Raw genomic sequence first — 225734 nt, forward strand, 5'->3', positions numbered from 1 at the left:
GAAGAGGTGGGCGTACCAGCCGGGAGCGTCGACGCCCGCGCCGTATCCCGAGCGGCGGGCGAGCCTGCGGTGGGTCCAGGGGACCCAGGTCAGCTCGGTCCGCACCTTGGGCAGGCCCTTGAGCAGGGCCCGGTCGGCGGCGACGGTCGTCCGCAGGGTGAGGGCGGGGACGTGCCAGGCGCCGCAGACGACGGCGACGGCGTCGCCGAACTCCTTGCGGGCGGCCCGGAGGCGGAGCCGCATGTACGCCTCGCGGACGAGGTCGCGGGGGTGGCCGCCGTGCCCGTACGTCTCGCGGAGCGCGCCCATGGCCTCGGCGAGCGCCTCGAAGGGGGCGGTGGGATCGCCGTCGCCGCGCAGTTCGACGACGTCCTCCCACCAGCGCTCGGGGTCCTCGTACCCGGCGGTCGCGGCGAGTTCGGCGATCGGGTCGATGCGCGGGCCGTCGTCGGCCGCCCCGGCCGCGTGGTCGTCCCGGGTGGGGTCGGTGGTGGCGAGGGTGTGGGTGGCGGGCAGGTCGATGAAGCGGACGGCGGCGCCCCGGTCGAGGGCCCAGCGGATGGCGACCCACTCGGGGGAGAAGGCGGCCAGGGGCCAGAACGCGGCCCGTCCGGGGTCGTCCACGGCGTGGGCGAGGAGGGCGACCGGGGGGCGCATGGCGGGGTCCGCCGCGAGGGCCACGAGGGCGTCGGCCTCGGCGGGCCCTTCGACGAGGACGGCGGCCGGATTCCCCGCGTCCAGGGCGGCGCGCACCCCGCGCGCCGATCCGGGGCCGTGGTGCCGCACGCCGAGCAGGAGCGGTCCGGCGGCCGGGGCGGCCGGGCGCGGGCTCCGGCCGGGGGCGCGGGCGGCGGGCGCCGGGGCCGGGGGGGTCATGTGCTCACCTCGCGGCAGGCGCGGTAGAAGTCCTTCCAGTCGGCCCGCTCCCTGACGACCGTCTCCAGGTACTCCTGCCAGACGACCCGGTCGGCCGCCGGGTCGCGGACGACCGCGCCCAGGATGCCCGCGGCGACGTCGGCGGGGCGCAGGACCCCGTCGCCGAAGTGGGCGGCGAGGGCGAGCCCGCCCGTGACGACGGAGATGGCCTCGGCGGTGGAGAGCGTGCCCGAGGGGGACTTGAGCCTGGTGCGGCCGTCGGTGGTGACCCCGTCCCGCAGCTCGCGGAAGACGGTGACGACCCGTCGGATCTCGTCGGCCCCGGCCGGGACGGCGGGCAGGGCGAGGGCGCGTCCGAGCTGTTCGACACGGCGGGCGACGATCTCGACCTCGGCCTCGGAGGTCGCGGGCAGCGGCAGGACGACGGTGTTGAAGCGGCGGCGGAGCGCGCTGGAGAGCTCGTTGACGCCCCGGTCGCGGTCGTTGGCGGTGGCGATCAGGTTGAAGCCGGGGACGGCCTGGACCTCCTGGCCCAGTTCGGGCACGGGCAGGGTCTTCTCGGACAGGACGGTGATGAGGGTGTCCTGCACGTCGGCGGGCATACGGGTGAGTTCTTCGACGCGGGCGGTCATGCCGAGGGACATCGCGCGCATGACGGGGCTGGGCACGAGGGCTTCCCGGTCGGGGCCGTGGGCGAGGAGCCGGGCGTAGTTCCAGCCGTACCGGACGGCTTCCTCCGGGGTGCCCGCGGTGCCTTGCACGAGGAGGGTGGAGTCGCCGCTGACGGCGGCGGCGAGGTGCTCGGAGACCCAGGTCTTGGCGGTGCCGGGCACCCCGAGCAGCAGCAGGGCCCGGTCGGTGGCGAGGGTACTGACGGCGACCTCGACGATGCGGCGGGGTCCCACGTACTTGGGTGTGATCACCGTCCCGTCGGGGAGGGTGCCGCCCAGGAGGTAGGTGGCGACGGCCCACGGCGAGAGGCGCCAGCGGGCGGGTCGGGGCCGGTCGTCGGCGCAGGCGAGCGCGGCGAGTTCACCGGCGAAGGCGTGCTCGGCGTGCGGCCTGAGGACCTCGGCGGCGGCCTGCGGCCGCGCCGGTCCGGCGTCCGTCTCGACGCCGGAACCGGGCTGCGCGACGGTTTCGGGCACGGTCATGGATCCCCCTCCAGATCGTTCGACCTGCTGTGCGATCCACCGTGCACCATGCCACTGACAATCGGATGTCTCCGCTGTTCAGGGGCGCTTGGAGGGGTTCAGGGGTGCGGGAGGACCGGCAGGTGCGGGAGGGTCAGCCCACGAGGGGCGAGACGGCGACGCAGCCGCCCGCCATGGCCTGCTCGGCCTTGGCCTCCTTGAGGACCTTGCCCTGGTAGATGACCTTGCAGGTGAGGTCGGCGGGGCTCAGCGAGACCGGCATGACGGCGGGCGGCATGATGCCCGTCAGCTTCACGGTCTTCTTCCACGGCGTCGTGGGGTTCTTCTCGGACTCGATCTTCGGCTCCATCGCACTGCCGTCACCGGCGTGGTACTCGATGGTCTCGATGCCCTTGCCGGTGACCTCGTACGTGACTTCGTAGGTCTGCTTCACGGACTTGTCGACCTGCTCGACGGCCTTGTCCGTGACCGTGGAACAGGCGCCGAGGCCGAGGGCGAGACCGGTGACGGCGAAGGCCGTCGCGGCGGTGCGGGCGGTGCGCTTCATGGGGGTCCCCCTGGACGCGAGAGGTGGATCGGCTGGTCCGCGCAGGCAACCTTAAAGGAAGGGTAAAGTCAAATCGCCCCGAGCCCTTTTCCCGCCCCAACTCGCAGGCCAGAGCCGTTGTCAGTGGCGACCTCTACCGTCGGTGACATGAATGCCATGGGGGTGCGCCGGACAGCGGAGCAGGTGCTGGCACTGGCTCCTGACGACGCGTCGCGCGGGGCGGGAAGCAAGCTGGGCACGTCCGGATCATGGCCGGAATCGGGCCATGGCGGGGGCCTCGTCTGGGGCCTGTGCCGGGACGGCGGCGGCACGACCCACCGGACGGCCGTCGACACCACGGGACCCGCCTTCCACTGCGGGTGCCCGAGCCGGAGGTCCCCCTGCGAGCACGCGCTCGGGCTGCTGCTGCTCCATGCCTCGGACGGTACGGCGCCCGGGGAGTCCCCCGTCCCGGACTGGGCCGCGCGATGGCTCGAAACCCGTCGTGGGCGGGCGGCGGCCTCGGCCTCGGCCCGCCCGGCGGAGGACACGGCCGTCCGGCGCCCGGCGGACCCGGAGGCGGCGCGGCGCAGGGCCGCGCGCCGGGCGGCCCGGATCACCTCGGGCACCCGTGAACTGGAGCAGCGGCTCGCCGATCTGCTGCGCGGCGGCCTCGCCGCGGCCGGGCAGCCGGGGGGCGGGCAGTGGGAGGAGACGGCCGCCCGCATGGTCGACGCGCAGGCACCGGGCCTCGCGGGCCGGGTCCGGGAGCTGGGCGCGATACCGGGCTCGGGCCCCGGCTGGCCGGTGCGGCTCCTGGAGGAGTGCGCGCTGACCCATCTCCTGGACCGTGCCTGGCTCGGCGTCGACCGGCTGCCCGCGCCGTTCGCCACGACGGTACGGACCCGGGTGGGCCTCCCCTCCCCGGTCGAAGGGGCCCCGGTGCGCGACCATTGGCTGGTTCTCGCCCAGTACGACGCGGGGGACGCACGGCTGACCACCCGTCGCGTCTGGCTGTACGGCACGACCAGCGGGCGCACCGCGTTCCTCCTCTCCTACGGGGCGGCGGGCCGGGCCCCCGCGCTGGCCCTCCCGGTGGGCGCGGTGCTCGACGGCGAACTGACCCCGCACACGGGCTCCGGGCAGCTGAGGGCCGAGCCGGGCGAGCACTTCGTCCCCGTCACCGCCCCCGTGGGCCCGCCACCGGGCGGCCCGGTCGGGGCGGCGCTCGACGCGTACGGCGGGGCGCTGCGGGACGACCCGTGGCTGGACTCCTGGCCGGTGACCCTGAGCGGAGTCGTACCGACGCGCGCGGAGTACGGCTGGCAGCTCGCCGACGCGGACGGCCGCGAGGCGCTGCCCCTGACGTCCGCCGCCCAGTCCCGGCCCGGACTCTGGCGGCTGGTCGCCCTGTCGGGCGGCACACCGCTGACCGTCTTCGGGGAGTGCGGGCACCGGGGCTTCACCCCGCTCACCGCCTGGTCCCCGGAGGCCCCGGACGAGACGGTCCCCCTCGTATGACCCCCGCCGACCGGGCACCCCGCACGGGCCGCACCGCCCTCACCGACCGGAGGCACCGATGAAGACGGACACGACACCCCCGGCCACCGCCCGCGCGGCGCGCACGACGGCACCCGAGCAGCCGACGCCCGGCACGGCGAACGCGCCGACGCCCGGGGCCCGGCGGAGACCACCCCACGCACGGAACACCACGGACACCGGGACGACCCCACCCGCCGAAGAGGGGAGCGGACCGGGCGCGGAGGAAAGGGCTGCCGCACCCGGTGACGGGGTGGGCCGCACGGACACGGGTGAACGGACCGGCCGCGGGGACGCCGACGGGCCGGGCGGCACGGGCATCACGGCCCCGGGCGACGCGGCCCCGGACACCACGGGCCCGGGCATCACGCTTCCGGACACCACGGGCCCGGACACCGCGGTCCTCGGGGCCGGGAGTGCTTCGAGCGGCGAGGGGGCGGGGGGCGCGGACGCCGGGGGCCGGGCCTGGGAGGAGTTGGTGACCGCCGCGATGCTCGGCACGGACCGGCGCGCCCCCGGTGGGTTCGCCAGGGGCGACGGCGGGGATCTGCCGGGCGCGCTCCTCGACGCCGCCGCGGTGCACACCGTACGGCGCAGGGCGGGGCTGCGGCCCGGTCCCGCCGCGCCGCTGCCGGAGCCCGCGCCCGCCGACCCGCGCGGCCGACTGCCCGAGGCGGCCCGGCGGCGGCTGGACCAGCTGCTCGCGGGCCGGGCCGCGCCCTCGCCCGCCGGGCGGCGCGGGGCCGCTCCCGACCTCACCGAGCTGCTCCCCCAGTGGCTGACACTCGCCAACCGGCATGGTTTCAAGGCGCCTTCCGCCGCCCTGCCCGCCCTGCTCGACGCGGCACGTGCCCGCACGGACCTGAGGCCGCAGGCGCTCCGGCTGGCCGGGGCGCGCGGTCTGTGGCTGGCCCGCCAGAACCCCGAGTGGCGGTTCGCGCTGCGGGGTTCGGGCGCGGGCGGCTCCCTTCCGGACTCCGGGGACGAGAAAGGCGTACGGGCCCTGTGGGAGGAGGGCCTGTTCGCGGAGCGGGTCGCCCTGCTGGCCGCCGTACGCGCCGAGGACCCGGCGGCCGGGCTCGCCCTGCTCGCGGGCACCTGGTCCGTCGAGCGGGCGGAGGACCGGCTGATGTTCCTGGACTCGCTGCGGAGCGGACTCTCCGACGCGGACGAGGAGTTCCTGGAGGCGGCCCTCGGCGACCGCAGCCGCAACGTCCGCGCCACCGCCGCCGAACTGCTGTCCGCGCTTCCGCGCTCGGCGCTGGCCGGCCGGATGGCGGGCCGGGCCGTCTCGTGCGTGGGGCTCGACCGGACGGCGCGGACGCCCTCGGTCGTCGTCGAGGCCCCGCACGAGTGCGACGCGGCGATGCGGCGGGACGGTGTGGTGGCGACGCCCCCGGCGGGTCGGGGCGAGCGGTCCTGGTGGCTGGGCCAGTTGGTGGAGGCGGCCCCGCTGTCCTGCTGGCCGCCCCGGTTCGGCGGGCGCGGCCCGGAGGCGATCGTGGCGCTGCCGGTCGGCGACGACTGGCAGGCGGAGCTGCACGCGGGCTGGTGCAGGGCCGCCGTGCGGCAGCGGGACGCGGCCTGGTCGCGGGCGCTGCTCGGCGCGCCGTCGGCGCCTCCCGCGACGGGACCGGGCACGTCGTCGCTCGCGGAGCGGGCGCAGTTGCTGTCGACGCTGCCCCCGGCGGAGCGGGCGGACTGGGTGGCGTCGTTCATCGCCGCCCACGGGCTGTCGGAGGCGTTCCAACTGCTCGGCGTGTGCGAGGTGCCGTGGGCGGCACCGCTGGGCGGGGCGGTGGTCGACGCCCTCGACATCGCGCGGGAGGCGGGCAGCTACCCGTGGAGCTTCAGTGGGGTGATGGGGCTGGCGGAGCGTTGTCTCGCCCCGGAGTCGGCCCGGCACCTGGATTCCCTGACCGCCCGGCCGGACGAGACGGACGAGGTCTCCCCCGGCGCGGGCGGCTACTGGTCCGAGGCGTTCCAGCGCCTGGTCTCCACCCTCCGGCTGCGCGCGGCGATGCACGCCGAACTCGCGGAGCCACCGCCCGCGCCCGACCTTCCACCGGCACGGGACGCGGGGCCGGGGTACCGGCCGGTGCAGGGGTAGGGGCCGGTACCGGTGCCGAAGGGGCCGGGCCCGGGCCCCGCGCCCCGGCCCGCCGGAACTCCGGACGCGCCGAAGGGCCCTCCCCCTGGAATTCGCCCTGAGGGAAGGGCCCTTCGGAAGGGAGTGAGGAGCGAGTCACCCGGTACGGAAGGGACTCACGCGGCCACGCGGACGTTCGCGTTGACCCAGTCGACGATGGAGGCGGTCGTGGCGCCCGGCGTGAAGATCTCCGCCACGCCCTTCTCCTTCAGCGGCGGGATGTCCGCCTCCGGGATGATGCCGCCGCCGAAGACCTTGATGTCCTCCGCGTCACGGTCCTTGAGCAGCTCCAGGACCTTCGCGAAGAGGGTGTTGTGCGCGCCCGAGAGGATCGAGAGGCCGATCGCGTCGGCGTCCTCCTGGATCGCGGTGTCGACGATCTGTTCCGGCGTCTGGTGGAGCCCGGTGTAGATGACCTCCATACCGGCGTCGCGGAGTGCCCGCGCGATCACCTTGGCCCCGCGATCGTGGCCGTCGAGACCCGGCTTGGCCACCACCACGCGGATCGGACCGGTCACACCCATCACTGCCTCCACATGCGACCCCCGCGCCTGTTAGCCGGGGAGGTGAACGAACGTTATCCCCAGCATCCCGCACGCGGCAGTTTCGCGGCGGCGAGCGAGGGGGAAATCACACGTGGGACATGTTCGCTCCGCGTCGCACCCCGCTTTCGGGCCCTCCTCCTGGGCCCACCAGCCGCAAGCGGGGCGGGGCGCGAAGGGAGCCGCGACGAGGTCGCCGCGTCTCCGTGCCGTCGTCCGTGCGGCGCGGAGACGCGGCGCGCCGACGTGCCGTCCGGCCCCCACGCCGTTCGGGAGGCCGGCCATGGAGTTCGCCGAGGTCACCACCCTGATGAAGGCCACCGCCCTCGAACTCGCGATCCTCACCGGCCGTCTGGTCCTCTACCCCACGGGGATCGCGGCCGAGCGCCGCTCGTCCCCGGAGCCTCCGGCCCCACTCTCGCCCGCCCGGCGCCCGGTGGTGCTGCTGCACGGTTTCGTGGACAACCGCTCGGTGTTCCTCCTGCTGCGCCGCTCGTTGACGCGGCACGGCCGTGACCGCGTAGAGTCGCTCAACCACTCGCCGCTGACCTGTGACCTACGGGCCGCCGCCGTGCTGCTCGGCCGCCGGGTGGAGGAGATCGCCACCCGTACGGGAGCCGCCGAGGTCGACATCGTCGGACACAGCCTGGGCGGTCTGATCGCCCGGTACTACGTGCAGTGCCTCGGTGGTGACACCCGGGTGCGGACCCTGGTCACCCTGGGCACCCCGCACTCCGGCACCACCGTGGCCCCGCTGGCCGACGCGCATCCACTGGTCCGGCAGATGCGGCCGGGTTCCGGGGTGCTCCGGGAACTGGCGGGTCCGGCGCCGGACTGCCGGACCCGGTTCGTGAGCTTCTGGAGCGATCTGGACCAGATGATGTCACCGGTGGAGACGGCCCGCCTCGACCACCCCGACCTGCTCGCGCACAACGTACGGGTCAGCGGGATCGGGCACCTGGCACTGACCGTGCATCCGACGGTCGTCGCCGGGATCCTGGACGCCCTCGACGCGGACGCCCCTGGGACACCGGACGCCCGGACGGACGGGCCGGAGGGGCGGAGGGACAGATCGGAGGGGCGGAGGGACGGACCCGAAACGCGGAGGGACACGCCGGAGGCGCGGAAGGAAGGGCCGGGCGCCGCGTCCGTCGCCTGACGTGCGGGGACGACCGTCCGGATGCCCGTCGGCGTACGCGGAGATCACGGACACGCGGGACCCGTTCATCGAACGCTTCTCGAACACAAGGCCAAAGCTCGCCCCGTGAGCTGGCGAAACACAGCCGATTGCCCGTTTCCTAACGCAGCGGACCCATCTGAAGATTGTCGGTTGCACAGGCCGCCGGGTACAGTCGCGCCACTGCTTACCCCCGGGACACCCCTCGTCGGGCCCGCCCCGGACCGGTCCTGTTGCCGAGGCGAGAGAGACGTTGGTGAACGACCAGCACCCCCACGCCGGGTACGTCGGAGACGACGCCCACACCACCAACGGCTTCGGCGTCGATCCGCTCTTCGGCTCGTACGCCACGGGCCAGGCCGACCACAGCGGACAGTGGGACCTCGGCGCGTACGACACCACCGGGACGTACCCGACGACGGGTCAGTACGACACCGGCCAGCAGCAGACCACCGGCACGTACGACACCACCGGGCAGTGGGACACCACGGGCCAGTGGGACACCACCGGCACGTACGCGACGACGGGTCAGTACGGCACCGCCCAGCAGCAGACCACCGGCACGTACGACACCGCCTCGTACGACACCACCGGTCCGTGGGACGCCTCCGCCTGGACCGAGGCCCAGCACACCGGCCAGTACGAGAACGTCCACTCCGGCTCCTACGCCGCCCAGGGCACGTACGGCCACGAGGCCTACGACACCACCGGTCAGTGGGCCGCCCCCGCCTTCACGACCGACACCGGCGCCTACGACGCGACCGCGTGGAACACGGCCCCCGAGGCCGAACCGGTCGTCCCGCAGCAGTACACGCCGGGGCCCGAGCACACCGCCGAGTTCGCGTTCGACTACGCCGCCGAGGCGGCGGAGCGCACCGAGGCCCTCGCCCCCGCCGAAGACACCGGCTTCGAGGGCGGGAGCCGCGACGCCGAATACACCGAGTACACGGAGCACCCGGACGACCATGGGTTCGCCGAGGACACCGCCGCCCACCAGGCCGGTTCCGACGACGACGCCGACCACGAGCCGGACACCGGGGCCGACGCCGACCCCAACGGCACGCACGACGCCATGCCCGCCGCCGAGCTCCGCACCGGTTCCTCCGTCGCGGGCCGCCCCGCGCGCCGCCCCTCCGGAGGCAGCCGGGGCCGTCGCCGTACCCCCGCCAAGCGTTCCGCGCTCCTCACCGTCGCCGTCCCCTCCGCCTGTGTCATGGGCGTCGCGGGCATCGCCGCCGCCTCCGTCGGCAGTCTCACCGGGTCCGGCGCCGACGGCGGCAAGACGGAGAACACCACCGCGCTCGCCGCCTCCGACCCCGCCTCCGTCAAGCAGGTCGCCGCCAACAACGCGCTCGACACCCAGCTCGCCGCGCTCAGCGCCGACGCCCGCGACTTCGGCGACCGCGCCAGCCGCACCCAGGAGCGCATCGACCTCCGTCAGCGCCAGGAGGCCGACCGGAAGAAGCGCGAGGCCGAGGCCGCCCGCAAGGAGGCACTGCGCCCCAAGTTCGCGCTGCCGGTGAAGCTCCACCAGCTCAGCGCCCGCTTCGGGCAGTCGGGCGTCAACTGGATGTCCGTGCACACCGGCATCGACTTCCCCGTCCGCGAGGGCACGCCCGTGATGGCCGCGACCGACGGCACCGTCCGCACCCAGCTGAACAGCGCCTACGGCAACGTCGTCATCGTCACCGCCCCCGACGGCACCGAGACCTGGTACTGCCACCTCAGCAGCCCCAAGTTCCGCTCCGGTCAGGTCAAGGCCGGTGACGTCATCGCGTACTCCGGTGACACCGGCAACTCCACCGGCCCGCACCTCCACTTCGAGGTCCGGCCCGGCGGCGGCTACGCGGTCGACCCGCTGGCCTGGCTGCGCAGCCACGGCCTCGACCCGACCCGCTGACCACACCCCCTCCGTACCTCACCTGAGCGGGCCCCGCCTTCCGGCCGGAAGGCGGGGCCCGCTCAGGTGTCGTCGTCCGTCGTCAGTCGTCAGTCGTCAGAAGATCCGCTACAGCTTCTCGACCGGCGCGTACCTCAGCAGCAGCCGCTTCGGCTTCTCGTCGCCGAAGTCGATCGTCGCCTGGGCGTCCGCGCCCACACCGGTCACCGCCACCACCGTGCCCAGGCCGAACTGGTCGTGCGTGACCCGGTCACCGGTCTGGAGCGAGATCACCGGCTTCTCCCCGGCCCGCCGGGTGGCGAACCCCGAAGGACCGGAGCGCGTGCGCGAGGAGGACAGCGACGAGGTGATCCCCGAGGTCGGCCCGGCGGGCTTCACCATCGGCCCCGTCCGCTTCCACTCCAGATACGTCGCCGGGATCTCCTCAAGGAAACGCGAGGCCGGGTTGTACGAGGGCTGTCCCCAGGCGCTGCGCATCGACGAGCGGGTCAGGTAGAGCCGCTCACGGGCGCGCGTGATGCCCACGTACGCCAGTCGCCGCTCCTCCTCCAGCTCCTTCGCCTGACCGAGGGCGCGCATGTGCGGGAACACCCCGTCCTCCATGCCCGTCAGGAACACCACCGGGAATTCCAGGCCCTTGGCGGTGTGCAGCGTCATCAGCGTGATGACACCCCGGCCCTCCTCGTCCTCGTCCGGGATCTGGTCGGAGTCGGCGACGAGCGCGACCTTCTCCAGGAATTCGGCGAGCGTCGCGGGCTCTTCGCCGCGCTCCTGCTCGAACTCCAGCGCCACGGCGGCCAGTTCCTGGAGGTTCTCGATACGGGTCTCGTCCTGCGGGTCCGTCGACGCCTGGAGCTCGGCCAGATAGCCGGTGCGCTCCAGGACCGCCTCCAGGACGACCGCCGGGCCCGCACCGGACTCGACGACGGTACGCAGTTCGTCCATGAGCGCGTTGAACCGCTTCACCGCGTTCGCCGAGCGCGCGGCCATGCCGTAGGCCTCGTCGACCCGCTTGAGCGCCTGCGGGAACGTGATCTTCTCGCGCAGGGAGAGCGCGTCGACCATCGCCTCGGCGCGCTCGCCGATGCCCCGCTTGGGGACGTTGAGGATGCGGCGCAGCGGCACGTTGTCCTCGGGATTGGCGAGGACGCGCAGGTACGCGAGGACGTCCCGGACCTCCTTGCGCTCGTAGAAGCGCACACCGCCGACGACCTTGTAGGGCAGTCCGACCCGGATGAAGATCTCTTCGAAGACGCGGGACTGGGCGTTGGTCCGGTAGAAGACGGCGACGTCTCCCGCCTTGGCCTCGCCCGCGTCCGTGAGCCGGTCGATCTCGTCGGCGACGAACTGGGCCTCGTCGTGCTCGGTGTCGGCGACGTAGCCGGTGATCTGCGCTCCCGCGCCCGCGTTCGTCCACAGGTTCTTGGGACGGCGGGACTCGTTGCGCTCGATGACGGCGTTGGCCGCCGAGAGGATCGTCTGGGTGGAGCGGTAGTTCTGCTCCAGGAGGATCGTCGTCGCGTCCGGGTAGTCCTCCTCGAACTGGAGGATGTTGCGGATGGTGGCGCCGCGGAAGGCGTAGATGGACTGGTCGGCGTCGCCGACGACACACAGCTCGGCCGGGCCGAGGTCCTCGTCACCGGTGCCGACGAGCTCCCGCACCAGGGTGTACTGGGCGTGGTTGGTGTCCTGGTACTCGTCGACGAGTACGTGGCGGAAGCGGCGGCGGTAGTGCTCGGCCACGTCCGGGAACGCCTGGAGCAGATGGACCGTCGTCATGATGATGTCGTCGAAGTCCAGGGCGTTGGCCTCGCGCAGCCGCGCCTGGTACATCCGGTACGCCTCGGCGAGCGTCTTCTCGAAGCCGTCGACGGCCTGGTCGGCGAAGCTCTCCTCGTCGATCAGCTCGTTCTTGAGGTTCGAGATCTTGGCGCTGAACGACTTCGGCGGGAACTTCTTCGGGTCGAGGTCCAGGTCACGGCAGACCAGGGCCATCAGGCGCTTGGAGTCGGCGGCGTCGTAGATCGAGAAAGAGGAGGTGAAGCCGAGCCTCTTCGACTCGCGGCGCAGGATGCGGACGCAGGCGCTGTGGAAGGTCATCACCCACATCGCGTTCGCCCGTGGCCCGACGAGCTGCTCGACGCGCTCCTTCATCTCGCCCGCGGCCTTGTTGGTGAAGGTGATCGCCAGTATCTGGCCGGGGTGGACGTGCCGGCTGCCCAGGAGGTGGGCGATGCGGTGGGTGAGGACCCTGGTCTTGCCGGAGCCCGCGCCCGCCACGATGAGCAGCGGGGTGTCGGTGTGGACGACGGCGGCGCGCTGCTGCTCGTTCAGCCCGTCCAGGAGGGCAGCGGGGTCCACGACGGGCCGGGGATGCCCGTCCCGGTAGTACGCGTCCCGGGGCGGGGGCGCGTCGAAGTGCCCCCCGAAGAGGTCGTGCGGGACCTCCTCCGTGGCCGGAGCGCGGTGCTCGTCGTCCTCGGGGTGGGGCGGCGGCTCCTCCGAGGAGTGGTTCTGGAGGCCGGCCAGGAAGCTGTCGTCAAAGAGGCTGCTCATCGCCTCACGAGTCTAGGACGCCGCACTGACATCCGGGGCCCGCCCGCGGAACCAGGCCCCGGACCACTCGCGCGCGGGGCCCCGGACCCGGGCCCCGGAGGGAGACCGGGGTCAGACCCAGAGGGTCGCGATGAAGATGTTCGCCATGGTCAGCCCGCCGACGGCGGCGAAGAGGCCCTTGTCGACCTTCTCCTCGTCCCGCTTGACGTAGACCAGGCCGAGGATGACGACGAGGACCGCGAGCTTGATGCCGACCTTGAGGTTGTTCACGGTGTGGTCGTCCGCCTGGTTCAGGCCGACGAGGGCGATGCCCGTGATCAGCATGGTCAGCGCGCCGTGCAGCATCGCGGGGCTGAAGCGGGCCGTACCGGCCCCCATCGCCTTCATCTGGGTGAGGAAACCGCCCAGCAGAGAGGCGATACCGATGATGTGCAGGGCGACGAAGACATTGATGAGTACGTCCATGGGCGGAGCCTAACCGGGGCCTTAGCACCGTCCTCCGGCCGGGTCCACCCACTCCGGCGCTTCGGTCGGGCAGCCACCGGAATGTTCCCGGCCCGCCCTCGCGGGCGAAAGCGTTCAGCCCCCGATCCGACAACCGACGCCAATAGCGATCAATCCTCCGCGTCGGCACGGCCCCCGGATTAGCGTCCTCCAGCAGGTGGCCGGCTCCCCACCGCCGCCGGTCACCCGGCGGTTGTCGGCCGCCCCGCCGAGAAATCCGGCGGCGGACCGTCTCCCCTGTGGCGGCCCGCCGTCGGCCCGGTGGCCCCGTACCCGCAGACAGAGGATGTGACCGCCCTCGTGGCAGCGCACCGAAAGCCCCGGCGTTCCCTCCTCGGCGGCCACGCGGCCCGCACCGCCGTCACCCTCGCCCTGGCCTCCGCCGCGACCACCACCCTCTTCGAGGGCTCCGGGCACGCGGAGCCCCGGCCCACCACCGCCCAGGTCAAGGCGAAGGTCGACCGGCTCTACGAGGACGCCGGGGCCGCGACCGAGCGGTACAACGGCGCGAAGGAACGGGCCGACGCCGCCCGCGCCGCCTTCGACCGGCTGCGCGACGAGGCCGCCCGCAGGACCCAGCGCCTCAACGACGCACGCGACAGCCTCGGCGCCATGGCCGCCGCCCAGTACCGCACCGGCGGCCTCGACCCCGCCGTCCGGCTGGCCCTCACCTCCGACCCCGACCAGTACCTGGAGCGGGCCGCCCTCGCCGAGAAGGCGGGCGACCGGCAGACCGCCGCCGTCAGCGCCGTGCGCCGCGAACTGGACGCGATCCGGCAGCTCCGCGGCGAGTCCGCCCAGCACCTCACCGAGCTGCGCCGGAACGAGACGGAGCTCAGGCGCCAGAAGGCCGCCGTCCTCGGCAGACTGGCCGAGGCCCGTACCCTCCTCGACCGTCTGACCGCCGAGGAACGCGCCCGTTACGAAGCCGCCGAGGCCGGCTCCGGCACCACCACGGCCGTCGCCCACACCGGAACCGCCCGCGCCGACCGCTCCTCGACCGGCGACCGCGACCCGGTCGCAGCCCCCGACGGACGGACCGCCCAGGCCGTCTCCTTCGCCCGCGCCCAGCTCGGCAAACCGTACGTCTGGGGCGCTACGGGCCCCTCGGTCTTCGACTGCTCCGGCCTCACCCAGGCCGCCTGGCGCGCCGCCGGCGTCTCCCTGCCCCGCACCACGTACACCCAGATCAACGCCGGTCGCCGCGTCTCCCGCTCCGAACTCGCCCCCGGCGATCTGATCTTCTTCTACTCCGGCATCAGCCACGTCGGCCTCTACATCGGCGGCGGCCAGATGATCCACGCCCCCCGCCCCGGCGCCCCGGTCCGCGTCGCCCCCATCGACGAAATGCCCTTCGCCGGAGCGACCCGCGTGTCCTGACGACACCAACCCCGTCCGGCCCCGGCCCCCCCGGCCCCCGTCCCGACCGGAAGTCCCTTTGTCTCCCGGCGGGCACCGACGCGGACCGTCCGTCACCTGGGTCGCTACAACACAGCCCCTGGACCCCCGGGGGGCCTGTACCACGCCCCGGACAGGCCCGGGCGTGGGCGAGTGCGACCCCGTACTACCGAGGGGCTCGTACCAGGGCGAGTCGGGTCCGGCACATCCCGGGTCCGACTCGGCCCGGGTCCGACTCGGCTCAGGTCGGGTTCGGGTCCAGGTCGGGGCCGGGTCCGGCTCGGGTCACGTCCGGCGCACCCCGGGTCCGGCTCAGGTCGGGTCCGGGTTCGGCTCGGCCCGGGTCCGGCACAGGTCGGATCCGGCACAGGTCGGGTCTGCCCTGCCCTCGGGCCTGGCTCGGCCCAGGTCGGGTCCGGCCGGTCCCGGCCCACTTGGGCGGGCCCAGGGGCCCAGGGCCGCTCTCCGGCGCGTCAGACCAGGCGGCGGGCGGTCGCCCAGCGGGTCAGCTCGTGCCGGTTGGAGAGCTGGAGCTTGCGCAGTACCGCCGAGACATGCGACTCGACCGTCTTCACCGAGATGAAGAGCTGCTTGCCGATCTCCTTGTACGCGTACCCCCGGGCGATCAGTCGCAGCACCTCCCGCTCACGCTGGGTGAGCCGGTCGAGGTCCTCGTCCACCGGCGGCGCGTCCGTCGACGCGAAGGCGTCCAGGACGAAGCCCGCGAGCCGGGGCGAGAACACGGCGTCTCCCTCCTGCACCCGGAAGATCGAGTCGACCAGGTCCTTGCCGGTGATCGTCTTCGTGACATAGCCACGGGCACCGCCCCGGATCACCCCGATCACATCCTCCGCGGCGTCCGACACCGAAAGGGCCAGGAAACGCACCGGGTCCTCGGCCACCCCCATCAGGCTCGCGCAGCGCCGGAGCACCTCCACCCCGCCACCACCGGGCAGGTGCACATCGAGCAGCACGACCTCGGGACGGGTCGCCGTGATCACGGTGACCGCCTGGTCGACGTCAGCGGCCTCGCCCACCACCTCGACACCCGTGATGTCGGTGCGGCCGATCTCCGCCTGCACTCCGGTACGGAACATGCGGTGGTCGTCGACGAGCACCACCCGCACCCGGCGGTCCATGCCCTTCGCCCCCGCGTCGGCCCCGGCCTCTGGCCCGGTCTCTGGCCCGGTCTCGTCGCTCATCCGTCCGCCCTCTCCATCTCAAGCTCCACTTCGGTGCCCCCACCCGGCACCGATCTCAACCGTGCCGAGCCGCCGTTGCGCTGCATCCGGCCGATGATCGATTCTCGTACGCCCATCCTGTCCTCGGGGACCGCGTCCAGATCGAACCCGGGCCCCCGGTCCCGTACCGAGACGAAGACCGTGCGGCCCTCCACCTCGGCGTACACCTGGACGGCCCCACCCTCGCCACCGTACTTGGCGGCGTTCACCATCGCCTCGCGCGCGGCCTGTACCTGTGCCACCAGTCCGTCGTCGAGCGGGCAGTCACCCACGACGACGACCTCCAGCGGCACCCCGTGCTTGTCCTCGACCTCGGCCGCGGCTCTCTTCACCGCCTCGGCGAGGGTCTCGGGCTCCTCCTCCTTGCCGGTGCCCTCCGGCTTGTAGAGCCAGTTCCGCAGCTCCCGCTCCTGGGCGCGGGCCAGACGCCGCACCTCGCCCGCGTCCTCCGCGTTCCGCTGGATCAGAGTCAGGGTGTGCAGCACCGAGTCGTGGACGTGCGCCGCGACCTCGGCGCGCTCCTGGGCCCGAATGCGCATGGTCCGCTCCTCCGACAGGTCCTGGGACATCCGGACCAGCCAGGGCCCGGCAAGCAGGGCTATGCCGGTGAGGACCGCGACGGCGGCGGTGAGCGCCGTCCCGAGCTGGGCGACCGAGCCCCGCACCACCACGAAGACCGCGAGACCGGTGCCGACCAGGCCGACGCCGACGAGCCCCCGGGCGAGCTGGAAGGCACGGCTGCTGCGCCCGCCCTCCGTCCAGCTGGCCCGGCGCGCGTTGTCCGCCTGGCGCCAGACCACGGCGAGACCGACACCGACGAGGATCACCGGCCAGACGTACCGCCCGGACTCGCTGTCGACCTTGATGTTCCCGATGAGGGCCGCGCCGCCTATCGCGAGCGCTATCAGGGCGAAGATCTGCCCCCGCTCGGGCTTGCGGAGTCTGCGGCGCCCGTCCGGGGTGGTCTCGAAGACGGGGCGGGGAGCGGCCCGGCCACCCACGCCCAGCGGGACCACGATCCAGAAGGCCGCGTAGACCAGGAAGCCGAGGCCGTCCATGAAGGAGAGGAGCAGAAAGGCGATCCGCACCCAGACGACCGGAAGACCGAGGTGACCGGCGAGACCGCGCGCCACACCGCCGAGCCACCGCCCGTCGGCGCTGCGGTACAGCTTGCGCACGGGAGGTTCGTCGGTGTCGGTGACACGAGCGGTTGCGGACATGCACCGATCGTCACACGTTCGGCGTGCTCCGGACATCAGGGTCGGCCCTGAGATCGTCCCTGGTAAGACCTCAGGGACAACGCCCCTCCGAATATCAGGGTCGGGCCAGGGTCGTCCCCGGTGCCGCTGGACGTCACGGCCGTTCACCATGGAGTCATGACGAGTTCGATGCCTTCGCAGCACGAGGCCCCGCCACCGGCGGAGGCCGATTCCGCCCGCCCACTGCGGCGCTCGCGCGGCGGCAAGGTCGTGGGCGGTGTCTGTGGCGGTCTCGGCCGGTACTTCGACCTCGACCCGGTGGTCTTCCGCGTCGTGCTCGGAGTACTGGCCGTGCCCGGGGGCATCGGCCTGATCTTCTACGGCTTCGCCTGGCTGCTGATACCGCTCACGGGCGAGGAGGAGAACGAGGGCCGCAGGCTGCTGACGGGCCGGGTCTCCGGGACTTCGCTGACCGCCGTGCTGATGGCGCTGGTGGGCTGCGGGATCTTCCTGTCGATGCTGCACAGCGGCTCGATGCTGGGTTCCGCGCTTCTGCTGGCGTTCGTGGTGTGCGCGGCGGCGGTGTGGTCCCGGCACCGGCAGAGCGGAGTGATCGAGCCCGAGGGCCGGGTGGAGTCGGCCGCGGCCGCCCTCGCGGTCTCGGAGGCTCCCCCCGAGACCAAGGCGCCGCCGCTGACCGATTTCCCGTCCTGGTGGAAGGAGCCCGTCGTCAAGGACGGCTCGACGGGCAAGCTGGCCATCGGCTATCTGTGGGGCCCGCACGGCGTCCTGGACGACGAGGGCCGGGTGGACGGCAAGGTGCCGAAGCCCGGTGGTCAGTGGGGTTCCGACCGGTCGGGTCCCCAGCGTCCGCAGCCCTCGGTGCGCAGAAGCCCGCGGTCCATCGGCGGGATCGTGTATCTGCTGGCCTTGATCGCCGCGGTCGTCGGCACGGCGGCCACCTGGGAGACCGAGCCGCTCCGCACCAGTCTGCAGACCGGTCTGATCGCCGCCCTCACCGTGTTCGGCGTCGGCCTGGTCGTCAGCGGCTTCCTGGGCCGGACCGGGTTCGGCACGGTCTTCCACACCGTGGTCACGGCGTCCCTGCTGGCCCTGGCCACGGCGCTGCCCTCGGACATCAGCACCGAGTGGGTCCGCGACACCTGGAAGCCGACATCGGTGACGGCCGTGCAGCCGCACTATGAGGTCGGGACCGGGGTGGGCACACTGGATCTTTCGGGGCTCCCCGTCCCCTCGGGCACGACCGTCTCGACCTCGGTCGGTGTGGGCGCGGGGCAGGTCAAGGTGATCGTGCCGAAGGACACGGTGGTGAGGCTGCACGCGGAAGTGGCGCTCGGGGACCTGCGGCTGCCCGGCGAGCCCGCCGACGACATCGACATCGCGCCGGACCGCGATGTGACCCGCACACTCGAACCGCCTGCCGGGACGACTCCGGCGGGCACCCTGGACCTCTCTCTGGAGGTCGGCATCGGACAGGTGGAGGTGACCCGTGCTGCTTCATGAGTTCCGCCCCGGGCGGCTGCTGGCGGGCCTGAGCGCCCTGGCCCTGGCCGCCGTGTACGCGGGGGACGCGACGGGGTCCTGGAAGGTCCCCTGGTACGTGGCGTTCCCGGTGCTCGGGCTCGGCCTCGGAGCCGCCGGCCTCGTGACCTGGGTGGCCTATCGAATACGGCGGCGCACGGCGAGGAGCCGGTCCAGCGACAGCACGGACGCCCCGGCGAGCAGCAGCGGCAGCCAGGCCATCAAATAGGCGAGGTCGTTGCCGAGGTAGTAGGGCTGCACCTGCCAGCTCACGGTCAGCCAGAGGCTCAGCGAGATCAGCGCGCCCCCGAGGGCCGCCACTCGGGCGAAGAGGCCCACCAGGGTCCCGATCCCGACGGCGAGCTCTCCGAAGGCGATGGCGTAGCCGAATCCGGTGGGGTTCTTGAGGGCGAGGTCGACGAGGGCGGGAAGGGCCGAGGAGTCCCGGACACCTCGCATCATCTCGCCGATGGAACCGGTACCGGAGTCGCCGAAGAACGTGGGATCGGTGAGCTTGTCGAATCCGGCGTAGAGGAAGGTGATCCCGAGGAAGAGCCGCAGCGGAAGGAGCGCGTAGCGGGAGGCGAGCGCCTTCCACCCGTCGAGCCCACCGGACCCGCCAGGCCCACCAGACCCACCAGGCCCACCGAACGCCCCCGGTTCGCCGGGCCCTCCTGACGAACCCGGGCCACCGGCCCCTCGGGGCAGGTCTCGACGGCCGGACCTCCCGGGCGTTCCCGAATCACCGTACTCATCGAACGCCCTCAGGCCGTCGGACCCTTCCGATGAGCCCGGCCCACCGGCCTCTCGGGGCAGACCTCGCCCGCCGGACCCGTCGGCCAGACCGTCGTCACCGAGACGCCCGTTAGCCGGACCGCCGTCACCGAGACGCCCATCGTCCCGACCGCTGTCACCGAGACGCGCGTCAGCCGGACCGCCGTCACTGGGTCGTCCGCCATCCAGGCCACCGTCACCGTCCCGACCGTCGTCATCGGGTCGCCCGTCAGCCGGGCCGCCATCACCAGGTCGTCCGTGGCCCGGCGCGCTCGGGACGTCGTCGAGTCGTCGGTCGCCCGGATCGTCGTCATCGAGCTCCTGGGCACCCCGACCGGTGTCATCGGGCCCGGCGACGGCACCGGCCGCTCGTCCCGGGGGGCCGTCGAGGCCCGGGGGGTTCGGGCGGCCGGCCGGGCTCTCATCGGACCGCCGGTCCGGCGGCGCCGCGTGGTCGCCCCGGTCCGCCGGGTCCGCCGGGTCCTCGGGGTTCATCTGTCCCGTCATCGTCGGTCACCTCTCCACGCCCCGTACGACTGTTCGCGGATCGATTCTCCTCGCACGGGCGGGGTGGGGGCGCGGGGACGGGCCGGAGGGGCCAGACCCCCGAGCGGCGCCATGGCTCATCCTCACTGTCAGTCGACGACGTCGATCACGACCCGGTTCGTCTCGACGCCCGCCGCGGTGACGACCGAGACCTCCACTCGGCCCGGTTCCACGTCGGCGGGGAGGGGGACGGTGAGGGAGGCGTCGGTGGGATTGGCGAAACCGCCGGGTACCGGGACGAGGGGCACATGGGTGTGGACCGGGCCGATGCGGACCACCAGGCGGGTCAGCGGGTCGGGGGCTCCCGCGCCCGGCGGGACGAAGCCGCAGCCACGGATCTCGATGTCGTCTCCCGTACGGATCGGGGCGTCGAGGTCACCGGCCTCCCGGGACCGGACCACCGAGTGGATCGTGGGGCGGACGCCCTCGGTGCACTTGGCGGCGAGGTGCCAGGCGGCCGAGACGCCGAGGAGCACGACGAGGGACCAGGGCACCTCGGGGAGCCGGGACGGGTCACGGGCCAGGCCGACGGCGGTGAGGGTGAGGACGGAGACGGAGACGAGGAGGTACTGGACATCGGCGAGAGCGGCCCGGCCGCCGTCGTCACAGAGCAGGTCGGCGGCGCGGGGACGGTCGGCGCGGACCTTCTGGAGGCGGCCGGAGGCGGTCCCGGCCGAGACGACGAGACGGGCGGTCACGGTGACGGCCGCCACCAGGGCGAGGACGGACAGGAGGCCCGCGCCACGGGCCAGGGCGAAGGGGGTCTCGCCGGGTGACAGGAAGGTGAGGAAGACGAGGGTGTAGCCGAGGAGGAGGAGCCAGACGGCGGCGACGGCCTGGGGGGTGGAGAGGCGGTTGTCCTCACCGAGCAGGGGGGCGAGCAGACCTCCGCGGGAGCGGTGGGCGTGGGCGGCGGCGCTGAGGAGGAGGGCGAGGACCAGGGCCGTGCAGAGACCGGCCGTGCGGGCCCCGGTCCATCCCGTCCGGATCGCGGTGAGGGCCTGGCCGAGGAGAAGGGCGAGGACGGCTCCCCAGACGACGCCGAGGCCGCCGCGGTGCACCCGGTCGAGCCAGGCGAGTCCGGCCTCGCGGCCGTGGGCGCCGACCTCGCGGGCGGACTGGGCCAGTTCGTCGGAGACCCATTGGCGGGCGGCGACCGGGGAGTGGGCGACCGCGGCGGGGACGCCGTGGCCGGTGGCGAGTTCGTCGCGGCGGGCGAGGAAGGCCGCGACGGCGCGCCGGTGTCCGGCTTGCCCGCAGTGGGCGCAGCCCGTGCAGGCCGTCGCGTGTCCGCCGTACTGTCTCGCCTCTTGAACCGTCACGGTGCTCACTCCCGAGCTCACTTCACGACACGTGCCGGTGCGCCCCGAGCGGTCAACCAGCTTTTGATTTCACGGAATTGTGTCGTACCGGCGGCTCCCGCGGATGCTTCTTCGCGTCCGGCCGGAGAGTGATTGCCGCGACATCTCATTGACGTACAGAAAGGTGAAGCGATCGTGTCACGAGAGGAGTTCGGGCTCCGTCCGGCTGATCTTGCGCCAGAGCGGCTGGTAGTTGATCCAGGCGACGAGGTCGTTGCCGAGCTGTTCGCGGGTGGCGACGGCCTGGTGGTGGGCGATGAGGACCGGTTTGCCGGCCGCGCGGGCGGTCAGCTGGATCTGGGCGGCGCGTTCGAGGGAGAGGAACCACCAGGCGGCGGCGTCGACGGAGGTCCCGACGGTGAGGAGGCCGTGGTTGCGCAGGACGATCGCCTTGAAGGTGCCGAGGGCGACGGCGACGCGGCGGCTCTCTTCCGGGTCCACGGTGACTCCGGTGTAGGCGTCGTAGAGGGCGTGGTCCTGGTAGAAGGCGCAGGCCTCCTGGGTGATCGGGTCGAGGAGTTCGCCGAGCGCGGCCAGGGCCCGTCCGTGGAGGGAGTGGGTGTGGGCGACGGCGACGACGTCGGGCCGGGCCCGGTGGACCTGGGCGTGGACGGTGAACGCGGCCTGGTTCACGTGCCGCCCGCCCCGGAGGACCTGCCCGTCGCCGTTGACGAGGACGAGGTCGCTCGCGGTCACCTCGTCGAAGGGCGCGCCGAAGGGGTTCACCCAGTAGCAGTCGGGGTGCTCGGGGTCGCGGGCGCTGATGTGGCCGGAGACGCCCTCCTCGTACCCGAGGCGGGCGAAGAGCCGCAGCGCGCCCGCGATCCGCTGTCTGCGGTGGGTGCGTTCCTCCTCGGCCGTCGCGTGGACGGGCGGCATGGCGAAGTGGAGCCGTTCGAGGGGTACGGGGTCGGGTATCGCGCTCATGCGCGGGAAGGTAACGCCCGGCCCGCCAAGTCACCAGAGCCCGGACACGACGAAGCCGCCGGCTCGCGCGGCGGGCACGGGACGGCGGCTTCGTCGGCCTCAGGGAGCGGGGACGACTACTCCCACTCGATGGTGCCCGGCGGCTTGCTGGTGATGTCGAGGACGACGCGGTTGACGTCGGCGACCTCGTTGGTGATGCGGGTGGAGATCTTGGCCAGCACGTCGTACGGCAGGCGCGACCAGTCGGCCGTCATGGCGTCCTCGGAGGAGACCGGACGGAGCACGATGGGGTGGCCGTAGGTGCGTCCGTCGCCCTGGACGCCCACGGAGCGGACGTCGGCGAGCAGGACGACCGGGCACTGCCAGATCTCGCGGTCGAGACCGGCCGCGGTGAGCTCCTCGCGGGCGATGGCGTCGGCCTCGCGCAGCAGGTCCAAGCGCTCCTTGGTGACCTCGCCGACGATGCGGATGCCGAGGCCGGGGCCGGGGAAGGGCTGGCGCTGGACGATCTCCTCGGGCAGGCCGAGGTCCTGGCCGACCATGCGGACCTCGTCCTTGAAGAGCTGGCGCAGCGGCTCGACGAGCTCGAACTCCAGGTCCTCGGGGAGGCCGCCCACGTTGTGGTGGGACTTGATGTTGGCGGTGCCGGTGCCGCCGCCGGACTCGACGATGTCCGGGTAGAGGGTGCCCTGGACCAGGAAGGCGACCTCGGGGCCCTCCTCCTGGAGGATCTCCAGCTGCGCCTGCTCGAAGACGCGGATGAACTCGCGGCCGATGATCTTCCGCTTGGTCTCGGGGTCGGAGACGCCGGCGAGGGCGGTGAGGAAGCGCTCCTGCGCGTCGACGACGACCAGCTTGGCGCCGGTGGCGGCGACGAAGTCCTTCTCGACCTGCTCGGTCTCGTTCTTCCGCATCAGGCCGTGGTCGACGTAGACGCAGGTGAGCTGGGAGCCGATGGCCTTCTGGACGAGCGCGGCGGCCACCGCGGAGTCGACGCCGCCGGAGAGACCGCAGATGGCGCGCTTGTCGCCGACCTGGGCGCGGATGGCCGCGACCTGCTCCTCGATCACGTTGCCCGTGGTCCAGCTGGGCGCGATGCCCGCGCCGCGGTACAGGAAGTGCTCCAGGATCTGCTGGCCGTGCGTGGAGTGCAGCACCTCGGGGTGGTACTGGACGCCGTAGAGCTTCTTCTCATCGTTCTCGAAGGCGGCGACGGGCACGACGTCGGTGGACGCGGTGACGGTGAAGCCCTCGGGAGCGGCGGAGCAGGCGTCGCCGTGCGACATCCACACCGGCTGCTCGGCCGGGGTGCCCTCGAAGAGGGTGGAACCGGTCTTGGAGACGTGCAGCGGGGTGCGGCCGTACTCGCGGGCGCCGGTGTTGTCGACGGTGCCACCGAGGGTGGTGGCCATCAGCTGGAAGCCGTAGCACATGCCGAAGACGGGGACACCCGCCTCGAAGAGGGCGCGGTCGAGGCGGGGGGCGTTCTCCGCGTACACGGAGGACGGGCCGCCGGAGAGGATGATCGCCTTCGGGTTCTTGGCCAGCATCTCGGCCACCGGCATGGTGGACGGGACGATCTCACTGTAGACCCGGGCCTCACGGACGCGGCGGGCGATGAGCTGGGCGTACTGGGCGCCGAAGTCGACAACGAGGACTACGTCCGGGTTGGTGACGTCGGGCGCGGCAGCGGGGGTCGCTGATGACACTACGGCGGCCTTCCGGCGGTAGGAGGGGGTCCCCCGAAGGGGGGTGCTATCTGTCGATTCTACCGGCGCGCCGGTGACGCTTTTCGTCTCACCATCCGAACCCGGTGGGCTCCGGGGGCGCGGCAGGGGCCATACTGTCGGCATGCGCGAGCTCACGACCTTCGTCTTTACCTATGGCATCCGGCCCACCGGCTGCCATGGTCGTGCTGCTTGAGCAACTGACAAGCGACTTCCCAGGCGCCCCGGGCCGACAAGGCCCGGGGCGCTCTGTCGTTTCCGGGCCTGGTCGCTCCGGGGCGGCCCGGGTCCGGCACCGCCGGGCCCGCCCGACACCCCAGGAGCCCCACCATGACGCAGACCACCACGTCCGAGAAGACCGGCGCCCGTACGGACGAGGCGGCGGCGCTGATCGGCGACGCGCGCGAGCGGATCGACGCGCTCGACGACCGGATCATCGGCCTGATCCAGGAACGGGCGGCGGTCTCGGCCGTCATCCAGGAGGCCCGGATCTCCTCGGGCGGCCGTCGGGTGAACCTGGCGCGCGAGATGGAGGTCCTCGGTCACTACCGGGACGCGCTGGGCAAGCCGGGCACGGCGCTGGCGATGACGATGCTGGAGCTGTGCCGGGGCCGCATCTGAGGCGGCGACGGCGCCCCGCACCCGGGCCCGGTGCGCGCCGGGGCCTCCGGCGCGCACCGGGCGCACCGGAGGGCTCGGTCCGCGTGTGAGCGAGGGCCCGCATCTGAGTTCGGGCCCTCTCTCACCCGTACGGCGCGTGACCGGCCCGGAGCCGACTTCGTTGGTCCGGGTGTCCGTGCCAGCCAGGGGCGGGCCCGCAGGAAACCACGCGTGGCTTCGCTGGGGCGTGTGGCGTACCTCTGGTACGCCGTGGGACCTCGCACCAGCGCTCGTGACCGGGCAGCAGGGGACAGCGGCCCGGTCGCCCAAAAGGGCGGTCGGCCCCGAGGACGCTCGGGGCCGGCCGCAACCGGCTCGTCCGGCGACGGCCCCCACGACCGCCGGCACCGCACCGCACCACCGCACTGTACGAATCTCCGGCCCCGGGACACCCGGCCCCCCGGATCCGTCCCGTCCCCGTCTCCCCCCCTTCCGCCCCCCTTTCCCCTCACTCCTCCTCCCCTCCCGCACGGCGCACCCCCCGGCGCCGTGCCCGCTCGGCACCGCCGCCCCCCTGACGCCGGTACCGACGCCAAGGGCCCCGTGCCGCGACCGGAATCGCGGCACGGGGCCCTTGCTCGTACCCTCACACCCCCTGCCCCACGGGACGTGACGCGCGTCACATGGAGATTGTGGGCAACCGCTACAACCAATCCCGGCGGTCACGGGTCATCTATGCGGCACCACCAAGAACTGGAAGGGCGCTGCACTCGGAGGGGGGTGCAGCGCCCTTTCTGCCTTCCCGGGCGTCCCGGCCTCGCCCCGGCTTCCCCGGGCCTTCGACAAGACTCTCCTGGCTCTCTTGGCCCTCTCAGATCCACTCGGTCCACTCGGTCCACTCGGTCCACTCGGTCCACTCGGTCCACTCGGTCCACTCGGTCCACTCGGTCCACTCAGGACCTTTCCGGGCCCAGGGGCATCACGCCTTCTTCTTCGTCCTCGCGCTCTTCTTCGGCGGTACGGCCGGGATGCCGAGGAACGGCAGGCGCAGGGCGCCGAAGGCCTCGGCCGGGACCGCGGGAGACCGGGGTTCGACCGCCGTGAGCCGGACGTACGCCTCGCCCTGGCGCGGGCGGACGTCAGCCTCCCCCTTGTTCGGCCAGAAGGACATCGCGCGTTCGGCCTGCGCGGTGATGGTCAGGGACGGGTTGACGCCGAGGTTGGCGGAGACAGCGGCCCCGTCGACGACGGAGATCCCGGGATGGCCGTAGAGCCGGTGGTACGGGTCGATGACCCCGGAGTCGGTGTCGGCGCCGATCGGGCAGCCGCCGAGGAAGTGGGCGGTGAGCGGGGTCCCCATCAGCTCGCCGATGTTGGAGCCCGCGAAGCCGTTGATCTCCTCGGCGAGCAGGGTGGCGGCCCGGGTGGCCTCCGGTATCTGCACCGGGTTCGGCGCGCCGTGCCCCTGGCGGGCCGTGAGCAGGCCCTTTCCGAGCCCGCCGGGCTTGCGGTAGGTCGTCAGGGAGTTGTCGAGGGACTGCATGACCAGGCCGATGATGGTCCGCTCGGACCAGCGCCGGTTGGAGAGCGAGCGGGCGGCGAGGGTGGGGTGCCTGAGCATGTTGAGGAACCAGGCGCGGACCCGGTGGGCCCCGTAGGGGACCTGGAGGACGGTCAGGCCGCCCATCGAGTTGGAGCCCCGGCCGTACCGCACCGGCTCGATGTGGGTGTGGGCGTCGGGATGCACCGAGGAGGTGATGGCGACTCCCCGGGTGAAGTCGGCCTTCCTTCCGCCGTGCCGCTCGCGGTAGCGGCGCTCGGTGGTCTGGGCGCCGACCAGGCCCTCGGAGTTGGTGCGGGTCAGCTCGCCGAGCCGCCGGGAGATCCGGGGCAGCAGTCCGGTGTCCTTCATCCGGTGCAGCAGGGTCTGGGTGCCGTACGTGCCCGCCGCGATCACCACCCGGCGGGCGGTGAAGGTCCGGCCCCTGCCCTTGCGCCGCCGGTCGGTGGGGAGGGTCCGCACGGCGAAGCCGCCCCGGGAGTCCTCGGTGACGGTGACGACCGTGGTCATGGGGTGGACGGTCGCGCCCGCCTTCTCGGCGAGGTGGAGGTAGTTCTCGTTGAGGGTGTTCTTGGCGCCGTGGCGGCAGCCGGTCATGCATTCGCCGCACTCGGTGCAGGCGCGCCGGGTGGGGCCCGCGCCGCCGAAGTACGGGTCGGGGACCTCGTCGCCGGGCCTCGCCCTCGCCGTGCCGTCGGCGTCGGAGCCGTCGCCGAAGAAGACGCCGACCGGGGCCATGTGGAAGGTGTCGCCGATGCCCATGGCCTGGGCGGCGGCCTTCAGGTGCACGTCGGAGGGGGTCGTCGTCGGGTTGAGCCGGACGCCGAGCATCCGCTGTGCCTGGTCGTAGTAGGGCCGCAGCTCGTCCTGCCAGTCCGTGATGTCCCGCCACTGCGGGTCGTCGAAGAACGGCTTCGGCGGTACGTAGAGCGTGTTGGCGTAGTTGAGGGAGCCGCCGCCGACGCCCGCGCCCGCGAGGACCATGACGTTGCCGAGCAGATGGATGCGCTGGATGCCGTAGAGACCGAGGGCGGGGGCCCACAGGAAGTTCTTCACGTCCCAGGAGTTCTTCGGCAGGGTCGCGCGGGTGAAGCGGCGGCCCGCCTCCAGGACGCCGACCCGGTAGCCCTTCTCGGTGAGCCGCAGGGCGGTGACCGAACCGCCGAAGCCGGAGCCGACGACGAGGACGTCGTAGTCGTACCCGTCGTCCGGGCGGCTCGCTTCCTGATTCCGGGCAGGGGGTACCGCGGTCATGGCTCTCCTCGGACGAAAAAGGGCGGAACTCGTACGGAAGGAAACGGAAGGAAAAGGGCGTAACGCGTAGGGAAGGAGACGGGGCTCGTACGGAGAAGGGCGGACCCGTGAGGGACCGGGCCGGGTTCGTACGGGCGGGAGCGGAGTCCGTACGTCGGCGGGGGCGGCGGTCAGCGCAGGCGCAGGGCCTTCATCACCTTCAGGGACGTGGTCATGAACGCGGCGTACTTCTCGTCGTCCATGCCGAAGGAGGGCGCGAGCGGCAGCAGCCGCTGCTGGGCGACGGTCTGGGCCTCGGTGTACTTGAGGATGCCCTCGGAACCGTGGCGGCGGCCGAGCCCGGAGTCCTTCATGCCGCCCATCGGGGACTGCACGCTGCCGTAGGCGGGGGCGTACCCCTCGTTGATGTTGACGGTGCCGGTGCGCAGCCGGGCCGCGACGGCGTGACCCCGGCGGGAGTCCTTCGTCCAGACCGAGGAGTTCAGGCCGTACGGGGTGGCGTTGGCGAGGCGGACGGCCTCGTCCTCGTCGGTGAAGCGGTAGACCGAGACGACGGGGCCGAAGGTCTCCTCGGAGCAGACCGTCATCGGGGCTTCGACGCCGTCGAGGATGGTCGGCTCGTAGAAGAGGGGGCCGATGTCGGGGCGCGCGACGCCGCCCGCGACGAGCCGGGCGCCCTTGGCGACGGCCTCCTCGACGTGCTGGGTGACGGTCTCCAGCTGCCGGGTGCCGACGAGGGAGCCCATGTCGGCCCCGTACGCGAGGGAGTTGCCGAGCCGCATGGCCTTGGTGCGGGTGGCGAAGCGGTCGAGGAAGGCGTCCGCGACGGACTCGTGGACGTACAGGCGCTCGATGGAGATGCAGAGCTGGCCCGCGGAGGAGAAGCAGGCGCGGACGGCGCCGGCTGCGGCCTTCTCGATGTCGGCGTCCTCCAGGACGAGCATCGCGTTCTTGCCGCCGAGCTCCAGGGTGACGCCGACGAGGCGGGCGGCGGCGCCCTGGGCGACCTCGCGGCCGGTGCGGGTCGAGCCGGTGAAGGACACGTAGTCGGCGTGCTTGACGACCTCGGGGCCGACGACCGGGCCCTCGCCGAGGACGACCTGGAAGACCCCGGCGGGCAGCCCGGCCTCGATGAGCAGGTCACGGGCCCACAGCGCGGTGAGCGCGGTCTCCGTGTCGGGCTTCATGACGACGGCGTTGCCCGCGACGAAGGCGGGGAGCGCGTCGCCGACGGACAGCTCCAGGGGGTAGTTCCAGGGCGCGATCTGGCCGACGACACCGCGCGGCTGGCGCAGCTCGGTGACCTTGGTCAGGGTCGGGACGACGCCGGTGTGACGCTTGGGGCCGAGGTACCCGGGGGCCTTGCGGCCGTAGTGACGGGCGGCGACGGCCACCGCCTGCACCTCCTCGTGGGCGTGCAGGCGGGCCTTGCCCGTCTCCAGCTGGATGAGGTCGAGGACCTCGGACTGGCGCTGCAGGACGAGGTCGTGGAAGCGCAGGAGGACGGCGGCGCGGGCCCTGACCGGGACGGCGGCCCACACGGGCTGGGCCGCACGCGCGCGCGTGAAGGCCTCGGCGACGTCCTCGGGGGTGGACTCGGGCAGCTCCGCGAGCCGGTCCCCGGTGAAGGGGCTGTGGTTGGCGGTCCGTCCGGAGCCGACGACGCCACGGGTGAGCCGGGCGACCACCTCGGGCGTCACGACGTCGGCGGCGGTCCGCGCGCCTGCGGGCGCGGGCGCGACCGGGTTGGTCGCCCCGGCGGGCGCGGCGGCTCCGGTCCGCTGGGCGGAGGCGTCGGGAACCGAGGGGGCGGAGGGGGCCTGCGAGTCCGTCATGAGGGCGAGCGTAGGCCGCGTTCCGCTCTTTGGGTACCCGTCGGTAACGCGTTTTCGCCGGGCGCGCACATCACGCCAGCGATCACTGGCACATAAGCCCTGATCAGGGGGTTGTGGCCGGCGGAGGGGCGCGCCGGAGATTCTTCACCCGTTGGCGGGTACGCGTCGGGCGGGCCCGTTGGCGGGTACGCGTCGGGTGCACCCCGGCGCGTACCCGCGCGGCCGTTCAGTCGCCCGGGGCCCGCCAGTGCCGGAGGACCACGTCGAACTGCTCCCGGGTGGTCTCCCAGCTGGACTCGGGCGAGGACATGTAGATCGCGTACTCGGTGCCGTCGTCCGCGTAGTAGATCTGGTCGATGGCGTGCCGGGGCCCGGGGAAGTTCTTCTTCTCCGTCCAGGTGAACTCCCACAGGCAGGAACGCACCTGGTCGCGGTAGGCCGTCTGGACGAGCTTGACCCGGGTGTAGTCCATCCGCTGCTGCAGGGCGCGCTCCAGGTCGAGCGCGTGCATGTAGGGGTTCTCGTAGTCGGGGTTGGGGTCGATGCTGATCCGGATGCGGTGCCGCCCGTTGTCCGGGGTGTAGTCGATCTGGTCGCCCTCCATCTGCCGCTTCCAGCCGTCCGGGACGACGAGGCTGAAGCCCGCCGGGTCCTCGACGCGGTGCCAGCCGTCCGGCACCGCGTTCGCCTTCTCGCGGACGGCGGGGGCGCTGGACGGCGGAGGGGTCGTGGGGGCGGGCGCGCTGGTCGAGGTCCGGCCGCCCGCGCCGCCCCGGTCACCGCCCAGGTGGTTCATCGTGGCGAAGACTGCTCCGCCCGCGACGAGTCCGGCGACCACGGCGGCCAGGGCGACGGTCCGCCAGCGGCCCCGGCCGCCCCCGGCCTGGGGCGGCGGTGCGGCAGTGGGGTGCGAGGGGGGCCAGGAGCCCGCGCCGGAAGGAGAGGGCGAGAGGGGCTGCGGCGGCTGCGGCCACTGGCTCGTGGGGGCCGGGACGGTCGCGCCAGGGGCGTCCTTCGCACCGGAGGCCCCGGTCGTACCACTGGACCCGCTGGTCGCTTGGGTCCCGCTGGACCTGGTCGCCGCACGAGCCCCACCAGCCCCACCGGCCCTGCTGGTCTCGCGGAGCCCACCAGCCCCATCAGCCCCATCAGTCCCACCTGCCCTGTGAGTCCCACCAGCCCTGTGATTCCCGCCGTCCCTGCCGTCCCCGGCGTCCTCACCCAGTTCCACCAGGTCGGACGGGTCCAGCGAGCCCGCCGGGCCGTCGCCCCGGCCCCCGTCCCCGCCCCGGCCGTCGCCGGTCGGCTCCAGTTCCTCCCGGTTCACCCGCTGCGTCGGGACGAAGGCCTGTGCCGCCTCCGGCGTCCGGCCCTCCATCGCTTCGAGGAGCATCCGCTCGGCCTCGTCCGCGCGCGGACGCTGGTCGGGGTCCTTGCGCAGCAGGGCCACGATGACGGGGGCCAGCGGGCCCGCCTTCACCGGGCGCGACGGCTCCTCGCTGACCACCGCCTGCATGGTGCTGATCGGAGACGTACGACGGAACGGGGAGGTGCCCTCCACGGCCGCGTACAGGGTGGCGCCGAGGGACCACAGGTCCGAGGCGGGCCCCGGATCGCCGCCGCGTACCCGCTCGGGCGCCAGATAGTCGATCGAGCCGACGAGTTCACCCGTGCGGGTGATCGTCGAATCGCCCTCGATGGCCGCGATCCCGAAGTCGGTGATCAGGACGCGTCCGTCGCGGGCGAGGAGGACGTTGCCCGGCTTGACGTCCCGGTGCAGCACCCCCGCCTCGTGCGCGGCGCGCAGCGCGCCGACGACGTGCAGCCCGATCCTGGCCGCCTCGCGCGGCTCGATCGTGCCCGCCTCCTTGGCGGCGTCGGCGAGCGACGGCCCGTCGACGTACTGCATCACGATCCACGGCCGGTCGTCGTGTTCCAGCACGTCATGGACCGTGACGACGCCCGGGTGCGTGATCCGCGCGGCGGCTCTCGCCTCCTTCTGCGTCCGGGCGTGCAGCACCAGCCGGTCGGCCTCCGCCACGAACCGACCCGCCGTCAGTTCCTTCACGGCCACCACGCGGTGCAGCACCTCGTCGTGCGCGCGCCAGACCTTGCCCATGCCGCCGCGCCCGATGGCCTCGCCCAGTCGGTAGCGCCCGGCGAGCAGCAGTCCCTCGCCTGTGCTCTGAGAATGTTCCACTTGCCCCCGCCCGTTCCTTCGGATGCCAGGTTACGGAGGGGGGTACGGACGACGGAACCTCGGGGCGGTCATAGGAACAGCACTGTGACCGGGGGCCGATGGGAGTTCCGGGGCCCCCACGGAATCCGCGGCCGTCCCGGTGCTGCTCAGCGCCCCGGACGGAACGCCTTCGTGGCCTCGTCGAAGATCTCGGACACCTTGTCACTGTCGGCGTAGGGGCCGATGACCTGCACGACGTGGTACCGCCCGCCGTCGACCAGGGCCAGGTTGCGGACGAAGACCTGACGGCCCGTGCTGTCCAGCCACCAGTAACTTCCGGTGGCCGTCGCCGTCCTGCCGATGTCGACCCGGCGGGTCCTCTCCGCGCCCGACCAGCTCGACGCCCGCCACGGATCCAGCTCCCGCTCCCTGGTGTTCTGGTACTCCAGGGGGTCGGAGCCGTTCTCACTCACACTGTCCCGGCCAGGCACCACGATCATGGTGAAGTCCCGTCCGGTGTAGCGGACTTGCCCGGCGTCGTTGATCGGGCTGCGCCGCCAGCCGTTCGGCACCCCGATCCGGAAGCCCTCCGGATCCTTCCGCAGGGTGTATCCGGCGGCAAGCGCGGGCGCCGAGGGGTCCGCCGGGGGCGGGGTGGTGCGCGGGGCGGTCGGCCGGGCTGTCGTCGCCGAAGGGCCGCCGGTGGGCGGGGTGGTGCCGGGCTTCTGGGCCGTGCCGGACGGGGCGGGACCGGTGGCGGTGGGGTCGTTCGGCGTCTCCCCGTCACCGGGCATGACCAGGACGGCGTACGCGACCGCCCCGCCCAGCAGGAGGAAGACGAGGACCACGAGGGTCCGGCCGAGTGACTTCGGCGTGCCGGAGCCGGGGCGCCGGGCGCCCGAGGTCCGTGCGGTACGGGGCGCCCGGGGCGCGCGCTGCGGGATCTCCTCGTGGAAGTCCTGGGGGTGCCGGTCCCCGCCGAAGCCACCGAAGCCGCCGAACCGCCCGCGCCCGCCCTGACGCGGCTCCTCGTCGTAGTCGTCGTGGAACTCCTGCCGGGCCGGGGCGTGGCGGGGGCCGTCGTCGAACCCGTCGTGCGGGTCCTGGCGGGGAACCTCGTGGAAGTCCTGGCGCGTGTCCCCGGCACCGGCACCTAGACCGGACTCTTCACGGCCACCGCCCGGCCCGCGCCCGGCGTACCCGGATTCCCGCTGCTCGTAGCCGGATTCCGGCTGCTCGTACCCGGGGCCCGACTGCTCGTACCCGGTCGGTACGCGGTCGGTCCCGTACTCGGGCGGCTGTCCGGAGCCGTGCGGGGCGGGCGGGCGCGGCTCCTTGCCCCGCTTGTGGCGGTGGCGGCCCGCGCCCGCCGATCCGCGCCGACGGCGCACCAGCTCACCGCGTCTGCGCACGATCGGCAGCCGCGCCTCGTCGAAGGGCGGCGGCGGTACGGTTCCGGCGCCCGCCTCCGGTTCCGGGGCGGAGCGCACCAGGGACCGCAGCCAGCCCCGCAGCTCCTCGAAGTCGGGCCGCTCGGTCGGGTCCTGACGCAGCAGGGACTCCACGACCGGGCGCAGCGGACCGCACTCCTCCGCGAAGGCGGGCGGTTCGGCGCAGACCAGTTGGACCAGTTCCGCCGCGTTGTCCTCGGGGTAGGGCGCGTGGCCCTGGACGGCCCGGTAGAGGAGCGCGCCGAGGGCCCACAGGTCGGTGGCGGGGCCGATCGGCGGGGCGAGGCGCCAGTTCTCGTGGACGGGACCGGCCTGTTCGGGGGCCCAGCGCTCGGTGACCGCCCCGACGACCGCGATCCGGGTCTGCCGGGCCCGCTCGGCGGCGAGCCGGGTGCCGGGGCCCCGGTACGCCTCCGCCGGGGTCCCGGCGGGCGCGCTCTGCCGGGCGCCTACAGGGACCGGGAAGCGGTCGGGGTCGGGCAGCCGGTCGGGGTCCGGGGTCGCGGCCGTGTATCCGGCGGGCAGCGCGGGGCGGCCCGAGCCGGGCAGCACGGGGCCGGAACCGCCCGCGGAGATCGGTGCCGAGCCGTCCCGGGAGGTGTGCGGGCCGTCGCTCCAGTTGCCCGCCAGCATCACGCGGGGCGGCGGACCGGTGCGCGGACCGGCCGGGGGACCGGCCGGCCGGGCGCCGTCGTCGTACGGGTCGTCGCCGTCGTCGCCGTCGTCCTCCTCCGCCTCGTCCGCCACTCGCGCCCACCACTGCGGCTCGGGCGAGCCGACGGCCTGGGCGGTGGGCGGCGGGGGCGGGGCGGGCGGGTCCTGCGGCGCGGGGCGCTGGACGGGAAGCGCGCCGCTCTCGCCGATCGCGGCGGCGGCGCGCGCTCCGGCGCGGTAGGCCGCGATGGCCCCGGCCCTCGACGCCCGGACGTCCGCGGTGGGCGGCACGGGCGGGGACCCCTGCTCGACGGGAGCCCCGGCCGACCGCCCGTAGGGGTCGGAACCGTAGGACCCGGGGGCGGTGCCGTAGGGGGACGCGGAGCCGTCCCCGTCGTCGGGGTCGTGGAGGGTGTCGGCGCCATGGGGGGCTTCGTCGGCGTCACCGTGGGCGTCGGCCTCGGTGTACGCGTCGGCGTGGACCTGGACCCCGGACCCGGACCCGGCGGCCGTCCCGACACGCGTATCGGCGTCGGTGTACGGGTCGTCGTAGGAGTCGTAGGAGTCGTAGGAGTCGTAGGACCCGTCGTACGTGTCCGACGGGTCGCGGCCCGGGTCCGGGGTCCCGTAGCCCGAGGTCCCGTGGTCCGGGGTCACGTGGTCCGGGGTCCCGTAGGGGACGGGGGCGTGGGCGCCGGGGACCACGGGTGCCGGGACGGGCACGAGGCCCCCCGTCTCGTCCGCCCCGTACGGGACCGGCCCGCCGCCCTCCTCGTAGACCTCTGCCTCGTACGGCTCGGAGCCGTACAGCCCGGAGTCGTACTCCCCGGAGGGGTGACCGTCGGAGCCGTGGCTCCCGGCATCGTGGACACCGGAGGCGCCCGCCCCCCGACCGTGTCTCCCGGAGTCGTACTCCCCCGGCCCTTCGAAGCTGCCGGGCAGCTCGAAGCCGCCGGACTTCCCGAAGCGCCCGGCACCCTCGAATCCTCCGAGGCCCCCGGAGTCCCGGAGATCCCCGGAGTCCGGGTATGTCCCGGAGCCCTGGAAGTCCCCGGATTCCTGGAAGTCCCGGGAATCGTCATGGCCCTCGGAATCCTCGGGGTCGTACCCCTCCGGGTCGTGGGCGGTCGGCCGCCGGTCGCCGGGGTCGATCTCGGGGGTGTGCCAGCCCGGGGCGGACGGTTCCGGTTCCGTCTCGGGGACCGGCGCGTACCCGCAGAGGGCCTCTTCGGCGGCGCCCACCGCCAGGCCCGAGAGGACCACCCGGCCGTCGTCGCAGACCAGCACGGTCCGGGCGGTGATGTTCCGGTGCACCCAGCCGTGGGCGTGCAGCGCGCGCAGGGCGGTGAGGACGTCGGCGCCGATCTCGGCGGCGCGGTACGGATTGAGGGGCTGCTCGGCGAGGAGCGCGGCCAGCGGACGGGCCGCGACGCGCTCGCTCACTATCCACAGCGAACCGGCCTCCGCGAAGACGTCGAAGACCTGGTCGAGCAGGGGATGGTCGGGGATCTGCGCGGCGGCCTGGGCCGCCTCGATCGCCCGGCGCACGACGGGCTCGGCCGGACGGCGGGTCGCCCGCCCCGCGCCGCCCCGCGCCCCGGCGGGCCCGCCCTCGCCGTCGAGCACTTCGGCGTCCACGAACTCCGGCAGGGGCACCTGACGGACCAGGACCTCCTGCCCGCTGTAGGTGTCGAAGGCGCGCGTCTCGGCCAGTTCGTACGCGTCGGCGGGCGCGTCGGCGCCCCCCGGCGGCAGCGGCAGGCGGTAGCGGTCCGCCAGCACCCTTCCCGCGTAGTCGTCCACGACGCCTCCCCCGCACGCACGCTGTGTCCCCCGTGGCCCACCGGACCCCCGAGGTCGTGCGGGATCGGGCGGGTCCGTCGATTCCGGTCACGGACCGTGCGGTCGACGGCTCTGTTCGACTGCGTACGGTCCTCGGCTCTCACGATACGTGGGAGCGGTCAGTCCTTGGGGCTGAACGACCCGAACGCGGTCTCCCGCAGCGTCCGGCACTCCTCGGCGTCCCACTCCTCCGCCTCGCAGCTGACCATGATGGAGTAGCCGCGGTCGGCGTCCACCTTGAAGCCCCGGTTGAGCACATGGACCCGCGTGTCCTGCTGGGTCCGCTCGAACTCCCAGTCGGCGACGGTCGGATACCCCTTGTAGGACACCGTCCTGATGCCGATGTGCTCGTACCCCTTGCTGGTGGCGGCCACTCCGAGCTTGGCCAGCTCCCAGGCGGCCTCGGCGTCGTCCTTCGGGCTGCCGTTGAAGTCGACCTGGACACGCGGGAAACCGTCGCTCCCCCTGAAGATCGCGCCGCCGTCGTACCCCGGTATGGCGTGCGCCCGGAAGTCCGCGGGCATCGCCATGCTGAAGTGGAAACGGGCGTTGCTGACCAGGGCGTATCCGTCGGGCAGGCTCGTGCCGGTGCCCCCGTCGGTGTTCCCCGACGGGGTGACGCCGTCGCCGCTCGACCCTCCGGTGGTGCCGGTGCCGTCCGGCTGCGTGCCGCCCTGCTGGCCGGGGCCGCCGGGCTGCTGGCCCTTGCCGCCGTCGGAACCGTCCGAGCCGTCGCCGCCCGCCGAGGCGCCGGCCGACGCGGTGGCGCCGCCCTTGCCCTGGTCGCCCTTGTCGCCACCGCCGAGGGAGACGGCGAGGATCGTTCCGAGCAGGGCGAGCACCACGACGGCCACGATGATGATCAGCGTGCGGCGGGGGACGACGTCGGTGAGCGGGGCGCGCGCCGGGGCGGGACGGCCGGTGCCGTGCGCCTGCGCGGAGTTCACCGCCGTCCTGGGGTGCGGGACCGTCGCGGGCGCGCCCGTCGACGGCCGGTCGGCCTTCGAGGAGACCGCCGCGTTCCGCACGGACTTCAGGGCGCCCCGCATCCGGTCGGCCGTCGCGTCGGGCGCCTTGTCCCGGTCGGCCGCCGGACCACCCTCCGCGCCCGGCCTCCGCTCGGGGCCGGGCGGCAGCGGTACGACCCTGGTGACCTCGGGCGACACCTCGGGGGTCACGTCGGGCGCGTCGAGGACGGCCCGCAGCAGGACGCGCGCGCCGGCGTCGTCGAGTCGCTGGGCGGGGTCCTTGGCGAGCAGCCCGTAGATGACCTTCTCCAGGTCGGGGCCCGCGTTCTTCGGGGGGTCGACCGGTTCGGTCATCACCGCCGTGAGGGTGGCGATGGCGGAGCCCTTGTCGTACGGCGGGCTGCCCTCGACCGCCGCGTAGATCAGACCGCCGAGCGACCACATGTCGGCGGCGGGGCCCGGCTTGTGGCCCCGGGCGCGCTCCGGCGAGATGTACGAGGGCGCGCCGACCAGCATGCCCGTGGAGGTGATCGAGGGGTCGCCCTCCACCTGGGCGATGCCGAAGTCGGTGAGGACGGCCCGGCCGTCCTCGGCGATCAGTACGTTGGACGGCTTCACGTCGCGGTGCAGGATGCCCTCGCGGTGGGCCGACCGCAGCACGTCGAGGATGGCGAGGCCGACCTCGGCGGCGCGCCGGGGCGTGAGCGTGCCGTCCTCGCGCACGGCGTCCGCGAGGGACTTGCCCTCGATGAGCTCCATGACGATCCACGGGCGGTCGTCCTCGTCGACGACGTCGTACACGGTGACGGCGCCGTTGTTGCGGATACGGGCGATGGCCTTCGCCTCGCGCAGGGTCCGCGTGATGAGGCGGCGCTTCTCGTCCTCGTCGATGCTGGTGGGGAAGCGGAGTTCCTTGACGGCGACGGTACGGCCGAGGGTCTCGTCGACCGCGCGCCACACCGTGCCCATGCCGCCGCGTCCGAGGACCACGCCGAGGCGGTAGCGGCCCGCGAGGAGGCGGCCCTCGGTGACCGGGTCCTTGCGGGGCCGGGCGCCGCCGGTGGTGCGCGCGGTGCCCGCCGGGCGCCCCCGGTCGCTCTCGCCGTCGCCGTCACCCGCGCCGAACCCGGCGCGGCCGGTGGAGGGCTCGGTGCCGCGCAGCCGCCCGGAGACGGCGGCCTCCTGACCGTCCTTCACGTCCAGACCGGCGGAGGCGTCCGAGCGGCCCGAACCACTCGTGCCCTCCGAACCGCTCGTGCCCTCCGGCCCGGTCGCGGCCTCCGGCCCTGCCGTGCCCTCCGGTCCGGCCCCGGCGGCCCGCTCCGGGGAGTCGTCCTCCCCGCGCGGCTTCCGCTCGTCCCGCTCCGGTTCACGCGCGGCCGGAACCGCTCCTCGGTCGCCGTCGGTCGCGGCCCCTGCGGCGTCCCGCCCGGGGTCCTTCGCCGTGTCCCGCGACTGCTCCGCCTCCGACATGCGTCCCCTCTGCGATCCCTGATCTTCGCCGCGTCTGCCGCTTCCCGGGCGATGCGGTAACCCGCCCTGGAAGAGAGCTCATTGTCTCTCACCTCAGCACGGGCGACGCCCCCGGGTCCGAACTCCGGGATGACGACGCCCCTGGACACCCCCCGGGTTCCCGCTCGGAGCGGACGACCCGGACGTCCCGTCAGATCGGCACGATGTCCGGCGCTCCGAGCCGTGCGGCGTCCGCCGTCTGGTCGTCGGGCTGCCGCTGCGACTCCCGCTCCGCCTCCACCCGCTTCTCGTAGTGCTCGACCTCCTTCTCGATCTGGCGCTCGTCCCAGCCGAGGACCGGCGCCATCAGCTCGGCGCACTCACGGGCACTGCGGGTGCCCCGGTCGAAGGTCTCGATGGAGATCCTGGTACGCCGGGTGAGGACGTCGTCGAGGTGGCGCGCGCCCTCGTGGGAGGCGGCGTAGACGATCTCGGCGCGCAGGTAGTCGTCGGCCGCCGACAGCGGTTCGCCGAGCGAGGGGTCTCCGGCGATCAGGTCGAGGATCTGCTCCGTCAGGGAGCCGTAGCGGTTGAGGAGGTGCTCGACCCGGACGACATGGAGGCCGGTGCGCGCGGCGATCCTGGCCCGCGCGTTCCACAGGGCCCGGTAGCCCTCGGCGCCGAGCAGCGGGGTGTCCTCGGTGACACAGGGCGCGACGCGCTGGTCGAGGCCGTGCACCGCCTCGTCCACGGCGTCCTTCGCCATCACCCGGTACGTCGTGTACTTGCCGCCCGCCACGACGACGAGGCCCGGGACCGGGTGGGCGACGGTGTGCTCGCGCGAGAGCTTGCTCGTGGCGTCGGACTCGCCCGCGAGCAGGGGTCGCAGTCCCGCGTAGACGCCCTGGACGTCGTCCCGGGTGAGCGGGGTGGAGAGCACGCCGTTCACATGCTCCAGGAGGTAGTCGATGTCGGCGCTGGACGCGGCGGGATGGGCCTTGTCGAGGTCCCACCCGGTGTCCGTCGTGCCGACGATCCAGTGCCTGCCCCAGGGGATCACGAACAGCACGGACTTCTCGGTGCGCAGGATGAGCCCGGTGGTCGAGTGGATGCGGTCCTTGGGGACGACGAGGTGGATGCCCTTGGAGGCGCGGACGTGGAACTGGCCGCGCTCGCCGATGAGGGCCTGGGTGTCGTCGGTCCACACCCCGGTCGCGTTGACGATCTGCTTGGCCCTGATCTCGTACGCGACCCCCGCCTCGACGTCCTGGACGCGGGCGCCGACGACCCGCTCGCCCTCGCGCAGGAAGCCGGTGACACGGGCCCGGCTGGCGACCCTGGCGCCGTAGGACGCGGCGGTGCGCACGAGGGTGGTGACGAAGCGGGCGTCGTCCATCTGGGCGTCGTAGTACTGGAGGGCTCCGACGAGGGCGTCCTTGCGGAGGCAGGGGGCGACCCGCAGGGCGCCGCCCCGGGAGAGGTGCCGGTGGACCGGGAGGCCCCGGCCGTGGCCGGAGGAGAGCGACATGGCGTCGTACAGGGCGACGCCGGAGCCCGCGTAGAACCGCTCCCAGCCCTTGTGCTGGAGGGGGTAGAGGAAGGGCACCGGCTTCACCAGGTGCGGGGCGAGCCGCCCCAGGAGGAGCCCGCGCTCCTTCAGCGCCTCCCGTACGAGGGCGAAGTCCAGCATCTCCAGATAGCGCAGTCCGCCGTGGATGAGCTTGCTGGAGCGGCTGGACGTGCCGGAGGCCCAGTCCCTGGCCTCGACCAGGCCGGTGGAGAGCCCTCTGGTCACGGCGTCGAGGGCGGTCCCCGCGCCGACCACTCCCGCGCCGACGACCAGCACGTCCAGTTCGCGCTCGGCCATGGCCGCGAGCGCCTCGGTGCGCTCGGCGGGTCCCAGTGTCGCTGTCCTCACGGCTGCCGCCTTCCCGTTCTCCGGTTTCCCCCGTCGTTCCGGCACGAGAGCCGGGACCGTGCGGTCCGGCTCACAGCTCGATTCTGTCCCGACCCGGCGACTTCAGCCACCGTCTCGCCACCGGCCTGTGGATAACACTCGGCCTCTTCGGCTTCCCAATACGACATATCGGTCATATTTACGCCTAGTCTGACATTGCACTCGACCCGTTCTGTCCACCGGGCTTGCGCCCCGCGTCTCCTCCGGCTACTGGGAAGGACGGCCCACCCCCATGCCCGCAGACCTCGCCGTCATCGGCCTCGGCCACCACGGTCTCCCCCTCGCCCGAGCCGCCGCCGCCGCGGGCATCGACACCGTCGGCTACGACAGCGACCCCCGGCCCGTCGCCGAACTCGCCGCCGGCCGCTCCCCCGCCGACGGCCCCCTGACCGTCCCCGAGGTCCGCCGGATGCTCGCCGGAGGCTTCCGGCCGACCGCCGACCCCGCCGAACTCGGCCGGGTCCGCACCGCCGCCATCTGCGTCCCCACCCCGCTCGGCCCCGACCGCGCCCTCGACCTCGCCGCCGTCGTCGGCGCCGCCCGCGCGCTCGCCGCCCGGCTGCGCCCCCACACCACCGTCCTCCTGGAGTCCCCGGTCCCGCCGGGCACCACCGAGGGCCTGCTCCGCGACCTCCTCGAAGAGGGCTCCGGCCTCCGCGCCGGACGCGACTTCCACCTCGCGTACTCCCCCGGCCGGCTCGACCCCGGCAGCCGTACCCACGGCTTCGCCGGGACCCCCAAGGTCATCGGCGGTCTCACCCCCGCCTGCACCGAATCGGCCGCCGCCTTCTACGGACGGCTGACCGACAAGGTGGTACGCGCGCGTGGCCCGCGCGAGGCCGAGACCGTCAAGCTCCTGGAGACCAACTTCCGGCACGTCAACATCGCCCTCGTCAACGAGATGGCGGTGCTCTGCCACGAACTCGGCGTGGACCTGTGGGACGTCATCCGCTGCGCCGAGACCAAGCCCTTCGGCTTCCAGGCCTTCCGGCCCGGCCCCGGCGTCGGCGGCCACGGCGTCCCCGTCGACACCGTCGGCGCCCACCGCCCGCTCCGGCTCGTGGAACTCGCGGGCCAGGTCAACGAACGGATGCCGCGGTACGTCGTCCAGCGCGCCGCCACCCTCCTCAACGAGCACGGGAAGTCGGCCAGAGGAGCCCGCGTCCTCCTCCTCGGCATCACCTACAAGCCCGACCTCCCCGACCGTCAGGGCTCCCCCGCCGACGAGATCGCCCGCCGTCTAATGGACCTCGGCGCGGCCGTCAGCTACCACGACCCGCACGTCCCCGACTGGCGCGTCCGCGAGCTGCCCGTCCCCCGCGCGGACTCCCTCTACGAGGCCGCCGCCCACGCCGACCTGACGGTCCTGCTCCAACACCACCGCACGTACGACCTCCAGGGGCTCTCCGTGAAGGCCCAGCTGCTCCTCGACACCCGGGGCGCCACCCCCACCGGCGCGGCCCACCGGCTGTGAACGCCCGAGGGCCCCGCACCGGTCGGTGCGGGGCCCTCGGGGACGTACGGGGTCGGTCAGCGCTTGTGCTGGGCGTCCGCGACCGTGACCTCGACGCGCTGGAACTCCTTGAGCTCGCTGTAGCCCGTGGTGGCCATCGCGCGGCGCAGGGCGCCGAAGAAGTTCATCGAGCCGTCCGGGGTGTGCGACGGGCCCGCGAGGATCTCCTCGGTGGTGCCGACGATGCCCAGGTCGACCAGCTTGCCGCGCGGCACGTCCTCGTGGACGGCCTCCATGCCCCAGTGGTGGCCCTTGCCGGGCGCGTCCGTGGCACGGGCCAGCGGGGAACCGATCATGACCGCGTCGGCACCGCAGGCGATGGCCTTCGGCAGGTCGCCGGACCAGCCCACGCCGCCGTCGGCGATGACGTGCACGTACCGGCCGCCGGACTCGTCCATGTAGTCGCGGCGGGCCGCGGCCACGTCGGCGACCGCGGTCGCCATCGGGACCTGGATGCCCAGCACGTTGCGGGTGGTGTGCGCCGCCCCGCCGCCGAAGCCCACGAGGACGCCCGCCGCGCCGGTCCGCATCAGGTGCAGGGCCGCCGTGTACGTGGCACAGCCGCCGACGATCACCGGAACGTCCAGCTCGTAGATGAACTGCTTCAGGTTCAGCGGCTCGGACGCGCCGGACACGTGCTCGGCGGAGACCGTCGTACCCCGGATGACGAAAAGGTCCACGCCCGCGTCGACGACCGCCTTGGAGAACTGGGCGGTGCGCTGCGGGGAGAGCGCGGCGGCGGTGACGACACCGGCGTCGCGCACCTCCTTGATGCGCTGCCCGATCAGCTCCTCCTTGATCGGAGCCGCGTAGATCTCCTGCAGACGGCGGGTCGCGCTCGCCTCGTCCAGCCCGGCGATCTCGTCGAGCAGCGGCTGCGGGTCGTCGTACCGGGTCCAGAGACCCTCCAGGTTCAGCACGCCGACGCCGCCCAGCTCACCGATGCGGATGGCGGTCTGCGGCGAGACGACCGAGTCCATCGGGGCGGCCAGGAACGGCAGCTCGAACCGGTAGGCATCGATCTGCCAGGCGATCGAGACCTCCTTCGGGTCCCGGGTGCGCCGGCTCGGGACGACGGCGATGTCGTCGAACGCGTACGCCCTGCGGCCGCGCTTGCCGCGCCCGATCTCGATCTCAGTCACGATGTGTGGCCTTTCCCTCTACGTCTGCGCCTACCAGTATCCCCGACACACGCGCGAGGGGCGGTTCCGGGCACCTCCCGGAACCGCCCCCACGCTCGCGCTCTGTTACTTCCTGCTGTAGTTCGGTGCCTCGACCGTCATCTGGATGTCGTGCGGGTGGCTCTCCTTGAGGCCCGCGGACGTGATCCGGACGAACCGGCCGTTCGTCTGGAGCTCCGGCACCGTGCGGCCGCCGACGTAGAACATCGACTGGCGCAGTCCGCCGACCAGCTGGTGGACGACCGCCGAGAGCGGGCCCCGGTACGGCACCTGGCCCTCGATGCCCTCGGGCACCAGCTTCTCGTCGGAGGCGACGCCCTCCTGGAAGTAGCGGTCCTTCGAGAAGGAGCGCTGCTCGCCACGGGACTGCATCGCGCCGAGCGAACCCATGCCCCGGTACGACTTGAACTGCTTGCCGTTGATGAAGAGCAGCTCGCCGGGGGACTCCTCGCAGCCCGCGAGGAGCGAGCCCAGCATCACGGTGTCCGCGCCCGCCACGAGGGCCTTGGCGATGTCCCCGGAGTACTGCAGACCGCCGTCGCCGATGACCGGCACACCGGCCGCCTTGGCGGCGAGGGAGGCCTCGTAGATCGCGGTGACCTGCGGGACGCCGATGCCGGCGACGACCCGGGTGGTGCAGATGGAGCCGGGGCCGACACCGACCTTGATGCCGTCGACACCGGCGTCGATCAGCGCCTGGGCGCCGTCACGGGTGGCGATGTTGCCGCCGATGACATCGACGGACGAGTTCGACTTGATCTTGGCGACCATGTCGCCGACGAGCCGGGAGTGACCGTGGGCGGTGTCCACGACGATGAAGTCGACGCCCGCCTCGATCAGGGCCTGGGCCCGCTCGTACGCGTCACCGGCGACACCGACGGCCGCACCGACGAGCAGGCGGCCCCCCTTGTCCTTGGCCGCGTTCGGGTACTTCTCGGCCTTGACGAAGTCCTTGACCGTGATGAGGCCCTTGAGGAGGCCCGCCTCGTCGACCAGCGGCAGCTTCTCGATCTTGTGGCGGCGGAGCAGCTCCATCGCGTCCACGCCGGAGATGCCGACCTTGCCGGTGACCAGCGGCATCGGGGTCATGACCTCGCGCACCTGGCGGGCACGGTCCGACTCGAAGGCCATGTCACGGTTGGTGACGATGCCGAGCAGCCGGCCGGCCGGGTCGGTGACCGGGACGCCGCTGATGCGGAACTTGGCGCAGATCGCGTCCGCCTCGGCGAGCGTGGCGTCCGGATGCACCGTGATCGGGTCCGTGACCATGCCCGACTCGGAACGCTTCACCAGATCGACCTGGTTGGCCTGGTCGGCGATGGAGAGGTTGCGGTGCAGGACACCGACACCACCCTGCCGGGCCATGGCGATCGCCATGCGGGACTCGGTGACCTTGTCCATCGCGGCGGAGAGCAGCGGGATGTTCACCCGCACGTTCTTCGAGATGTACGAGGCGGTGTCGATCTGGTCGGGCGCCATGTCGGACGAGCCCGGCAGGAGCAGGACGTCGTCGTAGGTCAGCCCGAGTGTCGCGAATTTCTCGGGCACTCCGTCGACGTGTGCAGTCATGACACCTTCCCCAAACGGCCTTGATCGGTGCGGATGTCCATGCTAACGGCCCGAAGCGGTGTCTCATTCCACGATCAAGATCAGCCAGGGGCTTTGGACGTTCCCACGTGGACGAAAGGGCCGGATTCCATTGACGGTCCTTACGTACCGGCCACGGCTCCGGCCGTACGCCCGGTTACGGCTCCGCTACTGCTCCGCCAGCGCCCGCAGCCTGCTGAGGGCACGGTGCTGGGCGACCCGGACGGCCCCCGGGGACATGCCGAGCATCTGCCCGGTCTCCTCGGCGGTCAGCCCGACGGCGACCCTGAGCACCAGCAGTTCGCGCTGGTTCTCCGGAAGGTTGGCGAGCAGCTTCTTGGCCCACTCGGCGTCGTCGCTGAGGAGCGCGCGCTCCTCGGGGCCGAGGGAGTCGTCGGGGCGCTCGGGCATCTCGTCGGAGGGCACGGCCGTGGACCCCGGGTGCCGCATGGCGGCCCGCTGGAGGTCGGCGACCTTGTGTCCGGCGATGGCGAAGACGAACGCCTCGAAGGGCCTGCCGGTGTCCTTGTAGCGCGGCAGCGCCATCAGGACGGCGACGCAGACCTCCTGGGCCAGGTCCTCCACGAAGTGCCGGGCGTCACCCGGCAGCCGGTTGAGGCGGGTGCGGCAGTACCGCAGGGCGAGCGGATGCACGCGCGCGAGCAGGTCGTGCGTGGCCTGCGCGTCGCCTTCGACCGCGCGGCGGACGAGCGCGCCGATGTCCCCCTGCCCGGCAGGCACGGGGGAACCCACGGTGTCGTCGTCGCGCATCGCTCCATGGTGCCCCGACGCCTCCGCGTCCGTGGCACCGCGTCCGTAGTTGTGCACTGAAGCGTTATGAGCAGGTGCGCCGGAACTCATCTCCCGCGCCCTCCCCTCCCGCTCGATCGACTCGTCCCCGAGGAACTCCACATCTCAAGGATGCGGCATCCGGCGCGGAAGTGACACAAGCCCGCCCCGTCCACCCCACGAAGGAACCGGGTGAGGACGGGGACATGACGGGTGACCTGCGATTCAGCGGACCAGGCCCCAGCGGAATCCGAGGGCGACGGCGTGCGCGCGGTCCGAGGCGCCCAGCTTCTTGAAGAGGCGCCGGGCATGGGTCTTGACGGTGTCCTCGGAGAGGAAGAGCTCGCGTCCGATCTCCGCGTTGGACCGGCCGTGGCTCATGCCTTCGAGGACCTGGATCTCGCGCGCGGTGAGGGTGGGCGCGGCGCCCATCTCGGCCGAGCGGAGGCGGCGGGGGGCGAGCCGCCAGGTCGGGTCGGCCAGCGCCTGGGTGACGGTGGCCCGCAGCTCGGCGCGCGAGGCGTCCTTGTGCAGATATCCGCGGGCGCCCGCGGCGACCGCGAGGGCGACGCCGTCGAGGTCCTCCGCGACCGTGAGCATGATGATGCGGGCGCCGGGGTCCGCGGAGAGCAGCCGGCGGACGGTCTCCACGCCGCCCAGGCCGGGCATGCGCACATCCATCAGAATCAGGTCCGAGCGGTCCGCGCCCCAGCGGCGGAGGACTTCCTCGCCGTTGGCCGCGGTGGTCACGCGCTCGACGCCGGGCACGGTCGCGACCGCGCGGCGGAGCGCCTCTCGGGCAAGCGGGGAGTCGTCGCAGACGAGGACGGATGTCATGCCTGACCTCCGCGGCTCTCGCAGCTGTTGCGCGTCACCTTGAGCCTCCAGGGCTGTACGTAATCGTCACCTGTGCGATTGACGCCCTCGGACACCTGCCCGAGCGCTTGTTCCTTCAACCGCCTCCGCACTCTCAACGACGGTCACCCGAAAGAGTTACGGGTTGGACGGCACGCTTCGGCACTCTACGTGAGTGGGTGCGCACGGAGGAGAGCGACGCGGCCCTTTCATCCATTGACGCAAGCTATGCACCATTTAGCGGGTTTTCTTCCCTTTTCGCGGTGTCTGTGGCTAGATTCGCAATGAGTCATATTTACATCTACTTCGACAGTAGGTGTGCAGATTCGGACCCGTCGGGACACGAGGAGCCCGGCCATCGGCCATCCACCCGCCCACCTATCCGTTCGACACGGTTTCAAGGGGACAAGCGCAATGGCAGATTTCTCCCGCCTTCCCGGACCCAACGCCGATCTGTGGGACTGGCAACTCCTCGCGGCCTGCCGCGGGGTCGACAGCTCCCTGTTCTTCCACCCCGAGGGAGAGCGCGGCGCGGCACGGAGTGCGCGTGAGAACTCGGCGAAAGAGGTCTGCATGCGGTGCCCGGTCCGCGCGGAGTGCGCGGCACACGCACTCGCCGTGCGGGAGCCCTACGGCGTATGGGGCGGCCTCACCGAGGACGAACGCGAAGAGCTCATGGGACGCGCGCGCAATCGCCTGGTCGCGACGGCGTCGCCGACCGCTCCGGTCGCGCCCGGCGCGTCCGTGACCTCCCTGACATCCATGACGACATCGGCGTCGACATCGGGCCGACCGATCGTGGAGCGCATGTGAAGGAACGTTTCTTCGAACCGGACGGGCGGCCCTGACCGGGAACGGCCGGGCCACCGGACGCGGAACGGGGAAACCGAGACAGAGGGAGCACGCGGCCCGGCACGGAGGCGGCGGCACGCGCGCGCGTACCCGGGCCGAGCGGCGAACGACGGGTGACGCCCGGCGAGGAACGAGGCCGCGCGCACGCGTTCTGCGGGCGGCCCGGGCCCCGGCGCCCCCGCGTCCGGCCACGACACGGCCGCACGCGCGCCCGGTCCCGCGCCGGGTCGCGCGCGTGGCCGTGGCGCTGCGCCGGAGAGCGACCGCCTACGGCGCTGACCGGCGCCGCTCGGCCGGTCCGGACGGGGGCCGGTCCGGACGCCGTCCGGTGGATCATGGCCGGGGCCACCGGTGGATCGCGGGTTCGGAGTGCGACGGCAACGAGAGTCCCCCCGCTCCCACGGGGGCGAAGACGCCTCCGATCACCCGCACGGGACGACACCGCCGGGCCACGATCGGCGGGCGTAGGGCATCGCCTGGAATCGGCCGGCCGCCACCTCGGATGTCGGCGGCCAGGAGTCCCCCGCCCACGAAGGCGACACCGCCCCCACACCAGCTCGGACGCAAGAACGACTGACCTGACCCCCGCCGTCGGGAGGAGCCCGTCAGCGACCGCCGGGCAGGCGCTACCCGCGCGTGGCCGCGCGGGTCAGTTCTTCGAGGGTGGCCGCCACGGCCGGGACCTGTGCCAGGTCCGGCAGGGTGAGGGCCACGATCTCCCGCTCCACGGCGGGTTCCACGGTCACGGTGCGCGCCCCCTTGGGGCGTACGGACTCGATGGCCAGCTCCGGCAGGACGGCGACGCCCAGACCGGCGCCGACCAGGCCCACCACCGCCGGGTAGTCGTCGGTGGCGAAGTCGATGCGAGGGGTGAACCCCGCCTCCTCGCAGACGTCGACGAGCTGGCGGCGGCAGCGCGGACAGCCCGCGATCCACGACTCGTCCGCGAGTTCCGCGATGCCCACGGAACCGGCCCCGGCCAGCCGGTGCCCCTCGGGGACCAGACCCACGAGCCGGTCGGCGAGGATCGGCCGTACCACCAGGTCGTCCCACTCGGCCTGGCCCGTGCCGTACCGGAAGGCGAGGGCCACGTCGCAGTCGCCCTCCCTGAGCATCTCGACCGAGCGCGGGGGCTCGGCCTCGACCAGCGAGACGCGGGTGCCGGGGTGTGCGGCCCGCAGAGCGGCGAGGGCGGTGGGGACGAGCGTGGAGCTGCCGCTGGGGAAGGAGACCAGCCGGACCCGGCCCGCGCGGAGCCCGGCGATGGCGGCGACCTCCTCCTCGGCAGCGGTGAGCCCGGCGAGGATGCCCGAGGCGTGCCGGACGAGGACCTCGCCCGCCTGGGTGAGGCGCATCTCGCGGGCGGCGCGGATCAGCAGCGGGGTGCCCGCGGAGGCTTCGAGGGCCTTCATCTGCTGGCTCACGGCGGGCTGGGTGCAGCCCAGCTCGCGCGCGGCGGCCGAGAAGGAACCGGTGGCGGCGACAGCGCGCAGGACGCGGAGATGACGGGCCTCGATCATGCGTCCCAGCATAAGCGACTCTTGGGTGAAGTCGCGAATATTCGACTACTCCTTTGACACCTGTGCCCGTAGGGTTCCCCGCATGACCCTGCTGAGTGTGAACGTGGGCGGCGCCAAGGCCGTGGACTACACCGACGCCGCCTCCGGCCTGACCGGCATCGACAAGCGGCCCGTCGACGGGCCGGTCCGCATCGAGGCCCCCGGCGTGCCCGGGGTCGGGACCAGCGGGCTCGCCGGAGACACCGTCTGTGACCTGCGGTTCCACGGCGGCAACGACCGGGCCGCCTACGCCTTCGCCCGCGAGGACCTGGACAGCTGGGAGCGCGACCTGGGCCGTGAGTTCACCAACGGCTCCTTCGGCGAGAACCTCACCACCCGGGGCGTGGACGTCAACGGGGCCCTGATCGGCGAGCGGTGGCGGATCGGCGAGGAGGTCGTCCTCGAAGTCACCGGCGGCCGCATCCCCTGCCGTACGTTCGCGGGTTTCCTCCAGGAGAAGGGCTGGGTGCGGCGGTTCACGCTGTCCGGCGCCGGACCCGGCGCCCTGCTGCGGGTGATCGTGCCGGGAGAGATCCGCGCGGGCGACCCGATCACGGTGGTCCACCGGCCGGACCACGACATCACGGTCGCCCGGCTGCACCGGGCCGCGACCGTCGAACGGACCCTGCTGCCCGGCACGTTGGCCGCCGCCGAGTGGATGGAGTCGGGACTCCTGGCGCTGGCCCGCCAGTACACCGAGAAGTACGCACGCGCGTAGAACGGTTCCGGGCGGCGCCACGGCCGGGCACGGCCCCCGGAAGGGGCACTACCGTGCCGGTATGACGACTGCACTGATCACAGGCGCCACTGCGGGCATCGGGGCCGCCTTCGCACGGAGACTCGCGGCGGACGGCCATGACGTCGTGCTCGTGGCCCGGGACGTGAAGCGCCTCCGGGAGCAGGCGACCGAACTGCACGACCGGCACGGCGTCGAGGCCGAGGTGCTGGCGGCGGACCTCTCCGAGGAGAAGGGCATCGCCGCCGTCGAGGCGCGCCTCTCCGACCCGAAGCAGCCGGTCGACCTGCTCGTGAACAACGCAGGTTTCGGCAACAAGGGCCGCTTCCTGGACGTGTCCATGGCCGACGAACTGAAGATGCTCACGGTGCACTGCGAGGCGGTGCTGCGGCTGACCTCGGCCGCGGCCACGTCGATGAGGGACCGGCGCAGGGGCGCCGTCGTGAACGTCGCCTCGGTGGCCGCCTTCCTGCCCCGGGGCACGTACGGCGCCTCGAAGGCGTGGGTCGTGCAGTTCACCCAGGGCGCGGCGCGGGACCTGGCGGGCAGCGGGGTCCGGCTGATGGCGCTCTGCCCCGGCTTCGTACGGACGGAGTTCCACGAGCGGGCCGGGATGGGGACGGACAACATCCCGGGCTGGATGTGGCTCGACGCGGACAAGCTGGTGACGGCGGCCCTCGCCGATCTGGAGCGGGGCCGGACGCTGTCGATCCCCGACCCCCGGTACAAGGCCCTGATGGGAGTGGTGAAGCTGGCTCCGCGCGGTCTGCTGGGCGGGGTCTCCTCGAAGGCGGGACGCAAGTACGGCCCCGAGTGACGGGCCCGCCGGGCCGGTTCGCGCCGGGGCGTCGGGGTCCGGGTGGGCGGTGGTGCCGTCCTCCCGGCTCACGTCGAGGGCGTGGCCGGTGGCCCGGTCGGCGGCTCGCCCCTGCCGTCTCCTCGGGCCCGTCCGACGATTCCCGACGATTGCCGTCGTCGCCCGCAGGGCGGCCGCGCGGCAGGCGGGACTTTCGAAACACGCCCTAGACTGGAGGGGGCCGCACCGGGGGCGGGAGGCGTCATGACGTTCACCCAGATCATCGACTTCAGGACCAGCCGGATCGACGATATGAACCGGCTCGTGGACCGGTGGATCGAGCAGACCGCGGGCAGGCGGACCGCCACCCACAGCGTGCTCGGCGAGGACCGGGCCGACTCCTCGCACCTCGTGGAGATCGTCGAGTTCCCGTCGTACGACGTGGCCATGCGCAACTCCCAACTGCCCGAGACCGAGCGGATCTTCCGGGAGATGGTGGCGCTCTGCGACGGGATGCCCACCTTCACCGACCTCGACGTCGTCCGGGACGAGTCGCTGTACAAGGCGGCTTCCCGGCGGTTCCTGGCGATGGCGGCGGAGGAGCCCGAGCTGGCACGGCTCGACGAGGTGCTGGCCGAGGGCTACCACGGCCACGATCCGACGAACGGGCAGGACGTCATCGGCATGGACGCCGTCCGGCGCGAGATCGGACGGTGGCGGGACGGCTTCGACTTCGCGTTCACCGTCGAGGACCAGATCGCGGAGGGCGACCGGGTCTGCACCCGCTGGACCTGGCGGGGCTCCCACGTCGGGGACTTCCTGGGACTCCAGCCCACCGGCATGGACGTCTCGACGACCGGGACGCTCGTCCACCGCTTCCGGGACGACGGGAAGATCGTGGAGGGCTGGTGGCAGTACGACGCGCTGGGCCTGATGGCACAGCTGGGCGCGGTCGAGGGCTGAGCCCTCGGTGCGGGATCCGGGGAGGGGTCCCGGACGCGGGCACCATGGCGCGCGCGGCCCGCGCCGGGCCCTGACCCTGAGAACCCGTAAGGCCCGTAAGGCCCGTAAGGCCCGTAAGGGGCCTGGGTGGGCCCGTAAGGGGCCTGGGTGCCCTTAGAGGCCGTGAAACATCTGAGACCCCTGAGGCCGCGCCCCTGAGATCCCCGAGGTTCCTGAAACGCTGAGGCCCGGTGCTCCCTCGACGGGAGTACCGGGCCTCAGTGGTCAGTCAGGAAGGGCCTCAGTGCGAGTGGCCGTGTCCGCCGTGACCGTGGTCCGCGGGCTCCTCTTCCTTCTTCTCCACCACGAGGGTCTCAGTGGTGAGGAGGAGGGAGGCGATCGAGGCGGCGTTCTCCAGGGCGGAGCGCGTGACCTTCACCGGGTCGATGACGCCGGCCTTGACCAGGTCGCCGTACTCGCCGGTGGCGGCGTTGAAGCCCTGGCCCTTGTCGAGCTCAGCGACCTTCGAGGTGATGACGTAACCCTCGAGACCGGCGTTCTCGGCGATCCAGCGCAGCGGCTCGACGGCGGCGCGGCGGACGACCGCGACACCCGTGGCCTCGTCGCCGGTCTTGTCGAGGTTGCCCTCCAGGACCTTCACGGCGTGGACGAGCGCGGAGCCACCACCGGAGACGATGCCCTCCTCGACCGCAGCGCGGGTCGCGGAGATGGCGTCCTCGAGACGGTGCTTCTTCTCCTTCAGCTCCACCTCGGTGGCGGCGCCGACCTTGATCACGCACACGCCGCCGGCCAGCTTCGCGAGGCGCTCCTGGAGCTTCTCGCGGTCCCAGTCGGAGTCCGTGGACTCGATCTCGGCCTTGATCTGGTTGACCCGGCCCCGCACGTCCTCGGAGTTGCCGCCACCCTCGACGATGGTGGTGTCGTCCTTGGAGATGGTGACGCGGCGGGCGGTGCCGAGCACGTCCAGACCGGCCTGGTCGAGCTTGAGGCCGACCTCCTCGGCGATGACGGTGGCACCGGTGAGGGTGGCCATGTCGCCGAGCATCGCCTTGCGGCGGTCGCCGAAGCCGGGGGCCTTGACGGCCACGGCGTTGAAGGTGCCACGGATCTTGTTCACGACCAGGGTCGACAGGGCCTCGCCCTCGACGTCCTCGGCGATGATCAGGAGCGGCTTGCTGGCGCCGGCCTGGATGACCTTCTCCAGGATGGGCAGCAGGTCCTGGATCGAGGAGATCTTGCCCTGGTTGATCAGGATGTACGGGTCGTCGAGGACGGCCTCCATACGCTCCTGGTCGGTCACCATGTACGGGGACAGGTAGCCCTTGTCGAAGGCCATGCCCTCGGTGAACTCGAGCTCCAGGCCGAAGGTGTTGGACTCCTCGACGGTGATGACACCGTCCTTGCCGACCTTGTCCATGGCCTCGGCGATGAGCTCGCCGACCTGCTGGTCCTGCGCGGAGAGCGCGGCGACGGCGGCGATGTCGGACTTGTCCTCGATCGGGCGCGCGGTCGCGAGCAGCTCGTCGGAGACGGCCTTGACGGCGGCGTCGATGCCCTTCTTCAGGGCGGCCGGGGAAGCACCGGCGGCGACGTTGCGCAGACCCTCGCGGACCAGGGCCTGGGCGAGCACGGTGGCGGTGGTGGTGCCGTCACCCGCGATGTCGTTGGTCTTGGTCGCCACCTCCTTCACCAGCTGGGCGCCGAGGTTCTCGAACGGGTCCTCGATCTCGACCTCACGGGCGATCGTGACACCGTCGTTGGTGATGGTGGGAGCGCCGAACTTCTTGTCGATGACGACGTTGCGGCCACGGGGGCCGATCGTCACCTTCACCGTGTCGGCAAGCTTGTTGACGCCGCGCTCAAGGGCGCGACGGGCGTCCTCGTCGAACTTCAGGATCTTCGCCATGGAGCGGTTCAGCCCTCTCGAAAACTGGTGTGGAACGAACAGCGCCCCGGTGCCCGGTGAGGGCCCGGGGCGCAGCTCAAAGCATCTGCTTCGGGTGAATTACTTCTCGATGATCGCGAGCACGTCGCGAGCCGAGAGGACGAGGTACTCCTCGCCGTTGTACTTCACCTCGGTGCCGCCGTACTTGCTGTACAGCACGATGTCGCCGGTCTTGACGTCGAGCGGCAGGCGCTCGCCGTTCTCGAAACGGCCCGGGCCCACGGCCAGGACGACGCCCTCCTGGGGCTTCTCCTTGGCGGTGTCCGGAATGACCAGGCCAGAGGCGGTGGTCTGCTCGGCGTCGAGCGGCTGGACCACAATGCGGTCCTCGAGCGGCTTGATGGCAACCTTGGAGCTGGTGGTCGTCACGATCCGACCTCCCCCTTCGGAGATCTCGGGGTCAACTGTCTGAGGTGGCGACCAGGTGGATCCGTCGTCGCGGGTGCCGGACCTGCCCGTCGCTCTGTTGGCACTCTCCGGTGGGGAGTGCCAGAGCCGAGACTATGACCGCGATTAGCACTCGGTCAAGCGGAGTGCCAATTACTCACCCCGTGGCGGTTCCGTTCCGGGCTTCAGCGGACCTCGGCGACCCCCGTGGACCGGACGGCTCCGGCGGACGGAACGGCGGGGGTGGCCGGTGCGGGAACGGCCGATACGGGGGTGGCCGGTGCGGGGGCCACCTGCGCGGGGGCGGCCGGTGCGGGGGCCGTGGACGCGCGGGCCCCGGCGGCGGGGGCGTGCCGGGAGCCCATGCGTTCGGCGGCCTTGCGGCCGAGGCGTTCGATCGGGTCCACGGTGGAGGCGCAGCCGGTCAGCGCGAGGAGTGCGGCGGCGAGGAGCAGCCCGGCGAGCGGCCGCGCGGCCCCGCCCCGGCCCGGCGGACGGGCGGGGACGGTCCCCCGGGCGGGGAGGGCGAAACCGTACGCGGGGGCAGCGGAACCGTACGGGGGCACGGGCGCGAGGGGCCGGGAGCCGGGGACGGCCACGGAGGGGGACCCCGGAGCCGCCCCGGAGACGGACCCCGACGCGGACCCGGAGAGCGTCCCGGAGAGGGCTCCGCTCCCGGGCTCGGGTCCGCGCGCGGGGCGGCGGCCACGCGCGGAAGGGCGGTGGCGGCGGCGGTGCGTCACACGTAGTCCTCGAGTTTGGCGACGGCGTAGCCCTTCGCCGTGATCACGTTCATCACCTGGCGGATCATGTCCGGCATGGTGCCCTTCCAGTCCTCCTTGCCCCGGAAGTGGGTGAGCACGATGTCGCCGGAGTGCAGGTCCCGGTCCCACTCGCGCCACTCCATGTGGTCGGGGAAGGCCTCGGCGGCCCAGAGCGGCACCGCCTTGACGCCGCAGGTCGCGGCCGCGCGCAGGGTGTCCTCGTTGTAGTTGCCGTACGGCGGCCGGAAGAGCGGCGGGCGCTTGCCGAAGCGCTTCTCGATGACGTCCTGCATCCCGCAGATCTCGCGCTTCTGCTCGCTGTACGAGAGTCCGGGCAGGTAGCGGTGGTTGAGGGTGTGGTTGTGCAGGGAGACCCCGCCCTCCTGCGACTTCTGCATCCGGCCGAAGTAGCCGTAGTCCTCGCTGACGACGTAGTCGCTGAGGAAGGCGCTGTAGGGGATGCGGAGGTCGCTCATCATCCGCAGCAGTTCCGGGTCCTTCTCGGAGCCGTCGTCGATCGTCAGGAAGACGACCTTCTGCTGGGTGGGCACGGTGGTGAAGACCGGCGGGAGTCCCTCGCCATCGGTCTCGAAGCCCTTGCGGGTGGTGATCCTCGGCTTGACGGCGGGCGGGGCGGGCGCGTCCAGCGGGGTACGGGCCAGGCCCCATTTCCTGGCGGCGGCGACCCGGGCGGCCCGCTGGTCCCGGACCTTCTCGACGTACGAGTCGAGGGCCCCCGCCGCGCCCCGCCCCTGGGCCTGCTGTCCGGCGGCGGGGGCGGGTGCGCCACCGGCCGGCCCGGTGCCGCCGGAGCAGGCCGTGGCGGCGGAGGCGAGGGCGGCGACGACGAGCGCGGCCCCGAACACCCGAGCGGAACGATGCACACCTTTTGCCATCATCTGGTCCTTTTGTCGTACGAGTGTTGTGGCGCCGCATCCTGTCAGCGCGGACACGCGTACGAAGCCCACGACACCGCCGTACCGCCGCCGCCGTCCCCCGGGCGGCCGTCACTCCGTCCCCCGGGCGGCCCACCCTCCCCTCGGGCCACCGGGCCTCGCGCGGGGGCCGCTCCCGGCCACCGGCCGCCCGCCCAGGGCCCACAATGGGACGGGTGACCGATCTCGCCTCCTTCGCCCCGCTGCTCGGCCCCGAGGGCCAGACCCTGCTCGCCGCCCTGCGCGACCACGACCCGGCCCAGGAACTGGCGGTGGTCTCCCGGCTGCGCCGCGACCATCCCGCCGAGCTGGTCACGGCGGCCGTCGCCCAGGCGCGGCTGCGGCAGCGGGCGGTGGCGAAGTTCGGCGCGGAGGACGCGTACCGGATGTACTTCACCCCCCACGGCGTCGAGCAGTCGACGCGCGCGTCGGTCGGCGCCCACCGGGCGGCCCGGCTGAGGGCGCTGGGCGTCCGCAGCGTCGCGGACCTCTGCTCGGGGATCGGCGGCGACGCCGTCGCGCTCGCCCGCGCGGGGATCTCCGTGCTCGCCGTGGACCGCGACCCGCTGACCGCCGCGGCGGCCCGCGCCAACGCCGACGCGCTCGGCCTCGCGGAGCTGATCGAGGTGCGGTGCGCGGACGTCGCCGACATCGACACCGGCCCGTACGACGCCGTCTTCGTCGACCCCGCGCGCCGGGGCGGACGCGGCCGGATCTTCGACCCGGAGTCCTACTCCCCGCCGCTCTCCTGGGCCGTCGAAGCGGCCCGCAGGGCCCCGCACGCGGCCCTGAAGGTGGCTCCCGGCATTCCGCACGAGGCGGTTCCCGAGGACGCCGAGGCCGAGTGGATCTCCGACGGCGGGGACGTCAAGGAGGCCGTGATCTGGTTCGGCACCTCGCCCGGCGCCCGGCGCGCCACCCTGCTGCCCTCCGGAGCCGCGCTGACCGGCCGGGGCCTGCCCGACCCGGCGGTCCGTCCGGTCGGGCGCTATCTCTACGAGCCGGACGGCGCCGTCATCCGCGCGCACCTGGTCGCGGAGTTCGCCGAGGAGGTGGGCGGCGGTCTGATCGACGCGACGATCGCCTACGTGACGGCCGACGCGCTCGTACCGACGCCGTACGCCGCCGCGTACGAGATCACCGACGAACTCCCCTTCAACCTGAAGAAGCTGAAGGCCCTGCTGCGGGAGCGGGAGGTCGGCGTCCTGACGGTGAAGAAGCGCGGTTCGGCCGTGGAACCCGAGGAGATCCGCCGCAAGGTGAAGCCGAAGGGCCCGAACGCGGCGACCGTCCTGCTCACCCGGGTCGCGGGCGCCCCGACGATGCTGATCGGACAGCCGGCGAAGGTCGGACAGCCGACGAAGGGCGGACAGCCGGCGAAGGGCGGACAGCCGGCGAAGGGCTGAGGGGCGACCCGCCACCGCCGGACCGGCGACACCCCGTCAGAGGGCCCCGGGGGTATGCCGGACCCCGTCGGGGAGCATGCGGTACGCCGGGGCGGGGAGCGTGCGGTACGCCGGACACAGCGGGGCCCGCCACCGCCCGGTCAGGTCCTGCGGGGTGTCAGGCGGACCGCGAGGCGGTAGTGGCCGACGGCCTTCACCAGGCCGGTCAGCCCGGTGACCCAGAGGATCAGGGCGGCCCCCATGCCGTAGACGACCAGGCCGTAGCCGTCGTCGGGGCTCGCGGACGCCGGGACCGCGAAGCCCGCCCAGAGGCCGAGGCCGCACAGCGCGAAGGACAGCAGGAACCAGCAGGCGCCGAGGACGGGGGCGCGCAGCCGGGCGTCCGTGGGGCCGTGCCGGTCGAGGGCCGCCCACTGGGCGAGGCGCTCCCGGACGGTCCGGTCCCGGCGCAGGGCGCGGACCGTCAGCCACACCGCCGGGACGAGCACCCCGATGCCGAGCAGCGCGCTGAAGAGCGCGAGGAGCATCGTGATCGGGTCGGGCGCCGGGTGGCCGAGGGCGATGACCAGGAATCCGACCAGTGACCAGCCCAGTTCCAGCAGGAGGAGCCGGAGCAGGAACAGCGCGAGCGGTCCGCCGCCGAGCAGCCGCCCGCCCAGCTCGTCCAGTGCCAGCGCCCGGTCGGCGAGCCGGGCGTCCCGGTCGGGCCAGCTCCGCAGCTCGGCGGGCGGGGGCGGCGGCGGAAGCGGGGTGCGCGGGGACATGCCGAGCACCCTAAGGGTCCGCCGAGCCGCCCCGCAGGGGCCCGTCCGGCCGGGGAGCGTCCCCGCAGAGCCCCGCCCGGACCGGGAGCGTCCGCGTAGAGCCCCGCCCGGGCCGGGAAGCCTCCCCGTCCCGGAGGGGTCCCGGGCCTGGCCCCGGCCTCACCCCCAGGCGGCCCCGGGGTTCCCGGCCCTCTCCCTCAGCAGGGTCCGTTCGCTCTCGTTGCGGGTGAGGTCGGCCGCCCGTTCGAACTCGGCGCGGGCCTCCGCCGTCCGGCCGAGCCGGGCGAGCAGGTCGCCCCGGACGCTCGGGAGCAGGTGGTAGCGGGCCAGGGCCGGTTCGGCGGCGAGGGCGTCGACGAGCGGGAGGGCCTCCGCCGGGCCCCGGGCCATCGACACGGCGACCGCCCGGTTCAGCTCGACGACCGGGGAGGGCGCGAGGACGCCCAGCCTCCCGTAGAGCGCGGCGATGGTCTCCCAGTCGGTCTCGCCGTACGACGCGGCCCGCGCGTGACAGGCGGCGATCGCGGCCTGGAGGGCGTACGGCCCGTAGGAACGCCCGTCCCCGGCCCGCTCCAGGGCCGCGTACCCCCGCAGCACCATCAGCCGGTTCCAGCGGCTCCGGTCCTGCGCGGCCAGCAGCACCGGCCGGCCGTCGGGTCCGGTCCTGGCAGCGGTCCGGGAGGCCTGGAGCTCCAGGAGGGCGGCCAGCCCCTGTGCCTCGGACTCGCGGGGCACCAGGGCCGCGAGGCCCCGGGCGAGCCGCAGCGCGTCCTCGCAGAGTCCGGGCCGCAGCAGGTCGTCGCCCGCGGTCGCCGCGTACCCCTCGTTGAAGATCAGGTAGATCACTTCGAGGACGGAGCCGAGGCGGGCCGCCCGGTCCTCCCCGTACGGCACCGCGAACTCCACGCCCGCCCTCGCCAGGGCCCGCTTCGCCCGGGTGATCCGCGCGGCGACGGTCGGTTCGGGGACGAGGAAGGCGCGGGCGATCTCGTCGGTGCGGAGCCCGCCGACGAGCCGCAGGGTCAGGGCGGCGCGCGCCTCGGCGGAGAGCACCGGATGACAGGTGGTGAAGATCAGCCGCAGTACGTCGTCGTCGATGTCTCCGGGGCCCGCGGGCTCGGGGTCGTACGACTCCTCCGGGAGGGTCCGGCCCATCTCGGCGAGCTTCCGCGCGTACGTCTCGCGGCGCCGGACGAGGTCCACGGCGCGGTGCTTCGCGGTGGCCGTCAGCCAGGCACCGGGCCGGTCGGGAACCCCGGTCTCCGGCCACTGTTCGAGGGCGGCGACGAGGGCGTCCTGGGCGATCTCCTCGGCGATGCCGACGTCCCGGACGATCCGCGCCGCGGTGGCGACGATCCTCGGGGACTCCATCCGGAAGACCGTGTCGAGCGTGCTCTCCACCGGGCCGGTGCCGTGTGCCGTCACGTCTCCCATGACAGCACACGGCACCGACAGCGGCCCGGGGTCAGGCCCCCGGCATCTCCTCGACCTCCCGGACCTCCAGGCCCACGGTCCAGTGCGGCGGGTGGACCGCCAGGAAACGGCGGGACCACTCCATGGCCTCCGCCCTGTCCTTGCACTGGAGCAGCGCGTAGCCCCCGACGACCTCCTTGGTCTCCGTGAAGGGTCCGTCCGTGACCGAGACCTTGCCGTCCGACCAGGTCAGCCGGGAGGACTCGGCGGTCGGCCTGAGGCCCGCGGTGTCGAGCATGACGCCCGCCTTGGTGATCTCCTCGAACAGCGCGCCCATGCGTGCCTCGAAGCCGGGGTCGGCGTCCGCCATGTCGATGGTGTTCTCCTGGACGCGGACCAGGGACAGATAGCGGGGCATGGTGACTCCTCGTGGTGCGGTGGCGGGGCCGTTTCCCCGCCTCTCACTCATACGTCGAACGGGCCGCGCCCGCATCGACAGCTGCCCGCGAGGAGTTCTCAGACGTAGTCCTCCAGGCGCGCCACGGTGAATCCCTGCTCCTGGATGCGGCGGAGCATCGTCGCCGTCATCTCGGTCATCGTCCGGCCCTTGAGCTCGGACGGGCCCCGGAAGTGGGCGAGGACGATGTCGCCGGGGTGCAGCTTCCGGTCACCGCGCTGGTACTGCATGTTCGTGATCTGCATGGACTCGCGCCACAGCACGATCGCGTCGATGCCGCACTGCCCGGCGGCGGTGCGGGTGGCCTCGTTCCAGTTGCCGTACGGCGGGCGGAAGAGACGCGGGGCCGTGCCGTAGCGCCCGGTCAGCTTCGTCTGCTGGTCGCAGATCTCCCGGCGCTGCGCCTCCGGGGAGAGGGTGCGCAGGTTGGGGTGGGTGAGGGTGTGGTTGGCGAGGCCGTGGCCCTGGGCGACGAGCGGCCGGAAGTACGCGTAGTCGTTCCGGATGGCCGCGTCGGTGAGGAACATCGTGAACGGGACCTTGAGCTCCTTCATCATCGTCACGAAGGCGGGGTCCTTCTCCGCGCCGTCGTCGATGGTGAGGAAGACGATCCTGTCCTTGGTGGGAATGTCGCTGATGACGGGCACCGGGCCGCCCGGGGCGCGCCGTACCGGCTTGGCGGCGGGCGGGGCGGGCGCGGGGGCGAAGGGCTTGAGCCCCCACTTGCGGTACGCGGCGGCGGTGGCGGCGGCCGGGTCCTCGGGGGTGCCGGTGGTGGGCGCGGAGGACCGCGTCGGGGCGGTGTCGGCGGGGCGTTCCGCCGTGCAGCCGGTCACCAGGAGGGTGGCGGCGGTCAGCACCGCCCAGAGCGCGATCGTCTTCTTCACGTGGTGGGGGATGCCCACCACGATCGAAAGGTTGCTCGACTGTCGGCCGTGTGGCCGATTCGACGTTCGGCACGGGGACGGCTGCCGCCGGGCTGCGGTGGCGGTCCCGACGGTCGCGGCCGGGCTTCACCGTCCGCCGGAGCCGGGCTCCACCGTCCGCCGGACGGTCACCACCGGGCTCGACCGGCCATCTGCCCGAGGGTCACCACCAGGCTCGACCGACCGCCCGAGGGTCACCACCGGGCTCGACCGGCCGCCGCCCGACGGTCACCACCGGGCTCCGGCGGTTGCCGCCCGCTCGGACGGGCGGCCGGGCGGCAACCTCTAGTCGACCGCCTCGAAGCGCCAGCGGTGCACCGGCCGGGTGATGAGGGAGGCGTCCGGCTCGGGGAGTTCCGGGAGCTCCGCGTCCAGCGAGTCCGCCTCCCACCAGGTGAGCACGAGGACCCGGTCCTGCGGGGCGCGGAACATCTCACGGCGGCGCGGCTCGTGCGCCAGGACCTGGGCCCTGGCCCATTCGAGCAGTTCCGGGCCGTGCCCCCGCGCGGCCCGCGCCTCCCACATGAGGGTGATCCTCATGAGTACAGGTTCTCCTTGCTGACCTCGTGCACATGATCGTGGTCGTGGGAGTGGCCGTGCGCGGAGGCGCCCGGCACGTGCGGGTCGGTCACGGGCAGCGAGGAGTCCGCCGACAGCTCCAGGTCGGAGGGCGTCCGGTTGCGGGCGACCATCTCGGAGCCGAGGGCGGCGACCATCGCGCCGTTGTCCGTGCACAGACCGGGCCGGGGCACCCGCAGCCGGATGCCGGCGCGCTCGCAGCGCTCCTGGGCGAGGGCCCGGAGCCGCGAGTTCGCGGCGACCCCGCCGCCGATCATCAGATGGTCCACGCCCTCGTCCTTGCAGGCGCGGACGGCCTTGCGGGTGAGGACGTCGACGACCGCCTCCTGGAAGGACGCGGCCACGTCCCGTACCGGCACCTCCTCGCCCGCCGCGCGCTTGGCCTCGATCCAGCGGGCGACGGCCGTCTTGAGGCCGGAGAAGGAGAAGTCGTACGCCGGGTCCTTGGCGGTGCTGAGACCGCGCGGGAAGGCGATGGCGGCCGGGTCGCCCTCCCTGGCGAGCCGGTCGATGACCGGTCCGCCGGGGAAGCCGAGGTCCAGGACCCGGGCGATCTTGTCGAAGGCCTCGCCCGCCGCGTCGTCGATGGTGGCGCCCAGCGGCCGCACGTCGGAGGTGATGTCGCTGGAGAGCAGCAGCGAGGAGTGCCCGCCGGAGACCAGCAGGGCCATCGTCGGCTCGGGCAGCCTGCCGTGCTCCAGCTGGTCGACGCAGATGTGCGAGGCGAGGTGGTTGACGCCGTAGAGCGGCTTGCCGAGGGCGTACGCGTACGCCTTGGCCGCCGAGACGCCGACGAGCAGCGCGCCCGCGAGGCCGGGGCCCGCGGTGACGGCGATGCCGTCGAGGTCCTTCGGGGAGACGCCCGCCGTCCGCAGGGCGCGCTCGATCGTCGGGACCATCGCCTCCAGGTGGGCGCGGGAGGCGATCTCGGGCACGACGCCGCCGAAGCGGGCGTGGGTGTCGACGCTGGACGCGACGGCGTCCGCGAGGAGCGTGGTCCCGTGGACGATGCCGACGCCGGTCTCGTCGCAGGAGGTCTCGATGCCGAGTACGAGCGGTTCGTCAGCAGCCATCAGAATCAGTCTCAGTTCCTTGAACGGTCAGTCGCATCACGAGCGCGTCCACGTTTCCGGGCTGGTAGTAGCCGCGCCGGAATCCGATGGGCTCGAAGCCGAAGCGCTGGTAGAGCTTCTGGGCCCGGACGTTGTCCACCCGCACTTCGAGGAGGACCTCGTCGCACTCGAAGGCGGTGGCGTGCTGGAGCAGATCGGTGAGGAGCCGGGCGCCGAGCCCGCTCCCCCACTGGTCGCGGGCGACGGCGATGGTCTGCACATCACCGAGGCCACCGGCGGCGGCGAGCCCCGCGTAGCCGACGATCCGGCCGTCGGCCGGGTCCTCCGCGACGACGTAGCGGCGGGTGGCGCCCGGTCCCCTGGCGTGCGCGAGCTCCGACCAGAACATCCCCTCCGACCAGGCGTCCTCGGGGAACAGCTCGTCCTCCAGGACGAGCACCGGGGCGATGTCCCACCAGCGCATCTCGCGCAGGTCGACGGCGCCGGTCACGTGGGGGTGACCACCTTGTAGTTCTTGGGCACCTGCGCGTCGGGGCGGCGCAGGTACATCGGCAGCGGGTCGAGGAAGCCGTCCCCGCCCGCCGCGAGCCGCTCCGCCGCGAGGGAGGCGAGCGCGGCGGCCGACTGGTGCTCCGGGTCGCGGGCGTCGGGGAAGGCCTCGGGGTAGAGGCGGGCGCCCGCGCCGACGACGGGGAGACCGGCGAGGCGCTCGGCGATCTCGGCGGGCCGGTCGACGGCCGCGTCGGTGACCCGGGTGCGGTGGTCCTCGTACCGCGCCCAGTAGACCTCCTTGCGGCGCGCGTCCGTGGCGACCGCGAAGGGGCCTTCGAGCCCGGAGGCGTACGCGAGGCCGTCGAGGGTGCACAGGCCGTGGACGGGCACGCCGAGCGCGGAGGCGAACGCGGCGGCCGTGACGAGGCCGACCCGGAGCCCGGTGTACGGCCCCGGTCCGACGCCGACGACGAGGCCGGTGACCGCGTCGAGCTTCAGCCCGGCGTCCCTGAGGACCCGGTCGACGGTGGGCAGCAGCAGTTCCCCGTGGCGACGGGCGTCGACCTGCTCCGAGGAGGCGACGACGGTCTCGCCGTCGTGGAGGGCGACGGTGACGGCGGGGGTGGCGGTATCCATGGCGAGCAACAGCACGCGAACAGCCTACGGCTCCCGGGCACGGTGCCCCGCCCCCCGCTCCCCCGGCTGCTACCGTCACCCTCGATACGTTCGTACGAGAGGTGGGCACGGTGGCGCGGAGCAGCTCGGGATTCGTGGCCGGGCTCACGGCCGTGGCCGTCGTCGCGGTCTGCTTCCTCGCCTACCAGGCGTCGGCGAGCGCCCCCGCCGATGTGTCGGCGCAGCCCAGGGCGACCGGCCCGGCCAAGCCGTCGGCCGCGTCGAGCGGCGGCCCGAAGCGCCCTTCGGGGAATTCGGCGGCCGTCCCCGCGCAGTCCGGCACCGGGGAGCGCGTGGTGTACGCGCTCGACGACCGCCGGGTGTGGCTGATCGACGAGAAGGGCAGGACGTCCCGGACGTTCACGGTGATGCCGAGCACGGTGCACCCGGAGCCCGGCACCTACAGCGTGACGTCCCGCGCGGGCTCGGTGCCCGGTTCGGACGGGGTGCGGATCGAGCACGTGGTGCGGTTCGCGACGGTGCAGAACGTGACGGTCGGGTTCAGCGCGGCGGTCGACGGCTCGACCCCGTCCCCCGACCCGTCGAAGAAGACCGGCGGCATCCGGATGCAGCGGGCCGACGGGGACGCGATGTGGGCGTTCGCGGTGATCGGCGCGAAGATCGTCGTCGTCGCCTGACGCACGGCCGCGATGCCGTGGAGGGCGTGGCGCGCGATGCGTGGCCGTCGCCCGTCCCGGGCGCGACGAGCCGCCCCTCATGAACCGTGGCCCGATTCACGACTCCCGTACGGGTACGTCCCTGGCCTCCCCGCCCGAGGGTCCCTGGGCGCGCGGGGGTCAGGCCGCTCTGTGCCGCACGACCGGTTCCGGGTCCTCGCCGTGTCCTTCTCGCTCCGCCGTCTCGGGGCGGCGGGGCAGGTGGTCGGCCTCCGGCGGGGTCGAGAGCACGCGGGCGGCCGCGCAGGACGCCAGCAGCACGCTCATCGGGACGTGGTGCGGGATGTGGTCGCGGGCGGATTCCGCGCGCTTCGGCGTCGCCATGCATGCCTCCCGTAGGTTAGGTACACCTAACCATCTCGTGCATCCATGTGACCACGGCGCGCACGGCCCACGCAACACCTTCCCGACACGTTGTCGGAATCTACGGACGCGGACGCCCCGCACGGCGGCCCCCCGGAGGCCGTTCCCTGGCTCCGGGGCCGTTCCCTGGCTCCGGTCGCCGTTCCCGGACTCCGGTCGCCGTTCCCGGGCTCCGGACTCCGGCCTCCGTCCCCGGACTCCCGGTCAGAGCGCGGCCAGCTCCCCGCCGGACCAGCGCGCGCCGATCCCGCGCAGTTCGACCGTGCGCCGGTCGTCGTCCGTGTCCCCGGCGACCCGGTGGATCAGCAGGTGCAGCCGGTCGTCGGTCAGCTCCTCGACCTTGCCGTCGCCCCACTCGACCACCACCACCGACTCGGGCAGCGAGACGTCCAGGTCGAGGTCCTCCATCTCGTCCAGACCGCCGCCGAGCCGGTACGCGTCGACGTGCACCAGGGCCGGGCCGCCGACCAGCGACGGATGGACCCGGGCGATGACGAAGGTCGGCGAGGTCACGGCACCGCGCACCCCGAGGCCCTCGCCGAGCCCCCGGGTCAGGGTGGTCTTCCCGGCACCCAGCTCGCCGGTGAGCATGACGAGGTCGCCGGGGCGGAGGATCTTCGCGAGACGGCGGCCGAGGTCCCGCATCCGCTCGGGGGAGTCGACGGAGAGGGTGGTGCCGGAGACGGGCGGGTGCGCTGCTTCCATACCCGCCAACCTAACTCCTGCCGGGGTCCGTCCCGACCGTCTCCGCCCCGGGGGCGGCCCCGGCCCGTGCCAGCAGGTCCGCGAGCCGGTCGGTGACCGCCTCCGGGTGCTCCAGCATCACCAGGTGCCCGCCGTCCGGGACGATCACCAGCTCCGCCCCGGGCAGCACGGCGGCGATGGCCTCGGTGTGGGAGCTGGGCGTCACCAGGTCGTGGTCGCCCGCGAGCGCCAGCACCGGCACCTCCGCCAGCACGGAGAGCGCGGCGGCCCGGTCGTGCTCGGCGAAGGCCGGGTAGAAGGCGGCGACCACGTCGATCGGGGTCGACTCGATCATCCGCTCGGCGAACCGGACCACCGCCGGGTCCACGTCCTTCGAGGCGAACGAGTACTTCTTGATCAGCCCCGCGAACAGGTCCGCGGTCGCCCGGCGGCCCCGCTCGACCAGCTCCGTCTGGGTGCCGAGGGCCCGCAGCACCCCCGGCAGGACCCGGCGCACCGCGTTGACCCCGGCGATCGGCAGCCCGTACGACACCTCGCCGAGCTTCCCCGCCGAGGTCCCGACGAAGGCGACCCCGGCGACCCGGTCGCGGATCAGCTCCGGGTACCGCTCGGCGAGCGCCATCACCGTCATTCCGCCCATCGAGTGCCCGACCAGCACCAGCGGCCCCTCGGGCGCGGCGGCGTCCAGGACGGCCCTGAGGTCGCGGCCCAGCTGGTCGATGGTGACGGGCACCCCGTCGGGCCCGCCCTGGGCGACGCCGTGCCCGGAGCGGCCGTGCCCGCGCTGGTCCCAGTGGACGGTGCGGACGAGCCCGCGCAGGGCGGCCCGCTGGAAGTGCCAGGAGTCCTGGTTGAGGCAGTAGCCGTGGCTGAAGACCACGGTGACGGGCGCGGGTTCCCGGCGCCCGAAGAGCCGTCGGCGGCGGGCCGGCTCGGCACCGTCCGCGACCTCGTCGACCTCGTAGTACAGGACGGTCGAGTCGTCGGCGAGCGCCCGGCCGGGAGTCCCCCGCAGCCCCCCGTACGGCCCGGTGGAGTCCAGGGCGAGCCGGGCCTTCCGCCGTACGGAACGCCCCACGGTGAGCCGCTCCACGGCCACCCCCGCGGCGGCGCCCGCCGCGAGCACGCCTATCGCGGCCCCGGCGAATCCGGCGCGCCGCCAGTGACCGGTGCTCCTCGGCTCGCCCACGGGGCCCCCTCTATCCGCCCAGGTAGACGCGCGGGACGCGCGCCCCGATCCGGGTGACGATCTCGTACGCGATGGTGTCGGCGGCCACCGCCCAGTCCTCGGCGGTCGGCTCGCCGCCGTCGCCGGGCCCGAACAGGACCGCCTCGGTGCCCGGTGCGGGCGTGTCCCCGTCGAGGTCCACGACGAACTGGTCCATGGCGATCCGCCCGGCGACCGTGCGGCGGCGGCCGTCGACGAGGACCGGGCCCCGGCCGGAGGCGTTCCGGGGGACGCCGTCGGCGTAGCCCACCGGGACCAGGCCGAGGGTCGTCCCGGTGCCGGTGACGTAGTGGTGGCCGTAGCTGACGCCGTGTCCGGCCGGGACCCGCTTCACCAGGGCGACGCTCGCCTTGAGCGACATCACGGGCCGCAGGCCGAAGTCGGCGGAGGTGCCCAGCTCGGGGCTGGGCGAGATGCCGTACACGGCGATGCCGGTGCGGACCAGGTCGAAGTGGGCCTCGGGAAGCGTGAGGGTGGCGGGCGAGTTGGCGATGTGCCGGACCTCGGGCCGCACCCCGGCCTTCTCCGCGTGGTCGAGCATCGCGCGGAAGACGTCGAGCTGTCCGGCGATCGAGGGGTGGTGGGGCTCGTCCGCGCAGGCGAAGTGCGACCAGAGGCCGGTGACCTTCACCAGGCCCTCGGCCTCCGCCTCCAGCGCCGCGCCGACCAGTTCGGGCCAGTCGGCGGGCTGGCAGCCGTTGCGCCCGAGGCCGGTGTCGGCCTTGAGCTGGATCCTGGCCGTCCCACCGGTCCTGCGGGCCGCGTCGACGACCTCCTCCAGGGCCCACAGGCCACTCACCGCCATGTCGAGACCGGCCTCGATGCCCTGGTCCCAGGGGTCGCCGGGGGTCCAGAGCCAGCACATGACCGGGACGTCCGTGATGCCCGCCGCCCGCAGCGCGAGCGCCTCCTGGGGAGTGGCCGTGCCGAGCCAGTCGGCGCCCGCCTCCAGGGCGGCGCGGGCACAGCGCACCGCGCCGTGTCCGTACGCGTCGGCCTTGACCACGGCCATGATCCGGACGTGGGGGGCTACACGGGCGCGCAGCGTGCGGACGTTCGCACGCAGCGCGCCGAGGTCGATCTCGGCGCGGGCTCTGCGGGGCGGTGGTGTCTCAGTCATCGCGCCCAGTCTCTCAGGTGTCAGCCACCGGGCCGCTTTCCCCAGATGTAGACCCGGTCACCCTTGCGCAGCACGTCCCAGAGTTTCCCGGCGTCGCGGTAGGAGAGATTGACGCAGCCACGGCTGCCGGCGGGCGTGGCGAGCTGCCCGTAGACGGCGTGGAAGGCCTGGCCGCCGCTGAAGAACTGGGAGTACGGCATGGGGGTGTCGTAGATGGAGGACCAGTGGTCCTTGTGGCGCCAGTAGACGGAGTGCCAGCCGGTGCGGGTGGCGTATCCGGGGCGCCCGGTGCGCACATTGACGACGGGGAAGGTGATCTTCTTGTCCTTCCGCACCCACATGAGCTGCCGGTCGAGGTCCACGCAGGCCACGGCGTACTTCTTCACCGGGCAGCGGCGGCCGGGGTCCAGGCTCCTGCGGGCGGCGAGGAGTTCGGCGCGGGCCCAGGTGACGGGGCCCGCGTACCCGTTGGCGGGTTTGATCCGTTCCCTGGTCTGGAAGGCGCGGACCGCCCGGCAGTCGGCGGCGGACTGCTTCCCGTCGACCCTCAGCTTGAGCAGCCGTTCGACCTGACGCTGGTACGGGCCCGTCGAGGCGGTGCAGGAGGCGGCGAGGGCGCTCCTCGGCAGGTACTCGACCGATTCGTCCACCTCGCGCTCCGGCGCGGGCACCGGCACCTCGGCCCCCGGCTGGAGCGGCGGCAGGGCCTGGTCGGGGGTGTCCATGGGGTACTCGGGCCGCCCCGCCCCGGCGACCCCGGGCACGAGCGGCTCGACGGCACCGGGGGCGGGAGCGTCGGCGGGAGCCATGGGCGCGGAAGCGTCGGCGAAGGCATCGGGGAGGGGGGCGCCGGCCGAGACCGACGGGACGGGAGCGGGGTCCGGGGCCGGAGCCGTGGCATCGGCGAAGGCCCCGGTCCCGGGCAGGAGCAGGGCGACGAGCAGCAACGGCAACGGCGCGAGACGCCTTCTCCAACTGGTCACCCGGCCCACCCAATCCCGAGGGGCATCGAGGAGCGCGCCGGAAGGGTCCCGTGGGGCACGGTTTCCCCCCGTGTGGCGGAGCGGGGAGGGGCTACGGGCGGGAGCCGGGGGCAGGGGGCAAGGAGCCGGGAGCCGGGAGCCGGGGGCCGAGAGCCAGGAGCCGGGAGTCGGGGGCCGAGAGCCGGGAGCCAGGAGCCGGGAGTCGGGGGCAGGGGGCCGGGAACGGAGGCGGGAGGCGGGGCCCTCCGTCTCTCTCCCCCCTCACTCCCCCGTCGTCACGTCCCGCCAGGCGTCCGGCAGGGTGGCCGCGACCTCGCCCGCCGTCACCGGGGCGCGGTCGCGGGAGGCCCGGCGGGCCGCGAGACCGTGGAGGTAGGCGGCGGCCGAGGCCGCGTCCAGGGGGTGCAGACCGGCCGCGAGGAGGGAGCCCGCGAGGCCGGAGAGGACGTCGCCGCTGCCCGCCGTGGCCAGCCAGCCGGTCCCGGTGGGGTTGACCCGTACGGGACCGCCCTCCGGTCCGCCCACCAGCGTCGTGGAGCCCTTGAGGAGCACCGTCGCGCCGAACCGCGCGGCGAGTTCCCGTACCGCCGCGAGCCGTCCCGCCTCGATCTCCTCCCGGGCGACGCCCAGCAGCGCCGCCGCCTCGCCCGCGTGCGGGGTGAGCAGCGTGGGGGCGCTGCGGGCCCGTACCAGGGCAGGGTCCAGGCCCCGCAGCCCGTCGGCGTCGACGAGCACCGGCACGTCGGAGGCGAGGACCTCCGCGGTTCCGGGCCCGTCGCCGAGTCCGGGTCCGACGACCCAGGCCTGGACCCGTCCGGCCCGGTCCGGCGGCCCGGCGTGGACCAGGGTCTCGGGGTGGGCCGCGATCACCGCGTCGGCGGCCGGGCCGACGTACCGCACGGCGCCCGCGCCGCCGCGCAGCGCCGCCGTGACGGTGAGGACGGCCGCGCCCGGGTAGCGGGCGGACCCGGCGACGATCCCGAGGACCCCGCGCCGGTACTTGTCGGTCCCGGCGCCCGGTACGGGCAGCAGCCGAGCCACGTCCCGGTGCTGGAGCGCCTCCAGGTCGGGCACGCCGGGGAGTTCGTCGCCGAGTCCGATGTCGACGAGCCGCAGCGCGCCCGCGTACTCGTGCGCGGGGTCCACGAGGAGGCCGGGCTTGTAGGTGCCGAAGGTGACGGTGGCGTCGGCCCGCAGCGCCTCCCCCGTGACCTCCCCGGTGTCCGCGTCGACGCCGCTGGGCAGGTCGACGGCGACGACGACGGCGTCGGAGCCGCGCGCGGCGCGGGCCACGGGCACGGCGTCGGGGCGGAGTCCGCCGCGCCCGCCGATGCCGGTGATGCCGTCGAGGACGAGGTCGGCGGTGGCCAGCGGTTCGAAGGGGTCGTCGGCGACACGGCCCCCGGCCGCGCGGAGGGCGGCGAGTCCGCCCTCGTGGGCGCGGGCGCCGAGGAGGACGGCGGTGACCCCGGCGCCGCGCCGGGCGAGCCGGGCTCCGGCGTACAGGGCGTCGCCGCCGTTGTCGCCGCTGCCGACGAGGAGGACGACCCGGGCCCCGTACACCCGGCCGAGGAGCGAGCAGCAGGCGGCGGCCAGTCCGGCGGCGGCCCGTGCCATGAGGGCGCCCTCCGGGAGTCGGGCCATGAGGGCGGCCTCGGCGGCCCGGACGGTCTCCACGCGGTGTGCGGTTCGCATACCGGCAGTCTGCCGCAGTCCTCAAGAGCCCGCCCGGGGGCACGGGTTGACGGACTTTCCTCGATCAACTTAGGTTTGCCTTACCTAAGTAAGCCTCTATCGGAAGGCCGGCTTCGCCATGCGTACCGTCACCCGTTCCGCCCTCACCCTCGCCTCCGCCGCGGCCCTCACCCTCGGCCTCGCCTCCACCGCGTCCGCCGCCACCGCGCAGCGCACCGTCACCGACGGCACCCGCACCTACACCCTCGCCCTCACCGCCCCGAACACCGCGGCGGCCACCGGGACCAACGTCACCGTCAGCGGCACCGGCTACAACCCCGACCAGGGCGTCTACGTGGGCCTGTGCGCGATACCCGCGGGGGTGAACACCGCCGACCCCAGCACCTGGAACAGCAAGCCCACCCCCTGCCTCGGCGGGCAGGACGAGACCGGCACCACCGGTGCCTCCCACTGGGTGAACAGCGACTGGTACTGGATGTCCCCGTCCAACTCCTCCCCGTTCACCGAGTCCGCCGGCCTGGGCTCCTTCTCCGTCCAGATCCACGTCAAGGCGAAGATCTCCGACACCGTCACCTGTGGAAAGGCCGGCGTGAACTGCGCGATCGTCACCCGCGCCGACCACTTCGACAGCTCGGACCGCAAGTACGACGTCTACGTGCCGGTGACCTTCCAGTGAGAACCGCCCTTCTGACGGCCGCCGCCGTGCTCGCCCTCACGGGCGCGGCGGCGGCCGGGGGCCCGGCCTCCGGCCCGGCTCCCGCCCCCGGTCCCGTGCACGAGACCGTCCGCACGATCGCCCCGCCGCTCGGCGCCGCCCTCGACGCCGAGGTCGATCCGGCCGCCGGGCGCCTCCATGTGAGCAGCAGCGACGGCACCTCGCACCTCCTCACCACGTACGACACGGCCACCGGCGCCCGGGTCGGGGACCCGGTCGAACTCCCCTCCCCGGCCACCGTGATGGCGCTCGGCGCCGACGGCGCCCTGTACCTCGGCCTGTCGACCCGCATCGCCGTCTACGACACCGGACGCCACACCCTCACCGACGACCGCATCCCGGTCGAGGGCAGCGTCACGCTCCTCGCCGCCGACCCCGGGCAGGGGCGGCTGTACGTCGGGAACCAGGCGGCCAGGTCGGTCACGGTCCACGACACCGCGACCGGCGCGCCGGTCGGGCCCCCGGCCGTGTTCCCCTTCCACCCGGCGGGACTCGCCGTCGACACCGTCCGCCACACGGGGTACGCGACCTATGTCGGCGGCGCCGTCGAGAACGGCGCGGTCGTCTACCGCAACGTCCTGAACGCCGTGGACGGCGCCACCGGCCGCCTCACCGGCACCGTCAGCCTCGGCAGCACCGCCCTCGGCAGCATGGGCGTCACGGTCGACCCGGTCGGCCGCACGGGGTACGTGGCCAACCTCGCCGCCGGTACGGTCTCGGTCGTCGACCTGACGGAGCTGCGGGTCACCGGGGGCATCACGGTCGGCGGCAACCCGAAGGCCCTGGCGTACGACCCGGGGACCTCGACCCTGTACGCGGCCAGGACCGGCGCCTCGTCCGTGGCGGTCGTGGACCCGGTCACCGGCACGGTCACCGAGACCGTCCCCACCGGCGAACGCCCCTCGGCCCTGGCCCTGGACCCGGACGAGCACACGCTCTACACGGTGGCGGGCGGCGCGGTGACCCAGACCGTACGGAAGACCCCGACGCCCACGGAGGAACCCACCCCGACCCCCACGGAGCCGACCCCGACCGAGGGCCCGACGGAGCCGACGCCCACCCCTACGGAGCCGACCCCGACACCCACCGGGGGACCCACGGACCCGACCCCGACACCCACTGATCAGCCCACACCCACCGATCAGCCGACGACCCCGACGCCGACCGCCTCCACCCCGACCCCGACCGGGCAGCCCACCGGCCCCACCCCGACCGGGGAGCCGACGCCCACCGGGCAGCCCACGGCCACCACGGAGCCGAGCCCCACCGGACAGCCCACCGGCACTCCCGAGCCGACCGCCACCACCGGCACGCCGCCCGGCACGACCGGCCCCGACGACCCGTCCGGGAGCAACGGTTCCGGCGGCTCGACCGGCTCCGGCGGCTCCGGCAACTCGGGCGGCTCGGGTACCTCCACCGGCTCAGGCGGCTCAGGCAGCTCAGGCGGCTCAGGTGGTTCGACCGGCGGCCTCGCCGCCACCGGCGGTCCCGCCCTGCCCGTCGCCCTCAGCGCGGCGACCCTCGCCGCGCTCGGTGCCGGAGCCCTCGTCCTGGCCCGTCGCGCCCGGACGGCCCGGGACTCCTGAGGCACGTACCGCACCCGGACCCGCGAGGGCCCGGCCGTTCCGGGGGAACGGCCGGGCCCTCGTCCGTACGCGCCCCGCTCAGCCCTCCGCGATCACCACCGCCGAGGCCACGCCCGCGTCATGGCTGAGGGAGACGTGCCAGTGCTTCACGCCCAGTTCGGCGGCGCGGGCCGCCACCGTGCCCTTGACCCGCAGCCGGGGCTGGCCCGTGCCCTCGACGTACACCTCGGCGTCGGTCCAGTGCAGCCCCCCGGGCGCGCCGAGCGCCTTCGCCAGGGCCTCCTTCGCGGCGAACCGCACCGCGAGCGAGGCCGGTCCACGCCGTTCGCCGCTGGGCAGCAGCAGCTCCCGTTCGACGAAGAGGCGCTGGAGCAGCCCCGGCGTCCGTTCGATCGACGCGGCGAAGCGGTCGATCTCCGCCACGTCGATCCCCACCCCAATGATCATTTCCCACTCACTCCACGGTCACCGATTTGGCCAGGTTGCGCGGCTGGTCGACCTCGTTGCCCCGCGCGGTGGCGAGCTCGCAGGCGAAGACCTGGAGCGGCACGGTGGAGACCAGCGGCTGGAGCAGCGTAGGCGTGACGGGGACCCGGATGAGGTGGTCGGCGTACGGGACGACGGTCTCGTCGCCCTCCTCGGCGATGACGATCGTACGGGCGCCCCGGGCCCGGATCTCCTGGATGTTGGAGACGATCTTGTCGTGGAGGACCGAGCGGCCCTTGGGCGAGGGGACCACGACGACGACCGGCAGGTCCTCCTCGATGAGGGCGATCGGCCCGTGCTTGAGCTCCCCGGCGGCGAAGCCCTCCGCGTGCATGTAGGCGAGTTCCTTGAGCTTCAGGGCGCCTTCGAGGGCGACCGGGTAGCCGACGTGACGGCCGAGGAAGAGCACGGTGTCCTTGTCGGCGAGGGAACGGGCGAGGGCCCGGACCGGCTCCATGGTCTCCAGGACGCGCTCGACGTCGTCGCCGATGCGGGCCAGGTCGCGGACGACGGAGTCGATCTCGTCGCCCCACTGGGTGCCCCGGACCTGCCCGAGGTAGAGGGCGAGGAGGTAGCAGGCGACGAGCTGGGTGAGGAAGGCCTTGGTGGAGGCGACGGCGACCTCGGGTCCGGCGTGGGTGTAGAGGACGGCGTCGGACTCCCGGGGGATCGTCGAGCCGTTGGTGTTGCAGACGGCGAGGACCTTCGCGCCCTGCTCGCGGGCGTGCCGGAGGGCCATGAGGGTGTCCATGGTCTCGCCGGACTGGGAGATCGCGACGACCAGGGTGCGCTGGCCGAGGATGGGGTCGCGGTAGCGGAACTCGCTGGCCAGCTCGACCTCGCAGGGAATGCGGGTCCAGTGCTCGATGGCGTACTTGGCGATGAGTCCGGCGTGGAAGGCGGTGCCGCAGGCGATGATGACGATCTTGTCGGCCTCGCGCAGGACGCTGTCGGGGATGCGCACCTCGTCCAGGACGAGGCGCCCGTCGGAGCCGATCCGGCCGAGGAGGGTGTCGGCGACGGCCTTCGGCTGCTCGGCGATCTCCTTGAGCATGAAGTGGTCGTAGCCGCCCTTCTCGGCGGCGGAGGCGTCCCAGTCGACGTGGAAGGCGCGGACCTCGGCGGGCGCCCCGTCGAAGTCGGTGACGGTGACGCCGTCCCGGGTCAGCTCGACGACCTGGTCCTGGCCGAGTTCGACGGCCGAGCGGGTGTGGGCGATGAACGCGGACACGTCGGAGGCGAGGAAGTTCTCGCCCTCTCCGACGCCGACGACGAGCGGCGAGTTCCGGCGGGCGCCGACGACCACGTCGGGCTGGTCGGCGTGCACGGCGACCAGGGTGAAGGCGCCTTCGAGGCGGCGGCACACCAGCCGCATGGCCTCGGCCAGGTCGCCCGCCGAGGAGAACTCCTCGGCGAGGAGGTGGGCCACGACCTCGGTGTCCGTCTCGGACGTCAGGTCGTGGCCCCGCCCGGTGAGTTCCTCGCGCAGGACGGCGAAGTTCTCGATGATGCCGTTGTGGACGACGGCGACGCGCCCCGCGTTGTCCAGATGGGGGTGCGCGTTGGCGTCGGTGGGGCCGCCGTGGGTGGCCCAGCGGGTGTGCCCGACACCCACGGAGCCGCCCGCCAGCGGCCGTTCGACGAGTTCCTTCTCCAGGTTGACGAGCTTGCCCGCCTTCTTGGCCGCGGCGAGCCCACCGTCGGAGAGCACCGCGACACCGGCCGAGTCGTAGCCCCGGTATTCGAGCCTCTTGAGGCCCGCGACCACCACATCAAGCGCCGACTGCCCGCCGACGTATCCCACGATTCCGCACATGTCGGAAGAGTAAGGCGCGAGATGCCCGGATGGCCGGACTCAGCCCAGCTTGGCCGCCTGCGCGTCGACCACGGCCTTCGGGGCCTCCTTGACGCCGCCGGGGGCGAGGCTGATCGAGGAGAAGGACGCCAGGGTGTTGCCCTTGCGGAAGACGACGAGCTTGCTGACGAACGGCGCGCCCTCCATGTCGGTGGTGACGGTGAGGGCGACCGACTCGTCCCCGGCGGTGACGCTGTCCGGGGCGACCTTGGAGATCTTCGTCTTCTCCTTGCCGTGGACGACCGAGAAGCCGCCCGCACAGGCGGTCGCGGCGGTCTTCACCGAGGCGAAGGCGTCCTGGGCACCCTGACCCTCGTACGAGCCGAGGGTGACGGCGGTGACCTGGACGCCGAGACCGCCGAGGATCGCCTCCTCCGGAGAGGCCGACGCGTCCTTCTTGGGCTCGGCGAGCACCTTGCGCTGCACCGACGCGGCGGGCGCGCCGGGCGAGACGAAGGACATCGCGTGGGCGATCGGCGTGCAGTCGGCCTTGTCCGCGCTGACCTGGGAGGCCGGTACGACGTCCGCGGCGCCGGCCTTCTGCACCTTGTGGCCCTTGAGGTCGGCCTGCGTCACGATCAGCTTGTCCAGCTCGGCGGCGGAGAGGGCCTTGGCCGCCGGGGCGCTCGTCGCGGTGGCGCCCGGGGTCTCCTTGACGGTGGTCCCGCCCTTGCCCGCGTCGGCCTTCTCCCCGCCGCACGCGCTGACGAGCAGCGCGAGGGAGACGGCGGTGGCGGCGACGGCGGCGTTCCTCATGGGCGTACGCATGTGGTGGCTCTTCTCTTCGTGGTCTCATCACGCCGCCGACCGGCGGCTCCCCCCGCATGAAGAAGTCGACACCCACGCGGAACCCCCAAAGGATCACCCGGGTGGCGGGGCGGGGGCAAATCGATTTGGCGCGTGACCCGCCTCACTCCGGCGTGACCCACCCCACCCTCGCGCGACCTCCCGCACCCCCGCTCAGCCGGGACAATGGCGGGGTGATCACTTCGCCGCCACGAAGCTCCCACGGGGCGAGCCCCTACGTCGACCTCACCCGGGCCGAGTGGAGCGCCCTGCGCGACAAGACCCCGCTGCCGCTGACCGCCGAGGAGGTCGAGAGGCTGCGCGGGCTCGGGGACGTCATCGACCTCGACGAGGTGAGGGACGTCTACCTCCCGCTGTCGCGGCTGCTCAATCTGTACGTGCAGGCCACCAGCGGGCTGCGGGGCGCGCTGAACACCTTCCTCGGCGAGAACGCCGAGCAGCACGGCACGCCGTTCGTCATAGGGGTCGCCGGTTCGGTCGCGGTCGGCAAGTCGACGGTCTCCCGGCTCCTCCAGGCCCTCCTCGCCCGCTGGCCGGAGCACCCCCGGGTGGAGCTGGTCACCACGGACGCCTTCCTGTACCCGATGGCGGAGCTGAAGGCGCGCGGCCTGATGTCCCGGAAGGGGTTCCCCGAGTCGTACGACCGGCGGGCGCTGACCCGGTTCGTCGCGGACATCAAGGCGGGCAAGCCGGAGGTCTCCGCCCCCGTCTACTCGCACCTGATCTACGACCGGGTGCCCGGCGAGCGCCTGGTCGTCCGCCGCCCCGACATCCTGATCGTGGAGGGGCTGAACGTCCTCCAGCCCGCCCTGCCCGGCCAGGACGGCCGGACCAGGGTCGGGCTCGCCGACTACTTCGACTTCTCGGTGTACGTGGACGCCCGCCCCGAGGACATCGAACGCTGGTACCTCAACCGCTTCCGGAAGCTGCGCGACACCGCGTTCCAGAACCCGTCCTCGTACTTCCAGCGGTACACGCGGGTCTCCGAGGAGGAGGCGCTCGACTACGCCCGCACCATGTGGCGGACCATCAACAAGGTGAACCTGCTGGAGAACGTGGCCCCGACGCGCGGCCGGGCGACGCTCGTGGTCCGCAAGGGCCCCGACCACAAGGTGCAGCGGCTGAGCCTGCGCAAGCTCTGACGCCCCGCGCTCCACGAGCCAGGGCCCGTCGGGTTCCCGGCCCTGTGAGCTCCGGCGCCCGTCGGGTTCCCCGGCCACGTGCGCCTCGGCGCCCGTCGCGCGCCCCGGGCTCCGTAAGCTCGGGACATGCTGCATCTGCGGATGATCGTCCCGCCCGACCGGACCGCGTCGGCGGTCGACCTGATCGAGTCCACGGTCGGCACCACCCACCTGGTGGTGCTGCCCGGGGCCGCCAGGGACCCCGTCGGCGACCTGGTCCTGTGCGACGCGGCCCGCGAGTCGGCCGACGAACTGCTGCACGGGCTGCGCGGGATGAGGATCGATCAGGACGGGTCGATCGCGGTGGAGAACATCGACCTGTCGATGTCCACCCGCGCGGACACCGCCGAGAAGGAGGCTCCGGGCGAGGGCGCCGACGCCGTGATCTGGGAGCAGCTCGCGGAGGCGACCCACGAGGAGTCGACGCTCTCCTTCACGTATCTCTCGTTCATGGCCCTGGCGACGATGATCGCGGCCTGCGGTGTCGTCCTGGACAACGCGATCCTGATCGTGGGCGCCATGGCGGTCGGCCCGGAGTTCGGCCCGCTCGCCGGGGTGTGCACGGCGATCGTGCAGCGGGCGCCGAGGCTGGCGGTCCGCTCGCTGACCGCGCTGCTCGTCGGCTTCGCCTCGGCGATCCTGGTGACGACCGCGTTCAGCCTCCTGATGGACCAACTGGACCTGTTCGGGAAGGAGATGCTGGACGGGCCGCGTCCGCAGACCGGCTTCATCTGGCAGCCGGACGCGTTCTCGTTCGTGGTGGCGCTCCTCGCGGGCGCGGCGGGCACCCTCTCGCTGACCTCGTCGAAGTCGGGCGCGCTGGTGGGCGTGGCGATCTCGGTGACCACGATCCCGGCGGCGGCGAACGCGGCCGTCGCCCTCGGCTACGGCGAGTTCGCCCAGATGGCCGGGTCGATCGGGCAGCTGCTGCTCAATCTGCTGGGCATCCTGCTCGCGGGCACGGCGACCCTGCTGGTCCAGAAGACGCTGTGGCGGAACCTGCGCGGCCGGTTCTCCCGGCGCCCGCGCAGGGGCTGAGACCCGCGCACCCGGGAGGCCCACCTGCCCCGGAGAGCCCCCGATCCGAGGCCCGCACGCCCCGGAGACCCGCGCTCCCGGGGCCCGCACGCGAGGAGGCCCCGCCGCACCGGACTTCCGGTGCGACGGGGCCTCCCGCCGTACGACGGCGCCGCTGAGAAGCGTGCGCCGAAAGAGACGATCTAGCCCAGCAGAGACGCTCTAGCCCAGCGCGGACTTCACGGCGTCCGCGAGGCGCTCCGCGACCGCGCGGGCCTGCTCGATGTCGGCGGCCTCGACCATGACGCGGACCAGCGGCTCGGTGCCGGAGGGGCGCAGCAGGACCCGGCCGGTGGAGCCCAGCTCCTGCTCGGCGGCGGTGACGGCGGCGGCCAGGTCGCCGGAGGTCTTCACCCGGGACTTGTCGACGTCGGGGACGTTGATGAGGATCTGCGGCAGCCGCTCCATCACGCCCGCGAGCTCGGCGAGGGACTTCCTGGTGGCGGCGACGCGCGCGGCCAGCATCAGACCGGTGAGGGTGCCGTCGCCGGTGGTGGCGTGGTCGAGGACGATGACGTGCCCGGACTGCTCGCCGCCGAGCGCGTAGCCGTGCTCCTTCATGGACTCCAGGACGTACCGGTCGCCGACCGCCGTCTGGACCAGGTTCAGCCCCTCGGCCTCCATGGCCAGCTTGAAGCCCAGGTTGGACATGACGGTCGCGACGACGGTGTCGCCCCGGAGCGTCCCGGCCTCGCGCATGGCGAGGGCGAGCACGGCGAGGATCTGGTCGCCGTCGATCTCGTCGCCCCCGGCGTCCACGGCCAGGCAGCGGTCGGCGTCGCCGTCGTGGGCGATGCCCAGGTCGGCGCCGTGCTCGACGACGGCGGCGCGGAGCAGTTCCAGGTGGGTGGAGCCGCAGCCGTCGTTGATGTTGAGGCCGTCGGGGCGGGCACCGATGGTGACGACCTCGGCACCGGCCCGGGAGAAGGCCTCGGGCGAGACGCGGGCGGCGGCGCCGTGGGCCTCGTCGAGCACGACCTTGAGGCCGTCGAGACGGTTGGGGAGGACGGCGAGGAGATGGGCGACGTAGGTGTCGAAGCCCTCGTCGTAGTCGCGGACACGGCCGACACCGGCACCGGTCGGGCGCTCCCACGGGGCACCGGTGCGGTGCTCCTCGTAGACGGCCTCGATCCCGTCCTCCAGCTCGTCGGCGAGCTTGTGGCCGCCGCGCGCGAAGAACTTGATGCCGTTGTCGGGCATGGCGTTGTGGCTGGCGGAGAGCATCACGCCGAGGTCGGCGCCGAGGACGCCGGTGAGGTGGGCGACGGCGGGGGTGGGCAGCACGCCGACGCGGAGGACGTCGACGCCCGCGCTGGCGAGTCCGGCCACCACGGCGGCTTCGAGGAACTCTCCGGACGCGCGGGGGTCACGCCCGACCACCGCGGTCGGCCGATGGCCCGCGAAGGTGCCCGCCTCGGCGAGCACGTGCGCCGCCGCGACGGACAGGCCGAGCGCGAGCTCGGCCGTCAGGTCCGCGTTGGCCAGACCGCGCACGCCGTCCGTGCCGAAGAGTCGTCCCACAGCTGTCCTCCGAAAGTACGTGCCCGAGCTGGATGCGAGAGATGGTGAAAAAAACGTACGCCCCGACGGCACGGACAGTGCCGCCGGGGCGTACGAGATGCAGACCGAGCAGGCGATTAGCGCTTGCTGTACTGCGGGGCCTTACGGGCCTTCTTGAGACCGGCCTTCTTGCGCTCGACCGCACGGTCGTCGCGGGAGAGGAAGCCGGCCTTCTTCAGCGCCGGGCGGTTGTTCTCGACGTCCGCCTCGTTCAGCGCACGGGCCACGCCGAGACGCAGGGCGCCGGCCTGACCGGAGACACCGCCACCCGCGATGCGGGCGATGACGTCGTAGCGGTTGTCGAGCTCGAGCACCTTGAAGGGCTCGTTGACTTCCTGCTGGTGCACCTTGTTGGGGAAGTAGTCCTCAAGGGTGCGACCGTTGATCTTCCACTTGCCGGTGCCCGGAACGATCCGGACGCGGGCGATGGCGTTCTTGCGACGGCCCAGGCCGGCGGCCGGCTGCGGGTCGCCGAAGCGGGACGCGAGCGACTCGGAGGTGTACTCACCCTCGACGAGCTCGGTCTCGGTGGTGTACTCCTCAACGCCCTCGAACTCGTCGACGGGGGTCTCGGGGGTGGTCTCGGCCACGATGCTCCTCAGATTTCTTTCGTTCTTAGGGGGTGGCCGGAACTACTGCGCGACCTGGGTGATCTCGAACGGGACCGGCTGCTGCGCAGCGTGCGGGTGGTTCTCACCCGCGTAGACCTTCAGCTTCGAGATCATCTGACGGCCCAGGGTGTTCTTGGGGATCATGCCCTTGATGGCCTTCTCGACGGCCTTCTCGGGGTTCTTGGACAGCAGCTCGTCGTAACGGACGGAGCGCAGACCACCCGGGAAGCCGGAGTGGCGGTACGCCAGCTTCTGGGTCTTCTTGTTGCCCGAGAGGTGGACCTTGTCAGCATTGATGATGATGACGAAGTCGCCCATGTCCATGTGGGGGGCGTAGATCGGCTTGTGCTTGCCTCGGAGGAGGTTCGCAGCCGTGGTCGCCAGACGGCCCAGGACGATGTCCTGCGCGTCGATGATGTGCCACTGGCGAGTGACATCGCCGGGCTTGGGGCTGTACGTACGCACTTCGTAGCCTTCGCTTCTTCAGTGGATGGAGTCCAGACACACCTGAAGCGATCATGCAGCTTGGGCCTGCACTGCCGGGACACCGCCCGTATGCGAGCCACTGGTAACTGCTCCAGGGAACCTGCGTAAGGGCGTTTCGTACGAGAACGACGAAGCCAATACGCATAACAAACCGCAACACTACCCGCGCCACCCCGGAAGGGTCAAAACGCGCCGGGCCCCGGGGCGGGTTTCGGGAATCCCGGCCGCCCGGCGACGCCCGGCCAGGCGGGTTTCAGGAGTCCCGCCTGCCCGGCGCCGCCCGGCCCGCCCTCCGGGCAGACGGCGCTCCGCGCTCCTTCCGGCCTTCCGAAACGCGCCCTAGCGTGCCCGCTCCACCCGCCGCTCGTCCCACACCGGCTCCGTGGTCTCCCGCACCACACCGTCCGAGCCGAAGACCAGGTACCGGTCGAACGACTTGGCGAACCAGCGGTCGTGGGTGACCGCGAGGACCGTGCCCTCGTACGCCTCCAGACCGTCCTGGAGTGCTTCCGCCGACTCCAGGTCCAGGTTGTCCGTCGGCTCGTCGAGCAGCAGCGCCGTCGTCCCCGCCAGCTCCAGGAGCAGGATCTGGAACCGGGCCTGCTGCCCGCCCGACAGCTTGTCGAACGACTGGTCGCCCTGCCGCTCCAGCTCGTACCGGCGCAGCATGGACATCGCCCCGCCCCGGTCCTTGGCGTGCTCCGTCCACAGGATGTCCACCAGCGGGCGCCCGGTCAGCTCCGGATGCGCGTGGGTCTGGGCGAAGTGCCCGGGGACGACCCGCGCCCCCAGCTTCCAGTCGCCCGTGTGCGCGACCGAAGGGTCCCCGGCCAGCAGCCGCAGGAAGTGCGACTTGCCCGAGCCGTTCGAGCCAAGGACGGCGACCCGCTCCCCGTAGAAGACCTCCAGGGAGAAGGGCTTCATCAGCCCCGTCAGCTCAAGGTTCTCGCAGGTCACCGCACGTACGCCGGTACGGCCGCCGCGCAGCCGCATCCGGATGTCCTGCTCCCGCGGCGGCTCGGGCGGCGGCCCTGCCTCCTCGAACTTCCGCAGCCGCGTCTGCGCCGCCGCGTACCGCGAGGCCAGCTCATGGCTGATCGCCGCCGCCTGCCGGAGGGTGACGACAAGCTTCTTCAGCTGGGCGTGCTTCTCCTCCCAGCGCCGCTTCAGCTCCTCGAAGCGCGCGAACCGCTCCCGCCGCGCCTCGTGGAAGGTGTCGAAGCCACCGCCGTGCACCCACACGTCCGAGCCCGCGGGCCCCGGCTCCACCGCGATGATCTTCTGCGCGCCCCGGGAGAGCAGCTCCCGGTCGTGCGAGATGAACAGGACGGTCTTACGGGTCTCCCGCAGCCGCTCCTCCAGCCACCGCTTGCCGGGCACGTCCAGATAGTTGTCCGGCTCGTCCAGGAGCAGCACCTCGTCGGAGCCGCGCAGCAGCGACTCCAGGACCAGCCGCTTCTGCTCACCGCCGGACAAGGTCCTGACCTGCCGGAACTGCGCCTTCTCGTACGGCATCCCCAGCGCGGCCATGGTGCAGATGTCCCAGAGGGTCTCGGCCTCGTACCCCTGCACCTCGGCCCAGTCCGAAAGGGCCTGCGCGTACTTCATCTGCGCGGCCTCGTCGTCGACCGTCATGATCAGGTGCTCGGCCTCGTCCACGGCCGCCGCGGCCTCCCGGATGCGCGGGTGCGCCACCGAGACCAGCAGGTCACGGACGGTGGACTCGTCCCGTACGGAGCCCACGAACTGCGGCATCACACCGAGCCCGCCGCTGACCTTGACGGAACCGCCGTGCGGCTGGAGATCCCCGGCGATCAGCCTCAGCAGGGTGGTCTTCCCGGCGCCGTTGGCCCCGACCAGGGCGACGACGGCCCCCTCGCCCACCCGGAAGGAGGCGTCCCCGAGCAGGACCCTCCCGTCGGGAAGGTAGTACTCCAGATGCGCGGCCTCGACATGTCCCATGAGGTGCATTGTCGCCGCCCGCCCCGCCCCGGCCCAACCGGTTTAGGATGCGCGGCATGAGCTTTGGGGGACCGCAGTGGCCACAGGAGCCGCCGCAGGGGCAGGGTCAGGGGTACGGGCAGCAGCCGCAGGGACAGCCGGGGTACGGGCAGCAGCCGGGGTACGGCGGGCAGCCCGGCCCCGGACAGCCCCCGCCGGGGCCGTACGGGCAGCAGGGCCACGGACAGGCCCCCGAGCCCTTCCCCGGCGCCCTGGGCGGCGGGCCCGGGACCCCCGACTGGGGCGCCCTCGCCGACGCCTCCGCCTCCCGTGACCGGCGCAGGCGCTGGCTGGTGATCGGCGGCGGCGCGGTCGCCGCGCTGGCCGTCGGCGCGATCGTGGCGACCGCCGTGGTCGCCACCGGCAAGAAGAACGACGGGGCCGGGAACGCCGGGGGCCCGACCGGCACGGCCGCCCCCACCGGCTCCCCCACTCCCGAGCCGACCTTCTCCTCGGTGGCGCCGCCGCCCCCGCCGAACCCGAAGGACTACATCTCCGACCCGAAGAAGGACACGGCCCCGCTGACCGCCGAGGGCCTCTTCCCGGGCAAGAAGCTGACCATGGACAAGCGCCCGTACAAGAAGGGCGCGACCGCCGCCACGACCGACTGCGCGGCCGTCACCCAGGGCACCCTCGGCGCCCTCCTCGAAGCCAACGGCTGCCGGCGGGTGCTGCGGGCCACCTACGTCAAGGACGGGGTGGCGATCACCGTCGGCGTGGCCGTCATGCCCTCCGAGGCCGCGGCCCTCAAGGTGAAGAACCAGGCCAAGGGCGGCATCGCCCCCCTGGCGGGCGCGGGCGTCGGCGACTTCTGCCACGGCACGGTCTGCCTCCGCCGGGCGAACGCGATCGGCCGCTACGCCTACTTCACCCAGGCCGGATTCACCGACGGCAAGAAGGTCACGACCGCCCACAAACCGGTCTTCCTGGCCAGCGACGACCTCGGCACCTTCGCCTTCAACCAGATCTACGCCCACGGCCGCGCCCAGGCCCGCGCGGCGGCCCGCACCCCGGCCCCTTAGGGCGCTCAGGCCGGGGCCGTCCCCGTGTTCAGCAGCAGCCCGCGCCGGGCAGGGTGCGCTTGTTGCGGGCCTCCCGGTTGCGGGCGGCCAGCAGGTCGTCCGCCGGGTAACCGACCTCTTCGAGGGTGAGCCCGTGGGGGCGTACGACGTGCACGGCCGAGTCCCGGACACCGGCCGCGAGGACCTTGCCGGGCCAGTCGGCCGGCCGGTGCCCGTCGCCGACGAACAGCAGGGCGCCGACCAGCGAGCGGACCATGTTGTGGCAGAAGGCGTCGGCCTTCACGGTGGCTTCCAGGATCCCGTCGGCCCGCCGCTCCCAGCGCAGCTCCTGCAGGGTGCGGATGGTGGTGGCGCCCTCTCGGCGCTTGCAGTAGGCGGCGAAGTCGTGCTCGCCGACGAGCGCGGCGGCGGCCTCGTTCATGGCGTCCATGTCGAGGGCCCAGTCGTGCCACAGGACGTGTCCGCGGAGCAGCGGGTCCACCCCGCCCGGGTCGTCGGTGACGCGGTAGGCGTAGCGGCGCCAGATCGCGGAGAACCGCGCGTTGAACCCACTGGGGGCCTCGGTGAGGGACCAGATCCTGACGTCGTGGGAGAGCCGCCCGGCGAGCCGCCTGAGCAGCTTGTCCCGGTGCTCGGCCCACACCTCGACGGGAAGGTCGACATGGGCGACCTGCCCGCGCGCGTGCACCCCGGAGTCGGTCCGGCCGGCCACGGTCAGCTCGTACGTCTCCTTGGCGCGGGTCACGGTCCGCAGGGCGTCCTCGATGTCGCCCTGCACCGTCCGCCGCCCCTGCGCCTGCTTGGCCCAGCCGGAGAAGTCCCTGCCGTCGTACGACAGGTCAAGCCGCACCCGTACGAACCCGTCCTGCACCTCATCGCTCACGCGAAGATCCTCTCAGAGACACGGGTGCGGGCCCGCACCCCAGGGGGTACGGGCCCGCACACGAGAACAGTCGGAACGCTTACGCGTCCTTCGACTCCTCAGCGGCCTCGGTCGTGGCGGCCTCGTCGGCCTCCTTGACGGCGCGCTTGGTGGCGGCCTCGGCCTCGTCGACGGTCGCCTTCTTGGCGATCTCGCCCTCGACCAGCTCGATCACGGCCATCGGGGCGTTGTCGCCACGACGGTTGCCGACCTTGGTGATACGGGTGTAGCCACCCGGGCGCTCGGAGTAGCGCGGCGCGATCTCGGTGAAGAGCGTGTGGACGATGCCCTTGTCGGTGATCGTCTGCAGCACCAGGCGACGGTTGTGGATGTCGCCCTTCTTCGCCTTGGTGATCAGTCGCTCGGCGACCGGACGCAGGCGGCGGGCCTTGGCCTCGGTCGTGGTGATGCGACCGTGCTCGAAGAGCGACTTCGCCAGGTTGGCGAGCAGCAGCTTCTCGTGAGCGGCGGAACCGCCGAGGCGGGCACCCTTCGCGGGACGCGGCATGATGATTCTCCTAGGTGTCTGCCCCGGCCGTATGAGGTACCGGGGTCAGTATCCGAGCAGGCGGTCGCCTGTCGGAGATCCGGACGCGCCCCGGAGGGGCGGGCCCGGAGGGGGCACGGGGAGCTGCGCGGTCGAGCACAGCGCACCCGCACCCGGGTACGGACCGTGAGGTCCGAGCTCTCAGTACTGCTCGGTCTCGACGAAGCCCGCGTCCGCGTCGTCGTCGGCGCCGAAGGCGTCGGCGGCGGCGGTCGGGTCGAATCCGGGCGGGCTGTCCTTGAGGGCCAGGCCCATGCCGGCCAGCTTCGCCTTGACCTCGTCGATCGACTTCGCACCGAAGTTGCGGATGTCGAGCAGGTCGGCCTCGGAACGCGCCACGAGCTCACCCACGGAGTGGATGCCCTCGCGCTTGAGGCAGTTGTACGAACGAACGGTGAGCTCGAGCTCCTCGATCGGCAGCGCGAGATCGGCGGCCAGGGCGGCGTCCGTCGGGGACGGGCCCATGTCGATGCCCTCGGCGTCGATGTTGAGCTCGCGCGCCAGACCGAACAGCTCGACCAGGGTCTTGCCGGCGGACGCCATGGCGTCGCGCGGGCGCATGGCCTGCTTGGTCTCGACGTCGACGATCAGCTTGTCGAAGTCGGTGCGCTGCTCGACACGGGTCGCCTCGACCTTGTACGTGACCTTGAGCACCGGCGAGTAGATCGAGTCGACCGGGATGCGGCCGATCTCCTGGCCCGCCTGCTTGTTCTGCACGGCGGAGACGTAGCCGCGACCGCGCTCGACGGTCAGCTCCATCTCCAGCTTGCCCTTGCCGTTGAGCGTGGCGAGGACGAGGTCGGGGTTGTGCACCTCGACACCGGCCGGGGGCGCGATGTCGGCGGCGGTGACCAGACCCGGACCCTGCTTGCGCAGGTACATCACGACCGGCTCGTCGTGCTCCGAGGAGACGACCAGCTGCTTGATGTTGAGGATGATGTCGGTCACATCCTCCTTGACGCCCGGCACGGTGGTGAACTCGTGCAGGACACCGTCGACGCGGATGCTGGTGACAGCGGCACCGGGGATCGACGACAGGAGGGTACGGCGGAGGGAGTTGCCGAGGGTGTAGCCGAAGCCCGGCTCCAGCGGCTCGATCACGAACCGGGAGCGGAACTCGTCGACGACCTCTTCGGTCAGCGAGGGACGCTGAGCGATCAGCATGTCTGTGATTCCTTCAGTCGTGGACGCCCACTATTTGACGCCCTACGGAGAACTGCGTACTGCAAGGGTACGGGCGGCACGGCCGGAAGAGCTGTACCGCCCGAAGTCCTGCTCAAACAGCCCGCGTGTCGGACGCGGTGGCGCGGTGCGTCCCCGTTCGCACGGGGAGCCGCGCCGACCGGGTCAGACGCGGCGGCGCTTGGGCGGACGGCAGCCGTTGTGCGGCGTGGGGGTGACGTCCTGGATCGAACCGACCTCGAGGCCGGTGGCCTGGAGGGAGCGGATCGCGGTCTCGCGGCCGGAGCCCGGACCCTTGACGAAGACGTCGACCTTGCGCATGCCGTGCTCCTGCGCGCGGCGGGCGGCCGACTCGGCGGCCATCTGCGCGGCGAACGGGGTCGACTTGCGCGAACCCTTGAAGCCGACGTGGCCGGCGGAGGCCCACGAGATCACGTTGCCCGAGGGGTCCGTGATCGAGACGATGGTGTTGTTGAACGTGCTCTTGATGTGGGCGTGCCCGTGAGCGACGTTCTTCTTTTCCTTGCGGCGCACCTTCTTGGCAGCGCCCTGACGACCCTTGGGGGGCATCTCTTACTCCTACGGGAGGTGGTCGGTCCTACAGCGAAGACCGCTTGGTCGAGCGTCCGCTGAGGACTACTTCTTGCCCGGCTTCTTCTTGCCGGCGATGGCGCGACGCGGGCCCTTGCGGGTACGAGCGTTCGTGCTGGTGCGCTGACCGCGGACGGGCAGGCCACGACGGTGGCGCAGACCCTGGTAGCAGCCGATCTCGACCTTGCGGCGGATGTCGGCGGCGATCTCGCGGCGGAGGTCACCCTCGGTCTGGAGGTTGGCGTCCACGTACTCGCGGATCTTGACGAGGTCTTCCTCGGCAAGGTCGCGGACACGGGTGGACGGGTTCACGCCGGTAGCGACGAGAATCTCCTCGGACCGGGTGCGCCCGATACCGAAGACGTAGGTGAGTGCGACCACCACACGCTTTTCGCGCGGGATGTCAACACCGGAAACGCGTGCCATTCAATGGCTCCTGTGTTCTCGGGGGTCTGTCGCAGAACCACTCCCGACCGCCGACGCCCCGAGATTTCAGGGCGTGGTACGTCCGGGTCCCCGGCCCCCACCGGAGGTGTCGTCAACCGTGGGACACGGCCCGACGGGCTCTGCGTATGTACGTACTGCTATGCGTCGCGCGAAGAACTGCGAAATGCAGGTCGGTCGGCGTGCGTCAGCCCTGGCGCTGCTTGTGGCGCAGGTTGTCGCAGATGACCATGACCCGGCCGTGACGGCGGATCACCTTGCACTTGTCGCAGATCTTCTTGACGCTCGGCTTGACCTTCATGGGATGTGAGGTTCTCCGGGTCAGTGCCACCACCCGCGCCGAAGCGGGGTGCGGGCAAGATCTACTTGTACCGGTAGACGATCCGGCCACGCGTCAGGTCGTAGGGAGAGAGCTCCACCACGACCCGGTCGTCCGGAAGGATTCGGATGTAGTGCATCCGCATCTTGCCGGAGATGTGCGCGAGGACCTTGTGACCGTTCTGGAGCTCCACCTTGAACATGGCGTTCGGGAGAGACTCGATCACGGTGCCCTCGATTTCGATGGCACCTTGCTTCTTGGCCACGCTTCGCCTTTCGAATCGGCTACCTTGATCGACTCTCGCCGCCGTATGCGGACACACGGGTACACGAGAGCCGACGCATCAGTCTACGTCAGGCCCCTGGAAAAGACGAATCGGGAAGTCTGCCCATGCGAGGAGATCCTTACGCAAGGGACCACGCCGAGAACCCGGAACCTTCTCCATGTCCCTACGTCTCTACGCGAGCGGGTCCGGCGCCGCCGTCACGCCCAGCTCCGCCAGCTTCGCCTTGCCGCCGTCGACCGCGGTGAGGACCAGCGGGCCCTCCTCGGTGAGCGCCACCGAGTGCTCCCAGTGCGAGGACCAGGTGCCGTCGGTGGTGATGACGGTCCAGTCGTCCTTCAGGACCTCGGTCGCCGGGGTGCCGAGCGAGACCATCGGCTCGATCGCCAGGCAGAGGCCGGGCACCAGCTTCGGGCCCTTGCCGCGCTTGCGGGAGACGTAGTTCAGGAGGTGCGGGTCCATGTGCATCTCGGTGCCGATGCCGTGGCCGCCGTAGTCCTCGATGATCCCGTACCGGCCGAGGCTGTGGTCGCCGACCGGCGGGCGGGGCTGCCGCTTGATGTAGGTCTCGATCGCCTTCGAGATGTCCACCAGCCGGTTGCCGAGCCGCATCGCCGCGATCCCGGCCCACATCGACTCCTCCGTGACCCGGGAGAGCTCGACCAGCTCCGGCGCGTGGCCGGTGCCCACGAACGCGGTGTAGGCCGCGTCACCGTGCCAGCCGTCCACGATCGCGCCCGCGTCGATGGAGATGATGTCGCCGTCCTTCAGGACGGTCTTCTCGTCGGGGATGCCGTGGACGACGACCTCGTTCACCGAGGTGCAGATCGTCGCGGGGAACCCGCCGTACCCGAGGAAGTTCGACTTCGAACCGTGCTCGGCGATCACCTTCCGCGCGACCTCGTCCAGGTCCCGCGTGGTCGCGCCCGGCACGGCCGCGTCACGGGTCGCCGCGTGGATGGCGGCGACGACAAGGCCCGCCTCACGCATCTTCGCGATCTGCTCGGGGGTCTTGATCTGCACCATCGTGGCCGCGGCCTTTCGTCGGGAAACGGGTATCGGAACAACGATACGGCCGCGGCGCCCCCAGGGGCACCGCGGCCGTATCGGACGAACCGTGGTTACTTCTTGATCGCGGCCATCGCCTTGGCGGTGACCTCGTCCACCTTGCCGAGCGCCGAGATCGTCACGACCAGGCCCTGCGCCCGGTAGTAGTCGATGATCGGCTCGGTCTCCGTGTGGTAGACCTCCAGGCGGCGGCGCACGGTCTCCTCCGTGTCGTCGTCGCGCTGGTACAGCTCCCCGCCGCAGACGTCGCAGACGCCCTCGACGGCCGGAGCCTGGTACGTCACGTGGAACACGTGCGAGGAGTCGTTGCGGCAGATGCGGCGACCCGCGATCCGCTTCACGACCTCGTCCTCGGGGACCTCCAGGTCCAGGACCGCGTCCAGCTGTACGTGACCCTCCTTGAGGGTCTCGTCCAGGGCCTCGGCCTGGGCCACGTTGCGCGGGAACCCGTCGAGCAGGAAGCCACCCACGGCGTCCGGCTGCTCCATACGGTCCTTGGCCATCCCGATCGTCACGGAGTCCGGCACCAGCTGGCCGGCCTTCATGTACGACTGCGCCTCCACACCCAGCTCCGTGCCCTGCGAGATGTTGGCACGGAACAGGTCACCGGTGGAGATGTGCGGGATGTCCAGGTTCTTGGCAAGGTACGCGGCCTGCGTTCCCTTACCGGCCCCGGGCGGTCCGACGAGGACGATTCGCATCAGCGGAGGAACCCTTCGTAATTGCGCTGCTGAAGCTGGCTCTCGATCTGCTTCACGGTCTCCAGCCCCACACCCACGATGATCAGGATGCTCGTCCCGCCGAAGGGGAAGTTGGCGTTGGCGCCGCCGAAGCCTGCCAACGCCATCGTCGGCACAAGAGCGATCAGACCCAGGTACAGCGAGCCCGGCCACGTGATCCGGTTGAGTACGTAGCTCAGGTACTCGGCAGTGGGTCGACCGGCCCGGATACCCGGGATGAAGCCACCATACTTCTTCATGTTGTCCGCGACTTCCTCGGGGTTGAACGAGATCGCCACGTAGAAGAAGGCGAAGAACACGATCAGGAGGAAGTAGGTGGCGATGTAGTAGGGGTGGTCACCCTTGACGAAGTGGGCTTCGATCCAGGTCTTCCATCCGGCGGTGGAGCTCGAGAACTGAGCGACCAGGGCCGGGATGTAGAGCAGCGACGAGGCGAAGATGACGGGAATCACACCCGCCTGGTTCACCTTCAGCGGGATGTACGTGGACGTACCACCGTACGAACGACGGCCGATCATGCGCTTCGCGTACTGGACCGGGATGCGCCGCTGGGCCTGCTCGACGAAGACCACCAGGGCCACCATCACGAAGCCGACGATGATCACGGTGCCGAACTCGATCCAGCCGTCGGCCAGGTTGCCCTCGACCTTGATCTTCCACAGGGCGCCCGGGAAGCCGGCGGCGATCGAGATGAACATCAGGATCGACATGCCGTTGCCGATGCCGCGGTCGGTGATCAGCTCACCGAGCCACATGACGACACAGGTACCCGCGGTCATCGTGAGGACCATGGTGGCGATGGTGAAGATCGACGGGTCGGGCACGACCTGGTCGGCCACGTTGCAGCCGCTGAAGAGGGCACCGCTCTTGGCGGTGGCGACGAGACCCGTGCCCTGCAGCACCGCGAGGGCCACCGTCAGGTAGCGGGTGTACTGCGTGATCTTGGCCGTGCCGGACTGTCCCTCCTTCTTGAGGGCTTCCAGACGCGGGATCACGACGGTGAGCAGCTGCAGGATGATGCTCGCCGTGATGTACGGCATGATGCCGAGCGCGAAGATGGTGATCTGCAGCAGCGCGCCGCCACTGAACATGTTGACCAGGCCGAACAGGCTGTTGTTGCCTTCACTGGCCTGCTTGACACACTGCTGGACGGCCTCGTAGCTGACACCGGGGACCGGGATGTGGGCCCCGAAGCGGTACAGCACGATGATGGCGAGCGTGAAGAGCAGCTTCTTGCGCAGGTCGGGCGTCTTGAACGCCTGGGCGAACGCGGTGAGCACGGTGCCTCCTGCGACCCCCGCGTTACGCGCGTGAGGGTGACGGTTTGTATGGGAGCAATTACAGAACACGGCAGTCGTGCACCAGAGCGCAGACTGCCGGGGAAGCTATCAGGCGCTACCATACCCGCCCCTACAGCCAGCGGGAAACGTCTCAGGGCGACGCCGGGCCCCTATCCCCGGGCGAGGGCCCTCCGGGTGTCCGGCGGACGACCCCGGCCGGGCCCCCGCCCGGCCGGAGAGCCCTCCCGAAGCGGCTCCCCTCCGAGCTGAAGGACCGTTTCCGCAGTTCGGGACCGACCGGATGGAACAGTCGGATCCCGGCATGTTCAGAGGGAAACGCACGCAAAGAAGTCAGGTTCCGGTGGTGCGGCCATCGGTGGACCGCCACCGGAGCCTCGGTCTCCGACGCACGGAACGTCAGGCTCGATCGCCTGACGCGGGCCCGGTGACCACGCCCGCCGACCCGCCCCGCGAGCGCGCCTCTGACCCGTCCCCGCGAGCGACCCGGACCGGCCCCGCGCGCCGCACGGTCAGGACCCGCCCCCCGCGGTACGAAGAGGCCCGCCCGCCGATGGCCCGGCCGTGCCCCTCCGGCCCCGGGCAGCGCGGTCACCGCTCCGTCACCGCCCGCGTACGTGTCACCGCCCGGCGTGGGCCGGGAGCCGCCCCGGAGCTGTCTCCAGGCGCGCGGGCGCGTCCTCCTCCGGCCTGATCCGGTTCCCGGGCGGGGCGGGAAGGCCCCGTGATCCGCCCCCGGACGCCGAGAAGCCCGGCCGGCTCCCCGAGGGGGAACCGGCCGGGCTTCTCAGTGCTGTCGGGCCGAGACTCAGACGAGCTCGGTGACGCTGCCGCCGGCGGCGGCGATCTTCTCCTTGGCGGAGCCGGAGACGGCGTCGACCGTCACCTGCAGCGCCACGGAGACCTCGCCGGTGCCGAGCACCTTGACGAGCTGGTTCTTGCGAACCGCACCCTTGGCGACCAGATCGGCCACCGTGACCTCTCCACCCTGCGGGTAGAGTGCGGTGAGCTTGTCCAGGTTCACGACCTGGTACTCGGTGCGGAAGGGGTTCTTGAAGCCCTTCAGCTTCGGCAGGCGCATGTGGAGGGGCATCTGCCCGCCCTCGAAGCGCTGCGGAACCTGGTAGCGGGCCTTCGTACCCTTCGTACCACGACCGGCCGTCTTACCCTTCGACGCCTCACCACGACCGACACGGGTCTTCGCGGTCTTGGCACCGGGGGCGGGACGGAGGTTGTGGGCCTTCAGCGGGCTGTTCTCCGCCATGTCAGTCAACCTCCTCGACCGTCACGAGGTGGCGGACGGTGTGCACCATTCCGCGGAACTCGGGGCGGTCCTCCTTGACAACCACGTCGTTGACCTTCTTGAGGCCGAGCGAGCGCAGGGTGTCGCGGTGGTTCTGCTTGCTGCCGATGTACGACTTCTTCTGCGTGACCTTGAGGCGAGCCATTACGCACCCGCCCCGGCACGTGCACGAAGGAGAGCCGCGGGGGCGACGTCCTCGAGGGGCAGACCACGGCGAGCCGCGATCTCCTCGGGACGCTGCAGGCCCTTGAGGGCCTCCACGGTCGCGTGCACGATGTTGATCGCGTTGGAAGAACCGAGCGACTTCGACAGGATGTCGTGAACGCCGGCGCACTCCAGAACGGCGCGCACCGGGCCACCGGCGATAACACCGGTACCGGGGGAAGCCGGCTTCAGGAGCACGACGCCCGCGGCACGCTCGCCCGTGATCGGGTGAGGGATGGTGCCCTGGATGCGCGGAACCTTGAAGAAGTTCTTCTTGGCTTCCTCGACACCCTTGGCGATGGCCGCGGGAACTTCCTTGGCCTTGCCGTAACCGACACCTACGGTGCCGTCACCGTCGCCCACCACGACCAGCGCGGTGAAGCTGAAGCGGCGACCACCCTTGACAACCTTGGCGACGCGGTTGATCGCGACAACGCGCTCAACGTACGCGGTCTTCTCGGCGGCAGGGCCACCGTCGCGGCCCTTCCGGTCCCGCCGCTCGCCGCCACCGGCACCGCTTCCGCGGCGCTGGGGTCCAGCCATTGGATTTACCTCTCTCTGTTACGTCCGTTAGTCCCGGAACCGGGGCTTAGAACTTCAGCCCGGCTTCGCGGGCGGCGTCAGCCAGAGCGGCAATGCGCCCGGCGTACCTGTTGCCACCACGGTCGAACACGACGGTCTCGACACCGGCGGCCTTGGCGCGCTCGGCGACCAGGGCGCCGACCTGCTTGGCCTGCGCGGACTTGTCGCCCTCGCCACCACGGATCGACGCGTCCAGGTTCGACGCCGACGCCAGGGTGTGACCCTTGAGGTCGTCGATGACCTGAGCGGTGATACCGCGGTTCGAACGCGTCACGACGAGGCGCGGACGCTCCGCCGTACCCGACACGTTCTTGCGGATGCGGATGTGGCGGCGAGCCTTGGCGGCACGCTTGTAAGCGTCGCCCTTGGCGATCTTCACACCGTATGCCATGGCTTACTTACCAGCCTTTCCGACCTTGCGGCGGATGACCTCGCCGGCGTACTTGACGCCCTTGGCCTTGTACGGGTCGGGCTTGCGCAGCTTGCGGATGTTCGCCGCAACCTCGCCGACCTTCTGCTTGTCGATGCCCTCGACCGAGAACTTGGTCGGCGACTCGACCTTGAACGAGATGCCCTCGGGCGCCTCGACCAGGATCGGGTGGCTGTAGCCGAGCTGGAACTCCAGGTTGGAGCCCTTCGCGGCGACGCGGTAACCGACACCGCTGATCTCGAGCGCCTTCACGTAACCCTGGGTCACACCGGTGATCATGTTGGCCACCAGCGTGCGGGACAGGCCGTGAAGGGCCTTGTTCTGACGCTCGTCGTTCGGACGGGAGACGTTGAGAACGCCGTCCTCACCCTTAACGATCTCGATCGGCGCGGCGACGGTGTGGCTCAGGGTGCCCTTGGAACCCTTGACCGTGACCGTGCGGCCATCGATGGTGACGTCCACGCCGGCGGGAACCTGGATAGGCAGCTTGCCAATACGCGACATTAGCTATTCCTCCGTTCCCGACTACCAGACGTAGGCGAGGACTTCCCCACCTACGCCCTTCTTGCCTGCCTGCTGGCCGGTCAGGAGACCGTGGGACGTGGAGATGATCGCCACGCCCAGGCCGCCGAGAACCTTCGGCAGGTTGGTGGACTTCGCGTAAACCCGGAGACCGGGCTTCGAGATCCGCTTGATGCCCGCGATGGAGCGCTCACGGTTCGGACCGAACTTGAGCTCGAGGACGAGGTTCTTGCCGACCTCGGCGTCCTCGACCTTCCAGCCCGTGATGAAGCCCTCCTGCTGGAGGATTTCCGCGATGTGAGACTTGATCTTGCTGTGCGGCATCGACACGGAGTCGTGGTATGCCGAGTTCGCGTTACGCAGACGAGTCAGCATGTCCGCGATCGGATCAGTCATGGTCATGAATTGGCCTTCGGCCTCTCTCGCCGGGGTTTCCTGTATGCGCCATCCCTCTCCCCACACAGGGGCGGGACGGGTGCGGCGCGGGGACCTACGGCGTAGTAAGTCGTACGGGCGGCGGACGCCCAACCCCACTAGCCTAAGCCATGAGGGGATGGGCATCCGCCAACCCAGTGCTTACCGAGAGATCCAGGAAGCCCTACGCCCCGAAGGGCGAGGTGCTTACCAGGAGCTCTTGGTCACGCCCGGCAGCTCGCCACGGTGAGCCATCTCACGAAGGCACACGCGGCACAGGCCGAACTTGCGGTACACGGAGTGGGGACGACCACAGCGCTGGCAGCGCGTGTAGCCGCGCACGCCGAACTTGGGCTTGCGGGCAGCCTTCGCGATGAGAGCCTTCTTCGCCATCTCGCTTACGCCTCCTTGAACGGGAAGCCGAGGTGACGCAGAAGGGCACGGCCCTCGTCGTCGTTGGTCGCCGTGGTCACCACGGTGATGTCCATACCCCGGACACGGTCGATCTTGTCCTGGTCGATCTCGTGGAACATGACCTGCTCCGTGAGACCGAAGGTGTAGTTGCCACGCCCGTCGAACTGCTTGGGGGACAGACCACGGAAGTCGCGGATGCGCGGAAGCGCGAGCGACAGGGTGCGGTCCAGGAACTCCCACATGCGGTCGCCACGGAGGGTGACGTGCGCACCGATCGGCTGACCTTCGCGCAGCTTGAACTGCGCGATGGACTTGCGGGCCTTGGTGACGGCCGGCTTCTGACCGGTGATGGTGGTCAGGTCACGGACGGCACCGTCCATGAGCTTCGAGTCACGGGCGGCGTCGCCGACACCCATGTTCACCACGATCTTCACGAGGCCGGGGATCTGCATGACGTTCTCGTAGGAGAACTCTTCACGCAGCTTGCCCGCGATCTCCTCGCGGTACTTCGTCTTGAGACGCGGAGTGGTGGTAGCCATCAGATGTCCTCACCCGTCCGCTTGGCAACGCGGATCTTGTTGCCCTCGTCGTCGAAGCGGTAACCGACACGCGTGACGACCTTCTTGCCGTCCTTCTCCACGACCAGCTGGACGTTGGAGACGTGGACCGGAGCCTCGGTCGTGACGATGCCACCGGCCTGCGACGGGCCGGCCTTGGTGTGCTTCTTGACCCGGTTGACACCCTCGACCAGGACGCGGTTCTCACGGGGGAAGGCCGTGATGACCTTGCCCTGCTTGCCCTTGTCCTTACCGGTGATGACCTGGACCAGGTCGCCCTTCTTGATCTTCATGCTTACAGCACCTCCGGCGCGAGCGAGATGATCTTCATGAACTTCTTCTCGCGCAGCTCACGGCCCACCGGGCCGAAGATACGGGTGCCACGAGGGTCGCCGTCGTTCTTGAGAATGACAGCGGCGTTCTCGTCGAAGCGGATGTACGAGCCGTCCTGGCGGCGGCGCTCCTTGACGGTGCGAACGATGACCGCCTTGACGACGTCACCCTTCTTCACGTTGCCACCGGGGATCGCGTCCTTGACGGTGGCGACGATGACGTCACCGATGCCCGCGTAGCGGCGACCCGAGCCACCGAGAACACGGATGCAAAGGATCTCCTTGGCACCAGTGTTGTCGGCGACACGCAGTCGCGACTCCTGCTGGATCACGTCTATCTCCTGATTTGTCTGCCGGTTCCCGGCAGGGGCTTCCGTGGAAGCCCCTGCCGAGCCTGGCGGAACGAACTCGAAGGGTTACCCCTTCAAGAATTACTTGGCCTTCTCGAGGATCTCGACGACGCGCCAGTGCTTCGTGGCGGACAGCTTGCGCGTCTCCATCAGGAGGACGCGGTCACCGATGCCGGCGGCGTTCTGCTCGTCGTGAGCCTTGAGCTTGTTCGTACGGCGGATGACCTTGCCGTACAGCGCGTGCTTGACGCGGTCCTCGACAGCGACGACGACGGTCTTGTCCATCTTGTCGCTGACGACCAGGCCCTCGCGGACCTTGCGAGCGTTGCGCTCGGTCTTCTCAGTCACGTTGCTCTCGCTCATCAGACGTTCTCCACCGTCTCGATGCCCAGCTCGCGCTCGCGCATCAGGGTGTAGATCCGGGCGATGTCCTTACGGACGGACTTGAGCCGACCGTGGTTCTCGAGCTGGCCCGTCGCCGCCTGGAAGCGGAGGTTGAACAGCTCTTCCTTGGCCTCGCGGAGCTTGTTGAGAAGCTCCTCGTTGCCCAGCTCGCGCAGCTCGGACGCCTTGGTACCGGCCGACATCACAGCTCACCTGCTTCGCGCTTCACGATCTTGCACTTCATCGGCAGCTTGTGGGCCGCACGGGTCAGGGCCTCGCGCGCGATCTTCTCGTTCGGGTAGGACAGTTCGAACATCACCCGACCCGGCTTGACGTTCGCGATCCACCACTCCGGAGAACCCTTACCGGAACCCATGCGGGTCTCGGCAGGCTTCTTCGTCAGCGGGCGGTCCGGGTAGATGTTGATCCAGACCTTGCCGCCACGCTTGATGTGGCGGGTCATCGCGATACGAGCCGCCTCGATCTGGCGGTTGGTCACGTAAGCCGGCGTGAGGGCCTGAATGCCGTACTCGCCGAACGCAACCTGCGTACCACCCTTGCTGGCGCCGGAGCGCTTCGGGTGGTGCTGCTTGCGGTGCTTGACCCTACGGGGGATCAGCATGTCGGTCAGGCCTCCGTTCCGGTGCTCTCAGCCGGAGCGGCAGCGGCGGCGGGAGCCTCGGCCTTGGGGGCCTCGGCAGCCGGCGCGGACTGCTGCTGCGGCTTGCGGCCGCGGCCGCCACGCTCGCCACCACGGCCACCACGGCCGGCGGGACGGTCGCCAGCGCCGGCGCCACGGGCCGGGCGGTTACCCGCACGGGCAGCAGCGTTCTCGGCGCGGACCTCGGCGATGTTCTTGACGTCGCCCTTGTAGATCCAGACCTTCACGCCGATGCGGCCGAAGGTGGTCTTGGCCTCGAAGAAGCCGTAGTCGACGTTCGCGCGGAGGGTGTGCAGGGGCACACGGCCCTCGCGGTAGAACTCCGAGCGGGACATCTCGGCGCCGCCGAGACGACCGCCGCACTGGATCTTGATGCCCTTGGCGCCGGCCTTCATCGTGCCCTGCATGCTCTTGCGCATGGCACGACGGAAGGAGACGCGGGAGGAGAGCTGCTCGGCAACGGCCTGGGCGACCAGCTGAGCGTCCATCTCGGGGTTCTTGACCTCGAGGATGTTCAGCTGGACCTGCTTGCCCGTGAGCTTCTCGAGGTCGCCGCGGATGCGGTCGGCCTCGGCGCCACGGCGGCCGATGACGATGCCGGGACGCGCGGTGTGGATGTCCACCCGCACGCGGTCACGGGTGCGCTCGATCTCAACCTTCGAGATGCCGGCGCGCTCCATGCCGGACGTCATCATCCGACGGATGGCGACGTCTTCCTTGACGTAGTCCTTGTACAGCTTGTCGGCGTACCAACGGGACTTGAAGTCCGTGGTGATGCCGAGCCGGAACCCATGCGGGTTAACCTTCTGGCCCATTACCGGGTTCCTTCCTTGCTGCTGACGACCACGGTGATGTGGCTGGTCCGCTTACGGATCCGGTAGGCACGGCCCTGAGCACGCGGACGGAACCGCTTCAGGGTCGGGCCCTCATCCACGTACGCCTCGCTGATGACCAGCGAAGAGGCGTCGGTGTGGTCGTAGTTGTGCGCGGCGTTGGCAATGGCGCTGTCAAGCACCTTGCCAACCGGCACGCTCGCGGCCTGCGGGGCGAAACGCAGGACCGCCTGAGCCTCCGTGGCGTCCATGCCACGGATAAGGTCCACCACTCGGCGGGCCTTCATGGGCGTGACGCGGATGTACCGCGCCTGGGCCCTGGCTTCCATGGTTGTCCTTCCAGTGTCTGTCATGGTCATTCCACCCCGCTACTAGCGGCGCTTCGACTTCCGGTCGTCCTTCACGTGACCCCGGAAGGTGCGCGTCGGCGAGAACTCGCCGAGCTTGTGGCCGACCATCGACTCGGTGACAAACACCGGAATGTGGGTCTTGCCGTTGTGCACCGCGATCGTGTGGCCGAGCATGGCCGGGATGATCATCGAGCGACGGGACCAGGTCTTGATGACGTTCTTGGTACCGGCTTCGTTCTGTACGTCCACCTTCTTTACGAGGTGTCCGTCGACGAAGGGTCCCTTCTTGAGACTGCGCGGCATCTAAACCCGCTCCTAGCGCTTCTTGTTCGTCTTGCGGCGGCGGACGATGTACTTGCTCGAAGCCTTCTTCGGCGAGCGAGTACGACCCTCCTTCTGACCCCACGGGGAGACCGGGTGACGACCACCGGAGGTCTTACCCTCACCACCACCGTGCGGGTGGTCCACCGGGTTCATCGCCACACCGCGGACGGTCGGGCGAACGCCCAGCCAACGCTTACGGCCGGCCTTGCCCCAGTTGATGTTCGACTGCTCGGCGTTGCCGACCTCGCCGATGGTGGCGCGGCAGCGGGCGTCGACGAGACGGATCTCACCGGACGGCATACGAAGGTGGGCCATCGTGCCCTCCTTCGCCAGCAGCTGCACGGAGGCACCAGCGGAGCGCGCGAACTTGGCGCCGCCACCGGGACGGAGCTCGATCGCGTGGATCGTGGTACCGACCGGGATGTTGCGGAGCGCCAGGTTGTTGCCGGGCTTGATGTCAGCGCCGGGGCCGTTCTCGACGCGGTCACCCTGCGTCAGACCCTTGGGGGCGATGATGTAGCGCTTCTCGCCGTCCACGTAGTGGAGCAGCGCGATGCGCGCGGTGCGGTTGGGGTCGTACTCGATGTGAGCGACCTTCGCCGGCACGCCGTCCTTGTCGTGACGACGGAAGTCGATCACCCGGTAGGCGCGCTTGTGGCCGCCACCCTGGTGTCGAACCGTGATCCGACCGGTGTTGTTACGGCCGCCCTTGCTGTGCAGGGGGCGGACCAGCGACTTCTCCGGCGTGGACCGCGTGATCTCGACGAAGTCGGCTACGGAGGAGCCACGGCGGCCCGGCGTAGTCGGCTTGTACTTGCGGATTCCCATTTCTCAGTCCTCGTCCGATTCCGGACGATCCAGACCGCCGTTAGGCGGTCGGACCGCCGAAGATGTCGATACGGTTGCCCTCGGCAAGGGTCACGATGGCGCGCTTGGTGTCCTTGCGCTTACCGAAACCGGCCTTGGTGCGCTTGCGCTTGCCCTGGCGGTTGATCGTGTTGACCCCGGTGACCTTGACCGAGAAGACCGCCTCGACGGCCTGCTTGATCTGGGTCTTGTTGGAGCCAGGCGCGACGATGAACGTGTACTTGTTCTCGTCCAGCAGGGCGTAGCTCTTCTCGGAGACGACCGGCTTGATCAGGATGTCGCGCGGGTCCGAGAAGGTCTTGCTGGTGACGACGGCCTCAGTCATCAGGCGTCGCTCCCTTCGGTCTCAGCGGTCTGGGGGCCAGACACGAAGGACTCGAGGGCGGCCTTGGTGAAGACCACGTCGTCGGAGACGATCACGTCGTACGTGTTGAGCTGGCCCGGCTCCAGGATGTGCACCTGGGGCAGGTTACGAGCGGACAGCCACGCGGCCTCGTCGGAGCGCTCGACGACCAGGAGCAGGTTCTTGCGCTCCGAGATCTTGCCGAGCAGCGTCTTGACGGCCTTGGTGGAGACCCCGCCCTCGACCACGCCGGTCACGACGTGGATGCGGGAGTGGGTGGCCCGGTCCGAGAGGGCACCGCGGAGGGCGGCGGCCTTCATCTTCTTCGGGGTCCGCTGCGAGTAGTCACGCGGCTGCGGGCCGTGGACGACGCCACCGCCGACGAACTGCGGAGCGCGGGTCGAACCCTGACGGGCGCGGCCGGTGCCCTTCTGGCGGTAAGGCTTGCGGCCACCACCACGGACTTCGCCACGGCGCTTGGTCTTGTGCGTGCCCTGACGGGCCGCTGCCAGCTGCGCGACGACGACCTGGTGGATCAGCGGAACGCTGACCTTGGCGCCGAAGATCTCCTCGGGGAGCTCGACGGTCCCGGTCTTGTCGCCTGCCGGCGAAAGGATGTCAATGGTGCTCATCGGTTCCTCAAACCCCCTTGGCCGCGGTGCGGACCAGGACGAGGCCACCGTTGGGGCCGGGGACGGCGCCCTTGATGAGCAGCAGACCCTTCTCGGCGTCAACGGCGTGGACGGTCAGGTTCTGGGTGGTCACACGCTCGTTGCCCATGCGACCGGCCATCTTCATGCCCTTGAAGACACGGCCCGGGGTGGCGCAGCCACCGATCGAACCGGGCTTGCGGTGCACGCGGTGGGCACCGTGCGAAGCCTTGCCACCACGGAAGTTGTGGCGCTTCATGACACCGGCGAAGCCCTTGCCCTTGCTCTTACCGGTGACGTCGACCTTCACGCCGGCCTCGAAGAGCTCGGCGGTGATCTCCTGGCCGAGCGTGTACTCGGAGGCGTCAGCGGTGCGGAGCTCCACCAGGTGGCGGCGCGGGGTGACGTCGGCCTTGGCGAAGTGACCCTTGAGGGGCTTGTTCACCTTGCGAGGGTCGATCTCGCCGAAGGCGATCTGGACCGACTCGTAGCCGTCGACGTCGTTCGTACGGACCTGGGTCACGACATTGGGGCCGGCCTTGACGACGGTCACCGGAACGATCCGGTTGTTCTCGTCCCAGACCTGCGTCATGCCGAGCTTCTCGCCCAGGATGCCCTTGATGTTCTTAGCCATCTCGCGCGCCCTCAGAGCTTGATCTCGATGTCGACGCCCGCCGGGAGGTCGAGACGCATGAGCGAGTCAACCGTCTTCGGCGTGGGGTCGAGGATGTCGATGAGGCGCTTGTGCGTGCGCATCTCGAAGTGCTCGCGCGAGTCCTTGTACTTGTGCGGCGACTTGATGACGCAGTACACGTTCTTCTCAGTGGGCAGCGGCACCGGGCCCGCGACCGACGCACCAGTGCGGGTCACCGTCTCGACGATCTTCTTCGCCGAGGAGTCGATGACCTCGTGGTCGTAGGCCTTGAGCCGGATGCGGATCTTCTGTCCCGCCATGGCTACTAGTAGTCCTTTGTCTCGTAACGCTCTGGAACCCGAAGGGCCGCACTTCCTGGGAAGTGCTGTCCCTCCTCCGACCCACGCGGTCGGGCGTGTCGCGCTCCCTCTACGCAGAAGTCCCTGAGGACTTCCCAACCAAGGGGGCGCGGTCACCGTGACCGCAGGCCGGGGGTGGAACACCCACCGGGTGCCTGGCCTGCACCCCGCTGACGCTTCCCAGAAGATTCCCGTACGTCCGCCCCTGAAAAGGGACGACGAGTACTGTGGGACTCGCTTCCGGTCCTCCCGACGGGAGGCGCGCAGCATCGGCACTCAACCGAGCAACCCCGACAGTTTGCCATACGGGGCCGTCCGGCCGCCAATCGGGGTGGAAGACTGTACCCCACGTCACGTAGGGACATGCGCCGGGGCGCGTGCGGCGGCCCGCTCCGGACCCTGTCGGCCCTGCCCCTGCGGGCCCGTCCCCGAGACTCCCCGGACCGCCCCCGGCGCCCGGGCCCCGCGATTCCCGGCGGCACGGCACCCGCCCCGGGCTCGTCCCTTACGGGGCCCGTCCGCTGGGCTCGTCCCGTAGTACGGAGCCCAGGCGAGGTCCTCTGGGCGGTCCGCGGCCGCCTCGGACTCCCCCCCCCCGGCCGTCCTTCCGGAGGAATTCTCCGCCCGGGCGGTCTCCGCGACCGTGCGCCGGTGCGTACACAACCCCCGGGACCGGATATCCGTCTTGCAGAGGACCGCCGAACCGAGGGACGGACCGCCCACGTGACCCCAGCCCCCCGTCGCCGGACGCTTCTCGCCGCTCTCGCGGTCCTCCCGGTCGCCGCCGGGTGCTCCGTGCCCGAGCCGCGCAGGACCGCGCCGACGGCCGACCCGGCGCCCGGCAGGCCGATCGCCTCCGCCCGGGCGCGCCGGGCGCTGCTCATGCAGTTCGCCGCGCACCCGGACGACGACCTGTACTTCATGAACCCCGACGCGCGGCGGCTGCTCGACGCCGGGGTCCCGCTGGTCACGGTGTACGTGACGGCCGGGGAGCACACCGGCAGGAACCGGATCGCGGGGATGCCCGAGGCTCCCCCGGACCGCGCCGCCTACTCCGCCGCGCGCCAGCAGGGGCTGCGGCAGTCGTACGCGGTGGCGCTCGGGCTGCCGGTGTTCACCCCCTGGCGGCGCGAGGTCCTCGGGCTGTCCGGCGGGCGCCGCGCGGAGGTCGATACCCTCGTCCACGGCACCCGCCGGGTCGAGCTGGTCTTCCTCAACCTGCCGATGCACACCACCCGCCGCTACATGGCGCTGCCCGCGCTCTGGGGCGACCGGGCCCTGGAACTGCCGACCCGTCTGCCGGCCGGTTCACCGCTGACCCGTTCGGACACCTACGACTACGACCGGCTGGTCGAGGTCCTCGCCGGGCTGCTGCGCCGCTACCGGCCGACGGTGGTGCACACCCTGGACCCCGATCCGGACATCCAGCTCAGCGACGAGGCGACCCGGAAGCGGGACTCCGAGCAGCCGGGGTACGCGGACCACGGGGACCACACGGCGGCCGCCTCCTTCACCTGGGCGGCGCTCGCCCGCTGGGTCACGGACGCGGTCCGGGACGGCGGTCCGGTCCCGGCGTTCACGACGAGCGCGTTCCGGGGCTACTACAACCGGCACTGGCCCAAGAACCTGCCGCCGCGCACGCTCCGGGAGAAGGCCGCGCGGCTCGTCCCCTACGGGGGCGACCCCGACTGGCACTGCGGGAACCCCTCCGGGTGCGGCGACTACGGCGTCGGGGGCGACCGTCCGCTCACCAGCCGCAAGGGCTGGGTCCGCTCCACGCACCACCGCTGGCCGGGCGCGGGGCCCGTGCCCGTGACGGAACCGGGCGGGCGGCTCGCCGCGTACGGGGTCCTGGGGCTGCGCGCGGTCCGCTGGCGCGAGTCGGCGCCCGGCGTCTGGGGCGAGCCGGAGGACCTGGGCGGCGGCCCGCTGGCGCCCGCGCTGGGATCGGCGGTCACGGCCGACGGGCGGCTGCTGCTGTTCGGGGTGCGGTTCTCCGCGCTCGACGGGCACGGCGGGGCGAACCGGCGGGAGCTGGTGCTCCTGGAGCAGCGCTCCCCCGGCGGCCCGTTCCTGGCCTGGCGGGGACTCGGGAACCCGGAGCGGGAGGACGACCGGGGGCGCCGGGTCGGCGCCCCGGTGGCGGTGACGGCCCCCGACGGGCGGGTGCACCTCTTCGTGCGGGACGCGGAGCGGGGCCTCTCGTCCCGGGTGCGGGCGGCGGACGGCCCCTGGGGGTCGTGGCGGGCGCTGCCGTGGGCGGGTCCGGTCCAGGACCGTCCGGCGGTCTCCGTCGACGGCGCGGGCCGGGTGCACGTGTACGCGGCGGGACCGGAGTCCGTACGGCACTGGGTGGACGGGGCGGTACGGCCGGAGCGGCTGCCGGTGTCGGGCTCAACGGTGGCGTCGGCCGGAGGGGAGCTGTACTACCGGCCCCCGGCCGCCGCCGCGCTGCTGGGCCCGGCGGGCGACAGCGGCCTCGACGGCTTCGGGGAGGTGTCCGTCGCCCACTCGGCGGCCCTGGGCACGGTGCTGCTCGGCACCGGCGAGGACGGCAGGGTGCGGCTACGCGCCGGGGGCGCCCTGCGGACCCGTACGGGAGGGCCCTCGGTGGAGGTCCCCGCCCTGCACCTGGACGCCGGGGGACCGGTCGTGGTGGGCCTCGGCCCAGACTGCCGACCCTGGAGCTGGCGGCCCTGACAGGGTTCTCCCGGAGCGGGCCACCCCGCCCACCTGGGGAACCCGTACGGGCCACCCCTCCCCGGGAGGATCCCGTACAGACACGCCCGGCTCCCCTGGGATCCCGTAAAAGGGCTCGTCCGGGACTCCGGAGACCCCACGCACAGGGCTCTTCCTCAAGATCCCGCACAGGGCTCCCCCGCGAGATCCCGTACGCACCTCGGCCCCCTCCCCTCCCCCGGGCATGCGAAAGGGCCCCGCACCTTTCGGTGCGGGGCCCTTCCCTACTGCTCAGCGGCTCCTGCGAGCCACCAGGTCAGTTCAAGATCAGGCGTTGATCTTGACGACCTGGCCGGCGCCGACGGTCCGGCCACCCTCACGGATGGCGAACTTGAGGCCCTCCTCCATGGCGATGGGCTGGATCAGCTCAACGCTCATGGCGGTGTTGTCGCCCGGCATGACCATCTCGGTGCCCTCGGGGAGGGTCACGACGCCGGTCACGTCCGTGGTACGGAAGTAGAACTGCGGGCGGTAGTTGTTGAAGAACGGGGTGTGACGGCCACCCTCGTCCTTCGACAGGATGTACGACTGGGCCTCGAAGCTGGTGTGCGGCGTGACCGAACCCGGCTTGATGATGACCTGGCCGCGCTCGACGTCCTCGCGCTTGATGCCACGGAGGAGCAGACCGACGTTCTCACCGGCCTGGCCCTCGTCGAGCAGCTTGCGGAACATCTCGATACCGGTGACCGTGGTGGTGGTCTTCTCGGTCTTGATGCCGATGATGTCGACGGTCTCGTTGACCTTGAGGATACCGCGCTCGATACGACCGGTGACGACGGTGCCACGACCGGTGATCGTGAAGACGTCCTCGATCGGCATCAGGAACGGCTTGTCGACGTCACGCTCGGGCTGCGGGATGGCCTCGTCGACGGCCTTCATCAGACCGAGGAGCTTCTCGGCCCACTCCTTGTCGCCCTCGAGCGCCTTGAGCGCCGAGACGCGGACGACCGGAAGGTCGTCGCCCGGGAACTCGTACTCGGAGAGGAGCTCACGAACCTCGAGCTCGACGAGCTCCAGGATCTCCTCGTCGTCCACCATGTCGGCCTTGTTCAGGGCGACGACGATGTACGGAACGCCGACCTGGCGGGCCAGGAGCACGTGCTCCTTGGTCTGCGGCATCGGGCCGTCGGTGGCGGCGACCACGAGGATGGCGCCGTCCATCTGCGCGGCACCCGTGATCATGTTCTTGATGTAGTCCGCGTGACCGGGGCAGTCGACGTGGGCGTAGTGACGCGACTCGGTCTGGTACTCGACGTGCGCGATCGAGATCGTGATACCGCGCTGGCGCTCCTCGGGAGCCTTGTCGATCTGGTCGAAGGCCGAGGCCTCGTTCAGGTCCGGGTACGCGTCGTGCAGCACCTTGGTAATGGCGGCCGTGAGGGTCGTCTTACCGTGGTCGATGTGACCGATGGTGCCGATGTTGACGTGCGGCTTAGTCCGCTCGAACTTTGCCTTCGCCACTGGGGTCCTCCTGCGGAGTGGTTCTGGTACGCCTTACTCATCGGCGCCAGGTGATCTTTGCTGGGATGCCAGTCGCCGGGGCCCGTTCCTCGGGTTCCGGGGGCCGAGCCCCGACGACTGGTGTCAAGCCTAAAGCGTGTACTCGGAAGAGTTACTCGCCCTTGGCCTTCGCGATGATCTCCTCGGCGACGTTCCGCGGAACCTCGGCGTAGGAGTCGAACTGCATCGAGTAGCTTGCGCGACCCGAGGTCTTGCTGCGGAGGTCTCCGACGTAGCCGAACATCTCCGAAAGGGGCACGAGGCCCTTCACGACGCGAGCGCCGCTGCGCTCCTCCATGGCCTGGATCTGGCCACGGCGGGAGTTGATGTCGCCGATGACCTCACCCATGTAGTCCTCGGGCGTGGTGACCTCGACGGACATCATGGGCTCGAGGATGACCGGCGAAGCCTTCCGCGCGGCCTCCTTGAAGGCCTGCGAACCCGCGATCTTGAACGCGAGCTCGGAGGAGTCGACCTCGTGGTAGCCACCGTCGAGAAGGATGACGCGGACGCCAGTCATCTCGTAGCCGGCCAGGATGCCGAACTGCATGGCCTCCTGCGCACCCGCGTCGACCGAAGGGATGTACTCCTTCGGGATGCGGCCACCGGTGACCTTGTTCACGAACTCGTAGGAGGCGTCGCCACCCTCGATGGGCTCGATCGCGATCTGCACCTTGGCGAACTGACCGGTACCACCGGTCTGCTTCTTGTGGGTGTAGTCCACGCGCTCGACGGTCTTGCGGATCGTCTCGCGGTACGCGACCTGCGGCTTGCCGACGTTCGCCTCGACCTTGAACTCGCGACGCATACGGTCGACGAGGATGTCGAGGTGGAGCTCGCCCATGCCACCGATGATGGTCTGGCCGGTCTCCTCGTCCGAGTGGACCTGGAAGGAGGGGTCCTCCTCCGCGAGACGCTGGATGGCTACACCCAGCTTCTCCTGGTCACCCTTGGACTTGGGCTCGATCGCGACCTGGATGACCGGCGCCGGGAAGTCCATGGACTCCAGGATCACCGGGTTCTTGTCGTCGCACAGCGTCTCACCGGTGGTGGTCTGCTTCAGGCCCATCACGGCGATGATGTCGCCGGCGCCCACCGAGTCGATCTCCTCACGCTTGTTCGCGTGCATGCGGTAGATCTTGCCGATGCGCTCCTTCTTGCCCTTGACGGAGTTCAGCACCGCGGTGCCGGCCTCCAGGCGACCGGAGTAGATCCGGACGAAGGTGAGCTTGCCGAGGTGCGGGTCGCTCGCGATCTTGAACGCGAGGGCCGACAGCGGCTCGTCGTCGGACGGCTTGCGCTTGACGACGACCTCGGGGTCCTTGACGTCGTGGCCCTCGATGGCCTCGACGTCCAGGGGCGACGGCAGGTAGCGGACGACAGCGTCGAGCAGGGGCTGGACGCCCTTGTTCTTGAACGCGGTACCACAGAACACCGGGGTGACCGTGGTGTCGCCGCCCTTGCCGGAAGCGATGGTGATGCGGCGGACGGCCGCGTAGAGCTGCTCCTCGGTGGGCTCGATGCCCTCCAGGAAGAGCTCCATGAGCTGCTCGTCGTTCTCGGAGACGGTCTCGACGAGCTTGGCGCGGTACTCCTCGGCCAGCTCTGCGAGGTCGGCCGGGATGTCGACTACGTCGTACATCTCGCCCTTGCTCGCGTCGGCGGACCAGACGAGCGCCTTCATGCGGACGAGGTCGACGACACCCTGGAAGTCGGCCTCGGCACCGATCGGGAGCTGCATGACGATCGGGGTGGCGCCGAGGCGGCCCACGATCATGTCGACGCAGCGCAGGAAGTCGGCACCGGTGCGGTCGAGCTTGTTGACGAAGCAGATACGCGGAACGCCGTAGCGGTCCGCCTGACGCCAGACAGTCTCGGACTGGGGCTCGACACCAGCGACACCGTCGAACACGGTGACAGCACCGTCGAGCACGCGCAGGGAACGCTCCACCTCGACGGTGAAGTCGACGTGACCCGGCGTGTCGATGATGTTGATCGTGTGATCGACGTCCTCGAGCGACCAGTGGCAGGTCGTCGCGGCCGACGTGATCGTGATGCCGCGCTCCTGCTCCTGCTCCATCCAGTCCATCGTGGCAGCGCCGTCGTGGACCTCACCGATCTTGTACGAGACGCCGGTGTAGAACAGGATCCGCTCGGTGGTGGTCGTCTTGCCCGCGTCGATGTGGGCCATGATGCCAATGTTGCGCACCTTGCCCAGGTCAAGCGAAGTGGTAGCCATAAGGCTTCAGTCTTCTCTCGGTCTCGATGTGGGTTGCGACTACCAGCGGTAGTGCGCGAAGGCCTTGTTGGACTCGGCCATCTTGTGCGTGTCCTCACGCTTCTTGACCGCGGCTCCGAGCCCGTTCGAGGCGTCGAGGAGCTCGTTCATGAGGCGCTCGGTCATGGTCTTCTCGCGACGGGCGCGGGAGTAACCGACGAGCCAGCGGAGGGCCAGCGTGGACGCGCGGCCCGGCTTGACCTCGATCGGCACCTGGTAGGTGGCGCCACCGACACGGCGGGACTTGACCTCAAGAGCCGGCTTGACGTTCTCCAGCGCGCGCTTCAGCGTGATGACCGGGTCCTGGCCGGTCTTCTCGCGAAGACCCTCCATGGCGCCGTACACGATGCGCTCGGCGGTGGAACGCTTGCCGTCCAGCAGGATCTTGTTGATCAGCGAGGTGACAAGAGGAGAGCTGTAGACCGGGTCGATGATGACCGGGCGCTTCGGGGCGGGGCCCTTACGAGGCATTCTTACTTCTCCTTCTTGGCGCCGTAGCGGCTGCGAGCCTGCTTACGGTTCTTGACGCCCTGCGTGTCGAGGGAACCACGGATGATCTTGTAACGAACACCCGGCAGGTCCTTCACACGGCCACCGCGCACGAGCACGATCGAGTGCTCCTGCAGGTTGTGACCCTCACCCGGGATGTAGGCCGTGACCTCGATGCCGGAGGTCAGACGCACACGCGCGACCTTACGGAGCGCCGAGTTCGGCTTCTTCGGGGTGGTCGTGAACACACGCGTGCAGACGCCGCGACGCTGAGGGGAACCCTCAAGTGCGGGCGTCTTGTTCTTCTCGACCTTGTCCTGCCGGCCCTTCCGGACCAGCTGCTGGATCGTAGGCACTACTTCTCCGGTTTCTGTGTGCCGTCGGTGAAACTAACCTGGAACATTCGCCGACCCACGCGGTCGGGTGTGTCGGATCTCGCAGCCTCCCGCCGAAGCGGGAAAGGCGCGGAATCGCGGTGGCCGGTGACGGACTCGCGGTGCGGTTGAAGACACGCACACGAGCCCAGGCACACCCCAGGCACAAGGCATGAGCGTACCTATCGCATGGACTCCGGTCAAAACAAATGCCCACGCGCAGGTCAGCGACCCGTGTCACACCGGCCCCGGCCCCCCTGACCGGCGACGGAGCGTGCCGCCCCGGTCACCCGGCGAGGAACCGCAGCAGCGAGTCCGACAGCTCGACGGCGAACCGTTCCCGGGTCTCCTCCGGCACCAGATCGAGCGAGAGGTACGGGTTGAGGTCCTCCAGCTCCACGAGCAGCAGCTCTCCCCCGGGCGCCCGGCAGGCGTCCACCCGCTGGACCCCGTGGCCCAGGGCGTTCCAGTCGAGGAAGCGGCGCGCGAAGGCGAGGTCCTCGCCGGTCGGCTCGTACGGCTCCAGGACCCAGCGGCGGGCGGGGTCGGGGGTGTGGAGCGCGTACTGGAACCGGTCGTCCACGTAGACGAAGGACACCTCGTAGCGGAATTCCACCTTCGGCTGGACGAGCAGCCCGTCCAGGTCGAGGCCCGCCAGTTCCCCGTACGGCAGGAAGCGCAGGCCCAGCGAGTCCGCGCCGTCCTTGGGCTTGACCGCGTACAGGGCGGCCTCCGGCAACAGGTGCAGGTCCTCCACCCGCTCCACGGTGGGTATCACCGGGTAGCCCTCGGCCGTCAGGTCGAGCAGGTACTGCTTGCCCGCCATGTCACCGCGCCCGTGCAGCGGGTTGTAGACGCGGGTGCCCCGCTCCAGGGCGCGGGCCCGGAACTCCTCGTGCGCCGCGCGGTACGCCAGGACGGGCCCGCTGTTGCGGACGACGACGGCGTCGAAGGCGTCCATCAGGGCGGGGGCGTCCAGCGGATGGCAGAGAGCCAGGTCGAAGCTCTCCCGCAGCCGGGCGGTGAGCAGGGTGTCCTCGTCCCCGTACCGCCGACCCCGGGCCGGATAGGTGAGGTCGGTGACGTACAGCAGACGGGGTCGGGCGGGCACGGGCGGCTCCTCGGTCGGACGGCTCCCCGGCCCGGCGGCGGCCCGGCGGGGCGGCCCCGGGCGGGTACCGCTGGCGGGTGGCCGCCAACCTACCTCCGACGGGAACGCCGGAGGGCGGCCGCCCCTCACGGGACGGCCGCCCTCCGGTACCACTACTGCTTACTGGTTGTACGGACCGTAGTCGTAGTCCTCCAGCGGCACGGCCTGGCCGGAGCCCGAGCCGAACGGCGAGTAGTCGATGTCGTCGTAGCCGACGGCCGAGTACATCGCGGCCTTGGCCTCCTCGGTCGGCTCCACCCGGATGTTGCGGTAGCGGGCGAGACCCGTACCGGCCGGGATGAGCTTACCGATGATGACGTTCTCCTTGAGGCCGATGAGGCTGTCGGACTTGGCGTTGATCGCCGCGTCCGTCAGCACTCGGGTCGTCTCCTGGAAGGAGGCGGCCGACAGCCAGGACTCCGTCGCCAGCGAGGCCTTGGTGATACCCATCAGCTGCGGACGGCCGGAGGCGGGGTGACCGCCCTCGGTGACCACACGACGGTTCTCGGTCTCGAACTTCGAGCGCTCGACGAGCTCGCCCGGCAGCAGTTCCGCGTCGCCGGACTCGATGATCGTCACGCGGCGGAGCATCTGCCGGATGATGATCTCGATGTGCTTGTCGTGGATCGTCACGCCCTGCGAGTTGTAGACCTTCTGGACCTCGGCGACCAGGTGGATCTGGACCGCGCGCTGACCCAGGATGCGCAGCACGTCGTGCGGGTTGGTGGCACCCACGGTGAGCTTCTGGCCCACCTCGACGTGGTCGCCCTCGCCCACGAGCAGACGGGCACGCTTCGAGATCGGGAACGCCGTCTCTTCGGTGCCGTCGTCCGGGGTGACGACGAGCTTCTTGGTCTTCTCGGTCTCCTCGATGCGGACGCGGCCGGCCGCCTCCGAGATCGGGGCGACACCCTTGGGCTGACGCGCCTCGAAGAGCTCGACGACACGCGGCAGACCCTGGGTGATGTCGTCACCGGCCACACCACCGGTGTGGAAGGTACGCATCGTCAGCTGGGTACCGGGCTCACCGATGGACTGGGCGGCGATGATGCCGACCGCCTCACCGATGTCGACCAGCTTGCCGGTGGCGAGCGAACGGCCGTAGCAGAAGGCACAGGTGCCGACGGCCGACTCACAGGTCAGGACCGAGCGGGTCTTGACCTCTTCGACGCCCGCGTTGACCAGGGCGTCGATGAGCACGTCACCCAGGTCGACGTTGGCCGGCGCGATGACCTTGCCGTCCACGACGACGTCCTCGGCGAGCATCCGCGCGTACACGGAGGTCTCGACGTCGTCCGTCTTGCGCAGCACGTTGTCGGCGCCGCGCTCGGCGATCCGCAGCTTCAGACCGCGCTCGGTGCCACAGTCCTCCTCGCGGATGATCACGTCCTGCGAGACGTCCACCAGACGACGGGTCAGGTAACCCGAGTCGGCGGTACGCAGGGCGGTGTCCGCCAGACCCTTACGGGCACCGTGCGTGGAGATGAAGTACTCCAGAACGGTGAGGCCCTCACGGAAGGACGCCTTGATGGGACGCGGGATCGTCTCGTTCTTCGCGTTCGACACCAGACCACGCATACCCGCGATCTGACGCATCTGCATCATGTTTCCTCGGGCACCCGAGTCGACCATCATGAAGATGGGGTTCGTCTTCGGGAAGTTCGCGTTCATCGCCTCGGCGACCTCGTTGGTCGCCTTGGTCCAGATCGCGATGAGCTCCTGCGTGCGCTCTTCCTTGGTGATCAGACCGCGCTCGTACTGCTTCTGGACCTTCTCGTCCTGCTCCTCGTAGCCCTTGACGATGGCCTTCTTGGCCTCGGGCACGACGACGTCGGAGATGGCCACGGTGACACCGGAACGGGTCGCCCAGTAGAAGCCCGCCGCCTTCAGGTTGTCGAGCGTCGCCGCCACGATGACCTTGGGGTAGCGCTCGGCGAGGTCGTTGACGATCTCGGAGAGCTGCTTCTTGCCGACGGAGTAGTCGACGAACGGGTAGTCCTCGGGCAGCAGCTCGTTGAAGAGCGCGCGGCCCAGCGAGGTGCGCAGGCGGAACGAGTCACCCTGCTGCCACTCCGGCTCGCCCTCCTCGGTGACCGGGGGGACCCAGCCACGGGGAGCGATGGTGCCGACCGGGAAGCGGATGTCGATCTGCGACTGCAGCGCCAGCTCGCCCGCGTCGAACGCCATGGTCGCCTCGGCCGTGGAGCCGAACGCACGGCCCTCGCCCTTGGTGTCGCGCAGCTCGCCGTCGGTGGTGAGGAAGAACAGACCGAGGACCATGTCCTGGGTCGGCATCGTCACCGGACGGCCGTCGGCGGGCTTCAGGATGTTGTTCGAGGACAGCATCAGGATGCGGGCCTCGGCCTGCGCCTCCGCGGAGAGCGGCAGGTGCACGGCCATCTGGTCACCGTCGAAGTCCGCGTTGAACGCGGTGCAGACGAGCGGGTGGATCTGGATGGCCTTGCCCTCGACCAGCTGCGGCTCGAAGGCCTGGATGCCGAGGCGGTGCAGCGTGGGCGCACGGTTCAGCAGGACCGGGTGCTCGGCGATGACCTCTTCGAGGACGTCGTACACGACCGTGCGGCCGCGCTCGACCATCCGCTTGGCGCTCTTGATGTTCTGCGCGTGGTTCAGGTCGACCAGGCGCTTCATCACGAACGGCTTGAAGAGCTCCAGCGCCATGGCCTTCGGCAGACCGCACTGGTGCAGCTTGAGCTGCGGGCCGACGACGATGACGGAACGCGCCGAGTAGTCGACACGCTTGCCGAGCAGGTTCTGACGGAAACGACCCTGCTTGCCCTTCAGCATGTCGCTGAGGGACTTCAGCGGACGGTTGCCGGGGCCCGTGACCGGGCGACCGCGACGGCCGTTGTCGAAGAGGGCGTCGACCGCCTCCTGGAGCATCCGCTTCTCGTTGTTCACGATGATCTCGGGGGCACCGAGGTCGAGCAGACGCTTCAGACGGTTGTTGCGGTTGATCACGCGGCGGTACAGGTCGTTCAGGTCGGAGGTCGCGAAGCGGCCACCGTCCAGCTGCACCATCGGACGCAGGTCCGGCGGGATGACCGGCACGCAGTCGAGAACCATGCCCTTGGGGCTGTTCGCGGTCTGCAGGAACGCGGAGACGACCTTGAGGCGCTTGAGCGCACGGGTCTTCTTCTGGCCCTTGCCGGTGCGGATGATCTCGCGGAGGCGCTCGGCCTCCTGCTCCAGGTCGAAGGACTCCAGGCGCTTCTGCAGCGCCGCGGCACCCATCGAACCGTCGAAGTACGTGCCGAAGCGGTCACGCAGCTCGCGGTAGAGGAGCTCGTCGCCCTCCAGGTCCTGGACCTTGAGGTTCTTGAAGCGCGCCCAGACCTCGTCCAGACGGTCGATCTCGCGCTGCGCACGGTCGCGCAGCTGCTTCATCTCGCGCTCGGCACCCTCGCGCACCTTGCGGCGCACATCGGCCTTGGCACCCTCGGCCTCGAGCTCGGCGAGGTCGTTCTCGAGCTTCTTGGCGCGGGCCTCCAGGTCGGAGTCGCGGCGGTTCTCGATCTGCTGGCGCTCGACGGAGACGTGCGCCTCCAGGGAGGGCAGGTCACGCGTACGACGCTCGTCGTCGACGTACGTGATCATGTACGCCGCGAAGTAGATGACCTTCTCGAGGTCCTTCGGGGCGAGGTCGAGCAGGTAGCCGAGGCGCGACGGAACGCCCTTGAAGTACCAGATGTGGGTGACCGGGGCGGCGAGCTCGATGTGGCCCATCCGCTCGCGGCGCACCTTCGCGCGGGTGACCTCGACGCCACACCGCTCACAGATGATGCCCTTGAAGCGGACACGCTTGTACTTGCCGCAGTAGCACTCCCAGTCCCGGGTCGGACCGAAGATCTTCTCGCAGAAGAGTCCGTCCTTCTCGGGCTTGAGCGTGCGGTAGTTGATGGTCTCCGGCTTCTTGACCTCGCCGTGGCTCCACTGACGGATGTCGTCAGCGGTGGCCAGACCGATCCGGAGCTCGTCGAAGAAGTTGACGTCGAGCACTATGCGTCAATCCCTCTCAGGGTTGTAAGGCTTGGGGTCTGATACGGGGGTCCTGGGGCCGGCGGGGGGACCGTGACTGGTCCCCGCCGCCGAACTCCCGTCAGACCTCTTCGACGCTGCTCGGCTCACGCCGGGACAGGTCGATGCCGAGCTCCTCCGCTGCGCGGAAGACGTCCTCGTCGGTGTCGCGCATCTCGATGGACATGCCGTCCGAGGACAGCACCTCCACGTTGAGGCACAGGGACTGCATCTCCTTGATGAGCACCTTGAAGGACTCGGGGATGCCGGGCTCAGGGATGTTCTCGCCCTTGACGATGGCCTCGTAGACCTTCACGCGGCCGGTCACGTCGTCGGACTTGATCGTCAGCAGCTCCTGGAGGGCGTACGCGGCGCCATAAGCCTCCAGCGCCCACACCTCCATCTCACCGAAGCGCTGGCCACCGAACTGGGCCTTACCACCCAGCGGCTGCTGGGTGATCATGGAGTACGGGCCGGTCGAACGCGCGTGGAGCTTGTCGTCGACCAGGTGGTGGAGCTTGAGGATGTACATGTAGCCGACCGAGACCGGCTCCGGGAACGGCTCGCCGGAGCGGCCGTCGAACAGCCTCGCCTTGCCGGTCGGGAGCACCATGCGCTCGCCGTCGCGGTTCGGGATGGTGTGCTGGAGCAGACCCGCGAGCTCGTCCTCGCGCGCACCGTCGAAGACCGGGGTGGCGACGTTGGTGCCGGGGGCGACCTGGTCGGCACCGATGGCCTGGAGGCGCTGCGCCCACTCGTCCGCGAGGCCGGAGACGTCCCAGCCGCGGCTGGCGAGCCAGCCGAGGTGGATCTCCAGGACCTGTCCCGGGTTCATTCGGGACGGGACACCCAGCGGGTTGAGGATGATGTCGACCGGGGTGCCGTCCTCCAGGAACGGCATGTCCTCGATCGGCAGGATCTTGGAGATGACGCCCTTGTTGCCGTGACGGCCGGCGAGCTTGTCACCATCGGTGATCTTGCGCTTCTGGGCGACGTAGACGCGGACCAGCTGGTTCACGCCCGGGGGAAGCTCGTCGCCCTCCTCGCGGTCGAAGACGCGCACGCCGATGATCTTGCCGATCTCGCCGTGGGGCACCTTCAGCGAGGTGTCACGGACCTCGCGCGCCTTCTCACCGAAGATCGCGCGGAGCAGCCGCTCCTCGGGGGTCAGCTCGGTCTCGCCCTTGGGCGTGACCTTGCCGACGAGGATGTCACCGGCGACGACCTCGGCACCGATGCGGATGATGCCGCGCTCGTCGAGGTCGGCGAGGACCTCCTCGGAGACGTTCGGGATGTCCCGGGTGATCTCCTCCGGGCCGAGCTTGGTGTCACGGGCGTCGACCTCGTGCTCCTCGATGTGGATCGAGGAGAGGACGTCGTCCTGCACGAGGCGCTGCGACAGGATGATCGCGTCCTCGTAGTTGTGGCCCTCCCACGGCATGAACGCCACGAGGAGGTTCTTGCCGAGCGCCATCTCGCCGTCTTCGGTGGCGGGACCGTCGGCGAGGACCTGGCCCTCGATGACGCGGTCGCCCTCGTCCACGACGACCTTCTGGTTCACAGAGGTGCCCTGGTTGGAGCGGGAGAACTTGTGCAGGCGGTACGTGATGTACGTGCCGTCGTCGTTGGCGACCGTGATGTAGTCGGCCGACAGCTCCTGGACGACACCGTCCTTCTCGGCCTTGAGCACGTCACCGGCGTCGGTGGCGCAGCGGTACTCCATGCCGGTGCCGACGAGCGGGGCCTCCGACTTGATGAGGGGCACCGCCTGACGCATCATGTTCGCGCCCATGAGGGCACGGTTGGCGTCGTCGTGCTCGAGGAACGGGATCATGGCGGTCGCGACCGACACCATCTGGCGCGGCGAGACGTCCATGTAGTCCACGTCCGACGGCTCGACGTAGTCGACCTCGCCGCCACGCTTGCGGACCAGGACGCGGTTCTCGGTGAAGCGCAGGTCGTCGTCGAGCCCGGCGTTGGCCTGCGCGATGACGAAGCGGTCCTCCTCGTCGGCGGTGACGTAGTCGACCTCGTCGGTGACCTGGCCGTCGATGACCTTGCGGTACGGCGTCTCGATGAAGCCGAACGCGTTGACGCGGCCGTACGAGGCGAGCGAACCGATCAGACCGATGTTCGGGCCTTCGGGGGTCTCGATCGGGCACATGCGTCCGTAGTGGGACGGGTGCACGTCTCGGACCTCGAAGCCGGCCCGCTCACGGGAGAGACCGCCGGGGCCCAGCGCCGAGAGACGACGCTTGTGCGTCAGACCCGACAGCGGGTTGTTCTGGTCCATGAACTGGGACAGCTGGCTGGTGCCGAAGAACTCCTTGATGGAGGCGACGACCGGCCGGATGTTGATCAGGGTCTGCGGCGTGATCGCCTCGACGTCCTGAGTGGTCATGCGCTCGCGCACGACGCGCTCCATACGGGCGAGACCCGTACGGACCTGGTTCTGGATCAGCTCGCCGACGTTGCGCAGGCGGCGGTTGCCGAAGTGGTCGATGTCGTCGGTCTCGACGACGATCTCGTTGCCGTTCTCGCCGATCGTCTCGGTCTCGCCCGCGTGGAGCTTGACCAGGTACCTGATCGTGGCGATGACGTCGTCGGTGGTGAGGACGCCGGCGTTCAGCGGCTCGTCCGCGCCGAGCTTCTTGTTCACCTTGTAGCGGCCGACCTTCGCGAGGTCGTAGCGCTTCGGGTTGAAGTAGAGGTTCTCGAGCAGCGTCTGAGCGGCCTCACGGGTCGGCGGCTCGCCCGGACGCAGCTTGCGGTAGATGTCGAGCAGCGCGTCGTCCTGGCCCTGGGTGTGGTCCTTCTCCAGGGTGGCGCGCATGGACTCGTACTCGCCGAACTCCTGGAGGATCTGCTCGGTGGTCCAGCCGAGGGCCTTCAGGAGGACGGTGACGGACTGCTTGCGCTTGCGGTCGATGCGGACACCGACCAGGTCGCGCTTGTCGATCTCCATCTCCAGCCAGGCACCCCGGGAGGGGATGATCTTGGCGGAGAAGATGTCCTTGTCGGACGTCTTGTCGATGGAGGAGTCGAAGTAGACACCGGGCGAACGGACCAGCTGCGACACCACGACACGCTCGGTGCCGTTGATGACGAAGGTGCCCTTGTTCGTCATGAGCGGGAAGTCGCCCATGAAGACCGTCTGGGACTTGATCTCGCCGGTCTCGTTGTTCGTGAACTCGGCGGTGACGAAGAGCGGGGCGCCGTACGTGAAGTCACGGTCCTTGCACTCGTCGATCGAGTTCTTCGGGGGCTCGAAACGGTGGTCGCGGAAAGTCAGCGACATCGACCCGGAGAAGTCCTCGATCGGGGAGATCTCCTCGAAGATCTCCTCCAGGCCGGACTTCGTGGGGACGTCCCGTCCCGACTCGAGGGCCGCTTCGACGCGAGCCTTCCAGGCGGCGTTGCCGAGCAGCCAGTCAAAGCTCTCGGTCTGCAGCGCGAGGAGGTTCGGAACCTCGAGGGGCTCCCTGATCTTTGCAAAGGAGATGCGCAGCGGGGCGGTGCTTGCGCCGTTGTTCGTATTGGTCGAGGCGTTGCGCGAGGCGGCCAAGAGGGGGTCCTTCCGAGGGCTCGGACTCACTACGCGCGTACCGGTCCCCAGCAACGCTTCACGGCAGACTTTTCCTGAGACGACCAGAAGGCCAGGTCAGATGGGGTCGGTCCACGAAGCTGATGCGAAGGTATGCCCCTGGTGACGGGCAGGGGGCAGCTAACAGGCAGCGCAAAGGGACAGTGTAGCCACTTGGCTCACTGATGTCCAGGGCGACTTCTTCGCGACCCTCGTTGCTCTCAACTCCGTGGTACCTCGCGCCGTGCGGCGCACCTCGATACTGCCCGTTCAGTCGTCGATCCATGCCTCGGAAACGGATCGTTGTGACGACGCGTCCTGAGAATTGCGCGCTGCGTGCGGTTCGTCAAGGCCCCCCGGTCTGCGGAGCGCACGGCGAAGATCACCATACTCCGCTCCCGACGGCCCTCGGGACCCCCGCCACGCCCGTCTCCGGGGAACGCCGAAAGGCGACCACCCATCTGGGTGATCGCCTTTCGATGCCTCCGCGTTACACGGCGGCAGGAGTCAGCTCAGCGAGCCGAAACGGTCTTACTTGACCGTGACGGAGGCGCCGGCGGCCTTGAGGGACTCGGCAGCCTTCTCGGCGGCCTCCTTCGCGACCTTCTCGAGGACCGGCTTCGGGGTGCCGTCGACGAGGTCCTTGGCCTCCTTCAGACCGAGGGAGGTCAGCTCACGCACGACCTTGATGACCTGGATCTTCTTGTCGCCGGCACCCTCGAGGATGACGTCGAACTCGTCCTGCTCCTCGACGGCCTCGGCGGCGGCCGGACCGGCCGGGCCGGCGACGGCGACGGCCGCGGCGGCGGTGACGTCGAACTTCTCCTCGAAGGCCTTCACGAACTCGGAGAGCTCGATGAGGGTCATCTCCTCGAACTGGGCGAGGAGGTCGTCCTGAGAGAGCTTCGCCATGATGGGCGATCCTTCCACTAATTCGGCAGGTGCCGGATGTATGTAGAGGCGGGCGTAACGGCCCGCTGCGACCCGCGCGCTAGGCGGCGCGGATCAATGCGCGAGCCGAATTACTCGGCACCGCCCTGCTCGGCGAGCTTGACGCGAAGCGCTTCCGCGGTGCGGACGAACTTCGACGGCAGCGCCTGGAAGAGCGAGGCAGCCTGGGACTGCTTGCCCTTGAACGCGCCGGCCAGCTTGCTGAGCAGAACCTCGCGGGACTCGAGGTCCGCGAGCTTCTTGATCTCATCGGCGGTCAGCGCCTTACCGTCAAGGACACCGCCCTTGATGATGAGGTTCGGGTTTTCCTTGGCGAAGTCACGAAGACCCTTCGCCGACTCCACCGGGTCACCGGTGATGAAGGCAGCGCCCGTCGGACCGGTGAACTGGTCGTCGAGCGAGGTGATCCCGGCCTCGTTGGCCGCAATCTTGGTCAGCGTGTTCTTCACCACGGCGTACTGGGCGTTCTCACCGAGCGAACGACGCAGCGTCTTGAGCTGCGCCACGGTGAGACCCCGGTACTCGGTCAGCACGACGGCGCTCGAGCTCTGGAACTTGTCCTTGAGCTCGGCTACCGCGGCAGCCTTGTCGGGCCTTGCCATGAGCGTCGGCCTCCTTCCGGGTGATGGGACCGCGCGGAAGGGACTGAACAAAACAAAACGCCCCGGCGCAGGCGCACGGGGCTCAGCTCGACCGAATCACGAGGAGTCGGGAACTCTTCCACAGTCACCTGCGCGGGTCGTTCGCGTCTCAGCGAATCCTTCGGCCACCACACCTTGACGGCGCGGCGACGACCAGCGGTCTTTGGCTTCTGTGGAAGCGTACGCGACCGGATCGGTCCAGGGCAAATCAGCTCTGGCCGAGGCCCTTCAGCATCTCGAAGAGGTCCACGGTGTCCTTGGCCGGCGGGGCCTGGACGGTGGCCTCGGCGCCGTAGTCGGAGTAGCGCATCCCCATCTTCACGGTGCCCTGGTCCATCTTCATGCCGAGGTCCATCCGGACCGGGTAGCCGTCCGCGTTGACCCAGACCTGGGTGTCGTACGCCTTGATCCCGGCCTTCTTGACCCCGGCGACCAGCTCGGCGCGCTCCTTCTCGGAGAGCACGTCGAGGTTCTTGTTGGCGGCGACCATCTGCTCCAGGGTCAGCGTGCCCTTGTAGTGCTGGGTGTCGACGCCGTCGACCTTCTCCGGGCCGACGTGCTTCAGGTCGGGCGACTCCAGGAGCAGGGCGAGCTGCTTGGCCGGGTCCTGGTTCATGTTCTCCAGGCCGCCGGTCATCGACTTGCCCGCCGCCTGGCCGCCCGCGGCCTCCGCGATGGCCTTCATGTCCAGCTTCATCCAGCGCTTGCCGTCCATCTCGGCGGCCTTCGCGGCACCCATGTCCATGTACATGGCGTTGTCGAGCACGACCATGCGCATCTGCTCGGGGGCGCCGGGGCCCCCGGCCGAGAGCATCGAGCCCTTGACGGTGATGTCCATCACCGCGGGGTTCCAGCCCTGGACGCCGGTCATCTCCATGGTGCCGCCGCCCTCGACGGCCGCGGGCATCTCCATGGTCATCTTGATCTTCGCCGACTTGGCTGCCGCAGTCTTCGTGTACGCGGCCTGGATGACCTTCGTGACGTCTTCCTGGCTCTGCGCCTTGGCGGGCGCGTCGGAGGCCTTGTCGCCCCCGTCCTGACATCCGGCGAGGCCCGTCACGACGGCGGCGGCCGTCAGGGTGATGCCCGCACGCTTCCACATGGCCTTGTTCATCTGTGTGCCCGCCCCTTGGTCAAAGGTCTTTGCGATTCCTTTAACCGTAGCAAAGAGCCGGCCCCCCGCCTCCGAGGAGGCGGGGGGCCGGCTGACCACTCAGTGAGCCTGTGGGGCTCAGACCGCGGCCGGGTCCTCCTCGACGAGGAGGTTGCGGGTGCGGTTGGAGTCCAGCGGGATGCCGGGGCCCATCGTCGTCGCGAGGGTCGCCTTCTTGATGTAGCGGCCCTTCGCGGCGGACGGCTTCAGACGGAGGATCTCCTCCAGGGCCGCGGCGTAGTTCTCGACCAGCTTCGTCTCGTCGAAGGAGACCTTGCCGATGATGAAGTGCAGGTTCGAGTGCTTGTCGACGCGGAACTCGATCTTGCCGCCCTTGATCTCGTTGACGGCCTTCGCCACGTCGGGGGTGACGGTGCCGACCTTGGGGTTCGGCATGAGACCACGCGGGCCGAGGACGCGGCCGAGGCGGCCGACCTTGCCCATGAGGTCCGGGGTGGCCACCACGGCGTCGAACTCGTTCAGGCGGTTGCCCTTGGAGATCTCGTCGATGAGCTCGTCGGAACCGACGATGTCGGCGCCGGCGGCGATCGCGGCCTCGGCACGGTCACCGGTCGCGAAGACCAGGACCCGGGCGGTCTTGCCGGTGCCGTGCGGGAGGTTCACGGTGCCGCGGACCATCTGGTCGGCCTTGCGCGGGTCGACACCCAGGCGGAAGGCGACCTCGACGGTGCCGTCGAACTTCGTGCTGGCGGTGTCCTTGGCGAGACGGACGGCCTCGAGGGGCGCGTAGTTCCGCTCGCGGTCGACCTTGGCGTCCGCGGAGCGGAGAGCCTTGCTGCGCTTCACTTCTTCTCCTGTTGGTTCAGGTGTGGAGTCGTGGTGCGGGCCAGCGCCGGCCCTACCACTGAGGTCAAACGGGGAGCTGAGGTGATCAGCCCTCGACCGTGATGCCCATGGAACGGGCGGTGCCAGCGATGATCTTGGACGCGGCGTCCAGGTCGTTGGCGTTCAGGTCGGGGAGCTTCACCGTGGCGATCTCGCGGACCTGGGCGGCCGTCAGCTTGGCGACCTTGGTCTTGTGCGGCTCGCCGGAGCCCTTGTCCACACCAGCGGCCTTGAGGATCAGCCTGGCGGCCGGCGGAGTCTTCGTGACGAAGGTGAAGGAACGGTCGTCGTAGACCGTGATCTCCACCGGCACGACCATGCCACGCTGCGACTCGGTCGCGGCGTTGTAGGCCTTGCAGAACTCCATGATGTTGACGCCGTGCTGACCGAGCGCGGGGCCGACCGGCGGGGCCGGGTTGGCCGCACCGGCGTTGATCTGGAGCTTGATAAGCCCCGTGACCTTCTTCTTCTTGGGAGGCATTGCTCTCTCCGGGTCCTAGTGAGAGTGTTCAGCCCGCCATCCGGTCATCCGGATGGAGGCATACCGCACAACGATAACGGGTATACACGCGCGGCTAAAAACCGAGCAGGTCAGAGCGGCTGCGAGAGCTGCTCTGACCTGGTCGGAAACTTGTGTGGATCAGTTCTTCTGGATCTGGTCGAAGCTGAGCTCGACCGGGGTCTCGCGACCGAAGATCTCGACCAGGCCCTTGACCTTCTTCGAGTCGGGGTTGATCTCGTTGATGGTCGCCTGGAGGGTGGCGAAGGGGCCGTCGGTGACGGTGACCGAGTCGCCGACCTCGAAGTCCAGGACCTGCACCTGGAGCTTGCGGGCCGGAGCCGGCTTGCCCTCGGCCTCGGCCGCCTCGCGGGCGGCCTTCTCCTCGGCCTCCGGGGCGAGCATCTTGACGATCTCGTCCAGGGTCAGCGGGTACGGGTCGTACGCGTTGCCCACGAAGCCGGTGACACCGGGGGTGTTGCGGACGACGCCCCACGACTCGTTCGTCAGGTCCATGCGGACGAGGACGTAGCCGGGGAGCTTGTTCTGCTTGACGTTCTTCCGCTCGCCGCCCTTGATCTGGACGATCTCTTCCTCGGGCACCTCGGCCTGGTAGATGAAGTCCTCGACGTTGAGCGAGACGGCGCGCTGCTCCAGGTTGGCCTTCACGCGCTTCTCGTAGCCCGCGTAGGTGTGGATGACGTACCACTCGCCGGGCAGGGTGCGCAGCTCCTCGCGGAGCGCGGCGACCGGGTCGACCGGAGCGGCGGCCTCGGCCTCCTCCTCGGTCTCTTCCTCGGAGTCGACGGCCTCTTCTTCGGCGTCCTCAGCCTCGACGGTCTCGTCCTCGTCGCCCTCGGCGACCTCGACGTCCTCGTCGGTGTCCTGCTCGTCCTCGTCCTCGACGGGGAGAGCGGCGTCCTCGGCGTCCTCGCCTGCGATGTCGTCCGCAGCGTCCGCCTGGTCCTCCTCGGCGGCCTCGACGATGTCCAGCTCGTCCTCGACGGGCGCGGACTCGGAGGCGTCGTTCAGGTTCGCGTCAGACACGGTGGCTGCTTCTTCCTGCGATACAGATGGGGTGGAACAAGAAGTCAGCCGAAGATGTACTTGACTGCTTCCTGGAAGCCATAGTCAATCACGGTGACAAGGCCAATCATGATGACGACGAAGATGATCACCACGGTCGTGTACGTCGACAGCTGGCTGCGCGTGGGCCAGACGACCTTGCGGAGTTCCGCGACGATCTGTCGGTAGAAGAGCGCGAGACGGCCCAGGGGGCCCTTCTTGCCGCGCTTGCCGCCCTTGCGGGACTTCTTCGTCGACTCGGCGTTCTCGTCATCGGCATCAGGCATGTCGATGGAGCCTACGGCGTCCGTCACGATCTCTCACCTGATTCCGGGTCGGCCGTGCCGCGCCCGGAGTGGAGCCGCACGACGGTGCAATGAAGTACGTACATGCGCACAACACCTGGCGGTGTGTGTAGCAGGGCCGGAGGGACTTGAACCCCCAACCGCCGGTTTTGGAGACCGGTGCTCTACCAATTGAGCTACGACCCTTTGTTGGTGTCCCCAACCTACCGCATCGTGAGATGTGATCGGTCCGGGCCAACGAGCAGTGAGCATACGTGCTCGGAGGGCCCCGCGTCGAACAGGAACCACGACGGACCTGCCGCGGGGCGCGCGTACGACCGGTAATGCCCGGTCCTGTCCGGTCCGTGAAACCTGTGTGCCGGGGCCTGAGCCGGTCTGGGACCATGGGCCGTATGAGCGCTGCTACCCCTCCCACCGAGCGTCGGGTCTCCGCCCGCATCGGTGCGATCTCCGAGTCCGCCACCCTCGCCGTCGACGCCAAGGCCAAGGCCCTCAAGGCCGCCGGGCGCCCGGTGATCGGCTTCGGCGCCGGTGAGCCCGACTTCCCGACCCCGGACTACATCGTCGACGCGGCCGTCGAGGCCTGCAAGAACCCGAAGTACCACCGCTACACGCCGGCGGGCGGGCTGCCCGAGCTGAAGGCCGCCATCGCCGCCAAGACGCTGCGCGACTCCGGCTACGAGGTCGACGCCTCCCAGGTCCTGGTGACCAACGGCGGCAAGCAGGCGATCTACGAGGCGTTCGCGGCGATCCTCGACCCGGGCGACGAGGTCATCGTCCCGGCGCCGTACTGGACGACGTACCCGGAGTCGATCCGGCTCGCGGGCGGTGTGCCGGTCGAGGTCGTGGCCGACGAGACCACCGGCTACCGCGTCTCGGTGGAGCAGCTGGAGGCGGCCCGCACGGAGCGGACCAAGGTGGTCCTGTTCGTGTCGCCGTCGAACCCGACCGGCGCGGTCTACAGCGAGGCGGACGCCGAGGCGATCGGCCGCTGGGCCGTCGAGCACGGTCTGTGGGTCCTCACCGACGAGATCTACGAGCACCTGGTCTACGGCGACGCGAAGTTCACCTCGCTCCCGGCGATCGTCCCCGAGCTGCGCGACAAGTGCATCGTGGTCAACGGTGTGGCGAAGACGTACGCGATGACCGGCTGGCGCGTCGGGTGGATCGTGGGCCCGAAGGATGTCGTGAAGGCCGCGGCGAACCTGCAGTCGCACGCCACCTCCAACGTGAGCAACGTCGCGCAGGTCGCCGCGCTCGCCGCCGTCTCGGGGAACCTGGACGCCGTCGCGGAGATGCGGGCCGCCTTCGACCGGCGCCGTCAGACGATCGTGCGGATGCTGAACGACATCGAGGGCGTGTACTGCCCGACGCCGGAGGGCGCGTTCTACGCGTACCCCTCGGTGAAGGCACTGCTCGGCAAGGAGATCCGCGGCAAGCGTCCGCAGACCTCGGTCGAGCTGGCGGCCCTGATCCTGGACGAGGCCGAGGTCGCGGTCGTCCCGGGCGAAGCCTTCGGCACCCCCGGCTATCTGCGCCTGTCGTACGCGCTGGGCGACGAGGACCTGGTGGAGGGCGTGTCCCGGCTGCAGAAGCTGCTGGCCGAGGCGACCGACTGAGTCGGGTCCGCCGAACGGCTCCGACGGGCCCTGGTTCTTCGGAACCGGGGCCCGTTTTTGCGTTCTAGCGAGGTCCCGATCGGGGAAACGGGGTGTTCTCGTCCGTTCGGGTGCGGCAGGATCGGCCGATGGAGCATGTCTACCGCGATCTCAGCACCCTGCCCAAGGCCCATCTGCACCTGCACTTCACCGGTTCGATGCGGCCCTCGACCCTGCTCGAACTGGCCGACAAGTACGGGGTGAGCCTCCCCGAGGCGCTCAGGAGCGGTACGCCTCCGAAGCTGCGGGCGACCGACGAACGGGGCTGGTTCCGCTTCCAGCGCCTCTACGACATCGCCCGCTCCTGTCTGCGCTCCCCCGAGGACATCCAGCGGCTGGTGCGCGAGGCGGCCCAGGAGGACGTCAGGGACGGCTCGGGGTGGCTGGAGATCCAGGTCGACCCGACCTCGTACGCCCCTCATCTCGGCGGGCTCATCCCGGCCCTGGAGGTCATCCTCGACGCGGTCGACGCGGCCTCGCGGGAGACGGGCCTGGGGATGCGGGTCCTGGTGGCGGCGAACCGGATGAAGCACCCCCTGGAGGCGCGGACGCTCGCGCGGCTCGCGGTGCGGTTCGCGGACCGGGGCGTGGTCGGCTTCGGGCTCTCCAACGACGAGCGGCGGGGCCTGGCGCGGGACTTCGACCGGGCCTTCGCCATCGCGAGGGACGGCGGGCTGCTCGCGGCGCCGCACGGCGGGGAGCTGACGGGACCGGCGTCGGTACGGGACTGCCTGGACGACCTGCGGGCGGCCCGGATCGGTCACGGGGTGCGGTCCGCGGAGGACCCCAGGCTGTTGCGGAGGCTCGCGGAGCGGGGGGTGACCTGCGAGGTCTGTCCGTCGTCGAACGTGGCGCTCGGGGTGTACGAGAAGCACGAGGACGTGCCCCTGCGGACGCTCTTCGAGGCGGGGGTGCCGATGGCGCTGGGCGCGGACGACCCGCTGCTCTTCGGTGCGCGGCTCGCGGCGCAGTACGAGATCGCCCGGCGGCACCACGGTTTCACCGACGAGGAGCTGGCGGAGCTGGCCCGGCAGTCGGTGCGGGGCTCGGCGGCCCCCGAGGACGTACGGACGAAGCTGCTCGCGGGGATCGACGACTGGATCGCGGCCTGATCCCCGGGGGCCCGGCCCGCGTGCTCTGGGGCGGGTCCCGTGAGGAGCGCCCTCTGCCCGGAGGGCAGGCGTGCCAGGCGCCGCCAGGCGGTCGGGGCTTTCAAGACCCGCCCTAGAGGCTGACGCCCACGGTGACGGGCTCGTTGACCAGGGTGATCCCGAAGGCGTCCCTGACCCCGGCGACGACCTCACGGGCGAGCACGAGCAGGTCCTCGGTGGTCGCCGTGCCCCGGTTGGTGAGCGCGAGCGTGTGCTTGGTGGAGATCCGGGCGGGCCCGGTGCCGTACCCCTTGGTGAATCCGGCCCGGTCGATCAGCCAGGCGGCGGAGGTCTTGGTGAAGGAGGTGCCGACGGGGAAGGCGGGAGCCTGGATGTCGGGGCCGAGGCGCTCTGCCACGCGGGCCCGGAAGGCGTCGAACTCGTCGTTGGTGAGAATCGGGTTGGTGAAGAAGGAGCCGGCAGACCAGGTGTCGTGATCGTCCGGGTCGAGAACCATGCCTTTGCTCGCGCGCAGTGCCAGGACCGTGTCCCGTGCGTGGGCGAGCGGGACACGGTCACCCATCTGAGCGTCCAGAGCGTGAGCGGTCTGGGAGTAGGCGATGGGTGCCGACAATCCAGCGGCGTCCTCGAGCTGGAAGCGGACGCGGAGGACGATGTACTCGCCTGGGAGCTGCTTGAAGATGCTGTGGCGGTACGAGAAGGAGCACTGCTCGTTCGTGAGCGTGAGCGTCTGGTGGTCCTGGGTGTCGTAGACGACGACCTCGGTGATGGTCTCGGCGACGTCCTGGCCGTAGGCGCCGACGTTCTGGATCGGGGTGGCACCGGCTGAGCCGGGGATGCCGGCCAGGCACTCGATTCCGGCGAGTCCGGCCTCGACGGCTCGGTCGACGACGTCGGACCAGACTTCTCCGGCCGCCACCTCAAGCGTGGTGCCGTCGATGCTGAAGCCCTTGGTGGCGATGTGCAGGACGGTGCCGTCGAAGCCCTTGTCGCTGATGACGAGGTTGGAGCCGCCGCCGACGACCAGCAGCGGTGTCCCGGCGGCGTCGGCCTCGCGGACGGCCGCGACCACCTCGTCGTCCGTGGTGGCCGTGACGAGCCGGGCGGCGGGCCCGCCGAGCCGGAAGGTGGTCAGGGGGGCGAGGGGGGCGTCGTTGAGGAGCTGCACGGGGCCAAGGTTACGTTCCATCCGTGGACGGAACGTTCCGTCCACGGATGGAAACCCGAAGGGCCACCTACTGGATCAGTAGGTGGCCCTCGCGGATGATCATGGCCTCAGCCCAGCTGGACCACGGCCCGGCTCATCCCCAGGACCTTCTGGCCGGCGCAGGTCGCGGTGAGGTCGACGCGGACCCGGCGGTCGTCCAGCTTGGCCGCGACCTTGGCCGTGACCTCGATCACGGCGCCGGTGCCGTCGTTCGGGACGACGACCGGCTTGGTGAAGCGGACGCCGTACTCGACGACGGCGGCGGGGTCACCGGCCCAGTCGGTGACGACCCGGATCGCCTCGGCCATGGTGAACATGCCGTGGGCGATGACGTCGGGGAGGCCGACCTCCACCGCGAACTTCTCGTTCCAGTGGATGGGGTTGAAGTCGCCGGAGGCCCCGGCGTACTGGACGAGCGTGGCGCGTGTCACGGGGAAGCTGCCCGCGGGCAGCTCGGTGCCGACCTCGACCTCGTCGTAGGCGATCTTCGCGGTCATGGTCAGGCCCCCTCGGGTGCGCGGGACACGAGCTTGGTCCAGGCGGTCACGACGTGTTCGCCGGAGGCGTCGTGGACGTCACCGCGGATGTCCACGATGTCGTTGCCCGCGAGGGACTTGATCGCCTCGATGGTGGAGGTGACCGAGAGCCGGTCTCCGGCGCGGACGGGCCGGGTGTAGGCGAACTTCTGGTCGCCGTGCACGACGCGGCTGTAGTCCAGGCCGAGCTGCGGGTCCTCGACGACCGCGCCGGCCGCCTTGAACGTGATGGCGAACACGAAGGTGGGCGGGGCGATCACGTCGGGGTGCCCGAGCGCCTTGGCCGCCTCGGTGTCGGTGTACGCGGGATTCGCGTCGCCGATCGCCTCGGCGAACTCGCGGATCTTCTCGCGGCCGACCTCGTAGGGCGCGGTGGGCGGATAGGTCCGGCCCACGAAGGACTGGTCGAGCGCCATGGGCTCGTACCTCCTGGATCTGTTGCCGACAAACGACACGAGGCCGCCCCCTGGTGGGGACGGCCTCGTGTACGAGCCTGGTTAGCGCGTCTCGCGGTGCGCCGTGTGAGAGTTGCAGCGAGGGCAGTGCTTCTTCATCTCCAGTCGGTCCGGGTCGTTACGCCGGTTCTTCTTGGTGATGTAGTTCCGCTCCTTGCACTCCACGCAGGCCAGCGTGATCTTCGGGCGGACGTCGGTGGCAGCCACGTGAGTGCTCCTTGGACGGACGGTGGGACGGATGAACGCATAAAAGGGTAGCCGATCGAAGGACCGACCCCGCAATCGGCTACCGTGTGTAGCGGTGACCGGACTTGAACCGGTGACACAGCGATTATGAGCCGCTTGCTCTACCGACTGAGCTACACCGCTTTGATGATCCGGATCCCGCCCGAAGACGGAATCCCTCTCACCAGAGCCCCAATACGGAATCGAACCGTAGACCTTCTCCTTACCATGGAGACGCTCTACCGACTGAGCTATTGGGGCGAGCGAGGAAGACATTACACGGTCCCCCGCCCATCACCCAAATCCGTTTCCCGGTACCCCCACGGGGGTCCCCACCAGGGCGTCCTCAGGTGTCTCGTACGCCACTCGTGGCCTCATCGGTACGACTATTGCGTTCCTCCTCGAAGCTCGGTCCGGGCGCCCCTAGGCTCGGGCCCACGCTGCGTGATCTTGATCTTGAGGAGCCTTGAGGAGCCCGATGTCAGCCGACAGCAAGCAGCCCCAGCCGCCGCCCGAGGACGGTGCCGCCACCGCCGACACGACCTCGCTCCTGCTCTCCCACGCCCGGCTGACCGACGGACGGACCGTCGACGTCCGCATGGCCGGCGGCCGCATCGAGGCCGTCGGCACCGCCGGGAGCCTCACCGCCGTCGGAGCCAGGGTCGACCTCACCGGCTATCTGCTGCTGCCCGCCGCCGCCGAACCGCACGCCCACGCCGACACCGCGCTCTCCGCCGACTCCCCCGGCCCCGTCTCGTACGCCCCCGACGAGGTGCAGCGGCGGGCCACCGAGGCGGCGCTGCTCCAGCTCGGCCACGGCGCGACCGCGCTGCGCGCGCACGTGCGGACCGGGGACGTGCAGGGGCTCGGGCCGCTCAAGGCGGTGCTCCAGGCCCGGCGCTCGCTGCGCGGGCTCGTGGACCTGACCGCCGTGGCCGTGCCCCGGCTGCTCACCGGGGTGGCGGGCGCGGACGGCCTGGCGATGCTGCGGGACGCGGTGAAGATGGGCGCGGGCGTGGTCGGCGGCTGCCCGGACCTCGACCCCGACCCCTCCGGGTACGTGGAGGCGGTCCTCGACGTGGCCGCCGAGCACGGTGTCCCGGTGGACCTGCACACGGACGGCGGCGACCCGGCGCGCCTCACACGGCTCGCGGCGATGGCCGGGGGGCTGCGGCCCGGGGTGACGATCGGGCCGGGCGCGGGGCTCGGACGGCTGCCGCTGGAGGTGGCGCGGCGGGCGGCCGACGGGCTCGCGGCGGCGGGGGTGGCGGTGGTGTGCCTGCCGCAGGGCGGCTGCGGGAACACCGAGCGGCGCGGGGTGGCCCCGGTGCGGCTGCTGCGGGCGGCGGGGGTGCGGGTCGCGGCGGGCAGCGGGGCGCTGCGGGACGTGGCGAACCCGGTGGGGCGGGGCGATCCGCTGGAGGCGGCGTATCTGCTGGCCTCGCTCGGGGGGCTGCGGGCGGAGGAGGCGTACGGGGCGGTGAGCACGGAGGCGCGGGCGGTGATGGGGCTGCCGGAGGTGCGGGTGGAGGCCGGTTTCCCGGCGGAGCTGGTGGCTGTGCGGGGCGGGCGCCTCTCGGCGGTGCTGTCGCTGGCGTACAGCCGGATCGTGGTGCACCGGGGGCGGGTGGTGGCGCGGACGAGCGCGGTGCGGGAGTACTGCGACTCGGCGGCGGCGCTCGACCTGCCGAGGCAGGCGCGGCCGGAGCGTCCGCCGGAGCCGGGGAGCCCTCCGGCCGGTCCCGTCGTACGGTCGTGAGTATGCGCATCGTCATCGCTGGAGGACACGGACGGATCGCCCTGCGTCTGGAGAGGCTGCTCTCGGCCGCCGGGCACGAGCCCGTGGGGATCGTCCGCAGACCGGAACAGGCGGGGGACCTGCGGGAGGCGGGTGCGGAGCCCGTGGTGCTGGACCTGGAGTCGGCGTCGGTCGAGGAGGTCGCGGAGGTCCTGCGGGGCGCGGACGCGGCGGTCTTCGCGGCGGGCGCGGGGCCGGGCAGCGGGGCGGACCGCAAGGACACGGTGGACCGGGCGGCGGCCGTGCTGTTCGCCGACGCGGCGGAGCGGGCGGGGGTGCGGCGGTTCGTCGTGGTCTCGTCGATGGGGGCGGACGCGGGGCATCCGGGGGACGAGGTCTTCGACGCGTACCTGCGGGCGAAGGGGGCGGCGGACGACGAGGTCAGGTCGCGTCCGGCGCTGGACTGGACGATCCTGCGGCCGGGGGCGCTGACGGACGACGCGGGGAAGGGCACGGTCCGGCTGGGCGCCACGACGGGCCGGGGTCCGGTCCCCCGGGACGATGTGGCGGCGACGGTCGCCGAACTCCTGGACACCCCCGCGACGGCGGGTCTGACCCTGGAGCTGATCGCGGGCCCGACGCCGCTGTCGGTCGCGGTGAAGGACGTGGCGGGCAACTGAAACCGGGCCCCGTGACTGAACCGGCCCCCTGAAGGCACCGGCGGGAAGGCCCCCCGGAAACGAGTGAAGGTCCCCGGTGCGAACACCGGGGACCTTCTTCACGTGGCGACGCCAGGATTCGAACCTGGGTAGGCTAAGCCGACGGATTTACAGTCCGCTCCCATTGGCCACTCGGGCACATCGCCATGAGATCGCTGCCGTGGAACTCCGCTTTGCTGCGTTGTTCTGTGGCAACGACGTAAACGATACCTGATCCCCCGGGGTGCTCCGCCACCGGATTGATCAGCGGTTCCGGCCCCGGCTCACCCCCTAGGCTTTGGGCTGTACCCCACAGCATCCGAGCAAGGAGCCACGAGTCATGGCCGACTCCAGTTTCGACATCGTGTCCAAGGTCGAGCGGCAGGAGGTCGACAACGCCCTCAATCAGGCCGTGAAGGAGATCTCGCAGCGCTACGACTTCAAGGGCACCAACGCCTCGATCTCCTGGTCGGGCGAGAAGATCCTCATGCAGGCGAGCGGCGAGGAGCGCGTCCTGGCGATCCTCGACATCTTCCAGTCCAAGCTGATCAAGCGCGGGATCTCCCTCAAGTCGCTGGACGTCGAGGGTGACCCCCAGCTGTCCGGCAAGGAGTACAAGCTCTTCGCCTCCGTCCAGGAGGGCATCTCCCAGGAGAACGCCAAGAAGGTCGCGAAGGTCGTCCGGGACGAGGGCCCCAAGGGCGTCAAGGCGCAGGTGCAGGGTGACGAGCTGCGCGTCAGCTCGAAGAGCCGGGACGACCTGCAGGCCGTTCAGGCGCTGCTCAAGGGCAAGGACTTCGACTTCGCGATCCAGTTCGTGAACTACCGCTGAGACCGTCGCGGTCCGCGGGGACGTCGGCGCTCCGGGCAGGAGCGCGGGTCGAGGGCACGGCAGGCACGGGAGACGTGCGTGCCGTGCCCTTGGGCCGCCCGCCCTCGGAAACGGCCTGCGGCGGTGGCGTCGGCGGTGCGGCCGGTCACGGCGGGGCCGTCCGGTCGCGCGGCGGGTGGCAGGCTGACCGCATGACCTTCGGCCCCGCCTCGGACGACACCTGGCTCACTCCCGCCGAACCGGCGCCGTACCGGGGTGACGAGCCCTTCCGGGGCGCGGACGCGGGGACGGTGCTGGACTTCTGGCGCTACGCGCTGCCGGACCTGCGGAGCAACACCACCCGGGGGCTGCTCGCGGAGTTCCTGGTGCACCGGGCGGTGGGCGCGGTGCGGCGGAACACCGAGTGGGAGAGCTTCGACGTCCTGGCTCCGGACGGCCTCAGGATCGAGGTGAAGACGAGCGCCTACCTCCAGGCGTGGCGGCAGGCCCGGCTGTCGGACATCCGTTTCTCCCGGCTGCGGGGGCGCGTCTGGACCCCCGAGGGCGGCAGCGCGGCGGAGCAGTCGTACAACGCCGACGTGTACGTCTTCGCCCTGCACATCGCGCGTGACCACTCCGCGTACGACCCGCTCGACATCGGCCAGTGGCACTTCCACGTCGCTTCCCGGGCGGCCGTCGAGGCGACCGGTCAGGCCGGTATGGGGCTGGCCTCGGTGCGGCGGCTCTGCGGGGAACCCACGGACTACGCGGGGCTCGCGGACCGGATCGCGGCCTGCGCGCCCGCCGCTCCGGGCGGTGGGGCGGCCGGGGTGTGATCCGGTGCGGGAGGACCTCCGCCGGAGCGTCCAGGCCCGTGTCCGATTTCCGCCAGCTCCGGGGCGGGCGGGCCCCGCACACTGGAGGAGGAAGACCGGTGCGGGAGAGGAACCAGCCATGACCGTGTACGCGTACGTCGACGGCCCCCTGGGCGAGATGCTGCTCGTCGGGGAGCCCTCGGGGCAGGGCCCCGTCGTGCTGCGCTCGCTGTCCCTGCCGGGGCAGAAGGGCGGCGTCGCGGTCGAGGACGGGTGGACGGCCGCGCCCGGGGCCTTCGCGGAGGCCGCCGGTCAGCTGGGCGAGTACTTCGACGGGCGCCGCGACCGGTTCGACCTGCCGTTCGCCGAGGACGCGGGGACCCTGTTCCAGCGGCGCGTCTGGGCGGCCCTGGAGGAGATCCCCTACGGCACGACCGTCTCGTACGGGGAGATCGCCCGGCGGGTCGGCTCGCCCGGCGCCGGGGTGCGGGCCGTGGGGACCGCGATCGGGCGCAATCCGCTGCTCGTGGTGCGGCCCTGCCACCGGGTGGTCGGGGCCGACGGGAGCCTGCGCGGATACGCCGCCGGGCTCGACCGCAAGGAGCGGCTGCTGGGCCTGGAGGGGGCCCTGGGGTGACCGAGGGGCTTTTCCCGCGCGAGCGGGCCACGGTGGCGCCGGGTGCGGTGCACGTACCCGGGTGGCTGTCGTTCGCGCGCCAGCGGGAGCTGGTGGAGGCCTGCCGGGAGTGGGGGCGGGGGCCGGTGCCCTACCGGCGGACCGAGCTGCCCGGCGGGGGTGTGATGTCGGTGCGTTCGCTGTGCCTGGGCCGTCGCTGGGTGCCGTACCGCTATCTCGACGCGGTCGCCGTGCCGGTGCCCGGCGCGCTCGTGGCGCTGGGCCGGGAGGCGGTCGCGGAGGCGTACGGCGACGACGGGGGTTTCACGCCGGACACCGCGCTGGTGAACTTCTACGCGCCGGGGGCGCGGATGGGGATGCACCAGGACCGGGAGGAGCGTTCGGGTGCGCCGGTGGTGTCGCTGAGCCTCGGGGACCGGTGTGTGTTCCGGCTGGGGAACGAGGAGGGCCGGGGGCGGCCGTACCGGGACGTCGAGCTGGCGTCCGGGGACCTGTTCGTCTTCGGCGGGCCCTCCCGGTGGGTCCATCACGGGGTGCCCAAGGTCCTGTCGGGGACGGCCGACCCGGCGCTCGGGCTGGCCGGCCGGCTCAACATCACTCTGCGGGAGACCGGGCTCTAGGGCTTCCCCGGACGCCCTTCTGTGCGCGGTCGCAAAGGGGTTGCTTCACCCCTGGAGGCGTTCGGGGTGAAGGGGACGAGCCTCCGCTCCGTGCGTGGCCGTCTCGATCACGATCGGGTGGAGAGACCCGTGTGATGCCTTTCTGGTCGCACTGTCTTCTCGTCGTACTGGTGTTCCGGAACACGTGCGGGGGCTCACCCTGTCCGTTTCCGCGCCTCGCGGGAGCCGGGGCCCGGCCTCTCCGTATTTGCTCTCGTTCGCTTTCGCGGACGACTGTCATTCGAGGACGAGCCGGACTCCCGCCGCCCTGAGGCCGTCGGCGTACTCCTGGAAGGTCGCCGGGCGGGGGCCGTTCCACGGCTGGACGCCCAGGCAGGCGCGGGACACGTCGGAGCGGTGCCAGACGAGGGTGGTGTCCGCGAGGAGCAGGCCGAGGGCCCGGGGCGTCCCGGCGCCGAGGGTGCGGCCGGGGCCGTGGACGGCCTCGCCGAGGGCGCAGCGCAGGGCGTCCTCGTCGACGGCTTCGGTGCCGTCGAGGTGGTACGTGGCGCCGGGCTCGATCTCGGGGACGTCGTACGAGCGGCGGACCGCCTGGCGGAGCCACTCGGCGCGGGCGGCGCCGGTGAAGCGGCGCCAGGTGCCGGGCTCGGCGGGCCGGTCGCGGTGCCACAGCTCCCACACCTCCCGGGTCGGGTGCGGTATCAGGCCCGCGCACGGGAAGGCGACGGTGAGGTCCGTCAGGCCGCGGCGGCGGACGGAGGTGTCCCAGCCGGTGACGCGGCCCGCCTCGGCCTCGTGGTGGCTGCCGCCGAGGTGGTCGAGGACCTGGTAGCGGACGGCCCCGTACTCCTCGGCTCCGGCCGCGAGGGCGTCCCGCAGGCCGCCGCGCGGGGAGCAGCCGAGGAAGGTGACCTCGGTGTGGGTGCGGGTCTCCCGAGGCGAGGGGCTGACGGGAACGATGTTGCCGCAGGGGACGACGGGGTCCTCGGTGTCGGCCCCGGCGGCCTCGGTGTCGGCCCCGGCTGCCCCGGTGTGCCCGGTGTCCCCCGTGTCCCCCGTGGGGCTCCCGTACGAGCGGCGGGGGCCGCCCGTGGACTCGACGGTGACGACGTCGCCGCGGGCGCCGAGGACCCGGCAGTCCTCGAAGCGCCAGACGAGGCCGTCGTGGGTGCGCACCAGCAGGGTGCCGAGCGGGGCGGTGCCCTCGACGACCGCCTCGGTGACGGCTCGGGCGAGTTCGCCCCGGGGTTCGCAGCCGCGGATCTCGTGGACGGCGCGGGGCGGCGGGGCGGGCTCGCCGTACAGCCCGTCGACGTCCTCGCAGAGCGCGAGCGCGTGACGGCCGGAGAGGAGCGCGTACCGGGGGTGGTGCACCGGGCTCAGCGGCCCTGTTGGCCGTACGCCGGATACGCCTGGTCGCTGGGGACGATCTCCTTGCCGAGGGGCAGCAGCGAGACCGGGATCATCTTGAAGTTCGCGATGCCCAGCGGGATGCCAATGATCGTGAGGCAGAGGGCGATGCCGGTGGTGATGTGGCCGAGGGCGAGCCACCAGCCCGCCAGGATCAGCCAGAGGACGTTGCCGACGCAGGAGGGGGCTCCGGCGTCACGGCGGTCCACGACGGTCTGGCCGAAGGGCCACAGGGCGTAGAGGCCGATGCGGAAGGCGGCGAGACCGAAGGGGATGCCGATGATCGTGATGCAGAGCAGGACGCCCGCCAGCATGTAGCCGAGGAACATCCAGAATCCGCAGAGGACCAGCCATATGACGTTCAGGATCGTCTTCACGGGCGGTGACCTGCCATCTTCTCTAGCCGGGCGATGCGCTCGGCCATCGGCGGATGGGTGGAGAACATCTTGGAGAGTCCCTGACCGGGGCGGAACGGGTTCGCGATCATCATGTGGCTCGCGGTCTCGATCCGGGGCTCGGGGGGCAGCGGCAGCTGCTTGGTGCCCGCTTCCAGCTTGCGCAGGGCGCTGGCCAGGGCGAGCGGGTCGCCGGTGAGCTGGGCGCCGGAGGCGTCGGCCTCGTACTCGCGGGAGCGGGAGATGGCGAGCTGGATCACCGAGGCGGCGATCGGGCCCAGGATCATGATCAGGAGCATCCCGAGCAGTCCCGGTCCGTCGTCGTCGTTGGAGCGGCCGATGGGGATCAGCCAGGCGAAGTTCACCAGGAACATGATCACCGAGGCGAGTGCTCCGGCGACCGAGGAGATGAGGATGTCCCGGTTGTAGACGTGGCTCAGCTCATGGCCGATGACCCCGCGCAGTTCGCGCTCGTCCAGGATCGCGAGGATGCCCTCGGTGCAGCAGACGGCGGCGTTGCGCGGGTTGCGGCCGGTCGCGAAGGCGTTCGGCGCCTGGGTCGGCGAGATGTACAGCCGTGGCATCGGCTGACGGGCCTGGGTGGAGAGCTCCCGCACCATCCGGTAGAGGGCGGGGGCCTCGAATTCGCTGACCGGGCGGGCCCGCATGGCCCGGAGCGCCAGCTTGTCGCTGTTCCAGTACGCGTACGCGTTGGTGCCGAGCGCCACGACGAGCGCGACGATCAGTCCCGTACGCCCGAAGAAGCTGCCGATGACGATGATGAGGGCGGAGAGCCCTCCGAGGAGTACGGCGGTCCTCAGCCCGTTGTGCCGGCGGTGCACGGTACGCCCTCCAAGTGGTGCGGCAGGGGAACCCTTTGCTTCGTGGTCGTCCACTCGTCCAGTGGACCCTTCCGTACTGGTCAACGCCAGGCGGGAAGCTGCGGTTCCCCCGGCCGCACCGGGGAGCGGTGTGAGCCGTTCGGGTGATCAGCGGGCCGCGGGGACCTTGGTGTGGTCCAGCGGTGCGGCGACGGGCTCGACCTCGCTGGTGCAGTGGGCGCAGCGGGTGGCGATGGCCGGGATCTCGGTGAAGCAGCGGGGGCAGTCGCGCTTCTGGGCCTTGGGGTCGTCGGCCTCCGCCTTGGCGAACCTGTCCTGGACCTTCGCCAGCGGGGCGACGATCAGGAAGTAGAGGACGGCGGCGGTGATCACGAAGGCGATGGCGGCGGAGATCGCCAGACCGTAGGGGAAGACGGTTTTGCCGACGTGGAACTGGGCGTCGTTGAAGTTGCCGACGGAGCCGGTGGCGAGACCGATGAGCGGGGTGATGAACGCCTTGCTGAAGCCGGTGACGACGGCCGTGAACGCGGTTCCGACGGCCAGGCCGATGGCCATGGAGATGACGTTCCCGCGAAGGATGAAGTCCTTGAATCCGTTCAGCACGGGGTGAAGCTCCTCGGTTTTTTCCTGTGGGGGGGACGGAACAGTTCTGGGGGTCAGAACAGGCTGTTCGCGGCGAAGCGGAGGGCGAACTGCGGATAACCCGACAGGACGACTCCGGCGGCGACGGTCAGCGCGATCGCCGCGGTGACCGGTACGGGGGCCCGGTGGGGAACGGCCCCGCCCTCGGGAGCGCGGAACAGCAGCGCGGTCCAGCGGAGGTAGTAGTACAGCGCGATCACGACGTTCAGGGCCATGACCACGGCCAGCCAGCCGAGGCCCGCGTCGACGGCCGCCGAGAAGACGGTCACCTTGGCGAAGAGGCCGATGATACCCGGGGGCAGACCGGCCAGGTTCAGCAGGAAGAAGGCCAGCGCGAGGGCGGCGGCGGGGGCCGTCGCGAACAGGCCCCGGTGGTCGGCGAGGCGGTTCTCCGGGTGGCGGCGGGCGACCAGCGCGACCACCGCGAACGCGCCGAGGTTCACGACGGCGTACATCAGGGCGTACGCGACGGTGGCGCCGATCTGGTCGTCGCCCGAGTACGCGGCGGCGGCGATCGGCACCAGGAGGTAGCCCGCCTGGGCGACGGACGACCAGGCGAGGAGCCGTACCGCGCTCCACGCGCGCGTGGACGACTGGCGCAGGGCGGCGACGTTGCCCGCGGTCATGGTGAGCGCGGCCAGGACGGCGAGCGCGGGCCCCCACACGTCCGCGTACGAGGGGAAGGCGACGACCGTCACCAGGATGAGTCCGGTGAAGCCGACGGCCTTGCCGACCACCGAGAGGTAGGCGGCCACCGGCAGCGGGGCGCCGACGTAGGTGTCGGGGACCCAGAAGTGGAAGGGGACGGCGGCCGTCTTGAAGGCGAAGCCGACCAGGGTGAGGGCCACGCCCGTCCCGACGAGGGTCTGGAGCTGAGGGGGCACGTCGTCGAGGCGGTGGGCCAGCTCGGTGAGGTGGAGGGTGCCGGTCGCCGCGTAGACGAAGCTCACGCCGAGCAGGGTGACGGCGGTCGCGGTGACCGACGACAGGAAGAACTTGAGCGCCGCCTCGCCGGACCTGCGGTCGCCGCGCTTGAGGCCGACGAGCGCGAACGCGGGCAGCGAGGCGACTTCGAGGGCGACGACGAGGGTCGCCAGGTCGCGGGAGGCGGGCAGCAGGGCGGCTCCGGCGGCCGAGGCGAGGAGCAGGAACCAGAACTCGCCCGCCGGGAGCCTCTCGCGGGTCTCGGTGAACGAGAGGAGCGCGGTGACGAGCGCCCCGCCGAGGACCAGGAGCTGGATGACCAGGGTGAAGTGGTCGGCGGTGTAGCTGCACGCCCTGACCTGGGTGTCGGCCGTCAGGCAGAACGTCGAGCGGTCACCGGCCCGCAGCGGCACCAGGAGGGCGAGGGAGACGGCCAGACCGCCGGTCGCCGCCCAGCCGAGGACGGCCTTGCGGCCCTCGGGGACGAACAGGTCCGCGACGAGGACCACGAGGGCGGTCACGGCCGTCAGGGTCGGGGGCGCGATCGTGAGCCAGTCGACGGACTGGACGAGCGACGGGGTCACTGGGTGCCTCCGGCGAGGAGCTTCTGGACGGCCGGGTCGGTGAGGCCGAGGAGGACCGCGGGCCAGAGTCCGGCGAGGACGGTGAGGGCGACGAGCGGGGTCCAGGCGGCGAACTCGTACCCCTGGACGTCCGCGATCCGCGGCTCCCCCTCGGGCCGGGGGCCGCCCATGCAGACCCGGCGGACGACGAGGAGCAGATAGGCGGCGGTGAGGAGGGTGCCGAACGCGCCGATCGCCATGAAGGTGAGGAACGCGGGGCGGCTGAGGCCCTCGGCCGGGTCGAAGGCGCCGAACAGGGCCAGCATCTCGCCCCAGAACCCGGCGAGCCCCGGCAGGCCGAGGGAGGCGACGGCGGCGAACGCGAGGAGCGCGCCGAGGCGGGGGGCCCGGCCGTAGAGGGCGGCGCCGGTGGCCCCGGCGAGGGTGTCGAGGTCGGCGGTGCCGTACCGGTCCTTGACCGCGCCGACCAGGAAGAACAGCAGGCCGGTGACGAGGCCGTGGGCGATGTTGGCGAAGAGGGCGCCGTTGACGCCGGTGGGGGTCATGGTGGCGATGCCGAGGAGGACGAAGCCCATGTGGCCGACGGAGGAGTACGCGACGAGCCGCTTGAGGTCGCCCTTGTTGCCGGGCCGGACCAGGGCGAGGCAGGCGAGCGAACCGTAGACGATCCCGACGACGGCGAAGGCCGCGAGGTACGGGGCGAAGGTCCGCATCCCGTCGGGGGCGATCGGCAGCACGATCCGGACGAAGCCGTAGGTGCCCATCTTGAGCAGCACTCCGGCGAGGAGCACCGAGCCGACCGTGGGGGCGGCGGTGTGGGCGTCCGGGAGCCAGCTGTGCAGCGGCCACATCGGGGTCTTCACGGCGAGCCCGAGCGCGATCGCCAGGACGGCGACGACCTGCACCGACGCGGTCAGCCCCCGGCCGTTGTCGGCGGCCAGTGCCACCATGTCGAAGGTGCCCGCCTTCACGCCGATGAGGAGCAGGCCGAGCAGCATGACGACCGAGCCGAGCAGCGTGTAGAGGATGAACTTCCAGGCGGCGGCCCGCCGGGCCCCGCCGCCCCAGCGGGCGATGAGGAAGTACATCGGGACGAGGACCGTCTCGAAGGCCAGGAAGAACAGGACGAGGTCGAGGACGGCGAAGGTGGCGAGGGTGCCGGAATCCAGGACGAGGAGCAGGGCGACGAAGGCCTTGGGGGACGGGCCCTCGGGCATCTTGTAGTAGCTGTACAGCGCGCAGAGGAAGGCCAGGAGCGCGGTCAGGACCAGGAGGGGGAGGGAGATGCCGTCGACACCGAGGTGGACGCGCACGTCGAGCGCCCTGATCCAGCTGATGTCCGTGGTGGCCTGCATCCTCGACGGCTGGTCGTGGTCGAAGCCGAGGACGAGGACGATCGCGGCGAGGAGGACCGCGCCGGTGACGGTGACGCCGTGCCGGAGGACGGCCTGTTCGGGCGACTTCCCCTTCAGCCCCGGCGGGGCGGGGAGGAAGGCGGCGGCGGCGCCGACGAGCGGCCCGGCGACGATCGCCACGAGGAGGAACTGCATCACGGATGCGGGGATGTCGAGCACGGCTCACGCTCCGGCGACGGCGTTGGCGAGGGCGACGGCGACGATCGCCAGGACGACGGAGCCGGCGAGCAGGGCGCTGAGATAGGTCTGCGTGTTGCCGGTCTGGGCGCGGCGGACGAGCCCGCCGAGCAGCTTGGCGGAGCCAGCGGCCCCGCTCACATAGGTGTCGACGACCTCGCGGTCCAGGAAGCGGACCAGGGAGGCGGCGGCGAGGACGGGCCGGACGAAGAGGGTCCGGTAGACGGCGTCCAGGTGGAAGCCGTCGGCGGCCGGGCCGTGCAGCGGCCCCAGGAGGGCGCGGCCGGGATCGGCCGGGTCCTCGGCGGGGTGCGGCAGCCTTAGCGCCTCGGCCTCGACGAGACCGGCGTCGGTGTCCGGGCGGTCCAGGTCGACGTGCGGGGCGGGGGCGGCGGCCGGGGTCCTGGCGGCGAGGGTGCGCCAGAGCGCGTAGGTGACGGCCGCTCCGCCGACGGCGAGCCCGGTGCCGAGGACGGCGGTGGTGAGCGTCGGGGTGAGGGCGTTCCCGTCGAACCAGTCGTCCAGGTAGGCGGCGGTGAGGCCGAAGCCGAGGGAGGGGATCGCGAGGACCCACAGGACGGCGGTCATGGCGATCGGCTGGCGGCCGTGGTCCGGGACGGCCGGGCCCCTGCCCCGGAAGGTCCGCAGCCAGAGGCGGAGCGCGTAGGCGGCGGTGAGGAAGGCGGTCAGGAGCCCGGCGACGAGGACGGTCCAGCCCGCCCCGGCGGGGGCCACGGTCCGCTCGCCGAGCGCGGTGTGCTCGGCGGCCACCAGGACGGCCTCCTTGGAGAAGAAGCCCGCGAACGGCGGGATCGCGGCGAGCGCGAGGAGGGCGACGGTCATCGTCCAGTACGCGTCGGGGACGCGTTTGGCGAGGCCGCTCACCCGGGACATCGCGGTCAGCGAGTTCGTCCCGGCGGCGTGGATGACGGTGCCCGCGGCGAGGAAGAGGAGCGCCTTGAAAGCGGCGTGCGAGAGGAGGTGGAAGACGGCGGCGCCCCGGTCGCCGACGGCGAGGGCACCGGCCATGTAGCCGAGCTGGCCGATCGTCGAGTAGGCCAGGACGCGTTTGATGTCGTCCTGGGCGAGGGCGGCGAGCGCCGAGCCGACCATGGTGATCGCGGCCATCACCGCGAGCACCGTCATGGCGGCGGCGGAGGCGGCGAAGACGGGCAGCAGCCGGGCGGTGAAGTAGATGCCGGCGGCGACCATCGTCGCCGCGTGGATGAGCGCGGAGACGGGGGTGGGGCCTGCCATGGCGTCGGGGAGCCAGGTGTGCAGCGGGAACTGCGCCGACTTGCCCGCGACACCGGCGAGCAGCAGCAGCGCGATCAGGGTGGGGTGGTCGAGGCCGCCGCTCGCGACGGCGCCGAGGACGCCCGTGATGCGGAAGGTGCCCGCGTCGGCGGCGAGCGCGAAGAGACCGATGAGGAAGGGGACGTCACCGAGTTTGGTGACGAGGAAGGCCTTCAGGGAGGCGGCGCGCGCCTCGGGGGTCTCCCAGTAGTGGCCGACGAGGAAGTACGAGCAGATGCCCATGACCTCCCAGCCGACGAGGAGGACCATCAGGTCGCCGGAGTAGACGACGAGCAGCATCGCGGCGGTGAAGAGGGAGACGAGCGCGGCGTACGAGGGGTAGCGCGGGTCCTCGCGGAGGTAGCCGGTCGAGTAGATCTGCACACAGGTGGCGACCACGCCGACGAGGACGGCGACGAGGGCCGCGAAGCCGTCGATGTGGAGGGCCAGGTCGATCGGGACCGAGCCGGTGGGGGTCAGCTGGGTGGCGGCGTCGATCGCCTTCCCGCCGCCCTGCCGGAAGGCGACGAGGACGGCCAGGACGGCGGCGGCGAGCGTCGGCAGCACGGCCAGCGGGCGGACGAATCCGGGCGCCCTCCGGCCGAGGAGGAGTCCGGCGGCGGCGCCGAGGAACGGCAGGAGCGGGACGAGGACGGCCAGGGTCGTGGTGGTCACGCGGTGGCCTCGGCCTTCTCGCCGGTGGGCGTCTCGTCGGTACGGGTCCCGGGCGGGTCGTCCGGGGAGCCGGGGCCGGGGTGCTCGGCCGTGTCGCGGAGCCGGTCGATGTCCGAGGTGCCCCGGTTGCGGTACACCATCAGGACGATCGCGAGGCCGATGCCGATCTCGGCGGCGGCGATGGCGATGGTGAAGAGGGTGAGGGCCTGTCCGGCGTGGAGGGCGTCGCGGAGCCAGACGTCGAAGGCGACCAGGTTGAGGTTGACGGCGTTGAGCATCAGCTCGACGGACATCAGGACCAGGATCGCGTTGCGGCGGGCGAGGACGCCGTAGACGCCGACGCAGAAGAGGAGGGCGGCGAGGACCGCCGGGTAGGCGAGGTGCATCAGTTCTCCCCGTCCTTCTTCTCGTCGTCCTTCTTCTCGTCCGTCTTCCCTGCGGTCTTGCCGTCCGTCTTGCCGTCCGGCTTCCCGGTCTTCTTCTCAGCCCTGTTCCCGGCCTTCCGGGAGAGCACGATGGAGCCGACCAGGGCGGCGAGCAGGAGCACGGACAGTGCCTCGAACGGCAGGACCCAGTGCCGGAAGAGGATCGATCCGGTCACCTCGGTGGAGCCCTGGACGGGTCCGTCCAGGTCGATCCAGGTCGCGCGGAACGCGTCGACGACGACCCAGACGAGCGCGACCGCGGCGGTCACGGCGACCGCGAGGGCGACCGGCCGGTTGCCCGAGTCGGCGTCCGGGGAGCGTCCGATGGGGGCCTTGGTGAGCATGAGGCCGAAGAGGAGGAGGACGACGACGGAGCCGACGTAGATCAGGACCTGGACCCAGGCGATGAACTCGGCCGTCAGGAGCAGGTACTCGACGGCGAGGCCGCCGAGCGCCACGACCAGCCAGAGCGCGGCGTGCACGAGCTGCCGGGTGGTGACCGTGACGACGGCCGCGCCGAGGGTGACGAGTCCGACCAGGACGAAGGCGATCTCGACGCCCGTCGGGGAGAGGAAGCCGTGGGTCTGCTGTTGTGCGGCGGTGGCCGTGGCCGCCGCCGTGGTGACTGCCGGGATCACGCCTGGTCCTCCTGGGCCGCGGCCTCCGCGGCCGCCTTCTCGGCCGCCGCCGCTGCCTTCTCGGCCGCCTTGCGGGCCGCGGCGATCTCCTTCGGTTCCTCCGCGCGCGGGTCGAGCGCGGGCGGTTCGGGGACCGTCCACATCCACTCGCGGAGCTTGTCGCGTTCGTGCGTCAGCTCGTGGATGTCGGTCTCCGCGTACTCGAACTCCGGCGACCAGAACAGCGCGTCGAACGGGCAGACCTCGATGCAGATGCCGCAGTACATGCAGAGCGAGAAGTCGATGGCGAACCGGTCGAGGACGTTCCGGCTGCGCTCGCGGCCACCGGGGGCGGCGGCCGGGACGGTCTCCTTGTGGGAGTCGATGTAGATGCACCAGTCGGGGCACTCGCGGGCACAGAGCATGCAGACCGTGCAGTTCTCCTCGAACAGTCCGATGACCCCGCGCGTGCGGGGCGGCAGTTCGGGCTGGACGTCCGGGTACCGGGCGGTGACGGTCTTCCTCGTCATCGTGCGGAGCGTGACGGCGAGGCCCTTGGCGAGGCCGGAGCCGGGGATCGGGGGGGCCATGGTTACTGGATCGCCACCTTCACGATGCCGGTGAGCGCGATCTGCGCGAGCGCGAGCGGGACGAGGGTCGTCCAGGCGAGCTTCTGGAGCTGGTCCTCGCGGAGCCGGGGGTAGCTGACCCGGAGCCAGATCACGACGAACGCGAGGACGGCGGTCTTGAGGAGCGTCCAGACCCAGCCGAGGCCGTCGCCGCCGAACGGGCCGTGCCAGCCGCCGAGGAACAGGACGGTGGTGAGGCCGCACAGGACGACGATGCCCGCGTACTCGGCGAGCAGGAACAGGGCGAAGCGCAGGCCGGTGTACTCGGTGTACGCGCCGAAGATGATCTCCGAGTCGGCGACCGGCATGTCGAACGGGGGCCGCTGGAGTTCGGCGAGGCCCGCCACGAAGAACACCAGGGCGCCGACGATCTGCCAGGGCAGCCACCACCACTCGAAGGCGTTCAGGATGCCGGGGAGGGAGACGGTGCCCGCCGCCATCGCCACGGAGGCGGCGGCGAGCAGCATCGGCAGCTCGTACGCGAGGAGCTGGGCGGCGGTCCTGAGGCCGCCCAGCAGCGAGAACTTGTTCGCGGACGCCCATCCGGCCATCAGGCTGCCGAGGACGCCGACGCCCATCACGGCGAGGACGAAGAAGATGCCCGCGTCGATCACCTGCCCGACCGCGCCCTCGCCCGGACCGACCGGGATCGCGAGGAGGACGAGCAGGTACGGGAGGAGGGCGACGGCCGGGGCCAGCTGGAAGATCCGCCGGTCGGCGGCGGCCGGGACCACGTCCTCCTTCTGCGCGAACTTCACCCCGTCGGCGACGAGCTGGGCCCAGCCGTGGAAACCACCGGCGTACATGGGCCCGAGGCGGCCCTGCATATGGGCCATGACCTTGTGCTCGGTCTGCCCGACGACGAGCGGCAGCACGAGGAAGAGGACGAAGACGACGAGCAGCCGGAGGGCGACGTCGAGTACGTCGTTCACGCGGGATCGCCTCCGGCGGGGTGGGTGGGATCGGACGGGAGGGCGGGGGGATCGCCGGGGTCGCCCTCGGCGGGGGCGCCTCCGGCGGGGGCGGAGTCGCCTTCGGCGGGAGCGGAATCGCCTCCGGCCAGGGCCGGGTCTCCTCCGGCCGGGCGGGGCTGGGGGCCGGGGGCGGGGTCGTCCTCGGCGGTCGGGGCCGGGGCCGAGCCCGGCTCCGGGGCTGGCTCCGGGCCCGGGGTCGGGGCTGGCTCCGGGCCCGGCTCCGGACTCGCGGCCGCGTCCGGGGTGTCGAAGGCCGGGCTGGCGTGGTGCCAGGGGGCGTCCGTGCTGCGGGTGCGCGGAGTGGCCTGCGGCTCCGTGCCGGTCTCCGGCGGCTGCGCCTGGCTCACGGACCCGTCCGACGCCGAACGGGAACGGCGGGGCGGTGTCTGGCTCGCCGAGCCGTCCGAGGCCGAACGCGAGCGGCGCGGCGGGGCGCCCGTGGCGGGCGGCGCGGCCGGTGTCGCGTCCGGGGGCGCGTCCGGCGCCGGGGCCGACTGGCTCGCCGAGCCGTCCGAGGCCGAGCGGGTGCGGCGCGGCGGACGGGCTTCCGCGGCCGAGGCGGCCGAGGCGGCCGACGGGGCCGACGCGACGGCCGGGGTGTCCGGGGCGGCCGGTGAGGTGGGGGGCGGGCTCGTCGGGGCGTCCGTCGTCGTGCGGGTGCGGCGGGGCGGTCGGTCGCCGCTGGCCGCGCGGGACGGGCGGGCCGGGGCCGGGGGGAGCTGGCCCTTCAGGGGGCCCCACTCGTTGGGGTCCGGGACGCCCGGCGGGAGCATCTGGCGGCGCTTGGGGCCGCCGTCGTGGGACTCGCCGGGCTCCTTCGCGCCGGGCCACGCCTTGGCGACCCGGGCCGCGAGAACGAAGTCCTTGCGCAGCGGGTGGCCCTCGAAGTTCTCGGGGAGGAGCAGCGGCACCAGGTGCGGATGGCCGGTGAAGTCCACGCCGAACATCTCGTGGGTCTCGCGCTCGTGCCAGTCCGCGCCCGCGTAGATCCCCCGCGCCGTGGGCAGGACGGCGGCCTCGTGCGGGACGGTCGTACGGACGAGGAGGCGGCGCGGGCGGCCGTCCCCGAGGGAGACCACGTGCGCGCAGACGCGGAAGCCGGTGCCGGGTTCGTCGACCGCGCTGAGCCAGTCGAAGTAGGCGCAGCCGAGGGTGTCGCGGGCCGTCTCCAGGGCGGTGAGCCAGGACGCGGGGGGCACGTCGACGGTCAGCAGGTCGTACGCGTGCTCCGCCGTCGCCGTCCCGCCGAAGAGCTCCGTGACGGCGCCGGGCAGGGAGTCGTACGCGGCGGCGGTCATGCCGTGCCTCCCGGCGGGGGCGTCAGGGGGCTGGTCAGCTGGGAGACCGTGGCGGCGGTGGCGTACCGCTCGGCGAGGTTCTCGCGGGCGATCTTCTCCTGGAGCTTGAGGATGCCCTGGAGGAGCGCCTCGGGGCGGGGCGGGCAGCCCGGCACGTACACGTCGACGGGGATGATCTGGTCGACGCCCTTGGTGACGGAGTACGAGTCCCAGTACGGGCCGCCGCAGTTGGAGCAGGCGCCGAAGGAGATGACGTACTTCGGCTCGGGCATCTGCTCGTACAGGCGCTTCACGGCCGGTGCCATCTTGTCGGTCACCGTGCCGGAGACGATCATGAGGTCGGCCTGGCGCGGGCCGGGCGCGAAGGGGATCACGCCGAGCCGGATGAAGTCGTGCCGGGCCATGGACGCGGCGATGAACTCGATGGCGCAGCAGGCGAGCCCGAAGTTGAAGACCCAGAGGCTGTAGCGGCGGCCCCAGTTGAGGACCACCTTCATCGGCTCGGGGGCGAGGCGGGCGAGCGGCCCCAGCTTCGGCGCGGGCAGGAGCACGGGCCCCTCGCCGGATCCGGGTGTCACATCCATGACAGGACGCCCTTCTTGTACGCGTAGAGCAGTCCCACGGCCAGGAAGCCGAGGAAGACGAACATCTCGACCAGGGTCGTGGCGCCGTAGCCGGGCGCCGCGAAGACCGTCGCCCAGGGGAACAGGAAGATCGAGTCGACGGCGAAGATCACATAGAGGAAGGCGTACACGTAGTAGCGGACCTGGGTGTGGGCCCAGCCCTCCCCCACCGGGTCGACGCCGCACTCGTAGGTGAGGAGCTTCTCGGGCGTCGGCACGACGGGCCGCAGCAGGCGGCCTGCGCCGAACGCCACGGCGACGAAGAGCACGCCGAGGACGGCGAGCAGCCCGACGACGGAGTAGCTCTGGAAGTAGTCCGCCGCGTCGGCCGCGACAACGGTCGGTTCCCGCACGTCCGCCCCTCGGTCTCGTGTCTCAGGAGTCACTTCTGTCGGACGCGAGTCTAGGCCCTGCTAAAGGGCCCGTAAGCAGACCCGTTCGGCCCCGGTGGTGCGGTCCGGGCGGGGCGGGCGTACGGCTCCGGCCCGGACGCGACGGGGTTCCGACCGGGGTTCGGGGGTGTGGGGGCGGGGCGCGGACGAGGTCCGGAGGGGTGTGTCCGGGGCGCGGTGGGGATATCCCCCCTTCCGCTCACCCACCTCCCCCATGGCGCCGGGCCAGGCGCGACCGGCAGGCTGGGGAGCATGACCGCCGATCTTGACCCCGTCGAGGCGCGTGACCCCGCCGCCGCCCCGCCTCCCCCGAAGCTCACCGCGTACGGGAAGGAGACCTGGAAGGAGCTCGTCTTCCTGCTCTCCAATCTCGTCACGGCGCTGGTCGGCTTCGTGTACTCGGTGGTGAGCGTCCTGCTCGGGGTGGGCCTCTCGGTCACCGTGGTCGGGCTGCCGCTGCTCGCGCTCGGGCTCGGCGGCGCGCGGCTGATCGGACGCGCGGAGCGGGGGCGGGCGCGGGCGCTGCTGGGTGTGAAGGTGGCCGAGCCGTCGCCGCTGCCGTCGCGCGGTGGCTTCTTCGGCTGGCTGTGGGGTTCGCTGAAGGACCCGGTGGCGTGGCGGACCCAGTTGTACGGGCTGATCCGGCTGCCGTGGGGCATCCTCACGTTCACCGTGGCGCTGGTCTCGCTGATCGTGCTCTGGCCCGTGCTGCCGTTCCTGGCGCGGGGTCTGGCCAACGCGGACCGGGGCATGGTCCGGGGGCTGCTCTCGCCCTCCGACGAGCTGGAGCGGCGGATCGCCGAGCTGGAGTCGGACCGGGGGGTGGTCGTCGACACCGCCGCCGCCGATCTGCGGCGCATCGAGCGGGACCTGCACGACGGGGCGCAGGCGCGGCTCGTCGCGCTGGCGATGGGGCTCGGTCTGGCGAAGGAGAAGCTGCTGGACGATCCGGAGGCGGCGGCGTCGATGGTCGACGAGGCGCACGGCGAGGTGAAGCTGGCGCTCCAGGAGCTGCGGGACCTGGCGCGGGGCATCCACCCGGCGGTCCTGACCGACCGGGGTCTCGACGCGGCCCTCTCGGCGGTGGCGGGGCGGTGCACGGTGCCGGTGCGGGTGACCGTCGATCTGGCGGAACGGCCCGCGGAGGCGATCGAGGGCATCGCGTACTTCACGGTGTCGGAGCTGCTGCAGAACGTCTCCAAGCACGCGCGGGCCCGGTCCGCGTCGGTGGAGGCGTGGCGGGCGGGCGACCGGCTGATGCTCCAGGTCAGGGACGACGGGGCGGGCGGGGCGAGGTTCGGAGGCGGTACGGGCCTCGCGGGGCTCGCGGAGCGGCTGGGCGCGGTGGACGGCGTGCTGGTCCTGGACTCGCCGGAGGGCGGCCCGACGACGGTGACGGCGGAACTGCCGTGGCGGTCCCGCCCCGGGCGGTGAGCGTCCGTCACGGGCGGGACCGGGTGGGCGGGACCGGGCGGTGGGCGGTTCGTCACGGGCGGGACCAGGAGGCGGGCGGTTCCGGTCCGGGATCGGTTCCGGTCCGGGATCGGAACCGCCCGCCTGAATCGCCGTCCCCGGCCGGGACCGCTTCCGGTCGCCGACCGGCGGCCGTACCTACGAACGTACGGTCGTAGGTACACGTACGACCACGGGGGCACCCGGGGGCCACGGCTCCCGGGTGCCCCCGTGGTCGTGGCCGGGCACCGGTCAGGGTCCTCGGGTAGGGAAAACCCCCGCCCCGGGACGCCCACCCGCCTCATGGTCCGGCGGGGCCGGACACGGAACCCTGGAACACGTACCGCCCGCCCTCCCGAGCAGAGAAGGACTCCGCGATGGACTCCCCCCGCCTCCCCGCCGCGATCCGCGCGCCGTTCGAGGCCCGCACCTGGCGGGCCCTGCTGTACGTGCTGATCGGGCTGCCGCTGAGCGTCGTCTGGTTCGCGCTGTCCGTGGCGTTCGCCTCGGCCGGTGCCGGACTGCTGGTCACCTTCCTCGGGGTGCCGATCCTCGCCGGGGCGCTCGCGATGTGCCGGGGCTTCGGGGCGGTCGAGCGGGCCAGGGCGCGCGGGCTCCTCGGGCTCGACGTGCGGGCTCCGGAGCCGGTGCGGGGGAAGACCGGCGGCGCGTTCTCGTGGATGGGCGCGACGCTGAGGAGCGGGGCCTCGTGGCGGCATCTGCTCTACGCGCTGGTGCACATGCCGTGGGCGGTGTTCTCGTTCTCGGTGACGGTGGCGTTCTGGAGCTGGGGCTGGGGCCTGTTCACGTATCCGCTGTGGCAGTGGGTCTTCCCCGCGTACGTGGGGCAGGACGGCATTCAGCTGTACGGCGACGGGACGCACAACTTCTATCTGGACTCGTCCTTCGAGATCGCGGTGACGTGCGTCGTCGGACTGCTGTTCGTGATGGTGGGGCCGTGGCTGCTGCGCGGGTTCGTCGCCGTGGACCGGCTGCTCGTGTCGGGGCTGCTCGGCCCGTCCCGGCTCGCGTCCCGGGTGACGGAGCTGGAGTCGGACCGGGGGGTGGTCGTCGACACCGCCGCCGCCGATCTGCGGCGCATCGAGCGGGACCTGCACGACGGGGCGCAGGCGCGGCTCTCGGCGCTCGCCATGGACCTGGGCCTCGCCAAGGAGAAGGTGGCGCGGGACCCGGAGGCGGCGGCGGTGCTGGTGGACGAGGCGCACGGCGAGGTGAAGCTGGCCCTCCAGGAGCTGCGGGACCTGGCCCGGAACATCCACCCGGCGGTCCTGACCGACCGGGGTCTCGACGCGGCCCTCTCGGCGGTGGCGGGCCGGTGCGCGGTGCCGGTGGCGGTGGACGTGGACCTGCCGGCCCGGCCGGTGGCGGCGATCGAGGGCACCGCGTACTTCACGGTGTCGGAGCTCCTCGAGAACGTCTCGAAGCACGCGCGGGCGCGCCGGGCGTGGGTGGACGTGTGGCGGGCGGGCGACCGGCTGATGCTCCAGGTCAGGGACGACGGGGTGGGTGGCGCGGAGAAGACGGCGGGCCGGAGCCTGGCGGGTCTGGCGGAGCGGGTCGGCGCGGTCGACGGGGTGCTTGCGGTGGACTCGCCGACGGGCGGCCCGACGACGGTGACGGTGGAGCTGCCCTGGCGGGCGTGACGCTCCCGCCCTCGCGGGCGCCGCACCCGTAGTGTGCCGTCGGCCACCCCCGCGGGCCCGGCGCCCGCCCCCTCTCCCCCGGCCGGGGCCCGCCCTTCCCGGCCGGGCTTTCGCCTGCCCCCGGCCGGGGCTCCCCGCCCGCCTCCCCCGGCGGGGGCCGTGCCCGTCCCGGCGGGAACCCTGCGATGCTGGCCGGGGCGTCCCCCGTGGTCCGGAGGGCGCGGACGAGTCGATCGACAGGGCATGGGGGCTGCGGGGCGTGGGCGTGCAGGATGTGGCGGGGCGGGTACGGGTACGGGTGGTCATCGCCGAGGATTCCGTACTCCTCCGGGAGGGGCTGACGAGGCTGCTGACCGATCTGGGGCACGAGGTGGTCGCCGGGGTCGGGGACGGGGAGGCGCTCGTCGAGACCGTCGCCGGGCTGGCGGCCGAGGGGGCGCTGCCGGACGTGGTGGTGGCGGACGTGCGGATGCCGCCGACGCACACCGACGAGGGGGTGCGGGCGGCGGTGCGGCTGCGCAAGGAGCATCCGGGGCTCGGGGTGCTGGTGCTGTCGCAGTACGTGGAGGAGCAGTACGCCACCGAACTGCTGGCCGGTTCCTCGCGGGGCGTCGGCTACCTCCTGAAGGACCGGGTCGCGGAGGTCCGGGAGTTCGTGGACGCGGTGGTCCGGGTCGCCGGGGGCGGTACGGCGCTCGATCCGGAGGTCGTACAGCAGTTGCTGGGCCGGAGCCGTCAGCAGGACGTCCTGGCGAACCTGACACCGCGCGAGCGGGAGGTCCTCGGTCTGATGGCGGAGGGCCGGACGAACTCCGCGATCGCGAAAGCGCTGGTGGTGAGCGACGGCGCGGTGGAGAAGCACATCAGCAACATCTTCCTGAAGCTGGGGCTCTCGCCGAGTGAAGGGGATCACCGCCGGGTACTGGCGGTGTTGACGTATCTGAAATCCTGAGGATCTGACACCCTGTCAGAAATCCCGGGGCCGGGCGGCAGCCCGTCGGCGTCCCGAGGACCTAGGACCGAAGGACGAGACGGAAACCGACGGTCCGGGGCGCCTCCTGGGGTGACAGATGGTGATAATTCAGGGCAAGAGGGCGTCTCAAAAAGAGGTCCGCGATGTGAGAAGTCCCCGGAGGGCCCTTCTCACCGTCGTAGGGTGGGCCTCGGGACGGACGGTGACCGGCCGACCGCATCCCGAGCCTCTCCCGCCTCCGGCGGGGAGTCCCCTTGCCGCGAGGGAGGTCCAGTTCAGTGACCAGCCAGGTCAGCAGCGAGGCCGGTGAGGCCCTGCTCGGGGAGCAGCGCAGCGCCCCCGAGAAGCCTCACCACGGCACAGAGAAGGAAGTGCGCCGGCTCGACCGGGTGATCATCCGCTTCGCGGGTGACTCCGGGGACGGCATGCAGCTCACGGGTGACCGGTTCACCTCGGAGACGGCGTCCTTCGGGAACGACCTCTCCACGCTGCCGAACTTCCCGGCCGAGATCCGGGCGCCCGCCGGGACCCTGCCGGGTGTCTCCTCCTTCCAGCTGCACTTCGCCGACCACGACATCCTGACGCCGGGCGACGCCCCGAACGTGCTGGTCGCGATGAACCCCGCCGCGCTCAAGGCCAACATCGAGGACGTGCCGCGCGGTGGCGAGATCATCGTCAACACCGACGAGTTCGCCAAGCGCGCCATGGCCAAGGTCGGCTACGCGGTCTCGCCCCTGGAGGACGGCTCGCTGGACGGCTACCGGGTCCACCCGGTGCCGCTGACCACGCTGACCGTCGAGGCGCTCAAGGGCTTCGGGCTGTCCCGGAAGGAGGCCGAGCGCTCCAAGAACATGTTCGCGCTCGGGCTGCTGTCCTGGATGTACCACCGGCCGACCGAGGGCACCGAGGCCTTCCTGCGGCAGAAGTTCGCCAAGAAGCCCGCCATCGCCGAGGCGAACATCGTCGCCTTCCGGGCCGGGTGGAACTTCGGCGAGACCACCGAGGACTTCGCCGTCTCGTACGAGGTCGCGCCCGCCACCCGCGCCTTCCCCTCCGGCACCTACCGCAACATCTCGGGGAACCTGGCCCTCTCGTACGGGCTGATCGCCGCCGCCCGCCAGGCGGAGCTGCCGCTCTACCTCGGCTCGTACCCGATCACCCCCGCCTCGGACATCCTCCACGAGCTGTCCCGGCACAAGAACTTCGGTGTGCGCACCTTCCAGGCGGAGGACGAGATCGCCGGGATCGGCGCCGCGCTCGGCGCCGCCTTCGGCGGCTCCCTCGCTGTGACCACGACCAGCGGTCCCGGTGTGGCGCTCAAGTCGGAGACGATCGGTCTGGCGGTCTCCCTGGAGCTGCCGCTGCTGATCGTCGACATCCAGCGCGGCGGCCCGTCGACCGGTCTGCCCACCAAGACCGAGCAGGCCGACCTCCTCCAGGCCATGTACGGCCGCAACGGCGAGGCGCCGGTGCCGGTCGTCGCCCCGAGGACGCCCGCCGACTGCTTCGACGCGGCGATCGAGGCGGCCCGGATCGCGCTGGCCTACCGCACCCCCGTCTTCCTGCTCTCCGACGGCTACCTGGCCAACGGCTCCGAGCCCTGGCGCATCCCCGAGGTCGACGAACTGCCCGACCTGCGGACCGGGTTCGCCACCGGCCCCAACCACACCCTGGACGACGGCACCGAGGTCTTCTGGCCGTACAAGCGCGACCCGGAGACCCTGGCCCGCCCGTGGGCGGTGCCCGGCACCCCCGGTCTCGAACACCGCATCGGCGGCATCGAGAAGCAGGACGGCACCGGCAACATCTCGTACGACCCCGCCAACCACGAGTTCATGGTCCGCACCCGGCAGGCGAAGACCGACGGGATCGACGTCCCCGACATCGAGGTGGACGATCCGGACGGCGCCCGGACCCTGGTCCTCGGCTGGGGTTCCACCTACGGGCCGATCACGGCGGCCGTCCGGCGCCTCCGGGCTGCCGGGCAGCCCATCGCCCAGGCCCATCTGCGCCACCTCAACCCCTTCCCGAAGAACCTCGGGGAGGTCCTGGCGCGGTACGAGAAGGTCGTCGTCCCCGAGATGAACCTCGGCCAGCTCGCCACCCTCGTCCGCGCGAAGTACCTGGTCGACGCCCGCAGCCACACCCAGGTCAACGGGATGCCGTTCAAGGCCGAGCAGCTCGCCGCCGCCCTCAAGGAGGCCATCGATGCCTGAGTCCCTCCTCCACCTGGTGCCCAAGGCCGAGGCCCGGCAGACGATGAAGGACTTCAAGTCCGACCAGGAGGTCCGCTGGTGTCCGGGCTGCGGTGACTACGCGGTCCTCGCCGCCGTCCAGGGCTTCATGCCCGAACTGGGCCTGGCGAAGGAGAACATCGTCTTCGTCTCCGGCATCGGCTGCTCCTCCCGCTTCCCGTACTACCTGAACACCTACGGGATGCACTCCATCCACGGGCGCGCCCCGGCCATCGCCACCGGGCTCGCCACCTCCCGCCGCGACCTGTCCGTCTGGGTCGTGACCGGCGACGGCGACGCGCTGTCCATCGGCGGCAACCACCTGATCCACGCGCTGCGCCGCAATGTGAACCTGAAGATCCTGCTGTTCAACAACCGGATCTACGGGCTGACCAAGGGCCAGTACTCGCCGACCTCCGAGGTCGGCAAGATCACCAAGTCGACGCCGATGGGCTCCCTCGACGCGCCCTTCAACCCGGTGTCGCTGGCGCTGGGCGCGGAGGCCTCCTTCGTGGCGAGGACCGTCGACTCCGACCGCAAGCACCTCACCGAGGTGCTCCGGCAGGCGGCCGACCACAACGGCACGGCGCTCGTGGAGATCTACCAGAACTGCAACATCTTCAACGACGGCGCCTTCGAGGTCCTCAAGGACAAGGACCAGGCGAAGGAGGCGGTCATCCGGCTCGAACAGGGGGAGCCGGTCCGGTTCGGCGCCGAGAACGAGAAGGGCGTCGTCCGCGACCAGGCGACCGGTGACCTCCAGGTCGTCACGGTCACCCCGGAGAACGAGTCGCGGATCCTCGTCCACGACGCCCGTGCGACGACGCCCACCACCGCGTTCGCGCTGTCCCGGCTCGCCGACCCCGACACCCTCCACCAGACCCCCATCGGGGTGTTCCGGGCGGTGGACCGGCCGGTGTACGACACGCTCATGGCGGAGCAGGTGGAGACGGCGGTGCAGCGGCAGGGCGAGGGCGATCTGGGCAGCCTGCTCGCCGGGAACGACACCTGGACGGTCGTGGGCTGACCCGCCCCGGCCCCGGCGAAGGGGGCACGGCCCGGTGCGGGCCGTGCCCCCTTCGTCCGTGCCGGCACGGCCGCCGCCGTGCCGGCGGAGCCGCCGGGTTCACGCCCCGGCGCCCCCGGCCGAGGAGGGGGCGGTGGCGTTCTCGCGGCGGGCCGCGTCGTAGCGCGCCCGGGCCTCCTCGACCTCCGGGACCCGGAGGTCGGTCCAGCCCGCCAGCTCCCGGACCCTGCGGGCGGCCTCCTCGCCGAGCGGGGTGAGGCGGTAGTCGACGCGGGGCGGGATGACGGGCCTGGCCTCCCGGTGGACGAAGCCGTCGCGCTCCAGGGTCTGGAGGGTCTGGGTGAGCATCTTCTCGCTGACCCGGCCGATGTGCCTGCGCAGTTCGCTGAAGCGGTACGAGCGGTCCCCCAGCGCGATCAGGACCAGGACGCCCCAGCGGCTGGTGACGTGCTCCAGGACCAGCCGGGCGGGGCACATGGCGCCGTCGACATCGGCGAGCAGGGCCCTCGGCTCCTCACTTACTCCCATGCCAGTACCTTACTTCAAAGTGGGTACTTACGAAAAGATAGCGCCGGTCGTACGGTGAGCATCAGTGGGTGTCTCGCCCACCGCCCCCACGGGAACCCACGGGAAACCCACGGGAATCCACGGGCATCCACAGGAGAAGGAAGCAGCACCATGAGCATCGTCGTCACCGGAGCCACCGGCCGCCTCGGCCGTCACGTCGTCGACTCCCTCCTCGCCACCGTCCCCGCCGCCTCCGTCGCCGTCGTCGTACGCGACGGGAAGAAGGCCGCCGACCTCGCGGAGCGCGGTGTCGAGGTGCGGATCGCCGACTACGGCCGCCCCGAGACCCTGACGGGCGCCTTCCGCGCGGGCGACCGGGTCCTGCTGATCTCCGGCAGCGAGGTCGGACAGCGCGTCCCCCAGCACACCGCCGTGATCGACGCGGCCGTCGCGGCGGGCGTCGCCCAGCTCGCGTACACCGGCATCCTCGGCGGTCCGGACGCCGACTTCGAACTGGCCGCCGAGCACAAGGAGACCGAGCGGCTGATCCTCGCCTCGGGGCTCCCGTACACCTTCCTGCGCAACGGCTGGTACACCGAGAACTACACCGAGAACCTCGCCCCCGTCCTGGCCCACGGCGCCGTCGTCGCCAACGCGGGCGAGGGCCGGATCGCCTCCGCCACCCGCGCCGACTACGCCGCCGCAGCCGCCGCCGTGCTGACCGGCCCGGCCGGGGAGCACCTGAACCGGGCGTACGAGCTGAGCGGCGACACCGCCTGGTCCCTCGCCGAGTACGCCGCCGAGATCGCCGCCCGGTCCGGCCGGGAGATCACCTACGCCGCCGTCTCCGCCGAGGAGCACCTCGCGGTCCTGACCGGCGCCGGGGTCCCGCCCTTCTTCGCGGAGATCCTCGTCGACGTCGACCGGGCCGTGGAGCGCGGCGCGCTCGCCCTGCGGACCGGCGACCTGGCCCGGCTGACCGGCCGCCCGTCCACCCCGCTCGGCGTGACGGTCGGCGAGGCCCTCGCCGCCGTCTGACCTCCCCCCTCATGGTCATGACCGTATTGCGGTACGGGCATGACAATCCGCCCGGTGCGGCGCTACCTTCGACCCGACAGCGCGGCACAGGGGCGGGGAGGTCCGGTGAAGACGGAGAACGAGGAAAGAACAGGGCTGCTCTACGGGGTGGGCGCCTACGGCATGTGGGGTCTCGTCCCGCTCTTCTGGCCGCTCCTGAAGCCCGCCGGGGCGGTCGAGATCCTCGCCCACCGGATGGTCTGGTCCCTGGCCTTCGTCGGCCTCGCGCTGCTCGCCGTGCGCCAGTGGGCCTGGGTCGGCGAGCTGCTCCGCAGCCCGCGCAAGCTGGCCCTGATCACCGTCGCCGCGACCGTCATCACCGTGAACTGGGGCCTCTACATATGGTCCGTGAACACCGGTCACGTCGTCGAGGCCTCGCTCGGGTACTTCATCAACCCGCTGGTCACCATCGCCCTGGGCGTCCTCGTCCTCCAGGAACGGCTGCGGCCCGCGCAGTGGGCCGCCGTCTCCGTCGGATTCGCCGCCGTCCTCGTCCTGGCCGTCGGCTACGGGCAGCTCCCCTGGATCTCCCTCACCCTGGCCTTCTCCTTCGCCGTCTACGGCCTGGTGAAGAAGAAGGTCAACCTGGGCGGCCTGGAGTCGCTCGCCGCCGAGACCGCCGTCCAGTTCCTGCCCGCGCTCGGCTACCTCGTCTGGCTCGGCACCCAGGACGACCTGGCGTTCGGCTCCCACGGCGCGGGCCACACGGCCCTGCTCGTGGCCACCGGCGTCGTCACCGCCGTCCCGCTCGTCTGCTTCGGCGCCGCCGCGATCCGCGTCCCGCTCTCGACCCTCGGCCTCCTCCAGTACCTGGCGCCGACCTTCCAGTTCCTGCTGGGCGTCGTGTACTTCCACGAGGAGATGCCCCCGGAGCGCTGGGCGGGCTTCTCCCTGGTGTGGCTGGCCCTGACGATCCTCACCTGGGACGCCCTGCGCGCGGCCCGGCGCAGCCGCGCGGCCGTGGAGGCGGCGCGGGCGGAGGCCGCCGGGGCGACTGACGGGACGCCTGCGGCACCTGAGGCGCCCGCGCCCGCCGTGCCCGCCACGCCCTCTCGCCCTTCGGCCCGGACGGGCCTCTGACGAAAGCCGGTGACCGGGGCTGGCGGGGCTGGCGGGGCTGGCGGGGCTGGCGGGGCCCAGGAAAACGCGTGGCCCCGTGCGGCCCGTCCGGCCCACCCTGGGGACATGGAAGAACCGAAGTACCGCGTCCGCGCGCTGCACACCGAGCGGACGGTCACCGTCTACCAGGCCTACCGGCCCGGGATCGGGCTGCCCGCCGCCCGCGAGGGCCGCTTCCCGGCCGCCTGGAAGCGGGACCGGATGACGTGGATCAAGCCCTCGTTCCTGTGGATGATGTACCGCTGCGGCTGGGGGACGAAGGAGGGCCAGGAGACCGTCCTCGCCGTGGAGATCACCCGCGAGGGCTTCGAGTGGGCCCTGCGGAACGCCCGCCTCTCCCACTACGCGCGCGGCCTCCATCCCGACCGGGACACCTGGCGGCGCGAGCTGCGCCGGGCCCCCGCGCGGGTCCAGTGGGACCCCGAGCGCGACCTCCGCCTGCGGCCGCTCCCGCACCGCTCGCTCCAGCTCGGCCTCACGGGCGAGGCGTCCCGGCGATACGCGGACGAGTGGACGGTCTCCGTCACCGACGTGACCCCGCTCGCCCGCCGGATCCACGACCTGGTCCGGACGGAGGGGCCGGAGGCGGCCCGTCCGCTGCTCCCCCGCGAGGAGCCGTACCCGGAGGCCCCGGGCCTCCTGGACCACCTGCGCGCCCCCGCCCGGACCACGGACGGGGACGCGACGACGGGCGCCCCGTAGGCCGTCAGGCCGAGGGGTCCCGGGGCGGGCGGCGCATCGCCCACAGGGCGGGACCGCCGCCGGGCAGGGACGCCTCGCCGAGGACGACGAAGCCGAAGTGCTCGTACACCGGGAGGTTCTCCGGCTTGGAGGACTCCAGGTAGACGGGGAGACCCGCCGCGTCGGCCTTGGCCAGGCCGGAACGCAGCAGCGCGGAGCCGTGGCCCTGGCCCCGCGCCCCGGGGTCGGCGCCGACCACCGCGAGGTACCAGTGCGGTTCCGGCGGGGTGTGCGCGGCGGCGGCCTCGACCGCCTCGCGGAACGGACCGGCCCGGTCGCCGAGGATGCCGGCCAGTTCCCGGACGGTCCCGGCGTCGGGAACCGCCTTCTCCCGGCCTTCGGGCGACACCCAGAACGCGGCTGCGGCGTCGGTGCGTTCGCACACCCCGTGGAGCCCGTACTGCCGGGTGAAGAGGGTGGAGAAGTAGCGCGTCAGGCCGTCCTCGCGGGTGGCCGCGTCGGGGAAGAACCAGCGCATCATGGGGTCGTCGTGGAAGGCGCGGGCCAGCGCCCGGCTGATCGCCGGAGCGTCCTCGACCGTCGCCGTCGTCGGTGTGTTCGAGAGAGCCATACGGGTCATTCTGCACATCGGATGATCTTGAGGCTGGACCGGGGTCGCCCACCCGTCCGATGAGCGAACATGCCTGACCGGTTTCCGCTCTTGACGCACAGTCACGCTCTCGTTCAACATTCAGCACGCGCAACGAACACCAGCACGACAGAACAACTGAACACCGCACGCGCACTCGCACAGCTCCAACGCCTCGTGGCCCCCGCGCCCGAGGCGTCTCGCACGTTCCGTCCCATCCCCGTTCGGAATCCGGAGCCCCCACATGACCCTCACCGTGCCCAGACGCGTCACCGCCGCGGCGGCCCTCGCCGCGCTGGCCCTCGGCGGACTCACCGGCACCACCGCCTCCGCCAGCCCCACCGGTGGCACCGCCGTCGCCGCGCCCGACATCCCGCTGGCCAACGTCAAGCAGCACCTGACGGACCTCCAGTCGATCGCCACCGCCAACGGCGGCAACCGCGCCCACGGCCGTACCGGCTACAAGGCGTCGATCGACTTCGTGAAGGCGAAGCTGGACGCGGCCGGGTACACCACCGCCCTCCAGACCTTCACCTCCGGCGGCGCCACCGGCTACAACCTGATAGCCGACTGGCCGGGCGGCGACCCGAACCAGGTGATCATGGCCGGTTCGCATCTGGACTCGGTGACCGCGGGCCCCGGCATCAACGACAACGGCTCCGGCTCCGCCGCCGTCCTGGAGACCGCGCTCGCCGTCTCCCGCGCCGGGTACCAGCCCACCAAGCACCTGCGGTTCGCCTGGTGGGGTGCCGAGGAGCTGGGCCTGATCGGCTCGAAGTACTACGTCAACAACCTTCCGGCCGCCGAGCGGACGAAGGTCAAGGGCTATCTGAACTTCGACATGATCGGCTCGCCCAACCCGGGCTACTTCGTCTACGACGACGACCCCACGATCGAGCAGACCTTCAAGGACTACTACGCCGGGCTCGGCGTCCCCACCGAGATCGAGACCGAGGGCGACGGACGCTCCGACCACGCCCCGTTCAAGAACGTGGGCATCCCGGTCGGCGGGCTGTTCTCCGGCGCCGACTACGTCAAGACGGCGGCGCAGGCGCAGAAGTGGGGCGGCACCTCCGGCCAGTCCTTCGACCGCTGCTACCACGCGTCCTGCGACACGACGGCGAACATCAACGACACCGCCCTCGACCGCAACGCGGACGCCGTCGCGTACGCGATCTGGAACCTGTCCGGCGCGACGACCCCGCCGACCGGCACGGTCTTCGAGAACACGGCCGACGTGTCCATCCCGGACAACGGCGCCGCGGTGACCTCCTCCGTGACCGTGACCGGCATCGCGGGCAACGCGCCCTCGGCCCTCAAGGTCGGTGTGGACATCGTGCACACCTGGCGCGGTGACCTGATCGTCGACCTCATCGCCCCCGACGGCTCGGTCTACAACCTGGCCAACCGGACCGGCGGCAGCGCCGACAACATCCAGGAGACCTTCACCGTGAACGCCTCCACGGAGGTCGCCAACGGCGTCTGGAAGCTCCGCGCCCAGGACAAGGCGTCCTCCGACACGGGATACATCAACGGCTTCAAGCTGACGTTCCCGTAGGGGAGTTTCCCGTAGGGGAGTTCCCTTAAGGGGACTCCCCCGCCGGGGAAGTCCCTGTCAGGGGAACCCTCTTGAGGTACTTCCCCGGCAGGGAGATCCCGTAAGGGAACTCCCTGCGAGGGACCCACTGCGAGGGACGCCCTGTGAGGGACTCCCCATGAGGGAGCCGCCCCGGGGGAGTTCCCCCACGGCGGCTCCCGCACCACACAGAAACGCCCGGGTGGGTCGGTGACCATCGCCCCCGACCCCCCCCGGGGCCCCAATCCCCCGTGGACGCCGCTTACTTGGCGGCGTTCGCCGCGTTCACCAGGGTGTCCTTCGTGACCGCTCCGACGTAGACCTTGCCGTCGTCGGTGAGCAGCGCGTTCACCAGCTTCGTCTTGAAGAGGGTGCCCGAGCCGAACTTCCCGCTGACCTTGTCCCCGAAGGAGTCAAGGAAGCCCTGGAACTCCTTCGGCGCGTCCTCGGTCTTCGGCGCCGGGGCGCCGGTGTCGAGCTTCGCGATGGTCGTCCAGCCCTCGCCGATGACGTTCACGCCGTCGCCGCCGAGGTCCGCGAGGCCGCCGCCGAGGCCGCCGGGCAGTGCGTCGCCGAAGGGCCCGCCGTGCCCGCCGGACTCCGCCCCGGCGTCCTCGCCCGCCTTCTCCGCCGCGCCCTCGGTCACCTTGGCGCCCTTCGGCGCCTTGAAGTCGAACTCGGAGGCGGCCGGGCGGCCGAAGTCGACCTTGGTGAAGCCCGCGTCGAGGACGGGCTTGCCGCCCTCGACCGACGCGAGGGTGAACTTCAGCGGGGTGCCGGTCGCCGCGTCCACCGCGATCTTCACGGACTCGACCGTGGAGCCGTTCTGCTTCGGCTTGATCACCAGCTGGTAGGCGTCCCGGCCGGCCACCTTCGCGGTGCCGCCGACCGTGACGGACGTGGTGTCGCCCGCGGCCTTCAGGACCTCGTCGGCGAGCTGCTTGGGGCTGCCGGGGAGGCCCTCGGGGCCCTCCTCGCCCCGGTCGCCCCGGTCGTCGGAGAGCTTCTCGTGGAAGGCCTCGCGGGACTTGCTGTCGTACGCCCAGACGTCGGCGCCGTTGTGGACGAGGCTGTACTCGTCGGAGCCGTCGAGCAGGGTGAGCTTCTGGCGGTCGGGGCCGTCGGCCGCGACGCGCAGGGTGTGACTGCCGGAGAAGAGCTGGGTGAGCTTCTCCGTGGGGTCGGCCGACGAGGTGCCGCCGCCGCCCAGGCCGGACGCCAGACCGCTGAGGGCGGGCAGCCCCAGGTCGGTGGAGATCCGGAACGTGCCGGACAGGGTCTGGGTGTCCGAGGCGGCGATCTTCTCGATGAGCTGTGCGGCCGTGATCTCCGGCAGGTCGGGGTCTCCGGACGCCGCCAGTGCCGGGACGAGGCCGATGGTCGCCGCGGCAACTCCTGCCACCGCGACCGGGACGATGAACCGGCTCGCCTTACGGGTCTCTGCCATGGTCTCCGCTTCCTCCGTGGTCGATGTCCCCATCCCATCAGGACGGCGGCACCGAGGCGTCAGCCCCGGGGATCAACCTGGCGTACTGCTCCGGTATGACCCGACCCCGAGACGGACCCGCCGCGAGGGCTACGTACGGGGCCGGGCCGGGGCATCCGGGAGCCCTTACGGGTCCCGAGGCCAGGGACCCGACCGTTCGGGCCCCCTACGGGCCGCGCCGAGCCCCTGAGAGCCTGGCCGGGGAAGGTCACCCGCCCCCGACGGACCCGTTCGGCCCGCGCGACGGACCTGTTCAGCCCGCGCGGTGGACCTGTTCAGCCCGCGCGACGGGCCCGTTCAGCCCGCGCGGTGGACCCGTTCGGCCCGCGCGACGGACCCGTTCAGCCCGCGCGGTGGACGACCGCGTCGCACATCTCGGCCAGGGCGGCCTTCGCGTACCCCTCGGGCAGCGGCGCCAGCATCGCGCGGGCCTCCTCCGCGTACCGCACGGTGTCCCGGCGGGCCTGCTCCAGGGCCGGGTGGGCGCGCAGTCCGCGCAGCGCCTCGGCGTGCCGGGCGTCGTCGCTGAGGTCTCCGTCGACGAGCGCGACGAGCGCGAGGTCCTCGGGGCGCCCGTGGGCCGCCGCGGCGGCCCGCAGGTGCAGGACCGGCAGCGTGGGGATGCCCTCGCGCAGATCGGTGCCCGGGGTCTTGCCGGACTCGTGGGAGTCGGACGCGATGTCGAGGACGTCGTCGGCGAGCTGGAAGGCGACGCCGAGCCGCTCCCCGTACTGGGTGAGGGTGTCCACGACGCTCTCGTCGGCACCGGCCATCATGGCGCCGAAGCGGCAGGAGACGGCGACGAGGGAGCCGGTCTTGCCGCCGAGGACGTCGAGGTAGTGGGCGACGGGGTCGCGGCCGTCGCTGGGGCCCGCGGTCTCCAGGATCTGGCCGGTGACCAGGCGCTCGAAGGATTCGGACTGGATGCGCACGGCCTCCGGGCCGAGGTCCGCGAGGGTGTGCGAGGCGCGGGCGAAGAGGAAGTCGCCCGTGAGGACGGCGAGGGAGTTGCCCCAGCGGGTGTTGGCGCTGTCGACACCGCGCCGGACGTCGGCCTCGTCCATGACGTCGTCGTGGTACAGGGTGGCCAGGTGGGTCAGCTCGACGACGACGGCGGAGGGCACGACACCCGGCGCGTAGGGGTCGCCGAACTGGGCCGCGAGCATCACGAGCAGCGGGCGGAAACGCTTGCCTCCGGCGAGCACGAGGTGCTGGGCGGCCTCCGTGATGAAGGGGACATCGCTCTTGGTGGCGGCCAGGAGGCCCGTCTCCACGGCCGCCAGGCCGGTCTGGACATCGGCTTCGAGAGCCTGGTCCCGCACGCTAAGACCGAACGGCCCGACGACGGTCACGAGGGGGTCTCCTGTCTGCTGACGCCTGCTGACGATCACGGTTGGTTCGTACGGACTGTTGACGATCACACGGATTGTCGATGTGTCGCTCGATTCACTCACGCCAGCGTATCCGGTCACCTTTCGATCACCGTGGGCGCCTTCCCGTCGCCCCCGGTATGTTCGTGATCAGCTGATACGAGCAGGAGTGGGTGCTTTGTCCCGAACGACGATCGACACCGGTACGGAAGGCGAGCAGCCTCCTCCCGAGGACGACCACGCCTTCCTCGGGCACCCACGGGGCCTGCTGACCCTGTCCGGCCTGGAGGTCTGGGAACGCTTCTCGTTCCTCGGGATGCAGGCCATCCTCGTCCTCTACTTCGCCGCCTCGGTCTCCGACGGCGGACTCGGCATGGCGTCCGGCACCGCCGCCTCCGTCTCCGCCGCCTACGGCACCCTCGTCTACCTGGTGTCGGTGGCGGGCGGCTGGCTCGCCGACCGCGTCCTCGGCTCCTACCGGGCCGTCCTGTGGGGCGGTGTCCTGATCGCCTGCGGCCACTACGCGATGGCCGTGCCGACCGCCGCCATGACCTGGGTGGGCCTCGGCCTGATCAGCGCGGGCACCGGCCTGCTCAAGCCGAACGTGGCGACCATGGTCGGCAAGCTGTACCGCACGGACGACGAGCGCCGGGACGCCGGATTCGCCCTCTACTACATGGCGATCAACATCGGGGCGTTCGCCGGACCCCTGATCACCGGCTGGCTCGCCGACCACGAGGGCTACCACTGGGGCTTCTCCGCCGCCGCGCTCGGCATGACCCTCGGCCTGATCCAGTACGTCGCCGGACGCCGTCACCTGGCCGGGCGCAAGCACGGCGCCGAATTCGCGCTCGCCCCCGACGCCATGCGCCGGGCGGTCCGGCTGATGATCGCCGGAGCCCTCGTCACGGCCGTCCTCGCCACCGCCCTGGCGCTCGCCGGCTGGCTCACCATGGACCGCTTCGTCGACGTGCTGACCCTGGTCTCGGTGATCGCCCCGGTCGTCTACTTCTGGGTGATGTTCACCAGCCCCCGGGTCACCGCCGAGGAACGCGGCCGCCTCAGGCCGTACGTCGTGCTCTTCCTGGCCTCGGTGGCGTTCAACTTCATCCTCTTCCAGGCCTACTCCACGATGATCCTGCTGGCCTCCACCAACGCCCGCACGACCATCCTCGGCTTCGACTTCCCGGCGGGCTGGTACACCTCCGCGCTCGGCGCCTTCGAGGTGCTGCTGGCCCCCGTCGTCGCCGCCGTCTGGGCCCGGATGGGCCCCCGGCAGCCGCACGCCTCCAACAAGATCGCCCTCGGGGTGATCCTCGGCGGCCTGTCGTTCCTCCTCATGGTCCTGCCGACCTCCGGGCACGCCGACGACACCTACCACATGGCCGCCTGGTGGATCGTCGGCTCCTATCTGCTCCTCGGCCTCGGCGACGTCCTCCTGGAGACCTCCGGGATGTCCGCGACCAGCAAGCTCGCCCCCAAGGCCTTCGCCAGCCAGACCATGTCCCTCTGGTTCCTCTCCCTCGCGCTCGCCAACGGCATCCAGGCCCAGACCGTGAAGCTCTACGACGACATCTCCAAGCCCCTCTACTTCGGCGTCAACGGCGCCGTGGCCGTCGCCGTCGGCCTGGTCGTCGTCGCCCTGGCGCCCTGGCTGCGCCGCACCATGCACCCCGTCCACTAGGGGACGCCCCCCGCCCGTCCACCAGGGACACCCGCACCCCGTCCACGGGAAGCCGGAAGACCCCCAGGGAGCCGAGAGATGAAGATCCGTACCGACTTCCCGTACGAGACCCGGCGCGAGGACGTCCGCATCCCGCTGCCGGACGGCACCCGGCTCTACGCGCGCGTGTGGCGGCCGGTCACCGACGAACCCGTCCCCGCCCTCCTGGAGTACCTGCCCTACCGGCTCACCGACTGGACCGCGCCGCGCGACTGGCAGCGCCACCCCTGGTACGCGGGCCACGGCTACGCCTCCGTACGCGTCGACGTGCGCGGCCACGGCAACAGCGACGGCCTGCCGGGCGACGAGTACGACCCGGTCGAACTCGCCGACGGGGTCGCCGTCGTGCACTGGCTCGCCGAGCAGGAGTGGTGCACCGGCAAGGTCGGCATGTTCGGCATCTCCTGGGGCGGCTTCAACTCGCTCCAGATCGCCGCCCTCGCCCCCGAACCCCTCAAGGCGATCGTCACCGTCTGCTCCACCGACGACCGCTACGACAACGACGTGCACTACATGGGCGGCTCCGTCCTCGCCGTCGACATGCACGCCTGGGCCGCCACCATGCTCGCCTTCGTCTGCCGCCCGCCCGACCCCCTCCACGTGGGCGAGGACTGGCGCCCGATGTGGCGGGAACGGCTCGCCGCCGTCAAACCCTTCGTCCACACCTGGCTCGCCCACCAGACCCGCGACGCCTACTGGCGGCACGGCAGCGTCTGCGAGGACTACGGCGCGATCCGGGCCGCCGTCCTCGCCGTCGGCGGCTGGCACGACCCCTACCGGGACACCGTCCTGCGGCTCGTCCGGCACCTCCCCCAGGACCGGGTGCGGGGCATCATCGGCCCCTGGTCCCACCAGTACCCGGACCGGGGCCTGCCGCCGGGCCCCGCCATCGGCTTCCTCCAGGAGACCCTGCGCTGGTGGGACCACCACCTCAAGGACGCCGACAACGACGTCCCCGCGCAGCCGCTGCTCCGCTCCTGGATCAGCGACTCGCACCCCCCGGCCACCGTCTACCGCGAACTCCCCGGCCGCTGGGTCACCGACCCCGCCTGGCCCTCCCCGCACGTCACCCCCACCGTCTACGCCCTCCAGGGCGCGCCCGTCCTGGTCGACTCCCCTCAGCGGACCGGGCTCGACGCGGGCCGCTTCTTCCCCTTCGGCAACGACGCCGACCTGCCGCCGGACCAGCGCGACGAGGACGCCCGCTCGGCCTGCTTCGACTTCCCCGTGCCGGAGGACGGCGAACCCCTGGAGATCCTCGGCAGGCCCTCCGTGCGCCTCGCCCTGCGCGCCGCCGCCCCCACCGGACAGGTCGTCGCCCGGCTCTGCGACGTCGCCCCGGACGGCTCCTCCACGCTCGTCACCCGGGGCGCCCTGAACTTCTCCGCCCGCTACGGCCGCGACCGGGCCGTGGAGGCGCAGATCGGGGAGACGGAGGAGTACGTCTTCGAGCTGAACGGCATCGGGCACGCCTTCGCGCCCGGCCACCGGGTGCGGCTCGCGGTCTCCTCGGCGTACTGGCCGTGGATCTGGCCGCAGCCGGACGCGGCGGGCTTCACGCTCGACCCGGCGGGCTCCGCCCTCACCCTGCCGGTGCGCGCCCGCACCGAGGACGCCGTGCACTGGGAGGAGCCGGAGCAGTCCGCGCCGCTCGGCGTGGTCCTCCCGCGCACCCTGGAGGAGCCCCCGCCGGAGCGGCTCGTGGTGCGGGACGTGGCGAAGGACGAGTGGACCCTGGAGGTCGATCCCCGGTACGGCGGGACGCGGGTGTACCCGGACGGCCTGGAGTTCACGGAGGAGGCCCGGGAGACGTACACGATCGACGAGAGCGGCCCGCTGTCCGCGCGGACCCGCTCGGAGTGGTCGATCCGGCTGCACCGGCCCGATCTGGCCTGGGACGTGACGATCGACACCCGCTCGGAGATCACCTGCGACGCGGACTCCTTCCTCACCACCGACGAGGTGGTGTGCAAGGAGGGCGGCGAGGTCGTCTTCCACCGGACCTGGGAGGAGCGGATCCCGCGTACGGCGGGGTGAGTGCGGGGTGAGTTCCGGTCGTACGCGGACGGGCCCGCACCCCGGTCCTGCCGGAGTACGGGCCCGTGCGGGCGGGGCCGTTACGCGCCCGCGGCGGCCTTGCGGCGGCGGGTGAGGACCAGCGCGCCCGCGCCGAGGACGACGGCCCCGGCGGCGGCCAGGCCGAGCGGCAGGGTGTCGTTCGCGCCGGTGGCGGCGAGGGCGCCGTTCACCGGGGTGTCCGACGAACCGCCCTGCGCGGTGGTGCCGCCGTCGCCGCCGGTGGTGGGCGCCGGGGTGGGCGTGGCGGTCTCCGACGGGGTCGGCTCCGGCTCGGGCTTCGGCTTCGGCTTGTCGGTCTTGGCCGCGAGGATGTCGAAGTGCGCGTTCGCGTACTCCTCGCTCATGCCGCAGCTGCCGTCGTTGTTCTCGTACGCGCCGGCGGCGACGGCGACGCCCTCGCCCGCGGGGCTCTTCGCGTCGACGGTGATGCGCAGCTTCAGATCGGCCTTGCCGCCCTTGACCAGGTCACCGAGCTGGATGCCCTGCTCCTCGTCCGCGTCCTCCGGGGAGATCTTCTGCCAGCCGGGCTGGGCGGCGGAGGACCATTCGAGGCCGAGGAAGTCCTCCATGTACTCGTCCTCGTCGATCTCCCCTTCGATGACCGTGAGGTTCAGGGCGGCGGCGTAGGCCTCGACCGCCTCCAGGGTGCGCTCACCGGTGTTCGCGACGCGCATCGAGAAAACTGCGCTGGTACCGGCGGTGATCTTCTTCGGACCGCTCAGGGTGACCTTGAGGGAGGGGTCGTCGACGCACTCGGGGCCGGTCTCGTACTCCTCCAGGGCCAGCTCGGCGGCCTCCAGGTCGTCGCGGGCGGTCACCAGGTCCACATCGAGGAGGTGGATCTTGCGGGAGAGCGCGACACACGCGTCGTCGAAGGCGTCGGAGGGCACCTTCGCCTTGGCGTACCGGGCGTCGGCGGCGGTCTTGGCCGCGACGGCCTCCTCGACGGCCTTCTTCGCGTCGGCGACGGCCTTCTCGGCCGCTTCGAGCTGCTCCGGGGTGGCCGTCTTGACGGCCTCCTCGGCGGCGGCGAGCTGCGCGTCGGCTGCCTTCTTGGCGGCCTCGGCCGCCTTGACGGCCTTCTCGGCCTCGGTGAGCTCGGTCCGCAGGGCCTCGTCGAGCTTCATGCCCCGGAGCTCGGCGACGAGCGCCTTGCGCTGCTTCTGCAGTTCGTCGACCTTGGCCTCGGCCTTCTCGACGGCGGCCACCAGCTCGGCGTACTTGGAGTCGTCCTCGTCGGAGGTGGGCTTCTGCGTCGACGCGGGCGACGGCTTGGTGTCCGCGAACGCGGGCGCGGCGGAGAGGAACACGACCGGGGTGGTCACGGCGGCGGCCACGGCGGTCGCGAGAATGCGACGGATCTTCACAGTGTGGACCTTTTTCCTGGTCAGGGAAGGGTGAATGTGGGGCACCTGCCAGCGGCAACTTCACGCGGCGCGATGCCACCGTGATCGTATGGCCGGGAACGATCGCCCGGGAGTCCCGTTCTCGCAGTTCGGAGCGGGTACGACGAGCAAAGCTTCGGTAAACCGCAAGAATCCGGACAGTTGCCCACGGAGGCCGCACTTTCTGTGTGATCCATGTCATCCGCGCCCGGCGGGCCGCCCCGTAACGTGTCCCCCACACCCGTGGAAAGCGAGGCACGCACCGATGTCCGAGCACAGCCCGCTCGACCTGGCCGAGGGCGACCCCTTCGGCCCGCACAACCTCCCGTACGGCGTCTTCTCCACCGCCGACGAGCCCGGTCGGCGCCGCCTCGGCGTGCGGATCGGCGGGTACGTGCTCGACGCGGGCGCCGCCGCGCACGCGCTCGGTTCGCCGTACGCTGCCCTCCTCGACCGGCCGGACCTGAACCCGCTGCTCGCGGCCGGCCGGACCGCCTGGCACGACGTCCGCCGGGCCCTCACCGCCTGGGTGACCGTCCCCGCGCACCGCCCCGCGATCGAACCGCTGCTGCACCCGCTCGACAGCGTGACCCTGCACCTGCCGTACGAGGTCGCGGACTACGTCGACTTCTACGCGAGCGAGCACCACGCCACGAACGTGGGACGGATCTTCCGCCCCGACGGCGAGGCGCTCACCCCCAACTGGAAGCACCTGCCGATCGGTTACCACGGCCGGGCGGGCACGGTCGTGGTCTCCGGCACCGATGTCGTCCGCCCCTCCGGGCAGCGCAAGGCGCCCACGGACCCGGCCCCGGTCTTCGGGCCCTCCGTGAAGCTGGACATCGAGGCGGAGGTCGGCTTCCTCGTCGGCACCCCCTCGCAGCTGGGCACCCCGGTCGCGCTCGGGGACTTCCGGGAGCACGTGTTCGGACTGACGCTGCTCAACGACTGGTCGGCACGGGACGTACAGGCCTGGGAGTACGTGCCGCTCGGCCCGTTCCTCGGGAAGTCCTTCCAGACCTCGGTGTCGGCGTGGGTGACGCCCCTGGAGGCGCTGGACGCGGCCAGGACCGCCCCGCCCGCCCGGGACTTCCCGCTCCTGCCGTACCTGGACGACTCGGCCGAGGAGGAGGGGGGCGGCTTCGACCTGCGGATCACGGTGGAGATCAACGGCGAGGTGGTCGCGGAGCCGCCGTTCTCCACCATGTACTGGACGGCGGCGCAGCAGCTGGCGCACATGACGGTCAACGGCGCCTCGCTGCGCACGGGTGACCTCTACGGCTCCGGGACGGTCTCCGGTCCGGAGGTGGGCCAGCGCGGTTCGCTCCTGGAGCTGACCTGGAACGGCCGGGACGCGATCGAACTGGCCGGTGGGAAGCGGACGTTCCTGGAGGACGGTGACGAGGTCGTCCTGACGGCCTGGGCGCCGGGCCCGGACGGCACGCGGGTGGCCCTGGGCGAGGTCCGGGGGCGGGTCGCCCCTTCGGCCTGACGCCGGGAGGGGCTCGCCCCGACAGCGGAAGGGCCCGCCCCCGGGACGAGGGGCGGGCCCGGTCGTGAGGGCCCGGGGGCGGCACGGAGGGCCCCCGGGCCCGGCCTCAGCCGACCCGCCAGAGCGCGGGGACCTTCGGCGGCTCCCAGCCGACCTGACCGGTGTGGGCCTGGAGGCAGACGTAGGCCACCCCGCCGTAGGTGACCCTGTCCCCCGCCCGGTACGCGGTCCCGGCGGCCCAGGTGCCGCCGGGCGGCTGGGTGGTCGTGGTCGCCGTGGGCGTCGGCGAGGGGCTGGGGTTCTGCGGCACGTTGAGGACGAAGTCGAAGGCCGCCTCCTTGCCGCCGCCGCCGTCCCGCACGCTCATCAGGAGCCGGGCGTCGAAGATGCTGTCGGTGTTGTTGCGGGGCTCGCCCGGGAAGTACAGCTGGGTGGTGAGGATCGGGCGGCCGGGGGCCTGGACCTTGACGTGGATGTGCCGGGTGCGGCCCGGGTAGAGGCCGGGCACGATCGTGGTGAGCTTGAAGGCGCCCTGCGCGTCGGTGAACTGGTGGCCGCGGAACTTGAACCCGGTGTTGTCGTAGGCCCCGTTGGTGTCGGCCTGCCAGAAGTCGAGCAGTGCCCCGGATATCGGCCGGCAGGCGAGCCCGAAGACGTATCCGCTGAGCGTCAGCCGGACGCCGGGCGTGTTGGCTTCCAGCAGGCTGGTGCGCAGCGGCGAGTTGGGCTTGAAGTAGGGGCCCTCGATCTGCGGCACGGTGGGGTCGTCGCCGTCGTCGCACTCGGGGGTGAGCGCGGGTGCCGCCGTGCTGTCGGTGAGGGTGCGGGCGAGGGCCGGGACGCCCATGAGCACGGCGGGTGCCGCGATGCCCGCCGCGAGGGCGGCGCGCAGCACCGCCTTGCGGGAGACGTGTCCGGTGCTGGTCTCGTTGTCCATGCCTGCTCCTGGTGGGGGGGAGGGGATCGGCATCGAACCTAGGCGGGCGGGGGGCCTCCTTCGATGGACGGAGCACGGCGGTCGTGGTGTTTCCGGAAGTCCCCGGGGCTGGTGCCGGTCTCGCGCCGGAAGAAGCGGCAGAAGTAGGCGGGGTCGCTGAAGCCGGTCCTGGCCGCGATCTGACGTACCGACAGTTCAGTGCGGGCCAGGAGCCGTTGGGCCTCCCGGGTGCGGGCCTCCCGGAGCAGGGTGCCGGGGGTGCGGCCGGTGGCGGCGCGGACGGCCTCGGTGAGGTAGCCGGGGGTGACGCCGAGGAGTTCGGCGTACGCGCGGACGGGCCGGCCGTCGGTGCCGGTGCGGGCGAGGAGCCGGGCGAAGGACTCGGCGACGGCGGCGGGCCTGCCGGGCGGCGGGCCGCTCGCGCCGGGCCCGTCCGCGCCGGGGCCCCGGAGGCGGGCGGTGCGGACCAGGAGGACGTGCAGCAGGGAGCGCAGGACGGTGGCGAAGCCGTCGGCGCCGTGCCCGTACTCCTCGACGAGTTCGGCCATCAGGAGGCCGGTGCGGGCGTGGGTGGGCCCGTCGAGGGTGAGCCAGGGGTTCTCGCCGAGGCGGCGCAGGAGGTCGCGGTCGCCGGGGTGGTCGAGGAGGAAGTCCCCGGTGAACAGGACGACGTGTCCGTCGAGGCCCCGGGCGTCCTCCCAGTGGTGGAGCTGGCCCGGCAGGATCAGGCCGAGGTGGGGCGGGCGCAGATCCCAGCGGGCGAGGTCCACCACATGGGTGCCGGTGCCCCGGGTGACGTGGACGATCTCGTAGAAGGTGTGCCGGTGCGGGAATGCGGCCCGGGACATCGGGCCGATGCTGTCGAAGGTGCCCGCGGCGAACGGCAGTCCTTCGGGCATCCGCATCTCGAGGCGGTGCATGGGCGGGTCGCAGTCCCTCGGGGCGGCGGCCGGGGTCCTCGGTAAGGCGGTGCGCATCGCGCGGCTTCTCCCTCCTGGTGGTACAGACCATTGGGGCGTCACACGATGGCACGGACACCTCCAATGGGTCACCCCCGCGTGCGGTGCCCCGTCGCGCGGACCATGCTCCTCACGTGGGCGCGGGGGAGGAGCCGCCCGACACCGGCGCCCCCGCCCACGGGACGCCGCCCTCCCGAGGAGCACACCGTGTCCGCACTCCCCCACCCCGCAGACCCCGCAGACCCCGCCGCCGCGGCCCGCCCCGCCCGTCGCCCCCGGCGGGCCCGTCCGGCGACGGCGGTGCTCGGTCTCGCGGCCCTCGCCGCCACCGTCCTCGCGGCGGGCCCCGCACGGGCCGAGGGCACCGGCCCCGGCTCCGGTGGCTCCGTCACCCGCGAGCTGGCGGCGGCGTACGCGGCGACCGCCCGGTACGCGGACGAGCGGCAGGCGGTCGCCGCGGGGTACGTCCGTACCGACGACTGCGTCGCCATGCCCGGCACCGGCGGCATGGGTTACCACTACACGGACGCGGCCGACCTCGGCTCCACCGACCCGGCCCGGCCCACCAACGTCATCTACGCGACCGGGGCGGACGGGCGGCGCCGTCTGGTCGCCGTCGAGTGGATCGTCCGCAGCACCGGGCAGCCCGCCCCTGTGATGTTCGGGCGGCCCTTCGACGGCCCCTTCCCGCACGCCCGGTTCGGCCGGGTCTACGACCGGCACGTCTGGCTGTACGAGAAGAACCCGGCGGGTCTCTTCGCCCGCTACAACCCCCGGGTGACCTGTCCCTGACCCCGGGACCCCCGGAAGCGCCCCGGGGGCACCCGGAGGGCCCCGGGGACTCCCGGCGGGGGCCTGCGGACTCCCGGCGGGGGCCGGGGACTCCGGGCGAGGGTCCGGGGACTCCCGTCGAGGGTCCGGGGACTCCGGGCGAGATCCGGGGACTCCCGGCGAGGGCCCGGGGCTTTCCGGCGAGGGCCCGGACGCGCCGAGGGGCCCGGCTCGCCCCCGAGCCGGGCCCCTCGCACGCGGTGCGTCCTACCGGACGAACACGCTCGCCTGGTTCGCCAGGTCCAGGAAGTACTGCGGGGCGACGCCCAGCACCAGCGTGACCGTCACGCCCGCCGCGATGGCGACGCCCGTCAGCGCCGACGGCACGGCGACCGTGGGGCCGTCCGCCTTCGGCTCGCTGAAGAACATCAGCACGATCACCCGGATGTAGAAGAACGCGGCGATGGCCGAGGAGAGCACACCGACCACGACCAGCACGCCCGCGCCGCCCTCCGCCGCCGCCTTGAAGACGGCGAACTTGCCGGAGAAGCCGGAGGTCAGCGGGATGCCCGCGAAGGCGAGCAGGAAGACCGCGAAGACCGCCGCGACGAGCGGCGAACGCCGTCCGAGCCCGGCCCACTTGGACAGGTGGGTGGCCTCGCCGCCCGCGTCCCTGACCAGCGTGACGACGGCGAAGGCACCGATCGTCACGAAGGAGTAGGCGCCCAGGTAGAACAGGACGGACGAGATGCCGCTGGGGGTGGCGGCGATGACACCCGCGAGCAGGAAGCCCGCGTGCGCGATCGACGAGTACGCGAGGAGGCGCTTGATGTCGGTCTGGGTGATGGCGACGATCGCACCGCCCAGCATGGTGACGGCGGCGACGCCCCACATGACGGGCCGCCAGTCCCAGGTGAGGCCCGGCAGCACCACGTAGAGCAGGCGGAGCAGCGCGCCGAAGGCGGCGACCTTGGTCGCGGCGGCCATGAAGCCGGTGACCGGGGTAGGGGCGCCCTGGTAGACGTCCGGGGTCCACATGTGGAACGGGACGGCGCCGACCTTGAAGAGCAGCCCCGTGAGGACCAGGGCGAAACCGATGAGCAGCAGCGCGTCGTTGCCCATGGTGTCGGCGAGCGCCGGGTTCACCGAGGTGACCGTGCCGTCGACGACCTGGGCGATGGTGGCGTACGAGACGGAGCCCGCGTAGCCGTAGAGCAGGGCGATCCCGAAGAGCAGGAAGGCCGAGGAGAACGCGCCGAGCAGGAAGTACTTGACGGCCGCCTCCTGCGACATCAGCCGCTTGCGGCGGGCGACGGCGCAGAGCAGGTACAGCGGGAGGGAGAAGACCTCCAGGGCGATGAAGAGCGTCAGGAGGTCGTTGGCCGCCGGGAAGACCAGCATGCCCGCGACGGCGAAGAGCGCCAGCGGGAACACCTCGGTGGTGGTGAACCCGGCCTTGACGGCGGCCCGTTCGTGGTCGCTGCCGGGGACGGCCGCCGCCTCGGCGGCGAAGGAGTCGACCTTGTGGCCGTGGTCGGCCGGGTCGAGCCTGCGCTCGGCGAAGGTGAAGACCGCCACGACGGAGGCGAGGAGGATGACACCCTGGAGGAACAGGGCGGGTCCGTCGACGGCGATGGCTCCCATGGCCGCGATGTGGGCCTTGGTGGTGCCGTAGCCGCCGGCGGCGAGGCCGACGATCGCGGCGAACGAGGCGACGAGCGCCACGACGCTGAGGAAGAGCTGGGTGTGGTACCGGGCCCTGCGCGGCACGAAGGCCTCGACGAGGATGCCGAGGATCGCCGCGCCGACCACGATGAGCACCGGCGCGAGCTGGGTGTACTCGATGTGGGGTGTCGGGATCTTCGGCAGCGGCTCGGCGGCGGTCGTCCACAGGCTGTGGACGGAGGACGTCACGGCGGATGCGCTCACTTGGCCGCCTCCACTTCTGGCTGGGGGTCCTTCTGCTGGACGTCGGACATGGTGTGCCGGACCGCCGGGTTGACGACGTCCGTCAGCGGCTTCGGGAAGACCCCGAGGAAGATCAGGACGGCGATCAGCGGGACGACCACCGCGAGTTCACGCGGGCGCAGGTCGGGCAGCGAGCGCACCTCCTCCTTGACCGGCCCGGTCATCGTCCGCTGGTACAGGACGAGGACGTAGAGCGCGGCGAGGACGATGCCGGTGGTGGCGATGATCCCGGCCACCGGGTATCGGGCGAACGTGCCGACCAGGACCAGGAACTCACTGACGAACGGGGCGAGTCCAGGCAGTGACAGGGTCGCCAGGCCGCCGATCAGGAAGGTGCCCGCGAGCACCGGGGCGACCTTCTGCACCCCGCCGTAGTCGGCGATGAGCCGCGAGCCGCGCCGGGAGATCAGGAATCCGGCGACGAGCATCAGGGCGGCCGTGGAGATGCCGTGGTTGACCATGTAGAGCGTGGCGCCCGACTGGCCCTGGCTGGTCATCGCGAAGATGCCCAGGACGATGAAGCCGAAGTGGGAGATCGACGCGTAGGCGACCAGCCGCTTGATGTCCCGCTGGCCGACGGCGACGAGCGCCCCGTAGACGATGCTGATCAGCGCGAGGACGATGATCACGGGTGTCGCCCACTTCGACGCCTCGGGGAAGAGTCCGAGGCAGAAGCGGAGCATCGCGAAGGTGCCGACCTTGTCGACGACGGCGGTGATGAGCACGGCGACCGGGGCGGTCGCCTCCCCCATCGCGTTCGGCAGCCAGGTGTGCAGCGGCCACAGCGGTGCCTTCACCGCGAAGGCGAAGAAGAAGCCGAGGAACAGCCACCGCTCGGTGCTGGTCGCCATGTCGAGCGAGCCGTTGGCCCGCGCCTCGGCGATCTCGGTGAGCGAGAAGTTCCCCGCGACCACGTAGAGCCCGATGACGGCGGCCAGCATGATCAGGCCGCCGACCAGGTTGTAGAGGAGGAACTTGACGGCCGCGTAGGAGCGCTGGGCCGCCGCGTTCTCGTCGGTGCCCGCGTGGGCGCGGTCGCCGAAGCCGCCGATGAGGAAGTACATCGGGATGAGCATGGCTTCGAACAGGATGTAGAAGAGGAAGACGTCGGTGGCCTCGAAGGAGAGGATCACCATCGCCTCGACCATCAGGATCAGGGCGAAGAAGCCCTGGGTGGGACGCCACCGGGAGTCGACGCGGTCCTTGGGGTCTCCCCCGCTCGAAGAGCTCGGGGAAGGGTCGGCGTCGTTCCAGCCGGCCAGGATGACGAAGGGGATCAGCAGCGCGGTGAGCGCGATGAGCGCCACCCCGATGCCGTCGACGCCCAGTTCGTAGCGGACGCCGAAGTCCTTGATCCAGGCGTGCGACTCGGTCAGCTGGTACCGCTCGCCGCCGGGTTCGAACCGGGCGAAGACGAGGGCGGCGAGCACCAGGGTGGCGAGCGAGAACAGCAGCGCCAGCCACTTGGCGGCGGTGCGGCGGGCGGCGGGGACGGCGGCGGTGAGGATCGCACCGACCGCCGGAACCGCCGCCGTCAGGGTGAGGAGCGGAAATGACATGAGCGTTACACCGCCCTCATCAGCAGGGTCGCGGCGATCAGCACCGCCGTACCTCCGAACATGGAGACCGCGTACGTGCGGACGTAGCCGTTCTGGAGCTTGCGCAGACGGCCGGAGAGCCCGCCGACGCCCGCCGCGGTGCCGTTGACCACGCCGTCGACGAGGGAGTGGTCGACGTAGACCAGCGAGCGGGTCAGATGGGTGCCGCCGCGGACGAAGACGGCGTGGTTGAAGTCGTCCTGGAGGAGATCGCGGCGGGCGGCCCGGGTGAGCAGCGAGCCGCGCGGGGCGACGACGGGGACGGGCCTGCGGCCGTACTGGAGGTAGGCGAGGCCGACGCCGATCACCATGACGGCGACGGTGGCGGCGGTGACCGTCCCGGCGCTGATCGGCGGGTGGCCGTGCTCGAACGCGGTGACGGGCTCCAGCCACTTCACGAACCGGTCGCCGACGCCGAAGATGCCGCCCGCGAAGACCGATCCGAAGGCCAGCAGCACCATCGGGATCGTCATGGACTTCGGCGACTCGTGCGGGTGCGGCTCGTGGCCGTGCTCGTCGGGCTGCCAGCGCTTCTCGCCGAAGAAGGTCATCAGCATCACGCGGGTCATGTAGTACGCGGTGATGGCAGCGCCCAGCAGGGTGACCGCGCCGAGGATCCAGCCCTCGGTGCCGCCCTTGGCGAAGGCCGCCTCGATGATCTTGTCCTTGGAGAAGAAGCCGGACAGGCCGGGGAAGCCGATGATGGCGAGGTAGCCCAGGCCGAAGGTGACGAAGGTGACCGGCATGTACTTCCGCAGGCCGCCGTACTTCCGCATGTCCACCTCGTCGTTCATGCCGTGCATGACCGAACCGGCGCCGAGGAAGAGCCCGGCCTTGAAGAAGCCGTGGGTCACCAGGTGCATGATCGCGAAGACGTAGCCGATCGGGCCGAGCCCGGCCGCCAGGATCATGTAGCCGATCTGCGACATGGTCGAGCCGGCCAGTGCCTTCTTGATGTCGTCCTTGGCGCAACCGACGATCGCACCGAACAGGAGCGTGACCGCGCCGACCACGGTGACGACGAGCTGCGCGTCCGGCGCCGCGTTGAAGATGTCGGCGGAGCGGACGATCAGATAGACACCGGCGGTCACCATCGTGGCCGCGTGGATGAGGGCCGAGACCGGGGTCGGGCCCTCCATCGCGTCCCCGAGCCAGGACTGCAGCGGCACCTGGGCCGACTTGCCGCAGGCCGCGAGGAGCAGCATCAGGCCGATCGCGGTCAGCTTGCCCTCGCCGGTCTCCCCGGCCGCGTCCAGGACCGGCCCGAAGGCGAAGGTCCCGAAGGTGGTGAACATCAGCATGATGGCGATCGAGAGGCCGATGTCACCGACCCGGTTGACCAGGAAGGCCTTCTTCGCGGCGGTGGCCGCGCTGGGCTTGTGCTGCCAGAAGCCGATCAGGAGGTACGAGGCGAGGCCGACGCCCTCCCAGCCGAAGTACAGGAGCAGGTAGTTGTCGGCGAGGACCAGCAGCAGCATCGCCGCGACGAACAGGTTGAGGTAGCCGAAGAAGCGGCGGCGGCGCTCGTCGTGCTCCATGTAGCCGATGGAGTAGACGTGGATGAGCGTGCCGACCCCGCTGATCAGCAGGACGAAGGTCATCGAGAGCTGGTCGAGCTGGAAGGCGATGTCCGCCTGGAAGCCCTCGACGGGGATCCAGGAGAAGAGCCGCTGGTGCAGGGCCCGGTCCTCGGCGCCCTTGCCGAGCATGTCGACGAAGAGGACCAGCCCGATGCCGAAGGAGACGGCCGCGAGCAGCGTGCCGATCCAGTGCCCGGTCCGGTCGAGCCGTCGTCCGCCGCAGAGCAGGACGGCCGCGCCGAGCAGGGGCGCGCCGACGAGCAGCGCGATGAGATTTTCCACGGTCAGCCCCTCACAGCTTCATCAGGCTGGCGTCGTCGACCGAGGCCGAGTGGCGGGCACGGAAGACGGACACGATGATCGCGAGCCCGACGACGACCTCCGCGGCGGCGACGACCATCGTGAAGAAGGCGACGACCTGGCCGTCCAGGTTTCCGTGCATACGGGAGAAGGTGACGAACGCGAGGTTGCAGGCGTTGAGCATCAGCTCGACGCACATGAAGACCACGATCGCGTTGCGCCGGATCAGGACCCCGGCCGCACCGATGGTGAACAGCAGGGCGGCGAGGTACAGGTAGTTGACGGGATTCACCGGCTGGCCTCCTCTTCGTCCCGGCCGAGCCGCTCCTCGGAGCGCTGTTCCAGGGCCTTGAGGTCGGCCAGTGCCTCGGCGGAGACGTCCCTGACCTGGCCCCGCTTGCGCAGGGTCTGCATGACGGTGAGCTCCGCCGGGGTGCCGTCGGGCAGCAGACCGGCGATGTCCACGGCGTTGTGCCGGGCGTAGACGCCGGGGGCGGGCAGCGGCGGCAGCTGCGTGCCTTCGCGGACGCGCTGCTCGGACAGCTCGCGCTGGGTGCGGGCCCGCTCGATGCGCTCGCGGTGGGTCAGCACCATCGCGCCGACGGAGGCGGTGATGAGGAGCGCGCCGGTGATCTCGAAGGCGAAGACGTACTTGGTGAAGATGAGGGCGGCGAGGCCCTCCACGTTCCCCCCGCGGGCGCTGTTGGCGGCGCCGAGGCCGGTGAACTCGGTCAGTGACGCGTTCCCGATGCCCGCGATCAGCAGGACGCCGAAGCCGAGGCCGCACAGGACGGCCAGCCAGCGCTGGCCCTTGAGGGTCTCCGTCAGCGAGTCCGCCGCGGTGACGCCGACCAGCATGACGACGAAGAGGAAGAGCATCATGATCGCGCCGGTGTAGACGACGATCTGGACGACACCGAGGAAGTACGCCCCGTTGGCCAGGTAGAAGACCGCCAGGACGATCATGGTCCCGGCGAGGCAGAGCGCCGAGTGGACGGCCCGCCGCATCAGGATCGTGCAGAGCGCGCCGACGACGGCCACGGTGCCGAGCACCCAGAACTGGACGGCCTCACCGGTCGACGTCGCGTACGCCGCGAGCTGGGCGCTCATGCGTCCACCTCTTCCTGGTCGCCCTGCTCCCCCTGGGACACGGCGGCCTGGCGGACGGTGCCGGGAGCGGCCTCCTCGACCAGACCTCGGTAGTAGTCCTGCTCGGTCATCCCGGGGAAGATCGCGTGCGGGGTGTCGACCATGGTGTCCTCGAGTCCCGCGAGGAGCTGCTCCTTGGTGTAGATCAGGTTCTCGCGGGAGGAGTCGGCCAGCTCGAACTCGTTGGTCATCGTGAGCGCCCGGGTGGGGCACGCCTCGATGCACAGCCCGCAGAGGATGCAGCGGGCGTAGTTGATCTGGTAGACCCGGCCGTACCGCTCGCCGGGCGAGTAGCGCTCCTCCTCCGTGTTGTCCGCGCCCTCCACGTAGATGGCGTCGGCGGGACAGGCCCAGGCGCACAGCTCGCAGCCGACGCACTTCTCCAGGCCGTCGGGGTGACGGTTGAGCTGGTGCCGGCCGTGGAAGCGGGGCGCCGTGGTCTTCTGCTGCTCCGGGTACTGCTCGGTCAGCCGCTTCTTGAACATGGCCTTGAAGGTCACGCCGAACCCGGCCACCGGATTCTGGAAGTCAGACACCGTCCGTCTCCTTTCCATCACTCGCAGTAGCAGTATCGGGTGCGCCACTGACAACGAGGTCCCGGTCGTGCCGGGGCCTGCGCCGAGGGACGGCCGGCAGGGACTGTCCGGGCTTGGGCGGTACGGGGAAGCCGCCGGCCATCGGGTCGAAGGCGGGCTCGTCGGCGGGTCCCGCGTCCGCCTTGGCTCTGCGGTCGCGGAACGCGTCGACGACGAAGGAGATCAGCAGCAGTCCGAGGACGGCTCCGGCGACGTACAGGACGATGTTGCCGAAGGCGATGTTCTCGTTGCGCAGCGCCCGGACGGTGGCGACCAGCATCAGCCAGACCACGGAGACCGGGATGAGGACCTTCCAGCCGAGCTTCATCAGCTGGTCGTAGCGGACCCGGGGCAGGGTGCCGCGCAGCCAGATGAAGAAGAAGAGGAGCAGCTGCACCTTGAGGACGAACCAGAGCATCGGCCACCAGCCGTGGTTCGCGCCCTCCCAGAAGGTGGAGATCGGGTACGGGGCCCGCCAGCCGCCCAGGAAGAGGGTCACCGACACGGCCGAGACCGTCACCATGTTCACGTACTCGGCGAGCATGAACATCGCGAACTTGATGGAGGAGTACTCGGTGTTGAAGCCGCCGACGAGGTCGCCCTCGGACTCCGGCATGTCGAAGGGGGCGCGGTTGGTCTCGCCCACCATGGTGACGATGTAGATGATGAAGGAGACCGGCAGCAGGATCACGAACCAGCGGTCCGCCTGCGCCTCGACGATCGCCGAGGTCGACATCGACCCGGAGTAGAGGAAGACGGAGGCGAAGGCGGCGCCCATGGCGATCTCGTAGGAGATCATCTGCGCGCACGAGCGGAGACCGCCGAGCAGCGGGTACGTGGAGCCGGAGGACCAGCCCGCGAGGACGATGCCGTAGATGCCGACGGAGGCGACCGCGAGGACGTACAGCATCGCGATCGGCAGGTCCGTGAGCTGCATCGCGGTGCGGTGGCCGAAGATCGAGACCTCGTTGCCCGCCGGTCCGAAGGGGATCACGGCGATGGCCATGAACGCGGGGATCGCGGCGATGACCGGGGCGAGGACGTAGACGACCTTGTCGGCGTTCTTGACGATCACGTCCTCCTTGAGCATCAGCTTGATGCCGTCCGCGAGGGACTGGAGGAGGCCCCAGGGGCCGTGCCGGTTGGGGCCGACGCGCAACTGCATCCAGGCGACGACCTTGCGCTCCCACACGATGGAGAAGAGCACGGTCACCATCAGGAAGGCGAAGCAGAAGACGGCCTTGATCAGGACGAGCCACCAGGGGTCCGTGCCGAACATGGACAGGTCCTCGGCGGCGAGGACGCCGAGCGGGGCGTCCGCGAGTGGAGCGAGGGCGGTCATGCGCGCGCCTCCGGAGCAACTGCGGTCCGGGCTGCGCCCGGCCGGACGAGGGGGATGCGGGGGCCCGGCCCGGCGGGGCCGCGGCCTGCGGCGGCGGGGGCCCGGCCCGGCCGGACGGGGGTCGTGGTCATGAGCCCGCCTCCGTGTCCTGGCCGGTCGCGGGACCGGCCGGGCCGATGCGGACCAGCTCGCCGGGGCGGGCGCCGGTGTCGGAGAGGACTCCCCGGCCGGCCGAGTTCAGCGGCAGCCAGACGACCCGGTCGGGCATCTCGGTGACCTGGAGCGGGAAGGCGACGGAGCCGGCGGGGCCGGTCACTTCGAGGGTGTCGCCGTCCTTGACGCCGGTGTCGGCGGCGGTGGCGGCGGAGAGCCGGGCGACGGCCGCGTGCCGGGTTCCGGCGAGGGCGGTGTCGCCCTCCTGGAGGCGTCCGAGGTCGAGCAGCAGACGGTGTCCGGCGAGGACGGCCTCGCCGTCCCCCGCCCGGGGCGCGGACCGGCCGGGCTCGGTGGGCTCGGTGGCCCGCTCCCCGGTCCAGCGGCCGAGCCGGTCGAGCTCCCGGCGCACCGACTTGAGGTCGGGCAGGCCCAGGTGGGCGTCGAGGGCGTCGGCGAGCATGTGGAGCACGCGGGCGTCGGTGGGCGCCAGCGGGCGGGTCATCTGCTCGGGCTTGAGCGCGGCCTCGAACATCCGGGCCCTGCCCTCCCAGTTGAGGAAGGTGCCGGACTTCTCGGCGACGGCGGCGACCGGGAGGACGACGTCGGCCCGCCGGGTGACCTCGCTGGGCCGCAGCTCCAGGGAGACCACGAAGGCCGCGTCGAGGGCGGTCCGCGCGCGGGCCGGGTCCGGCAGGTCGGCGACCTCGACGGCGCCGACGAGCAGGGCGGTGAGCGCGCCGCCCGCGGCGGCCTCGACGATCTGTCCGGTGTCGCGGCCGTAGCCGTGCGGGAGTTCGCGGACGCCCCAGACGGCGGCGACCTCCTCGCGCGCGCGGGGGTCGGTCGCGGGGCGTCCGCCGGGCAGCAGCGCGGGGAGCGCCCCGGTCTCGACGGCGCCGCGTTCGCCGGAGCGGCGCGGGATCCACACGAGCCGGGCGCCGGTGGCGGCGGCGGTGCGCAGGGCCGCGGTCAGCGCGCCGGGGACTCCGGCGAGCCGTTCGCCGACGGCGATGACGGCGCCTTCCCGCCGGAGGGCCTCGGCGGCGGCGGGTCCTTCGCCTTCGAGGCCGACCCGGGAGGTGAGGGCGTCGAGCCATTCGGTCTCGGTGCCGGGGGCGGCGGGCAGCAGGGTGCCGCCCGCCTTCTCCAGGCCCCGGGTGGCGAAGGCGGCGACCGCGTAGGTCTTCTGGCCGTGCTTGCGCCAGGCCTTGCGGAGCCGGAGGAAGACGCCGGGGGCCTCCTCCTCGGACTCCAGGCCGACGAGGAGGACGGCCGGGGCGGCTTCGAGGGAGGTGTAGGTGACGCCGTCCCCGCTGAGGTCGCGGCCCTGTCCGGCGACGGCGGAGGCCAGGAAGTCGGCCTCCTCGCCGGAGTGGACGCGGGCCCGGAAGTCGATGTCGTGGGTGCCGAGGGCGACCCGGGCGAACTTGGCGTACGCGTAGGAGTCCTCGACGGTCAGCCTGCCGCCGGTGAGGACGCCGGTGCGGCCCCGGGCGAGGCCGCGGGCGGCGGCTTCCAGGGCCTCGGGCCAGGAGGCGGGCTCCAGTTCACCGGTCTCGGCGCTGCGGACGAGCGGGGTGGTGAGCCGGTCGCGCTGCTGTGCGTAGCGGAAGCCGAAGCGGCCCTTGTCGCAGATCCACTCCTCGTTGACCTCGGGGTCCTCGGCGGCGAGCCGTCGCATGACCTTGCCGCGCCGGTGGTCGGTGCGGGTGGCGCAGCCGCCCGCGCACTGTTCGCACACGGAGGGCGTGGAGACCAGGTCGAAGGGGCGGGAGCGGAAGCGGTAGGCGGCGGAGGTGAGGGCGCCGACCGGGCAGATCTGGATGGTGTTGCCGGAGAAGTACGACTCGAAGGGGTCGCCCTCGCCGGTGCCGACCTGCTGGAGCGCGCCGCGCTCGATCAGTTCGATCATGGGGTCGCCCGCGACCTGGTGGGAGAAGCGGGTGCAGCGGGCGCAGAGCACGCAGCGCTCGCGGTCGAGGAGGACCTGGGTGGAGATGGCGACGGGCTTCTCGTAGGTCCGCTTGACGCCGTCGAAGCGGGACTCGGACTGTCCGTGGGACATCGCCTGGTTCTGCAGGGGGCATTCGCCGCCCTTGTCGCAGACGGGGCAGTCCAGCGGGTGGTTGACGAGCAGCAGCTCCATCACACCGTGCTGGGCCTTCTCGGCGACGGGGCTGGTGAGCTGTGACTTCACCACCATGCCGTCGGTGCAGGTGATGGTGCAGGAGGCCATGGGCTTGCGCTGGCCCTCGACCTCGACGATGCACTGGCGGCAGGCGCCCGCGGGGTCGAGGAGGGGGTGGTCGCAGAAGCGCGGGATCTCGATGCCGAGCTGTTCGGCGGCGCGGATGACCAGGGTCCCCTTGGGGACGGAGGTCTCGATGCCGTCGATGGTCAGCGTGACCAGGTCTTCCGGCGGTACGGCCGGGGAGCCGCCTCCCGCCGGGGAGGACGCGGTGACGGTCATGCGGTCACCTCCTTGTGGTTGTCCGCCCAGGCGGTCGACTTGGCCGGGTCGAAGGGGCAGCCCTTGCCCGTGATGTGCTGCTCGTACTCCTCGCGGAAGTACTTCAGGGAGGAGAAGATCGGTGAGGCGGCGCCGTCGCCGAGGGCGCAGAACGACTTGCCGTTGATGTTGTCGGCGATGTCGTTGAGCTTGTCGAGGTCGGACAGTTCGCCCTTGCCCGCCTCGATGTCGCGGAGCAGCTGGACGAGCCAGTAGGTGCCTTCGCGGCAGGGGGTGCACTTGCCGCAGGACTCGTGGGCGTAGAACTCGGTCCAGCGGGTGACGGCGCGGACGACGCAGGTGGTCTCGTCGAAGCACTGGAGCGCCTTGGTGCCGAGCATCGATCCGGCGGCGCCGACGCCCTCGTAGTCGAGGGGCACGTCGAGGTGTTCGTCGGTGAACATGGGAGTGGAGGAGCCGCCGGGGGTCCAGAACTTGAGCCGGTGGCCGGGGCGCATCCCGCCGCTCATGTCGAGGAGCTGGCGCAGGGTGATGCCGAGGGGGGCCTCGTACTGGCCGGGCGAGGTGACGTGCCCGGAGAGCGAGTACAGCGTGAAGCCGGGGGACTTCTCGGTGCCCATCGACGTGAACCATTCCTTGCCCCGGTGGAGGATCGCGGGAACGGACGCGATGGACTCGACGTTGTTCACCACGGTGGGGCAGGCGTACAGACCGGCGACGGCCGGGAAGGGGGGCCGCAGCCGGGGCTGGCCCCGGCGTCCTTCGAGGGAGTCGAGGAGGGCGGTCTCCTCGCCGCAGATGTAGGCGCCCGCGCCGGCGTGCACGGTGAGTTCGAGGTCGAGGCCGCTGCCGAGGATGTTCCGGCCGAGGTATCCGGCGGCGTAGGCCTCGCGGACGGCTTCGTGGAGGCGGCGCAGGACGGGGACGACCTCGCCGCGCAGGTAGATGAACGCGTGCTGGGAGCGGATCGCGTAGCAGGCGATGATCATTCCCTCGATGAGGGAGTGCGGGTTGGCGAAGAGGAGGGGGATGTCCTTGCAGGTGCCGGGCTCGGACTCGTCGGCGTTGACGACGAGGTAGTGCGGCTTGCCGTCGCCCTGCGGGATGAACTGCCACTTCATGCCGGTGGGGAAGCCCGCGCCGCCCCGGCCGCGGAGGCCGGACGCCTTGACGTACGCGATGAGGTCGTCGGGGCTCATCGCGAGGGCGCGCTTGAGTCCCTGGTAGCCCTCGTGCCGTTCGTAGGTGTCCAGGGTCCAGGAGTTGGGCTGGTCCCAGAAGGCCGAGAGGACCGGGGAGAGGAGCTTCTCGGGGCTGCTGTTGTTGATCTCGGCGGCCAAGGTCATCACTCCCCCTCCTGTCCGGAGGTCTCCGCTCGCGGGTGGACGATTCGGTGGGCCGTCCGGTCGCCCTTGGCGAGCCGGAGGCCGACGAGCGAGGCGGCGCCCGCGCCGCCGGTGGCCTCGACGGCGCCGGGGCGCTCGTCGGGGAAGCCCGCGAGGATGCGGGCGGTCTCCTTGAAGGTGCAGAGCGGGGCGCCCCGGGTGGGTTCGACGGTGCGGCCGGCCCGCAGGTCGTCGACCATCTGCTTGGCGGACTCGGGGGTCTGGTTGTCGAAGAACTCCCAGTTGACCATCACCACGGGGGCGAAGTCGCAGGCCGCGTTGCACTCGATGTGTTCGAGGGTGACCTTGCCGTCGTCGGTGGTGCCCTCGTTGCCGACGCCGAGGTGTTCCTTGAGTTCCTCGAAGATGGCGTCGCCGCCCATGACGGCGCAGAGGGTGTTGGTGCAGACGCCGACCTGGTAGTCGCCGGAGGGGCGGCGGCGGTACATCGTGTAGAAGGTGGCGACGGCGGTGACCTCGGCGGTGGTGAGGCCGAGGGTCTCGGCGCAGAACGCCATGCCGGTACGGGTGACGTGGCCCTCCTCGGACTGCACCAGGTGCAGCATCGGCAGGAGCGCCGAGCGGGAGTCCGGGTAGCGGTCGACGATCGCCCGCGCGTCCTCCGTCAGGCGGGCGCGCACGTCCGCCGGGTAGGCGGGTGCGGGGAGCTGGGGCATTCCCAGGCTGATCTGGTCGGTCATCGGTCGACGCCTCCCATCACGGGGTCGATGGAGGCGACGGCGACGATGACGTCGGCGATCTGGCCGCCCTCACACATCGCGGCCATGGCCTGGAGGTTGGTGAACGAGGGGTCGCGGAAGTGGACCCGGAAGGGGCGGGTGCCGCCGTCGGAGACGACGTGCACGCCGAGTTCGCCCTTGGGGGACTCGACGGCCGCGTAGGTCTGGCCGGGGGGGACCCGGAAGCCCTCGGTGACCAGCTTGAAGTGGTGGATCAGGGCTTCCATGGAGGTGCCCATGATCTTCTTGATGTGGTCGAGGGAGTTGCCGAGGCCGTCGGGGCCGAGGGCGAGCTGCGCGGGCCAGGCGATCTTCTTGTCGCCGACCATGACCGGGCCGGGCTCCAGGCGGTCGAGGCACTGCTCGACGATCCGGAGGGACTGGCGCATCTCGTCCAGGCGGACGAGGAAGCGTCCGTAGGAGTCGCAGGTGTCGGCGGTCGGGATCTCGAAGTCGTAGTCCTCGTAGCCGCAGTACGGGTCGGTCTTGCGCAGGTCGTGCGGGAGGCCCGCGGAGCGCAGGATCGGTCCGGTGGCGCCGAGGGCCATGCAGCCGGTGAGGTCGAGGTAGCCGACGTCCTGCATGCGGGCCTTGAAGATGGGGTTGCCGGTGGCGAGCTTGTCGTACTCTGGCAGGTTCTTCTTCATGGTCTTCACGAACTCGCGGACGGCGTCGACGGCGCCGGGCGGGAGGTCCTGGGCGAGTCCGCCGGGGCGGATGAACGCGTGGTTCATGCGCAGGCCGGTGATCAGCTCGTAGAGGTCCAGGATCATCTCGCGGTCCCGGAAGCCGTAGATCATGATCGTGGTGGCGCCCAGTTCCATGCCGCCGGTGGCGATGCACACCAGGTGGGAGGAGAGCCGGTTGAGCTCCATGAGGAGGACGCGGATGACGCTGGCGCGGTCCGGGATCTGGTCGGTGATGCCGAGCAGCTTCTCCACGCCGAGGCAGTACGCCGTCTCGTTGTAGAACGAGGTGAGGTAGTCCATGCGCGTGACGAAGGTGGTGCCCTGCGTCCAGGTCCGGTATTCGAGGTTCTTCTCGATGCCGGTGTGGAGGTAGCCGATGCCGCAGCGGGCCTCGGTGACGGTCTCGCCGTCGATCTCCAGGATGAGCCGGAGCACGCCGTGGGTGGACGGGTGCTGGGGGCCCATGTTGACGATGATGCGTTCGTCGTCGGCCTTGGCCGCGGACTGGACGACCTCTTCCCAGTCGCCGCCGGTCACCGTGTAGACGGTGCCTTCTGTCGTCTCTCGGGGAGACGCGTGGGACGTGGACATCAGCTGTACGACCTCCGCTGGTCCGGAGCCGGGATCTGGGCGCCCTTGTACTCGACGGCGATGCCGCCGAGGGGGTAGTCCTTGCGCTGCGGGTGGCCCTGCCAGTCGTCCGGCATCATGATCCGGGTGAGGGCGGGGTGGCCGTCGAAGACGATGCCGAAGAAGTCGTACGCCTCGCGCTCGTGCCAGTCGTTCGTCGGGTAGACGGCGACCAGGGACGGGATGTGCGGGTCGGAGTCGGGGGCCGAGACCTCCAGGCGGAGCAGCCGTCCGTGGGTGAGCGAGCGCAGGTGGTAGACGGCGTGCAGCTCGCGGCCCTTGTCGTCCGGGTAGTGGACGCCGGAGACGCCGGTGCACAGTTCGAAGCGGAGCGCCGGGTCGTCGCGGAGGGTGCGGGCGACGCGGACGAGGTGCTCGCGCTCGATGTGGAAGGTCAGTTCGCCCCGGTCGACGACGGTCTTCCCGATGGCGTTGCCGGAGAGGAGTCCCTGTTCCTCCAGGGCGCCCTCCAGTTCGTCGGCGACCTCGTCGAACCAGCCGCCGTAGGGGCGGGCGGCGGGGCCGGGGAGCCGTACGGAGCGGACGAGACCGCTGTAGCCGCTGGTGTCGCCGCCGTTGTTCGCGCCGAACATGCCACGCTGTACGCGGACCTCTTCGCCGTGGTCGCCGCGCTGGCCTGGCAGGTTCCCCGTGTTGAGGTCCCTGTCGGGGTTCGGTGTCTCGTCGCTCACCGCAGCAGGCCCTTCAGCTCGATGGTGGGCAGCGCCTTGAGCGCCGCTTCCTCCGCCTCGCGGGCCGCTTCTTCGGCGTTGACGCCGAGCTTGGAGGTCTGGATCTTCTGGTGGAGCTTGAGGATCGCGTCGAGGAGCATCTCCGGGCGCGGCGGACAGCCGGGCAGGTAGATGTCGACGGGCACGATGTGGTCGACGCCCTGGACGATCGCGTAGTTGTTGAACATGCCGCCCGAGGAGGCGCAGACGCCCATGGAGATGACCCACTTGGGGTTGGGCATCTGGTCGTAGACCTGTCGCAGGACGGGCGCCATCTTCTGGCTGACCCGGCCCGCCACGATCATCAGGTCGGCCTGGCGCGGCGAGCCGCGGAAGACCTCCATGCCGAAGCGGGCCAGGTCGTACCGGCCCGCTCCGGTGGTCATCATCTCGATGGCGCAGCAGGCGAGGCCGAAGGTCGCGGGGAACACGGACGCCTTGCGCACCCAGCCCGCGGCCTGTTCGACCGTCGTCAGCAGAAAGCCACTCGGAAGTTTCTCTTCGAGTCCCATAGGTGCCCCTCAGCCCCTCAGTCCCATTCCAGGCCGCCGCGACGCCAGACGTAGGCGTAGGCGACGAAGACGGTGAGCACGAAGAGCAGCATCTCCACGAGCCCGAACAGCCCCAGGGCGTCGAAGGTGACGGCCCAGGGGTAGAGGAAGACGATCTCGATGTCGAAGACGATGAAGAGCATCGCCGTCAGGTAGTACTTGATCGGGAAGCGGCCGCCTCCGGCGGGAGTGGGCGTCGGCTCGATGCCGCACTCGTACGCTTCAAGTTTTGCCCTGTTGTACCGCTTTGGCCCGATAAGCGTGGCCATGACCACGGAGAAGATCGCAAACCCCGCACCCAGGGCACCGAGCACGAGGACGGGCGCGTACGCATTCACGCTCCTCGCTCCTTCCAGTCGTCCTTGACCGTTGGACCGCACGGCCGGACCGTGAAAGATCGCCCCCATGTGAGGCAGTTCACAAGCCCGGCTGCCCCGCATCCTATGCCCGCCCCTCTGTGATCTGCGACACGGGGTGCGACAACGAGTTTGTGATCTCCACCACCTGACGAAGGATCATGAAGTCGGATGAGCGGTGATCTTGTTGCGCGAAGCGCCCAGGTGATCACCAGATGTGACATCCGGACCTGTCGTCGCTGCTCGGAGGGGGTGTCGCACTATCAAGTGTTGGCCATTACAAGCAAATTGGTGATGGACTGATCTTGGTGATAAAGGAACCGCTCTTCGCCCGGTCGAGGGGTCGGGCGTACCGGGGTGGACGTGTGCGCGCGTTCACGAGCGCCCGTGAGACGGTTGCGTGACCTGCGTCACACCCCGAAGGCCTCGAAGAAACGGGTCTTGGCCAACGGCTTGAAGAGGTGCTAGGCGTCGGGCAATTCGGACTTTTCAATGAAAACCCATGATCAAGCCCTAGATGAGTCGTGACCGATTTGCCCGTTACGGCGTCAATAAGGGCGCCACGGAAGCGGATTCAGAGGTTCCGAACGTAACTGTGGCGCAACCCACGTTTCTTGAAGGGAACCCCGCGGCCCTGATAGCGGTTGTTCCCATGTCCCACACCGCTCACATACCCAGCCACCGGAAGCCCCGCCGCAGCGCCTCGAAGCTCGCCCTGCGCGCCGGAGTCGCCGGTGGCGTCCTCGGCACCATCGCGGTGGCCGGTGCTGCCGGGCCGGCGAATGCCGAGCCGGTGACCGAGACCATCGAAATGCCCACCCTGGGCTCCCTGGAGACCGGCGCGGGCCTCGCCAGCGCCGTCGCCGCCTCCGCCGAGGCCTCCCAGCAGGAGGCCCTGGACCAGAGCCTCGCCACCCAGGAGAACGCGGCCCTGCAGAAGGCCGCCAAGGAAGCCAAGAAGGCCAGGGCCGAGGCCGACCGCAAGGCCGCCGCCGAGAAGGCCGAGAAGGCCCGCCTCAAGGCCGAGAAGGAGCGCCAGGAGCGTCTGGAGGCCGAGGCCCGCGCCTCCCGCACCTCCGCCCGCACCCAGCTCACCAGCACCACCAGCTCCTCGGACGAGGGCGGTTCCCGCTCCGACGGCGGCGGCTCCTCGACCTCCGGCGAGAGCACCACCCAGGCGCCCAGCGGCTCCGCCGCCGCGATCGTGGCCTTCGCCCGCGCGCAGATCGGCGACTCGTACGTCATGGGCGGCACCGGACCCAACTCCTGGGACTGCTCCGGCCTCGTCCAGGCCGCCTACCGCCAGGCCGGCATCGACCTGCCCCGCATCTCGGGCGACCAGTCGAGCATGGGCACCTCCGTCTCCCTGAGCAACCTCCAGCCGGGCGACATCCTGTACTGGGGCAGCCGCAGCGGCTCGTACCACGTCGCCGTCTACGTCGGCGGCGGCAAGTACGTCGGCGCGCAGAACCCCTCGACCGGGGTCGTCGAGCGCTCCCTGGACTGGGACACCCCCTCGGGCGCCGTCCGCATCCTCTGATCCACCCCTCTCCGTACGCCGAAGGGCCGTCACCCCCCGGGGGAGCGACGGCCCTTCGGCGTGTCCGCTCAGCGGCGCAGGGCCTCGGCCGGTTCGATCCGCGAGGCGCGCCAGGCCGGGTAGAGCCCGGCGACCACCCCGGTGACGAGGCCGACGGCCGGGGCGGCGACCACCGTCCCGGTGTGCATGACCGGCGTCCAGTCCCGCACCAGCGCCACCACGATCACCGTGGACACCCCCAGGGCCGTGCCGACGAGTCCGCCCACCGCGCCCAGAGCGCCCGATTCCGTGAGGAACTGGACGGTGATGTGCCGTCCCCTGGCACCGAGCGCGCGTCTCAGGCCGATCTCGCCGGTCCTTTCGAGGACGGCGACCAGCGTGGTGTTGGCGATGCCGACCGCTCCGATCACCAGGCAGATCGCCGCGAGCAGCAGGAACAGCTGGTCGAGGTCCCCGGTCACCCCCGCGCGCAGGCTCTTGGGGTCCGGCGGGGGCACGGCCCGCAGGTACTCCGGGTGGTCCGGGCGCAGCGCGACCGGCGCCTCCCGGGCGATCTGGGCGGCGGCGCCCGTCGCGGTGGTGATCAGCATCTTCGCGTCGCCCTGCTGCGGCGGCCCCCAGAGCTTCTCGGCGGTCGTCCTCGGCACGGTGACCGACATCAGGACGTCGGCCCTGCGCCGTACGTCGTCGATGATCCCGGCGACGGTGAAGGGCTCGTCGCCGATGAACACCGCCGGGCGGGTCTCCAGGGTCGTGATGCCGAGCCGGGCGGCGACCGACTTGCCGATGACCGCGACCGGCTGCCCGGAGCGGGAGGCGAACTCGTCGTACAGGCGCCCCTGGGCGAGGGTCGGCGAGGCCGCCCGCAGCACGCCGGGGGACGCGGCGACGACCTCGATCCGCTCGCTGCCCCCGCCGTCGCCGACCGGGGCGGAGCGGACGGCGGTGCCGGGGGCGAGCCGGACGGACCAGTAGACCCCGGCGGCCTCGACCCCGCCGAGCCGCTCGATCCGGGCGTCCGCGTCGGCGGGGAAGGCGGGGTCGGCGAACTCGTTCTGGTCGCGGGCGACGTCCTCGACGGTCACCTCGGTGGCGGTCAGCAGGTTGAACCGCGCGTCGATCTGTGAGGACGTGGTCGCGGTCAGACCGAGGATCGCCACGAAGGTGCCGACGCCGAGGACGGTGCCGAGCGCGGTGAGGACCGAGCGGCCGGGCCGCTGGAGCATTCCGGCCAGGGCCTCGGAGAGCACGTCACGGGCGGCCAGCCGGGAGGGCTCGACGATCCGCGTCCGCTTCGACGGACGGAGACGGGGGCGGAGGCGGAGTCGCTTCCGCTCGGGGCGCGGGTGGGACTCCGGGTCCGGGTCCGGAATCGGGTCCGGCTCCGCGTGCGGCTGGTGGTCCGGGTGAGGGTCCAGGTGCGGGGCCGGAATCGCGTCCGCCCGTGGCTGCTGGTACGCCTGTGACTCCCCGTCCGGCTGCGGTCGCTGGGCCGGAATCGGGTCCGCCCGCTCGTCCGGGGCCGAGGCGCGGGCGCGCCGGGTGGGGTCTTCGTCGCGCTGTGGTCGGGTCACCCGTGTCCCACCCCCGTCGGCTCGCTCAGCACCCCGTCGCGGATGGTCACCGTGCGCTGGCCTCGCTGGGCCACCTCCGCGTCATGGGTGATCACGACGATCGTCATGCCGGAGGCGTGGAGTTCGCCGAGGAGGTCCAGGACCGATCCGGCGTTGTCCGAGTCCAGGTTGCCGGTCGGTTCGTCGCACAGCAGCAGCGACGGACGGCCCGCGAGCGCGCGGGCGATGGCGACCCGCTGGCGTTCGCCGCCGGAGAGACGGCCGGGCAGCGCGTCGGCCCGGTGGGCGAGCCCCACCCGTTCGAGGGCGGTACGGGCCCGGGTGCGGCGCTCGGCGCGGGGCACCGCCGAGTAGACCATCGAGAGCATGACGTTCTCCGTGGCGCTGCGGTGCGGCAGCAGGTGGAAGGACTGGAAGACGAAGCCGATCCGCCGTCCGCGCAGGGCGGTGCGCTCCCCGTCGCGCAGGGCCGCGGTGTCGATGCCGTCGAGGAGGTACGTGCCGCCGGTGGGCGCGTCGAGCAGTCCCGCGACGTTCAGGAAGGTCGACTTGCCCGAGCCGGAGGGTCCGACGACGGTGATGAACTCACCTTTGCGCACGGTGAGTTCGCAGGGTCTCAGGGCGGTGACGGGTGGCGGGCCCGGGTAGGTCAGGCCGACCCCCCGGAAAGCGATGACCGGGACGTCCCGGCCGCTCACGGCGACCCCCCGGGGCTGCCCGCGGCCGCGCCCGGGTTCACCCCGGTGACCACCTCGTCGCCCTCCTCCAGCGCCCCGGCGGTCAGCGGGACGACCTCGACGAAGCCGTCTCCGGTGGTGCCGGTGCGGACCTCGATCCGTTCCTGCCGGCCGGTGCCGTCCACGGTGGTGACGACCGTTCTGCCGTCGACGCCCGCGGAGACGGCGGTGACCGGCACGACCAGGGCCTTGCCGTCGGTGGCGGCGGCCTCGATGGTGAGGCGCACCTCCTGGCCCGCGAGGGCCGAGGGGAGCGCGCGGACGGGTTCGACGGTGAAGAGGTAGCCGACGGCTCCGTCGCCCTGGGGCGCATCCCCTCCCCCGCCGGTGCCGCCGCCGTTTCCGCCAGAGCCCTGCGGGGTGTCCTGCTGGTCCTGCCGCTGGGTGGGGGTGTCCGCGACGGAGACGACCCGGCCCTCGGTCTCCTCGCCGGTGCTCTCGGCGAGGACGCGGACCTTCTGCCCGGCGCGGACCATGCCCTTCTGGTGGTCCTGGAGATAGCCCTGGGCCATCAGTTTCCCGGAGGACAGGGTCATCGCCGTGCCGGAGACCTGTGCTCCGGGCCGGGCGGCCACGGTGGCGACCCGGGCGGGGAAGGCCCGTACGAAGACCACTTCGGACGCCGGGACCATGGGTCCGGCGGCGGCGCGGGCCTTCCCCAGGGCCTCGCGGGCGGTGCCGAGGTCCTCGACGGCCCGGTCGCGGGCCTTCTTCAGCGGCTTCTCCTGGGCCTCGTCCTCGTTGGCGGCGAGGGCGTCGCGGGCGTCGGCGACGGCCCGTTCGGCACCGGTGACGGCCGCCTCGGCGCCGGTGACGGCGGCTCCGTCGTCGTCGACGGCGGGCCTGGGGTCGTAGCCGATGGAGGCGTAGAACGCCTCGACCGCGTTCTTGGTGCCGGGGCCGAAGGTGCCCCGGGCGTCGCCGCCCCGGCCGTGGCCGAGGGCGGCGAGCGCGCTCTGCAGCTGCCGGACGTCGTCGCCGGTGGCACCGGGCTTGAGGTCCCGGTAGACGGGCAGGCTGCCGGGCAGGACGAAGACGGGACGCCCGGAGACCTCCAGGAGCACCTTCCCCGAGCGCACCGCGTCCCCGCTCCTGACGGAGACCTTGGTGATCACGGCGGCGGTGGCGCCCTCGCCGCCCGCCCCGACGGGGGCGACCTGGACGGTCTGGCCCGCGACGACGGTGCCGCGCAGGACGACGGTCTCGGCGAGCACCCGGTTCTCGACCCGGGCGATCAGCACGTCCTGCGGCGGCGGTTCGGCCTCGGCCGCGACCTGGGCGGGCGACCGTATCAGCGAGGTCGCCGCGACTCCGGCGCCGGTGAGGGCGACCGCCCCGGCGACGAGGGCGGCGACCCAGAAGCGGCGCCGGGACATCCGGGCCCCGGCGTCGCCGCCGGGGGTCCCGGACGTCTCCGCCGTGCCGGGCGGGGTGCCGTCAGCCACCGACGACCGTCCCGCCGTCGCCCGATCCCACGCTGGGCGCGCAGGCCTTGAGGGCGGCGATCACCTTCGGGTCGCTCTTCATCCTGTCGGCGAAGGCACCGGTCAGCGGTATCTCGCCGGTCGCCGGGTCGGGGTCCGGGTAGTCGGTGACGCCCTTCTCGCGCATACAGACGGCGGTCTTCGCCGCGGCTTCGAGGCGGGAGGCGTCGGGCTTCGGACGGCCGGGCTGCTTCGCCGCGCACGCCTTCTCGGCGGAGGCGAGGGCCTCGGCCGTGTTGGCGTCCTTGTCGACGCGCTTCTCGCCGCCCTCGCTCTCCTGGAGCTTGACCCCCCGGGCGCCGAGGCAGTCGTAGTACGCGGCCCAGTCGGCGGTGCCCCCGGAGGCACCGGCCGTAGGGGCCCCGGAGGTGGGGGCCCCGGAGGTGGGGGCCCCGGAGGCACCGGTGCCCGGCGTGGACGGGGATGCGCTGTCCCCTCCGCTCGAACACCCCCCGAGCCCGAGGGCGAGGATCAGCACGGGAACGGCCATGAGGCGTCTCATCAGAAACGGTCCTTCCGACGGGGATTCCCGTCACGGGATGTCATGGGAACGCGCGGGAGGGGGCCGACGCGGCGCTGCGCTACGCCACGTGCAAGGCCCCTGCGCGGTGAGGGCCGGGCACCCGGCGGGTGCCTCGACACGCTGAGGATAGCCCGGCGCCGTCGCACCGGTAACTGTCTCAACGGACAGTAGCCGGGGAGGAGTTGCTGGTGTTCGTATGGACCCGGCCCACTCCGGGCCGCTTCGATCACACCAGCAACTACGTGAAAGGCATCGACATGCAGCGCACTGCACTCCGTCGCGTGGCCGCCACGGCCGTCGCGCTCGCCGCCCTCGGCGCGGGCGCGCTCGCCACCGCGGGCTCGGCCTCCGCCGCCACCGGCAAGAACGGCTACCTGGAGAGCGGCGAGTTCGGCCTGTTCTACAACTCCGGCCAGGGCGGCGCCGTCTTCGACCTCTTCGTCTCGGACGACAACTTCGACGACGACTGGTTCCCGGGCCCCGGCAACGGCGCCGGGCAGAAGGTGAACGACAACACCGCGTCGTACTGGAACGCCGACTCCCTGACGTGGTGGGTCTACACCGACGCCTACGCGGGCGGCATCGAGGGAAGCCTGCCGCCCGGCTACGTCGGTGACGCGTCCTCGAACTTCAAGAACAAGATCTCGTCCGCGTACTACTACAAGGCCCGTTGATCCTGACGGTCCGCAGCACCGCGGGACCGGTCCGAGTGACGGTCCGCACCACCGCGGGACCGGTCGGCCCTGACGGTCACCCGCGTCACGGGACCCGTCGTTCCTGAGGGTCCGCACCACCGCTGAACCGCCGCGACGGCCTCCGGGCCCGGCGTACGCACCACCCAGGCAGCCGTTGCTCCGCCCGAAAGAGGCGGGCAGAGCAACGGCTGCCCCCATGGTAGACACGCACCCGCCCCTGGAGCACCCATGCGCCCCTTCGCCGCCCGCGCGACCGTTCTCCTGCTGAGCGCCGCACTCCTGACCGCCTGCTCGTCCGGGTCCGGTGACGACGGCGGCGGTTCCGCGCGGGAGCCCGCGATCGGCACGGTCCCCCGGCTGCTCTCGACGACCGGGCTCTCGTTCCCGCTCGACGGCTACGCGACCACCGACGAGCAGCGGCGCAAGCTGGAGCAGGCCCAGTCCCGGGTGACGAGCGACTGCATGACCCGCTTCGGATTCACGTACGAACTGCCCGAGTCCCCCTCTCCGACCGGCGGCGCCGGGAACTCCCGCCGCTACGGTCTCACCGACGCGGCGCAGGCGGCCCGCTACGGCTACGTCCCCAACCGGGGCGCCCGGCCGCCCGCCAAGCAGCCCGCCCAGACCCTCGGCGCGACCGGCAGGCTCGCCCTGAACGGACCCGAGTTCAAGGGCGCCCAGCCGATGAGCCTGGAGGAGTCCCGGGCCAAGGACAGCGGGAAGTCCATCGACGGGCGGAAGGTCCCCGTGGGCGGCTGCCTGCGCGAGGGCTACCTCACCGTGTACGCGCCGAAGAAGGGCGCCCTGGACAGCATGTTCGTCACCAATCTGGTGATGGACGCCAACTCCCGCTCCCGCGAGGACTCCCGGGTCGTCGCCGCGGTGAAGGCCTGGTCCGCCTGCATGGCGGAGAAGGGCTACAAGGTCGACGAGCCCGTCAGCCCGCAGAGCGACCTGGGCCTCGACCCCAACGACTACGGGAGCCCCCGGGCCGTGGCCGCCGCGCGACAGGATGTCTCCTGCAAGGAACGGGCCAACCTCGTCGGCGTCTGGTACACCGTCGAGAGCGCCTACCAGAAGCGGGGCGTCGAGCAGAACGCGGAAGCGCTGAACCAGGCGAAGACCGAGCTCGACGAGCGTCTGAAGCTCGCCGCCACGCTCGCCGGCTGACCGGCGGGGCACGGTCCGGGGCACCGCCCCCTCCCCCGGACCGCCCGGCGGAAGGGGCTCTTTCCGGCCACCGGGGTGTCCCAGGGACGTCCCGGCTCCCGCGTAAGGGCAATGTTCCGTGACGCGATCCGGTTACCGTTCCCATGAGGAACCATGCCGGTCGGTTCCCGTCCAACGAACGCCGTCTCTGGGGGGAGACACATGCTTCGTCGCTGCCCGTACTGCGGTCCTGAGACCATCGGGGCCGACTCCCGGTCCGCCCGGATCAATCCCGTCACCACCGCCCTGCGCCACCTCGACTCCCTGACGGAACGGGAGATCGAGGTCCTGTCCGCGATGCCCGGCGGCGAGTCCAACACGGACCTCGCCGAGCAGCTCGGCATCACCGAGCGCACCGTCAAGTTCCACGTCACCAACATGCGGGAGAAACTGGGCGGGCTCTCGCGCGCCCAGCTCCATCTGCTCGCCCTGTTCACCGAGATGGTCTGGCCGTGCCGTCTCTGTCTGCACGACCTCCACGAGGAACGGGCGGCTGAGCCGCGTGCCCTCGCGCCCCGAGCCCCGGTGACCCCCCGGCTCGCCGCGCGCTGCGCCTGACGGCGCTCACGCCTTCGGCGCCACCTTCGACAGGCCGTTGATGACGCGGTCCATCGCGTCACCGCCCGTCGGATCGGTCAGGTTCGCCAGCATCTTCAGCGTGAACTTCATCAGCAGCGGGTGCGTCAGACCGCGCTGGGCCGCGATCTTCATGACCTTCGGGTTGCCGATGAGCTTCACGAAGGCGCGGCCCAGCGTGTAGTACCCGCCGTAGGTGTCCTTGAGGATCTGCGGGTAGTTCCGCAGGGCCAGTTCGCGCTGGGCGGGGGTGGTGCGGGCGTGCGCCTGGACGATGACGTCGGCCGCGATCTGGCCGGACTCCATGGCGTACGCGATGCCCTCGCCGTTGAAGGGGTTGACCAGGCCGCCCGCGTCACCGACGAGGAGGAGGCCCCGGGTGTAGTGCGGCTGGCGGTTGAAGGCCATCGGGAGGGCGGCGCCCCGGATCGGGGTCGTCATGTTCTCCGGGGTGAAGCCCCAGTCCTCCGGCATGGAGGCGCACCACGCCTTGAGGACCTCGCGCCAGTCCAGTTCGCGGAAGGCGTTGGAGGAGTTGAGGATGCCCAGGCCGACGTTGGAGGTGCCGTCGCCCATGCCGAAGACCCAGCCGTAGCCGGGCAGCAGGCGGTCCTGCGGGCCGCGCCGGTCCCACAGCTCCAGCCAGGACTCCAGGTAGTCGTCCTCGTGCCGGGGGGTGGTGAAGTACGTGCGGACGGCGACGCCCATCGGCCGGTCCTCGCGCCGGTGCAGGCCCATGGCGACGGACAGGCGGGTGGAGTTGCCGTCGGCGGCGACGACGAGCGGCGCGTGGAAGGTGACCTCGCGCTTCTCCTCGCCGAGCTTGGCGTGGACGCCGGTGATCCGGCCGGTGCGGTCGTCGATGACCGGGGCGCCCACGTTGCACCGCTCGTACAGGCGGGCGCCCGCCTTCTGGGCCTGCTGGGCGAGCTGCTCGTCGAAGTCGTCGCGCTTGCGGACGAGCCCGTAGTCCGGGTACGAGGCCAGTTCCGGCCAGTCGAGCTCCAGGCGCATCCCGCCGCCGATGATCCGCAGGCCCTTGTTCCGCAGCCAGCCGGCCTCTTCGGAGATGTCGATGCCCATGGCCACGAGCTGCTTGGTGGCGCGGGGGGTGAGGCCGTCGCCGCAGACCTTCTCGCGGGGGAACGCGGTCTTCTCCAGGAGGAGGACGTCGAGTCCGGCCTTGGCCAGGTAGTACGCCGTGGTGGAACCGGCCGGGCCCGCCCCGACGACGATCACATCGGCGCTGTGCTCGGAGAGGGGCTGCTCGGTCACGGCGGTTCTCCCGGAGGGTCGAGGAAGGGGCTGGTGGAAGTCTATTGCGGGGGCCCGGCGGGCCGGGGCTCAGGCCTTGAAGCCGCGGTGCAGGGCGACGATGCCGCCCGACAGGTTCCGGTAGGCGACCTTCGACCAGCCCGCCTCGGTGAGCAGGCCCGCGAGCGCGGGCTGGTCCGGCCAGGACTGGATGGATTCGGCGAGGTACACGTACGCGTCGGGGTTGGAGGAGACGGCGCGGGCCACCGGCGGCAGCGCGCGCATCAGGTACTCCTCGTAGACGGTCCGGAAGGGCGCCCAGGTGGGGTGCGAGAACTCGCAGATGACGACCCGGCCGCCGGGCTTCGTCACCCGGTGCAGCTCGCGCAGCGCGGCGCCGGTGTCCTGGATGTTCCGCAGCCCGAAGGAGATGGTGACGGCGTCGAACACGTCGTCGCGGAACGGGAGCTTCGTGCCGTCGCCCGCCGTGAACGGCATCCACGGGTGGTTCCGCTTGCCGACCCGCAGCATCCCCAGGGAGAAGTCGCAGGGGACGACGTACGCGCCCGCCCGCACGAAGGGCTGCGAGGAGGTCGCCGTCCCGGCCGCCAGGTCGAGGACCTTCTGCGCGGGCCGCGCGTCGACCGCCTTGGCGACCTCTCTGCGCCAGCGGCGGTCCTGCCCGAGGGAGAGCACGTCGTTGGTGAGGTCGTAGTTCGCCGCCACGGCGTCGAACATCGAGGCGACTTCGTGCGGCTGCTTTTCCAGGGATGCTCGGCTCACCGGGCCATTGTGGCAGCCGCCCCCCGGGCGGGCGGGGACCGGCCCCGGTGCCCGGAGAAATTTCCGCCGGAGCGCTTCAACGTTTTCCGCGCGGGCGCGCTCAGGGAAGGGTGACAGTGCTGACGAAGGGAGCGAGATGCCGTCACCGCTTGGCACGGAGGCCGGGTTCGAGGAGTTCGCCCGTTCCGCGCAGACGCGGCTGTACCGCACCGCGTACCTCCTGTGCGGAGACGCGGAGACCGCCCGCGACCTGACCCAGACCACCCTCGCCAAGCTCTTCCAGCACTGGCGGCGGGCGGCGGCGGCGGACCATCCGCACGCGTACGCCAAGACCGTGCTCACCCGCACGTTCCTGGCGGAGCGGCGGCGCCGGCTGCGCGATCTGCTCGCCTTCACCAAGACCGGCGGCCTCGGCCCGGCGCGGACCACGGAGCAGCCCGACCTCAGGGTCACGCTGCTCGCCGCGCTCGCCGAGCTTCCGCCCAGAGCCCGCGCCATGGTCGTCCTGAGGTACTGGGAGGACCTGAGTGTGGAGACCGTCGCCTCGCTCCTGCGCTGCAGCGAGGCGACGGTCAGAAGCCAGTGTTCGCGCTCACTGGCCCGGCTCCGTGAACATCTCGGCGAGCCCCATCTGTACGCCGCCGATCCCCACCTCCACCACCACGCCATCGGAAGCTGAGGCCCTAGTGGACGACGTCACGATGCTCCGCCGTGCCATGGACCGCACGGCCGACGAGCTTCCTCCCCTGCCCGATCTGGCGCCGGTCGCGGTGCGGCTGGGCCGCAGGCGCCGGGCGCGGGCCCGGTTCGCCGTCGCGGGCGGGGTGTTCGGCACGGCGACCGCCGCCGTGCTCGGGGTGTCCCTGTTCCCCGGGGGGAGCGCGGGAACGGCGGTGCCCGCCGCGCCGCCCGCCGCGTTCCCCTCGGCGTACCACCCGCCCGTGGAGGTCCGGCCGACGCCGGGACAGCCCGCGCCGGAGCAGGTGCCGGGGGCGGAGGCCGAGCGGCGGGACGAGTTCCAGCAGCAGGTGTCGGCGCTCCTTGACGAGCTGCTCCCGGCGTCGGTGACGGAGGTCAGACCGGTGGCGGGGGTGGTGTCGGACTACCGGATCACGGCGGGCGGCACGGTCTTCCCGGTGAAGCTGTCCGTACGGCCCGCGCCGGGCGAGTCCCTCCCGGCGTGCGCGGACGTCCCCGCGAAGCGGACGACCTGTGAGACGGCCGCGCTGGGCGGCGGGCGGACCGCGCACGTGTACGGGATGGCCGTGAACCGGACGGAGACGCTGGGGGCGATGGTCGTCACCCGGTACGGGCGGAGCCAGGCCCTGCTGTCGGTGGACCCGGCGGCCACGGCGTCGGCGCCGGTGACCCCGGGGCAGTTGCTGGCCGTGGTGCGCGATCCGCGCTTCACGGAGCTCCTGAAGTACGCGGACGAGCACCCGGTGCAGCCGAAGGGCTCACCGGTCCGGGGCGGCTGAGCCGCCGGGGGGCGGCTCGGCCGGAGGGGGCGGGGGCGCGGCCGGGCCCCGGGGGGGCTCGGCCGAGTGGGGGGGCACGACCAGGGGAGGGGCGGCCCCGGGGGCGATCCGAGGAAAGGAGGGGAAAGGAAAGGAGGGGAGCGGCCCGAGGGGGTCAGCGTCGTCGGTGGACCAGGCGGCCGTCGAGGGCGGTGGCCAGGCAGGTGCCGTCCCCGGCGAGGACCGCGAAGTCGGCGGGGGCGCCGGGCAGGAGGCGGCGGGGTGCCGGGCCGGGGGCGGTGACGCGCAGGCCCGAGCGGGCCACGGCGGTACGGACCTGGGGGTGGGTGAAGGGTCCCGTGAGGAGGGTCGTCCCGGTGGCGAGGAGCCGCTGGACACCCCGCCGGGCGCTGGCGCCCCAGCGGGTGTCGGTCATGCCGAGGGCGGTGAGGGCGGCGCCGGTGAGGGGGTCGGTGCCGAGTTCCTCGGCCTCGCGGGGGTCCGGCCAGTAGGCGGACTCCAGGAGGGCGACCGCGTCGGGTTCGCGGCGCCCGGGGGTGAGGACGCCGTCCCACTCGCGGACCCGGGCCCGCTCGCCGTACCGGGCGAGGAGTTCCTCGTACGGGCCGATGGCGGCGAGCCGGGCGCCCTCGACGACGACGGCGTGCCCGGCGTCGTACGCGGCGCCGGGCATCTCCTCCGCGGGGCGCACGCCCCGCACGCGGTGGATCGTCAGCACGTCGGTGTCAGCGGGCGTCGAGGAGCTTCAGCTCGGGGTGGGCGGTGCCGCCCTCGATGGCCACGGACGAGATGTGCGAGGCGACGCGGTCGTCGACCGGGTCGTTCGCCGGGTCGTCGTGGACGACGAGGTGTTCGTACGTGGTGGCGCGCTGGGCCGGGACGCGGCCCGCCTTGCGGATCAGGTCGATGATCTCCAGGCGGTTGGAGCGGTGCCGGGCACCGGCGGAGGAGACGACGTTCTCCTCCAGCATGATCGAGCCGAGGTCGTCGGCGCCGTAGTGCAGGGAGAGCTGGCCGACCTCCTTGCCGGTCGTCAGCCAGGAGCCCTGGATGTGGGCGATGTTGTCGAAGAACAGCCGGGCGATGGCGATCATGCGCAGGTACTCGAAGAGGGTGGCCTGCGTACGGCCCTTGAGGTGGTTGTTCTCGGGCTGGTACGTGTACGGGATGAAGGCGCGGAAGCCGCCCGTACGGTCCTGGACCTCACGGATCATGCGCAGGTGCTCGATCCGCTCGGCGTTGGTCTCGCCGGTGCCCATGAGCATGGTGGAGGTGGACTCGACACCGAGGCCGTGGGCGATCTCCATGATCTCCAGCCAGCGCTCGCCGCTCTCCTTGAGGGGGGCGATGGCCTTGCGGGGCCGCTCGGGCAGCAGCTCGGCGCCCGCGCCAGCGAAGGAGTCGAGGCCCGCCGCGTGGATGCGGGTGATGGCCTCCTCGACGGAGACACCGCTGATCCGGGCCATGTGGTCGACCTCGGACGCGCCGAGGGAGTGGATGACCAGCTGCGGGAAGTCCTTCTTGATGGCGGCGAAGTGGTGCTCGTAGTACTCGACGCCGTAGTCCGGGTGGTGGCCGCCCTGGAACATGATCTGGGTGCCGCCCAGCTCGACGGTCTCCGCGCAGCGGCGCAGGATGTCGTCGAGGTCGCGGGTCCAGCCCTTCTTGGTGTCCTTGGGGGCGGCGTAGAAGGCACAGAACTTGCACGCCGTCACGCAGACGTTCGTGTAGTTGATGTTCCGCTCGATGATGTACGTCGCGATGTGCTCGGTCCCCGCGTACCGGCGGCGGCGCACGGCGTCGGCGGCGGCGCCGAGGGCGTGCAGCGGCGCGGAGCGGTAGAGGTCGAGCGCCTCCTCGGGGGTGATCCGGCCACCGGCGGCGGCGCGGTCGAGAACGGACTGCAGTTCGGCCTTCTCGGTCACCGGGTGCGTCCCTTTCGGAGGGGTTCTGGACGGACCGAACCAGCGTACGCCAGCGCCCCGCGCGGGCTCCGGCGGGCTCCGCCGCGCGCGTCCGGGGGCGGGGCGGGGGCTCCGTCGTACGAGGCCGGGGGCCGGGGGCACGGGCATCGCCGTACGGGCCCCGGAGCCGGGGCGCGGGTCCCGTCGCACGAGCCCCGGCGGCCCGGACGGGCCCGTCGTACGAGTCCGGACGGACCGGGGCAACCTCCGCGCCCCGGATGCCCTCTCCTCCTTCGGAATCGTCCGATCTGCCCCGAAGGAACCGGAGTCGCACGATGACACGTCCGTCGGCACGCCTGCCCCGAAGGTCCCTCCCGTCCGCCGCCGTCCGCTCCCTGCTGGCGGTGCTGGCGCTGGCGCTCCCGCTGTCCCTGCTCGGCGGCTGTGACGACGGCCGCCCCGAGCCGCTGGTCTTCGACTCGCCGTCCTCGGGTCCCCGGGCGGCTCCCGGGGAGCCGGTGACGGTCTACCCGAAGGGGCCGCGCGCCCGGTTCACGTCGACCGGGGAGGTCGGCGACGGCACGAGCGTGGGGGTGGCGACGGTCACGGGCCGGAAGTCCGGGTTCACGGGCCAGGTGTGGGTGTGGGCGCCGCCGCAGTACGACGACCCCCGGTACGCGCACAGCGGCTTTCCGGTCCTCATGGCCCTGCCGGGCGGTCACGGGTATCCGGTGAATTACTGGATGGGGACGGACCTCGGACTCCAGTCCGACATCTCCCGGTGGTCCCGGGAGGGAAAGAGCCTTCCGTTCATCGTCGTGATGCCGGTCCTCAATCCGGACGTCCACCAGTACTACGACGGCAGTGATATTCCGGGGCAGCCGAAAATGGGCACCTGGATCGCGGAGGACGTGCCGGATTTCGTCCGGGCCAATTTCCGGACGTTCGCCTCGCGGGACGGCTGGGCCGTCATGGGGTCGTCGTCGGGGGGCTTCGTGGGGCTGAAGACGGTGCTCCTGCACCCGGACCGGTTCAAGGCGGTGATCGCGTCGGGGCCCGACCTGGTGCCGGACTCGCCGCTGTGGCGGGGGCACGAGGCGGAGCGGCTGGCGAACGATCCCGGGCGGCTCGCGGACGCCCTGGCGCGGCGGCCGGACGTGCCGGGGAACGAGCTGTACCTGGCGTTCCAGCTGGGCTCGCGGGAGACCGGGATCGGGCCGGGGGTGCGGCGGTTCGTCCAGGCGCACACGAAGGGGCCGCTGAGGAGCAGGCTGCTCGTCGTCCAGGACGGCGGGCACGACGCCCGCACCTATATCAAGGGCCTTGAGGACGGCACCCTCGAATGGATCAGCGAACAGCTCCAGCCCCCGGTGCCCGACCGGGCGTGAGCCGGGACGGGGCGGGGCGAGGGGCGGGACGGCGGCCGGTGCGAGGCGGAGGGGAAGCGGCCGGTGCCTCGGCCCCTCCGCCCCTCGCGGTGACCCGTCAGTGCCGCTCGGGCGGCAGGAGTTCGACGGCGACGTCCGCCGGGAAACCGGTGGTGGGGCCGGTCCTGCGGGCGAACTCGCGGACCCCGGCGAGCTGCTCGGGGCCGAAGCGGAAGTCGAGGGTGCGGAAGTACCGCTCCAGGAGCTCCGCGTCGAAGGCCTCCCAGCGGGCGGCCTGTTCGGCGACCTTGGTGACCTCTTCGAGGGAGAGGTCGCGCGAGGCCAGGAACGCCCGGTGCACCTCGTGGACGGTCTCCGGCTCGCGGGCCAGGTAGTCCTTGCGGGCCGCCCAGACGGCGAAGACGAACGGCAGGCCCGTCCAGTCCTTCCACATCTGCCCCAGGTCGTGGACCTGGAGGCCGAGCCGGGGGGCGTCGTGCAGGGAGGCGCGGAGCGCGGCGTCGCCGATGAGGACGGCGGCCTCCGCCTCCTGCATCATCAGGCCGAGGTCCGGCGGGCAGGTGAAGTAGTGGGGCGTCACCCCGAACTGCTCGGCGAGCAGGAGCTGCGCGAGGCGTACGGACGTGCGGGAGGTGGAGCCGAGCGCCACGCGCGCCCCGTCCAGCTCCTCCAGGGGCCGCTGGGAGACGATCACGCAGGACATGACGGGGCCGTCGCAGCCGACGGCGATGTCGGGGAGGGCGACCAGCCGGTCCGCGTTGCGGAGGTACTCGACGAGGGTGATGGGCCCGATGTCCAGGTCGCCGCGGACGAGCCGCTCGCTGAGCTTCTCCGGGGTGTCCTTGGTGAGCTCCAGGTCCAGGAGGGTTCCGGTTCTGGCCAGGCCCCAGTAGAGGGGGAGACAGTTCAGGAACTGGATGTGCCCGACGCGGGGCCGGCTGCGCTGCTGCTCGTCGGTTGCATTGTCCACATCGTGAGGCTAGACCCGTCTCGTCCCGTGGGCACCGCCGGGGCACGCGCGTCAGCACACGGAGCGAGATCAAACATGCGAGTGACGTGATCTTCCCCTCTATCCGCTCCAGGACCCTGCGTGCTAGGCTCGACGCAAGTTGCAGTTTGGTTTCCCTTGCAGTACAGAGCCTGCGGAGAATGTGACCCGCGGGCTTTTGTAGTTTTCAGACTTGTTTCAGGTTCTGGAGCAGGGCAACCCTTTGGCCCAAGGAGGGCTTATGGCTACCGGAACCGTCAAGTGGTTCAACGCTGAAAAGGGCTTCGGCTTCATCGCCCAGGACGGCGGCGGCCCGGATGTCTTCGTCCACTACTCCGCGATCAACGCGAACGGTTTCCGTTCGCTCGAGGAGAACCAGCCCGTGACGTTCGACGTCACGCAGGGCCCCAAGGGCCCGCAGGCGGAGAACGTCTCCCCGGCCTAGTTGCCCGGGTCGGCGAACCGCACGACTAGAGCAGTACCCAAGGAGCCCCGCTCCGTGTCCGCAAGGGCACGGAGCGGGGCTCCTGCCCTTTTCCTGGCGCGTGGGAGGGGTGCCTCCGTACTCTGGTCACATGACCGAACGCAAACCGCCCGGTGTCAGCTTCGAGTCGTTCGTGGACAAGCAGATCCGCGAGGCCTCGGAGCGCGGTGAGTTCCGGGCCCTGCCCGGTTTCGGGAAGCCCCTTCCCGACGACTCGGCGCCGTACGACGCACTGTGGTGGATCAAGGGCAAGATGCACCGGGAGGGCGCGTCCGTGCTGCCGCCCGCGCTGGCCCTGCGCAAGGCCGCCGAGGACGCGCGGGAGGAGGTGGCCTCGGCCGTCTCGGAGAGCCAGGTGCGCCGCATCCTCGGGGAGATCAACACCCGGATCGCGGAGGCCCTGCTGCGGCCTCCGGCCGGTCCTCCGCTGAACCTGAAGCCGTTCGACGTCGAGGCGGAGATCCAGCGGTGGCGGGCGGGGCGGTCCTGAGCCCAGCGGCGCGCCGCCGCCCGTCCCCGTACGCGCCCCGCCGGGCCGCCGGGCGTTCCCTCCGACCCCAGGGAGTCCCCATGAACAGCGCCGGTCTGCTGGTCGATGCGTTCGGCCGGGTGCGCGAGGCCGTCCACGAGGCCGTGGAGGGCCTCGGTGAGGACGTGCTCGCCGCGCGGGTCGATCCGGACGCCAACTCGATCGCCTGGCTCGTCTGGCACCTCACCCGGGTGCAGGACGATCATCTGGCGGGGGCGTTCGGTACGGAGCAGCTGTGGGGCGCGGACGGCTGGCGGGAGCGGTTCGGGCTGCCGTTCCCCGTGGGAGCGACCGGTTACGGGCAGACGAGCGCCCAGGCGGGGTCGGTGCGGGTGCCGGGAGAGCTGCTGCTCGGCTACCAGGACGCGGTGCACGCGCGGACGGCGGAGCTGGTGGGCACGGTGACGAACGCGGATCTGGAACGGGTCGTGGACACGGCCTGGGATCCGCCGGTGACCCTCGGGGTGCGGCTGGTGTCGGTGATCGCGGACACCCTCCAGCACGCGGGCCAGGCGGGGTACGTCCGGGGCGTCCTTGCACGCCGGGGCGACGCCTGACCCCGTCCGGGGAGGCGCTTGCCCCTGTCCGGGGGCGCTTGACCACGTTCGGGGTCGCCTGACCCCGTCCGGGGAGGCGCTCGCCCCGTCCGGTGGGGCGCCTGAACCTGCCCGGGGGCCTGCTCCTGCCCGGGGAGGCGCTTGACCACGTCCGGGGGCCGCCCATGCCCGGGGGCGCCCGACCCGCCCTGAGGCGCGTCAACTTCCTTTGCCCATGAGGCTCGTGGGGCGATTCAGGTGATCTTTTCGGCCATCGGCCTACAACCACCCGACCGGCCCGAAGGTCTCACCGAGTGGCGCACACATGTGCGACGCCGTTCGGATTCTCATGGGGGAAGACCTTGTCCACAGCACGCACCACCCGACGCCTTCTCGGCGCCTCCGTCACCACCGTCCTCGCCGTCACCCTCGGCGCGGGCCTCCTGGTCGCGCCCGCCGGTGCGGCGCCGGTCGACGCCCCCCTCGGCGCGGCGCAGTCCCCCGCCGCCGCCATCACCGTCCCGAACGACATCCATCTCGTCAGCGCGGGCACGACGGGCTTCCTGAGCTACCGGACCGTCGGTGACGCGCCGGAGTACCGGTGGACGAGCTACCTGGACGGGACCTCCCGGGTCCTGGGGCCCCGGGCCGCGTACTTCGGCGGGCGCTCCGACGTCGTAGTCGAGCGCAAGGAGACCCAGAGCCGCTACGCCCTCCACGACATGTCCGTCCCGGGTTCCGCCCCGGTGACCCTGACCTACGGCGACAGCCGGTACGGCCTCGCGGGGGTGGCCGGGAAGACGCTGGTCATGTCGTACCGCGACCACAACGACGTCCTGGACGTGCTCCTGATGAGCGCTCCTTCCGGCGGGTCCACCTCGCCCACCACCCGTGACGTGGCCCTGCCCGCCGACGCGCGGCTCCAGCGGGTCGCGGCGACCACCACGGACGCCGCGCTCCTCCAGTACGCGCGGGGCACCGGCTCGGAGACCGCGTACTTCCTCGCGGTCGTGGACCTGGCCACGGGCGCGGTCGCCGAGACGGTGTCCACCGGCACCACCCAGCCCAGGAACGGGGTGTTCCTCTCGGCCACCGAGATCTCCTGGATCGCCAATCCGACCGGGACCGAGCCCCAGGTCGTCACGGTCCCGCGCGGCGGCGGCGGGTCGCCGTCCTCGGTGTCGCTCGGGACCTCCCCCGCGGGCACCCAGCTCGAACTGGCGCTGCTGGGCGGCTGGGCGGCGTTCACGCAGAAGGGCGGTGGCACCTCCGACCGTTCGTCGGTGTTCCACCCGCTGTCCTTCCGCTCGCTCGGTGACCCCCGGATGAGGTCGCTCCTCGACCACGTCGACTCGACCGCCCCGGCTCCCGACGGTTCGCTCCTCGTGCGCGGCGGCTCGGTGCGGGAGGGCGAGGGCGTCTACCGGATCGCCCTCGGCGCCGGCGGTCCGAGCGCCGAGCTCGTCGCCCGCACCGGCACGCCGACCCGGCTCGACCTGGTCTCCGCCGGGGTCCCGGCCGTGGCCGACCTCGACGCGAACGGCGGCCGGACCACCTTCACCTGGGACCTGACCCGGCCCAACGCCTCCGGCACGGTGACCCTGCGCCACACGGCGACCGGCCGGAAGGCGGTGCGGCCCTTCTCGTACCACCAGCTCGGCGCGGCGAGCAGGCTCACCTTCGACTGGGACGGTCTGGTCAGCGCGAACACCGGTGACGTGGGCGGCTTCGCGCCCGCCGGTGACTACACCTGGGAGCTGAAGGCCGCACCGCTCAACGGCATCGGGCCGGACCTCACGCGCACCGGGACCTTCAAGGTCGCGCGGAAGACCGGCGCGCACGACTACACCGGCAACGGCAGCCCGGACCTGCTGGCGCGCGACTCCTCGGGGCGGCTCTTCCGCGACGACACGGTGAAGGCGGCCAGTTCGTCCGAGGTGTACTCCGCCGGACGGGTCCAGGTCGGCACCGGGTGGGGGATCTACGACCGGCTGGAGGCCGTCGGGGACCTCGCGGGCGGTACGGCGGCGGACCTGGTCGCCCGGGACTCCGCCGGTGTGCTCTGGAGCTTCCTCGGCAAGGGCGACGGCACCTTCGCGGCCCGGACGAGGATCGGGGCGGGCTGGAAGGCGTACGACAAGATCACCGGCGGCAGCGACCTCAACGGGGACGGCCGGTCCGACGTCCTCGCCACCGACACCTCCGGTGTCCTCTGGTACTACCGCGCCACCGGCGACTGGCGGGCCCCGCTCGCGGGCCGCGTCCGGGTCGGCGCCGGGTGGGGCGGGTACAACCAGATCACCGCGCTCGGTGACGTCGCCGGTACGCCCCGGGGCGATCTGGTGGCCCGGGACACCGCCGGTGTGCTCTGGCTGTTCCAGGGTTCCGGCACCGGCCAGTTCGCCGCCCGGGTGCGGATCGGCGCCGGCTGGGGGGCCTTCACCCACCTCGTGGGGGTCGGTGACGCCGACCGGGACGGGCGCAACGACCTGTACGCCGTCGGCCCCTCCGGCTCGCGCCTCTACGCGGGCACCGGCAACGCCGCCGCCCCGTTCCAGCCGCCCGCCTACTCCTCGGTGAACTCGGACGCGGCCCGGTTCGACACCGTCTTCTGACGGACGGGCCCGCGGGCCCGCAGGTCACGCGGCTGCCCCTTCCCGTCCCGGGGACGACCCCGCAGGACGGGAAGGACGACCCCGCAGCACGGGAAGGGAGCGTTCCCGGCCAGTAACTTCCGGCCAGTTTCGTACAACCTTTCGGGTGGCTGGTGGGTCAGTGAGGGGCATGGCGGTCGTCCGCCGTGCCCGTGCCTCCGGAAGGACCCGCTGTGAACCACCCGCACCTCCCCGGGCGGCGTCTCGTCGCCGCCGTCGCCGCTGTCGCCGCCGTCACCTCCGGTGTCCTGGCGGCCCCGGCGGCGGCGGCCCCGGCGGCGCCCCCGGCCGCTCCTCCGGTCGCCGGGCAGCAGCGGAACGCCGTTGCGCTGCCCTCGGGTGCCCGGCTCTGGGGCAACGGCCCGTCGGGGTTCCTGACCCGGACGGTGTCGGACGGGGTGTTCCGCTGGACGCGGCACGCGGACGGCGTCACGACCGTGCTGCCCGCCGGGGAGTACCGGGGTGCCGAGGGCGGTGACGTCGTCGTGCGGATCGCGGGGAGCGTCCACACGCTGTACGACATGGCCTCCGGCGGCGACCCGGTGGTGATCGACACGGCGTTCCTGGGCGCGTCCGCCCGGTTCGCGGGGCTGACGGGCTCGACCCTCGTGATGGAGGTGCCCGGGCCCGGGGGCGGCACCGGGCTGCACCTGGTCGGGAAGCCCTCGGGCACGGTCGTGGACCGCGTGGTGACCGGACTGCCCGGGGACGCGGTGATCCACCGGAACGGCCAGGAGCGCGCCGGGACGGTGACCCTGCTCGTCACCGGGACGGTGGACGGCGTGAAGGCGAAGCGGGTGACGCTCGTGGACGTGGCGTCCGCGGCGGTCGTCCGGCACAAGCGCGTCGACCGGGCGCTCGACGACGAGATGTCCGAGGGCGGGATGAAGTGGCGGGCCCTGTCGGACATCAGTGCGTCCGCCACCCGGGTGGTGTGGTCGGAGCGGTCGGCGTCCGGCGCCGTGGACCTGGTGGCGGGCCGCTGGGACGGCGACGGGACCGTGCGCGTGGCCCTCCCGCTGACGCGGGACTCGGTCTCCCTCGCCCTGCTGGACGACTGGGCGGTGTACGGTCGGTCCGGCGGGGCCACGGCGCTCCGCCCCGATCCGGCCTTCGCCCTGACCGCGCGCTCCCTGACGGGTGACGGGTCCGTCAGGCTGCTGGACCGGACGACGTCCGTGCGGGCCGAGGCGGACGGGACGCTGCTGGTCCAGGGCGGGACGGTCGACCGGGGCGAGGGCGTCTACCGGATCGCCCCCGGCCCGGACGGCACTCCGGCCGCGACGCTCGTCGCGCGCACCGGGGAGACCCTGGCGCTGGGGGCCGGCGGCCATCCGTCCTTCACCCCGCCGACGTCCGTGAACCTCGCGCGGGGCGAGGAGCCGGTGTTCGGCTGGACGGTGGACCGGGCCTCGGAGTCCCGTCTCGTCCTGACGCACACGGCGTCCGGGAAGCGCTGGACCTCCGGGCTCGGCCGGACGGACCGGGCGAACCGCTTCGCGATGGAGTGGACCGGCATGTTCGACGACCACTCGTCCGCCACGAACGGCGCCTACACCTGGACGGTGACCTCCCGTCCGCTGAACGGCATCGGGCCGGACGCGGTGCGGACCGGGACCTTCCGGGTGGCGAGCGGCAACGCCCCGCACGACTTCTCCGACAGCGGTGTGCCGGACCTGCTGGTCCGGGACGAGGCGGGTCGGCTGATCTCCTACGACGCCCGGCAGACCCTGTACGAGGCGCGGTTCGGGCACGCCCGCAAGGCATCGGTCATCGGCACCGGCTGGACCGTCTACGACCGGTTCGCGGCCCCCGGCGACCTGGGCGGTTCGCCGCACGCGGACGTGGTCGCCCGGGACCGGAGCGGTGTCCTGTGGCTGCACCCGGGGAAGGGCCAGGGCCTCGGCACCCGGACGAAGGTCGGCGGCGGCTGGCAGGTGTACGACGAACTGGTCGGCGGCAGCGGCGATGTGAACGGCGACGGCCGGGCGGACCTCCTCGCCGCCGACCGCGCGGGCGTGCTGTGGCTGTACCCGGGCACCGGCAAGGGCTCGGCGCCCTTCGGGGCCCGGAAGAAGGTCGGCGGCGGCTGGGGCGCGTACAACGAGATCTCCGCCGTGGGCGACCTCGCCGGGGGGCGTGCCGGGGACCTCGTCGCCCGGGACCGCGCCGGGGTGCTCTGGCTGTACCTCGGGAAGGGGAACGGCACGTTCGCCGCGCGCACCCGGATCGGTTCGGGCTGGGACCGCCACTCGGACCTGGTGGGCGTCGGCGACGTGAACCGGGACGGGCGTCCGGACCTGGTCGCCCAGGGGCAGGCGGGCGGCGCCTTCGAGACCCTCTCGTACTACGTGGGCACCGGGAACTGGCGGGCGCCGTTCAGCTCCCGGCGCGAGGTCTACAGCCCCGAGCAGCTCGGAACCGGTCGGACGATCCTGTTCTGACCGGGCGGCGGTCCGTCACGGCCGGACGATCCGTTCCGGCCCGGCAATCCCGCTTCCGGCCCGGGCTCCGCCCGGCCCTCCCCGGGCCGTTTCGCGTCCGTCGGCCGGTTGGTCGCGCCTGCCCCGAGGTAAGCCGATTTGTCGTACAACCTTTCGGCCCGCTCGTGAGTCAGTGCGGGCAGGGCGCCGCACGCCCTGCCCGCACTCTGGGGAGGAACACCTCTTGACCCGCACCACCCGCACCACCCGTACCGCCGGAACCCGGCTGGGCGCGGCCGTGACCGCCGTCCTGGCCGTCACCGCCGTCACCGCCGTCTCCGTGGGCACCGCCGCCCCGTCCTTCGCCGCCGTCCCCACGGCCGCGGCGACCGCGTCGGCCGCACCGGCCGCACCGGCCGCGTCCGAGCGGATTCCGCTGACGCTCCCGCCCCACACCTACTTCGCGGGCGCGGGCCGTACGGGCGTGCTGAGCTACACCTCCACCAGCCGGCCCGTCTACCGCTGGACCCGCTTCTCGGACGGCGTCACCACCGCGCTGCCCGAGGGCAAGCGCTGGGCCGACCAGGGCACCGACACGGTGGCCTCGCAGGAAGGGGCCGTGGTCACGCTCACCGACATGAGCGGCGCCAAGGACCCCGTGGTGATCGACACCTCGGCCGTCAACACGGCCGAGCGGCCCCTCACCCTGACCCGGGTGATCGGCGGCCGGCTCCTCATGTCGGAGACGCTGCCCGGCGGCAGGCAGTACCACCTGATCTCCCTGGAGCAGGGCAAGGTCGTCGACCGTCCGGTCCCCCTCCAGCTGGGCGCGCCGCACACGCTCAACTTCAGCAGTGGCCCCGACGACCTCACGGTCCACTACAGCACCACCGTGGACGATGTGGTCACCCGGTGGATCGGCGAGGTGGACCTGGCGTCCGGCGAGATCACCCGGTCGTACCCCGTCTCGGCGGGCTCGCACGCCACCTACACGGCGCTGTCCCGGACCCATGTGGCGTGGATCGAGAGCACCGAGGGCCAGCCCCTCACGCTGGCCTTCGGCGCGCGCGGCGGCAGTGGCACGGACAGCCGGACGGCGCTGGAGGGCAGGCACAACGCGACCAACACCTTCGTCAGGCTGCTCGGGGACTGGGTGGCGTACGGCCGGACCGGCGGCGGATTCGCCCTGTCGCCGGACGCCCTCTACCCGCTGGCGGTCCGCTCGGTGCACGGCGGCCCGTCGTTCAAGGTCCTGGACCACGTGGTGTCGCACACCGTCGAGCCGGACGGCAGCCTCCTGGTCCTCGGCGGTTCCCTGGAGCACGGCGAGGGTCTGTACCGGGTCGCGCCCGGCGCCGACGGCCGCCCGGTCGCCACGCTCCTGACGACCCCCGCCCGGCCCACCGTCCTCACCGTGGAGGAGGAGAACCTGCCGCCCTCGGGAGTGGTCGACCTCGACAGCACGGGCGGCCGTCTGAGCGCGGACCTGACGCTCAGCCGGGACCGGGTGACGGGCACCATGACGGTGACCCACCTCGCGTCCGGGACCGGGGGAGCGTTCACCTTCGACCGGACCCAGAAGCCGCGCCAGATCTCGTTCACCTGGAACGGGATGCTCTCGAACGGGATCCCGGCGTACAACGGCGCCTACTCCTGGGCCATGACGGTCAAGCCCATCAACGGCATCGGCCCCGACGTCACCCGGACCGGCACCTTCACCCTGGCCCGTACGGCGAAGCCGCGCGACTTCAACGACAACGGCGTCCCGGACCTGCTCTCCCTCGGCCGGAACGGCAAGCTCGGCTCGTACGACCTCTACCGGGCGGGCGCCGACCGGGGGAACCTCCTCGGCAACAGGTCCGCCGTGGAAGGCGACTGGAGCTCCTACGACCGGGTCGCCGTCACCGGTGACCTCGGCGGTACGGCCGCGGGGGACGTCGTGTCCCGGGACAAGGCGGGCGTCCTCTGGCTGCACCAGGGCAACGGGGCCGGGTTCGCCTCCCGGACGCGGATCGGCGGCGGCTGGCAGATCTACGACAAGCTGACGGCGGGCAGCGACCTGACCGGTGACGGACGCCCGGACCTCGTCGCCACCGACACGACGGGCAAGCTGTGGCTCTACCCCGCCACCGGCAACACCGCCGCCCCCTTCGCCACCCGCAAGCTCGTCGGAGGCGGCTGGGGCATCTTCAACCAGATCACCGCCACCGGCGACCTCGGCGGGGCCGCCCACGGCGACCTCGTCGCCCGGGACACCGCCGGTGTGCTCTGGCTGTACCTCGGCAAGGGTGACGGCACCTTCGCCCCCCGCAGCCGGATCGGCGGCGGCTGGGAGCGGTTCACGGGCCTCCTCTCCCCCGGTGACGTGAACGGCGACGGCCGCAACGACCTGGTGGCCCACACCAGCTCGCTCTGGGAACCGGCCACCCACGACGTGTACGTGTACCCGGGCACGGGCGCTTGGAAGACGCCGTTCGGCTCCCGCACCGGGCGCGTCGAAGGCCCGCACCCGGACGGCGCGCTCTCCTGACCCGCTGACCGGCCGGTCCACGGACCGGTCCCGCTCCACCGAGGCCCCCACGGCCGGGTCCGCCCGACCGTGGGGGCCCGCCCGTCCTCCGGCCTCACAGCGGGACGACCGCCCACACGGTCTTGCCGACCGCCCGGTCCCTGGTGCCCCACGCGGTGCTCAGGGCGCCGACGAGCAGCAGCCCGTAACCGCCCTCGCCCTGCTCCGTCGACGGGAGGGGGCGGCGCTCGCCCCGCGCGTCGGACACCTCCACGCGTACGTGGTCCCCGTGGTGCCACATCCGCACCTCGAAGTCCCGGCCCGCGACCTTGCCGTGCCGGGCCGCGTTGCTCGCCAGCTCCGCGACGACGAGCGCGACGGCCTCGGCGGCCTGCCCCCGCACGCCCCAGTCGTCCAGCTGGTGCACCGCGAACAAGCGCGCCAGGCGCGCGCCCCGGCGTGTTCCGGAGAGCCGTAGCGTGAACTCACCGATTGGGGTGGATGTTTCGGAATTCATGCCCCTGAGACTGGAGCTCCCGCCCTACTCTGACCAGCAACAACGCGACGACGTTGGCTAACTGTACGAGTGCGCCAAAAGGGCGGTACGGATGTCGGGGAACTCAGCGGAGGGGCTGGAACGGCCCTCTCAAGTGGACGGTACGGCGCATCTCTTCTGTGCGCTCGGCAAGATCATCAAAGTGCTCCGCAAGAACGCGGGTCTAAGCCAGGCCGAACTGGCCTCAATCACTCATTGCAGTGAGGACCTGATCTCCGCGATCGAGCGGGGTGTACGGATTCCCCAGCCAGACTTCCTCATCCTGGCCGACCCGCTCCTCGGAGCAGGCGGCATCCTCGTAGCCGCCGTCGACGACCTGCGAGGCGCGCTCGCTAGGGCACGGGTCCGACATCCCGACTGGTTCCGGGACTTCGCCAAGGCGGAGGCAGAGGCAGTGGCACTGCACTACTACGAGGTGCAAGCAGTGCCGGGCCTGCTGCAGACACCTCCGTACGCGGAAGCAGTCTTCCGCTACCGCCGCCCGCTCTACGACGAGGAGATGATCGGAAAGAGGTTGGCAGACCGACTCGCGCGCCAGACCATCTTCGAGAAGTGGCCCGCCCCAACAATGAGCTTCGTCGTCGAGGAGGCGGTGTTACGTCGCCCACTGGGCGGCTCCGCTACCTTCAAGGAGCAACTTCGCCGCATCGCCAAGGTGGCCGAACTGCGCACCGTGCACTTTCAGATCATGCCAGCCGATCGCGAGGAGCACCCTGGGCTGGAAGGCGCTTTTACTCTGCTCACGCCCAAAGGGCGGCGCGAAGTTGCGTACATCGAGAGCTATGGACACGCCAGGCTGATTACGGACCCAGAAGAGGTGCGGACGTATGGCGAGCGCTATGGGATCATCCGGGCACAGGCACTCACGCCCCGCGAGTCCCTGGAGTTCATCGAGAAGATGCTGGGAGAGCTATGAGCACCGCAGATCTGGCCTGGTTCAAGAGCAGCTATAGCGGCGGCGAGGGCGGGAACTGCATCGAGGTCGCCTACGACTGGCGCAAGTCCAGCTACAGCGGCCCCGAAGGCGGCGAGTGCGTCGAGGTCGCCGCGCACCCCACCACCATCCACGTCCGGGACTCCAAGAACCCCGAGGGTCCCCAGCTCGCCGTCTCGCCCGCGTCCTGGGCGACGTTTGTGGGCGTGGCCACGACGGTATGACCGGATCGGCGCCGCCCCGACGGGTGGCGCCGTACCGGACCGCACGCTCAGGTCGCGGACACTCCGAGACGCGGGGAGAGCCCATGAGCACCACGGAACTGTCCTGGTTCAAGAGCAGCTACAGCGGTGGCTCGGGCGGCGAATGCATCGAAGTCGCCTACGCATGGCGCAAGTCGAGCTACAGCAGCTCCGAAGGCGGGAACTGCGTAGAGGTCGCGTACGACTGGCAGAAGTCCAGTCACAGCGACTCCGAAGGCGGCGAATGCGTCGAGGTCGCCGCGCACCCCACCACCATCCACATCAGGGACTCCAAGAACCCCGAGGGGCCCCAGCTCGCCGTCTCGCCCACCACCTGGACCGCCTTCATCGGCGCGGCGACGGCCGTGTGACCGGACCGGCGCCGCCCCGGCATGCACCATCAGCTGACACGGCACGTCCACCCCTGGTGTCCGTTGAACCACCAAACCGTCCCCAAGCCAACGGCATTGTGTTCGACCTTTGGGAGGTCGTCGACGTCCTGCGCCCCCGTCCGCCGTTCCACCACCCCCTCCGGCCGGACCCGGCGCGCGGCTCGTGTGCCGGGTCCGGCCGTTTCACCGCGGGACTTCGGCGCAGGGGCGTGGGCCGAGAGCTCCGGTCCCGGCTGCACCGGGAGGCACCGGGGAGGGCAGCAGCCCTCCGGATGATGTGCTGTGGCTGCCGAACAGGCGGGCGTTGAGGTGCTCCAGGGCCAGCCGCACGGCCCCGAGGGAGACCGCCTCGGTGCCGAGTTCCGAGGCGACGACCTCGGGCGGATCGAGGCAGATCCGGTCGAGGTGGGTCCGGATCGGGCCGGTGACCGCCTCGCCCGCCCGGGACAGCCCTCCGCCGATGACGACGAGGTCGGGATTGACCGTGAGGATCATCGCGGCGAGGCCCTGGGCCACGACCCGGGCGTAGCGGTCGACGCGGCCCGCCGCCGCCTTGTCCCCCGTCCGTGCGTCGGCGAGGAGCGCCGCGGGATCGGGGGCGTTCCTGATGGCGTCGATCGCCTCGCTCTCCCAGCCCAGGACGTCGAGGGCGCCGATCTCACCCGCCGCGCCGCCACGTCCGCGGTGGAGTCGGCCGCCGAGCATCATGCCGGCGCCCGAGCGGCGCCCGGCGATGAGCTGGATGAAGTCGGTGGAGTCGCGGGCGGCTCCGCGCCAGTGCTCGGCGAGGGCGGCGAGGTTGGCGTCGTTCTCGACGTGGGCCGGGCAGTCGAACCAGGTGCTCGCCTCGGCGGCCAGGTCGAGGCCGTTCCATTCCGGGAGCGGGGTGGACAGCCGGATCAGTCCATGCGCGTCGACGATGGCGGGGACCCCGAGCGCGAGGCCGCCGAGCCGGACGTCGGGCCGGTCGGCCAGTAAGGAGGCGCCGCCGAGCCGTACGGCTTCGAGGCGGTCACCGGCCGTGCCGTCGGCCGGGGTCTCCACGCGCGAGGAGGCGAGGACGGTGCCGTCCAGGTCGGCCAGGGCGTAGGAGGCCCCGGTGACACCGATGTCGATGCCGAGGACGTGGCGCCCCTCGGCGCGGAAGCGGTAGCGGCGGGCGGGGCGTCCGACGGTCTTCTCGGGCGCTACCTCTTCGATCCAGCCGCCTTCGGCCAGTTCGTCGATCACGACGTCGACGGTCTGCCGTGAGAGTCCGGCCGCTTTGCCGATCTGGGTGAGGGTCATCGGATGCGGCGTCCGCAGCACGCGCAGGACAGCCTCCGTGTTGAGCCGGCGGAGCAGGGTCGGATCGCCGCCTGTGAGTGCGGTGCCGTTCACGGGACCTCTCTTCCGGTCGCCCGGCCGCCCCCTGCGGCCCGATGCGTGACCATCTTACGGCGAGCGGTTACGTAAAGGTATTCCATAACCCTTGACCACCCCGACGCGGCTCCCTACATTCAATTACGCAACATCTCGATGTAACTCGTTGCGTACGCTCGATGACGTGTGGGCCGAGTCTTGTGCCCCACCCTTTTGAGGAGCCCCCCGTGTCCGCAAGATCCCTTCGCCGTACCCGAACGACGGCCGCCTGCGCCCTGGCCGTCGCTGCCGCCACCGGCCTTACGGCTTGCTCCGGACTGACGCCCGGCGGACAGACGAAGGCAGCGTCCGACGTCCCGGTCTCCACGAAGATCCCCACGGACAAGGTCACCCTCACCGTCGTCAGCTCCGAGAACGCGGGGACGACCAAGGCCCTCGCCAAGGCGTTCGAAGCCGCCCATCCGCAGGTGAACATCGACTTCCAGTACACGGCCCCCGAGGACTACGACAAGAGCCTCAACCTCAAGCTGTCCTCCGACAGCGCCCCCGACCTTGCCCTGCTCAACAAGCTCGGCACGACAGTCAAGGCCGGACTCCTGCGGAACCTCGACCCCTACGTCGACGCGTACGACTGGAAGACCACCTACCCCTCTACCCAGCTCGACCAGTGGCGGGCCCGCGACAACGGCCAGGAGATCGGCGTCGGCCACCAGTGGGCCGCACCCGCCGGCTTCTCCGTCGTCGGCGTCTACTACGACAAGCCGCTCGCGGCGAAGCTCGGCATCAAGGCCCCCACCGACCGCTTGGAGTTCGAAGCCGCCCTAGCCAAGGCCAAGGCCGCCGGACAACTGCCCATACAACTCGGCAACCTCCAGGGGCACTCCTCCTTCATCGTCCAGTCGGTCATCGACTCCTCGGAGGGCGCCGGCTACACCAGCGCATGGGTCCACGGCAAGCCCGGCTCCTCCGTCCTGTCCCGCGGTGGCTGGGACGGCGCCCGCACCCTCGCCTCCTGGGCCAAGGCCGGATACCTACCCCCCGGCGCCAACGGCAACGACCTCCCCGCCTCCGTCGCCGAGTTCACCAAGGGCAAGGGCCTCTTCCTCTTCGACGGCAGCTGGGACGCCCAGGTCATCGAGAAGGCCATGCCGGGCAAGGCCGGTTTCTTCCCCTTCCCCGGCGTGGGCGGGAGGGCTACCGGCATCGGTACCTCCGTCGCGTACGCCATCCCGGCCAAGGCCGAGCACCCCGACGTCGCCGCCGCGTTCCTGGACTTCATGAACACCCCCGAGGCGGCGAAGATCCAGTTCGCCACCGGCTTCCTGCCGGTCGCTCACGCCGACAAGGTCAAGGCCCCGGCCGGCGATGTCATGAACGACGTCGCCAAGGGCTGGAAGGCCGTCAACGACGACAACGGCCTGGTGAACTTCTTCGCCAACAGCACCCCCACCATGAACGACACGCTCACCTCAACCAGCCAGCAGCTCATCGCGGGCAAGATCACCCCCGAGACGTATCTCAAAGCGCTCCAGGACGACTGGGCCAAGGGCCACAAGTGACCGGCACCGTCACCGCGCGCAGCAGGTCCCTCCGCGCCGCGCCCCGGCGGACGATCCCCGGCCGAAGCCTTCGCACCGGAGTGCGCCGGTCCCGGAACCGCAGAACCGCCTACCTCTACCTGGCTCCCGCGGTCACGCTCTACACCGCGTTCGTCGCCCTGCCCTGGCTGCACACGATGTGGCTGTCCTTCTTCACCTGGGACGGCGTCACCCCCGGCACCTGGGCGGGCCTGAGCAACTACGCCACGGTCCTCACCGACCCGGCCCTGCGCTCCTCCCTCCTCCACGCCTTCGGGTTCATCGGGTTCTACTCACTGCTCCCGATCATGATCGGTCTGCTCCTCGCCGCCGTCATCGGCGGCCGGGGCGGACGCCGCCACCCCATCAGCCGCACGATCCTCTTCCTCCCGCAGGTCGTTCCGCTCGTCGCGGTCGGCATCACCTGGAAGTGGATGTACGCCACGGACGGCATCGTCAACCAGACCCTGCGGCTCCTCGGGCTCGGCTCCGTGACCCGAGCCTGGCTCGGCGACTTCACCTGGTCCTACGTCGCCGTCGGGCTGGTCGGCACCTGGGTGATGCTCGGACTCTGCCTCATCGTGTTCCAGGCCGGCATCCAGAAGATCGACACCAGCCTCTACGAGGCCGCCCGCATCGACGGAGCCGGACCCGTACGTGAGTTCTTCGCCGTCACCCTGCCCGGCCTGCGGGCCGAGATCGGCGTCGCCCTCACCATCACCGTCATCGCCGCGCTCGCCAGCTTCGACGTCGTGTACGTGACGACCGCCGGAGGCCCCGGCGACAGCACCATGGTGCCCGGCGTCCTCATCTACCGGCTGGCCTTCACCAACGGCGAGGTCGGCGCCGCCTGCGCGCTCGCCGTCGTCCTCAGCGCCCTGATCGCCCTGGTCGTCCTCGGCATCAGCCGGATCACCCGGGAGAGGTCATGAGCGCCGCACGCCCCCGCTTCGAGGGACTGGCCGGGCGAGCCGTGATGGCCGTGTTCTGCGTGGCCGTCCTCGTCCCCTTCACCGGCATCGCCCTCGCCGCGCTGAACCCGCCCGGCACGATCGTCGCCGGACTCGGCTGGCCCGACCACCCCACGTTCCAGAGCTTCACCCGCGCGTGGTCCGACGCCGGATTCGGACAGCTGCTGCGCAACAGCGCCGTCATCGGACTCGGGGTCGTCCCGCTCGCCCTCCTCTGCGCCTCGCTCGCCGGCTACGCCTTCGCCACCATGGCCTTCCGGGGCCGCACCGTCCTCTTCGCCTTCCTCATGCTGGGCCTGGCCCTGCCGTACGAGGCGGCCGTCGTCCCCCTCTACTACGACCTGCGGGCCGTCGGCCTCACCGACACCCCGCTCGCGCTGATCCTGGCGCTGACCGGGCTGTTCATGCCCTTCGGGGCCTTCTGGATGCGCGAGCAGTTCCTCGCCCTCCCCAAGGAGATGACCGAGGCCGCCGCCGTCGACGGAGCGAACTCCTGGACCGTGCTGTGGCGCGTCCTCCTGCCCTGCTCACGGCCCGCCCTGATCACCCTCGGCCTGCTGTACTTCCTGTGGGCCTGGAACCAGTTCCTGCTGGCCCTGATCCTCATCCAGAACCCCGCGGGCCGCACCGCTCCCGCCGGACTCGGCTTCTTCGTCGGCGCCCACAACATCGACGTGCCGCTGCTCTCCGCGGCCACCCTGATCGTCATCGGCCCCGTCGTCGCCGTCTACCTCTTCTTCCAGCGGCACTTCATCTCCGGGATGCTCTCCGGCGCCGTCAAGGGCTGATCCGCCCCCGCGCGCCCCTCCACCCTCACCCACCTCCCCTTCTGGAGGACACACCGCCATGAGCCATGCCCTCACACAGCCCCGCCCCGGCACCAGGACGCCCGCCGCCGAACGGCCGCTGCGCCTGGTCGTCGTCGGCGCCGGAGGCCGCGGTGCCGCCTACGCCGCCTACGCCGCCGGGACCGGCCGAGCCGTCATCGTCGCCGTCGCCGAACCCGATCCCCGCCGAGCCGCCGAGGCCCGCGCCCTCCACCCCGGGGCCGCGTTCCACGACGACTGGACGGAACTGGTGGAGAACCCGCCCCGGGCGGACGCCGTGATCATCGCGACCCAGGACTCCGACCACGTCCAGCCCGCCGTCCGCTTCGCCGGCCTCGGTTACCACATCCTCCTGGAGAAGCCGATGGCGACCAGCGAGGAGGACACCCGCCGGATCACCGCCGCCGTGCGCCGCTCCGGGGTGATGCTCGCGGTCTGCCACGTCCTGCGTTACACCCCGTACACCACCGGTGTGAAGGAGATCGTCGACTCCGGCCGCCTCGGCGACATCGTCAGCGTCGAACACCTCGAACCCGTCGGCTGGTGGCACCAGGCCCACTCCTACGTACGGGGCAACTGGCGCCGCGAGGACCAGGCGAGCCCGATGCTGCTCGCCAAGTCCTCCCACGACCTCGACTGGATCTCGTACATCGTGGGCAAGCGGGTCGCCAAGGTCTCCTCCTTCGGCGGGCTCATGCACTTCAAGCCGGAGAACCGGCCCGCCACGGCCACCGAGAACTGCCTCGACTGCCCCGTCGAACAGAGCTGCCCCTACTCGGCGCAGCGCCTCTACCTCAGCTGCCTGGGCAACTCCGACCGGGAACGCTGGCCGCTCGGCGCCGTCACCGACGCCCGTACCCCCGAGGGAATCGAACAGGCCCTGCGCGAGGGACCCTACGGCCGGTGTGTGTACGCCTGCGACAACGACGTGGTCGATCACCAGGTGGTCGTCCTGGAGTACGAGGGCGGCGTCACCGCCTCGTTCACCATGACCGCCTTCACCCCCTTCACCCATCGCAAGACCCGTGTCTTCGGCACCCGCGGCTCTCTTGAGGGCGACGGCGTACGGGCCACCGTCACCGACTTCGTCACCGGCGAGGAGCGGACCCACGTCCTCGGCCTCGACGGCCCCGACGCGGGCAGCGGACACGGTGGCGGCGACGAACGCCTCGTCGACGCCTTCCTCGACGCCCTCGCCACGGGCGACGCCTCCCACATCCTGTCCGACCCCGCGACCAGCCTGGAGAGCCACCTCGTCGCCTGGGCCGCCGAGCGCTCGCGCCGCACCGGCACCGTCGAGAACCTCACCGGCTGACGCCCCCGATCCCCGGTTCCGGGCCGGACCCCCACGACCGCCCGGAACCGGCCGCCATGCACCATCCCCCCTCCAGAAACGGATCAGCCATGGCCCCCTTCCCGGGATCCTCCCCGGTCAGCCCTCCCGCCCGCCGCTGTCGGGCCCTCACCGCCTTCACCGCCGCCCTGGCGTCACTGGCGCTCTCGGCCACCGCCGCGCAGGCCGCCGACTTCCCCGCCAACCCGACGACGAAGAGCGGCTACACCCTGGACTTCCAGGAGGAGTTCAGCGGCACCACCCTCAGCACCGGCAAGTGGCTGCCGTCCTATCTGCCGCACTGGACCTCCACCCCCGACAACGCCAAGGCCCGGTACACCGTCTCCGGCGGCGTCCTGACCGAGCGTCTCGACAAGGACACCCCCGCCTGGAACGCCAAGTACGACGGCACGGTGAAGATCTCCAGCATCCAGTCGTACGAGAAGGACTGGTGGCACCGCTTCAACGGCTCGATGCCCAACGACCACCACGAGCCCGACTTCAACGGCTACTCCACCAAGTACGGCTACTTCGAGACCCGCGCCAAGCTGTCCGACGTCGGCGGCGGCGGCCACCAGGCACTCTGGCTCGTCGGCACCAACGGCACCGGCACCGGCGCCGCCCCCCAGTCGGAGATCGACTTCATCGAGACCTTCTTCGCCAAGCCCACCACCTGGCGGATCGCAGCCTACGGCTGGGGCGACCCCGACTTCCTCGGGAGCTGGACCCTCCACGAGGACCCCGTCCCCAGCGGCACCCCCACCACCGAGTACCACGTCTACGGCATGGACTGGACGCCGACCCAGCTCAACTTCTACTACGACAACCAGCTCTACAAGACCATCAACGACGCACCCAACACCGCCATGGGCATGATCCTCGGCATCTACACCGACGCGGGCTCCGGCACCCACAACGACACCTGGCCCAAGTCCTGGAACGTCGACTACATCCGTGTCTTCAAGAAGAACGGCGGATACCCGGCCGACCCCGGCGCCTACCAGCGGATCAAGAACCGCGCCAAGGGCCAGTACCTGCACATCGAGAACAAGACGGGCAACGTGCAGTACGGCGACACCGGCGCGAGCTGGTGGAGCGGCCAGTGGTCCCGCGAGACCACCAGCGACGGATACGTCCGCTACCGCAACCGCTGGACCGGCGAATTCATGTACGCCACCACCACCGACGGCACCGTCCACTACGGGGCGAAGCCTGAATCCGACACGGGCAGCCAGTGGACCGAGGAGACCACCGACTCGTACAGGCAGCTGAAGAACAGGTCGACCTCCACCTACGCGCACACGGAGAACGCCGGCGGAACCCTCCTCCACGGCGCGGCACCCAGCACCTCGTGGTCCAGCCAGTGGACCTTCGAGTCGGCCTCCTGACACCGGACCTGACGACGAACCGCCTCTGACAGGTGCGGGCCGCCCCTCCCCACGCGGCCCGCACCGCCGCTCCCCCTCCCCCAAGGAGCCCCGGTGAACCGGAGAACCGCCCTCCTCGCCCTGAGCACGGCCGCGCTGACGGCCGGCTGCACCGCCACGACGTCGACCACCACCGTCGTTCCGAAACCCACAGCCCCCGACCACGGCGGGCAGAGCCTGTGGCACGTCATCGACGACGACGGCCGCACTCTCGCCCGACTCCCGGACGACGACCCCCTCGTCACCCTCGTGCGCAAGACCGTCGCCCTGCACTCCGGCGTGGTCGACAACCGCGACGCGCGCGACATCGCCCGCAGCGTCACCGACGAACTCTCCTTCTACAACCCCGATTTCGCCATGTCGCTCCGCTCGGGCGACTACAGCGAGAAGCTCGTCGGGCTGTTCACGAGAAACCACCTGGCCACCCGTCAGACCAGCATCGCCTGGTACCGCTCGACGTTCCCCCGCGACAGGGCCACCGCGAAGGTCACCATGGAGTCGACGATCGAGTTCACCGCCGCCGACACCGCCTACCTCAACGCGAACGGCTTCGCCCTCCACACGCCCTACGCCCAGCGGCGCACCGTGAGTCTGGCGCGCACCGGTGGCCGGTGGCTCATCGTCGCGCTGGAGAAGGAGCCCCTCACCCGGCAGGCCAAGACGCTCCCGGGTCGGCCGTGACCGGCGGGCACGTCCTGGCGGTGGACGTGGGCGGCACCGACATCAAGGCGGCCCTGATCGGCCCGGACGACCTACCCGTGGCCACCCTCCTCCGCCCCACTCCCTCGGCGACCGGCCCGGACACCGCCCTGCGCGCCATCACCGGCACCGCACGCACACTGCTGGAGCAGGCGGAGAAGCAGAACATCGGAGTCGATTCCATGGGGGTCGTCCTCCCCGGGATCATCGACGACACCCGCGGGCAGGTCCTCTACAGCGCCCGACTCGCCCTTCGTGACGAACCGCTGGCGGCCCGGCTCGGCGACGCCCTGGAACTCCCGGTGGCGCTGGGGCACGACGTACGGGCCGCCGCCCTCGCCGAGGCCACCTTCGGTGCCGCCGACCGCCGCCACATGCTTTTCATGGCCGTCGGCACGGGAATCGCAGGAGCCTTCGTCACCGACGGCCACATTCTGCACAGCGATGGCTGGGCCGGAGAGATCGGACACATCACCATCGACCCGCGCGGGGCCGACTGCCCCTGCGGCAGCCGCGGCTGCCTCGAAACCATCGCCTCCGCCAGAGCGGTCGCGGAGGAGTTCACCCACCGCACCGGCATACCCGTGACCGGCGCCTCAGACGTCGCCGACCGGCTCCTGGAAGGGGATCCGAACGCCCGCGCGGTCTGGGACCGGGCCGTGGACGCCCTCGCCGAGGCGTCCGCCATCCTCATCACCGTCCTCGGCCCCGACACCGTGGTGGTCGGCGGCGGACTGGGTGACGCGGGCGAACTCCTGCTGACGCCCCTCCGGGACGCCCTCACCGACCGGCTGACATTTCACCGCCACCCCGCGGTCACCCAAGCCGCTCTCGGCTCCCGGGCAGGATGCATCGGCGCCGGTCTCCTCGCCCGCCGCGCCCAGTCACGCGCCTGAACCACCGCAGGGCTCACCCCCCCCCAGCCCCTCGGGCAAAGTGCCGCGCCCGCCCCGGTGGCGCTCGCCGACACCACAACCCTCCAGGCCGACATGAGCCCCGCCCCGACCCCGGACGCACGGCAGCCGCACCCTTGGCGGCGGACGTGAGGACCCTCTGGTCCTGCAGCCGGGAGAGGTACTCGCTCGTGATCGAGCGTGGGGCCATGCTCAGCCATTCGTGCGGCGAGGGCGGCGGTCGGCCTGAGAGTGCCGACGCGCGGAGCAGCGGTGAAGCGCAGCGGACCCCTTGATCCGGATCGGCTCTCCTTCTCCGCGCCCTACGGGCAGCGCGCCGGAGCGTCACGTCAACACCTCGTTCGGTGGCCTGATTTGCAGCCTTGCCCTGCGTGGTCGTGGCGTCGCATTCTGTGCGGGCGTGCCAGGCACCTGTGTGTGGGATGTCCTCGCGGGGGGAGTGTCCTGGTTCTGTCCAGCGGTCGCCTGCCGCGATTTCCCGGCCTGGAACGACGGCTCTCTCAGCGGCCCTTCACGGCCCTGCGGGAACCGGCCGGCCGATCGCCCCGCGCTCTCCCGCGCCGGGCCCGTTGGAAGAGGAACCCTCCGTATGCGTCTGCCCACCCCATCCGCCGCGCCCCGAAACCCGCTGGCCCGCCGACTCCTCGCGATCGCCGGTTCCTGCGGTCTGGCGGTGGGCTCGCTCGCCGCGATGACCCCGGCAGCGCACGCGGCTCCCGCCGCGTCCGCACCTCGGATCGCGGCCGAGGCGCCGCTCGCGTACGTCACGAACTACAGCGACGACACGGTCTCCGTGATCGACACCGCCACCCGGGCCGTCCTCTCCACGTTCCCGGTCGGCGACGGCCCCAAGGGCGTGGCCGCCACCCCGGACGGAGCTCGCCTCTACGTGAGCAACGGGAACGCCGACACCGTATCGGTCGTCGACGCCTCCACGCGCACGGTCACCACCACCATCCCGGTCGGGGGCAGTGTCAACGGCATCGCCGTCTCGCCCCACCAGGCCCGCGCCTACGTCGTCGGCAGCGCCGCCAGCCAGCTGACGGTGATCGACACCACGACGAACACCGTGACCGCGACCATCCCCGTCGGCAGCGCCCCGCAGGACGTCGCCGTCTCCCCGGACGGCAGCCGGGCCTACGTCACCAACTACAACGCCCGCTCGGTATCGGTGATCGACACCGCCACGAACACCGTCTCCGCCACCATCAACGTGACCGGATTCCCCCAGGGCGTCGCCTTCACCCCCGACGGCAGCCGCGCCTACGTCACCCGCCCCCGCGCCAACTCCGTCGCGGTGATCAACACGGCCACCAACACCGTGTCCGCGTCCGTTCCGCTCAGCGACCGCCCGTACGGCGTCGTCGCCTCCCCGGACGGCAGCCGCGTCTACGTGGCCCGGAGCTGGGGCGCCACCGTCGCCACGATCGACACCGCCACGAACACCGTGAGCGCGAACACCGCCTCCGGCGACACGCCCACCGAGGTGGCCGTGACCCCGGACGGCGGGCAGGTCTACGCCACCAACGGCAACTCGGCCACCGTCTCCGTGATCGACACCGGCACCAGCACCACCAGCGCGGTCCCCGTCGGCACGACACCGGCCGACGTCGTCATCGCCGAACGGCCCATCGCCGACCTCGGCGTGGAACTCACCGCCACCCCCCGCCCCGGCCTGCTCAACGGCCGCGTCGACTACACGGTCACCCTGACCAACCACGGCCCCCGCACCCTCGCCTCCGCCACGGTCACCGTGAACCTGCCGACCGCCACCGGCTCCACCAGCCCCGACTGCACCCTCGGCACCGGCACCGCCACCTGCACCACCACCGGCCTCGCCCCCGGCGCCAGCACCACCCGGCACATCACCGTGCCCGTCGCCGTCCTCAGCCTCGGCACCCCCTACACGGTGACCGCGACCCGCACCACCAGCACCCCCACCGACCCCAACCCCGCCAACGACACCGCCACCCGCACCTGCACCGCCGTCACCAGCCTCATCATCAACTGCGACTGACACCCGGGCCGTAGGCGAACCGCCCCGCCCGCACCTCCCTGGTCAGCCACCCGAGGCGGACCGCTGCCGGACTCCAGCCCGCTGGAACCCGGCAGCGGCCCCCGCTGTCTCCTCCGTCCCGGCGGCCGGGGATACCCATGCGGGTCACGTGAGGGAACGGCGCGGGCTGAGTAGTCGTACTCATGCCCCGGGATGATCCCGGTGCTCGAATGACGGCATGGGTACGAGGAGAACGAACATCGCCGCGGGCACCGCGCTGGTCATGGCCGCACCGGTCGCGTTGTGGGGCC

The 225734-nt window shown here is 71.6% G+C and carries 210 protein-coding genes and 4 tRNA genes (2 of these 214 cut by a window edge); 66 read left to right on the top strand and 148 right to left on the bottom strand.

Translation table 11 applies throughout. The features are described from left to right. From ACIRQY_RS05515 to ACIRQY_RS05525, 3 genes are all read right to left on the bottom strand, one after another. Positions 1-876: the beginning of a DUF5682 family protein gene (locus tag ACIRQY_RS05515; protein WP_403922582.1), read on the bottom strand. It extends 1440 nt beyond the left edge of the window; the window shows 876 of its 2316 coding nt (coding positions 1-876); its start codon is at positions 874-876; its stop codon lies beyond the left edge, outside the window. Further along, complete coding sequence (locus ACIRQY_RS05520) at positions 873-2030, bottom strand: AAA family ATPase (protein WP_403922583.1); 1158 nt, start codon at positions 2028-2030, stop codon at positions 873-875. The genes ACIRQY_RS05515 and ACIRQY_RS05520 overlap by 4 nt, the downstream gene beginning before the upstream one ends. A 133-nt stretch (positions 2031-2163) precedes the next feature. Then, complete coding sequence (locus tag ACIRQY_RS05525) at positions 2164-2577, bottom strand: hypothetical protein (RefSeq protein WP_351787728.1); 414 nt, start codon at positions 2575-2577, stop codon at positions 2164-2166. A 147-nt stretch (positions 2578-2724) separates the two neighbouring features. Between ACIRQY_RS05525 and ACIRQY_RS05530 the strand changes: the two genes are divergently transcribed. Together ACIRQY_RS05530 and ACIRQY_RS05535 are read left to right on the top strand one after the other, a co-directional pair. Then, the gene (locus tag ACIRQY_RS05530; RefSeq protein WP_403922584.1) at positions 2725-4077 is read left to right on the top strand and encodes an SWIM zinc finger family protein; all 1353 of its coding nucleotides are present in this window, start codon (positions 2725-2727) and stop codon (positions 4075-4077) included. A gap of 508 nt (positions 4078-4585) precedes the next feature. Then, complete coding sequence (locus ACIRQY_RS05535; RefSeq protein WP_403922835.1) at positions 4586-6205, top strand: DUF5691 domain-containing protein; 1620 nt, start codon at positions 4586-4588, stop codon at positions 6203-6205. A 155-nt stretch (positions 6206-6360) separates the two neighbouring features. Here the strand turns inward: ACIRQY_RS05535 and ACIRQY_RS05540 are convergent, their stop codons facing one another. After that, the gene (locus ACIRQY_RS05540; RefSeq protein WP_366439595.1) at positions 6361-6768 is read right to left on the bottom strand and encodes a cobalamin B12-binding domain-containing protein; all 408 of its coding nucleotides are present in this window, start codon (positions 6766-6768) and stop codon (positions 6361-6363) included. A gap of 301 nt (positions 6769-7069) precedes the next feature. On the opposite strand from ACIRQY_RS05540, the gene ACIRQY_RS05545 reads away from it, so the two are divergent. Then, a complete protein-coding gene (locus ACIRQY_RS05545; protein WP_403922585.1) occupies positions 7070-7945 on the top strand; it encodes an esterase/lipase family protein in 876 nt (291 codons plus the stop codon). A gap of 274 nt (positions 7946-8219) precedes the next feature. Then, positions 8220-9863 carry a M23 family metallopeptidase gene (locus ACIRQY_RS05550; protein ID WP_403922586.1) on the top strand — a complete coding sequence of 548 codons (1644 nt, stop codon included), beginning with the start codon at positions 8220-8222 and terminating at the stop codon, positions 9861-9863. Between the two features lie 108 nt (positions 9864-9971). Here the strand turns inward: ACIRQY_RS05550 and pcrA are convergent, their stop codons facing one another. Next, positions 9972-12419 carry a DNA helicase PcrA gene (gene pcrA / locus ACIRQY_RS05555; RefSeq protein WP_403922587.1) on the bottom strand — a complete coding sequence of 816 codons (2448 nt, stop codon included), beginning with the start codon at positions 12417-12419 and terminating at the stop codon, positions 9972-9974. Positions 12420-12530: 111 nt separating this feature from the next. Beyond that, positions 12531-12884: a hypothetical protein gene (locus ACIRQY_RS05560; protein ID WP_403922588.1), complete on the bottom strand. Its 354-nt coding sequence runs from the start codon at positions 12882-12884 to the stop codon at positions 12531-12533. 339 nt (positions 12885-13223) lie between these two features. Here ACIRQY_RS05560 and ACIRQY_RS05565 point away from each other — a divergent pair, with 339 nt between their 5' ends. After that, a complete protein-coding gene (locus tag ACIRQY_RS05565) occupies positions 13224-14303 on the top strand; it encodes an NlpC/P60 family protein (protein WP_403922589.1) in 1080 nt (359 codons plus the stop codon). 491 nt (positions 14304-14794) lie between these two features. On the opposite strand, the gene ACIRQY_RS05570 is transcribed toward ACIRQY_RS05565, so the two are convergent. Both ACIRQY_RS05570 and ACIRQY_RS05575 read right to left on the bottom strand, forming a co-directional pair. After that, positions 14795-15523: a LuxR C-terminal-related transcriptional regulator gene (locus tag ACIRQY_RS05570; protein ID WP_403922590.1), complete on the bottom strand. Its 729-nt coding sequence runs from the start codon at positions 15521-15523 to the stop codon at positions 14795-14797. Further along, complete coding sequence (locus ACIRQY_RS05575) at positions 15520-16782, bottom strand: PspC domain-containing protein (protein WP_351795886.1); 1263 nt, start codon at positions 16780-16782, stop codon at positions 15520-15522. Before ACIRQY_RS05575 ends, ACIRQY_RS05570 begins: the two co-directional genes overlap by 4 nt. Before the next feature lie 156 nt (positions 16783-16938). On the opposite strand from ACIRQY_RS05575, the gene ACIRQY_RS05580 reads away from it, so the two are divergent. Next, complete coding sequence (locus ACIRQY_RS05580; protein WP_403922591.1) at positions 16939-18285, top strand: PspC domain-containing protein; 1347 nt, start codon at positions 16939-16941, stop codon at positions 18283-18285. Positions 18286-18441: 156 nt separating this feature from the next. Here the strand turns inward: ACIRQY_RS05580 and ACIRQY_RS05585 are convergent, their stop codons facing one another. From ACIRQY_RS05585 to guaA, 5 genes are all read right to left on the bottom strand, one after another. Further along, the gene (locus tag ACIRQY_RS05585) at positions 18442-19011 is read right to left on the bottom strand and encodes a DoxX family protein (protein ID WP_403922836.1); all 570 of its coding nucleotides are present in this window, start codon (positions 19009-19011) and stop codon (positions 18442-18444) included. A 56-nt stretch (positions 19012-19067) separates the two neighbouring features. After that, complete coding sequence (locus tag ACIRQY_RS05590) at positions 19068-19391, bottom strand: hypothetical protein (protein WP_403922854.1); 324 nt, start codon at positions 19389-19391, stop codon at positions 19068-19070. Positions 19392-19712: 321 nt separating this feature from the next. Next, the gene (locus ACIRQY_RS05595) at positions 19713-20945 is read right to left on the bottom strand and encodes a hypothetical protein (protein WP_403922592.1); all 1233 of its coding nucleotides are present in this window, start codon (positions 20943-20945) and stop codon (positions 19713-19715) included. A 177-nt stretch (positions 20946-21122) separates the two neighbouring features. Further along, complete coding sequence (locus ACIRQY_RS05600) at positions 21123-21911, bottom strand: class II aldolase/adducin family protein (RefSeq protein WP_403922593.1); 789 nt, start codon at positions 21909-21911, stop codon at positions 21123-21125. A 116-nt stretch (positions 21912-22027) separates the two neighbouring features. After that, entirely contained in the window at positions 22028-23620 is a 1593-nt protein-coding gene (guaA, locus tag ACIRQY_RS05605; protein ID WP_403922594.1) for a glutamine-hydrolyzing GMP synthase, read from the bottom strand. A 348-nt stretch (positions 23621-23968) separates the two neighbouring features. Here guaA and ACIRQY_RS05610 point away from each other — a divergent pair, with 348 nt between their 5' ends. Beyond that, positions 23969-24259 (top strand): chorismate mutase, encoded by a 291-nt coding sequence (locus tag ACIRQY_RS05610; RefSeq protein WP_351795868.1) that lies wholly within the window; start codon positions 23969-23971, stop codon positions 24257-24259. A 958-nt stretch (positions 24260-25217) separates the two neighbouring features. Here the strand turns inward: ACIRQY_RS05610 and ACIRQY_RS05615 are convergent. The 6 genes from ACIRQY_RS05615 to ACIRQY_RS05640 all read right to left on the bottom strand — a co-directional run bounded on the left by ACIRQY_RS05615 (position 25218) and on the right by ACIRQY_RS05640 (position 39352). Beyond that, a complete protein-coding gene (locus ACIRQY_RS05615) occupies positions 25218-27053 on the bottom strand; it encodes a GMC oxidoreductase (RefSeq protein ID WP_403922595.1) in 1836 nt (611 codons plus the stop codon). Between the two features lie 170 nt (positions 27054-27223). Next, positions 27224-28888 carry a succinic semialdehyde dehydrogenase gene (locus ACIRQY_RS05620; RefSeq protein WP_403922596.1) on the bottom strand — a complete coding sequence of 555 codons (1665 nt, stop codon included), beginning with the start codon at positions 28886-28888 and terminating at the stop codon, positions 27224-27226. Between the two features lie 226 nt (positions 28889-29114). Next, positions 29115-31088 carry a serine/threonine-protein kinase gene (locus ACIRQY_RS05625; RefSeq protein WP_403922597.1) on the bottom strand — a complete coding sequence of 658 codons (1974 nt, stop codon included), beginning with the start codon at positions 31086-31088 and terminating at the stop codon, positions 29115-29117. 146 nt (positions 31089-31234) lie between these two features. Then, a complete protein-coding gene (locus ACIRQY_RS05630; protein WP_403922598.1) occupies positions 31235-34975 on the bottom strand; it encodes a protein kinase in 3741 nt (1246 codons plus the stop codon). A gap of 158 nt (positions 34976-35133) precedes the next feature. Beyond that, complete coding sequence (locus ACIRQY_RS05635) at positions 35134-37455, bottom strand: protein kinase (RefSeq protein WP_403922599.1); 2322 nt, start codon at positions 37453-37455, stop codon at positions 35134-35136. Between the two features lie 190 nt (positions 37456-37645). Beyond that, a complete protein-coding gene (locus tag ACIRQY_RS05640) occupies positions 37646-39352 on the bottom strand; it encodes a glycerol-3-phosphate dehydrogenase/oxidase (RefSeq protein ID WP_351795853.1) in 1707 nt (568 codons plus the stop codon). Between the two features lie 271 nt (positions 39353-39623). On the opposite strand from ACIRQY_RS05640, the gene ACIRQY_RS05645 reads away from it, so the two are divergent. After that, on the top strand, positions 39624-40865 hold the full coding sequence (locus ACIRQY_RS05645) for a nucleotide sugar dehydrogenase (protein ID WP_403922600.1): 1242 nt from the start codon (positions 39624-39626) through the stop codon (positions 40863-40865). Positions 40866-40921: 56 nt separating this feature from the next. Here the strand turns inward: ACIRQY_RS05645 and ACIRQY_RS05650 are convergent, their stop codons facing one another. From ACIRQY_RS05650 to ACIRQY_RS05665, 4 genes are all read right to left on the bottom strand, one after another. After that, positions 40922-42046: a GuaB3 family IMP dehydrogenase-related protein gene (locus ACIRQY_RS05650; protein WP_351795847.1), complete on the bottom strand. Its 1125-nt coding sequence runs from the start codon at positions 42044-42046 to the stop codon at positions 40922-40924. 105 nt (positions 42047-42151) lie between these two features. Beyond that, complete coding sequence (guaB, locus tag ACIRQY_RS05655) at positions 42152-43654, bottom strand: IMP dehydrogenase (protein ID WP_351795844.1); 1503 nt, start codon at positions 43652-43654, stop codon at positions 42152-42154. A 186-nt stretch (positions 43655-43840) separates the two neighbouring features. Further along, entirely contained in the window at positions 43841-44443 is a 603-nt protein-coding gene (locus ACIRQY_RS05660) for a sigma-70 family RNA polymerase sigma factor (RefSeq protein ID WP_351795842.1), read from the bottom strand. Positions 44444-44686: 243 nt separating this feature from the next. Further along, positions 44687-45298, bottom strand: coding sequence for a response regulator transcription factor (locus ACIRQY_RS05665; protein WP_003948568.1), 612 nt, complete (start codon positions 45296-45298; stop codon positions 44687-44689). A gap of 432 nt (positions 45299-45730) precedes the next feature. On the opposite strand from ACIRQY_RS05665, the gene ACIRQY_RS05670 reads away from it, so the two are divergent. Next, positions 45731-46129: a WhiB family transcriptional regulator gene (locus ACIRQY_RS05670; protein WP_403922601.1), complete on the top strand. Its 399-nt coding sequence runs from the start codon at positions 45731-45733 to the stop codon at positions 46127-46129. Between the two features lie 665 nt (positions 46130-46794). On the opposite strand, the gene ACIRQY_RS05675 is transcribed toward ACIRQY_RS05670, so the two are convergent. Next, a complete protein-coding gene (locus tag ACIRQY_RS05675; RefSeq protein WP_351795839.1) occupies positions 46795-47688 on the bottom strand; it encodes a LysR family transcriptional regulator in 894 nt (297 codons plus the stop codon). 82 nt (positions 47689-47770) lie between these two features. Between ACIRQY_RS05675 and ACIRQY_RS05680 the strand changes: the two genes are divergently transcribed. From ACIRQY_RS05680 to ACIRQY_RS05690, 3 genes are all read left to right on the top strand, one after another. Further along, positions 47771-48445, top strand: a complete 675-nt coding sequence (locus ACIRQY_RS05680; protein ID WP_403922602.1) for an MOSC domain-containing protein — start codon at positions 47771-47773, stop codon at positions 48443-48445. A gap of 61 nt (positions 48446-48506) precedes the next feature. Further along, positions 48507-49280, top strand: a complete 774-nt coding sequence (locus ACIRQY_RS05685) for an SDR family oxidoreductase (RefSeq protein WP_351795834.1) — start codon at positions 48507-48509, stop codon at positions 49278-49280. A gap of 243 nt (positions 49281-49523) precedes the next feature. Further along, positions 49524-50222: an ester cyclase gene (locus ACIRQY_RS05690; protein WP_403922603.1), complete on the top strand. Its 699-nt coding sequence runs from the start codon at positions 49524-49526 to the stop codon at positions 50220-50222. Positions 50223-50502: 280 nt separating this feature from the next. Here the strand turns inward: ACIRQY_RS05690 and groL are convergent, their stop codons facing one another. The 4 genes from groL to ACIRQY_RS05710 all read right to left on the bottom strand — a co-directional run bounded on the left by groL (position 50503) and on the right by ACIRQY_RS05710 (position 54214). Continuing rightward, positions 50503-52128 (bottom strand): chaperonin GroEL, encoded by a 1626-nt coding sequence (gene groL / locus ACIRQY_RS05695; RefSeq protein WP_351793111.1) that lies wholly within the window; start codon positions 52126-52128, stop codon positions 50503-50505. A gap of 99 nt (positions 52129-52227) precedes the next feature. After that, the gene (groES, locus tag ACIRQY_RS05700) at positions 52228-52536 is read right to left on the bottom strand and encodes a co-chaperone GroES (RefSeq protein ID WP_003998759.1); all 309 of its coding nucleotides are present in this window, start codon (positions 52534-52536) and stop codon (positions 52228-52230) included. Between the two features lie 203 nt (positions 52537-52739). After that, positions 52740-53153, bottom strand: coding sequence for a hypothetical protein (locus ACIRQY_RS05705; RefSeq protein WP_403922604.1), 414 nt, complete (start codon positions 53151-53153; stop codon positions 52740-52742). Positions 53154-53293: 140 nt separating this feature from the next. Next, entirely contained in the window at positions 53294-54214 is a 921-nt protein-coding gene (locus ACIRQY_RS05710; protein WP_351793106.1) for a polysaccharide deacetylase family protein, read from the bottom strand. A gap of 206 nt (positions 54215-54420) precedes the next feature. On the opposite strand from ACIRQY_RS05710, the gene ACIRQY_RS05715 reads away from it, so the two are divergent. Continuing rightward, entirely contained in the window at positions 54421-55659 is a 1239-nt protein-coding gene (locus ACIRQY_RS05715; protein WP_403922605.1) for an SAM-dependent methyltransferase, read from the top strand. A gap of 140 nt (positions 55660-55799) precedes the next feature. Here ACIRQY_RS05715 and ACIRQY_RS05720 read toward each other — a convergent pair whose 3' ends face one another. The 8 genes from ACIRQY_RS05720 to tsaB form a co-directional block, all read right to left on the bottom strand. Then, on the bottom strand, positions 55800-56423 hold the full coding sequence (locus tag ACIRQY_RS05720) for a hypothetical protein (RefSeq protein ID WP_351793100.1): 624 nt from the start codon (positions 56421-56423) through the stop codon (positions 55800-55802). A 159-nt stretch (positions 56424-56582) separates the two neighbouring features. Next, positions 56583-57857, bottom strand: coding sequence for an RNA polymerase sigma factor (locus tag ACIRQY_RS05725; protein ID WP_403922606.1), 1275 nt, complete (start codon positions 57855-57857; stop codon positions 56583-56585). Between the two features lie 31 nt (positions 57858-57888). Beyond that, complete coding sequence (locus tag ACIRQY_RS05730; protein WP_403922607.1) at positions 57889-58254, bottom strand: YciI family protein; 366 nt, start codon at positions 58252-58254, stop codon at positions 57889-57891. Positions 58255-58352: 98 nt separating this feature from the next. Beyond that, positions 58353-59192: a polysaccharide deacetylase family protein gene (locus ACIRQY_RS05735; RefSeq protein WP_403922837.1), complete on the bottom strand. Its 840-nt coding sequence runs from the start codon at positions 59190-59192 to the stop codon at positions 58353-58355. A 312-nt stretch (positions 59193-59504) separates the two neighbouring features. Beyond that, positions 59505-59759, bottom strand: coding sequence for a hypothetical protein (locus ACIRQY_RS05740; RefSeq protein WP_351793092.1), 255 nt, complete (start codon positions 59757-59759; stop codon positions 59505-59507). Next, the gene (tsaD, locus tag ACIRQY_RS05745) at positions 59756-60871 is read right to left on the bottom strand and encodes a tRNA (adenosine(37)-N6)-threonylcarbamoyltransferase complex transferase subunit TsaD (protein WP_351793090.1); all 1116 of its coding nucleotides are present in this window, start codon (positions 60869-60871) and stop codon (positions 59756-59758) included. Before tsaD ends, ACIRQY_RS05740 begins: the two co-directional genes overlap by 4 nt. Then, positions 60861-61334, bottom strand: coding sequence for a ribosomal protein S18-alanine N-acetyltransferase (gene rimI, locus ACIRQY_RS05750; protein ID WP_351793118.1), 474 nt, complete (start codon positions 61332-61334; stop codon positions 60861-60863). The genes tsaD and rimI overlap by 11 nt, the downstream gene beginning before the upstream one ends. A 23-nt stretch (positions 61335-61357) precedes the next feature. Next, on the bottom strand, positions 61358-62014 hold the full coding sequence (gene tsaB, locus ACIRQY_RS05755) for a tRNA (adenosine(37)-N6)-threonylcarbamoyltransferase complex dimerization subunit type 1 TsaB (RefSeq protein WP_351793088.1): 657 nt from the start codon (positions 62012-62014) through the stop codon (positions 61358-61360). A gap of 95 nt (positions 62015-62109) precedes the next feature. Between tsaB and ACIRQY_RS05760 the strand changes: the two genes are divergently transcribed. Beyond that, positions 62110-62676: a hypothetical protein gene (locus ACIRQY_RS05760; protein WP_403922608.1), complete on the top strand. Its 567-nt coding sequence runs from the start codon at positions 62110-62112 to the stop codon at positions 62674-62676. Positions 62677-62835: 159 nt separating this feature from the next. Here the strand turns inward: ACIRQY_RS05760 and ACIRQY_RS05765 are convergent, their stop codons facing one another. The 6 genes from ACIRQY_RS05765 to ACIRQY_RS05790 form a co-directional block, all read right to left on the bottom strand. After that, positions 62836-63039: a hypothetical protein gene (locus tag ACIRQY_RS05765; RefSeq protein ID WP_403922609.1), complete on the bottom strand. Its 204-nt coding sequence runs from the start codon at positions 63037-63039 to the stop codon at positions 62836-62838. Positions 63040-63282: 243 nt separating this feature from the next. Next, on the bottom strand, positions 63283-63783 hold the full coding sequence (gene tsaE / locus ACIRQY_RS05770) for a tRNA (adenosine(37)-N6)-threonylcarbamoyltransferase complex ATPase subunit type 1 TsaE (RefSeq protein ID WP_351793083.1): 501 nt from the start codon (positions 63781-63783) through the stop codon (positions 63283-63285). Between the two features lie 10 nt (positions 63784-63793). Next, a complete protein-coding gene (locus tag ACIRQY_RS05775) occupies positions 63794-64972 on the bottom strand; it encodes an alpha/beta fold hydrolase (protein ID WP_403922610.1) in 1179 nt (392 codons plus the stop codon). 10 nt (positions 64973-64982) lie between these two features. Continuing rightward, positions 64983-66131, bottom strand: a complete 1149-nt coding sequence (gene alr, locus ACIRQY_RS05780) for an alanine racemase (protein WP_403922611.1) — start codon at positions 66129-66131, stop codon at positions 64983-64985. Between the two features lie 20 nt (positions 66132-66151). Further along, a complete protein-coding gene (locus ACIRQY_RS05785; protein WP_403922838.1) occupies positions 66152-66940 on the bottom strand; it encodes a L,D-transpeptidase family protein in 789 nt (262 codons plus the stop codon). A 435-nt stretch (positions 66941-67375) separates the two neighbouring features. Continuing rightward, entirely contained in the window at positions 67376-68809 is a 1434-nt protein-coding gene (locus ACIRQY_RS05790; protein ID WP_351793073.1) for an NAD(P)H-hydrate dehydratase, read from the bottom strand. A gap of 118 nt (positions 68810-68927) precedes the next feature. Here ACIRQY_RS05790 and ACIRQY_RS05795 point away from each other — a divergent pair, with 118 nt between their 5' ends. After that, positions 68928-69485 (top strand): hypothetical protein, encoded by a 558-nt coding sequence (locus tag ACIRQY_RS05795; protein ID WP_351793070.1) that lies wholly within the window; start codon positions 68928-68930, stop codon positions 69483-69485. Next, positions 69482-71110 (top strand): YncE family protein, encoded by a 1629-nt coding sequence (locus ACIRQY_RS05800; protein WP_403922612.1) that lies wholly within the window; start codon positions 69482-69484, stop codon positions 71108-71110. Before ACIRQY_RS05795 ends, ACIRQY_RS05800 begins: the two co-directional genes overlap by 4 nt. 78 nt (positions 71111-71188) lie before the next feature. On the opposite strand, the gene ACIRQY_RS05805 is transcribed toward ACIRQY_RS05800, so the two are convergent. Genes ACIRQY_RS05805 through ACIRQY_RS05815 form a run of 3 tightly spaced genes read right to left on the bottom strand, consistent with a single transcriptional unit; the run spans position 71189 to position 74219 of the window. Continuing rightward, complete coding sequence (locus ACIRQY_RS05805) at positions 71189-71557, bottom strand: holo-ACP synthase (protein WP_351793065.1); 369 nt, start codon at positions 71555-71557, stop codon at positions 71189-71191. A gap of 7 nt (positions 71558-71564) precedes the next feature. Further along, positions 71565-73412, bottom strand: coding sequence for a glutamine--fructose-6-phosphate transaminase (isomerizing) (gene glmS / locus ACIRQY_RS05810; RefSeq protein ID WP_403922613.1), 1848 nt, complete (start codon positions 73410-73412; stop codon positions 71565-71567). A 39-nt stretch (positions 73413-73451) separates the two neighbouring features. Next, positions 73452-74219, bottom strand: a complete 768-nt coding sequence (locus ACIRQY_RS05815) for a hypothetical protein (RefSeq protein WP_403922614.1) — start codon at positions 74217-74219, stop codon at positions 73452-73454. Positions 74220-74431: 212 nt separating this feature from the next. On the opposite strand from ACIRQY_RS05815, the gene coaA reads away from it, so the two are divergent. Both coaA and ACIRQY_RS05825 read left to right on the top strand, forming a co-directional pair. After that, positions 74432-75400: a type I pantothenate kinase gene (coaA, locus tag ACIRQY_RS05820; RefSeq protein WP_403922615.1), complete on the top strand. Its 969-nt coding sequence runs from the start codon at positions 74432-74434 to the stop codon at positions 75398-75400. Positions 75401-75526: 126 nt separating this feature from the next. Continuing rightward, positions 75527-76477 (top strand): DUF389 domain-containing protein, encoded by a 951-nt coding sequence (locus ACIRQY_RS05825; protein WP_403922616.1) that lies wholly within the window; start codon positions 75527-75529, stop codon positions 76475-76477. A gap of 201 nt (positions 76478-76678) precedes the next feature. Here ACIRQY_RS05825 and glmM read toward each other — a convergent pair whose 3' ends face one another. The 4 genes from glmM to ACIRQY_RS05845 form a co-directional block, all read right to left on the bottom strand. Further along, entirely contained in the window at positions 76679-78037 is a 1359-nt protein-coding gene (gene glmM / locus ACIRQY_RS05830; RefSeq protein ID WP_403922617.1) for a phosphoglucosamine mutase, read from the bottom strand. Between the two features lie 116 nt (positions 78038-78153). Continuing rightward, on the bottom strand, positions 78154-78666 hold the full coding sequence (gene rpsI / locus ACIRQY_RS05835; RefSeq protein WP_015035601.1) for a 30S ribosomal protein S9: 513 nt from the start codon (positions 78664-78666) through the stop codon (positions 78154-78156). Positions 78667-78708: 42 nt separating this feature from the next. Further along, positions 78709-79152, bottom strand: a complete 444-nt coding sequence (gene rplM, locus ACIRQY_RS05840) for a 50S ribosomal protein L13 (RefSeq protein WP_327163733.1) — start codon at positions 79150-79152, stop codon at positions 78709-78711. Between the two features lie 360 nt (positions 79153-79512). Further along, positions 79513-81135 carry an ABC-F family ATP-binding cassette domain-containing protein gene (locus ACIRQY_RS05845; RefSeq protein WP_403922618.1) on the bottom strand — a complete coding sequence of 541 codons (1623 nt, stop codon included), beginning with the start codon at positions 81133-81135 and terminating at the stop codon, positions 79513-79515. Positions 81136-81191: 56 nt separating this feature from the next. Between ACIRQY_RS05845 and ACIRQY_RS05850 the strand changes: the two genes are divergently transcribed. Next, on the top strand, positions 81192-82196 hold the full coding sequence (locus ACIRQY_RS05850; RefSeq protein ID WP_403922619.1) for a hypothetical protein: 1005 nt from the start codon (positions 81192-81194) through the stop codon (positions 82194-82196). A gap of 28 nt (positions 82197-82224) precedes the next feature. On the opposite strand, the gene truA is transcribed toward ACIRQY_RS05850, so the two are convergent. The 31 genes from truA to rpsJ all read right to left on the bottom strand — a co-directional run bounded on the left by truA (position 82225) and on the right by rpsJ (position 100064). Further along, positions 82225-83079 carry a tRNA pseudouridine(38-40) synthase TruA gene (truA, locus tag ACIRQY_RS05855; protein WP_351793043.1) on the bottom strand — a complete coding sequence of 285 codons (855 nt, stop codon included), beginning with the start codon at positions 83077-83079 and terminating at the stop codon, positions 82225-82227. Positions 83080-83158: 79 nt separating this feature from the next. Next, positions 83159-83626, bottom strand: coding sequence for a 50S ribosomal protein L17 (rplQ, locus tag ACIRQY_RS05860; protein WP_351793040.1), 468 nt, complete (start codon positions 83624-83626; stop codon positions 83159-83161). A 180-nt stretch (positions 83627-83806) separates the two neighbouring features. Continuing rightward, positions 83807-84829, bottom strand: a complete 1023-nt coding sequence (locus ACIRQY_RS05865) for a DNA-directed RNA polymerase subunit alpha (protein WP_351793037.1) — start codon at positions 84827-84829, stop codon at positions 83807-83809. Between the two features lie 183 nt (positions 84830-85012). After that, the gene (rpsK, locus tag ACIRQY_RS05870) at positions 85013-85417 is read right to left on the bottom strand and encodes a 30S ribosomal protein S11 (RefSeq protein ID WP_003956432.1); all 405 of its coding nucleotides are present in this window, start codon (positions 85415-85417) and stop codon (positions 85013-85015) included. 66 nt (positions 85418-85483) lie between these two features. Then, positions 85484-85864, bottom strand: a complete 381-nt coding sequence (rpsM, locus tag ACIRQY_RS05875) for a 30S ribosomal protein S13 (RefSeq protein WP_266895455.1) — start codon at positions 85862-85864, stop codon at positions 85484-85486. A gap of 205 nt (positions 85865-86069) precedes the next feature. Further along, complete coding sequence (rpmJ, locus tag ACIRQY_RS05880; RefSeq protein ID WP_003956441.1) at positions 86070-86183, bottom strand: 50S ribosomal protein L36; 114 nt, start codon at positions 86181-86183, stop codon at positions 86070-86072. Positions 86184-86244: 61 nt separating this feature from the next. Beyond that, positions 86245-86466 carry a translation initiation factor IF-1 gene (gene infA / locus ACIRQY_RS05885; protein ID WP_003956442.1) on the bottom strand — a complete coding sequence of 74 codons (222 nt, stop codon included), beginning with the start codon at positions 86464-86466 and terminating at the stop codon, positions 86245-86247. A gap of 192 nt (positions 86467-86658) precedes the next feature. Next, on the bottom strand, positions 86659-87510 hold the full coding sequence (gene map / locus ACIRQY_RS05890; protein ID WP_351793033.1) for a type I methionyl aminopeptidase: 852 nt from the start codon (positions 87508-87510) through the stop codon (positions 86659-86661). A gap of 95 nt (positions 87511-87605) precedes the next feature. Continuing rightward, positions 87606-88253, bottom strand: a complete 648-nt coding sequence (locus tag ACIRQY_RS05895; protein ID WP_351793030.1) for an adenylate kinase — start codon at positions 88251-88253, stop codon at positions 87606-87608. Beyond that, a complete protein-coding gene (secY, locus tag ACIRQY_RS05900) occupies positions 88253-89572 on the bottom strand; it encodes a preprotein translocase subunit SecY (RefSeq protein ID WP_351793027.1) in 1320 nt (439 codons plus the stop codon). Before secY ends, ACIRQY_RS05895 begins: the two co-directional genes overlap by 1 nt. 826 nt (positions 89573-90398) lie before the next feature. After that, positions 90399-90854 carry a 50S ribosomal protein L15 gene (rplO, locus tag ACIRQY_RS05905; protein WP_351793025.1) on the bottom strand — a complete coding sequence of 152 codons (456 nt, stop codon included), beginning with the start codon at positions 90852-90854 and terminating at the stop codon, positions 90399-90401. Position 90855: 1 nt separating this feature from the next. Next, positions 90856-91038, bottom strand: coding sequence for a 50S ribosomal protein L30 (gene rpmD, locus ACIRQY_RS05910; protein WP_351793022.1), 183 nt, complete (start codon positions 91036-91038; stop codon positions 90856-90858). Next, positions 91038-91640 carry a 30S ribosomal protein S5 gene (gene rpsE / locus ACIRQY_RS05915; RefSeq protein ID WP_351793019.1) on the bottom strand — a complete coding sequence of 201 codons (603 nt, stop codon included), beginning with the start codon at positions 91638-91640 and terminating at the stop codon, positions 91038-91040. Before rpsE ends, rpmD begins: the two co-directional genes overlap by 1 nt. 46 nt (positions 91641-91686) lie before the next feature. After that, a complete protein-coding gene (rplR, locus tag ACIRQY_RS05920; protein ID WP_351793016.1) occupies positions 91687-92070 on the bottom strand; it encodes a 50S ribosomal protein L18 in 384 nt (127 codons plus the stop codon). Between the two features lie 3 nt (positions 92071-92073). Next, complete coding sequence (gene rplF / locus ACIRQY_RS05925) at positions 92074-92613, bottom strand: 50S ribosomal protein L6 (protein WP_351793013.1); 540 nt, start codon at positions 92611-92613, stop codon at positions 92074-92076. Between the two features lie 21 nt (positions 92614-92634). Further along, positions 92635-93033 carry a 30S ribosomal protein S8 gene (rpsH, locus tag ACIRQY_RS05930; RefSeq protein WP_158989430.1) on the bottom strand — a complete coding sequence of 133 codons (399 nt, stop codon included), beginning with the start codon at positions 93031-93033 and terminating at the stop codon, positions 92635-92637. A 219-nt stretch (positions 93034-93252) separates the two neighbouring features. Next, a complete protein-coding gene (locus ACIRQY_RS05935) occupies positions 93253-93438 on the bottom strand; it encodes a type Z 30S ribosomal protein S14 (RefSeq protein WP_003948630.1) in 186 nt (61 codons plus the stop codon). A gap of 5 nt (positions 93439-93443) precedes the next feature. Then, positions 93444-94001 (bottom strand): 50S ribosomal protein L5, encoded by a 558-nt coding sequence (gene rplE / locus ACIRQY_RS05940; protein ID WP_351793114.1) that lies wholly within the window; start codon positions 93999-94001, stop codon positions 93444-93446. Further along, on the bottom strand, positions 93998-94309 hold the full coding sequence (rplX, locus tag ACIRQY_RS05945) for a 50S ribosomal protein L24 (protein ID WP_015035583.1): 312 nt from the start codon (positions 94307-94309) through the stop codon (positions 93998-94000). Before rplX ends, rplE begins: the two co-directional genes overlap by 4 nt. Positions 94310-94311: 2 nt before the next feature. Then, complete coding sequence (gene rplN / locus ACIRQY_RS05950; protein ID WP_003956455.1) at positions 94312-94680, bottom strand: 50S ribosomal protein L14; 369 nt, start codon at positions 94678-94680, stop codon at positions 94312-94314. A gap of 99 nt (positions 94681-94779) precedes the next feature. Then, complete coding sequence (rpsQ, locus tag ACIRQY_RS05955) at positions 94780-95061, bottom strand: 30S ribosomal protein S17 (protein ID WP_030208995.1); 282 nt, start codon at positions 95059-95061, stop codon at positions 94780-94782. Continuing rightward, complete coding sequence (rpmC, locus tag ACIRQY_RS05960) at positions 95061-95285, bottom strand: 50S ribosomal protein L29 (RefSeq protein WP_056552388.1); 225 nt, start codon at positions 95283-95285, stop codon at positions 95061-95063. Before rpmC ends, rpsQ begins: the two co-directional genes overlap by 1 nt. After that, positions 95285-95704 (bottom strand): 50S ribosomal protein L16, encoded by a 420-nt coding sequence (rplP, locus tag ACIRQY_RS05965; protein ID WP_017239579.1) that lies wholly within the window; start codon positions 95702-95704, stop codon positions 95285-95287. The genes rpmC and rplP overlap by 1 nt, the downstream gene beginning before the upstream one ends. Before the next feature lie 5 nt (positions 95705-95709). Continuing rightward, the gene (rpsC, locus tag ACIRQY_RS05970; RefSeq protein WP_033201982.1) at positions 95710-96558 is read right to left on the bottom strand and encodes a 30S ribosomal protein S3; all 849 of its coding nucleotides are present in this window, start codon (positions 96556-96558) and stop codon (positions 95710-95712) included. Continuing rightward, entirely contained in the window at positions 96558-96905 is a 348-nt protein-coding gene (rplV, locus tag ACIRQY_RS05975; protein ID WP_004571827.1) for a 50S ribosomal protein L22, read from the bottom strand. Before rplV ends, rpsC begins: the two co-directional genes overlap by 1 nt. Before the next feature lie 42 nt (positions 96906-96947). After that, on the bottom strand, positions 96948-97229 hold the full coding sequence (gene rpsS, locus ACIRQY_RS05980) for a 30S ribosomal protein S19 (RefSeq protein WP_024755409.1): 282 nt from the start codon (positions 97227-97229) through the stop codon (positions 96948-96950). Between the two features lie 12 nt (positions 97230-97241). Then, a complete protein-coding gene (rplB, locus tag ACIRQY_RS05985; protein ID WP_030318653.1) occupies positions 97242-98078 on the bottom strand; it encodes a 50S ribosomal protein L2 in 837 nt (278 codons plus the stop codon). A 40-nt stretch (positions 98079-98118) separates the two neighbouring features. Next, entirely contained in the window at positions 98119-98442 is a 324-nt protein-coding gene (rplW, locus tag ACIRQY_RS05990; protein ID WP_015035575.1) for a 50S ribosomal protein L23, read from the bottom strand. Further along, on the bottom strand, positions 98442-99092 hold the full coding sequence (gene rplD, locus ACIRQY_RS05995; protein WP_351793007.1) for a 50S ribosomal protein L4: 651 nt from the start codon (positions 99090-99092) through the stop codon (positions 98442-98444). The genes rplW and rplD overlap by 1 nt, the downstream gene beginning before the upstream one ends. A 7-nt stretch (positions 99093-99099) precedes the next feature. Further along, positions 99100-99744, bottom strand: a complete 645-nt coding sequence (gene rplC / locus ACIRQY_RS06000; RefSeq protein ID WP_148005762.1) for a 50S ribosomal protein L3 — start codon at positions 99742-99744, stop codon at positions 99100-99102. An 11-nt stretch (positions 99745-99755) separates the two neighbouring features. Beyond that, positions 99756-100064, bottom strand: a complete 309-nt coding sequence (gene rpsJ / locus ACIRQY_RS06005) for a 30S ribosomal protein S10 (RefSeq protein ID WP_003948644.1) — start codon at positions 100062-100064, stop codon at positions 99756-99758. Between the two features lie 762 nt (positions 100065-100826). On the opposite strand from rpsJ, the gene ACIRQY_RS06010 reads away from it, so the two are divergent. Beyond that, the gene (locus ACIRQY_RS06010; protein WP_403922620.1) at positions 100827-102803 is read left to right on the top strand and encodes a PIG-L family deacetylase; all 1977 of its coding nucleotides are present in this window, start codon (positions 100827-100829) and stop codon (positions 102801-102803) included. 306 nt (positions 102804-103109) lie between these two features. On the opposite strand, the gene tuf is transcribed toward ACIRQY_RS06010, so the two are convergent. The 15 genes from tuf to ACIRQY_RS06085 all read right to left on the bottom strand — a co-directional run bounded on the left by tuf (position 103110) and on the right by ACIRQY_RS06085 (position 121900). After that, on the bottom strand, positions 103110-104303 hold the full coding sequence (gene tuf, locus ACIRQY_RS06015) for an elongation factor Tu (protein WP_351793001.1): 1194 nt from the start codon (positions 104301-104303) through the stop codon (positions 103110-103112). 151 nt (positions 104304-104454) lie between these two features. Beyond that, positions 104455-106581 (bottom strand): elongation factor G, encoded by a 2127-nt coding sequence (fusA, locus tag ACIRQY_RS06020; protein WP_351792998.1) that lies wholly within the window; start codon positions 106579-106581, stop codon positions 104455-104457. 39 nt (positions 106582-106620) lie between these two features. Beyond that, entirely contained in the window at positions 106621-107091 is a 471-nt protein-coding gene (rpsG, locus tag ACIRQY_RS06025) for a 30S ribosomal protein S7 (RefSeq protein ID WP_015035567.1), read from the bottom strand. Between the two features lie 2 nt (positions 107092-107093). Next, complete coding sequence (gene rpsL / locus ACIRQY_RS06030; RefSeq protein WP_003948652.1) at positions 107094-107465, bottom strand: 30S ribosomal protein S12; 372 nt, start codon at positions 107463-107465, stop codon at positions 107094-107096. A gap of 304 nt (positions 107466-107769) precedes the next feature. Beyond that, entirely contained in the window at positions 107770-108594 is an 825-nt protein-coding gene (locus ACIRQY_RS06035; protein WP_351792995.1) for a hypothetical protein, read from the bottom strand. A 159-nt stretch (positions 108595-108753) separates the two neighbouring features. Next, the gene (locus ACIRQY_RS06040; protein ID WP_351792993.1) at positions 108754-112653 is read right to left on the bottom strand and encodes a DNA-directed RNA polymerase subunit beta'; all 3900 of its coding nucleotides are present in this window, start codon (positions 112651-112653) and stop codon (positions 108754-108756) included. A gap of 100 nt (positions 112654-112753) precedes the next feature. After that, positions 112754-116236 carry a DNA-directed RNA polymerase subunit beta gene (gene rpoB, locus ACIRQY_RS06045; protein WP_351792991.1) on the bottom strand — a complete coding sequence of 1161 codons (3483 nt, stop codon included), beginning with the start codon at positions 116234-116236 and terminating at the stop codon, positions 112754-112756. Positions 116237-116785: 549 nt separating this feature from the next. Then, complete coding sequence (gene rplL / locus ACIRQY_RS06050) at positions 116786-117166, bottom strand: 50S ribosomal protein L7/L12 (protein ID WP_351792988.1); 381 nt, start codon at positions 117164-117166, stop codon at positions 116786-116788. A 110-nt stretch (positions 117167-117276) separates the two neighbouring features. Next, complete coding sequence (gene rplJ / locus ACIRQY_RS06055; RefSeq protein ID WP_024755372.1) at positions 117277-117807, bottom strand: 50S ribosomal protein L10; 531 nt, start codon at positions 117805-117807, stop codon at positions 117277-117279. Between the two features lie 247 nt (positions 117808-118054). Beyond that, positions 118055-118960 carry a hypothetical protein gene (locus ACIRQY_RS06060; protein ID WP_351792984.1) on the bottom strand — a complete coding sequence of 302 codons (906 nt, stop codon included), beginning with the start codon at positions 118958-118960 and terminating at the stop codon, positions 118055-118057. 117 nt (positions 118961-119077) lie between these two features. Next, positions 119078-119806 (bottom strand): 50S ribosomal protein L1, encoded by a 729-nt coding sequence (gene rplA, locus ACIRQY_RS06065; RefSeq protein WP_351792981.1) that lies wholly within the window; start codon positions 119804-119806, stop codon positions 119078-119080. An 85-nt stretch (positions 119807-119891) separates the two neighbouring features. Then, a complete protein-coding gene (gene rplK / locus ACIRQY_RS06070) occupies positions 119892-120326 on the bottom strand; it encodes a 50S ribosomal protein L11 (protein WP_266895354.1) in 435 nt (144 codons plus the stop codon). A 159-nt stretch (positions 120327-120485) separates the two neighbouring features. Next, positions 120486-121391 carry a transcription termination/antitermination protein NusG gene (gene nusG, locus ACIRQY_RS06075; protein ID WP_403922621.1) on the bottom strand — a complete coding sequence of 302 codons (906 nt, stop codon included), beginning with the start codon at positions 121389-121391 and terminating at the stop codon, positions 120486-120488. A 44-nt stretch (positions 121392-121435) separates the two neighbouring features. Beyond that, entirely contained in the window at positions 121436-121723 is a 288-nt protein-coding gene (secE, locus tag ACIRQY_RS06080; protein WP_351792975.1) for a preprotein translocase subunit SecE, read from the bottom strand. Between the two features lie 104 nt (positions 121724-121827). Then, positions 121828-121900: transfer RNA gene (locus ACIRQY_RS06085), tRNA-Trp, on the bottom strand. 206 nt (positions 121901-122106) lie between these two features. On the opposite strand from ACIRQY_RS06085, the gene ACIRQY_RS06090 reads away from it, so the two are divergent. After that, entirely contained in the window at positions 122107-123333 is a 1227-nt protein-coding gene (locus ACIRQY_RS06090; protein WP_403922622.1) for a pyridoxal phosphate-dependent aminotransferase, read from the top strand. 128 nt (positions 123334-123461) lie between these two features. Beyond that, positions 123462-124484: an adenosine deaminase gene (locus tag ACIRQY_RS06095; RefSeq protein ID WP_351792970.1), complete on the top strand. Its 1023-nt coding sequence runs from the start codon at positions 123462-123464 to the stop codon at positions 124482-124484. Positions 124485-124596: 112 nt separating this feature from the next. Here ACIRQY_RS06095 and ACIRQY_RS06100 read toward each other — a convergent pair whose 3' ends face one another. The 6 genes from ACIRQY_RS06100 to ACIRQY_RS06125 all read right to left on the bottom strand — a co-directional run bounded on the left by ACIRQY_RS06100 (position 124597) and on the right by ACIRQY_RS06125 (position 127168). Next, positions 124597-125652, bottom strand: coding sequence for a UDP-N-acetylmuramate dehydrogenase (locus ACIRQY_RS06100; protein WP_351792967.1), 1056 nt, complete (start codon positions 125650-125652; stop codon positions 124597-124599). Between the two features lie 107 nt (positions 125653-125759). Next, the gene (locus ACIRQY_RS06105; protein ID WP_403922623.1) at positions 125760-126188 is read right to left on the bottom strand and encodes a MaoC family dehydratase; all 429 of its coding nucleotides are present in this window, start codon (positions 126186-126188) and stop codon (positions 125760-125762) included. Between the two features lie 2 nt (positions 126189-126190). Beyond that, positions 126191-126643: a MaoC family dehydratase N-terminal domain-containing protein gene (locus ACIRQY_RS06110; protein ID WP_351792963.1), complete on the bottom strand. Its 453-nt coding sequence runs from the start codon at positions 126641-126643 to the stop codon at positions 126191-126193. Between the two features lie 81 nt (positions 126644-126724). Then, positions 126725-126889 (bottom strand): 50S ribosomal protein L33, encoded by a 165-nt coding sequence (gene rpmG, locus ACIRQY_RS06115; protein ID WP_006604855.1) that lies wholly within the window; start codon positions 126887-126889, stop codon positions 126725-126727. Between the two features lie 89 nt (positions 126890-126978). Next, positions 126979-127051, bottom strand: a tRNA-Met gene (locus ACIRQY_RS06120). Positions 127052-127095: 44 nt separating this feature from the next. After that, positions 127096-127168: transfer RNA gene (locus tag ACIRQY_RS06125), tRNA-Thr, on the bottom strand. A gap of 217 nt (positions 127169-127385) precedes the next feature. Here ACIRQY_RS06125 and ACIRQY_RS06130 point away from each other — a divergent pair. Both ACIRQY_RS06130 and ACIRQY_RS06135 read left to right on the top strand, forming a co-directional pair. After that, positions 127386-128666 (top strand): amidohydrolase family protein, encoded by a 1281-nt coding sequence (locus ACIRQY_RS06130; protein WP_403922624.1) that lies wholly within the window; start codon positions 127386-127388, stop codon positions 128664-128666. Between the two features lie 2 nt (positions 128667-128668). Further along, entirely contained in the window at positions 128669-129325 is a 657-nt protein-coding gene (locus tag ACIRQY_RS06135; RefSeq protein ID WP_403922625.1) for an SDR family oxidoreductase, read from the top strand. A gap of 103 nt (positions 129326-129428) precedes the next feature. Here the strand turns inward: ACIRQY_RS06135 and ACIRQY_RS06140 are convergent. Continuing rightward, positions 129429-129510: transfer RNA gene (locus ACIRQY_RS06140), tRNA-Tyr, on the bottom strand. A gap of 173 nt (positions 129511-129683) precedes the next feature. Between ACIRQY_RS06140 and ACIRQY_RS06145 the strand changes: the two genes are divergently transcribed. From ACIRQY_RS06145 to ACIRQY_RS06160, 4 genes are all read left to right on the top strand, one after another. Further along, complete coding sequence (locus ACIRQY_RS06145; RefSeq protein ID WP_351792955.1) at positions 129684-130175, top strand: YajQ family cyclic di-GMP-binding protein; 492 nt, start codon at positions 129684-129686, stop codon at positions 130173-130175. Between the two features lie 191 nt (positions 130176-130366). Next, positions 130367-130990 carry a hypothetical protein gene (locus ACIRQY_RS06150; RefSeq protein ID WP_403922626.1) on the top strand — a complete coding sequence of 208 codons (624 nt, stop codon included), beginning with the start codon at positions 130367-130369 and terminating at the stop codon, positions 130988-130990. A gap of 118 nt (positions 130991-131108) precedes the next feature. After that, positions 131109-131606 (top strand): methylated-DNA--[protein]-cysteine S-methyltransferase, encoded by a 498-nt coding sequence (locus tag ACIRQY_RS06155; RefSeq protein ID WP_403922627.1) that lies wholly within the window; start codon positions 131109-131111, stop codon positions 131604-131606. Further along, entirely contained in the window at positions 131603-132226 is a 624-nt protein-coding gene (locus ACIRQY_RS06160) for an alpha-ketoglutarate-dependent dioxygenase AlkB (RefSeq protein ID WP_351792947.1), read from the top strand. The genes ACIRQY_RS06155 and ACIRQY_RS06160 overlap by 4 nt, the downstream gene beginning before the upstream one ends. Positions 132227-132502: 276 nt before the next feature. On the opposite strand, the gene ACIRQY_RS06165 is transcribed toward ACIRQY_RS06160, so the two are convergent. The 14 genes from ACIRQY_RS06165 to ACIRQY_RS06230 all read right to left on the bottom strand — a co-directional run bounded on the left by ACIRQY_RS06165 (position 132503) and on the right by ACIRQY_RS06230 (position 145505). Continuing rightward, entirely contained in the window at positions 132503-133600 is a 1098-nt protein-coding gene (locus tag ACIRQY_RS06165; RefSeq protein ID WP_403922628.1) for a hypothetical protein, read from the bottom strand. A gap of 5 nt (positions 133601-133605) precedes the next feature. Beyond that, positions 133606-134013, bottom strand: a complete 408-nt coding sequence (locus ACIRQY_RS06170) for a YccF domain-containing protein (RefSeq protein ID WP_351781142.1) — start codon at positions 134011-134013, stop codon at positions 133606-133608. Beyond that, positions 134010-134873: a zinc metalloprotease HtpX gene (gene htpX, locus ACIRQY_RS06175; RefSeq protein WP_351781140.1), complete on the bottom strand. Its 864-nt coding sequence runs from the start codon at positions 134871-134873 to the stop codon at positions 134010-134012. Before htpX ends, ACIRQY_RS06170 begins: the two co-directional genes overlap by 4 nt. Positions 134874-135020: 147 nt before the next feature. Further along, complete coding sequence (locus tag ACIRQY_RS06180) at positions 135021-135476, bottom strand: MscL family protein (RefSeq protein ID WP_403922629.1); 456 nt, start codon at positions 135474-135476, stop codon at positions 135021-135023. 53 nt (positions 135477-135529) lie between these two features. Further along, complete coding sequence (locus ACIRQY_RS06185) at positions 135530-137023, bottom strand: NADH-quinone oxidoreductase subunit N (RefSeq protein ID WP_403922630.1); 1494 nt, start codon at positions 137021-137023, stop codon at positions 135530-135532. Continuing rightward, complete coding sequence (locus ACIRQY_RS06190; RefSeq protein ID WP_403922839.1) at positions 137020-138573, bottom strand: NuoM family protein; 1554 nt, start codon at positions 138571-138573, stop codon at positions 137020-137022. Before ACIRQY_RS06190 ends, ACIRQY_RS06185 begins: the two co-directional genes overlap by 4 nt. A gap of 27 nt (positions 138574-138600) precedes the next feature. Next, entirely contained in the window at positions 138601-140586 is a 1986-nt protein-coding gene (locus ACIRQY_RS06195) for an NADH-quinone oxidoreductase subunit L (protein WP_403922631.1), read from the bottom strand. Further along, on the bottom strand, positions 140583-140972 hold the full coding sequence (gene nuoK / locus ACIRQY_RS06200) for an NADH-quinone oxidoreductase subunit NuoK (protein WP_351781132.1): 390 nt from the start codon (positions 140970-140972) through the stop codon (positions 140583-140585). Before nuoK (ACIRQY_RS06200) ends, ACIRQY_RS06195 begins: the two co-directional genes overlap by 4 nt. Beyond that, on the bottom strand, positions 140972-141646 hold the full coding sequence (locus ACIRQY_RS06205) for an NADH-quinone oxidoreductase subunit J (RefSeq protein WP_403922840.1): 675 nt from the start codon (positions 141644-141646) through the stop codon (positions 140972-140974). The genes nuoK (ACIRQY_RS06200) and ACIRQY_RS06205 overlap by 1 nt, the downstream gene beginning before the upstream one ends. Further along, entirely contained in the window at positions 141646-142218 is a 573-nt protein-coding gene (locus ACIRQY_RS06210; protein ID WP_351781128.1) for an NADH-quinone oxidoreductase subunit I, read from the bottom strand. The genes ACIRQY_RS06205 and ACIRQY_RS06210 overlap by 1 nt, the downstream gene beginning before the upstream one ends. 2 nt (positions 142219-142220) lie before the next feature. Continuing rightward, on the bottom strand, positions 142221-143189 hold the full coding sequence (locus ACIRQY_RS06215) for a complex I subunit 1 family protein (protein ID WP_351781126.1): 969 nt from the start codon (positions 143187-143189) through the stop codon (positions 142221-142223). Further along, positions 143186-144529: an NADH-quinone oxidoreductase subunit C gene (locus tag ACIRQY_RS06220; RefSeq protein WP_403922632.1), complete on the bottom strand. Its 1344-nt coding sequence runs from the start codon at positions 144527-144529 to the stop codon at positions 143186-143188. The genes ACIRQY_RS06215 and ACIRQY_RS06220 overlap by 4 nt, the downstream gene beginning before the upstream one ends. After that, positions 144526-145113, bottom strand: a complete 588-nt coding sequence (locus ACIRQY_RS06225; protein WP_351781122.1) for an NADH-quinone oxidoreductase subunit B family protein — start codon at positions 145111-145113, stop codon at positions 144526-144528. The genes ACIRQY_RS06220 and ACIRQY_RS06225 overlap by 4 nt, the downstream gene beginning before the upstream one ends. Continuing rightward, positions 145104-145505 (bottom strand): NADH-quinone oxidoreductase subunit A, encoded by a 402-nt coding sequence (locus tag ACIRQY_RS06230; RefSeq protein ID WP_351781121.1) that lies wholly within the window; start codon positions 145503-145505, stop codon positions 145104-145106. Before ACIRQY_RS06230 ends, ACIRQY_RS06225 begins: the two co-directional genes overlap by 10 nt. A 291-nt stretch (positions 145506-145796) precedes the next feature. Here ACIRQY_RS06230 and ACIRQY_RS06235 point away from each other — a divergent pair, with 291 nt between their 5' ends. The 5 genes from ACIRQY_RS06235 (at position 145797) to ACIRQY_RS06255 (ending at position 152894) form a co-directional block, all read left to right on the top strand. After that, the gene (locus ACIRQY_RS06235) at positions 145797-146978 is read left to right on the top strand and encodes a sensor histidine kinase (protein WP_403922633.1); all 1182 of its coding nucleotides are present in this window, start codon (positions 145797-145799) and stop codon (positions 146976-146978) included. Between the two features lie 395 nt (positions 146979-147373). After that, entirely contained in the window at positions 147374-148660 is a 1287-nt protein-coding gene (locus tag ACIRQY_RS06240; protein WP_403922634.1) for a sensor histidine kinase, read from the top strand. 274 nt (positions 148661-148934) lie between these two features. After that, entirely contained in the window at positions 148935-149612 is a 678-nt protein-coding gene (locus ACIRQY_RS06245) for a LuxR C-terminal-related transcriptional regulator (protein WP_403922841.1), read from the top strand. A gap of 299 nt (positions 149613-149911) precedes the next feature. Continuing rightward, the gene (locus ACIRQY_RS06250) at positions 149912-151849 is read left to right on the top strand and encodes a 2-oxoacid:acceptor oxidoreductase subunit alpha (protein ID WP_403922635.1); all 1938 of its coding nucleotides are present in this window, start codon (positions 149912-149914) and stop codon (positions 151847-151849) included. After that, positions 151842-152894, top strand: a complete 1053-nt coding sequence (locus tag ACIRQY_RS06255; RefSeq protein WP_403922636.1) for a 2-oxoacid:ferredoxin oxidoreductase subunit beta — start codon at positions 151842-151844, stop codon at positions 152892-152894. Before ACIRQY_RS06250 ends, ACIRQY_RS06255 begins: the two co-directional genes overlap by 8 nt. 99 nt (positions 152895-152993) lie before the next feature. On the opposite strand, the gene ACIRQY_RS06260 is transcribed toward ACIRQY_RS06255, so the two are convergent. Next, on the bottom strand, positions 152994-153422 hold the full coding sequence (locus ACIRQY_RS06260) for a winged helix-turn-helix transcriptional regulator (RefSeq protein WP_403922637.1): 429 nt from the start codon (positions 153420-153422) through the stop codon (positions 152994-152996). Between the two features lie 150 nt (positions 153423-153572). Between ACIRQY_RS06260 and ACIRQY_RS06265 the strand changes: the two genes are divergently transcribed. The 3 genes from ACIRQY_RS06265 to ACIRQY_RS06275 all read left to right on the top strand — a co-directional run bounded on the left by ACIRQY_RS06265 (position 153573) and on the right by ACIRQY_RS06275 (position 156299). Then, complete coding sequence (locus tag ACIRQY_RS06265; protein WP_403922638.1) at positions 153573-154439, top strand: SDR family oxidoreductase; 867 nt, start codon at positions 153573-153575, stop codon at positions 154437-154439. A gap of 105 nt (positions 154440-154544) precedes the next feature. Continuing rightward, the gene (rarD, locus tag ACIRQY_RS06270) at positions 154545-155558 is read left to right on the top strand and encodes an EamA family transporter RarD (RefSeq protein WP_403922639.1); all 1014 of its coding nucleotides are present in this window, start codon (positions 154545-154547) and stop codon (positions 155556-155558) included. A 105-nt stretch (positions 155559-155663) separates the two neighbouring features. Continuing rightward, on the top strand, positions 155664-156299 hold the full coding sequence (locus tag ACIRQY_RS06275; RefSeq protein ID WP_403922640.1) for a DUF4291 domain-containing protein: 636 nt from the start codon (positions 155664-155666) through the stop codon (positions 156297-156299). Positions 156300-156303: 4 nt separating this feature from the next. Here the strand turns inward: ACIRQY_RS06275 and ACIRQY_RS06280 are convergent, their stop codons facing one another. Next, positions 156304-156918, bottom strand: coding sequence for a GNAT family N-acetyltransferase (locus tag ACIRQY_RS06280; protein WP_403922641.1), 615 nt, complete (start codon positions 156916-156918; stop codon positions 156304-156306). Positions 156919-157171: 253 nt separating this feature from the next. On the opposite strand from ACIRQY_RS06280, the gene ACIRQY_RS06285 reads away from it, so the two are divergent. Then, positions 157172-158485 (top strand): M28 family metallopeptidase, encoded by a 1314-nt coding sequence (locus ACIRQY_RS06285; RefSeq protein WP_351781102.1) that lies wholly within the window; start codon positions 157172-157174, stop codon positions 158483-158485. A gap of 280 nt (positions 158486-158765) precedes the next feature. Here the strand turns inward: ACIRQY_RS06285 and ACIRQY_RS06290 are convergent, their stop codons facing one another. Together ACIRQY_RS06290 and ACIRQY_RS06295 are read right to left on the bottom strand one after the other, a co-directional pair. Then, positions 158766-159950 (bottom strand): outer membrane lipoprotein carrier protein LolA, encoded by a 1185-nt coding sequence (locus ACIRQY_RS06290; protein ID WP_403922642.1) that lies wholly within the window; start codon positions 159948-159950, stop codon positions 158766-158768. A 380-nt stretch (positions 159951-160330) separates the two neighbouring features. Beyond that, positions 160331-161341 carry a polyprenyl synthetase family protein gene (locus tag ACIRQY_RS06295; protein WP_351781172.1) on the bottom strand — a complete coding sequence of 337 codons (1011 nt, stop codon included), beginning with the start codon at positions 161339-161341 and terminating at the stop codon, positions 160331-160333. A gap of 196 nt (positions 161342-161537) precedes the next feature. On the opposite strand from ACIRQY_RS06295, the gene ACIRQY_RS06300 reads away from it, so the two are divergent. Next, positions 161538-163043 (top strand): peptide MFS transporter, encoded by a 1506-nt coding sequence (locus ACIRQY_RS06300; RefSeq protein ID WP_403922643.1) that lies wholly within the window; start codon positions 161538-161540, stop codon positions 163041-163043. A gap of 78 nt (positions 163044-163121) precedes the next feature. After that, positions 163122-165119, top strand: coding sequence for a CocE/NonD family hydrolase (locus tag ACIRQY_RS06305; protein ID WP_403922644.1), 1998 nt, complete (start codon positions 163122-163124; stop codon positions 165117-165119). Between the two features lie 80 nt (positions 165120-165199). Here the strand turns inward: ACIRQY_RS06305 and ACIRQY_RS06310 are convergent, their stop codons facing one another. Beyond that, positions 165200-166528, bottom strand: coding sequence for an LPXTG cell wall anchor domain-containing protein (locus tag ACIRQY_RS06310; protein ID WP_403922645.1), 1329 nt, complete (start codon positions 166526-166528; stop codon positions 165200-165202). Between the two features lie 283 nt (positions 166529-166811). On the opposite strand from ACIRQY_RS06310, the gene fahA reads away from it, so the two are divergent. Continuing rightward, positions 166812-168038 (top strand): fumarylacetoacetase, encoded by a 1227-nt coding sequence (gene fahA / locus ACIRQY_RS06315; protein ID WP_403922646.1) that lies wholly within the window; start codon positions 166812-166814, stop codon positions 168036-168038. A gap of 106 nt (positions 168039-168144) precedes the next feature. Here the strand turns inward: fahA and ACIRQY_RS06320 are convergent, their stop codons facing one another. Further along, on the bottom strand, positions 168145-168975 hold the full coding sequence (locus tag ACIRQY_RS06320; RefSeq protein WP_351781092.1) for a carbohydrate-binding protein: 831 nt from the start codon (positions 168973-168975) through the stop codon (positions 168145-168147). A gap of 38 nt (positions 168976-169013) precedes the next feature. Next, positions 169014-169952 carry an AraC family transcriptional regulator gene (locus tag ACIRQY_RS06325; protein WP_403922647.1) on the bottom strand — a complete coding sequence of 313 codons (939 nt, stop codon included), beginning with the start codon at positions 169950-169952 and terminating at the stop codon, positions 169014-169016. A 189-nt stretch (positions 169953-170141) separates the two neighbouring features. Here ACIRQY_RS06325 and ACIRQY_RS06330 point away from each other — a divergent pair, with 189 nt between their 5' ends. Next, positions 170142-170726, top strand: coding sequence for a hypothetical protein (locus ACIRQY_RS06330; RefSeq protein ID WP_403922648.1), 585 nt, complete (start codon positions 170142-170144; stop codon positions 170724-170726). A gap of 246 nt (positions 170727-170972) precedes the next feature. On the opposite strand, the gene nuoN is transcribed toward ACIRQY_RS06330, so the two are convergent. From nuoN to ACIRQY_RS06400, 14 genes are all read right to left on the bottom strand, one after another. Further along, positions 170973-172634: an NADH-quinone oxidoreductase subunit NuoN gene (gene nuoN, locus ACIRQY_RS06335; protein WP_403922649.1), complete on the bottom strand. Its 1662-nt coding sequence runs from the start codon at positions 172632-172634 to the stop codon at positions 170973-170975. Further along, positions 172631-174232 carry an NADH-quinone oxidoreductase subunit M gene (locus ACIRQY_RS06340; RefSeq protein ID WP_403922650.1) on the bottom strand — a complete coding sequence of 534 codons (1602 nt, stop codon included), beginning with the start codon at positions 174230-174232 and terminating at the stop codon, positions 172631-172633. The genes nuoN and ACIRQY_RS06340 overlap by 4 nt, the downstream gene beginning before the upstream one ends. Positions 174233-174237: 5 nt before the next feature. Further along, complete coding sequence (gene nuoL / locus ACIRQY_RS06345; protein ID WP_351781082.1) at positions 174238-176133, bottom strand: NADH-quinone oxidoreductase subunit L; 1896 nt, start codon at positions 176131-176133, stop codon at positions 174238-174240. A 10-nt stretch (positions 176134-176143) separates the two neighbouring features. Beyond that, positions 176144-176443: an NADH-quinone oxidoreductase subunit NuoK gene (gene nuoK / locus ACIRQY_RS06350; protein ID WP_351781080.1), complete on the bottom strand. Its 300-nt coding sequence runs from the start codon at positions 176441-176443 to the stop codon at positions 176144-176146. Then, positions 176440-177261, bottom strand: coding sequence for an NADH-quinone oxidoreductase subunit J (locus ACIRQY_RS06355; RefSeq protein WP_403922651.1), 822 nt, complete (start codon positions 177259-177261; stop codon positions 176440-176442). The genes nuoK (ACIRQY_RS06350) and ACIRQY_RS06355 overlap by 4 nt, the downstream gene beginning before the upstream one ends. Next, positions 177258-177854 carry an NADH-quinone oxidoreductase subunit NuoI gene (gene nuoI / locus ACIRQY_RS06360; protein WP_351781077.1) on the bottom strand — a complete coding sequence of 199 codons (597 nt, stop codon included), beginning with the start codon at positions 177852-177854 and terminating at the stop codon, positions 177258-177260. Before nuoI ends, ACIRQY_RS06355 begins: the two co-directional genes overlap by 4 nt. Beyond that, entirely contained in the window at positions 177829-179217 is a 1389-nt protein-coding gene (gene nuoH, locus ACIRQY_RS06365) for an NADH-quinone oxidoreductase subunit NuoH (RefSeq protein ID WP_351781075.1), read from the bottom strand. The genes nuoI and nuoH overlap by 26 nt, the downstream gene beginning before the upstream one ends. A gap of 127 nt (positions 179218-179344) precedes the next feature. Then, positions 179345-181843, bottom strand: coding sequence for an NADH-quinone oxidoreductase subunit G (locus ACIRQY_RS06370; RefSeq protein ID WP_403922652.1), 2499 nt, complete (start codon positions 181841-181843; stop codon positions 179345-179347). Further along, positions 181840-183189, bottom strand: coding sequence for an NADH-quinone oxidoreductase subunit NuoF (nuoF, locus tag ACIRQY_RS06375; protein ID WP_351781071.1), 1350 nt, complete (start codon positions 183187-183189; stop codon positions 181840-181842). The genes ACIRQY_RS06370 and nuoF overlap by 4 nt, the downstream gene beginning before the upstream one ends. Beyond that, positions 183189-183929, bottom strand: coding sequence for an NADH-quinone oxidoreductase subunit NuoE (gene nuoE, locus ACIRQY_RS06380; protein WP_351781069.1), 741 nt, complete (start codon positions 183927-183929; stop codon positions 183189-183191). The genes nuoF and nuoE overlap by 1 nt, the downstream gene beginning before the upstream one ends. Next, the gene (locus ACIRQY_RS06385; RefSeq protein ID WP_403922653.1) at positions 183926-185248 is read right to left on the bottom strand and encodes an NADH-quinone oxidoreductase subunit D; all 1323 of its coding nucleotides are present in this window, start codon (positions 185246-185248) and stop codon (positions 183926-183928) included. Before ACIRQY_RS06385 ends, nuoE begins: the two co-directional genes overlap by 4 nt. Beyond that, on the bottom strand, positions 185248-185979 hold the full coding sequence (locus ACIRQY_RS06390) for an NADH-quinone oxidoreductase subunit C (RefSeq protein ID WP_403922654.1): 732 nt from the start codon (positions 185977-185979) through the stop codon (positions 185248-185250). The genes ACIRQY_RS06385 and ACIRQY_RS06390 overlap by 1 nt, the downstream gene beginning before the upstream one ends. Next, positions 185976-186530: an NADH-quinone oxidoreductase subunit B family protein gene (locus ACIRQY_RS06395; RefSeq protein WP_024756031.1), complete on the bottom strand. Its 555-nt coding sequence runs from the start codon at positions 186528-186530 to the stop codon at positions 185976-185978. The genes ACIRQY_RS06390 and ACIRQY_RS06395 overlap by 4 nt, the downstream gene beginning before the upstream one ends. 17 nt (positions 186531-186547) lie before the next feature. Next, entirely contained in the window at positions 186548-186907 is a 360-nt protein-coding gene (locus tag ACIRQY_RS06400; protein WP_019888619.1) for an NADH-quinone oxidoreductase subunit A, read from the bottom strand. A 670-nt stretch (positions 186908-187577) separates the two neighbouring features. On the opposite strand from ACIRQY_RS06400, the gene ACIRQY_RS06405 reads away from it, so the two are divergent. Next, positions 187578-188465, top strand: a complete 888-nt coding sequence (locus tag ACIRQY_RS06405) for a C40 family peptidase (protein ID WP_403922655.1) — start codon at positions 187578-187580, stop codon at positions 188463-188465. Between the two features lie 68 nt (positions 188466-188533). Here the strand turns inward: ACIRQY_RS06405 and ACIRQY_RS06410 are convergent, their stop codons facing one another. From ACIRQY_RS06410 to ACIRQY_RS06425, 4 genes are all read right to left on the bottom strand, one after another. Next, positions 188534-189748, bottom strand: coding sequence for an ABC transporter permease (locus ACIRQY_RS06410; RefSeq protein ID WP_351781170.1), 1215 nt, complete (start codon positions 189746-189748; stop codon positions 188534-188536). A gap of 287 nt (positions 189749-190035) precedes the next feature. After that, positions 190036-190737 (bottom strand): ABC transporter ATP-binding protein, encoded by a 702-nt coding sequence (locus ACIRQY_RS06415; protein WP_351781061.1) that lies wholly within the window; start codon positions 190735-190737, stop codon positions 190036-190038. Beyond that, the gene (locus ACIRQY_RS06420; protein WP_403922656.1) at positions 190734-192221 is read right to left on the bottom strand and encodes a peptidoglycan-binding protein; all 1488 of its coding nucleotides are present in this window, start codon (positions 192219-192221) and stop codon (positions 190734-190736) included. Before ACIRQY_RS06420 ends, ACIRQY_RS06415 begins: the two co-directional genes overlap by 4 nt. Then, positions 192214-192762: a hypothetical protein gene (locus ACIRQY_RS06425; RefSeq protein ID WP_403922657.1), complete on the bottom strand. Its 549-nt coding sequence runs from the start codon at positions 192760-192762 to the stop codon at positions 192214-192216. Before ACIRQY_RS06425 ends, ACIRQY_RS06420 begins: the two co-directional genes overlap by 8 nt. 209 nt (positions 192763-192971) lie before the next feature. On the opposite strand from ACIRQY_RS06425, the gene ACIRQY_RS06430 reads away from it, so the two are divergent. The 3 genes from ACIRQY_RS06430 to ACIRQY_RS06440 all read left to right on the top strand — a co-directional run bounded on the left by ACIRQY_RS06430 (position 192972) and on the right by ACIRQY_RS06440 (position 195245). After that, positions 192972-193457, top strand: a complete 486-nt coding sequence (locus tag ACIRQY_RS06430) for a peptidase inhibitor family I36 protein (RefSeq protein WP_403922658.1) — start codon at positions 192972-192974, stop codon at positions 193455-193457. A 249-nt stretch (positions 193458-193706) separates the two neighbouring features. Next, a complete protein-coding gene (locus ACIRQY_RS06435) occupies positions 193707-194648 on the top strand; it encodes a hypothetical protein (protein WP_403922659.1) in 942 nt (313 codons plus the stop codon). 201 nt (positions 194649-194849) lie between these two features. After that, on the top strand, positions 194850-195245 hold the full coding sequence (locus ACIRQY_RS06440; protein WP_403922660.1) for a helix-turn-helix transcriptional regulator: 396 nt from the start codon (positions 194850-194852) through the stop codon (positions 195243-195245). Between the two features lie 6 nt (positions 195246-195251). Here the strand turns inward: ACIRQY_RS06440 and ACIRQY_RS06445 are convergent, their stop codons facing one another. Together ACIRQY_RS06445 and ACIRQY_RS06450 are read right to left on the bottom strand one after the other, a co-directional pair. Continuing rightward, positions 195252-196538 carry a geranylgeranyl reductase family protein gene (locus tag ACIRQY_RS06445; RefSeq protein WP_384863866.1) on the bottom strand — a complete coding sequence of 429 codons (1287 nt, stop codon included), beginning with the start codon at positions 196536-196538 and terminating at the stop codon, positions 195252-195254. A gap of 69 nt (positions 196539-196607) precedes the next feature. Further along, positions 196608-197300 (bottom strand): demethylmenaquinone methyltransferase, encoded by a 693-nt coding sequence (locus ACIRQY_RS06450; RefSeq protein WP_351781048.1) that lies wholly within the window; start codon positions 197298-197300, stop codon positions 196608-196610. Between the two features lie 136 nt (positions 197301-197436). Between ACIRQY_RS06450 and ACIRQY_RS06455 the strand changes: the two genes are divergently transcribed. Beyond that, positions 197437-197979 carry a SigE family RNA polymerase sigma factor gene (locus tag ACIRQY_RS06455; RefSeq protein WP_351781046.1) on the top strand — a complete coding sequence of 181 codons (543 nt, stop codon included), beginning with the start codon at positions 197437-197439 and terminating at the stop codon, positions 197977-197979. Between the two features lie 7 nt (positions 197980-197986). Further along, complete coding sequence (locus ACIRQY_RS06460) at positions 197987-198778, top strand: hypothetical protein (RefSeq protein WP_403922661.1); 792 nt, start codon at positions 197987-197989, stop codon at positions 198776-198778. Between the two features lie 154 nt (positions 198779-198932). Here the strand turns inward: ACIRQY_RS06460 and ACIRQY_RS06465 are convergent, their stop codons facing one another. Continuing rightward, the gene (locus ACIRQY_RS06465) at positions 198933-199496 is read right to left on the bottom strand and encodes an imidazolonepropionase-like domain-containing protein (RefSeq protein WP_403922662.1); all 564 of its coding nucleotides are present in this window, start codon (positions 199494-199496) and stop codon (positions 198933-198935) included. A gap of 7 nt (positions 199497-199503) precedes the next feature. Then, positions 199504-200703 (bottom strand): cyclic dehypoxanthinyl futalosine synthase, encoded by a 1200-nt coding sequence (gene mqnC, locus ACIRQY_RS06470; protein WP_351781042.1) that lies wholly within the window; start codon positions 200701-200703, stop codon positions 199504-199506. Between the two features lie 314 nt (positions 200704-201017). On the opposite strand from mqnC, the gene ACIRQY_RS06475 reads away from it, so the two are divergent. Next, complete coding sequence (locus ACIRQY_RS06475) at positions 201018-202070, top strand: alpha/beta hydrolase (RefSeq protein ID WP_403922663.1); 1053 nt, start codon at positions 201018-201020, stop codon at positions 202068-202070. Positions 202071-202167: 97 nt separating this feature from the next. Here ACIRQY_RS06475 and ACIRQY_RS06480 read toward each other — a convergent pair whose 3' ends face one another. After that, positions 202168-203040 carry a menaquinone biosynthesis protein gene (locus tag ACIRQY_RS06480; protein ID WP_351781039.1) on the bottom strand — a complete coding sequence of 291 codons (873 nt, stop codon included), beginning with the start codon at positions 203038-203040 and terminating at the stop codon, positions 202168-202170. 259 nt (positions 203041-203299) lie between these two features. On the opposite strand from ACIRQY_RS06480, the gene ACIRQY_RS06485 reads away from it, so the two are divergent. The 6 genes from ACIRQY_RS06485 (at position 203300) to ACIRQY_RS06510 (ending at position 212214) form a co-directional block, all read left to right on the top strand. After that, entirely contained in the window at positions 203300-203503 is a 204-nt protein-coding gene (locus ACIRQY_RS06485) for a cold-shock protein (protein WP_351781037.1), read from the top strand. A 130-nt stretch (positions 203504-203633) separates the two neighbouring features. Continuing rightward, positions 203634-204032, top strand: coding sequence for a DUF1992 domain-containing protein (locus ACIRQY_RS06490; protein WP_403922664.1), 399 nt, complete (start codon positions 203634-203636; stop codon positions 204030-204032). Positions 204033-204112: 80 nt separating this feature from the next. Next, positions 204113-204628 (top strand): DUF664 domain-containing protein, encoded by a 516-nt coding sequence (locus ACIRQY_RS06495; protein WP_403922665.1) that lies wholly within the window; start codon positions 204113-204115, stop codon positions 204626-204628. 341 nt (positions 204629-204969) lie between these two features. After that, on the top strand, positions 204970-207222 hold the full coding sequence (locus ACIRQY_RS06500; protein WP_403922666.1) for an FG-GAP repeat domain-containing protein: 2253 nt from the start codon (positions 204970-204972) through the stop codon (positions 207220-207222). A gap of 212 nt (positions 207223-207434) precedes the next feature. After that, positions 207435-209705, top strand: a complete 2271-nt coding sequence (locus ACIRQY_RS06505) for an FG-GAP repeat domain-containing protein (protein WP_403922667.1) — start codon at positions 207435-207437, stop codon at positions 209703-209705. Positions 209706-209928: 223 nt separating this feature from the next. After that, on the top strand, positions 209929-212214 hold the full coding sequence (locus ACIRQY_RS06510) for an FG-GAP-like repeat-containing protein (RefSeq protein ID WP_403922668.1): 2286 nt from the start codon (positions 209929-209931) through the stop codon (positions 212212-212214). Positions 212215-212308: 94 nt separating this feature from the next. Here ACIRQY_RS06510 and ACIRQY_RS06515 read toward each other — a convergent pair whose 3' ends face one another. Then, entirely contained in the window at positions 212309-212710 is a 402-nt protein-coding gene (locus ACIRQY_RS06515) for an ATP-binding protein (protein ID WP_403922669.1), read from the bottom strand. A 91-nt stretch (positions 212711-212801) separates the two neighbouring features. On the opposite strand from ACIRQY_RS06515, the gene ACIRQY_RS06520 reads away from it, so the two are divergent. The 3 genes from ACIRQY_RS06520 (at position 212802) to ACIRQY_RS06530 (ending at position 214296) form a co-directional block, all read left to right on the top strand. Next, positions 212802-213665, top strand: a complete 864-nt coding sequence (locus tag ACIRQY_RS06520) for a helix-turn-helix domain-containing protein (protein ID WP_403922670.1) — start codon at positions 212802-212804, stop codon at positions 213663-213665. Then, complete coding sequence (locus tag ACIRQY_RS06525) at positions 213662-213907, top strand: DUF397 domain-containing protein (RefSeq protein ID WP_403922671.1); 246 nt, start codon at positions 213662-213664, stop codon at positions 213905-213907. Before ACIRQY_RS06520 ends, ACIRQY_RS06525 begins: the two co-directional genes overlap by 4 nt. 83 nt (positions 213908-213990) lie before the next feature. Beyond that, positions 213991-214296: a DUF397 domain-containing protein gene (locus ACIRQY_RS06530; RefSeq protein ID WP_403922672.1), complete on the top strand. Its 306-nt coding sequence runs from the start codon at positions 213991-213993 to the stop codon at positions 214294-214296. Between the two features lie 204 nt (positions 214297-214500). Here the strand turns inward: ACIRQY_RS06530 and ACIRQY_RS06535 are convergent, their stop codons facing one another. Further along, complete coding sequence (locus ACIRQY_RS06535) at positions 214501-215697, bottom strand: ROK family protein (RefSeq protein WP_403922673.1); 1197 nt, start codon at positions 215695-215697, stop codon at positions 214501-214503. 209 nt (positions 215698-215906) lie between these two features. Here ACIRQY_RS06535 and ACIRQY_RS06540 point away from each other — a divergent pair, with 209 nt between their 5' ends. The 9 genes from ACIRQY_RS06540 to ACIRQY_RS06580 form a co-directional block, all read left to right on the top strand. Continuing rightward, entirely contained in the window at positions 215907-217238 is a 1332-nt protein-coding gene (locus ACIRQY_RS06540; RefSeq protein WP_403922674.1) for an ABC transporter substrate-binding protein, read from the top strand. Continuing rightward, positions 217235-218188 carry a carbohydrate ABC transporter permease gene (locus ACIRQY_RS06545; RefSeq protein ID WP_403922675.1) on the top strand — a complete coding sequence of 318 codons (954 nt, stop codon included), beginning with the start codon at positions 217235-217237 and terminating at the stop codon, positions 218186-218188. Before ACIRQY_RS06540 ends, ACIRQY_RS06545 begins: the two co-directional genes overlap by 4 nt. Then, on the top strand, positions 218185-219015 hold the full coding sequence (locus ACIRQY_RS06550; RefSeq protein WP_403922676.1) for a carbohydrate ABC transporter permease: 831 nt from the start codon (positions 218185-218187) through the stop codon (positions 219013-219015). Before ACIRQY_RS06545 ends, ACIRQY_RS06550 begins: the two co-directional genes overlap by 4 nt. 58 nt (positions 219016-219073) lie before the next feature. After that, positions 219074-220369: a Gfo/Idh/MocA family protein gene (locus tag ACIRQY_RS06555; RefSeq protein WP_403922677.1), complete on the top strand. Its 1296-nt coding sequence runs from the start codon at positions 219074-219076 to the stop codon at positions 220367-220369. 89 nt (positions 220370-220458) lie between these two features. After that, the gene (locus ACIRQY_RS06560; RefSeq protein ID WP_403922678.1) at positions 220459-221775 is read left to right on the top strand and encodes a family 16 glycosylhydrolase; all 1317 of its coding nucleotides are present in this window, start codon (positions 220459-220461) and stop codon (positions 221773-221775) included. Positions 221776-221868: 93 nt separating this feature from the next. Beyond that, positions 221869-222495, top strand: coding sequence for a hypothetical protein (locus ACIRQY_RS06565; RefSeq protein WP_403922679.1), 627 nt, complete (start codon positions 221869-221871; stop codon positions 222493-222495). Then, the gene (locus ACIRQY_RS06570; RefSeq protein ID WP_403922680.1) at positions 222492-223409 is read left to right on the top strand and encodes an ROK family protein; all 918 of its coding nucleotides are present in this window, start codon (positions 222492-222494) and stop codon (positions 223407-223409) included. The genes ACIRQY_RS06565 and ACIRQY_RS06570 overlap by 4 nt, the downstream gene beginning before the upstream one ends. A gap of 607 nt (positions 223410-224016) precedes the next feature. Continuing rightward, entirely contained in the window at positions 224017-225444 is a 1428-nt protein-coding gene (locus ACIRQY_RS06575) for a cytochrome D1 domain-containing protein (RefSeq protein ID WP_403922681.1), read from the top strand. A gap of 217 nt (positions 225445-225661) precedes the next feature. Then, positions 225662-225734: the start of a hypothetical protein gene (locus ACIRQY_RS06580; RefSeq protein WP_403922682.1), read on the top strand. 371 nt of this gene lie beyond the right edge of the window; the window shows 73 of its 444 coding nt (coding positions 1-73); its start codon is at positions 225662-225664; its stop codon lies off the right edge, out of view.

The organism is Streptomyces sp. NPDC101490 (assembly GCF_044767145.1).
Lineage (GTDB): Bacteria > Actinomycetota > Actinomycetes > Streptomycetales > Streptomycetaceae > Streptomyces.

What these genes read in the sequence shown, in the direction of transcription:
- ACIRQY_RS05620 (WP_403922596.1), bottom strand. Translation starts at nt 28,888, where the DNA reads ATGACGGACTCGCAGGCCCCCTCCGCCCCCTCGGTTCCCGACGCCTCC.
- ACIRQY_RS05675 (WP_351795839.1), bottom strand. Translation starts at nt 47,688, where the DNA reads ATGATCGAGGCCCGTCATCTCCGCGTCCTGCGCGCTGTCGCCGCCACC.
- groL (WP_351793111.1), bottom strand. Translation starts at nt 52,128, where the DNA reads ATGGCGAAGATCCTGAAGTTCGACGAGGACGCCCGTCGCGCCCTTGAG.
- rplF (WP_351793013.1), bottom strand. Translation starts at nt 92,613, where the DNA reads ATGTCGCGTATTGGCAAGCTGCCTATCCAGGTTCCCGCCGGCGTGGAC.
- nuoI (WP_351781077.1), bottom strand. Translation starts at nt 177,854, where the DNA reads ATGGAAAGGAGACGGACGGTGTCTGACTTCCAGAATCCGGTGGCCGGG.
- ACIRQY_RS05895 (WP_351793030.1), bottom strand. Translation starts at nt 88,253, where the DNA reads ATGCGAATCGTCCTCGTCGGACCGCCCGGGGCCGGTAAGGGAACGCAG.
- rpsQ (WP_030208995.1), bottom strand. Translation starts at nt 95,061, where the DNA reads ATGAGCGAGAGCAACGTGACTGAGAAGACCGAGCGCAACGCTCGCAAG.
- ACIRQY_RS05660 (WP_351795842.1), bottom strand. Translation starts at nt 44,443, where the DNA reads ATGCGCGACGACGACACCGTGGGTTCCCCCGTGCCTGCCGGGCAGGGG.
- ACIRQY_RS05530 (WP_403922584.1), top strand. Translation starts at nt 2,725, where the DNA reads ATGAATGCCATGGGGGTGCGCCGGACAGCGGAGCAGGTGCTGGCACTG.
- ACIRQY_RS06370 (WP_403922652.1), bottom strand. Translation starts at nt 181,843, where the DNA reads ATGACCGTCACCGCGTCCTCCCCGGCGGGAGGCGGCTCCCCGGCCGTA.
- ACIRQY_RS06325 (WP_403922647.1), bottom strand. Translation starts at nt 169,952, where the DNA reads ATGCGCACCGCCTTACCGAGGACCCCGGCCGCCGCCCCGAGGGACTGC.
- rplR (WP_351793016.1), bottom strand. Translation starts at nt 92,070, where the DNA reads ATGGCATACGGTGTGAAGATCGCCAAGGGCGACGCTTACAAGCGTGCC.
- map (WP_351793033.1), bottom strand. Translation starts at nt 87,510, where the DNA reads ATGGTGCAGATCAAGACCCCCGAGCAGATCGCGAAGATGCGTGAGGCG.
- ACIRQY_RS06090 (WP_403922622.1), top strand. Translation starts at nt 122,107, where the DNA reads ATGAGCGCTGCTACCCCTCCCACCGAGCGTCGGGTCTCCGCCCGCATC.
- pcrA (WP_403922587.1), bottom strand. Translation starts at nt 12,419, where the DNA reads ATGAGCAGCCTCTTTGACGACAGCTTCCTGGCCGGCCTCCAGAACCAC.
- rpmD (WP_351793022.1), bottom strand. Translation starts at nt 91,038, where the DNA reads ATGGCTCGCCTCAAGGTCACGCAGAAGAAGTCGTACATCGGCAGCAAG.
- ACIRQY_RS06435 (WP_403922659.1), top strand. Translation starts at nt 193,707, where the DNA reads ATGCGCCCCTTCGCCGCCCGCGCGACCGTTCTCCTGCTGAGCGCCGCA.
- ACIRQY_RS06285 (WP_351781102.1), top strand. Translation starts at nt 157,172, where the DNA reads ATGACCCTCACCGTGCCCAGACGCGTCACCGCCGCGGCGGCCCTCGCC.
- ACIRQY_RS05615 (WP_403922595.1), bottom strand. Translation starts at nt 27,053, where the DNA reads ATGACCGCGGTACCCCCTGCCCGGAATCAGGAAGCGAGCCGCCCGGAC.
- rplJ (WP_024755372.1), bottom strand. Translation starts at nt 117,807, where the DNA reads ATGGCAAGGCCCGACAAGGCTGCCGCGGTAGCCGAGCTCAAGGACAAG.
- ACIRQY_RS06475 (WP_403922663.1), top strand. Translation starts at nt 201,018, where the DNA reads ATGACACGTCCGTCGGCACGCCTGCCCCGAAGGTCCCTCCCGTCCGCC.
- tsaE (WP_351793083.1), bottom strand. Translation starts at nt 63,783, where the DNA reads ATGGAAGCAGCGCACCCGCCCGTCTCCGGCACCACCCTCTCCGTCGAC.
- ACIRQY_RS05645 (WP_403922600.1), top strand. Translation starts at nt 39,624, where the DNA reads ATGCCCGCAGACCTCGCCGTCATCGGCCTCGGCCACCACGGTCTCCCC.
- ACIRQY_RS06130 (WP_403922624.1), top strand. Translation starts at nt 127,386, where the DNA reads ATGTCAGCCGACAGCAAGCAGCCCCAGCCGCCGCCCGAGGACGGTGCC.
- ACIRQY_RS06320 (WP_351781092.1), bottom strand. Translation starts at nt 168,975, where the DNA reads ATGGACAACGAGACCAGCACCGGACACGTCTCCCGCAAGGCGGTGCTG.
- ACIRQY_RS06190 (WP_403922839.1), bottom strand. Translation starts at nt 138,573, where the DNA reads ATGCAGTTCCTCCTCGTGGCGATCGTCGCCGGGCCGCTCGTCGGCGCC.
- rplP (WP_017239579.1), bottom strand. Translation starts at nt 95,704, where the DNA reads ATGCTGATCCCCCGTAGGGTCAAGCACCGCAAGCAGCACCACCCGAAG.
- ACIRQY_RS06210 (WP_351781128.1), bottom strand. Translation starts at nt 142,218, where the DNA reads ATGGCCCCCCCGATCCCCGGCTCCGGCCTCGCCAAGGGCCTCGCCGTC.
- ACIRQY_RS06355 (WP_403922651.1), bottom strand. Translation starts at nt 177,261, where the DNA reads ATGAGCGCCCAGCTCGCGGCGTACGCGACGTCGACCGGTGAGGCCGTC.
- alr (WP_403922611.1), bottom strand. Translation starts at nt 66,131, where the DNA reads ATGACTGAGACACCACCGCCCCGCAGAGCCCGCGCCGAGATCGACCTC.
- ACIRQY_RS06135 (WP_403922625.1), top strand. Translation starts at nt 128,669, where the DNA reads ATGCGCATCGTCATCGCTGGAGGACACGGACGGATCGCCCTGCGTCTG.
- ACIRQY_RS06305 (WP_403922644.1), top strand. Translation starts at nt 163,122, where the DNA reads ATGAAGATCCGTACCGACTTCCCGTACGAGACCCGGCGCGAGGACGTC.
- ACIRQY_RS06575 (WP_403922681.1), top strand. Translation starts at nt 224,017, where the DNA reads ATGCGTCTGCCCACCCCATCCGCCGCGCCCCGAAACCCGCTGGCCCGC.
- glmS (WP_403922613.1), bottom strand. Translation starts at nt 73,412, where the DNA reads ATGTGCGGAATCGTGGGATACGTCGGCGGGCAGTCGGCGCTTGATGTG.
- ACIRQY_RS06110 (WP_351792963.1), bottom strand. Translation starts at nt 126,643, where the DNA reads ATGGCGCTCGACCAGTCCTTCGTGGGCCGGACCTATCCGCCCACCGCG.
- ACIRQY_RS06220 (WP_403922632.1), bottom strand. Translation starts at nt 144,529, where the DNA reads ATGACCGCCGCCGCGTACGACTCCCTGCCCGGCGCCGTCACGGAGCTC.
- ACIRQY_RS05690 (WP_403922603.1), top strand. Translation starts at nt 49,524, where the DNA reads ATGACGTTCACCCAGATCATCGACTTCAGGACCAGCCGGATCGACGAT.
- nuoF (WP_351781071.1), bottom strand. Translation starts at nt 183,189, where the DNA reads ATGACCTTGGCCGCCGAGATCAACAACAGCAGCCCCGAGAAGCTCCTC.
- ACIRQY_RS06555 (WP_403922677.1), top strand. Translation starts at nt 219,074, where the DNA reads ATGAGCCATGCCCTCACACAGCCCCGCCCCGGCACCAGGACGCCCGCC.
- ACIRQY_RS05610 (WP_351795868.1), top strand. Translation starts at nt 23,969, where the DNA reads ATGACGCAGACCACCACGTCCGAGAAGACCGGCGCCCGTACGGACGAG.
- rplQ (WP_351793040.1), bottom strand. Translation starts at nt 83,626, where the DNA reads ATGCCGCGTCCCGCGAAGGGTGCCCGCCTCGGCGGTTCCGCCGCTCAC.
- ACIRQY_RS06405 (WP_403922655.1), top strand. Translation starts at nt 187,578, where the DNA reads ATGTCCCACACCGCTCACATACCCAGCCACCGGAAGCCCCGCCGCAGC.
- ACIRQY_RS05805 (WP_351793065.1), bottom strand. Translation starts at nt 71,557, where the DNA reads ATGATCATTGGGGTGGGGATCGACGTGGCGGAGATCGACCGCTTCGCC.
- rpsK (WP_003956432.1), bottom strand. Translation starts at nt 85,417, where the DNA reads ATGCCCCCCAAGGGTCGTCAGGGCGCTGCCAAGAAGGTGCGCCGCAAG.
- ACIRQY_RS05540 (WP_366439595.1), bottom strand. Translation starts at nt 6,768, where the DNA reads ATGGGTGTGACCGGTCCGATCCGCGTGGTGGTGGCCAAGCCGGGTCTC.
- tsaD (WP_351793090.1), bottom strand. Translation starts at nt 60,871, where the DNA reads ATGGCTGCTGACGAACCGCTCGTACTCGGCATCGAGACCTCCTGCGAC.
- ACIRQY_RS06560 (WP_403922678.1), top strand. Translation starts at nt 220,459, where the DNA reads ATGGCCCCCTTCCCGGGATCCTCCCCGGTCAGCCCTCCCGCCCGCCGC.
- ACIRQY_RS06395 (WP_024756031.1), bottom strand. Translation starts at nt 186,530, where the DNA reads ATGGGACTCGAAGAGAAACTTCCGAGTGGCTTTCTGCTGACGACGGTC.
- rplL (WP_351792988.1), bottom strand. Translation starts at nt 117,166, where the DNA reads ATGGCGAAGCTCTCTCAGGACGACCTCCTCGCCCAGTTCGAGGAGATG.
- rpmC (WP_056552388.1), bottom strand. Translation starts at nt 95,285, where the DNA reads ATGTCGGCCGGTACCAAGGCGTCCGAGCTGCGCGAGCTGGGCAACGAG.
- ACIRQY_RS05865 (WP_351793037.1), bottom strand. Translation starts at nt 84,829, where the DNA reads ATGCTGATCGCTCAGCGTCCCTCGCTGACCGAAGAGGTCGTCGACGAG.
- ACIRQY_RS05845 (WP_403922618.1), bottom strand. Translation starts at nt 81,135, where the DNA reads ATGGGACATGTCGAGGCCGCGCATCTGGAGTACTACCTTCCCGACGGG.
- nuoK (WP_351781132.1), bottom strand. Translation starts at nt 140,972, where the DNA reads ATGCACCTCGCCTACCCGGCGGTCCTCGCCGCCCTCCTCTTCTGCGTC.
- rplV (WP_004571827.1), bottom strand. Translation starts at nt 96,905, where the DNA reads ATGGAAGCCAGGGCCCAGGCGCGGTACATCCGCGTCACGCCCATGAAG.
- ACIRQY_RS05715 (WP_403922605.1), top strand. Translation starts at nt 54,421, where the DNA reads ATGGGACGGGTGACCGATCTCGCCTCCTTCGCCCCGCTGCTCGGCCCC.
- ACIRQY_RS06550 (WP_403922676.1), top strand. Translation starts at nt 218,185, where the DNA reads ATGAGCGCCGCACGCCCCCGCTTCGAGGGACTGGCCGGGCGAGCCGTG.
- ACIRQY_RS05765 (WP_403922609.1), bottom strand. Translation starts at nt 63,039, where the DNA reads ATGGCGACGCCGAAGCGCGCGGAATCCGCCCGCGACCACATCCCGCAC.
- ACIRQY_RS05720 (WP_351793100.1), bottom strand. Translation starts at nt 56,423, where the DNA reads ATGTCCCCGCGCACCCCGCTTCCGCCGCCGCCCCCGCCCGCCGAGCTG.
- ACIRQY_RS06240 (WP_403922634.1), top strand. Translation starts at nt 147,374, where the DNA reads ATGGACTCCCCCCGCCTCCCCGCCGCGATCCGCGCGCCGTTCGAGGCC.
- ACIRQY_RS06225 (WP_351781122.1), bottom strand. Translation starts at nt 145,113, where the DNA reads ATGGATGTGACACCCGGATCCGGCGAGGGGCCCGTGCTCCTGCCCGCG.
- ACIRQY_RS05525 (WP_351787728.1), bottom strand. Translation starts at nt 2,577, where the DNA reads ATGAAGCGCACCGCCCGCACCGCCGCGACGGCCTTCGCCGTCACCGGT.
- ACIRQY_RS06290 (WP_403922642.1), bottom strand. Translation starts at nt 159,950, where the DNA reads ATGGCAGAGACCCGTAAGGCGAGCCGGTTCATCGTCCCGGTCGCGGTG.
- ACIRQY_RS05785 (WP_403922838.1), bottom strand. Translation starts at nt 66,940, where the DNA reads ATGGCTCCCGCCGACGCTCCCGCCCCCGGTGCCGTCGAGCCGCTCGTG.
- ACIRQY_RS06060 (WP_351792984.1), bottom strand. Translation starts at nt 118,960, where the DNA reads ATGAACAAGGCCATGTGGAAGCGTGCGGGCATCACCCTGACGGCCGCC.
- rpsH (WP_158989430.1), bottom strand. Translation starts at nt 93,033, where the DNA reads ATGACCATGACTGATCCGATCGCGGACATGCTGACTCGTCTGCGTAAC.
- ACIRQY_RS06455 (WP_351781046.1), top strand. Translation starts at nt 197,437, where the DNA reads ATGCCGTCACCGCTTGGCACGGAGGCCGGGTTCGAGGAGTTCGCCCGT.
- ACIRQY_RS05560 (WP_403922588.1), bottom strand. Translation starts at nt 12,884, where the DNA reads ATGGACGTACTCATCAATGTCTTCGTCGCCCTGCACATCATCGGTATC.
- rpsJ (WP_003948644.1), bottom strand. Translation starts at nt 100,064, where the DNA reads ATGGCGGGACAGAAGATCCGCATCCGGCTCAAGGCCTACGACCACGAG.
- rpsS (WP_024755409.1), bottom strand. Translation starts at nt 97,229, where the DNA reads ATGCCGCGCAGTCTCAAGAAGGGACCCTTCGTCGACGGACACCTCGTA.
- rplW (WP_015035575.1), bottom strand. Translation starts at nt 98,442, where the DNA reads ATGACTGAGGCCGTCGTCACCAGCAAGACCTTCTCGGACCCGCGCGAC.
- ACIRQY_RS06105 (WP_403922623.1), bottom strand. Translation starts at nt 126,188, where the DNA reads ATGACCGCGAAGATCGCCTACGACGAGGTCGAGGTCGGCACCGAGCTG.
- fusA (WP_351792998.1), bottom strand. Translation starts at nt 106,581, where the DNA reads ATGGCTACCACTTCGCTTGACCTGGGCAAGGTGCGCAACATTGGCATC.
- rplB (WP_030318653.1), bottom strand. Translation starts at nt 98,078, where the DNA reads ATGGGAATCCGCAAGTACAAGCCGACTACGCCGGGCCGCCGTGGCTCC.
- ACIRQY_RS05795 (WP_351793070.1), top strand. Translation starts at nt 68,928, where the DNA reads ATGCGTACCGTCACCCGTTCCGCCCTCACCCTCGCCTCCGCCGCGGCC.
- ACIRQY_RS05575 (WP_351795886.1), bottom strand. Translation starts at nt 16,782, where the DNA reads ATGTCCGCAACCGCTCGTGTCACCGACACCGACGAACCTCCCGTGCGC.
- ACIRQY_RS06275 (WP_403922640.1), top strand. Translation starts at nt 155,664, where the DNA reads ATGGAAGAACCGAAGTACCGCGTCCGCGCGCTGCACACCGAGCGGACG.
- ACIRQY_RS06280 (WP_403922641.1), bottom strand. Translation starts at nt 156,918, where the DNA reads ATGACCCGTATGGCTCTCTCGAACACACCGACGACGGCGACGGTCGAG.
- ACIRQY_RS05570 (WP_403922590.1), bottom strand. Translation starts at nt 15,523, where the DNA reads ATGAGCGACGAGACCGGGCCAGAGACCGGGCCAGAGGCCGGGGCCGAC.
- ACIRQY_RS05730 (WP_403922607.1), bottom strand. Translation starts at nt 58,254, where the DNA reads ATGCCCCGCTATCTGTCCCTGGTCCGCGTCCAGGAGAACACCATCGAC.
- ACIRQY_RS06095 (WP_351792970.1), top strand. Translation starts at nt 123,462, where the DNA reads ATGGAGCATGTCTACCGCGATCTCAGCACCCTGCCCAAGGCCCATCTG.
- rpsE (WP_351793019.1), bottom strand. Translation starts at nt 91,640, where the DNA reads ATGGCTGGACCCCAGCGCCGCGGAAGCGGTGCCGGTGGCGGCGAGCGG.
- rimI (WP_351793118.1), bottom strand. Translation starts at nt 61,334, where the DNA reads ATGCGCTGGTGGGACATCGCCCCGGTGCTCGTCCTGGAGGACGAGCTG.
- ACIRQY_RS05825 (WP_403922616.1), top strand. Translation starts at nt 75,527, where the DNA reads ATGCTGCATCTGCGGATGATCGTCCCGCCCGACCGGACCGCGTCGGCG.
- ACIRQY_RS05790 (WP_351793073.1), bottom strand. Translation starts at nt 68,809, where the DNA reads ATGCGAACCGCACACCGCGTGGAGACCGTCCGGGCCGCCGAGGCCGCC.
- rplD (WP_351793007.1), bottom strand. Translation starts at nt 99,092, where the DNA reads ATGAGCACCATTGACATCCTTTCGCCGGCAGGCGACAAGACCGGGACC.
- rplO (WP_351793025.1), bottom strand. Translation starts at nt 90,854, where the DNA reads ATGGCGGAGAACAGCCCGCTGAAGGCCCACAACCTCCGTCCCGCCCCC.
- fahA (WP_403922646.1), top strand. Translation starts at nt 166,812, where the DNA reads ATGTCCGAGCACAGCCCGCTCGACCTGGCCGAGGGCGACCCCTTCGGC.
- ACIRQY_RS05580 (WP_403922591.1), top strand. Translation starts at nt 16,939, where the DNA reads ATGACGAGTTCGATGCCTTCGCAGCACGAGGCCCCGCCACCGGCGGAG.
- ACIRQY_RS06150 (WP_403922626.1), top strand. Translation starts at nt 130,367, where the DNA reads ATGACCTTCGGCCCCGCCTCGGACGACACCTGGCTCACTCCCGCCGAA.
- ACIRQY_RS05850 (WP_403922619.1), top strand. Translation starts at nt 81,192, where the DNA reads ATGAGCTTTGGGGGACCGCAGTGGCCACAGGAGCCGCCGCAGGGGCAG.
- ACIRQY_RS05710 (WP_351793106.1), bottom strand. Translation starts at nt 54,214, where the DNA reads ATGGCAAAAGGTGTGCATCGTTCCGCTCGGGTGTTCGGGGCCGCGCTC.
- ACIRQY_RS06520 (WP_403922670.1), top strand. Translation starts at nt 212,802, where the DNA reads ATGTCGGGGAACTCAGCGGAGGGGCTGGAACGGCCCTCTCAAGTGGAC.
- ACIRQY_RS05685 (WP_351795834.1), top strand. Translation starts at nt 48,507, where the DNA reads ATGACGACTGCACTGATCACAGGCGCCACTGCGGGCATCGGGGCCGCC.
- rpsM (WP_266895455.1), bottom strand. Translation starts at nt 85,864, where the DNA reads ATGGCACGCGTTTCCGGTGTTGACATCCCGCGCGAAAAGCGTGTGGTG.
- rpmJ (WP_003956441.1), bottom strand. Translation starts at nt 86,183, where the DNA reads ATGAAGGTCAAGCCGAGCGTCAAGAAGATCTGCGACAAGTGCAAGGTG.
- guaB (WP_351795844.1), bottom strand. Translation starts at nt 43,654, where the DNA reads ATGACTGCACACGTCGACGGAGTGCCCGAGAAATTCGCGACACTCGGG.
- ACIRQY_RS06255 (WP_403922636.1), top strand. Translation starts at nt 151,842, where the DNA reads ATGCCTGAGTCCCTCCTCCACCTGGTGCCCAAGGCCGAGGCCCGGCAG.
- rpsG (WP_015035567.1), bottom strand. Translation starts at nt 107,091, where the DNA reads ATGCCTCGTAAGGGCCCCGCCCCGAAGCGCCCGGTCATCATCGACCCG.
- nuoE (WP_351781069.1), bottom strand. Translation starts at nt 183,929, where the DNA reads ATGACCGACCAGATCAGCCTGGGAATGCCCCAGCTCCCCGCACCCGCC.
- ACIRQY_RS06265 (WP_403922638.1), top strand. Translation starts at nt 153,573, where the DNA reads ATGAGCATCGTCGTCACCGGAGCCACCGGCCGCCTCGGCCGTCACGTC.
- rplK (WP_266895354.1), bottom strand. Translation starts at nt 120,326, where the DNA reads ATGCCTCCCAAGAAGAAGAAGGTCACGGGGCTTATCAAGCTCCAGATC.
- ACIRQY_RS05520 (WP_403922583.1), bottom strand. Translation starts at nt 2,030, where the DNA reads ATGACCGTGCCCGAAACCGTCGCGCAGCCCGGTTCCGGCGTCGAGACG.
- ACIRQY_RS06515 (WP_403922669.1), bottom strand. Translation starts at nt 212,710, where the DNA reads ATGAATTCCGAAACATCCACCCCAATCGGTGAGTTCACGCTACGGCTC.
- ACIRQY_RS05600 (WP_403922593.1), bottom strand. Translation starts at nt 21,911, where the DNA reads ATGAGCGCGATACCCGACCCCGTACCCCTCGAACGGCTCCACTTCGCC.
- ACIRQY_RS06235 (WP_403922633.1), top strand. Translation starts at nt 145,797, where the DNA reads ATGACCGCCGATCTTGACCCCGTCGAGGCGCGTGACCCCGCCGCCGCC.
- ACIRQY_RS06495 (WP_403922665.1), top strand. Translation starts at nt 204,113, where the DNA reads ATGAACAGCGCCGGTCTGCTGGTCGATGCGTTCGGCCGGGTGCGCGAG.
- ACIRQY_RS06260 (WP_403922637.1), bottom strand. Translation starts at nt 153,422, where the DNA reads ATGGGAGTAAGTGAGGAGCCGAGGGCCCTGCTCGCCGATGTCGACGGC.
- nuoH (WP_351781075.1), bottom strand. Translation starts at nt 179,217, where the DNA reads ATGACCGCCCTCGCTCCACTCGCGGACGCCCCGCTCGGCGTCCTCGCC.
- ACIRQY_RS05725 (WP_403922606.1), bottom strand. Translation starts at nt 57,857, where the DNA reads ATGGGAGACGTGACGGCACACGGCACCGGCCCGGTGGAGAGCACGCTC.
- ACIRQY_RS05635 (WP_403922599.1), bottom strand. Translation starts at nt 37,455, where the DNA reads ATGTCGGAGGCGGAGCAGTCGCGGGACACGGCGAAGGACCCCGGGCGG.
- ACIRQY_RS05535 (WP_403922835.1), top strand. Translation starts at nt 4,586, where the DNA reads ATGCTCGGCACGGACCGGCGCGCCCCCGGTGGGTTCGCCAGGGGCGAC.
- ACIRQY_RS06385 (WP_403922653.1), bottom strand. Translation starts at nt 185,248, where the DNA reads ATGTCCACGTCCCACGCGTCTCCCCGAGAGACGACAGAAGGCACCGTC.
- ACIRQY_RS06490 (WP_403922664.1), top strand. Translation starts at nt 203,634, where the DNA reads ATGACCGAACGCAAACCGCCCGGTGTCAGCTTCGAGTCGTTCGTGGAC.
- rpsC (WP_033201982.1), bottom strand. Translation starts at nt 96,558, where the DNA reads ATGGGCCAGAAGGTTAACCCGCATGGGTTCCGGCTCGGCATCACCACG.
- ACIRQY_RS05680 (WP_403922602.1), top strand. Translation starts at nt 47,771, where the DNA reads ATGACCCTGCTGAGTGTGAACGTGGGCGGCGCCAAGGCCGTGGACTAC.
- rplC (WP_148005762.1), bottom strand. Translation starts at nt 99,744, where the DNA reads ATGGCTAAGAACATCAAGGGCATCCTGGGCGAGAAGCTCGGCATGACG.
- ACIRQY_RS05740 (WP_351793092.1), bottom strand. Translation starts at nt 59,759, where the DNA reads ATGAGGATCACCCTCATGTGGGAGGCGCGGGCCGCGCGGGGGCACGGC.
- ACIRQY_RS06440 (WP_403922660.1), top strand. Translation starts at nt 194,850, where the DNA reads ATGCTTCGTCGCTGCCCGTACTGCGGTCCTGAGACCATCGGGGCCGAC.
- ACIRQY_RS06425 (WP_403922657.1), bottom strand. Translation starts at nt 192,762, where the DNA reads ATGAGACGCCTCATGGCCGTTCCCGTGCTGATCCTCGCCCTCGGGCTC.
- ACIRQY_RS05670 (WP_403922601.1), top strand. Translation starts at nt 45,731, where the DNA reads ATGGCAGATTTCTCCCGCCTTCCCGGACCCAACGCCGATCTGTGGGAC.
- ACIRQY_RS05665 (WP_003948568.1), bottom strand. Translation starts at nt 45,298, where the DNA reads ATGACATCCGTCCTCGTCTGCGACGACTCCCCGCTTGCCCGAGAGGCG.
- ACIRQY_RS05935 (WP_003948630.1), bottom strand. Translation starts at nt 93,438, where the DNA reads ATGGCGAAGAAGGCTCTCATCGCGAAGGCTGCCCGCAAGCCCAAGTTC.
- ACIRQY_RS05590 (WP_403922854.1), bottom strand. Translation starts at nt 19,391, where the DNA reads ATGACGACGATCCGGGCGACCGACGACTCGACGACGTCCCGAGCGCGC.
- ACIRQY_RS06155 (WP_403922627.1), top strand. Translation starts at nt 131,109, where the DNA reads ATGACCGTGTACGCGTACGTCGACGGCCCCCTGGGCGAGATGCTGCTC.
- ACIRQY_RS06485 (WP_351781037.1), top strand. Translation starts at nt 203,300, where the DNA reads ATGGCTACCGGAACCGTCAAGTGGTTCAACGCTGAAAAGGGCTTCGGC.
- rplX (WP_015035583.1), bottom strand. Translation starts at nt 94,309, where the DNA reads ATGAAGATCAAGAAGGGCGACCTGGTCCAGGTCATCACCGGTAAGGAC.
- ACIRQY_RS06340 (WP_403922650.1), bottom strand. Translation starts at nt 174,232, where the DNA reads ATGTCATTTCCGCTCCTCACCCTGACGGCGGCGGTTCCGGCGGTCGGT.
- ACIRQY_RS05545 (WP_403922585.1), top strand. Translation starts at nt 7,070, where the DNA reads ATGGAGTTCGCCGAGGTCACCACCCTGATGAAGGCCACCGCCCTCGAA.
- ACIRQY_RS06525 (WP_403922671.1), top strand. Translation starts at nt 213,662, where the DNA reads ATGAGCACCGCAGATCTGGCCTGGTTCAAGAGCAGCTATAGCGGCGGC.
- ACIRQY_RS06145 (WP_351792955.1), top strand. Translation starts at nt 129,684, where the DNA reads ATGGCCGACTCCAGTTTCGACATCGTGTCCAAGGTCGAGCGGCAGGAG.
- ACIRQY_RS05815 (WP_403922614.1), bottom strand. Translation starts at nt 74,219, where the DNA reads ATGCGTACGCCCATGAGGAACGCCGCCGTCGCCGCCACCGCCGTCTCC.
- ACIRQY_RS06530 (WP_403922672.1), top strand. Translation starts at nt 213,991, where the DNA reads ATGAGCACCACGGAACTGTCCTGGTTCAAGAGCAGCTACAGCGGTGGC.